This window comes from Wolbachia endosymbiont of Zygogramma bicolorata, assembly GCF_051130665.1.
Taxonomy (GTDB): Bacteria; Pseudomonadota; Alphaproteobacteria; order Rickettsiales; family Anaplasmataceae; genus Wolbachia.
Window position 1 is genome coordinate 403,701 of sequence record NZ_CP149530.1, and the last position, 230,686, is coordinate 634,386.

General features: G+C 36.2%; 204 protein-coding genes, 7 tRNA genes, 2 rRNA genes and 10 pseudogenes (2 of these 223 only partly in view). 105 read left to right on the top strand and 118 right to left on the bottom strand.

All coding sequences use genetic code 11. From position 1 onward, the window contains the following. The 4 genes from pstC to fsa form a co-directional block, all read left to right on the top strand. A protein-coding gene (gene pstC, locus WKH12_RS01860; protein WP_434732495.1) for a phosphate ABC transporter permease subunit PstC crosses the window boundary here: on the top strand, positions 1-891 show its 3' portion. 198 nt of this gene lie to the left of the window's left edge; only the last 891 of its 1,089 coding nucleotides appear in the window; the start codon falls outside the window, past its left edge; the stop codon is at positions 889-891. 101 nt (positions 892-992) lie between these two features. Beyond that, a complete protein-coding gene (atpD, locus tag WKH12_RS01865; RefSeq protein WP_434732496.1) occupies positions 993-2,420 on the top strand; it encodes a F0F1 ATP synthase subunit beta in 1,428 nt (475 codons plus the stop codon). A gap of 12 nt (positions 2,421-2,432) precedes the next feature. Further along, positions 2,433-2,777, top strand: a complete 345-nt coding sequence (locus tag WKH12_RS01870; protein WP_353275675.1) for a F0F1 ATP synthase subunit epsilon — start codon at positions 2,433-2,435, stop codon at positions 2,775-2,777. Positions 2,778-3,092: 315 nt separating this feature from the next. Next, positions 3,093-3,734: a fructose-6-phosphate aldolase gene (fsa, locus tag WKH12_RS01875; RefSeq protein WP_434732497.1), complete on the top strand. Its 642-nt coding sequence runs from the start codon at positions 3,093-3,095 to the stop codon at positions 3,732-3,734. Between the two features lie 10 nt (positions 3,735-3,744). Here the strand turns inward: fsa and guaB are convergent, their stop codons facing one another. Together guaB and rsmA are read right to left on the bottom strand one after the other, a co-directional pair. Beyond that, positions 3,745-5,238, bottom strand: coding sequence for an IMP dehydrogenase (gene guaB / locus WKH12_RS01880; protein ID WP_253309150.1), 1,494 nt, complete (start codon positions 5,236-5,238; stop codon positions 3,745-3,747). A gap of 31 nt (positions 5,239-5,269) precedes the next feature. Next, entirely contained in the window at positions 5,270-6,088 is an 819-nt protein-coding gene (rsmA, locus tag WKH12_RS01885; RefSeq protein WP_434732681.1) for a 16S rRNA (adenine(1518)-N(6)/adenine(1519)-N(6))-dimethyltransferase RsmA, read from the bottom strand. 78 nt (positions 6,089-6,166) lie between these two features. Between rsmA and WKH12_RS01890 the strand changes: the two genes are divergently transcribed. Together WKH12_RS01890 and WKH12_RS01895 are read left to right on the top strand one after the other, a co-directional pair. After that, positions 6,167-6,239, top strand: a tRNA-Thr gene (locus WKH12_RS01890). Positions 6,240-6,263: 24 nt separating this feature from the next. Further along, a complete protein-coding gene (locus tag WKH12_RS01895) occupies positions 6,264-6,989 on the top strand; it encodes a triosephosphate isomerase (RefSeq protein ID WP_434732498.1) in 726 nt (241 codons plus the stop codon). A gap of 352 nt (positions 6,990-7,341) precedes the next feature. Here the strand turns inward: WKH12_RS01895 and dprA are convergent, their stop codons facing one another. Next, positions 7,342-8,430 (bottom strand): DNA-processing protein DprA, encoded by a 1,089-nt coding sequence (gene dprA, locus WKH12_RS01900; RefSeq protein WP_434732499.1) that lies wholly within the window; start codon positions 8,428-8,430, stop codon positions 7,342-7,344. Positions 8,431-8,491: 61 nt separating this feature from the next. Between dprA and WKH12_RS01905 the strand changes: the two genes are divergently transcribed. The 6 genes from WKH12_RS01905 to tnpC (WKH12_RS01930) all read left to right on the top strand — a co-directional run bounded on the left by WKH12_RS01905 (position 8,492) and on the right by tnpC (WKH12_RS01930) (position 14,745). Then, positions 8,492-8,866, top strand: coding sequence for a ferredoxin family protein (locus WKH12_RS01905; RefSeq protein WP_010082601.1), 375 nt, complete (start codon positions 8,492-8,494; stop codon positions 8,864-8,866). Positions 8,867-9,080: 214 nt separating this feature from the next. Beyond that, entirely contained in the window at positions 9,081-9,401 is a 321-nt protein-coding gene (locus WKH12_RS01910; protein WP_434732500.1) for a hypothetical protein, read from the top strand. 8 nt (positions 9,402-9,409) lie between these two features. Further along, positions 9,410-10,906: a hypothetical protein gene (locus tag WKH12_RS01915; RefSeq protein WP_434732501.1), complete on the top strand. Its 1,497-nt coding sequence runs from the start codon at positions 9,410-9,412 to the stop codon at positions 10,904-10,906. A 315-nt stretch (positions 10,907-11,221) separates the two neighbouring features. After that, a complete protein-coding gene (locus tag WKH12_RS01920; RefSeq protein ID WP_434732502.1) occupies positions 11,222-12,241 on the top strand; it encodes a D-alanine--D-alanine ligase in 1,020 nt (339 codons plus the stop codon). Continuing rightward, a complete protein-coding gene (locus WKH12_RS01925; protein WP_434732503.1) occupies positions 12,222-12,980 on the top strand; it encodes a cell division protein FtsQ/DivIB in 759 nt (252 codons plus the stop codon). The genes WKH12_RS01920 and WKH12_RS01925 overlap by 20 nt, the downstream gene beginning before the upstream one ends. Positions 12,981-13,389: 409 nt before the next feature. Continuing rightward, positions 13,390-14,745 carry an IS66 family transposase gene (tnpC, locus tag WKH12_RS01930; protein WP_434732295.1) on the top strand — a complete coding sequence of 452 codons (1,356 nt, stop codon included), beginning with the start codon at positions 13,390-13,392 and terminating at the stop codon, positions 14,743-14,745. Between the two features lie 32 nt (positions 14,746-14,777). Here tnpC (WKH12_RS01930) and WKH12_RS01935 read toward each other — a convergent pair whose 3' ends face one another. Then, on the bottom strand, positions 14,778-15,560 hold the full coding sequence (locus WKH12_RS01935; RefSeq protein ID WP_434732504.1) for a leucine-rich repeat domain-containing protein: 783 nt from the start codon (positions 15,558-15,560) through the stop codon (positions 14,778-14,780). A 260-nt stretch (positions 15,561-15,820) separates the two neighbouring features. Here WKH12_RS01935 and WKH12_RS01940 point away from each other — a divergent pair, with 260 nt between their 5' ends. Further along, positions 15,821-17,734, top strand: a complete 1,914-nt coding sequence (locus WKH12_RS01940; protein WP_434732505.1) for an ATP-dependent helicase — start codon at positions 15,821-15,823, stop codon at positions 17,732-17,734. Positions 17,735-17,976: 242 nt separating this feature from the next. Next, complete coding sequence (locus WKH12_RS01945) at positions 17,977-18,321, top strand: DUF6444 domain-containing protein (RefSeq protein ID WP_434732506.1); 345 nt, start codon at positions 17,977-17,979, stop codon at positions 18,319-18,321. Positions 18,322-18,325: 4 nt separating this feature from the next. On the opposite strand, the gene tnpC (WKH12_RS01950) is transcribed toward WKH12_RS01945, so the two are convergent. After that, complete coding sequence (gene tnpC, locus WKH12_RS01950) at positions 18,326-19,681, bottom strand: IS66 family transposase (protein WP_434732010.1); 1,356 nt, start codon at positions 19,679-19,681, stop codon at positions 18,326-18,328. Here tnpC (WKH12_RS01950) and WKH12_RS01955 point away from each other — a divergent pair. The 3 genes from WKH12_RS01955 (at position 19,664) to WKH12_RS01965 (ending at position 22,982) form a co-directional block, all read left to right on the top strand. Further along, on the top strand, positions 19,664-20,749 hold the full coding sequence (locus tag WKH12_RS01955) for a lipase family protein (RefSeq protein ID WP_434732507.1): 1,086 nt from the start codon (positions 19,664-19,666) through the stop codon (positions 20,747-20,749). The genes tnpC (WKH12_RS01950) and WKH12_RS01955 overlap by 18 nt on opposite strands. 26 nt (positions 20,750-20,775) lie before the next feature. Beyond that, entirely contained in the window at positions 20,776-21,936 is a 1,161-nt protein-coding gene (locus WKH12_RS01960; RefSeq protein ID WP_434732508.1) for a TomO hydrophobic C-terminal domain-containing protein, read from the top strand. A gap of 31 nt (positions 21,937-21,967) precedes the next feature. After that, positions 21,968-22,982, top strand: a protein-coding gene (locus WKH12_RS01965; RefSeq protein WP_434732061.1) for an IS630 family transposase whose coding sequence is annotated in 2 segments (ribosomal slippage) — positions 21,968-22,432 and positions 22,434-22,982 — 1,014 coding nt in all. Because the reading frame shifts where the segments join, the coding sequence is not laid out codon by codon here. On the opposite strand, the gene WKH12_RS01970 is transcribed toward WKH12_RS01965, so the two are convergent. Then, complete coding sequence (locus WKH12_RS01970) at positions 22,973-23,158, bottom strand: hypothetical protein (protein ID WP_434732509.1); 186 nt, start codon at positions 23,156-23,158, stop codon at positions 22,973-22,975. The two genes, WKH12_RS01965 and WKH12_RS01970, sit on opposite strands and share 10 nt — an antisense overlap. A gap of 44 nt (positions 23,159-23,202) precedes the next feature. Between WKH12_RS01970 and hemA the strand changes: the two genes are divergently transcribed. Then, positions 23,203-24,405 carry a 5-aminolevulinate synthase gene (gene hemA, locus WKH12_RS01975; RefSeq protein ID WP_434732510.1) on the top strand — a complete coding sequence of 401 codons (1,203 nt, stop codon included), beginning with the start codon at positions 23,203-23,205 and terminating at the stop codon, positions 24,403-24,405. Here hemA and WKH12_RS01980 read toward each other — a convergent pair. The 4 genes from WKH12_RS01980 to WKH12_RS01995 form a co-directional block, all read right to left on the bottom strand. Then, a complete protein-coding gene (locus WKH12_RS01980; RefSeq protein ID WP_182321100.1) occupies positions 24,397-25,095 on the bottom strand; it encodes an inositol monophosphatase family protein in 699 nt (232 codons plus the stop codon). The two genes, hemA and WKH12_RS01980, sit on opposite strands and share 9 nt — an antisense overlap. Before the next feature lie 8 nt (positions 25,096-25,103). Continuing rightward, positions 25,104-25,670 carry an elongation factor P gene (gene efp, locus WKH12_RS01985; RefSeq protein ID WP_187297399.1) on the bottom strand — a complete coding sequence of 189 codons (567 nt, stop codon included), beginning with the start codon at positions 25,668-25,670 and terminating at the stop codon, positions 25,104-25,106. Between the two features lie 62 nt (positions 25,671-25,732). After that, a complete protein-coding gene (gene rimM / locus WKH12_RS01990; RefSeq protein WP_253307237.1) occupies positions 25,733-26,239 on the bottom strand; it encodes a ribosome maturation factor RimM in 507 nt (168 codons plus the stop codon). Between the two features lie 386 nt (positions 26,240-26,625). Then, positions 26,626-26,820, bottom strand: coding sequence for a hypothetical protein (locus WKH12_RS01995; RefSeq protein ID WP_434732511.1), 195 nt, complete (start codon positions 26,818-26,820; stop codon positions 26,626-26,628). A 336-nt stretch (positions 26,821-27,156) separates the two neighbouring features. On the opposite strand from WKH12_RS01995, the gene ltrA (WKH12_RS02000) reads away from it, so the two are divergent. Further along, entirely contained in the window at positions 27,157-28,500 is a 1,344-nt protein-coding gene (ltrA, locus tag WKH12_RS02000; protein WP_434732173.1) for a group II intron reverse transcriptase/maturase, read from the top strand. A 192-nt stretch (positions 28,501-28,692) separates the two neighbouring features. On the opposite strand, the gene WKH12_RS02005 is transcribed toward ltrA (WKH12_RS02000), so the two are convergent. Continuing rightward, positions 28,693-28,878 carry a hypothetical protein gene (locus WKH12_RS02005; protein WP_434732512.1) on the bottom strand — a complete coding sequence of 62 codons (186 nt, stop codon included), beginning with the start codon at positions 28,876-28,878 and terminating at the stop codon, positions 28,693-28,695. A 70-nt stretch (positions 28,879-28,948) separates the two neighbouring features. On the opposite strand from WKH12_RS02005, the gene tnpC (WKH12_RS02010) reads away from it, so the two are divergent. Then, complete coding sequence (gene tnpC / locus WKH12_RS02010) at positions 28,949-30,304, top strand: IS66 family transposase (protein ID WP_434732010.1); 1,356 nt, start codon at positions 28,949-28,951, stop codon at positions 30,302-30,304. A 191-nt stretch (positions 30,305-30,495) separates the two neighbouring features. On the opposite strand, the gene WKH12_RS02015 is transcribed toward tnpC (WKH12_RS02010), so the two are convergent. Beyond that, positions 30,496-31,275, bottom strand: coding sequence for a helix-turn-helix domain-containing protein (locus tag WKH12_RS02015; protein WP_434732513.1), 780 nt, complete (start codon positions 31,273-31,275; stop codon positions 30,496-30,498). Between the two features lie 274 nt (positions 31,276-31,549). On the opposite strand from WKH12_RS02015, the pseudogene ligA reads away from it, so the two are divergent. Next, positions 31,550-32,824: pseudogene (gene ligA / locus WKH12_RS02020) on the top strand (NAD-dependent DNA ligase LigA); the annotation flags it as partial. Between the two features lie 139 nt (positions 32,825-32,963). Here ligA and WKH12_RS02025 read toward each other — a convergent pair. After that, positions 32,964-33,134: a hypothetical protein gene (locus WKH12_RS02025; RefSeq protein ID WP_434732514.1), complete on the bottom strand. Its 171-nt coding sequence runs from the start codon at positions 33,132-33,134 to the stop codon at positions 32,964-32,966. A gap of 90 nt (positions 33,135-33,224) precedes the next feature. Between WKH12_RS02025 and WKH12_RS02030 the strand changes: the two genes are divergently transcribed. Next, positions 33,225-34,239, top strand: a protein-coding gene (locus tag WKH12_RS02030) for an IS630 family transposase (protein ID WP_434732009.1) whose coding sequence is annotated in 2 segments (ribosomal slippage) — positions 33,225-33,689 and positions 33,691-34,239 — 1,014 coding nt in all. Because the reading frame shifts where the segments join, the coding sequence is not laid out codon by codon here. Here WKH12_RS02030 and ltrA (WKH12_RS02035) read toward each other — a convergent pair. Next, a complete protein-coding gene (ltrA, locus tag WKH12_RS02035) occupies positions 34,226-35,410 on the bottom strand; it encodes a group II intron reverse transcriptase/maturase (RefSeq protein ID WP_434732515.1) in 1,185 nt (394 codons plus the stop codon). The two genes, WKH12_RS02030 and ltrA (WKH12_RS02035), sit on opposite strands and share 14 nt — an antisense overlap. Positions 35,411-35,866: 456 nt before the next feature. Between ltrA (WKH12_RS02035) and WKH12_RS02040 the strand changes: the two are divergent. From WKH12_RS02040 to WKH12_RS02055, 4 genes and pseudogenes are all read left to right on the top strand, one after another. Next, a pseudogene (locus tag WKH12_RS02040) lies at positions 35,867-36,311 on the top strand (Rpn family recombination-promoting nuclease/putative transposase); the annotation flags it as partial. A gap of 302 nt (positions 36,312-36,613) precedes the next feature. Then, a complete protein-coding gene (gene bcp, locus WKH12_RS02045) occupies positions 36,614-37,081 on the top strand; it encodes a thioredoxin-dependent thiol peroxidase (RefSeq protein ID WP_434732682.1) in 468 nt (155 codons plus the stop codon). 16 nt (positions 37,082-37,097) lie between these two features. After that, positions 37,098-38,177 carry a DNA replication/repair protein RecF gene (gene recF / locus WKH12_RS02050; protein WP_264328634.1) on the top strand — a complete coding sequence of 360 codons (1,080 nt, stop codon included), beginning with the start codon at positions 37,098-37,100 and terminating at the stop codon, positions 38,175-38,177. 301 nt (positions 38,178-38,478) lie between these two features. After that, positions 38,479-38,826 (top strand): annotated as a pseudogene (locus WKH12_RS02055) (IS110 family transposase); the annotation flags it as partial. A gap of 86 nt (positions 38,827-38,912) precedes the next feature. Here WKH12_RS02055 and WKH12_RS02060 read toward each other — a convergent pair. The 8 genes and pseudogenes from WKH12_RS02060 to WKH12_RS02095 all read right to left on the bottom strand — a co-directional run. Then, positions 38,913-39,086 carry a transposase gene (locus WKH12_RS02060; RefSeq protein WP_434732516.1) on the bottom strand — a complete coding sequence of 58 codons (174 nt, stop codon included), beginning with the start codon at positions 39,084-39,086 and terminating at the stop codon, positions 38,913-38,915. Beyond that, a pseudogene (locus tag WKH12_RS02065) lies at positions 39,076-39,246 on the bottom strand (IS630 family transposase); the annotation flags it as partial. The gene WKH12_RS02060 and the pseudogene WKH12_RS02065, both read right to left, overlap by 11 nt. 199 nt (positions 39,247-39,445) lie before the next feature. Then, a complete protein-coding gene (leuS, locus tag WKH12_RS02070) occupies positions 39,446-41,887 on the bottom strand; it encodes a leucine--tRNA ligase (RefSeq protein WP_434732517.1) in 2,442 nt (813 codons plus the stop codon). A 12-nt stretch (positions 41,888-41,899) separates the two neighbouring features. Further along, on the bottom strand, positions 41,900-42,505 hold the full coding sequence (locus WKH12_RS02075) for a murein hydrolase activator EnvC family protein (RefSeq protein WP_434732683.1): 606 nt from the start codon (positions 42,503-42,505) through the stop codon (positions 41,900-41,902). Between the two features lie 53 nt (positions 42,506-42,558). Next, positions 42,559-42,894 (bottom strand): MerR family transcriptional regulator, encoded by a 336-nt coding sequence (locus WKH12_RS02080; protein WP_264732147.1) that lies wholly within the window; start codon positions 42,892-42,894, stop codon positions 42,559-42,561. Then, a complete protein-coding gene (locus tag WKH12_RS02085) occupies positions 42,894-43,199 on the bottom strand; it encodes an integration host factor subunit alpha (protein ID WP_434732518.1) in 306 nt (101 codons plus the stop codon). Before WKH12_RS02085 ends, WKH12_RS02080 begins: the two co-directional genes overlap by 1 nt. Positions 43,200-43,259: 60 nt before the next feature. Beyond that, positions 43,260-44,333: an MFS transporter gene (locus WKH12_RS02090; RefSeq protein WP_434732684.1), complete on the bottom strand. Its 1,074-nt coding sequence runs from the start codon at positions 44,331-44,333 to the stop codon at positions 43,260-43,262. Continuing rightward, a pseudogene (locus WKH12_RS02095) lies at positions 44,314-44,917 on the bottom strand (IS630 family transposase); the annotation flags it as partial. The pseudogene WKH12_RS02095 and the gene WKH12_RS02090, both read right to left, overlap by 20 nt. 75 nt (positions 44,918-44,992) lie before the next feature. Between WKH12_RS02095 and WKH12_RS02100 the strand changes: the two are divergent. The 5 genes from WKH12_RS02100 (at position 44,993) to WKH12_RS02120 (ending at position 48,950) form a co-directional block, all read left to right on the top strand. Further along, positions 44,993-46,007 (top strand): IS630 family transposase gene (locus WKH12_RS02100; RefSeq protein WP_434732009.1). Its coding sequence is split into 2 segments (ribosomal slippage): positions 44,993-45,457 and positions 45,459-46,007, totalling 1,014 coding nucleotides; the frame shifts between segments, so codons are not numbered across the junction. Next, positions 46,004-46,777, top strand: a complete 774-nt coding sequence (locus WKH12_RS02105; protein WP_434732519.1) for an ankyrin repeat domain-containing protein — start codon at positions 46,004-46,006, stop codon at positions 46,775-46,777. Before WKH12_RS02100 ends, WKH12_RS02105 begins: the two co-directional genes overlap by 4 nt. A 12-nt stretch (positions 46,778-46,789) precedes the next feature. Continuing rightward, complete coding sequence (locus WKH12_RS02110) at positions 46,790-47,059, top strand: hypothetical protein (RefSeq protein ID WP_434732520.1); 270 nt, start codon at positions 46,790-46,792, stop codon at positions 47,057-47,059. Between the two features lie 62 nt (positions 47,060-47,121). Continuing rightward, positions 47,122-48,477 (top strand): IS66 family transposase, encoded by a 1,356-nt coding sequence (gene tnpC, locus WKH12_RS02115; protein WP_434732010.1) that lies wholly within the window; start codon positions 47,122-47,124, stop codon positions 48,475-48,477. A gap of 248 nt (positions 48,478-48,725) precedes the next feature. Then, positions 48,726-48,950 carry a hypothetical protein gene (locus WKH12_RS02120; protein ID WP_434732521.1) on the top strand — a complete coding sequence of 75 codons (225 nt, stop codon included), beginning with the start codon at positions 48,726-48,728 and terminating at the stop codon, positions 48,948-48,950. 16 nt (positions 48,951-48,966) lie between these two features. Here WKH12_RS02120 and rrf read toward each other — a convergent pair. Both rrf and WKH12_RS02130 read right to left on the bottom strand, forming a co-directional pair. After that, a 5S ribosomal RNA gene (gene rrf, locus WKH12_RS02125) occupies positions 48,967-49,073 on the bottom strand. 66 nt (positions 49,074-49,139) lie between these two features. Beyond that, positions 49,140-51,905: ribosomal RNA gene (locus tag WKH12_RS02130) — 23S ribosomal RNA — on the bottom strand. A gap of 332 nt (positions 51,906-52,237) precedes the next feature. On the opposite strand from WKH12_RS02130, the gene WKH12_RS02135 reads away from it, so the two are divergent. Both WKH12_RS02135 and WKH12_RS02140 read left to right on the top strand, forming a co-directional pair. Further along, complete coding sequence (locus WKH12_RS02135; RefSeq protein WP_264329070.1) at positions 52,238-53,314, top strand: methyltransferase domain-containing protein; 1,077 nt, start codon at positions 52,238-52,240, stop codon at positions 53,312-53,314. Between the two features lie 58 nt (positions 53,315-53,372). After that, positions 53,373-55,157 carry a ribonucleoside-diphosphate reductase subunit alpha gene (locus tag WKH12_RS02140; protein WP_434732522.1) on the top strand — a complete coding sequence of 595 codons (1,785 nt, stop codon included), beginning with the start codon at positions 53,373-53,375 and terminating at the stop codon, positions 55,155-55,157. A 747-nt stretch (positions 55,158-55,904) separates the two neighbouring features. Here WKH12_RS02140 and WKH12_RS02145 read toward each other — a convergent pair. Next, a complete protein-coding gene (locus WKH12_RS02145; protein WP_434732523.1) occupies positions 55,905-58,787 on the bottom strand; it encodes a WPE palindromic element domain-containing protein in 2,883 nt (960 codons plus the stop codon). A gap of 107 nt (positions 58,788-58,894) precedes the next feature. Between WKH12_RS02145 and WKH12_RS02150 the strand changes: the two genes are divergently transcribed. The 5 genes from WKH12_RS02150 to WKH12_RS02170 all read left to right on the top strand — a co-directional run bounded on the left by WKH12_RS02150 (position 58,895) and on the right by WKH12_RS02170 (position 67,390). Continuing rightward, the gene (locus WKH12_RS02150; RefSeq protein ID WP_434732524.1) at positions 58,895-62,017 is read left to right on the top strand and encodes an AIR synthase-related protein; all 3,123 of its coding nucleotides are present in this window, start codon (positions 58,895-58,897) and stop codon (positions 62,015-62,017) included. 206 nt (positions 62,018-62,223) lie between these two features. Beyond that, positions 62,224-62,736: a hypothetical protein gene (locus WKH12_RS02155; RefSeq protein WP_434732525.1), complete on the top strand. Its 513-nt coding sequence runs from the start codon at positions 62,224-62,226 to the stop codon at positions 62,734-62,736. 307 nt (positions 62,737-63,043) lie between these two features. Continuing rightward, complete coding sequence (gene uvrA / locus WKH12_RS02160) at positions 63,044-65,839, top strand: excinuclease ABC subunit UvrA (protein WP_434732526.1); 2,796 nt, start codon at positions 63,044-63,046, stop codon at positions 65,837-65,839. Positions 65,840-65,893: 54 nt separating this feature from the next. Next, a complete protein-coding gene (locus WKH12_RS02165; RefSeq protein ID WP_434732527.1) occupies positions 65,894-66,568 on the top strand; it encodes a hypothetical protein in 675 nt (224 codons plus the stop codon). A 90-nt stretch (positions 66,569-66,658) separates the two neighbouring features. Continuing rightward, complete coding sequence (locus WKH12_RS02170) at positions 66,659-67,390, top strand: double zinc ribbon domain-containing protein (RefSeq protein WP_434732528.1); 732 nt, start codon at positions 66,659-66,661, stop codon at positions 67,388-67,390. Between the two features lie 440 nt (positions 67,391-67,830). Here the strand turns inward: WKH12_RS02170 and WKH12_RS02175 are convergent, their stop codons facing one another. The 5 genes from WKH12_RS02175 to WKH12_RS02195 all read right to left on the bottom strand — a co-directional run bounded on the left by WKH12_RS02175 (position 67,831) and on the right by WKH12_RS02195 (position 74,625). Then, positions 67,831-69,255: a Mur ligase family protein gene (locus WKH12_RS02175; RefSeq protein WP_434732529.1), complete on the bottom strand. Its 1,425-nt coding sequence runs from the start codon at positions 69,253-69,255 to the stop codon at positions 67,831-67,833. Next, positions 69,230-70,471: a cystathionine beta-lyase gene (gene metC, locus WKH12_RS02180; protein ID WP_434732530.1), complete on the bottom strand. Its 1,242-nt coding sequence runs from the start codon at positions 70,469-70,471 to the stop codon at positions 69,230-69,232. Before metC ends, WKH12_RS02175 begins: the two co-directional genes overlap by 26 nt. A gap of 7 nt (positions 70,472-70,478) precedes the next feature. After that, positions 70,479-70,763: a BolA family protein gene (locus WKH12_RS02185; protein WP_253309613.1), complete on the bottom strand. Its 285-nt coding sequence runs from the start codon at positions 70,761-70,763 to the stop codon at positions 70,479-70,481. Positions 70,764-70,851: 88 nt separating this feature from the next. Beyond that, a complete protein-coding gene (gene dnaK, locus WKH12_RS02190; protein WP_264731144.1) occupies positions 70,852-72,774 on the bottom strand; it encodes a molecular chaperone DnaK in 1,923 nt (640 codons plus the stop codon). Between the two features lie 87 nt (positions 72,775-72,861). Further along, positions 72,862-74,625, bottom strand: a complete 1,764-nt coding sequence (locus WKH12_RS02195; RefSeq protein WP_434732531.1) for an Rne/Rng family ribonuclease — start codon at positions 74,623-74,625, stop codon at positions 72,862-72,864. Positions 74,626-74,774: 149 nt separating this feature from the next. Between WKH12_RS02195 and rpmG the strand changes: the two genes are divergently transcribed. Beyond that, the gene (gene rpmG, locus WKH12_RS02200) at positions 74,775-74,975 is read left to right on the top strand and encodes a 50S ribosomal protein L33 (RefSeq protein ID WP_064124823.1); all 201 of its coding nucleotides are present in this window, start codon (positions 74,775-74,777) and stop codon (positions 74,973-74,975) included. Positions 74,976-75,000: 25 nt separating this feature from the next. Further along, positions 75,001-75,276, top strand: coding sequence for a helix-turn-helix domain-containing protein (locus WKH12_RS02205; protein WP_434732532.1), 276 nt, complete (start codon positions 75,001-75,003; stop codon positions 75,274-75,276). A 74-nt stretch (positions 75,277-75,350) separates the two neighbouring features. Here WKH12_RS02205 and WKH12_RS02210 read toward each other — a convergent pair whose 3' ends face one another. After that, on the bottom strand, positions 75,351-76,232 hold the full coding sequence (locus WKH12_RS02210; RefSeq protein WP_434732533.1) for a zinc ABC transporter substrate-binding protein: 882 nt from the start codon (positions 76,230-76,232) through the stop codon (positions 75,351-75,353). Here WKH12_RS02210 and WKH12_RS02215 point away from each other — a divergent pair. Together WKH12_RS02215 and ubiB are read left to right on the top strand one after the other, a co-directional pair. Next, the gene (locus WKH12_RS02215) at positions 76,224-76,964 is read left to right on the top strand and encodes a metal ABC transporter ATP-binding protein (protein ID WP_064124826.1); all 741 of its coding nucleotides are present in this window, start codon (positions 76,224-76,226) and stop codon (positions 76,962-76,964) included. The two genes, WKH12_RS02210 and WKH12_RS02215, sit on opposite strands and share 9 nt — an antisense overlap. After that, positions 76,961-78,391 carry a 2-polyprenylphenol 6-hydroxylase gene (gene ubiB / locus WKH12_RS02220; RefSeq protein ID WP_434732534.1) on the top strand — a complete coding sequence of 477 codons (1,431 nt, stop codon included), beginning with the start codon at positions 76,961-76,963 and terminating at the stop codon, positions 78,389-78,391. The genes WKH12_RS02215 and ubiB overlap by 4 nt, the downstream gene beginning before the upstream one ends. A 173-nt stretch (positions 78,392-78,564) precedes the next feature. On the opposite strand, the gene WKH12_RS02225 is transcribed toward ubiB, so the two are convergent. Then, positions 78,565-78,957, bottom strand: coding sequence for a TraR/DksA family transcriptional regulator (locus WKH12_RS02225; RefSeq protein WP_253302608.1), 393 nt, complete (start codon positions 78,955-78,957; stop codon positions 78,565-78,567). A 107-nt stretch (positions 78,958-79,064) separates the two neighbouring features. On the opposite strand from WKH12_RS02225, the gene WKH12_RS02230 reads away from it, so the two are divergent. From WKH12_RS02230 to WKH12_RS02240, 3 genes are all read left to right on the top strand, one after another. Beyond that, on the top strand, positions 79,065-79,712 hold the full coding sequence (locus tag WKH12_RS02230; protein WP_253309720.1) for a heme exporter protein CcmB: 648 nt from the start codon (positions 79,065-79,067) through the stop codon (positions 79,710-79,712). A 516-nt stretch (positions 79,713-80,228) separates the two neighbouring features. Beyond that, positions 80,229-81,584 carry an IS66 family transposase gene (tnpC, locus tag WKH12_RS02235; RefSeq protein ID WP_434732115.1) on the top strand — a complete coding sequence of 452 codons (1,356 nt, stop codon included), beginning with the start codon at positions 80,229-80,231 and terminating at the stop codon, positions 81,582-81,584. Between the two features lie 324 nt (positions 81,585-81,908). After that, a complete protein-coding gene (locus tag WKH12_RS02240; protein WP_264687830.1) occupies positions 81,909-82,196 on the top strand; it encodes a hypothetical protein in 288 nt (95 codons plus the stop codon). 7 nt (positions 82,197-82,203) lie between these two features. Here the strand turns inward: WKH12_RS02240 and WKH12_RS02245 are convergent, their stop codons facing one another. From WKH12_RS02245 to WKH12_RS02260, 4 genes are all read right to left on the bottom strand, one after another. Continuing rightward, the gene (locus WKH12_RS02245; RefSeq protein WP_434732535.1) at positions 82,204-82,770 is read right to left on the bottom strand and encodes a hypothetical protein; all 567 of its coding nucleotides are present in this window, start codon (positions 82,768-82,770) and stop codon (positions 82,204-82,206) included. Positions 82,771-82,788: 18 nt separating this feature from the next. Then, positions 82,789-82,863, bottom strand: a tRNA-Gln gene (locus WKH12_RS02250). After that, the gene (cutA, locus tag WKH12_RS02255) at positions 82,854-83,189 is read right to left on the bottom strand and encodes a divalent-cation tolerance protein CutA (protein ID WP_264736203.1); all 336 of its coding nucleotides are present in this window, start codon (positions 83,187-83,189) and stop codon (positions 82,854-82,856) included. Before cutA ends, WKH12_RS02250 begins: the two co-directional genes overlap by 10 nt. A gap of 42 nt (positions 83,190-83,231) precedes the next feature. Continuing rightward, positions 83,232-83,375 (bottom strand): hypothetical protein, encoded by a 144-nt coding sequence (locus tag WKH12_RS02260; protein WP_264687828.1) that lies wholly within the window; start codon positions 83,373-83,375, stop codon positions 83,232-83,234. Between the two features lie 89 nt (positions 83,376-83,464). On the opposite strand from WKH12_RS02260, the gene WKH12_RS02265 reads away from it, so the two are divergent. Beyond that, positions 83,465-83,707: a hypothetical protein gene (locus WKH12_RS02265; RefSeq protein ID WP_434732536.1), complete on the top strand. Its 243-nt coding sequence runs from the start codon at positions 83,465-83,467 to the stop codon at positions 83,705-83,707. Positions 83,708-83,918: 211 nt separating this feature from the next. Here the strand turns inward: WKH12_RS02265 and WKH12_RS02270 are convergent, their stop codons facing one another. Beyond that, the gene (locus tag WKH12_RS02270; protein ID WP_434732537.1) at positions 83,919-85,439 is read right to left on the bottom strand and encodes an actin-bundling T4SS effector WalE1 family protein; all 1,521 of its coding nucleotides are present in this window, start codon (positions 85,437-85,439) and stop codon (positions 83,919-83,921) included. Positions 85,440-85,893: 454 nt separating this feature from the next. Here WKH12_RS02270 and hflK point away from each other — a divergent pair, with 454 nt between their 5' ends. From hflK to tnpC (WKH12_RS02295), 5 genes are all read left to right on the top strand, one after another. Continuing rightward, entirely contained in the window at positions 85,894-86,928 is a 1,035-nt protein-coding gene (gene hflK / locus WKH12_RS02275; protein ID WP_264687825.1) for an FtsH protease activity modulator HflK, read from the top strand. A gap of 2 nt (positions 86,929-86,930) precedes the next feature. After that, the gene (gene hflC, locus WKH12_RS02280; RefSeq protein WP_434732538.1) at positions 86,931-87,803 is read left to right on the top strand and encodes a protease modulator HflC; all 873 of its coding nucleotides are present in this window, start codon (positions 86,931-86,933) and stop codon (positions 87,801-87,803) included. A 3-nt stretch (positions 87,804-87,806) separates the two neighbouring features. Beyond that, the gene (locus WKH12_RS02285) at positions 87,807-89,291 is read left to right on the top strand and encodes a DegQ family serine endoprotease (protein ID WP_434732539.1); all 1,485 of its coding nucleotides are present in this window, start codon (positions 87,807-87,809) and stop codon (positions 89,289-89,291) included. Between the two features lie 176 nt (positions 89,292-89,467). Continuing rightward, entirely contained in the window at positions 89,468-90,895 is a 1,428-nt protein-coding gene (gene terL / locus WKH12_RS02290; protein WP_434732540.1) for a phage terminase large subunit, read from the top strand. A gap of 96 nt (positions 90,896-90,991) precedes the next feature. Next, complete coding sequence (gene tnpC, locus WKH12_RS02295) at positions 90,992-92,290, top strand: IS66 family transposase (protein ID WP_434732541.1); 1,299 nt, start codon at positions 90,992-90,994, stop codon at positions 92,288-92,290. A 7-nt stretch (positions 92,291-92,297) separates the two neighbouring features. Here tnpC (WKH12_RS02295) and tnpC (WKH12_RS02300) read toward each other — a convergent pair whose 3' ends face one another. From tnpC (WKH12_RS02300) to WKH12_RS02370, 15 genes and pseudogenes are all read right to left on the bottom strand, one after another. Next, on the bottom strand, positions 92,298-93,596 hold the full coding sequence (gene tnpC / locus WKH12_RS02300; protein WP_434732542.1) for an IS66 family transposase: 1,299 nt from the start codon (positions 93,594-93,596) through the stop codon (positions 92,298-92,300). A gap of 209 nt (positions 93,597-93,805) precedes the next feature. Then, complete coding sequence (locus WKH12_RS02305) at positions 93,806-96,340, bottom strand: hypothetical protein (RefSeq protein ID WP_434732543.1); 2,535 nt, start codon at positions 96,338-96,340, stop codon at positions 93,806-93,808. Between the two features lie 24 nt (positions 96,341-96,364). After that, positions 96,365-96,562, bottom strand: coding sequence for a hypothetical protein (locus WKH12_RS02310; RefSeq protein ID WP_434732544.1), 198 nt, complete (start codon positions 96,560-96,562; stop codon positions 96,365-96,367). A gap of 717 nt (positions 96,563-97,279) precedes the next feature. Continuing rightward, entirely contained in the window at positions 97,280-98,629 is a 1,350-nt protein-coding gene (locus WKH12_RS02315) for a hypothetical protein (protein WP_434732545.1), read from the bottom strand. Positions 98,630-99,221: 592 nt separating this feature from the next. Further along, positions 99,222-101,669, bottom strand: coding sequence for an ankyrin repeat domain-containing protein (locus WKH12_RS02320; protein ID WP_434732546.1), 2,448 nt, complete (start codon positions 101,667-101,669; stop codon positions 99,222-99,224). A 195-nt stretch (positions 101,670-101,864) separates the two neighbouring features. After that, on the bottom strand, positions 101,865-103,778 hold the full coding sequence (uvrB, locus tag WKH12_RS02325; RefSeq protein WP_353289016.1) for an excinuclease ABC subunit UvrB: 1,914 nt from the start codon (positions 103,776-103,778) through the stop codon (positions 101,865-101,867). Between the two features lie 212 nt (positions 103,779-103,990). Next, on the bottom strand, positions 103,991-104,239 hold the full coding sequence (locus WKH12_RS02330) for a hypothetical protein (protein ID WP_434732547.1): 249 nt from the start codon (positions 104,237-104,239) through the stop codon (positions 103,991-103,993). A 139-nt stretch (positions 104,240-104,378) separates the two neighbouring features. After that, positions 104,379-104,507, bottom strand: coding sequence for a hypothetical protein (locus WKH12_RS02335; protein ID WP_353275786.1), 129 nt, complete (start codon positions 104,505-104,507; stop codon positions 104,379-104,381). Beyond that, on the bottom strand, positions 104,500-105,063 hold the full coding sequence (locus tag WKH12_RS02340; protein ID WP_434732548.1) for an ankyrin repeat domain-containing protein: 564 nt from the start codon (positions 105,061-105,063) through the stop codon (positions 104,500-104,502). Before WKH12_RS02340 ends, WKH12_RS02335 begins: the two co-directional genes overlap by 8 nt. Positions 105,064-105,257: 194 nt before the next feature. Next, a pseudogene (locus tag WKH12_RS02345) lies at positions 105,258-106,417 on the bottom strand (phage tail protein). Continuing rightward, on the bottom strand, positions 106,417-107,199 hold the full coding sequence (locus WKH12_RS02350) for a baseplate assembly protein (protein ID WP_434732549.1): 783 nt from the start codon (positions 107,197-107,199) through the stop codon (positions 106,417-106,419). Before WKH12_RS02350 ends, WKH12_RS02345 begins: the two are co-directional and overlap by 1 nt. A 2-nt stretch (positions 107,200-107,201) precedes the next feature. After that, positions 107,202-107,537: a GPW/gp25 family protein gene (locus WKH12_RS02355; protein WP_434732550.1), complete on the bottom strand. Its 336-nt coding sequence runs from the start codon at positions 107,535-107,537 to the stop codon at positions 107,202-107,204. 19 nt (positions 107,538-107,556) lie between these two features. Next, positions 107,557-108,600 (bottom strand): PDDEXK nuclease domain-containing protein, encoded by a 1,044-nt coding sequence (locus WKH12_RS02360; RefSeq protein WP_434732551.1) that lies wholly within the window; start codon positions 108,598-108,600, stop codon positions 107,557-107,559. Positions 108,601-108,643: 43 nt separating this feature from the next. Further along, positions 108,644-108,898 (bottom strand): PAAR domain-containing protein, encoded by a 255-nt coding sequence (locus WKH12_RS02365; RefSeq protein WP_253308963.1) that lies wholly within the window; start codon positions 108,896-108,898, stop codon positions 108,644-108,646. A gap of 8 nt (positions 108,899-108,906) precedes the next feature. After that, positions 108,907-109,374, bottom strand: coding sequence for a phage baseplate assembly protein V (locus WKH12_RS02370; protein ID WP_434732552.1), 468 nt, complete (start codon positions 109,372-109,374; stop codon positions 108,907-108,909). A gap of 70 nt (positions 109,375-109,444) precedes the next feature. Between WKH12_RS02370 and WKH12_RS02375 the strand changes: the two genes are divergently transcribed. Further along, positions 109,445-110,459 (top strand): IS630 family transposase gene (locus WKH12_RS02375; RefSeq protein ID WP_434732061.1). Its coding sequence is split into 2 segments (ribosomal slippage): positions 109,445-109,909 and positions 109,911-110,459, totalling 1,014 coding nucleotides; the frame shifts between segments, so codons are not numbered across the junction. 76 nt (positions 110,460-110,535) lie between these two features. On the opposite strand, the gene WKH12_RS02380 is transcribed toward WKH12_RS02375, so the two are convergent. Together WKH12_RS02380 and WKH12_RS02385 are read right to left on the bottom strand one after the other, a co-directional pair. After that, positions 110,536-111,531 carry a major capsid protein gene (locus tag WKH12_RS02380; protein WP_434732553.1) on the bottom strand — a complete coding sequence of 332 codons (996 nt, stop codon included), beginning with the start codon at positions 111,529-111,531 and terminating at the stop codon, positions 110,536-110,538. A gap of 70 nt (positions 111,532-111,601) precedes the next feature. Beyond that, positions 111,602-111,679: pseudogene (locus tag WKH12_RS02385) on the bottom strand (head decoration protein); the annotation flags it as partial. Positions 111,680-112,031: 352 nt separating this feature from the next. Here WKH12_RS02385 and WKH12_RS02390 point away from each other — a divergent pair. Beyond that, positions 112,032-113,186 (top strand): ankyrin repeat domain-containing protein, encoded by a 1,155-nt coding sequence (locus tag WKH12_RS02390; protein ID WP_434732554.1) that lies wholly within the window; start codon positions 112,032-112,034, stop codon positions 113,184-113,186. 788 nt (positions 113,187-113,974) lie between these two features. Here WKH12_RS02390 and WKH12_RS02395 read toward each other — a convergent pair. From WKH12_RS02395 to WKH12_RS02405, 3 genes are all read right to left on the bottom strand, one after another. Next, complete coding sequence (locus WKH12_RS02395) at positions 113,975-114,736, bottom strand: cytochrome c1 (protein ID WP_406833358.1); 762 nt, start codon at positions 114,734-114,736, stop codon at positions 113,975-113,977. Continuing rightward, positions 114,736-115,959: a cytochrome b gene (locus WKH12_RS02400; RefSeq protein WP_353287047.1), complete on the bottom strand. Its 1,224-nt coding sequence runs from the start codon at positions 115,957-115,959 to the stop codon at positions 114,736-114,738. Before WKH12_RS02400 ends, WKH12_RS02395 begins: the two co-directional genes overlap by 1 nt. Before the next feature lie 88 nt (positions 115,960-116,047). After that, on the bottom strand, positions 116,048-116,272 hold the full coding sequence (locus WKH12_RS02405) for a DnaJ domain-containing protein (protein ID WP_265015797.1): 225 nt from the start codon (positions 116,270-116,272) through the stop codon (positions 116,048-116,050). A gap of 195 nt (positions 116,273-116,467) precedes the next feature. On the opposite strand from WKH12_RS02405, the gene WKH12_RS02410 reads away from it, so the two are divergent. Next, on the top strand, positions 116,468-117,040 hold the full coding sequence (locus tag WKH12_RS02410; RefSeq protein ID WP_434732555.1) for a NifU family protein: 573 nt from the start codon (positions 116,468-116,470) through the stop codon (positions 117,038-117,040). Further along, the gene (gene hisS, locus WKH12_RS02415; protein WP_434732556.1) at positions 117,037-118,263 is read left to right on the top strand and encodes a histidine--tRNA ligase; all 1,227 of its coding nucleotides are present in this window, start codon (positions 117,037-117,039) and stop codon (positions 118,261-118,263) included. The genes WKH12_RS02410 and hisS overlap by 4 nt, the downstream gene beginning before the upstream one ends. A 20-nt stretch (positions 118,264-118,283) precedes the next feature. Here the strand turns inward: hisS and surE are convergent, their stop codons facing one another. From surE to WKH12_RS02435, 4 genes are all read right to left on the bottom strand, one after another. Continuing rightward, the gene (gene surE / locus WKH12_RS02420) at positions 118,284-119,036 is read right to left on the bottom strand and encodes a 5'/3'-nucleotidase SurE (RefSeq protein WP_434732557.1); all 753 of its coding nucleotides are present in this window, start codon (positions 119,034-119,036) and stop codon (positions 118,284-118,286) included. A gap of 281 nt (positions 119,037-119,317) precedes the next feature. Next, a complete protein-coding gene (gene tnpC / locus WKH12_RS02425; protein ID WP_434732010.1) occupies positions 119,318-120,673 on the bottom strand; it encodes an IS66 family transposase in 1,356 nt (451 codons plus the stop codon). Between the two features lie 159 nt (positions 120,674-120,832). Next, a complete protein-coding gene (locus WKH12_RS02430) occupies positions 120,833-121,243 on the bottom strand; it encodes a hypothetical protein (RefSeq protein ID WP_434732558.1) in 411 nt (136 codons plus the stop codon). A gap of 73 nt (positions 121,244-121,316) precedes the next feature. After that, positions 121,317-121,392: transfer RNA gene (locus tag WKH12_RS02435), tRNA-His, on the bottom strand. A gap of 150 nt (positions 121,393-121,542) precedes the next feature. Here WKH12_RS02435 and murJ point away from each other — a divergent pair. From murJ to WKH12_RS02455, 4 genes are all read left to right on the top strand, one after another. Then, positions 121,543-123,039 (top strand): murein biosynthesis integral membrane protein MurJ, encoded by a 1,497-nt coding sequence (gene murJ / locus WKH12_RS02440; protein WP_434732559.1) that lies wholly within the window; start codon positions 121,543-121,545, stop codon positions 123,037-123,039. A gap of 130 nt (positions 123,040-123,169) precedes the next feature. Then, entirely contained in the window at positions 123,170-123,304 is a 135-nt protein-coding gene (locus WKH12_RS02445; protein ID WP_434732560.1) for a hypothetical protein, read from the top strand. After that, positions 123,301-125,853, top strand: coding sequence for an AsmA family protein (locus tag WKH12_RS02450; protein WP_434732561.1), 2,553 nt, complete (start codon positions 123,301-123,303; stop codon positions 125,851-125,853). The genes WKH12_RS02445 and WKH12_RS02450 overlap by 4 nt, the downstream gene beginning before the upstream one ends. Before the next feature lie 97 nt (positions 125,854-125,950). Continuing rightward, positions 125,951-126,436, top strand: a complete 486-nt coding sequence (locus WKH12_RS02455; RefSeq protein WP_434732562.1) for a hypothetical protein — start codon at positions 125,951-125,953, stop codon at positions 126,434-126,436. A gap of 415 nt (positions 126,437-126,851) precedes the next feature. Here WKH12_RS02455 and tnpC (WKH12_RS02460) read toward each other — a convergent pair whose 3' ends face one another. The 4 genes from tnpC (WKH12_RS02460) to rpmE all read right to left on the bottom strand — a co-directional run bounded on the left by tnpC (WKH12_RS02460) (position 126,852) and on the right by rpmE (position 131,235). After that, complete coding sequence (gene tnpC / locus WKH12_RS02460; RefSeq protein ID WP_253309750.1) at positions 126,852-128,207, bottom strand: IS66 family transposase; 1,356 nt, start codon at positions 128,205-128,207, stop codon at positions 126,852-126,854. Positions 128,208-128,348: 141 nt separating this feature from the next. Continuing rightward, the gene (locus WKH12_RS02465; RefSeq protein WP_434732563.1) at positions 128,349-130,109 is read right to left on the bottom strand and encodes a hypothetical protein; all 1,761 of its coding nucleotides are present in this window, start codon (positions 130,107-130,109) and stop codon (positions 128,349-128,351) included. Between the two features lie 91 nt (positions 130,110-130,200). Then, the gene (locus tag WKH12_RS02470) at positions 130,201-130,995 is read right to left on the bottom strand and encodes an NAD kinase (protein ID WP_434732564.1); all 795 of its coding nucleotides are present in this window, start codon (positions 130,993-130,995) and stop codon (positions 130,201-130,203) included. 27 nt (positions 130,996-131,022) lie between these two features. Continuing rightward, positions 131,023-131,235 carry a 50S ribosomal protein L31 gene (gene rpmE / locus WKH12_RS02475; RefSeq protein WP_434732565.1) on the bottom strand — a complete coding sequence of 71 codons (213 nt, stop codon included), beginning with the start codon at positions 131,233-131,235 and terminating at the stop codon, positions 131,023-131,025. A 128-nt stretch (positions 131,236-131,363) separates the two neighbouring features. Here rpmE and fabD point away from each other — a divergent pair, with 128 nt between their 5' ends. From fabD to tnpC (WKH12_RS02490), 3 genes are all read left to right on the top strand, one after another. Next, positions 131,364-132,281 carry an ACP S-malonyltransferase gene (gene fabD, locus WKH12_RS02480; protein WP_434732566.1) on the top strand — a complete coding sequence of 306 codons (918 nt, stop codon included), beginning with the start codon at positions 131,364-131,366 and terminating at the stop codon, positions 132,279-132,281. A gap of 63 nt (positions 132,282-132,344) precedes the next feature. After that, a protein-coding gene (locus WKH12_RS02485; protein WP_434732567.1) for an IS630 family transposase occupies positions 132,345-133,362 on the top strand; the annotation gives its coding sequence in 2 pieces (ribosomal slippage) (positions 132,345-132,809 and positions 132,811-133,362; 1,017 coding nt in all). Between the two features lie 62 nt (positions 133,363-133,424). Next, positions 133,425-134,780: an IS66 family transposase gene (gene tnpC / locus WKH12_RS02490; protein WP_434732010.1), complete on the top strand. Its 1,356-nt coding sequence runs from the start codon at positions 133,425-133,427 to the stop codon at positions 134,778-134,780. 180 nt (positions 134,781-134,960) lie between these two features. Here tnpC (WKH12_RS02490) and gpmI read toward each other — a convergent pair whose 3' ends face one another. The 3 genes and pseudogenes from gpmI to WKH12_RS02505 all read right to left on the bottom strand — a co-directional run. Next, entirely contained in the window at positions 134,961-136,535 is a 1,575-nt protein-coding gene (gene gpmI, locus WKH12_RS02495) for a 2,3-bisphosphoglycerate-independent phosphoglycerate mutase (RefSeq protein ID WP_434732568.1), read from the bottom strand. A gap of 33 nt (positions 136,536-136,568) precedes the next feature. After that, positions 136,569-136,640: transfer RNA gene (locus WKH12_RS02500), tRNA-Asn, on the bottom strand. A gap of 67 nt (positions 136,641-136,707) precedes the next feature. Next, positions 136,708-137,023 (bottom strand): annotated as a pseudogene (locus tag WKH12_RS02505) (transposase); the annotation flags it as partial. Between the two features lie 89 nt (positions 137,024-137,112). Here WKH12_RS02505 and gatA point away from each other — a divergent pair. Next, a complete protein-coding gene (gene gatA / locus WKH12_RS02510) occupies positions 137,113-138,582 on the top strand; it encodes an Asp-tRNA(Asn)/Glu-tRNA(Gln) amidotransferase subunit GatA (RefSeq protein ID WP_341811984.1) in 1,470 nt (489 codons plus the stop codon). An 813-nt stretch (positions 138,583-139,395) separates the two neighbouring features. On the opposite strand, the gene alaS is transcribed toward gatA, so the two are convergent. Continuing rightward, positions 139,396-142,095 (bottom strand): alanine--tRNA ligase, encoded by a 2,700-nt coding sequence (alaS, locus tag WKH12_RS02515; RefSeq protein WP_434732569.1) that lies wholly within the window; start codon positions 142,093-142,095, stop codon positions 139,396-139,398. A 157-nt stretch (positions 142,096-142,252) separates the two neighbouring features. Here alaS and WKH12_RS02520 point away from each other — a divergent pair. Both WKH12_RS02520 and ltrA (WKH12_RS02525) read left to right on the top strand, forming a co-directional pair. After that, a protein-coding gene (locus WKH12_RS02520; RefSeq protein WP_434732009.1) for an IS630 family transposase occupies positions 142,253-143,267 on the top strand; the annotation gives its coding sequence in 2 pieces (ribosomal slippage) (positions 142,253-142,717 and positions 142,719-143,267; 1,014 coding nt in all). Between the two features lie 76 nt (positions 143,268-143,343). Further along, positions 143,344-144,687: a group II intron reverse transcriptase/maturase gene (gene ltrA, locus WKH12_RS02525; RefSeq protein ID WP_434732173.1), complete on the top strand. Its 1,344-nt coding sequence runs from the start codon at positions 143,344-143,346 to the stop codon at positions 144,685-144,687. Positions 144,688-144,778: 91 nt separating this feature from the next. On the opposite strand, the gene WKH12_RS02530 is transcribed toward ltrA (WKH12_RS02525), so the two are convergent. From WKH12_RS02530 to WKH12_RS02540, 3 genes are all read right to left on the bottom strand, one after another. After that, the gene (locus tag WKH12_RS02530; protein WP_434732570.1) at positions 144,779-144,904 is read right to left on the bottom strand and encodes a hypothetical protein; all 126 of its coding nucleotides are present in this window, start codon (positions 144,902-144,904) and stop codon (positions 144,779-144,781) included. Positions 144,905-144,922: 18 nt separating this feature from the next. Further along, positions 144,923-145,921 (bottom strand): pyruvate dehydrogenase complex E1 component subunit beta, encoded by a 999-nt coding sequence (locus tag WKH12_RS02535; protein ID WP_434732571.1) that lies wholly within the window; start codon positions 145,919-145,921, stop codon positions 144,923-144,925. Between the two features lie 310 nt (positions 145,922-146,231). Beyond that, positions 146,232-146,354, bottom strand: coding sequence for a hypothetical protein (locus tag WKH12_RS02540; RefSeq protein WP_264687946.1), 123 nt, complete (start codon positions 146,352-146,354; stop codon positions 146,232-146,234). 73 nt (positions 146,355-146,427) lie between these two features. On the opposite strand from WKH12_RS02540, the gene WKH12_RS02545 reads away from it, so the two are divergent. Continuing rightward, positions 146,428-146,559, top strand: coding sequence for a TomO hydrophobic C-terminal domain-containing protein (locus WKH12_RS02545; protein WP_434732572.1), 132 nt, complete (start codon positions 146,428-146,430; stop codon positions 146,557-146,559). An 87-nt stretch (positions 146,560-146,646) separates the two neighbouring features. Continuing rightward, positions 146,647-149,097, top strand: coding sequence for a type I DNA topoisomerase (gene topA, locus WKH12_RS02550; protein WP_434732573.1), 2,451 nt, complete (start codon positions 146,647-146,649; stop codon positions 149,095-149,097). A gap of 192 nt (positions 149,098-149,289) precedes the next feature. Here topA (WKH12_RS02550) and WKH12_RS02555 read toward each other — a convergent pair whose 3' ends face one another. After that, positions 149,290-150,096 carry an oxygen-dependent tRNA uridine(34) hydroxylase TrhO gene (locus WKH12_RS02555; protein WP_434732574.1) on the bottom strand — a complete coding sequence of 269 codons (807 nt, stop codon included), beginning with the start codon at positions 150,094-150,096 and terminating at the stop codon, positions 149,290-149,292. A 129-nt stretch (positions 150,097-150,225) separates the two neighbouring features. Between WKH12_RS02555 and WKH12_RS02560 the strand changes: the two genes are divergently transcribed. Further along, complete coding sequence (locus WKH12_RS02560) at positions 150,226-151,824, top strand: ABC transporter permease (RefSeq protein WP_434732575.1); 1,599 nt, start codon at positions 150,226-150,228, stop codon at positions 151,822-151,824. Positions 151,825-151,834: 10 nt separating this feature from the next. Here WKH12_RS02560 and WKH12_RS02565 read toward each other — a convergent pair whose 3' ends face one another. Then, positions 151,835-152,761, bottom strand: coding sequence for an Rpn family recombination-promoting nuclease/putative transposase (locus WKH12_RS02565; protein WP_434732638.1), 927 nt, complete (start codon positions 152,759-152,761; stop codon positions 151,835-151,837). A 456-nt stretch (positions 152,762-153,217) separates the two neighbouring features. Between WKH12_RS02565 and ltrA (WKH12_RS02570) the strand changes: the two genes are divergently transcribed. The 5 genes from ltrA (WKH12_RS02570) (at position 153,218) to WKH12_RS02590 (ending at position 159,998) form a co-directional block, all read left to right on the top strand. Beyond that, positions 153,218-154,561, top strand: a complete 1,344-nt coding sequence (gene ltrA / locus WKH12_RS02570) for a group II intron reverse transcriptase/maturase (protein WP_434732173.1) — start codon at positions 153,218-153,220, stop codon at positions 154,559-154,561. 369 nt (positions 154,562-154,930) lie between these two features. Then, positions 154,931-156,952, top strand: a complete 2,022-nt coding sequence (locus WKH12_RS02575; protein ID WP_434732576.1) for a hypothetical protein — start codon at positions 154,931-154,933, stop codon at positions 156,950-156,952. Between the two features lie 4 nt (positions 156,953-156,956). Beyond that, positions 156,957-158,300, top strand: coding sequence for a hypothetical protein (locus WKH12_RS02580; protein WP_434732577.1), 1,344 nt, complete (start codon positions 156,957-156,959; stop codon positions 158,298-158,300). 114 nt (positions 158,301-158,414) lie between these two features. Then, complete coding sequence (gene mraY / locus WKH12_RS02585; protein ID WP_434732578.1) at positions 158,415-159,395, top strand: phospho-N-acetylmuramoyl-pentapeptide-transferase; 981 nt, start codon at positions 158,415-158,417, stop codon at positions 159,393-159,395. A gap of 6 nt (positions 159,396-159,401) precedes the next feature. Then, on the top strand, positions 159,402-159,998 hold the full coding sequence (locus tag WKH12_RS02590) for a ribonuclease HII (RefSeq protein ID WP_010082329.1): 597 nt from the start codon (positions 159,402-159,404) through the stop codon (positions 159,996-159,998). A gap of 14 nt (positions 159,999-160,012) precedes the next feature. On the opposite strand, the gene virB9 is transcribed toward WKH12_RS02590, so the two are convergent. From virB9 to WKH12_RS02605, 3 genes are all read right to left on the bottom strand, one after another. Beyond that, the gene (gene virB9 / locus WKH12_RS02595) at positions 160,013-160,798 is read right to left on the bottom strand and encodes a P-type conjugative transfer protein VirB9 (protein WP_253309562.1); all 786 of its coding nucleotides are present in this window, start codon (positions 160,796-160,798) and stop codon (positions 160,013-160,015) included. A 187-nt stretch (positions 160,799-160,985) separates the two neighbouring features. Beyond that, positions 160,986-161,441, bottom strand: a complete 456-nt coding sequence (mlaD, locus tag WKH12_RS02600; RefSeq protein ID WP_264731726.1) for an outer membrane lipid asymmetry maintenance protein MlaD — start codon at positions 161,439-161,441, stop codon at positions 160,986-160,988. A 2-nt stretch (positions 161,442-161,443) separates the two neighbouring features. Continuing rightward, positions 161,444-161,758 (bottom strand): NADH-ubiquinone oxidoreductase subunit NDUFA12 family protein, encoded by a 315-nt coding sequence (locus tag WKH12_RS02605; RefSeq protein ID WP_353275563.1) that lies wholly within the window; start codon positions 161,756-161,758, stop codon positions 161,444-161,446. A gap of 64 nt (positions 161,759-161,822) precedes the next feature. On the opposite strand from WKH12_RS02605, the gene WKH12_RS02610 reads away from it, so the two are divergent. Genes WKH12_RS02610 through purF form a run of 3 tightly spaced genes read left to right on the top strand, consistent with a single transcriptional unit; the run spans position 161,823 to position 165,849 of the window. Continuing rightward, a complete protein-coding gene (locus tag WKH12_RS02610) occupies positions 161,823-163,289 on the top strand; it encodes a proton-conducting transporter transmembrane domain-containing protein (protein ID WP_341822693.1) in 1,467 nt (488 codons plus the stop codon). Positions 163,290-163,334: 45 nt separating this feature from the next. After that, positions 163,335-164,438 (top strand): rod shape-determining protein RodA, encoded by a 1,104-nt coding sequence (gene rodA, locus WKH12_RS02615; protein WP_434732579.1) that lies wholly within the window; start codon positions 163,335-163,337, stop codon positions 164,436-164,438. Between the two features lie 25 nt (positions 164,439-164,463). After that, entirely contained in the window at positions 164,464-165,849 is a 1,386-nt protein-coding gene (purF, locus tag WKH12_RS02620; RefSeq protein WP_265016499.1) for an amidophosphoribosyltransferase, read from the top strand. A gap of 19 nt (positions 165,850-165,868) precedes the next feature. Here the strand turns inward: purF and WKH12_RS02625 are convergent, their stop codons facing one another. From WKH12_RS02625 to smpB, 5 genes are all read right to left on the bottom strand, one after another. Next, positions 165,869-166,378 carry a DNA-3-methyladenine glycosylase gene (locus WKH12_RS02625; RefSeq protein ID WP_434732580.1) on the bottom strand — a complete coding sequence of 170 codons (510 nt, stop codon included), beginning with the start codon at positions 166,376-166,378 and terminating at the stop codon, positions 165,869-165,871. Positions 166,379-166,784: 406 nt separating this feature from the next. Further along, a complete protein-coding gene (gene ruvB / locus WKH12_RS02630; protein WP_250296119.1) occupies positions 166,785-167,759 on the bottom strand; it encodes a Holliday junction branch migration DNA helicase RuvB in 975 nt (324 codons plus the stop codon). Then, positions 167,756-168,328, bottom strand: a complete 573-nt coding sequence (gene ruvA, locus WKH12_RS02635) for a Holliday junction branch migration protein RuvA (RefSeq protein ID WP_253309569.1) — start codon at positions 168,326-168,328, stop codon at positions 167,756-167,758. The genes ruvB and ruvA overlap by 4 nt, the downstream gene beginning before the upstream one ends. 1,070 nt (positions 168,329-169,398) lie before the next feature. Next, positions 169,399-170,190, bottom strand: a complete 792-nt coding sequence (gene lgt, locus WKH12_RS02640) for a prolipoprotein diacylglyceryl transferase (RefSeq protein ID WP_341822686.1) — start codon at positions 170,188-170,190, stop codon at positions 169,399-169,401. Positions 170,191-170,196: 6 nt separating this feature from the next. Beyond that, positions 170,197-170,646 carry an SsrA-binding protein SmpB gene (smpB, locus tag WKH12_RS02645; RefSeq protein WP_253309571.1) on the bottom strand — a complete coding sequence of 150 codons (450 nt, stop codon included), beginning with the start codon at positions 170,644-170,646 and terminating at the stop codon, positions 170,197-170,199. A gap of 98 nt (positions 170,647-170,744) precedes the next feature. Between smpB and WKH12_RS02650 the strand changes: the two genes are divergently transcribed. Continuing rightward, the gene (locus WKH12_RS02650; protein WP_253302098.1) at positions 170,745-171,266 is read left to right on the top strand and encodes a Na+/H+ antiporter subunit E; all 522 of its coding nucleotides are present in this window, start codon (positions 170,745-170,747) and stop codon (positions 171,264-171,266) included. On the opposite strand, the gene WKH12_RS02655 is transcribed toward WKH12_RS02650, so the two are convergent. After that, positions 171,259-171,675: a hypothetical protein gene (locus tag WKH12_RS02655; protein ID WP_253309572.1), complete on the bottom strand. Its 417-nt coding sequence runs from the start codon at positions 171,673-171,675 to the stop codon at positions 171,259-171,261. The genes WKH12_RS02650 and WKH12_RS02655 overlap by 8 nt on opposite strands. A gap of 430 nt (positions 171,676-172,105) precedes the next feature. Here WKH12_RS02655 and purN point away from each other — a divergent pair, with 430 nt between their 5' ends. Beyond that, entirely contained in the window at positions 172,106-172,672 is a 567-nt protein-coding gene (purN, locus tag WKH12_RS02660) for a phosphoribosylglycinamide formyltransferase (RefSeq protein WP_434732581.1), read from the top strand. 2 nt (positions 172,673-172,674) lie between these two features. Here purN and WKH12_RS02665 read toward each other — a convergent pair whose 3' ends face one another. Genes WKH12_RS02665 through ribF form a run of 4 tightly spaced genes read right to left on the bottom strand, consistent with a single transcriptional unit; the run spans position 172,675 to position 176,747 of the window. Next, on the bottom strand, positions 172,675-173,985 hold the full coding sequence (locus WKH12_RS02665) for a M16 family metallopeptidase (RefSeq protein ID WP_434732582.1): 1,311 nt from the start codon (positions 173,983-173,985) through the stop codon (positions 172,675-172,677). Beyond that, on the bottom strand, positions 173,972-175,312 hold the full coding sequence (locus WKH12_RS02670; RefSeq protein ID WP_434732583.1) for a M16 family metallopeptidase: 1,341 nt from the start codon (positions 175,310-175,312) through the stop codon (positions 173,972-173,974). Before WKH12_RS02670 ends, WKH12_RS02665 begins: the two co-directional genes overlap by 14 nt. 29 nt (positions 175,313-175,341) lie before the next feature. Beyond that, positions 175,342-175,818 (bottom strand): signal peptidase II, encoded by a 477-nt coding sequence (lspA, locus tag WKH12_RS02675; protein WP_434732584.1) that lies wholly within the window; start codon positions 175,816-175,818, stop codon positions 175,342-175,344. After that, positions 175,815-176,747 (bottom strand): riboflavin biosynthesis protein RibF, encoded by a 933-nt coding sequence (ribF, locus tag WKH12_RS02680; RefSeq protein WP_434732585.1) that lies wholly within the window; start codon positions 176,745-176,747, stop codon positions 175,815-175,817. The genes lspA and ribF overlap by 4 nt, the downstream gene beginning before the upstream one ends. 68 nt (positions 176,748-176,815) lie before the next feature. Between ribF and grxC the strand changes: the two genes are divergently transcribed. Continuing rightward, entirely contained in the window at positions 176,816-177,166 is a 351-nt protein-coding gene (gene grxC / locus WKH12_RS02685) for a glutaredoxin 3 (RefSeq protein WP_164224674.1), read from the top strand. A gap of 115 nt (positions 177,167-177,281) precedes the next feature. Then, positions 177,282-178,154: a hypothetical protein gene (locus WKH12_RS02690; protein WP_434732586.1), complete on the top strand. Its 873-nt coding sequence runs from the start codon at positions 177,282-177,284 to the stop codon at positions 178,152-178,154. A 451-nt stretch (positions 178,155-178,605) separates the two neighbouring features. Here the strand turns inward: WKH12_RS02690 and tnpC (WKH12_RS02695) are convergent, their stop codons facing one another. After that, complete coding sequence (tnpC, locus tag WKH12_RS02695; RefSeq protein ID WP_434732587.1) at positions 178,606-179,973, bottom strand: IS66 family transposase; 1,368 nt, start codon at positions 179,971-179,973, stop codon at positions 178,606-178,608. A gap of 49 nt (positions 179,974-180,022) precedes the next feature. Beyond that, entirely contained in the window at positions 180,023-181,357 is a 1,335-nt protein-coding gene (ltrA, locus tag WKH12_RS02700; protein ID WP_434732368.1) for a group II intron reverse transcriptase/maturase, read from the bottom strand. 336 nt (positions 181,358-181,693) lie between these two features. Between ltrA (WKH12_RS02700) and WKH12_RS02705 the strand changes: the two genes are divergently transcribed. From WKH12_RS02705 to ccmE, 10 genes are all read left to right on the top strand, one after another. Next, positions 181,694-182,158, top strand: a complete 465-nt coding sequence (locus tag WKH12_RS02705; protein WP_434732588.1) for a hypothetical protein — start codon at positions 181,694-181,696, stop codon at positions 182,156-182,158. 73 nt (positions 182,159-182,231) lie between these two features. Further along, positions 182,232-182,819 (top strand): NADH-quinone oxidoreductase subunit J, encoded by a 588-nt coding sequence (locus WKH12_RS02710; protein WP_434732589.1) that lies wholly within the window; start codon positions 182,232-182,234, stop codon positions 182,817-182,819. Next, on the top strand, positions 182,810-183,118 hold the full coding sequence (gene nuoK, locus WKH12_RS02715) for an NADH-quinone oxidoreductase subunit NuoK (protein WP_019236815.1): 309 nt from the start codon (positions 182,810-182,812) through the stop codon (positions 183,116-183,118). Before WKH12_RS02710 ends, nuoK begins: the two co-directional genes overlap by 10 nt. A gap of 4 nt (positions 183,119-183,122) precedes the next feature. Next, positions 183,123-184,970: an NADH-quinone oxidoreductase subunit L gene (gene nuoL / locus WKH12_RS02720; protein ID WP_434732590.1), complete on the top strand. Its 1,848-nt coding sequence runs from the start codon at positions 183,123-183,125 to the stop codon at positions 184,968-184,970. 3 nt (positions 184,971-184,973) lie between these two features. Beyond that, positions 184,974-186,416 (top strand): complex I subunit 4 family protein, encoded by a 1,443-nt coding sequence (locus WKH12_RS02725; RefSeq protein WP_434732591.1) that lies wholly within the window; start codon positions 184,974-184,976, stop codon positions 186,414-186,416. Further along, complete coding sequence (locus WKH12_RS02730) at positions 186,413-187,801, top strand: NADH-quinone oxidoreductase subunit N (RefSeq protein WP_434732592.1); 1,389 nt, start codon at positions 186,413-186,415, stop codon at positions 187,799-187,801. The genes WKH12_RS02725 and WKH12_RS02730 overlap by 4 nt, the downstream gene beginning before the upstream one ends. Before the next feature lie 48 nt (positions 187,802-187,849). Then, positions 187,850-189,289, top strand: a complete 1,440-nt coding sequence (locus WKH12_RS02735) for a hypothetical protein (RefSeq protein WP_434732593.1) — start codon at positions 187,850-187,852, stop codon at positions 189,287-189,289. Positions 189,290-189,315: 26 nt separating this feature from the next. After that, positions 189,316-190,047 carry a biotin--[acetyl-CoA-carboxylase] ligase gene (locus WKH12_RS02740; protein WP_434732594.1) on the top strand — a complete coding sequence of 244 codons (732 nt, stop codon included), beginning with the start codon at positions 189,316-189,318 and terminating at the stop codon, positions 190,045-190,047. Next, the gene (locus WKH12_RS02745; protein ID WP_182158513.1) at positions 190,044-190,181 is read left to right on the top strand and encodes a CcmD-like small membrane protein; all 138 of its coding nucleotides are present in this window, start codon (positions 190,044-190,046) and stop codon (positions 190,179-190,181) included. Before WKH12_RS02740 ends, WKH12_RS02745 begins: the two co-directional genes overlap by 4 nt. After that, on the top strand, positions 190,165-190,557 hold the full coding sequence (ccmE, locus tag WKH12_RS02750) for a cytochrome c maturation protein CcmE (RefSeq protein ID WP_434732595.1): 393 nt from the start codon (positions 190,165-190,167) through the stop codon (positions 190,555-190,557). The genes WKH12_RS02745 and ccmE overlap by 17 nt, the downstream gene beginning before the upstream one ends. 74 nt (positions 190,558-190,631) lie before the next feature. Here the strand turns inward: ccmE and WKH12_RS02755 are convergent, their stop codons facing one another. The 3 genes from WKH12_RS02755 to WKH12_RS02765 all read right to left on the bottom strand — a co-directional run bounded on the left by WKH12_RS02755 (position 190,632) and on the right by WKH12_RS02765 (position 192,890). Beyond that, positions 190,632-191,024 (bottom strand): hypothetical protein, encoded by a 393-nt coding sequence (locus tag WKH12_RS02755; RefSeq protein ID WP_353276169.1) that lies wholly within the window; start codon positions 191,022-191,024, stop codon positions 190,632-190,634. A gap of 86 nt (positions 191,025-191,110) precedes the next feature. Continuing rightward, positions 191,111-192,616 carry a magnesium transporter gene (locus tag WKH12_RS02760; RefSeq protein ID WP_434732596.1) on the bottom strand — a complete coding sequence of 502 codons (1,506 nt, stop codon included), beginning with the start codon at positions 192,614-192,616 and terminating at the stop codon, positions 191,111-191,113. A gap of 198 nt (positions 192,617-192,814) precedes the next feature. Continuing rightward, a tRNA-Ala gene (locus WKH12_RS02765) sits at positions 192,815-192,890 on the bottom strand. A 434-nt stretch (positions 192,891-193,324) separates the two neighbouring features. On the opposite strand from WKH12_RS02765, the gene WKH12_RS02770 reads away from it, so the two are divergent. After that, positions 193,325-193,397 (top strand) — tRNA-Lys (locus tag WKH12_RS02770). A gap of 19 nt (positions 193,398-193,416) precedes the next feature. Next, a complete protein-coding gene (gene nuoF, locus WKH12_RS02775; protein ID WP_253309962.1) occupies positions 193,417-194,670 on the top strand; it encodes an NADH-quinone oxidoreductase subunit NuoF in 1,254 nt (417 codons plus the stop codon). Positions 194,671-194,698: 28 nt separating this feature from the next. Here the strand turns inward: nuoF and infC are convergent, their stop codons facing one another. From infC to nuoI, 3 genes are all read right to left on the bottom strand, one after another. Continuing rightward, the gene (infC, locus tag WKH12_RS02780; RefSeq protein ID WP_264730993.1) at positions 194,699-195,217 is read right to left on the bottom strand and encodes a translation initiation factor IF-3; all 519 of its coding nucleotides are present in this window, start codon (positions 195,215-195,217) and stop codon (positions 194,699-194,701) included. Between the two features lie 12 nt (positions 195,218-195,229). After that, entirely contained in the window at positions 195,230-197,131 is a 1,902-nt protein-coding gene (gene thrS, locus WKH12_RS02785) for a threonine--tRNA ligase (RefSeq protein WP_434732597.1), read from the bottom strand. Positions 197,132-197,381: 250 nt separating this feature from the next. After that, the gene (gene nuoI, locus WKH12_RS02790; RefSeq protein WP_174515692.1) at positions 197,382-197,864 is read right to left on the bottom strand and encodes an NADH-quinone oxidoreductase subunit NuoI; all 483 of its coding nucleotides are present in this window, start codon (positions 197,862-197,864) and stop codon (positions 197,382-197,384) included. 213 nt (positions 197,865-198,077) lie between these two features. Here nuoI and mnmE point away from each other — a divergent pair, with 213 nt between their 5' ends. The 3 genes from mnmE (at position 198,078) to WKH12_RS02805 (ending at position 200,723) form a co-directional block, all read left to right on the top strand. Next, complete coding sequence (mnmE, locus tag WKH12_RS02795; RefSeq protein WP_434732598.1) at positions 198,078-199,406, top strand: tRNA uridine-5-carboxymethylaminomethyl(34) synthesis GTPase MnmE; 1,329 nt, start codon at positions 198,078-198,080, stop codon at positions 199,404-199,406. Positions 199,407-199,453: 47 nt separating this feature from the next. Further along, positions 199,454-199,541 (top strand) — tRNA-Ser (locus WKH12_RS02800). Positions 199,542-199,709: 168 nt separating this feature from the next. Continuing rightward, positions 199,710-200,723: an NAD(P)/FAD-dependent oxidoreductase gene (locus WKH12_RS02805; RefSeq protein WP_434732599.1), complete on the top strand. Its 1,014-nt coding sequence runs from the start codon at positions 199,710-199,712 to the stop codon at positions 200,721-200,723. An 812-nt stretch (positions 200,724-201,535) separates the two neighbouring features. Here the strand turns inward: WKH12_RS02805 and tnpC (WKH12_RS02810) are convergent. After that, positions 201,536-202,891, bottom strand: a complete 1,356-nt coding sequence (gene tnpC / locus WKH12_RS02810; RefSeq protein ID WP_253309750.1) for an IS66 family transposase — start codon at positions 202,889-202,891, stop codon at positions 201,536-201,538. A gap of 46 nt (positions 202,892-202,937) precedes the next feature. Between tnpC (WKH12_RS02810) and WKH12_RS02815 the strand changes: the two are divergent. Beyond that, positions 202,938-203,330, top strand: a pseudogene (locus WKH12_RS02815) (hypothetical protein); the annotation flags it as partial. 137 nt (positions 203,331-203,467) lie between these two features. Here WKH12_RS02815 and ltrA (WKH12_RS02820) read toward each other — a convergent pair. Further along, positions 203,468-204,811, bottom strand: coding sequence for a group II intron reverse transcriptase/maturase (gene ltrA / locus WKH12_RS02820; RefSeq protein ID WP_434732173.1), 1,344 nt, complete (start codon positions 204,809-204,811; stop codon positions 203,468-203,470). A 456-nt stretch (positions 204,812-205,267) separates the two neighbouring features. Here ltrA (WKH12_RS02820) and WKH12_RS02825 point away from each other — a divergent pair, with 456 nt between their 5' ends. Further along, complete coding sequence (locus WKH12_RS02825; protein ID WP_434732638.1) at positions 205,268-206,194, top strand: Rpn family recombination-promoting nuclease/putative transposase; 927 nt, start codon at positions 205,268-205,270, stop codon at positions 206,192-206,194. A gap of 10 nt (positions 206,195-206,204) precedes the next feature. Here WKH12_RS02825 and WKH12_RS02830 read toward each other — a convergent pair whose 3' ends face one another. Beyond that, positions 206,205-207,803, bottom strand: a complete 1,599-nt coding sequence (locus tag WKH12_RS02830; protein ID WP_434732575.1) for an ABC transporter permease — start codon at positions 207,801-207,803, stop codon at positions 206,205-206,207. Between the two features lie 129 nt (positions 207,804-207,932). On the opposite strand from WKH12_RS02830, the gene WKH12_RS02835 reads away from it, so the two are divergent. After that, positions 207,933-208,739, top strand: a complete 807-nt coding sequence (locus WKH12_RS02835; protein WP_434732574.1) for an oxygen-dependent tRNA uridine(34) hydroxylase TrhO — start codon at positions 207,933-207,935, stop codon at positions 208,737-208,739. A 192-nt stretch (positions 208,740-208,931) separates the two neighbouring features. On the opposite strand, the gene topA (WKH12_RS02840) is transcribed toward WKH12_RS02835, so the two are convergent. Both topA (WKH12_RS02840) and WKH12_RS02845 read right to left on the bottom strand, forming a co-directional pair. Then, the gene (topA, locus tag WKH12_RS02840; RefSeq protein WP_434732573.1) at positions 208,932-211,382 is read right to left on the bottom strand and encodes a type I DNA topoisomerase; all 2,451 of its coding nucleotides are present in this window, start codon (positions 211,380-211,382) and stop codon (positions 208,932-208,934) included. An 87-nt stretch (positions 211,383-211,469) separates the two neighbouring features. Further along, positions 211,470-211,601: a TomO hydrophobic C-terminal domain-containing protein gene (locus tag WKH12_RS02845; RefSeq protein WP_434732572.1), complete on the bottom strand. Its 132-nt coding sequence runs from the start codon at positions 211,599-211,601 to the stop codon at positions 211,470-211,472. A gap of 73 nt (positions 211,602-211,674) precedes the next feature. Between WKH12_RS02845 and WKH12_RS02850 the strand changes: the two genes are divergently transcribed. The 3 genes from WKH12_RS02850 (at position 211,675) to WKH12_RS02860 (ending at position 213,250) form a co-directional block, all read left to right on the top strand. Next, positions 211,675-211,797 (top strand): hypothetical protein, encoded by a 123-nt coding sequence (locus tag WKH12_RS02850; protein ID WP_264687946.1) that lies wholly within the window; start codon positions 211,675-211,677, stop codon positions 211,795-211,797. 310 nt (positions 211,798-212,107) lie between these two features. Beyond that, a complete protein-coding gene (locus WKH12_RS02855; protein WP_434732571.1) occupies positions 212,108-213,106 on the top strand; it encodes a pyruvate dehydrogenase complex E1 component subunit beta in 999 nt (332 codons plus the stop codon). A gap of 18 nt (positions 213,107-213,124) precedes the next feature. Beyond that, positions 213,125-213,250, top strand: a complete 126-nt coding sequence (locus WKH12_RS02860; RefSeq protein ID WP_434732570.1) for a hypothetical protein — start codon at positions 213,125-213,127, stop codon at positions 213,248-213,250. A 91-nt stretch (positions 213,251-213,341) separates the two neighbouring features. Here the strand turns inward: WKH12_RS02860 and ltrA (WKH12_RS02865) are convergent, their stop codons facing one another. After that, positions 213,342-214,685 (bottom strand): group II intron reverse transcriptase/maturase, encoded by a 1,344-nt coding sequence (gene ltrA / locus WKH12_RS02865; RefSeq protein WP_434732173.1) that lies wholly within the window; start codon positions 214,683-214,685, stop codon positions 213,342-213,344. Between the two features lie 336 nt (positions 214,686-215,021). Between ltrA (WKH12_RS02865) and WKH12_RS02870 the strand changes: the two genes are divergently transcribed. The 3 genes from WKH12_RS02870 to WKH12_RS02880 are packed head-to-tail and all read left to right on the top strand — an operon-like array spanning position 215,022 to position 216,905. Next, complete coding sequence (locus tag WKH12_RS02870) at positions 215,022-215,258, top strand: hypothetical protein (RefSeq protein ID WP_434732600.1); 237 nt, start codon at positions 215,022-215,024, stop codon at positions 215,256-215,258. A 31-nt stretch (positions 215,259-215,289) separates the two neighbouring features. Further along, a complete protein-coding gene (gene tnpC, locus WKH12_RS02875) occupies positions 215,290-216,645 on the top strand; it encodes an IS66 family transposase (RefSeq protein WP_253309750.1) in 1,356 nt (451 codons plus the stop codon). Positions 216,646-216,689: 44 nt separating this feature from the next. Next, positions 216,690-216,905, top strand: coding sequence for an HU family DNA-binding protein (locus WKH12_RS02880; protein ID WP_434732601.1), 216 nt, complete (start codon positions 216,690-216,692; stop codon positions 216,903-216,905). Here WKH12_RS02880 and WKH12_RS02885 read toward each other — a convergent pair. The 4 genes from WKH12_RS02885 to WKH12_RS02900 are packed head-to-tail and all read right to left on the bottom strand — an operon-like array spanning position 216,886 to position 218,746. Further along, positions 216,886-217,686 carry a baseplate assembly protein gene (locus WKH12_RS02885; RefSeq protein WP_341823841.1) on the bottom strand — a complete coding sequence of 267 codons (801 nt, stop codon included), beginning with the start codon at positions 217,684-217,686 and terminating at the stop codon, positions 216,886-216,888. The two genes, WKH12_RS02880 and WKH12_RS02885, sit on opposite strands and share 20 nt — an antisense overlap. A 2-nt stretch (positions 217,687-217,688) precedes the next feature. After that, entirely contained in the window at positions 217,689-218,024 is a 336-nt protein-coding gene (locus WKH12_RS02890) for a GPW/gp25 family protein (protein ID WP_341823842.1), read from the bottom strand. Positions 218,025-218,026: 2 nt separating this feature from the next. Then, positions 218,027-218,281: a PAAR domain-containing protein gene (locus WKH12_RS02895; protein WP_264735711.1), complete on the bottom strand. Its 255-nt coding sequence runs from the start codon at positions 218,279-218,281 to the stop codon at positions 218,027-218,029. Further along, positions 218,282-218,746 (bottom strand): phage baseplate assembly protein V, encoded by a 465-nt coding sequence (locus WKH12_RS02900; protein ID WP_264735712.1) that lies wholly within the window; start codon positions 218,744-218,746, stop codon positions 218,282-218,284. A gap of 282 nt (positions 218,747-219,028) precedes the next feature. Between WKH12_RS02900 and WKH12_RS02905 the strand changes: the two genes are divergently transcribed. Further along, positions 219,029-220,048, top strand: coding sequence for an IS110 family RNA-guided transposase (locus WKH12_RS02905; protein ID WP_309165827.1), 1,020 nt, complete (start codon positions 219,029-219,031; stop codon positions 220,046-220,048). A 504-nt stretch (positions 220,049-220,552) separates the two neighbouring features. Here the strand turns inward: WKH12_RS02905 and WKH12_RS02910 are convergent. The 13 genes and pseudogenes from WKH12_RS02910 to WKH12_RS02970 form a co-directional block, all read right to left on the bottom strand. Next, positions 220,553-220,861 (bottom strand): annotated as a pseudogene (locus WKH12_RS02910) (hypothetical protein); the annotation flags it as partial. After that, positions 220,858-221,364, bottom strand: a complete 507-nt coding sequence (locus tag WKH12_RS02915; RefSeq protein WP_341823843.1) for a phage tail protein — start codon at positions 221,362-221,364, stop codon at positions 220,858-220,860. The gene WKH12_RS02915 and the pseudogene WKH12_RS02910, both read right to left, overlap by 4 nt. 1 nt (position 221,365) lies before the next feature. Further along, on the bottom strand, positions 221,366-221,671 hold the full coding sequence (locus WKH12_RS02920) for a head-tail joining protein (protein ID WP_434732602.1): 306 nt from the start codon (positions 221,669-221,671) through the stop codon (positions 221,366-221,368). A gap of 81 nt (positions 221,672-221,752) precedes the next feature. After that, a complete protein-coding gene (locus WKH12_RS02925) occupies positions 221,753-222,757 on the bottom strand; it encodes a major capsid protein (protein WP_434732603.1) in 1,005 nt (334 codons plus the stop codon). A gap of 34 nt (positions 222,758-222,791) precedes the next feature. Next, positions 222,792-223,160 carry a head decoration protein gene (locus WKH12_RS02930; protein ID WP_264735719.1) on the bottom strand — a complete coding sequence of 123 codons (369 nt, stop codon included), beginning with the start codon at positions 223,158-223,160 and terminating at the stop codon, positions 222,792-222,794. A gap of 63 nt (positions 223,161-223,223) precedes the next feature. Continuing rightward, on the bottom strand, positions 223,224-224,243 hold the full coding sequence (locus WKH12_RS02935; RefSeq protein WP_434732639.1) for a S49 family peptidase: 1,020 nt from the start codon (positions 224,241-224,243) through the stop codon (positions 223,224-223,226). A gap of 33 nt (positions 224,244-224,276) precedes the next feature. Next, complete coding sequence (locus tag WKH12_RS02940) at positions 224,277-225,689, bottom strand: phage portal protein (protein ID WP_434732604.1); 1,413 nt, start codon at positions 225,687-225,689, stop codon at positions 224,277-224,279. Next, positions 225,686-226,390 (bottom strand): glycoside hydrolase family 25 protein, encoded by a 705-nt coding sequence (locus WKH12_RS02945; protein ID WP_434732605.1) that lies wholly within the window; start codon positions 226,388-226,390, stop codon positions 225,686-225,688. Before WKH12_RS02945 ends, WKH12_RS02940 begins: the two co-directional genes overlap by 4 nt. After that, positions 226,387-226,611: a gpW family head-tail joining protein gene (locus WKH12_RS02950; RefSeq protein ID WP_114517459.1), complete on the bottom strand. Its 225-nt coding sequence runs from the start codon at positions 226,609-226,611 to the stop codon at positions 226,387-226,389. Before WKH12_RS02950 ends, WKH12_RS02945 begins: the two co-directional genes overlap by 4 nt. Beyond that, positions 226,612-228,444 (bottom strand): phage terminase large subunit family protein, encoded by a 1,833-nt coding sequence (locus WKH12_RS02955; protein ID WP_434732606.1) that lies wholly within the window; start codon positions 228,442-228,444, stop codon positions 226,612-226,614. After that, positions 228,441-229,916, bottom strand: a complete 1,476-nt coding sequence (locus tag WKH12_RS02960; protein ID WP_434732607.1) for an ankyrin repeat domain-containing protein — start codon at positions 229,914-229,916, stop codon at positions 228,441-228,443. Before WKH12_RS02960 ends, WKH12_RS02955 begins: the two co-directional genes overlap by 4 nt. Next, positions 229,916-230,398, bottom strand: a complete 483-nt coding sequence (locus WKH12_RS02965; protein WP_264735725.1) for a hypothetical protein — start codon at positions 230,396-230,398, stop codon at positions 229,916-229,918. The genes WKH12_RS02960 and WKH12_RS02965 overlap by 1 nt, the downstream gene beginning before the upstream one ends. Before the next feature lie 16 nt (positions 230,399-230,414). After that, positions 230,415-230,686, bottom strand: partial view of a DNA modification methylase gene (locus WKH12_RS02970; protein WP_264735726.1) — the final stretch only. It continues 934 nt past the right edge of the window; the window shows 272 of its 1,206 coding nt (coding positions 935-1,206); its start codon lies off the right edge, out of view — the gene reads right to left on this strand; the stop codon is at positions 230,415-230,417.

Genomic DNA, 230,686 nt, shown 5'->3' on the forward strand with positions numbered 1-230,686 from the left:
AAAAATAAAAGAAATAAGATAATAAAACTTTCGTTATTTGTGGCTTTGGCCATATCATTTTTTATCACTTTATTTATAATGCTATCTATTTTTATTCAATCCATTAATTTTTTTAATAAAGTAGCTATTTCAGAATTCTTGTTTTGCTTGAAATGGGGCCACAATGTAGTCACTGTCAATGAAGAGAAGATAGGATGTTTTGGTATAGCGCCGCTTTTAGTAGGTACATTACTTATAACTATTATAGCAATGTTAGTTGTCGTTCCGCTTGGTTTATTTTCTGCAATATATATTAGTGAATATGCGAGTGAGAAAGTGCGTTATATTGTTAATACAACTTTGCAAGTTTTATCTGCTATTCCTACGGTTGTATATGGATATTTTGCGGTTGTGTTCTTGTCTTTCTTTATAAAGCAGGTAGCAAATTTTTTTGGTTTAAGTATACACTCAGAAAGTGCCTTAGTTGCCGGTTTATCGATTGGGATAATGATTCTTCCTTTTATTATTTCTTTACTCGAAGATGCCATAAGATCTGTTCCAAAAAGCTTGCGTTATGGCTTCATGGCACTTGGCGCAACTCCAGCGGAAACTATATGGCATATAACAATACCTTATGCAATGCCTACAATTTTAAGTGCAATTTTATTGTCAATTTCAAGAGTGATAGGTGAAACAATGATTGTGCTAATGGCTGTGGGAATCAACGCAAATTTGACTTTTAACCCTCTTAATTCAGTTACTACCATTACCGTGCAGATCGCTACATTACTTACCGGAGATCAGGATTTCAATAGTGTACAAACTCTTGCTGCTTATGCGCTTAGTTTAGTATTGTTTATTATTACTTGGCTATTAAATGCATTTGCATTGTTTGTAATGAAGCGTAACTAGTAAGCGTTTTAATGTTGCAAAATTTCTATTAATAATATAAGATTTATTTTCTTTAGAAGTTCTTTTATGGAATTATAGTGTTGGGTGATAAAAATAAAGAGATGAATATAGGTAGAGCGATTAAGGTAACTCAAGCAGTTGTTGATATAAAATTTGAAGGTGAATTGCCTAAAATATTTAATGCTTTAAAAAGCAAACTAAAATATAAGGATAAGGAGCTGGTTTTAGAAGTTTCGCAGCATATAGGTGACAATATAGTTCGTTGTATTGCTATGGATAGCACAGATGGCATGTCAAGGGGGGATGAATTTGTTGATACAGGCGCACCAATATCAGTTCCGGTTGGGCGTTCAACTTTAGGAAGGATTTTTAATGTTGTTGGAGAGCTTATAGATGAGTGTGGTCCACTGAAGGGAAAATATAACTTAGAGCCTATACATAGAGCACCTCCAAGTTTTACTGAACAGAGAATACAGGAAGAAGTTTTAGTTACGGGAATAAAAGTTATAGATCTTCTTGCACCTTATCTTAAAGGAGGAAAAATTGGCTTATTTGGTGGAGCCGGTGTTGGTAAAACAGTCCTGATAATGGAATTAATTAATAATATAGCAAAAGCTCATAAAGGATTTTCTGTGTTTGCCGGGGTAGGGGAGAGAACGCGTGAAGGTAACGATCTTTATCACGAGATGATCACTTCAAATGTAATAAATATAAATGAGCATGAAAAATCTCAAGCTGTTTTGGTTTATGGTCAGATGAATGAGCCTCCTGGAGCAAGGGCTAGAGTTGCTTTAACAGCACTTACTATGGCAGAGTATTTTCGTGACCGTGAAAACCAAGATGTTCTATTTTTTGTGGATAATATCTTCCGTTTTACACAAGCTGGTTCTGAAATTTCTGCTTTACTTGGAAGAATACCGTCAGCTGTTGGTTATCAGCCAACCCTTGCAACTGATATGGGTGCAATGCAAGAAAGAATAGCTTCAACAACTTCTGGCTCTATTACTTCTGTGCAAGCTATATATGTTCCTGCGGACGATTTAACTGATCCAGCCCCAGCAACTACATTCTCTCATCTTGATGCCACCACAGTGTTGTCAAGGCAAATAGCTGAAATGGGAATATACCCTGCTGTTGATCCACTTGATTCAACTTCTCAGTCTTTATCTGCTGAAATCATTGGTGAAGAACATTATAAGGTAGCTTCTGAGGTGAAACGTATATTGCAAACTTATAAATCACTGCAGGATATTATCGCAATACTTGGTATGGATGAGCTATCTGATGAAGATAAAATTATTGTTGATAGGGCTCGTAAGATTCAGAAATTTCTTTCTCAACCTTTTCACGTTGCAGAAATATTTACTGGTATGCCTGGTAAATTTGTTTCACTTTCTGATACTGTTTCCAGTTTTAAAGAGATTGTTGAAGGTAAATATGATTACTTACCAGAGGCTGCTTTTTATATGGTAGGGAATATAGATGAAGCAATAAAAAAGGCTGAATTAATACAAGCTGAAGCTAAATAAAAGTTAAAGATTATGAATACTTTTAAAGTGCAATTTTTCTCTCCTGATGATCAAATTTCATTCAGTGGAGTGGTTTCTCTTTCAGTAACTGGGCTCGAAGGGGAGCTTATGATTTTAGCTCACCATGCTCCTTACTTAATTTATTTATTGCCTGGTATGATTACTATTAAAATGAGTAACCAAACAGAAAAGAAGGTTGTAATTGATAGTGGCGTATTAGAAGTTGCAAATAATAATTGTAGCATTATAACAAGTCAAATTCAGGTTTTTGATCGTGCAATTCATGATGAGAAATCGTTTAAAAATAAGAGAATTAGTATATATTTAAGTTATCTTGATGAGAAATTTCTTTCTTAGTTATTTTAGGCAAAAAGTCGGTTATCACTTTCTTGTCATCCAAGTAGCCCAACTTTTGTCATCCAAGTGCTTTTTTTTCTGTCATTCAGTATTCTCTTCCCTATCATCCCAGTATTCATCTTTGTCATCCCAGTGCGTGACACTGGGATCTAGGTGTAAAAATATTTGTAAATTATACAATGGGTAATAGATTCTAGGAGCATATAATGTTCATAATAAAAAAAAGATGGATCCCAGTGTCAGCTACTTGGATGACAAAGAAGGGCGTTTGGATGACAAGATTTTGCAAGGGTATTTTTTTTATGGGAGATTAATATGGAAATTTTTCTTGATAGCGTTGATTTAAATGAAATTAAAGAACTAAAGGAGTTCATTGACGGCATAACAACTAATCCTTCTTTAATAGCAAAGTCCGGGCGTAAAGATAAATACGAGGATTTAGTGCGTGAAATATGCTCTATTATCAAGGGGCCTGTTAGTGTTGAAGTTGTTGCAAATAACCATGCAGATATGGTTAAAGAAGGCCTTAAGTTAGCGAAAATCGCTGATAATGTTGTGGTAAAATTGCCCCTTACATATGAAGGATTAATTTCTTGTAAAAAGTTGTGGACAGAGCATAAAATACCTGTTAACGTCACATTATGTTTTTCTCCTGGACAAGCACTGCTTGCCGCTAAGGCCGGTGCTTGTTTTATTTCTCCCTTTGTTGGTCGCCTTGATGATATAAGCTATGATGGCTTATCGCTAATAGAAGATATATGTACTATATATTCTAATTACGGTTTTGATACTAAAGTTCTTGTTGCATCAGTGAGAAGCCCAGCACATGTAATAGAAGCTGCAAGGCTTGGTGCTGATTCAATTACTGTGCCAGCAAAAGTACTTAGACAATTAATTAATCACCCACTTACTAACCAAGGGCTAGCAATATTTGAAAAAGACTGGGGTGCAAAATAATAAACGGTCACTACTCTGAATCGGTTGACAAATTGGACGCTTGATAAGCGTAATTTGGAGCTTCTTGTGTAATGACTACATCATGAGCATGACTCTCTCTTAATCCTGATGCAGTAATAGTAACAAATTTACAATTTTTTTTCATCTCTTCTATATTCCTATTACCAGTATACCCCATTGCAGCTTGCAATCCGCCAATCAACTGATGGATTACTCCTGAAGCTGGACCTTTGAATGGAACTCTTCCTTCCACTCCTTGTGGAACTAATTTTAGTTTTGAATCTTTATCTTGAAAATAACGGCTAGCTGAACCTCGTTTCATTGCACTAATAGATCCCATTCCTCGATAGCCTTTATATGCTCTGCCCTTATACATGATAATCTCACCTGGGCTTTCGTCAGTGCCAGCAAAAATCGAACCAATCATCACAGAGTCAGCACCAGCTGCAATAGCTTTTGCAACATCTCCTGAGTATTTTACCCCACCATCAGCAATTAGTCTGACGTTTCTTGCTCTACACGTCTCTGCAACATTCTTGATTGCAGAGAATTGTGGCACACCAACACCTGTAACTATTCTGGTTGTACAGATTGATCCTGGTCCTATTCCGACCTTCACTGCATCAACACCCGCATCAATCAACGCTTCAGCAGCCTCCTTTGTTGCAATGTTTCCGCCAATTAATTGCGTATTAGGATACATCTTTTTTATTTCCCTAATGGTATTGATAACGTTTTCGGAATGACCGTGAGCAGTATCCACAACAACTACATCAACTTCTTCTCCGATCAAAGCTTCACATCTTTCTATACCATCTTTTTTACCAGTGCCAATTGCAGCGGCAACTCTGAGCCGCCCTTTACTGTCTTTACATGAATTTGGGTATCTATTGTATTTTTCAATGTCTTTAACCGTAATTAAACCTATACAACAAGAATTTTCATCTACGACCAAAAGCTTTTCTATTCTATTTTCATGCAACAATTTCATTGCTGAGGCACTATTCACTCCCTGCTCCCGCACTGTCACTAACTTATCTTTTGTCATCACTTCGGAAACTTTTACATTCATGTTCTGGTCTTCAATAAACCTCACATCTCGGTTAGTTAAAATTCCAACTAACTTGAGTTGATCGACTACAGGAATGCCAGAATAATTGTGCTCTCTCATTAATGAAATTGCTTCCGCAACTGTTTTATCCGGTGAAATCGTAATTGGGTTATACACGATCCAACTTTCATATTTTTTCACCCTTCTTACTTCTAAAACTTGTTCATCTATTGATAAATTCTTATGTATGCAACCTATCCCTCCATGTTGGGCAATAGCTATTGCAAAGCCCGATTCAGTAACAGTATCCATTGCAGAGGATATGAGAGGGATATTTAGTTCTATATTATTTGTTAAATAAGTTTTTGTATCTGCATCGCAAGGCAATATATTAGAATAGGCTGGCAAAAGAAGTATATCGTCAAACGAATAACAAGCTTCCATTTTTTTCATAGGCTTTATTTAAAGCTTATACGCCAATTAATTAAATTGCAATAGGGCTTTTGCAAAATAAGCATTCTACATTATTTGCCAGCAAACAAAACTGCTCAATGGTTAAGTTTTCTGGACGTTCGTTTCCACTCAATTTAGCGTTTTCAAGGACAGTTTCAGCGTGGTTCGTTATATTTTGCAAGCTATTTCTCAGCATCTTTCTTCTTTGAGCAAAAACGGCACGTGTTAATCTTGTTAAGGTTTCCAAATTTACTGCAAACTTTGGGGTAGGCAAAGGATTTACTGTAATTACTGAAGAATGTATTTTTGGTCTTGGAAAAAACTCTTTAGGTTCAATATCAAATTCCTTTTTTATATCACATAGTAACTGGCTTAGCACTGATAAGGAACCATAATCTTTAGAATTGGGTCTTGCCGTAATGCGATCTGCTACCTCTTTTTGAAACATTAATGTCAAACTCGTAAAAAATTTTATATTATTTAACCACTTTAAAAATAACACTACCGAGATATTGTAAGGCAAGTTAGCAATAACTTTGACTGGGCGCTCTATCAGCTCTTCTTCTATAACATGCAGTGCATCCGCTTCTATAATTCTATACTTTCCTTGATGCTCATTTAGCAGTTGGTCATGGTGTTTTACTAAATCTCTATCTTTTTCTATAGAAAGTAGAGACTTTGGATTATGCACCAATATTTCTCTTGTTAATGCACCATATCCAGGACCAATTTCAATGACATTAAAATTCTCTAGACTACCGGCTAAAGCGACGATTTTTTTTGTTATCTCACTCGATAAAATAAAATTTTGCCCTAGACTCTTTTTTGGCTTCAGTAAAAATTTTCTCATATTATTTTCATTATACAGTATTTTAAAAATCAGTTGACTAAAATCCATTGATAATTGTATATTATTAATGTGTTTAACGCCGGCTTAGCTCAATTGGTAGAGCAACTGACTTGTAATCAGTAGGTTGTCAGTTCAAGTCCGACAGCCGGCACTCTCGCCCATATAAGTAAAGTTGATGTCCTTTTTAATAGTAGCAAATTGGAAGATGAATGGAACACGGTCTTCATTTGTTGACTTTATAGGCAAACTTAATAACAAGAACAATGAGATTACTTCTAGACTAGTGATTTGTCCACCATTTACCGCATTTTCAGACAGTATAGAGTTGAGCGATAATATTAATATAGGAGCACAGAATTGCCATTATAAAAAATCTGGTTCTTACACAGGTGAAATTAGCGCAGAAATGTTAAAGGAATTAGGGTGTACTTACGTAATACTTGGGCATTCTGAAAGGGCTAACGAAACAGATAGTGAAATAAAACTTAAGTCGGAAATAGCAATAGAATCAGGCTTACACCCAATTATCTGTGTAGGTGAAAATTCAGAAGATTATAAGAATGAAAAAACAAAAGAAGTAATAGAATATCAATGCAAAAACCGTTTGCCAACACACGGTGAATATACCGTAGCATATGAGCCAATATGGGCAATAGGCACAGGTCATGTGCCAAATAATGATGCAATTGCTGAGGTGATAGAGGTAATAAAATTGTGTACTGGTAAAAAACACATTACATATGGTGGTTCAGTCAGTTCAGAAAATATAGAAAATTTGTTAAATATTTCAAATTTACCAGGAGTTTTAATTGGCAGTGCAAGCTTAGATTTCGATCACTTTTATAAAATCATACAACAAGTTGAAAACAAGTTTTCTCTTATCAATTCTAAAAGTAGATAAAAGGGAATTACTCACTATAGGAATAGGGCTATCACGGGCGTCTCAGCAGATTCCGCTAACGCGTACTCCCTCGTCATAACGTCACGGTATCCGCTAACACGTAGCGAGATGACGGTTGTCAGAGTGACACTGGTTTCCATACAAAGGTGGTGTCATCTAAGTAGCTGACACTGATTTCCATCCAAGACGGTGTCATCCCAGTGCCCAGACTACTTGGATCCAGAAGACTTAATTTCAACCAAGTGGCTGCATAATAAAGGCTGGATTCCAGCGTCACGCGCTGGAATGACATCTTTCTTGGTGGACTCAAATCACAATGTTCGTACGGTTGTGGGCTTATAGCTAAAGTAATCTAGAAAATTAACGATATTTTATTCCCCGGTGAACGCTCTATTTTGTTTTCCAACTCTAGTTCTAAAAGAGCCATTAGAGCTATGTTGGCAGAAAGTCCGCTTGCTAATATAAGTTCATCTATATCAACAGGTACAGAGTTAATATGATCAACTATAACAGATTTTGCCTGTTGTAATTTTTCTTGTTTTTGGTTAACAGCATAGTGCTCAACATTAAATAGGTTTTTTTGCTGCGGAGGTAAACTAAACCTAACACTTTCTATTATGTCATCAGCGGACTCGATAAGCTTAGCACCGTTTTTAATTAAATAATTACTACCACTACAGCATGAATCTAAAGGGAAACCAGAAACTGCAAATACCTCTCTCCCTTGATTTAAAGCAAAATCTGCTGTTATTAGAGAGCCAGAACGTTTCGATGCTTCAATCACTACAACACCCAGCGATAGACCAGATATAATTCGATTCCTTTGAGGAAAATACTGAGGCTTTGGTTTAGTAGCAAATGGAAGCTCAGTAATTACTAAACCACCGTTCCCAGTGATTTTTTTGTATAGATCAAAATTCTCTTTTGGATACACCACATCAATTCCGCTTGCTGTAACAGCAATAGTGGGATGATTTTTGTATATTACACTGTTTGCTGCAGTATCGATTCCTTTTGCAAGTCCAGAAACGATAACAAAACCAGCTTCGCTTAAATCAAGTGCTAGTTTACTGGCAAAATTTCTTCCATTCATCGAAGAGTTGCGCCCACCGATTATTGCAATTATCTCACGGCTTAATAATGATATATTACCAAACGCAGTTATTATAGGAGGACAACTAGAGATATTTCTTAAAAGATCAGGGTAATCTGGGTCACATGCGGGTATAATTTTAGCTCCAATTCTTTCTGCATTATTGATTTCTTCTCGTGCATCTTGAATGCCATACACCTTATTATTAGCCACCCTATTGAGATATTTTAGCACCTCATCTAGCGATCCATGTGTTCTTAGTATACTAAAAAACTTTATTGGTCCTATAGTTCTAGCCAAGCTTAACCATACTTCTAATTCTTTGTTGTTCAATTTATTTATCTTCATAAAAGGCTTGAATTTCTTATCAATTTAGTGTACCCAAGATAATGCAAATATACAGTGTTTTATGACGCATTTTGTTACAGATAAATGCATAAAATGTAAATATACGGACTGTGTGGAAGTATGTCCCGTTGACTGCTTCTATGAAGGTAAAAACATGCTCGTGATTAACCCAGATGAATGTATTGATTGCGGAGTGTGCATACCTGAGTGTCCAGTAGATGCAATTGTAACTGATGATTCCATAAAAGATATTTTAGAATTAGATGAAGAATTACTGAGCAGCGAACAAAAAACTTTCAAGTTATTTTACGATATAAATGTAGAATACTCACAAAAATGGCCAAACATTACAGCTAAAAAGCAACCTCTCTATACTGCAGAAGAGTATAAGGAAAAAAAGGATAAAACAGCTTATTTTGATGAAAATTTAGAGTAATACTGTTGAAGAGGAAGAAACTTCTTTTATATCTTATCCTGTTTGTCTTTGGTTATTGAAAATGGTCGCATTATTTAGGTTTTTAGTAATATTTAATATTAGATTAATAATAATCTACTTGGAAACAACGAAAGATTATGTTAAATATAGAATTAACGAATTATTATATAACTTTTAGTAGGATGACAGTATTATAAAATTTAGAGGCATCAAAATGGAAAATCACGCTAAAGAGAGTATAAAGCATAAAGTAGTATTACCAAACTCAAAAACAATCAATATTGAAGGAACAAATTTCAAGTATGAAATACATTACGATCAATTAGATGAGAAAGATCTTCTTATGATTGAAAAATACGCTAATCATATTTTCCATGCCTACCAAGAGAAATATGGTTTAGATATCAACACAGATCATACTTTTAAAGGCTTTATATATAACAGCTTAACAGATTTGCGTAATGCACGTCCAGGGCATAACAATTCTTATGAACTGCGAATGTTCACCACTACCCTCATAAAAGTGGGTCTGTAGCTCATGATTTGACAAAAATGATTTATATTACTCTAAATTTCTATAATAAACAAAGTCGTAATATTCCTATCCCAAAAGGCAATTTTACAATAGATGTAGAAAAAGAATTAAAAGCTATTAGATTAGACGACAATCAAGAAGAGTCAAAAAAAATAGAACTTTCAGGCTCAGAAGAAGAAAAAATCAAGGTAGATGAGGAAAAAAGTCGCCAAGAAGAAATCAGTCCAGAAAAGCATCAAACAATTAATCAAGAAGAGTCAAATACAGGGGAGAAACCTGAAACAACAATTAATCAAGAAGAGCCAAAAAGAATAGAACCTTCAGGTTCAGGAGGAGAAGAAAAAATCAAGCTAGATGAGGAAAAAAGTCGCCAAGAAGAAATCAGTCCAGAAACAGTATTACCAAACTCAAAAACAATCAATATTGAAGGAACAAAATTTAAGTATGAAATACATTACGACCAACTAGACGAGAAAGATCTCCTTACGATTGAAAAATACGCTAATTATATTTTTCATGCCTACCAAGAGAGATATGGTTTAGATATCAACACAGATCATACTTTTAAAGGCTTTACATATAACAACTTAACAGATTTGCGTCACGGTGCTTATGCAAACGCATATGGTCACCACTACCATTATAAAAGTGAGTCTATAGCTCATAAGTTGACAGACGTGATTTATCTTACTCTAAATTTGTATAATAGGGAAAATCACGGTACTCCTTACCTAGAAGACAAATACACGTTTATAAGAGATGTAGAAAAAGAATTAAAAGCCATTAGATTAGACGATAATCAAGAAGAGTCAAATACAGCGGAGAAACCTGAAACAACAATTAATCAAGAAGAGCCAAAAAAAATAGAACCTTCAGGCTCAGGAGAAGAAGAAAAAATCAAGCTAGATGAGGAAAAAAGTCGCCAAGAAGAAATCAGTCCAGAAACAGTATTACCAAACTCAAAAGCAATCAATATTGAAGGAACAAAATTTAAGTATGAAATACATTACGATCAATTAGATGAGAAAGATCTCCTTACGATCGAAAAATACGCTAATTATATTTTTCATGCCTATCAAGAGAGATATGGTTTAGATATGAACACAGATCATACTGTTAAAGGCTTTACATATAACAACTTAGCAAATTTGTCTGACGATGATTATGATTCTATTACCGCGGATTATCACGAATACCATTATCACAGTGAGTCTATAGCTAATGATTTGACAACAATGATTTATGTTACTCTAAATTTGTATAATGAGAAAAATTACGGCACTTCTTTCCCAAGAGGCGAATTTATAAGAGATGTAGCAGAAGAATTAAAAAACATTGGATTAGACGATAATCAAGGAGAGTTAAATACAGAAGAGAGACCTAAAACAACAATTAATCAGGAGAAACAGGAAAAAGAATTAAAGGAATCTGATCAACAAGATGTTATAACAACTACTGATCACCCGCTAGATGATTATAATCATGATTATCACTTAATAGGCTAGCAAGTAGCGCTAGCAAAAATTAATCAGGAAAAAGGGTTAGAGGGAGCAAGATGTTATCTGATCAACCCGCCAGATGAATTATAGTCGTGAGAACCTGTTTATAATCTTTTGAGGAGTAAAGGCTAGGTATACAGATTCCAAAATGAACGGTTCTCACAACCTTTAGTTTTTATTGCTGAAAGTAATCATATTATCAAGTTTTTAACATTATTTAATACTAAGTTAATATTAATTCATTGATAAATTTTTAGCTATAGAAGCAGGTTTTTATTGAAGATAAAAGTATCTTCTATATGCTATATAGCAAAACATAGAATGCCTATGATTCCAACTATAGCAATTTTAAGTGGTGGGTTTTCTTGTGAGAGAGAAGTGTCGCTTATGAGCGGAAAAGCAGTAAAGAAGGCACTTGATAGCCTTTCATATAATGCAATAGAAATAGATGTTGACAGCAACATTGTTGAAAAGCTTAAAAAGATTAATCCGGGCCTTACTTTTATCGCTCTGCATGGACCTTATGGTGAAGATGGTTGCATTCAAGGTTTATTGGAAATCTTAGGTATAAAATATACACACTCAGGAGTTATGGCTTCTGCTGTTGCTATGAATAAAGTGATGTCAAAGCATATATTTCGATCCCTTAGTATCGACACTCCAAAAGGTTATGTAATTAGCCAAGAAGATCTACTAAAAAATAATATTAAAATCGATTATCCGTACGTCTTAAAACCAATTAACGAAGGTTCTAGCATCGGAGTGCATATTGTTTCCTCATATGAAGACCATTTAAAATTTAAAAATGACGCTATCATACTTGATGTCATTCAAGTAGCTGACACTGGAATCCAGAAAAAAGAACCAGTGTCAGCTACCTCTATGACAAGAGACTTGATGATCATAGAAGAATATGTCCCAGGAATAGAGTTACATACTGCTGTATTGCTAGATGAAGCAATTGGCACTATGGAAATACGACCAAAAAATAAATTCTATGATTATGAAGCAAAGTATACAGATGGATTTGCAGAACATATATTTCCTGCTGAAATTCCTGACAATATATATAAAATGACCTTGGAACACGCACTGAAAATTCATCAATTTTTAGGCTGTAAAACTATTTCCCGCTCAGATTTCCGTTATAATCCCAAAAATAACACTTTAAAAATGCTTGAGATTAATACACATCCTGGCTTTACTGAGTTATCGTTAGTGCCAGAAATTGCAAAATTGGCAAAAGGAATCAATTTTAATGAATTAGTTAAAATTATTATTGAAGATAGTTTGCGGCACAAAAATATTAGGGATTTAAGTCATGTTGAGCAGTATTACTAGAAGCCAAAGGAGTTTTTTGCGCAAGTGCGCTTTCGTTATTATAACTGCGCTTTTTTTTACATTAGTACTTTATAGTTCACTTGATAAAATAATAAATCGATTTAATTACTACTTTACTTGGTGTAATGAGTGCCTATCCAGTTTATTACTCAGCAATGGATTTTCAATCGATGAAGTAGTCGTGAGCGGCAACAAATTTACAAACAAAAAGGACATTCTAAGTTTGACAGATAGAACGCAACCTATCCTGTATATATCACTTTCAAAACTTGCCGGTAGCATACAATCCGTAAGCAGATGGATAAAATACGTAAGAGTTCACAGAATTTTGCCCAATACCCTACATATTAATATAGATGAGCATAAACCGTTTGCTCTCTGGAAAGATAATAACAAAACCTCGGTAATTGATTTCGAAGGCAAAGTGATCGTAGATGACTATCCAGTAGATGATCTTGTTGTAATTACAGGACAAAACTCGTTATCAAACCTAAAATTTGTTAGAGATGTGCTAGAGAGTAAAACTCAATTAAGTGACCACATTTCTTCTTTTGCTTATATAGGGAATAGAAGATGGAATATCATACTTGATAACGATTCCACAGTGAAACTGCCTGAAGATAACCCTTCTAGTGCATGGGACTATTTAAACCACTTACACAATACAACTGATTTTACTTTCAGCGATTGGAGTATTATTGATATGCGTATTACTGATAAAATTTTTGTGAAGAGGTGATCTGCTGTCATCCAAGTAGCGGGATGACGAGCTTATCGTCATGCTGCCGCGAACCGTCATACCGCCGCGGTATCTCTTAGCCGCTAACAAGTAGCGAGATGACAGCAGTCCTACGTCATACCGTCACGGTATCTCAGCCGCTAACAAGTAGCGGGATGACGGTTGTCGTTTAGCCATAAATATTTAAGAAATTCACCAAACGAAAAAAAAGGCAAAAGAAGCCCTGGTCATTGTCTATTTTCAGTATTTGGCATTTTTTAAGTCTTAAACGCTGCAATTTAGCGACTTTTAAACTGCAACAGACCCTTAGCTAAATGCTAAGAAATTGTAACCGTTCACGGAGATAAGGTGGTTTACAAAGTAAGTATAAAAGTGTAAAGAGATAGGAAGCTAAATATGGAATGGGTAAATGACAACAGTGCTGCAAGAAAAGGTTGTAGCAGAAAACGCTAATCTCAAGGAAGAAATAAAAGCACTGATCAGAGAAAATGATAGCTTGAAAGCAAAAATAGTTGAATTAGAAGACAAATTGGGCTTAAATTCGCAAAATTCATCGCTGCCACCATCACGAGATATATATCGTAAGAAAGCAAAAAAGAAAAGTGATAAAAAACCAGGAGGTCAGCCAGGACATAAGATGCATAAGCGTGAATTAATGGCTGCAGACGAGGTAGTGAGATGCACAATTGATACAATTTGTATGTGTGGAGGTAAGATTACTTTAGAAGATGAAATTATTCATCAGAAGGCAGAGTTGCCAGAAATTAAGCCAATTGTAACTGAGTACAGGTTGCAAAGAGGACATTGTAGAGTATGTAATAAAAGAATTACAGCAAATTTACCCGAAGGTGTTGCAAGAGATTTTCTAGGACCCAATGCTAAAACAGTTATAAGCAGCCTTAGCGGCTTTTTTATTAACTCAAAAAGAGAGGTACAGCAAATTTTGGGCAGTATTTTTAATCTAAATATAAGCCTTGGTTTAGTCTCAAATACTGAACGCAGGGTATCGAAGAAGTGTGCATCTGAATATGAGAAAATGAAGGAAGAGTTGCAAGGAAGCGAGTATTTGCATATAGACGAAACAGGGCACAGAAATCAAGGAAAGAGAGGCTGGAGTTGGGTAATAACAAACAAAGCGTTGACACTTCTGAAGGTAAGCGAGTCTCGTGGTAAGAAGGTGTTGAAGAGTTTACTGCCAGAATATGATGGTATATTTGTGAGCGATAGATACGCTGTATACAATTACTTCAATCGTGAAAATAGACAGATATGTTGGGCACATCTGGCAAGAGATTTTGAGAGATTTGCCCATAGTAAAAATGTTGAAGTGAGCAAAATTGGCCAAGCACTAAAATCGCTCAGCAATAAGGTGTTTGTAGTAGATAAGGCAAAAAAACAAAATTTGATAGATAATTTGAGATTTTATCGACTGGTGCGAAAAATTCGGAAAAGGGTAAAACATTTTTTACGTAAAATGACGAGGGTTGCAAATAGCACTCAAGCTTCAAGAATGGCCGCTAAGATGTTACGATCTGAGGATATGATGTGGAAGTTTTTAAGAAAACCTGAAGTGATAGAAACAACTAATAACCTTGCAGAACGGCAAATTAGACGGTACGTAATTTATCGTAAAAACAGCTTTTTCACCTGGTCAGAACGTGGAGAAAGATTCGTGGAAAGAATGTTGTCGATATTTTTGACATCACGTCTCAATGGCCAGAACCCCTTTCAAAAGCTACAGAATCTAGTAGCTGTCACTGCTTAGTTCTTTAATTCATTCTCACAATCCGTGAACGGTTACAAAGCTTTTGCACCTTCATCACCAATATTGTTGTTTTCTAAGTTAAACTGCTCGAGATTTTCAAACTTACCATTGGCTAAAACTTTTGCGCCCTTTTTACCAATCTTATTCCGGGTTAAATTAAGTTGAACAAGATTGATAAGATTACCTTCAGCCAACCCTTTTGCACCTTCAGAAGCACCAATATTATTTTGCGTTAAATCAAGATATTTAAGATTTTCAAGCTTACCATTAGCTAAAGCTTTTGCACCTTTACCACCAATTTTGTTACATGATAATTTAAGCCATTCAAGACTTGTAAGATTACCGTTAGCTAGAGCTTTTGCACCTTCATCACCAATATTGTTGTTTTTTAAATTAAGCTGCTTGAGATTTTCAAGCTTACCATTGGCTAAAGCTTTTGCACCTTCATCACCAATATTGTTGTTTTCTAAGTTAAGCTGCTTGAGATTTTCAAGCTTGCCATTGGCTAAAGCTTTTGCACCTTCAACACTAATATTGTTACTCAATAAGTTAAGTCTAGTCAGACTGGTAAGACTAGCTAAAGCTTTTGCACCTTTATCACTAATGTTGTTCATGGATAAATCAAGTGAAGTAAGATGTGTAAGCTTAGCTAACTCTTTTGCATCTTCATCATCAATTTTACACCATTCTAGACCAAGTTCTGTAATGTGTGTTTCATTTTGTAAAAACCTTACTAGCTCTTTAACCACTATATCTACAGCAACACATCCATGTATAAAAAGTGCATTGCCTTTAATATATTTGTCAAAATCCATTTTTCCTCCTCACAAGAATTATCATATAAACATTTTAGCCTGTATCTCAGTGATTGTCAATTATTGACTTGTATCCTTATAATGTAAGGTATTGGAACTGAAATAGATTGTCCCGGCAGGTTATACTAGAATTAGTACAATAAATTGGTATGGTGGGACCATACACCTAGGACATTCTTTAACTGTTCTATTCAATAAAACCTTTACAATATTTCGATCATAGGTTTAACTTTACGAAGTTATAATCTATAGGGCTGCAAATGAACGATTATCTCTCACTGCTAAATCCAGAACAACAATTAGCTGTAACTAACATAGATGGACCGGTTTTAATATTGGCAGGAGCCGGAACCGGAAAAACAAGAACGATCACTTCAAGAATAGCGCACATAATTAGAAACGGTCACGCTTATTCTGATGAAATATTAGCTGTTACATTCACAAACAAAGCAGCAAATGAGATGGTATCAAGGGTACTTGAGCTAACAGGCACAAACATACCATGGCTTGGCACTTTCCATGCAATTGCAGCAAAAATTCTACGTCATCATGCTGAAGTCGTGGGGCTAAATTCCAATTTTACAATTATTGGTGTGGATGACCAATTACAGGTAATAAAAAACATCATGAATGAAATCAGCCCTGATTACCTATCAGAAAAATGTAAGACCATTATGAATATTATTCAGCAATGGAAAGAGAAGTGTTTACTGCCATCTGAAGTGGAAGACGTTCAATCATTTAGGCCAGTGTACGTAACTGCACTCAAAGTCTATCACCAGTATCAGGAAAGGTTAAAATTCCTTAACTCTGTCGATTTTGGTGACTTATTGCTATATAACATACAACTCTTTAATCAAAAGACCGAAGTTCTGTCCTACTACCAAAACAAGTTTAAGTATGTCATGGTAGATGAGTATCAAGATACAAATGCAATACAATATCTTTGGCTAAAATACCTTGCAAAAAAGCACTCAAATATTTGCTGTGTGGGAGATGACGATCAGTCAATATATAGTTGGCGTGGTGCAGAAGTTGAAAACATTTTAAAATTTTCTGATGATTTTAAAAATGCAAAAACTGTCAAACTAGAGTGTAACTATAGATCAACATCTCACATACTTGCAACTGCGTCATATGTTATCAATCACAATAAAACTCGGCTAGAAAAAAAATTGTGGACAACAAACATTGAAGGGGAAAAGGTAAATCTAATAAAATTATGGGACGGAAAAGCTGAAGCAAGGTTCATAAGCGAACAGATATTAAAGCTCAATAAATACAGATTTAGTGACATTGCAGTGCTGGTAAGGGCCACTTTTCAAACTAGAGTTCTCGAAGAGTATTTTATAAAATATTCAATTCCCTACAAGATTATAAGTGGCGTAAAATTCTACGAACGTCAGGAAGTCAGGGATATAATTGCATATTTAAGACTTGTTACAAACAATAACGATGACTTAGCTTTTGAAAGGATCGTAAACCGGCCAAAAAGAAGCATAGGAGCTACAACTCTAAAGAAAATATACACGACTGCTCAGGATAACAAAATTTCTTTTTTTGAGGCAGCAAAAATATTAGTTAATAGTAATCAAGTAACCGAAAGAATTAAACTCTCACTAAATGATTTTTTAAATAAAATTAAAGCTTGGGAAGAAATAGTAAGCGTAAAACCACTGCATGAATTCGTTAAAATCGTAGCAAACCAATCAGGGTATATTGAAATGCTTGAAAATGAGGAGGTAACAGGCTTAGCACGAATAGAAAATGTCAAGGAGCTCATCTCATCTTTAAAAAATTTCGATAATGCCACAACTTTCTTGGAGCATATAAGTCTAGTGATGGAAGTGGATAATATGAATAACGATGACACCGTATATGTTATGACTCTTCATGCAGCCAAAGGACTTGAATTCCCGTGCGTGTTTCTACCTGGTTGGGAAGCGGGATTATTTCCTCATCAAAGATCTTTTGAAGATAAAAGTGGTAAAGCTTTAGAAGAAGAAAGGAGACTTGCATATGTTGGCATAACCAGGGCAAAGGAAAGGTTAATCATTTCATGTGCAGATAGGAGGGAAATTAACAACCAGTGGCAACCGATGCGCACTTCTCGGTTCATTAAAGAATTGCCAAGAGAAAATGTTGAGGTAATCAAGAGTAACGCCTACTGTTGAAGCTATAACTGCAGATAAACATATCTTACAAATCTGAATTACTTCAACTATATGTGTAACCAGACTGCATTCTGTGATTTTTAGCAAAACATGATCTTTCATTTGAGCTTTCTTCAATTTAAAATAAATACAGAAAATTGCTGCCTATAGCTAAACTGACGTAACCGTTCACGGAGATAAGGTGGTTTACAAAGTAAGTATAAAAGTGTAGAGAGATAGGAAGCTAAATATGGAATGGGTAAATGACAACAGTGCTGCAAGAAAAGGTTGTAGCAGAAAACGCTAATCTCAAGGAAGAAATAAAAGCACTGATCAGAGAAAATGATAGCTTGAAAGCAAAAATAGTTGAATTAGAAGACAAATTGGGCTTAAATTCGCAAAATTCATCGCTGCCACCATCACGAGATATATATCGTAAGAAAGCAAAAAAGAAAAGTGATAAAAAACCAGGAGGTCAGCCAGGACATAAGGTGCATAAGCGTGAATTAATGGCTGCAGACGAGGTAGTGAGATGCACAATTGATACAATTTGTATGTGTGGAGGTAAGATTACTTGTAACCGTTCACGGATTGTGAGAATGAATTAAAGAACTAAGCAGTGACAGCTACTAGATTCTGTAGCTTTTGAAAGGGGTTCTGGCCATTGAGACGTGATGTCAAAAATATCGACAACATTCTTTCCACGAATCTTTCTCCACGTTCTGACCAGGTGAAAAAGCTGTTTTTACGATAAATTACGTACCGTCTAATTTGCCGTTCTGCAAGGTTATTAGTTGTTTCTATCACTTCAGGTTTTCTTAAAAACTTCCACATCATATCCTCAGATCGTAACATCTTAGCGGCCATTCTTGAAGCTTGAGTGCTATTTGCAACCCTCGTCATTTTACGTAAAAAATGTTTTACCCTTTTCCGAATTTTTCGCACCAGTCGATAAAATCTCAAATTATCTATCAAATTTTGTTTTTTTGCCTTATCTACTACAAACACCTTATTGCTGAGCGATTTTAGTGCTTGGCCAATTTTGCTCACTTCAACATTTTTACTATGGGCAAATCTCTCAAAATCTCTTGCCAGATGTGCCCAACATATCTGTCTATTTTCACGATTGAAGTAATTGTATACAGCGTATCTATCGCTCACAAATATACCATCATATTCTGGCAGTAAACTCTTCAACACCTTCTTACCACGAGACTCGCTTACCTTCAGAAGTGTCAACGCTTTGTTTGTTATTACCCAACTCCAGCCTCTCTTTCCTTGATTTCTGTGCCCTGTTTCGTCTATATGCAAATACTCGCTTCCTTGCAACTCTTCCTTCATTTTCTCATATTCAGATGCACACTTCTTCGATACCCTGCGTTCAGTATTTGAGACTAAACCAAGGCTTATATTTAGATTAAAAATACTGCCCAAAATTTGCTGTACCTCTCTTTTTGAGTTAATAAAAAAGCCGCTAAGGCTGCTTATAACTGTTTTAGCATTGGGTCCTAGAAAATCTCTTGCAACACCTTCGGGTAAATTTGCTGTAATTCTTTTATTACATACTCTACAATGTCCTCTTTGCAACCTGTACTCAGTTACAATTGGCTTAATTTCTGGCAACTCTGCCTTCTGATGAATAATTTCATCTTCTAAAGTAATCTTACCTCCACACATACAAATTGTATCAATTGTGCATCTCACTACCTCGTCTGCAGCCATTAATTCACGCTTATGCACCTTATGTCCTGGCTGACCTCCTGGTTTTTTATCACTTTTCTTTTTTGCTTTCTTACGATATATATCTCGTGATGGTGGCAGCGATGAATTTTGCGAATTTAAGCCCAATTTGTCTTCTAATTCAACTATTTTTGCTTTCAAGCTATCATTTTCTCTGATCAGTGCTTTTATTTCTTCCTTGAGATTAGCGTTTTCTGCTACAACCTTTTCTTGCAGCACTGTTGTCATTTACCCATTCCATATTTAGCTTCCTATCTCTTTACACTTTTATACTTACTTTGTAAACCACCTTATCTCCGTGAACGGTTACTAGAAATCAGAGATTTAAAAATTAATCTTACAGGTCACAGCATGGGAGGTGCTGTCACTAACATAGCTGCTCTATGTTTAAGTGTAACAGAGGATGCAAAAGATTTGCATATTGCAACTTTTGGTGCACCAAGGGTTTTTAACCGTAATGCTGCTAAAGTCTGTAATGAGCTCTTCGGAAGAAAGACTATTAGAGTAGTTGATCGATCAGATTCCATACCTTCATTACCACCTAATTTTATGGGCTATAAACATGTAGGCAAACAATTAAAAATAGGAAGACATTCCGTGCCGGCGCTACATGACCACAAATTGGAAGTTTATCATGATCTTATTTTAAAAATAAAGCCAAAAAATTTTAAGTCGGATAATAATACATCTGCAACATGCTACATCCTTTCCCGGACTGCTAGGGAAGTGTATGATGTACTAACTGTACCCAGTTGTCTTATTCCAAGCACCCATTCAAGTAGCGATAAACAATATTTTGAACGAGTGAAAGATCAACATAAGAATGCTTCATTCTCTGAAATAATTAATAGATATTCTGAGCTCAGCAATAGAAATGATAAATTTCTTGACAAAGATAGAAGAAATGGTATTATGGGTGACATAAGGGCTTCAATAAAGAAGCCCAGAGGCAATTATAATAAGGAGGGTGTAATGACCAAATTTAAAGAACAAAGTGAAAAGTCAGTCAGTTTGGGAGGAGGACTTCCTAATATTGACAATTTGACTAATTCTAAAGGAGGATCGACGATCAATTTGAGGGAACAAAACAAAAGGGATAAGACTAGTTTGGTAGAATCGTTTGAAAACTGGGTCAATTCGGGGGAAATTTTTGATATTGGCAGTCCGAATAATCTTGAAGAAGGTGAAAAGACTGTGGTTGAACGTGTAGAATATTTTAACAAGTATTTGAACAATCCTAAACCTAGTAACACCCGTCTAGGAGTACCTACTATGGGTTCAATCAGGTCCATTTAAAACAAAGTAAAAAGAAGTCAGTCAGTTTGGGAGGAGGACTTTCCGATGTTAATATTTTGACCAATTCGGGAATAGAAACTCCTGATGCTGACAAGTCGACCAACTCTAAAGAGGAGAGACAAAGTAAAAAGGGGTCGGTTCAGAAAAGACTTTCTAATTTTTTCCGTCCTAAAAAAAAGACACAAAGTAATGAAAGGTCGACCAGTTTGAGAGAACTTTTTACTCTTCGAGAAACGATAAATGAGGCCGAGGCAGAAATTAATGGTTTGCAGGGCGAGGAAAAGAATCAACAAGAAAGCAAACTTAAAGAAATTAAGGAATTGTTTCCGTTTTCTAGGATTCAAACTAACCAAGGAAAGGCCATAGAAGAAATTCTTTGTAATGTTCTTGAGAGTGTTGATCTTGAGACAGTAAAACTTATAGTGGGACAGAAAAAAATTTATATAACTGCATCTGCTGAATTTGCTTTACGGGAAGCATTAAGCAAAGCCAAGACAAAAGTTGCTAGTTTAGAGGGCGAGGAGAAAAGTAAACAAGGAGGCAAACTCAGAGAGATTGTGAAACTTCTTAGTGAATGGCTTGTAATTCAAAATGATCATGCACCATCAGTAAGTGATGAGCTAGATTCTTCAAGTAAAGATGTTAGTGATACTACAGGTACTCTTGCTAATCAGTCTACTGAATACATAACACTACAAACAAGTGATACGCCAGATTCCTCAAGTGATGAGGAGGATAATCACCAGCGTGAAAGTGAAGATAATCCACAACCAGAAACTTTATTTAACGATACAAACACCTTGGATGATAATGCTAGTCTCTCAAGCAGTGATGAGCATAGCAGCACCTCTTCAAATGCTGGCGATGTGTCTACAACTGAAGATATTACTGACAATGAAGAGCCTGTGGTAACTACAACAGATAGTAAAGAGGGTAATGATCAACCTACAGGTAAAGGTGATTCACAAGGTCCGCAGATTATTGTCATCGGTAATTCTAATAACGTAGTTGTTGAAGATAACGATGTTGAAACGCACCCACAAAGTACAAAAATTAGTAAGCTGCCTGTTATAGCTGCTTCTGCACTAGCACTAGCTGGAGTTGCTTCGGGAGCGGCTATTGTAGTTTGCCTAGAGATGTTATACCAATTCCTAAAAATAAATAGAGGAATAAAGAAAAATTTCTAAAATAGAATAATTTAAGAATTAGTGGGGAGTTATGGCAGGAAAAAGTAAAGCAATAGGAGAAGAATTATATAATAAGTGTAACCTGGAATTAAAGAAGCACGGCATAAGAGGAGAGATAGGAAGAAGATTACAGGCAATAATATCTGCAAAAGAATATGGAATAACAAAAGTTGCTCAAATATACCGAATTACTAGAACTACATTGATGAAGTGGATTACAAGATTTAAGGAAGGAGGAGTCAATGCGTTTAAAATACAACCAGGACGTGGAGTAAAGCCGAAGTTGAGCTACAAGCAGCAAGAAGAAATTAAAAATGTCATAGCAGAAGAAGGAGCCAACCTAACGGCTAAGAAATTAAAAATCATAATTGAGAAAATGTTTTCTATTGAGGTAAGTAAGTCTACAGCACATAGACTGATGCAAAAGTTAGGTTTTTCGTATATTACTCCAAGGCCTGTGCACAATAAACAGGATAAAAATAAACAAGAAGAGTTTAAAAAAAAATCTTAATGAAACTATTGTCACGTATCCCGAAAAAGAGCTATTTTTCTTCGATGAGTCGCGGTTTGGCACACATTCAAAGATTGGACACGGGTGGTTTAAAAAAGGCATTAGGACACAGGTTAAGGTAAAATTAGGTAGGCAAAACTTTTATCTCTATAGTGCAGTTAATCCTAGAAATCGAGAGAGTTCTAGCTTATTCGTACCAAACGTCAATACTGATTGTATGAATATATTCCTTGAGCAGATGTCACAATATTTAGGAACAAGGGAGGCATTTCTTGTTGTGGATTGTGCAGGATGGCATAGATCCAAAGGTTTAAAAATACCACAAAATATTACCTTAATCTATTTACCTCCATATTCACCAGAGTTAAATCCAGTAGAGCGTTTATGGCAATATTTGAAAGACAATCTCATTAAAAATAGAATATATGACTCTGTTAGTTTATTGGAGGATACTGTATGTGCATTCATTCGTAATATTACGGAAAGTTCGATCAAAACCATTTGTTCTGTGAGTTATTTGCCTGCTTATTTATGAGATTTGGTATTAGCAGTGGGAATAGCAGTTGGAGCTTGTTGTTTAGTTGCTGCTGTAATCATATATTGCTGTAACAGACCTTCAAGTTCATTTAAGGGTAGTAATGTTGAACCTGTAGCTAACGGAAAGCTTGTTGAATAACAGTAAGTTGAAGAATAAATATTGTAGTTTACCATTTAATAATTTATTATAATTATATTAATTATTAGCGAATGAAAACTTGGTAAACTACGAAGAAATATTCTTAAACAAAATCAAAGATATAAAAGATGAGGGGCGCTACCGTGAATTTACGCACTTTGCGTCATTGCCAGGTAGGCTCCCCCACATTATGGACTATGAAAGAAATAGGGAAGTAATAGTCTGGTGCAGTAATAACTATTTAGGAATGTCACAAAATGAGAAAGTTATTGCCGCTATTCAAAATTCATCAATTGGTGCGGGGGGAACAAGAAATATATCTGGTACAACAAAAGAGGTTATCGAACTGGAAAAATCCTTAGCTTGTTTGCATAAAAAAGAGGCTGCTTTAACTTTTGCTTGTGGCTACCTTGCTAACCAGACAACACTTAGCACTTTATCGTCTATTATTCCAAATGTAGTAATTTTTTCAGACGAGAAGAACCATTCTTCAATGATAGAAGGCATAAAATCAGGAAAAAGACCAAAACATATATTTAAACACAATGATGTTGATCACTTAGAGCAGTTGTTAAAGTCCGTAGACACAAAAACACCAAAGATAATAGCACTTGAATCCGTATATTCAATGGATGGCGATATAGCGCCGCTTGAAGCGATATGTGATCTTGCAGATCAACATAATGCAATCACCTATTTGGATGAGGTGCACGCAGTTGGCATGTATGGTTCACATGGTGGCGGAATTGCAGAAAGAGAAGGCCTGGTGGATAGAATAACCGTCATTCAAGGTACACTATCGAAGGCTTTTGGAGTGATGGGTGGGTATATAGCGTCTTCAAAGAGCTTGGTAGATGTAATAAGAAGTTCCGCTCCAGGATTTATTTTCACCACTGCTATGTCGCCTGTTTTAGCAGCGGCAGCAAAGGCAAGCGTTGAACACCTAAAATCGAGCAACATTGAAAGGGAAAAGCAAAAGCAAGTCGTTGAAAAAGTAAAAAACTCACTGAGAAATACAGGAATTAACTTCATTCCAACAGAAACTCATATAATTCCAATAATAATTGGCGACCCAGAGTTATCCAAAGGAGCATCAAAATTATTATTTGATGAGCATGGAATATACGTTCAACATATAAATTATCCAACAGTGCCAAGAGGAACTGAGCGTTTCCGTATTACCCCTACACCTTATCATACTGATGAAATGATAGAACATTTAACAGAATCTCTTATAAAAGTTTTCGAAAAGTTGTCTATCTCTGTAGTCTGTTTATCCTAATTTAATATCGCCAGCAATAATCAATCCGTTGTCTTCCGTTAGCCTTCCACCGCTTTCTTGCAGAAAAAGTCTACCGAGCAAGGCTTTATATTTGTTAACTCCAGAGTAAACTGCTCCTCTGTGCCTTCCTGCTGCAAGGTACGCAAAGCCTAAAATTGTTGAACCGATGGAGCGTACATTACTATTGCCAGGCAGCAATTTATTTAATAAATTACCACTTACATCTATTAGACCCCCTTCACGGCTTTTCACCCGCATTTTTATATGACGAGATCTAAAATCCTCAAGAAAAGCACCTTTCTTTTCTTCTGCCCAAAAAGTTTCTCTAAGAGCCGGAGCATCAATTACAGCTGCCACAACTTTATTTTTATGAATGAGACAGACTGATACTGCAAAATAAACCATGCAACTAGAAAAGTTCTCCCTGCCCTCTATAGGCATAATAAACCAAGTGTAACCGTTATCTTTTATTTCTTGGTCAGTATCATCTTCGGAAATAAACCCATAGTCTCGTTTGTAGTCGTGCAAGCAATCGTATATGGTTTGCTTGGATTTTGAATAAGTTTTATTAATGAAGTCTGCTGATTTAACATTAGAAATTTGCAATTCATTAAAATCGCGCATAAGCTGCCTGGAAGCACTACGCACAGAATCAAGCATCACATTAATTCGTGGTGATGAGATGGACATTCTTCCTTTTACTCTTTCACTCTTTCATAATAGCTGTCATCTGGAGTATATACTACAATTTTATCCTCTTCTTTTATAAACTGAGGCACGTTAACGCGCATTCCGTTTTCTAAAATTGCAGGCTTATAAGAAGCAGTAGCAGTTTGTCCTTTAATAACAGACTCTGTTTCTTTCACAGCAAGTGTAACATAATCAGGTACATGCGCAGAAATTATTTTGTCTTGATAAGTTACTATTTTAACTTTCATATTATCCTGTAGATAAATCTTTTTTTCTCCCAATAAGTCCAAATTTATAGTGATTTGCTCGTAATTACTTGGATGCATAAGATTTACAATGTTTCCTTCAGTGAAAAGGTAAACATACTCCTCTTCATCTAAAATTGCCCTTCTGATTGTTGCATCAGAGCGAAATCTTTCATAGTGTTTTGCTCCGGTTTTAATGTTTTTCATTTCGGCTTGTATGTATGCACCACCTTTACCAGGTTGAGTATGCATAATACCTACAACCAAAAATAATCCGCCGTTATGTTCCAACACCTGACCTGGTCTGATATCGTTAGCTCTTTCTGCCATAATTACATTTTCAGTTCGATCTTACAGTTATAAATAGCTTTATATAAATATCAAAGTCTTTATTAGTCAATAAATTCTGGCATATTGAGCACCATATACCTCTCCTTCATGTTTATGTGTGGAAACATTTCTTTGGTAAAAGACAGCATAATGCGTTTTTTTGTGCTGATAACTAAAATTTCTAATATATCCCCTGAGCCGAAATTATATATAGATTTTACATTGCCATATAATTCATTACTTTCCAGCCTTACTTCCATATCTACAAGGTCACTTTGATAAAATTCATTCTCATCATTTAGCTTCGGTAGCTTGCTTCTTTCTATATACAGCTTCTTATTCCTTAAAAGCTCTGCTTCATTACGGGAATTTACTCCGCTGATTGTAGCTATTACTAGATTATCACCTATGACGGATACTAAGTCTATTTTATAATTCTCATCACCACTTATTAGCTCACCATATAAGGAGATATTTTCAGGTTTTTCGGTAAAAGTTTTTAATTTAACAGCTCCTTTAATTCCGTGAGGAGAAGTAATCATTCCGAGGCATACCAGATTGTCGTTCATATTAAGATGATAACTAATGTTGGATTTTTTGTCTATAAGGCATAAAATACCTAAAAATGTTTGTTGTAATTCTATCAATACAATGTATTATGGAATACATTGTATTGATAGTGGGAAGATATGAGTCAATGTATTACTAATCAAATAAAAGAGCTTATTCCTCATTTAAAGGAAGTTAATAGTAAGCTACAAGGTGAATCTATAAAGCTCTTCAGTGACAAAGAATCTATAATAGTAGAACGTCGTAAACCTGTTGTTGAAGAGATGCTAAAGCATCTAGAAAGTTCTTCCATCACTAACTGTAATACTATGATTGATGCAGAAACTGGGTTTGGCAAGACTTATGATATTGGATTGTGGAGTCATGCGCTAGCTCAAGCAGGATATCACCATTTAGTTGCAGTGCCAAGTGCGTCCAGAGAAGGCAAGTATTGTTCAGTAGGAGATAGACCTACCAGGATAAAAGTCGGAATCCTGTAGCTTGGGTAGCAGCATGGAGGGAAACCAAAATGTTGAAGCCTACCGACAACATTATCGTAGGATAATGGCGAATTACCAGGCCGTAGCGAAAGCGAATACACAGATTGCCTCGAAAGGAATATTCTGAAGGTCGAGCCATCTTGGTACTGGCGAAGACAGAATAGACCAGACGAAAAACGAATGAAACGATAGGTCTACTTCAGCGGGGTGTTAGTAACGGCATGGCAATGAGGACATACAAAGCAACTGGAGAAGCCCTCCTCATCCCAAGGAGAAATACCTTGGAGAGGTAGGTTCTATAACTGGAAAACAGGAAGTGAACTGAAGATGAGAGGGTGGCAGATGGGTGCGTAGTAGTGAAGAAGTGAGGTAACGCTCATGGAGCAAAGGCACCCTGCTAGTAGAAATCTTTTAACAAAAGGAAGGTAAAGGTAAAAATGATAAAAATGCCAATAAAATTACAAGACCTGAGAAGAAAGATATATATCAAAGCGAAAGCAGAACCGGAATGGCGATTCTGGGGAATCTATGTTCACGTCTGTAAGATGGAGACACTGGAAGAAGCATATAAGCTAACAAAGAAGAGTAATGGGGCACCAGGAATAGATGGGATGACATTCGAATCGATAGAGGCAGAAGGCTTAGAAAAGTATCTTCAACAAATAAGACACGAACTAATAACCAAGACCTATAGCCCAAATAGGAACCGGAGGAAGGAAATACCAAAATCTGGAGGAAAATTCAGAAAGTTGAACATACCCTGCATCCGGGATAGAATAGTGCAAACAGCACTGAAGCTAATACTTGAACCGATATTCGAATCAGACTTCCAAAAAGGATCATACGGGTATAGACCTAAGCGTAATGCGCATGAAGCAGTACAAAAAGTAACGGAAGCAGCAATCAAAGGCAATACAAAAGTAATTGACGTAGATCTGAAATCCTACTTCGACAATGTGCGACATCATATTCTGATGGAAAAGATTGCCAAAAGAATAAATGACAAAGAAATCATGCGCATGATTAAGCTAATCCTCAAAACAGGAGGAAAACGAGGAATAGCACAAGGATCACCACTTTCGCCACTACTAAGCAATATATACCTAAATGAGGTAGATAAAATGTTGGAGAAAGCAAAAGAGGTGACCAAAGAAGGAAAGTACCAACGTATGGAATATGCCAGATGGGCAGACGATTTAGTGATACTGATTAGTGAACACCCGAAACGGGAATGGCTAGAAAGAGCAGTATACAGAAGGTTGGAAGAAGAATTAGCAAAACTAGAAGTGAGCGTAAATGAAGAAAAGACAAAAGTCATCAACCTAAAGAAAGGAGAAACATTTAGCTTCCTAGGGTTTGATTTTCAAGAGAATATCACAAGACAAGGAAAATGGAATGTCAGGAAAACACCGCAGATGAAAGCACGAACAAACCTGCTACGCAAGTTGAAGGAAATATTTCGGCGCTATAAATCGCAACCGATAAAAAGAGTGATACATGACATCAATCCGATATTGAGAGGGTGGGTAAACTACTTTAGGATAGGGAACTCTGGTCGAAAGTTCAATTACGTAAAACATTGGGTGGAAAAGAAGGTAAGACGCAACTTAATGCGAGCCAGGAAAGCAAAGAAAGGGTTTGGGTGGAAGAAGTGGAGTAGCGAATGGATATACAAAACGCTGGGTCTATATTCAGACTACAGAATAAGGTATTACAAACCGAAAGCATCACCAGTACAATATGTGATAAACTTTGGTAAAGAATCTGCTAGGAAAGCGTAGTGCGGGAAAACCGCATGCTGCGTTTGACGAGGCGGGAGCTGGAAACGTTAACATGGGAATTTGGATTGAGGCCTATTGTGAAAACAATGGATCAGCCACCAAACCCTAAAGTAGGCGCGCCAGTTCTCGACCCTACATGGTAGATTTCGATTACGGTAATGTACAACAACAATACAATTGTAAGCTTAGCTTCTAGCTCTTTTCTAACTTCTTTCTAACTTCATCACCAACACCTTCGGTTAAGATAAGATGTTGAAGCTTTGTAAAGTTACCATTAGCTAAAGCTTTTGCACCTTCATTACGAATGTAGTTGTCTTTTAAACTAAGGTATTCAAGCTTTGTAAGATTGTTATTAGCTAAAGCTTTGTAACCGTTCACGGAGATAAGGTGGTTTACAAAGTAAGTATAAAAGTGTAAAGAGATAGGAAGCTAAATATGGAATGGGTAAATGACAACAGTGCTGCAAGAAAAGGTTGTAGCAGAAAACGCTAATCTCAAGGAAGAAATAAAAGCACTGATCAGAGAAAATGATAGCTTGAAAGCAAAAATAGTTGAATTAGAAGACAAATTGGGCTTAAATTCGCAAAATTCATCGCTGCCACCATCACGAGATATATATCGTAAGAAAGCAAAAAAGAAAAGTGATAAAAAACCAGGAGGTCAGCCAGGACATAAGGTGCATAAGCGTGAATTAATGGCTGCAGACGAGGTAGTGAGATGCACAATTGATACAATTTGTATGTGTGGAGGTAAGATTACTTTAGAAGATGAAATTATTCATCAGAAGGCAGAGTTGCCAGAAATTAAGCCAATTGTAACTGAGTACAGGTTGCAAAGAGGACATTGTAGAGTATGTAATAAAAGAATTACAGCAAATTTACCCGAAGGTGTTGCAAGAGATTTTCTAGGACCCAATGCTAAAACAGTTATAAGCAGCCTTAGCGGCTTTTTTATTAACTCAAAAAGAGAGGTACAGCAAATTTTGGGCAGTATTTTTAATCTAAATATAAGCCTTGGTTTAGTCTCAAATACTGAACGCAGGGTATCGAAGAAGTGTGCATCTGAATATGAGAAAATGAAGGAAGAGTTGCAAGGAAGCGAGTATTTGCATATAGACGAAACAGGGCACAGAAATCAAGGAAAGAGAGGCTGGAGTTGGGTAATAACAAACAAAGCGTTGACACTTCTGAAGGTAAGCGAGTCTCGTGGTAAGAAGGTGTTGAAGAGTTTACTGCCAGAATATGATGGTATATTTGTGAGCGATAGATACGCTGTATACAATTACTTCAATCGTGAAAATAGACAGATATGTTGGGCACATCTGGCAAGAGATTTTGAGAGATTTGCCCATAGTAAAAATGTTGAAGTGAGCAAAATTGGCCAAGCACTAAAATCGCTCAGCAATAAGGTGTTTGTAGTAGATAAGGCAAAAAAACAAAATTTGATAGATAATTTGAGATTTTATCGACTGGTGCGAAAAATTCGGAAAAGGGTAAAACATTTTTTACGTAAAATGACGAGGGTTGCAAATAGCACTCAAGCTTCAAGAATGGCCGCTAAGATGTTACGATCTGAGGATATGATGTGGAAGTTTTTAAGAAAACCTGAAGTGATAGAAACAACTAATAACCTTGCAGAACGGCAAATTAGACGGTACGTAATTTATCGTAAAAACAGCTTTTTCACCTGGTCAGAACGTGGAGAAAGATTCGTGGAAAGAATGTTGTCGATATTTTTGACATCACGTCTCAATGGCCAGAACCCCTTTCAAAAGCTACAGAATCTAGTAGCTGTCACTGCTTAGTTCTTTAATTCATTCTCACAATCCGTGAACGGTTACTGACACAATTGATACAGGAAGAAGGCGATGAGAAGGGATATTGGGAGCTATTTGTAAAAGCTCAGTCTTCAACCCAGGGTAAGTATAAGGGAAGGGGAAGATAGCTCCGTTTGACGCATATGCCAACAGTCTAGCGGTTTCATATCTGCTGTCGTCTAACTGTAGTCTCTCAAAGTGCATTCTGTCCGTTCTTTATTCTCCTCTTCGCTAATTTTTACCACCTTAGTCAAAAACTCACACAATAAATCCTTTAATCTTTGATCTTCAATTTTTTTACATTCTCTCATTAGATTTAATACCTTCATTTCCCCTTTACTATCTTCATCTTCATAATAAGTCTCTTCTTTTGATTTTGGCAGTAGCACTCCATAGTTTACTGATAATGCTTTTGCCATTTCAGGTACCCTTTCAAACGACATATAATCTATACCTCGTTCATACCTGTTTATTTGTTGAATTGATAGCTCGGCTTTGTTTGCTAACTCCAACTGAGTATATGCTCTTACTAACCGCCAATCTTTTGCCTTTTGTCCCATTTTGTATTTTATAGACTTTGTATCAGTTTTGCCCATTTCAATTCCTTCTGACAAAAGTTTTACTAATGAACAAAACACACTGCGAAATTCTTGGTCCCTAATTTTTTTGAAGTTTTGCACTATACTTAACATCTTCTCATCTTCGCTACTTACATAATCTGTTGACTTAGGAAGTAGATCCTCAAATTCAACCGATAATGCTTTTGCCATCTCTTCTGCCTTTTCAGGTGAAATGTTGTATACCCCTTGCTCATACTTTGCCATTTGTGACTTTGATATACCAACTTTCTTTGCTAGCTCTGCCTGAGAGTATCCTCTTAATACCCTCAATTTTTTTATCTCTTGAATTATTTGGTAACCTAGAGAGCCAGCAGCAACTTTCTTTTCGGTATTGGTCATTTTTCACACAATTGCAGGACAAATATATAATACAGTATTATTGAGTTTTATTAAAACTTTACTACTAACCAATTCGCATTCTTGGGTAGCTGATCGAGCAGAGATCTCTACTAATTAAATATTTTTCTTTTTCTATTTAAATATTATATATTAAATACAAAGTAGCGGTAAATTAAAAGTTTTATTTGTAAAGCTCTAGTAAAACGAGCGTGCAAATTAATAATTGATTCACGATTGACGCTGTATACTGAAACAGTGGTTGAGGTAAATTATTATGAGTGAAAATGCATTACAAGAAGAAATAAAGCGTCACAACGAGTTGTACTATCGGGAAAATGTATCAGAAATAACCGATGCAGAGTACGATGAACTGGTAAAAAAAGTAGATATTCAAACCGTTGGTACTGCGCCTGATAGAAGATTTTTAGAGGTGGAACATATTGTACCAATGCTCTCGTTGGACAAGGCTCACGGACGAGATGAAGTTGAAGAGTTTCTTAAAAAACTTCTGAATGTGCATGAGTTGGAAATCATATGTGAGCCAAAAATTGATGGATTGTCGTTTTCTGCAATTTATGAAGATGGAAGGTTTGTTAGAGCCGCAACTCGGGGAGATGGCTTTGTGGGGGAAGACATCACTCACAATGTTGCAACAATAAAAGGCTTTCCTAAATTTTTGCAAGGTGTGCAAGGAAGGCTGGAAGTAAGAGGTGAGGTATACATAAGTAATGACGACTTTTTAAAATTAAATAAGAATTTCTCAAATCCGCGCAACACAGCGTCAGGTTCACTAAGACAATTGGACCCAGAAGTTACCGCCAGTAGGCCATTGAAATATTTTGCTTATTCTTTGATTGGCTGTACAGAAAAGACTCAATTTGAAGTATTAAATAGACTGAAAGAACTTGGCTTTTGTGTTAATGAATATAAATTTTTAGCAAACAATGTAGGCGAAATGTTGGAGTTCTATGATCGAATCTATAGCAATCGTCATAATTTAGGCTATGATATCGATGGCATAGTCTACAAGGTTAATGATTTGAAATTACATGATAGATTAGGAAATACTAATAAAGCACCACGCGGGGCTATAGCACACAAATTCCCTGCAGAACGTGGAAAAACTAAAATAGAGAAAATATTAGTACAAGTGGGCAAAACGGGCAAATTGACTCCAGTTGCTGAATTAGTGCCAATAAACATAGGTGGGGTGGTCGTTACTAGAGCAAATCTGTATAATAAAGATGAAATTGTGCGCAAGGACATAAGAGAAGGAGATGTCGTAGTAGTGGAACGAGCAGGCAATGTGATTCCTAAGATCATAGATGTAGACAAAAGTTTTCGTTTTCCAAATGCACCAAAGTTTGTGTTTCCTGATACTTGCCCGGAGTGTGAAAGTGCAGTAGATAAATTTGAAGATGAAGCTACAGCTAGATGTTCAGGTGGAAATGTTTGTCCAGCACAACAAATAGGAAAGTTAAAACATTTTGTGGAAGTTCTTGACATTAAAGGTTTTGGTGGTAAACAAGTGGAGTTCTTTTATGACCTTGGTGTAGGGTCGAGAACTGGCGCGCCTACTTTAGGGTTTGGTGGCTGATCCATTGTTTTCACAATAGGCCTCAATCCAAATTCCCATGTTAACGTTTCCAGCTCCCGCCTCGTCAAACGCAGCATGCGGTTTTCCCGCACTACGCTTTCCTAGCAGATTCTTTACCAAAGTTTATCACATATTGTACTGGTGATGCTTTCGGTTTGTAATACCTTATTCTGTAGTCTGAATATAGACCCAGCGTTTTGTATATCCATTCGCTACTCCACTTCTTCCACCCAAACCCTTTCTTTGCTTTCCTGGCTCGCATTAAGTTGCGTCTTATACCAATTCCTAAAAATAAATAGAGGAATAAAGAAAAATTTCTAAAATAGAATAATTTAAGAATTAGTGGGGAGTTATGGCAGGAAAAAGTAAAGCAATAGGAGAAGAATTATATAATAAGTGTAACCTGGAATTAAAGAAGCACGGCATAAGAGGAGAGATAGGAAGAAGATTACAGGCAATAATATCTGCAAAAGAATATGGAATAACAAAAGTTGCTCAAATATACCGAATTACTAGAACTACATTGATGAAGTGGATTACAAGATTTAAGGAAGGAGGAGTCAATGCGTTTAAAATACAACCAGGACGTGGAGTAAAGCCGAAGTTGAGCTACAAGCAGCAAGAAGAAATTAAAAATGTCATAGCAGAAGAAGGAGCCAACCTAACGGCTAAGAAATTAAAAATCATAATTGAGAAAATGTTTTCTATTGAGGTAAGTAAGTCTACAGCACATAGACTGATGCAAAAGTTAGGTTTTTCGTATATTACTCCAAGGCCTGTGCACAATAAACAGGATAAAAATAAACAAGAAGAGTTTAAAAAAAAATCTTAATGAAACTATTGTCACGTATCCCGAAAAAGAGCTATTTTTCTTCGATGAGTCGCGGTTTGGCACACATTCAAAGATTGGACACGGGTGGTTTAAAAAAGGCATTAGGACACAGGTTAAGGTAAAATTAGGTAGGCAAAACTTTTATCTCTATAGTGCAGTTAATCCTAGAAATCGAGAGAGTTCTAGCTTATTCGTACCAAACGTCAATACTGATTGTATGAATATATTCCTTGAGCAGATGTCACAATATTTAGGAACAAGGGAGGCATTTCTTGTTGTGGATTGTGCAGGATGGCATAGATCCAAAGGTTTAAAAATACCACAAAATATTACCTTAATCTATTTACCTCCATATTCACCAGAGTTAAATCCAGTAGAGCGTTTATGGCAATATTTGAAAGACAATCTCATTAAAAATAGAATATATGACTCTGTTAGTTTATTGGAGGATACTGTATGTGCATTCATTCGTAATATTACGGAAAGTTCGATCAAAACCATTTGTTCTGTGAGTTATTTGCCTACTTATTTATGAGATTTGGTATTACCTTCTTTTCCACCCAATGTTTTACGTAATTGAACTTTCGACCAGAGTTCCCTATCCTAAAGTAGTTTACCCACCCTCTCAATATCGGATTGATGTCATGTATCACTCTTTTTATCGGTTGCGATTTATAGCGCCGAAATATTTCCTTCAACTTGCGTAGCAGGTTTGTTCGTGCTTTCATCTGCGGTGTTTTCCTGACATTCCATTTTCCTTGTCTTGTGATATTCTCTTGAAAATCAAACCCTAGGAAGCTAAATGTTTCTCCTTTCTTTAGGTTGATGACTTTTGTCTTTTCTTCATTTACGCTCACTTCTAGTTTTGCTAATTCTTCTTCCAACCTTCTGTATACTGCTCTTTCTAGCCATTCCCGTTTCGGGTGTTCACTAATCAGTATCACTAAATCGTCTGCCCATCTGGCATATTCCATACGTTGGTACTTTCCTTCTTTGGTCACCTCTTTTGCTTTCTCCAACATTTTATCTACCTCATTTAGGTATATATTGCTTAGTAGTGGCGAAAGTGGTGATCCTTGTGCTATTCCTCGTTTTCCTCCTGTTTTGAGGATTAGCTTAATCATGCGCATGATTTCTTTGTCATTTATTCTTTTGGCAATCTTTTCCATCAGAATATGATGTCGCACATTGTCGAAGTAGGATTTCAGATCTACGTCAATTACTTTTGTATTGCCTTTGATTGCTGCTTCCGTTACTTTTTGTACTGCTTCATGCGCATTACGCTTAGGTCTATACCCGTATGATCCTTTTTGGAAGTCTGATTCGAATATCGGTTCAAGTATTAGCTTCAGTGCTGTTTGCACTATTCTATCCCGGATGCAGGGTATGTTCAACTTTCTGAATTTTCCTCCAGATTTTGGTATTTCCTTCCTCCGGTTCCTATTTGGGCTATAGGTCTTGGTTATTAGTTCGTGTCTTATTTGTTGAAGATACTTTTCTAAGCCTTCTGCCTCTATCGATTCGAATGTCATCCCATCTATTCCTGGTGCCCCATTACTCTTCTTTGTTAGCTTATATGCTTCTTCCAGTGTCTCCATCTTACAGACGTGAACATAGATTCCCCAGAATCGCCATTCCGGTTCTGCTTTCGCTTTGATATATATCTTTCTTCTCAGGTCTTGTAATTTTATTGGCATTTTTATCATTTTTACCTTTACCTTCCTTTTGTTAAAAGATTTCTACTAGCAGGGTGCCTTTGCTCCATGAGCGTTACCTCACTTCTTCACTACTACGCACCCATCTGCCACCCTCTCATCTTCAGTTCACTTCCTGTTTTCCAGTTATAGAACCTACCTCTCCAAGGTATTTCTCCTTGGGATGAGGAGGGCTTCTCCAGTTGCTTTGTATGTCCTCATTGCCATGCCGTTACTAACACCCCGCTGAAGTAGACCTATCGTTTCATTCGTTTTTCGTCTGGTCTATTCTGTCTTCGCCAGTACCAAGATGGCTCGACCTTCAGAATATTCCTTTCGAGGCAATCTGTGTATTCGCTTTCGCTACGGCCTGGTAATTCGCCATTATCCTACGATAATGTTGTCGGTAGGCTTCAACATTTTGGTTTCCCTCCATGCTGCTACCCAAGCTACAGGATTCCGACTTTTATCCTGGTAGGTCTATCTCCTACTGAACAATACTTGCCTTCTCTGGACGCACTTGGTACGGAAAAAAACAAGAAGATTCTCATCCATTTTTTGAACGATATTTTAGGGTGTACTGAAGTTAATGTTATACAAGAAATAGAATTCATCAACACTGCTCTGAATCCTGAATTTGCCTCTGAGAGACAAAGTATAGTTGATGTTCTCTGTCAAGATTCTGTTGGGGAACAGATTTGTGGTCGAAATGCAGCTCGCTCGCGACAAGGGCTTTGAAAAACGCGCACAAGCATATGCTGGTAAAGTTTACTCAAGACAGTCTGGCAGATACACTAATTTAAAGAAGGTCTTCTTTATTGCGATTTCAAATTGTATTTTGTTTCCTAAGAAATCCAATTATATATCTAGCAATACTATAAGAGATGAGGAAACTAATGAGCATGACTTACAATGCTTAAGCTTAAAGCATTAGATGCTTTTTACAAGATACAAGGCAGAAACTTATCAATAAGCCCCCATCAAGAATCTTATCTGTTAGCTATATATAAAATTTGATACTCTGACTACAATATACTACTATAGATAAAAGTGTTATCAATGGAGCAAAGTATGGAATTAACAGTAGGAAATAATGTACCATACTACTATAATACCACAGAAGTGGTATTAATGGAGCGAGGTATGGAATTAGCAGTAGGAAATAATGTACCATATTACTATAATACCATAAAAGTGTTATTAATGGAGCAAGGTATGGAATTAGCAGTAGGAAATAATGCACCTGATTTTAGCTTACCAACAGATTCTGGTGAAAATTTATCATTGAGTGAATTTTTTGATAAAAAAAATGTAGTTCTTTATTTTTATCCTAAAGACGATACTCCGGGTTGTAGGATGGAGGCAAAAGGCTTTAGAGATAAAATAGATGATTTTTCTTCCCTTGACACAGTGATAATTGGTGTATCAAAAGATAGTGTTAAGCGCCACGCTAACTTCAAAGCAAAATATTCTCTGCCATTTTCCTTAGTTTCTGATGAGAATGCTGAAATGTTGGAAAAATATGGTGTTTGGGTAGAGAAAAGTATGTTTGGCAAAAAGTATATGGGAATAGAGCGCACTACTTTTTTAATAGATAAAAAAGGTAAAGTAGTAAAGATCTGGAAAAATGTAAAAGTTAGTGGGCATGTTGATGAGGTTCTGGAAGAAGTAAGGAAAATGTAAACTAAAGAATAGGTTAATGGCTACCCATTGCTACATAAAAAAGCTGAAATTACATAATTTTCGTAGCCACTCAAACTTTGAACTGGATTCAGATGATAGCTCAGTTGTAATAACTGGCGAAAATGGTATTGGTAAAACTAATATACTTGAAGCAATCTCGTTGCTTGCTAAAAGCAATGGAATGAAAAAAGCAAAAGCCAGTGAGATACAAAATAGATTCAGTAATGAAGATTGGGTAGTGCACTATGATTTTTTTAATGGAACGGATTTTAATTCAATTGGTATCGCAAAGAGTTTTGATAAGAAACTAATACAAATTGATGGAAAAACGCAATCAAGTTATTCATCTCTGTATAAGATATCCAATGTAATATGGCTGATTCCACAAATGGACTATGTTCTTCTTAATTCTCCAAGTGACAGATTAAAATTTTTAGACCGTATAGTTTCACTGTTTGAAGAAAATTACACTTGCTGCTACATGAAATATAGAAAAGCTAAACATGAGCGAAGTAAACTATTGAGGGAGAACATTTTGAACAAAAACTGGTTCTCTAGTCTTGAAAACATAATGGCCGTTAATGCAGTTAGTATTTTACATATGCGATCGTCTGTTTTAAAAATATTACAAGATACAATTGATAACCATTCCAGTAAGCTTTTTCCGAAGGCAAGTTTGAAATTCAGCAGCCAGCTAACTTTGGACGATACTGCAGAATATTTTCAGAATCGTCTAAAGGAAAACAGAGAAAAAGATTCATTGACTGGTAGAGTAACCCTTGGTGTGCATAACGATAATTTTCGGGTTTTTTGTCAAAAAAGAAACGTACCAATAAATCTATGCTCCACTGGAGAACAAAAGTTATTACTGCTTTCTATTATTTTATCCAGTGTAAAAGCAAGGTGTATTCATTACAATAAGGCACCACTTCTTCTACTTGATGATATAATGTCTCATCTGGATAAACATTACAGAAAGGCGTTAATAGAGGAAGTGTTAAGTATTCAATGTCAAACTTGGATAACTGATGTAAATCAAGATAATTTCAATAGCTATCTTTATTCTTTCAAGTTTTTTGAATTGTTAAGTAAATAAGTGACAATATTCTTCTGCAAAAGGAAAGAAATACTTACGTCCTTGGTCTTTTATTATATGACTGTGACCTTACCCAGATGATATGAATAAGTATTGCTTGGTTGAAAGCAAGAGAAGATAATAACTTTTCAGAGTGGATAGGTGGCAGGTTGGTACTTCTTTTGAGGCACTTTCTGCTCTTACATGGAGTGTAGGAAGAAGACCTCGTGACCCAGATTCTGCCACCGGCGAGGCTCACAAAATGTGATGACCTCGTATAGGAGTTTGGAACAACCGGTACTCTGATATATTGAAATATGCAATTGGAGGAAAAAATGCGTCACATTGGAGTTATACTAATAGCTTTACTGCTTGTTATCTGCAAGAAGGGAAGCCAGAGTATATTCAAACGTTTTGCTTAAAAGACTTGGATAATTTTATCGAAAATCTTCAAGAAACAGATAAAGTGGCTATAGAAGCAACAGGCAATAGCTGTTTCTTTTATGATGCAGTTTCACCTTACGTTAAGCGTGTGGTAATAGTCGCTCCCGGACAGTTTGAAGTTGTGCGCCGCTCTATACACAAAACAGACAAGCATGATGCAAGAGCTATTGCTTTCTTTCTAAGCAAAGATATGTTGCCTGAGGCAAGGCATAAAAGCAAACAATGTTAGCAGTTATAGTATTTTCTAAAACGAATGATAAACGTCTAAAATGGTATTACCAACTAAAAGGTGTAAGTCTGTACATTGATGCATTAGAGGTCTGAGGCGACTTTTGATGGTGTGCCAACAATGTCTATCGGATTTAGATCAGGTGAATATGTTGGAAGATAAAGCAAATGACAGCCAAAAGACTCTATTAATGACTTTGTTTTGGGAGTTTTATGGAATGTAGCATTATCCATAACTATGGTTGTATTACGCTGCAATTGTGGTTCGCTCTAACCATACATTAAATACATCTTTATTACACCCTCCTGTGAAGGTCATTGGTGCAATAAACTTCTTTTCAATCCATCCACCTATTATACTCACTCTTTCCCGCTTTTTTCCTGGAACATCAGCATATATTTTTTCTCCTCTTGGAGCTCGTGCATATTCTCAGTATAGAATATATTATACCTTTATCATTCGCTTTTGAAAATACTATAAAACAGAAACAAAAGTGCTGTTTATTGCAGCTTTTGGGTAATTTAATAGTAAAAATTTTAGAGAGAAATTTTATACACTATCACTGATATTTTCCCTTAAGTTGACGCCATTGCCTGAACAGATACACTCGGATTTTTTATATAACTATATTTACTATCTTATTTGGTACAGCATATACAGTGCGAACTTTGCTTTGACCGATCTTACTGGACACAGAGTCTATCGCTATTTTCTTCAATTCTTCTTGAGGTAAGTTAATTGCTACCTTTATTGTTGTGCGTAATTTTCCATTGATTTGCACTGCTATAGTTACCGTATCGTCAACTAATAATGATTCATCAGCTTTTGGCCAAGGTTGACCTCCTATTTCTTGCCATAGGCTTTCAGCTAGATGTGGTATGAATGGTTCGATTACTCTGATTAATATACATATACCTTCATCAATAAGAGATTTTCCAGTTTTTACATCTATTTCAGCTATTAAGTTCGTCATCTCACGAAATTTTGCCACTACACAGTTTAATCTGCAGTTTTCCAAGTCATCTGTAAGTCCGTGTAAGAGTTTATGAATTTTTTTTCTGTACTCTAGAAGTCCACCCGTAATACTTTCATTATCATAGTGTATATTTACAGGTCTCAGCTGCATGACCATACGCCACAATTTATTTACATAACGAGAACAACCTTCCACGCCATCATCGGACCATTCCATATCTTTTTCTGGAGGAGTGTCGGACAACACAAACAAGCGAGCAGTATCAGCACCATACTTTTCTATGATAAAATTTGGATCAACTGTGTTCTTTTTCGACTTGCTCATTTTTTCAACTTTGCCCACTTGAACCTTAGCTCCTTGTGCAATCAACTCTTTTGCTTCTGGGGGAAATAGCCACTTACCATTTTCGTCTTTATAAGTTGCATGGCAGACCATTCCTTGAGTGATTAAAGTAGAGAAAGGCTCTTTAATAGCAAAATAGCCACATTTGGTTAAAGCACGGCAGAAAAATCGTGAGTAAAGCAAATGCAGAATTGCATGTTCTATCCCACCTATATAATAATCAACAGGCATAAAACGATTACATGCATCTTTGTCTATTGATTTATCTTCACTACAGAATGCAGCAAAATACCAGGAAGACTCAAAAAAGGTGTCGAATGTATCAGTTTCACGCTCTGCTTGCTTTCCACATTTTGGGCAATCAACGAACTTCCAAGTTGGGTGCTTATCCAGCGGATTGCCACCACTTGTAAATTCTACATCTGCAGGTAGAACTACAGGAAGGTCTTTTTCTGGCACTTGCACAGTTCCACAATCTTTACAATATATTATAGGTATAGGGCATCCCCAATAACGTTGTCTCGAAATTCCCCAATCATGTAAACGATAGTTTGTTGTTTTCTCACCTACCCCTTTTTCTTTGAGCTTTTTAATGATTACTTCCTTTGCTCTACTTACCGTTAATCCGTTTAAGAACTCAGAGTTAAACATTATCCCATCAACGACCTTCAAGGTCTCTATAGTTTGTGCACCCTCTTCACGAACTACGGGAATAATCGGCAAATTATATTTCTGTGCAAATTCAAAATCACGCTGATCATGTGCAGGGCAACCAAAAATCGCGCCTTCCCCATATTCCATCAACACAAAATTCGCTATGTAAAGCGGCAATTCCTTATCAAGAAATGGATGCTTGACGTTTAATCCGGTATAAACTCCTATTTTTTCATCATTCTCCCCATTTGTTTTTATGTTATCGATAAAGTCCTGTATTTCTTTATTTTTTAAATCCTGCACAATAGGGTGCTCTGCTGCCACTGCACAAAAAGAAGCCCCAAATAAAGTATGAGGATAAGTTGTAAAAACCTTCAATTTCTTATTTAGACCAACTACTTCAAACTCTATGGTGACCCCTTCGGATTTTCCTATCCAGCGCTCTTGCATTGTTTTGACTTTTTCTGGCCAATTTTTCAAACTTTGCAGGCACTTGAGTAAGTCTTCAGCGAAATCAGTAATCTTTAAAAACCATTGGGACAACTTACGTTTTTTAACAACTGCACCTGATCGCCACCCTTTTCCATCAACCACCTGTTCATTTGCAAGCACTGTTTGGTCCACTGGATCCCAGTTAACCCATGACTCTTTTCGATAGGCAAGCCCATGCTTTAAAAAATCCAGGAAAAATTTTTGTTCGTGTTTGTAGTAATCAGGCTCACATGTGGAGAGTTCACGCTCCCAATTATAAGAAAGACCTATAGATTTCAACTGTGTACGCATATTATCTATATTCTCTTTTGTCCATGTTTCAGGGCTAATATTATTGTCCCTTGCTGCATTTTCAGCTGGTAATCCAAACGCATCCCAGCCAATTGGATGCAAAACCTCAAATCCACGAGCTCTCTTGTAACGCGCTATCACATCCCCTATTGCATAGTTACGTAAGTGCCCCATATGAATTTTACCGGATGGATATGGAAACATCTCCAATACGTAACATTTCTCTTGTTCACTATTCTTGCTTACAGAAAAATCCCATTTATCTTGATAAAATTTTTCAACACTTTTAAAATCATATTTCATATAAATCCAAATTCAATTACAGTTCACATGCATCAAAGGATCAACCGCTTGGCCATTATGCCGTATTGTGAAACACATCTGTGGATCTTTATCTTGTGTGCTTGATTTACCTGCAGATCCAATCACTTGACCTTGCTTTACTTTATCACCAATTTCAACATGTATGTTTTTTAAATAGGAGTACACAGTCATGTAATTATCTTTGTGTTCTACTATAATTAAATTTCCATACCATCTCAGCCCTTTGCCTACATATACCACTTTGCCGGGTGCAGAGGCAACTACATTCGTTCCATTTTGAGCAGCAATTTTTATGCCATCCTTACACATTTCATCAGAAGAGGTAGCTGAAATAACTGTACCTTTAACTGGCATTACAAATTTGCAATTTACCCCCACGTTTTGTGCATTATTGTTATCTTTGTATATCCTGTTTATGATGCCTTTTCTATTTTCTTTTTTTATTAAAGGCTCCCTAATTAAATGGTACTCTCTTGTATATTCCAGCTCTCTTTTTCCGTAAAATTCTTCGCCTTTAAGCAGCACAGGTGCAGGTTTTTGCAGGCCACAGCCTATTAATATTGCTAATAATATAAGAAATGAAGCTATATGCCACATTTTAGATATATCAACTCTCACAAAACTCCAAAATTTTAGCGAGACGTAGTGTTTCACGCCTGTTCGTTACTTTCCTCGTTATTTATTTTACTAGTTAAATAATCCCTCAAATCGGTAAGTTCTTGCAACAAATTCTTTGGATCACGATTGACTTTTATATCATTACCAAATTCTTTTTGCACTCCTTTTATTGTATATCCTTTATCATATAGCATGTATTTTACTTTCTTTATGGCCTCTATACACTTAAGATCATATAGCCTTCTTCCTTTACGCTTTGTAGGCTTAATTTGATGAAATTGACCTTCCCAAAATCTTAAAACATGCTGTTCCAAATGTAGCTCTTCAGCTACTTCCCCAATCGTATAAAATAATTTTTCCTTATTCATTAATTATTGATTAATTTTTTTATAATTTTTGAAGGCCTAAAAGAAATTGAATTTCTTGCCTGAATCATCACTTTCTCTGATGTATTTGGTATATTTCCTGGTCTTTCCTTCTTTTTCTTAACCAAGAATGTTCCAAGTGACGATATTTTTACTATTCCATCCTTTACCAAGCTTGTCTTTATTTCGTTCAATATATCATCTATTATCGAAGCAGAGTCTTCCTTTGATAATCCTATTTCTTGGTTTATATTTTCAGCTATCGTTGCCTTAGTTACTGTTGTGTCTTTTGTTGTAACGTGATCCATTATTGATAAATATTACAATACGTAAATATAATATAGCAATCGACTCGAGATTCAGCTACTTTATTTTTTAGGGTATGTCTCTTCTGTAGCATAATTTAAAATACTAGCAACTGCCAACATTACAAATATTGCAAAAAGCGCCATTTGATGATCTGTAAAAAGTGCTAGCATTGACACTATAATTCCGCTGACAATAAACATAAACCCATTGATAATGGATGATGATGTGCTAATGTATTTTCGTTTCACAATCTCGCTGCCGACAGTAAAATTAAGCATATGTCCTCCCGCAAAAAACCCGAACATTAACATACAAAAGTACACAACGTGGACTGTTAAGTGGCTGCACAACAAAATAATCATTGAAATACCTTGTAACAGAGCAAAAGCAGAGATTACATGCCTTCTATTTTTAAATAGATTTGAGATTCGATCTGCAATTGGAGCACCAACTGCAAGACCAAGCCATAATATTGCGGTTGCTACACCTGACTCCACTGCATCAAGTTCTGAGTTGCTCAGTAACCTTGGAGCCCACAAGGTATTCAGTGCTAAAAATGTTCCAAAAGTAATAGCACCCACCACTGAAGTTATCCAGATATCTCTTAATTTTAGCACTGTGAGTACAGAGCACATTACTGTTCTTATAGAGCTTTTTATTGTGCATTCTTCTGAACTGCTTTCTGGAAGTGTGTTTGGACAAAAAAGCGTAAGTACAAATATCAACACACCAAATAGTATTATGCATACAATCAGATTCTTCCAATCTGCACCTTCGGCAAGCAAGCTAGAGAACAACATTTGAATCACCAAAGCGGAAAGACTTGAAATTGTCTGCACTAGTGAAAACATTAATCCAAATTGGGCAACGGAAAAACATATGCTACTTGTATGAGCAGCACCAATAAAACCAAATGATGCTCCAGTTGCAATCAATACTTGAGATAAAATCAAATGGGAAAAATTGTCACTATTAATAAGGACAAAAAACCCCAAGATCATAGTTGATAACGAGAAAAAATAAATTTTTTTACTGGAAAAAACATTAAACGTTGCCCCACTAAAAAATTGTAAGATAGCAAAAGTCCAAGTATATACTGAGTTATACCAAATCTCATAAATAAGTAGGCAAATAACTCACAGAACAAATGGTTTTGATCGAACTTTCCGTAATATTACGAATGAATGCACATACAGTATCCTCCAATAAACTAACAGAGTCATATATTCTATTTTTAATGAGATTGTCTTTCAAATATTGCCATAAACGCTCTACTGGATTTAACTCTGGTGAATATGGAGGTAAATAGATTAAGGTAATATTTTGTGGTATTTTTAAACCTTTGGATCTATGCCATCCTGCACAATCCACAACAAGAAATGCCTCCCTTGTTCCTAAATATTGTGACATCTGCTCAAGGAATATATTCATACAATCAGTATTGACGTTTGGTACGAATAAGCTAGAACTCTCTCGATTTCTAGGATTAACTGCACTATAGAGATAAAAGTTTTGCCTACCTAATTTTACCTTAACCTGTGTCCTAATGCCTTTTTTAAACCACCCGTGTCCAATCTTTGAATGTGTGCCAAACCGCGACTCATCGAAGAAAAATAGCTCTTTTTCGGGATACGTGACAATAGTTTCATTAAGATTTTTTTTTAAACTCTTCTTGTTTATTTTTATCCTGTTTATTGTGCACAGGCCTTGGAGTAATACCAATTCCTAAAAATAAATAGAGGAATAAAGAAAAATTTCTAAAATAGAATAATTTAAGAATTAGTGGGGAGTTATGGCAGGAAAAAGTAAAGCAATAGGAGAAGAATTATATAATAAGTGTAACCTGGAATTAAAGAAGCACGGCATAAGAGGAGAGATAGGAAGAAGATTACAGGCAATAATATCTGCAAAAGAATATGGAATAACAAAAGTTGCTCAAATATACCGAATTACTAGAACTACATTGATGAAGTGGATTACAAGATTTAAGGAAGGAGGAGTCAATGCGTTTAAAATACAACCAGGACGTGGAGTAAAGCCGAAGTTGAGCTACAAGCAGCAAGAAGAAATTAAAAATGTCATAGCAGAAGAAGGAGCCAACCTAACGGCTAAGAAATTAAAAATCATAATTGAGAAAATGTTTTCTATTGAGGTAAGTAAGTCTACAGCACATAGACTGATGCAAAAGTTAGGTTTTTCGTATATTACTCCAAGGCCTGTGCACAATAAACAGGATAAAAATAAACAAGAAGAGTTTAAAAAAAAATCTTAATGAAACTATTGTCACGTATCCCGAAAAAGAGCTATTTTTCTTCGATGAGTCGCGGTTTGGCACACATTCAAAGATTGGACACGGGTGGTTTAAAAAAGGCATTAGGACACAGGTTAAGGTAAAATTAGGTAGGCAAAACTTTTATCTCTATAGTGCAGTTAATCCTAGAAATCGAGAGAGTTCTAGCTTATTCGTACCAAACGTCAATACTGATTGTATGAATATATTCCTTGAGCAGATGTCACAATATTTAGGAACAAGGGAGGCATTTCTTGTTGTGGATTGTGCAGGATGGCATAGATCCAAAGGTTTAAAAATACCACAAAATATTACCTTAATCTATTTACCTCCATATTCACCAGAGTTAAATCCAGTAGAGCGTTTATGGCAATATTTGAAAGACAATCTCATTAAAAATAGAATATATGACTCTGTTAGTTTATTGGAGGATACTGTATGTGCATTCATTCGTAATATTACGGAAAGTTCGATCAAAACCATTTGTTCTGTGAGTTATTTGCCTACTTATTTATGAGATTTGGTATCAGACATCCTAGTATTTTTTCTTTATTAGTTAGTGCAGTCTTCAAATGGATCATAAATAGTAGATTGGGTGTTCGTTTTTTACATTTTGCTGCAGAAAAGAACTTTTATAATATCATTCGATTCCTTGTCCAACATGGTGCTAACGTTGATGCTGCTGATAGAGAAGGCAATACAGTACTACACGTTGCTTCCATATTTGGCTTTATCGAAATAGTACAAACTGTTGCAGCAAGAACTGAAAATATTAACGTCTATAATATTTACGGTAATACTCCTTTACATTTTTCAATAAAGTATAAGCAATTGTATGCTATGCAAAGGCTATTACGATATGGTGCCGATATTAATCGCCTAAATGGTCTAGGTGAGTCACCTCTTCATATAGCTGTAAAATGTGCTGATGGGGTAATGTTGGGGTTACTGATAAAGGGAGGCGCCTTTCTCGAAACTAAAAATGCAGAAGAAAGTACTCCTTTGCACCTTGCAGTTTCATTAAATAAGAAAGAGTATGTAGAGCTTTTATTGCAAAGCTGGGCAGATGTTAACGCAATTGGGAAAAGTGGTTGTACACCATTGCATCTGGCTGTTATGAATAGCAATAAAGAAATTGTGGAATTATTGCTGAGTAGAAAAGCAAATGTTTATCTGAAATGTTTTTATAACTCTGAAGAAGGTTACACAGCACTAGAGAACGCTGTAGCAGATGAAAATGAAGAAATTATAGAATTATTTCTGCTTTACGGAATAACCTTAAAATAGCGGAGTGCAACAATGTCCTACGAGCAGATTTCTATATGTGGCATAATACTAATCATTGCTATTAAAATACTTTCCTTTTTTAGGAAACGAGCGTATAAAAGTCTTATCAGAAAAGTGTCACTAAAAGAGAGTGAAGAGAAAATTGAACATAACCTTCAAGTTTATAAAGAAAATCTAAAAATAATTGGTGTTGCAAAACCAGTGGGCAAATGGACAAAAATGGCTATACTCAATAATGAATTGATGCAGCGCTTGACACAATGTAACCGTTCACGGAGATAAGGTGGTTTACAAAGTAAGTATAAAAGTGTAAAGAGATAGGAAGCTAAATATGGAATGGGTAAATGACAACAGTGCTGCAAGAAAAGGTTGTAGCAGAAAACGCTAATCTCAAGGAAGAAATAAAAGCACTGATCAGAGAAAATGATAGCTTGAAAGCAAAAATAGTTGAATTAGAAGACAAATTGGGCTTAAATTCGCAAAATTCATCGCTGCCACCATCACGAGATATATATCGTAAGAAAGCAAAAAAGAAAAGTGATAAAAAACCAGGAGGTCAGCCAGGACATAAGGTGCATAAGCGTGAATTAATGGCTGCAGACGAGGTAGTGAGATGCACAATTGATACAATTTGTATGTGTGGAGGTAAGATTACTTTAGAAGATGAAATTATTCATCAGAAGGCAGAGTTGCCAGAAATTAAGCCAATTGTAACTGAGTACAGGTTGCAAAGAGGACATTGTAGAGTATGTAATAAAAGAATTACAGCAAATTTACCCGAAGGTGTTGCAAGAGATTTTCTAGGACCCAATGCTAAAACAGTTATAAGCAGCCTTAGCGGCTTTTTTATTAACTCAAAAAGAGAGGTACAGCAAATTTTGGGCAGTATTTTTAATCTAAATATAAGCCTTGGTTTAGTCTCAAATACTGAACGCAGGGTATCGAAGAAGTGTGCATCTGAATATGAGAAAATGAAGGAAGAGTTGCAAGGAAGCGAGTATTTGCATATAGACGAAACAGGGCACAGAAATCAAGGAAAGAGAGGCTGGAGTTGGGTAATAACAAACAAAGCGTTGACACTTCTGAAGGTAAGCGAGTCTCGTGGTAAGAAGGTGTTGAAGAGTTTACTGCCAGAATATGATGGTATATTTGTGAGCGATAGATACGCTGTATACAATTACTTCAATCGTGAAAATAGACAGATATGTTGGGCACATCTGGCAAGAGATTTTGAGAGATTTGCCCATAGTAAAAATGTTGAAGTGAGCAAAATTGGCCAAGCACTAAAATCGCTCAGCAATAAGGTGTTTGTAGTAGATAAGGCAAAAAAACAAAATTTGATAGATAATTTGAGATTTTATCGACTGGTGCGAAAAATTCGGAAAAGGGTAAAACATTTTTTACGTAAAATGACGAGGGTTGCAAATAGTACTCAAGCTTCAAGAATGGCCGCTAAGATGTTACGATCTGAGGATATGATGTGGAAGTTTTTAAGAAAACCTGAAGTGATAGAAACAACTAATAACCTTGCAGAACGGCAAATTAGACGGTACGTAATTTATCGTAAAAACAGCTTTTTCACCTGGTCAGAACGTGGAGAAAGATTCGTGGAAAGAATGTTGTCGATATTTTTGACATCACGTCTAAATGGCCAGAACCCCTTTCAAAAGCTACAGAATCTAGTAGCTGTCACTGCTTAGTTCTTTAATTCATTCTCACAATCCGTGAACGGTTACACTGTATGTGCATTCATTCGTAATATTACGGAAAGTTCGATCAAAACCATTTGTTCTGTGAGTTATTTGCCTACTTATTTATGAGATTTGGTATAACTATTTGCTTAAAAAAGATAAAATAAAAAAAAATCTCAATTAAGGTATTTACAACTATATTTTTTATGATAACATAAGTAAAATTTTTAAAATAAATTAACGGGTGTGGGTGTTTAATGGTAGAGAGTAGAAAAGAACAAGATAAAAATCTCAATATAAATACAAATAATGTTAAAGAAGATTATTATGAATATAAAAAATCTAGTTATCGTACACAATGGGAATTAGCATTTGAGCAAAGTCAATACTTAGAGCAGAATAAGAATAAACCTAGACCACAATTATTAGATTTGAATATAGAAGCGACTTCTCGTAATAAAAGAATTATTAAAAGGCGATAAAAAGAAATTTTTATAAACTTGGCGGCGACCTACTCTCCCTTTTCAAGTACCATCAGCGCTAAAAAGTTTCACTTCCGAGTTCGAGATGAGATCGGGTGGTTCATTTTTGCTATAGCCACCAAGTCAATAAAAATTTCTAACTTAACAATTTTAACTTAATATTTAACACTGCATACACACATATAGAAAGCAAATAAATCAATCAAGCTATTAGTACTAGTTAGCTTCACATGTTACCATGCTTCCACACCTAGCCTATCAACGTGGTAGTCTTCCACGGCCTTAATTGGGAAATCTTTTTGAAGAGGGTTTCTTGCTTATATGCTTTCAGCAATTATCCCATCTATACATAGCCACCCAGCGATGCTATTGGCATAACAGCTGGTACACCAGAGGTATATCCATCTCGGTCCTCTCGTACTAGAGTCAGACCTTCTCAAATTTCCTTCACCCACGGCAGATAGAAACCGAACTGTCTCACGACGTTCTAAACCCAACTCACGTATCACTTTAATCGGCGAACAGCCGAACCCTTGGGACCTTCTTCAGCCCCAGGATGTGATGAGTCGACATCGAGGTGCCAAACGGTGTCGTCGCTATGAACGCTCGAACACCATCAGCCTGTTATCCCCGGCGTACCTTTTATCCGTTGAGCGATGACCCTTCCATACAGAATCACCGGATCACTATGACCGACTTTCGTCTCTGCTTGGCTTGTCAGCCTCGCAGTCAGGCAAGCTTATGCCATTATACTATCAAGCTGATTTCCGACCAGCTCTAGCTTACCTTCGCACGCCTCCGTTACTTTTTAGGAGGCGACCGCCCCAGTCAAACTACCCACCATACAATGTCCTAGTTCCAGATAATGAAACATAGTTAGATATCAAAAGTGTAAAGGGTGGTATCTCAAGGTTGACTCCATTATAGCTAGCGCCATAACTTCAAAGTCTCCCACCTATCCTGCACATCACACTTTTAATAGCAATGTAAAGCTATAGTAAAGGTGCACGGGGTCTCTTCGTCTAACCGCGGGTACCCCGCATCTGCACGGGGAATTCAATTTCGCTGAAGTGATGTTGGAGACAGTGGAGAAATCGTTACGCCATTCGTGCGGGTCGGAACTTACCCGACAAGGAATTTCGCTACCTTAGGACCGTCAGTGTTACGGCCGCCGTTTACTGGGGCTTCAATTTAGAGCTTGCACCCCTCCTATTAACCTTCCAGCACCGGGCAGGCGTCAGACCCTATACTTCCACTTACGTGTTTGCAGAGTCCTGTGTTTTTAGTAAACAGTCGCTACTCCCTATTTTGTGCCACCTACTCATAGTTGCCTAAAAGCAGGTTACCCTTCTTCCGAAGTTACAGGTATAATTTGCCGAGTTCCTTCAACATCATTCTTTCAACACCTTAGTATACTCTACTCATCCACCAGTGTCGGTTTGCGGTACGGCCTCATAAATATAAGTGCTATTTCCTGGAGCTTCTTTTAAGCATAGATCAATCCAATAAGATCTATACAAATACGAAACCCGTCACACTTAAGAGGTTTAGGAATATTAACCTAATTGCCATCGACTACTCCTTTACGGACTCGCCTTAGGAACCGACTAACCCTACGCAGATTAACTTAACGTAGGAACCCTTAGATTTTTGGTGAGAGTGTTTTTCACACTCTTTTACGCTACTTATGTCAGCATTCTCACTTCCGATATCTCCAGCAGTTTTCACAAACCACCTTCACAGACTTACGGAACGCTCCGCTACCGCGCCTATTGATCGAAATCAATAAGCACTCACATCTTCGGTATACAGCTTTAGCCCCGGTACATTTTCGGCGCAGAAAAACTTATTTAGACAAGTGAGCTGTTACGCTTTCTTTAAAGGATGGCTGCTTCCAAGCCAACCTCCTAGCTGTAATGGTTTTTCTACTTCCTTCCCCACTTAGCTGTAATTTTGGGACCTTAGATAGTGATCTGGGTTGTTTCCCTTTCCACCACGGACTTAGCACCCGTAGTGTGCCTGCTGTATAATTAATTGTTGGTATTCGGAGTTTAGTTAGATTTGGTAAGACGGTGAATCCCCCTAGTCTATCCAGTGCTCTACCCCCAACAACATACATACAACGCTCTACCTAAATAGATTTCGCGGAGAACCAGCTATTTCCAAGTTTGATTGGCCTTTCACCCCTAATCACAACTCATCCAATAATGTTGCAACATTAACTGGTTCGATCCTCCAGTGTGTTTTACCACACCTTCAATCTGGTCATGACTAGATCACTTGGTTTCGGGTCTAATCCATAAAACTAAAACGCCCTATTCAGACTTGCTTTCGCTACGCCTACACCTAACGGCTTAAGCTTGCTTCATAGATTAACTCGCTGACCCATTATGCAAAAGGTACGCTGTCACTCTAAATATCAATAAATTGATATAGAGCTCCAACTGTTTGTAAGCACTTGATTTCAGATTCTATTTCACTCCCCTCCCGGGGTTCTTTTCAACTTTCCCTCACGGTACTTGTTCGCTATCGGTCGTTAAGGAGTATTTAGGCTTGGAGGATGGTCCCCCCATATTCAAACAGGATTTCACGTGCCCCGCTCTACTCAAGGATTTAAAAACTTTCTACTTATACAGGACTATCACCTTCTATGGTTACTATTTCCAGAGTATTCTAATTCTTATTCTTAAATCACTAGCCTTTTCCGCTTTCGCTCGTCACTACTAACAGAATCTCGGTTGATTTCTTTTCCTTTGGCTACTTAGATATTTCAGTTCACCAAGTTTGCTTTACATACTTAGTATGTAATAACTAGCCAAGCTAGTTGGGTTTCCCCATTCGGAAATCTGCGGATCAAAATTTGTTGACAATTCCCCACAGCTTATCGCAGCCTGCCACGTCCTTCATCGCCTCTTAACGCCAAGGCATCCATCAAGTGCTCTTAATAATTTATTTATCCGACTATATGCAGAATATGCAGAGTTAAATATTATTAAAATTGAATTGAGATTAAATTAATCTCTACCATAAAACTTGTCAAACATCTAAAAACTAAATTAATCTTTATATTATAACCTAATAAATAATATGTCAACGCCTTTTTGCACAAAACATTTACTTATATTATCAACAACAATATACTAGCAATCCTAAACAGTACAATCTGAGAAATATGCGGTAAACTTATATATACAGTAAAAATTAATAAAAAAGATATTTTGTAAGATAAAATGTGTTAAAATCAATTGCCTAAAAATGATAATGAACATTCGGAGTATTTCTCATGTATGAAAAGTAATCTCTCTTTTATAAAAAACGTGGCTTTAAATTGTATGTCTAAGCTTATTGGTGTATTAAATATTAAGAAAGTAAAACACTTCATTGTGAATAAATATAATACTCTTCATAAAGAAATGACAGTGCTTCTTAAAAAATCTAAGAACCTGTTAAATACCAACATTGAAATCGGTTTATATCACTTTTATAAAGGTAGCATATCAGATGCAAAGTTACGATTTTGGTTAATTAGCATATTTTACCCCCATTTACCCATAGTCTGGTATAACATCGGAAGGTGTCATTTTGCGGTAGGGAATACTAATAAAGCTTATAATTATTTAACACAGACACTAAAATTAGATAGTGATCACGAGGAGGCATCTTACTATATAAAAAAAATGACAAACTCAGCGCCTATTACAGAATTGCCAAAAAACCTCATAAGACAATATTTTGATTACACAGGTGAATATTTTGTTGAGCATTGGTTGATTGCTAAACAGTATAGAGGGCATGAACTTGTACACATGATAATTACAAAAATCTTCAACAACTCCACTTCTGAGCTCAATATACTTGACCTTGGTTGTGGGACTGGAATATGTGGTCATTTCTTGAAAATAAATAGTACTGGAAGCCACATAACAGGAATTGACATTTCAAGTAGAATGCTAAATATCGCAAGAGGATGCTTTATAAAAGGTAAGCCTGTTTACAATGAATTAATACATATGGAAATGAAAGAGTTTCTTAAACAAAAGAAAAACCAGCAGTATGATGTAATTATCTTTGCTGAAGTGCTACATTATCTACATGACTTTCAAGAAGAATTGGAATTAGCAAAAAGATCTACGAGCAAAAAAGGGGTTATTATATGTTTAATAAGAAGAAAGGAAGGTGAAGGTATTGACTTTGTAAACAAAGGAGACTATTTTCGTCACTCAGAAAGTTATGTTCAACATGTTGCAAAAAAAATAAACATGCAGATAAGTTATATGAGTTACTGTAAAATATATGGCAGTCAGGTTGACGGTATCTTGTTTGCATTACAGCATCAACAAGAAAATCCGAAAAACCTAACTTAAAAATCGCTCAAAGTGGCTTTTAAGTATCTATATATAATAAAAGAATAAAAGGAATTTTATGAATAACATTACTATTAATTACGCAAAGGATAGCAAATTAACCGATTTTGGAAAAGCAGTTCTATCAGACAGGTATTTAATAGAAAATGAAAGTTACCAAGACCTCTTTGCACGTATTGCTAATTACTATTCTGATAACAAAGAACATGCGCAGCGTCTTTATGACTACATGAGCAACTTGTGGTTCATGCCTTCAACACCAATACTCAGCAATGGTGGCACCAAGAGAGGGTTGCCTATCTCTTGCTTTCTTAATGAAACCGAAGACAGCTTGCAGGGAATAGTTGACTTATGGAATGAAAATGTTTGGCTTGCTGCACGTGGAGGAGGCATAGGTAGTTATTGGGGAAATTTACGTTCAATTGGTGAAAGTGTAAAAGGTAGTGGTAAAACATCAGGAATTGTACCATTTATTGTGGTGCAAAATGCTCTAACGCTCGCAATTAGTCAGGGATCCTTAAGGCGAGGAAGTTCAGCAGTCTATCTTCCTGTATCTCATCCGGAGATAGAAGAGTTTCTGGATTTGCGCAAGCCAACAGGCGGTGACCCAAATCGCAAAGCGTTAAATATACATCATGCTGTAATAGTAACAGATAAATTTATGCAGGCTGTTGAGAATGATCAAGAATGGAATTTAATAAGCCCTCACAACAATAAGGTTATTTCAACTGTAAAAGCGCGGGATATATGGATCAAAATATTAACAGCAAGAGTTGAAACTGGAGAACCTTACATTATTTTCCTTGATGCAACAAATAACAATAAGCCAGAATCTTACAAAAAGCTCAACTTAGACATCAAGATGTCAAATCTATGCAGTGAAATAACTTTAACTACAGGTTATGATCACCTGAATAAGTCACGCACTGCTGTGTGTTGTCTATCATCCGTAAACCTTGATTACTACGAAGAATGGAAAGACAATAAACTCTTCATAGAAGATATAATGCGCTTTCTTGATAATGTATTGGAAGATTTCATAAATAAAGCACCGAATGAAATGCAGCGAGCAAAATATTCTGCAGCCAGAGAACGCAGTATTGGTCTTGGTGTGATGGGTTTTCATTCATTTTTACAAAGCAAAATGGTTCCTTTTGAATCAGTAATAGCACAACAATGGAATAAAAAAATATTTAAGTATTTACGTGAGCAAGCAGATATAGTTTCTAAAAAATTAGCAGAGGAAAAGGGGGCATGTCCTGATGCCAAAGAAGTTGATCTAATGGAAAGGTTTACACACAAGCTCGCTATTGCTCCAACTGCCTCAATCTCCATTATTGCAGGCAATACCTCTCCTGGAATAGAGCCATATGCAGCAAACGTATTCATACAAAAGACACTGACAGGCTCATTTGTAGTGCGAAATAAATTCTTGCAAAAACTATTAGCAGAAAAAAATCAAGACAATGATAAAATATGGTCTTCAATTTCGACAAACGAGGGTTCCGTTCAGCATTTAGATTTTCTTAGTGAGCATGAAAAATTGACATTTAAAACAGCGTACGAGCTTGATCAAAGATGGATTATAGAACATGCAAGTGATAGAACTCCGTATGTTTGTCAGTCTCAATCAGTCAATCTGTTCTTGCCTGCCAACATACACAAACGTTACTTGCATAAAATACACATGCTTGCCTGGAAAAAAGGATTGAAGAGCTTATATTACTGCAGATCACAATCAATGCAGAGAGCTGACAAGGTTTCGCATGACATATTCAAAAAAAGTGAAATATTGCAACACAAAACAGATATTGACTACGATGAATGTTTGTCATGCCAATAGTGACCTTATTCAAAAAAAGTAGAGAGAAAGTTAAGCAAATGGGTAAGGAAATATAATAGACTTCTTGCATAACCATATAACGAACTTTTCTTGGGAATAGAAACGAAAAAACTTCCTTGACAAACTCCGCCAGCCCCCTTATCATGATAGTGAAGGTATTCAGTTATCTTCATCTGTGCAGGTTAAACAGCAAGAAAACAACGTAGTTGGCGTCTTATTTTTAATTTTTTGCACTATGTGCACCTTATGTCTTCACAACATTTCTGGGTTTTTACCTATATAAGCTGAAACGCGCTTATAAGTCGTTTAAGACAGTATAGTACGCCAATTTGCAGGATTAGAGAGTGACAACTAGCTAACACGGGGTTTCTTTTGCCTTTTTTTCTGCTTAGTAAATTTCTTAAACATTTAAACTAATGTGAGTTGCATTTAAAAGCAGCTAAATTGCAGTGTTTAAGACTTAAAAAACGCCAATACTGAAAATAGACAATGACTAGGGCTTCTTTTGCCTTTTTTTTCGTTTGGTAAATTTCTTAACGTTTGTAGCTAAAAGAGCCCAAGAGAGGTGTCATCCCGCTGCTTGTTAGCGGGATCTATGTTAAGAGATACCGCGAATGAATCGCGGTATGACGTAGGACTGCTGTCATCCCAGTGTCTGGGCACTGGGATGACAGGAGAAGGAGGCTACTTGCATGACACCATTCTTTTTCCTGAATCCAAGTAGTCAAGCTACTCGGATGACACCATTTACAACCACTCCCCTACCCTTTCTAGCTGTTTATAGCTATTAAATCTCAGGAATTTATCAAAATATGGAGAGGCAATAAAGGGTGTGGAATTACTTAAATAATTAGATAAAAAACCAGGCAGATCATTTTTTAATTCTTGCATTTTGTATCTATAATTTTGTATAGAAATAACTTTTATTTTATCATAATCAAGTTTCCAATAAGCAAGTTCTGAAACTTCTCTTTTTGTTATATGTTCTACCGCTAAGGCTTGCAAAATTAACTGTGGAAAAAACCCCGACATCACTTCTTCATTGGAAGGTGGTGAACCAAGCTTATAGTCTATAATTGCTACTTGCCCACTTGGTAGATACTCAACTCTATCACATCTTGCTGTCAGTAAAATTTCTTGTGGGATCAGATCTCTATTTGTCATCCAAGCAGTTTCATACTGGGATACATCATCACAAGAAATATAGATTCCAGCGTCACGCGCTGGAATATGAAATATCGGACAGGTAAAACTCTTTTCCAACTCAACATAATTGCTTCGAGTCTCATCAAATTCGACAAAAGATTGAATTATCCTTTGCAGTCTTACCCACCACATATTTGAAAAATTAAACTGACTAGTCGAGAATGCTTTTCGTGCAATGCTCATTGGCGACTTTTTGTTGCGTAAATATCTTGCAAGAATGTTGTGCACCATAGTGCCAAATTCCAATATCGATGGCTTAAAATTCAAGTCTCTTAATTGTTTAAGGCCCAGTATATATTCAACGTAAAATGAATAAGGATTACGAATTAGCTTTTCTATTGCACTGCAAGACATCACCTGCATTCTTTCTTTTCTAACTTCGGTTTGAGGTTTTGGCATAGGCTGAGTACATGGAACAGTACATTCAGGCGTATTTAATATCCTCAGCCAATCGCGATACGGCTGTTTCCCCTCCTTGAGCAGAATTTCCAAACGCTGCAATAGAATTGGTTTTCTATGGCTTAGCGATCTTGTAATATAAACCTTACTTGCGCAAAACAAATTGTGTAAAGTATAAAAAAAATACCCCTGCTCTTCTTGCGCAGAAGGAAGGTTAAATTTTTCTCTCGTAAGTGCATTCAAAAGCGGACTTTGAAAGCTTGGCGCTTCATTAAATCCAGCGAGTATTACAACTTTGTTGTGATATAAGCTGAATTTATTCAAGTCATTTGCTACAGAGAAAAACTCTTTCTCTAAAAATAAGGTCAGAATTTGGCTATATAACTCTAAGGAGCACTTAATTTCTATACCCTCACATGCATTCAAGAAATTACAGGTGAAATTACCTATTTCACTATTTAGCTCTGAAAAATTTATACCAGATAGCACATTAATACACTGCAAATGAGTTGCCACCACATCAGAAATAGGGCAATTTATAGAGTTAAGTAAAAGATTAAGTATAGCCTCTAACCTATTGATAATAAGCAATATATCCTCTTTATGTTTTAGCTTTTTATAGGTATTAATAGCATCTATAATATCTTTAAGGCCATTTGTACTAAAGTTGCGTAATATCTCTATTTCAAATTCAGATAAAATCTGAGAGTACTCTTCTTGAGTGTAATCAAAAGTCACTAGCCTATGTTTAAGGAGCGAAAGTAATGACACACTGCTCCAATTTGAGGTCAAAACTTCGATACTATAAAGTAGGAGTGTTATATAAGGATAATTTTCCGGTATGGCACTGTGTTGCCTTGATAAACATGCTATACGAGCTGCAAGTAATTTATCAAAGACAACCAAAGAAACGTTTTCATAACCTTCATTTTCTATAATTAATGATGTCACTTGTGCTTCTTCCTCTCTGGAATCACAAGTGATGACTTCAATATTGCCAATATGTCCATTACTAACTTTGCTTAGATCGGCAGTTGTATCAAAAATGTAATCTAGATATTCCTCAGGACTTCCTGTCATTCCAGCCCTTTGATTTTTGGTGTATGAACATTGCAATTTGCAGGTAATTTGAGTAGTAGATGGTGTCATTCCAGTGCTTGACACTGGAATCCAGTTTCTATTGCACAGCCACCTGGTGCGCTCATTTAAAGTTAAGTTTTCTGGATCCCAGTGTCTGGGCACTGGGATGACATCAGAACACGCTTCTGGCAGAAAACTCACATCTCTTCTATCTACATTTAAATAATCGAGCAGGTCTTTCAGGCAATATTGATAATGTTTTTTATCAAGTGATTGCCAATCTTTCTCTTTAATTTTCAAATTCAGATTAGGAAAAATTATTTTTCCAAACGGCAGGTCATATATAGCCTTAATTAACGACTTATCCTTTCCAATTCCAACAAAGATTATATGTTGGTCTTTTTGTAAAGAGATTATCATATTGTTTATGTAATCACTCTTATGTTCTAATATATCTACTACTCCTAAATCTTTTAAAATTTTATTCCAACTCTCAATGAGTAAGCTTATGAAATTCTCTATTTTTTTTGAATGTTCATCGAATTGATAACAATCCGTTGTTTGGGTAGATTGAATTTTATCAAGCAATGATGGCAGGCCATAAGCTAAATCAATGGGGAAATTATCATTATTTTTTCTATTCCACTCCAATATGAATTGAATGAGTAGCAGCGTCCTCTTTGTTGGATTGATAACTTTAACTCTATCAAGATTTAATATTAAATCCTCCTCATCGATGTTCTCTAGCGAAACTATCTCTGGCAAAATTATGCATTTTTTAGCGTTATAATTCTTGAACGCACTCAGCAGCGCTATTACATCCCTTTTGCAGGGAAGTATGATCTTTATCTCGGGAATTTTTTCTCTTTCATATTCAGAAAATATGTGCTGAACCAATACATTGAAAAAGGACTCATCCACATTAACGGTAAAAACTCTTCCCACTAACAGTAACAATTAATACAATATTTTATTATATAGAAATCACTCAAAATATAAATGTGCTCGCAGTTTCTTATGCTATGATATATTAAAGTCTTTCACAATATTACATGGCAAACATCAGAATAGAAGTTTTAAATAAATGTGAACAAGTTGGCCGCAGAAGGGTAGTTAATGTTTACTTGATTTACATAAGCAAAGAATTACCATCAAAATTACATGAAGAAATTTGTGGGCTATTTTATAATAAAGTCATACAAGACTGCCGTTATTATTCCTACAATGAAAACCTTGAAGAAGTTCAATATAACTTCATAGAACCACAAGCAAAGTGGGGCTTGGAGATAAGCTTTTTACCTGGCATGACCGACAATGTAGGCAACACAGCAAAACAAATTATTACAGAATATTTAATAAGCAAAGGCTATATCGACCAGCCTGTCATCCCAGCCCTCCCTTCTGTCATCCAAGTAGCTGACACTGGGATCCAGAAAGAGAAAACGCAGATTCCAGCGTCACGCGCTGGAATGACACCAATTGAGATCAAAGCAAGAAGTTCAAAATTGATTCTAAGTCAAGGGAATTTGCCAACTGAAGATGATATAAAACAAGAATTCAACCCTATCACTGAATATTGCACACTTATCTGTAAGAACTATAGCTGGAAATATTATGGTAAATCGAATACAACACCTGGTGTCATCCCAGTGCCCCGACACTGGGATCCAGAAAATTTCAAGCAATTGTATAATGCAAACTGGATTCCAGTGTCAAGCACTGGAATGACAGAAGGTAGGGTTGGGATGACAGAGGATAGTACTAAGTCTGTTGACCTCAATGTGAGTGACCAAGAGCTTGAAAAAATCAGCAGAGATGGAATCGATGGTAATGGCACTTTAGGGCTCTCGCTGGCAGCAATGAAAGCTATAAAGGATTACTTTAAAAAACTCGGTAGAAATCCATATGATATTGAACTTGAGTCTCTGGCACAGACTTGGTCTGAACATTGTAAACACAATATTTTTTGCTCCCCTATTGATGAAATAAAAGACGGTCTATATGCTCATTATATTAAGCGTGCAACGCGTGAGATAAATTCTGACATATGCGTGTCAGTTTTCTCCGACAACGCAGGAGGAATAATTTTTGATGACGATTACTTGATTGTAGATAAAGTTGAAACTCACAATAGCCCTTCAGCTCTTGATCCATTTGGTGGAGCAATGACCGGAGTGCTTGGAGTTAATCGTGATATAGTGGGTTTCGGGAAAGGCGCGGAGCCTATAATGAATACCTATTACTTTTGCTTTGCCAAAGAAGCAAAAGGCAAATTTTATAGGGACAAGGAGCGTACTGATGAGATTTTACCGCCAAAATATATAATGAAAGAAGTGATTCATGGCGTTAATGTTGCTGGCAACTGCTGCGGTATTCCAACACAACTTGGATCAGTATATTTTGACGATAGATTTTGTGGAAAGCCGCTGGTCTTTGTTGGAAGTGTTGGAACTATTCCGCGCAGTATAAATAATGTACCTTCACACATCAAAGGGCCTAAAAACGGCGATAAAATCGTAATTATTGGTGGAAGAGTTGGAAGAGATGGAATTCACGGTGCAACGTTTTCTTCAGAGGCTTTGTCGGGAAACAGCCCTTCAACGATTGTGCAAATTGGCGACCCCATAACACAAAAAAAACTATCCAATGCCGTCATAAAAGCAAGAGAGCTTGGTCTTTATAATGCAATAACGGATAATGGAGCAGGCGGTCTATCATCGTCCATTGGTGAAATGGGAAAAGACGGATTTGAAGTTGATTTGAGCAAGGTTCTCCTTAAAAACGATGGTATGGCTCCGTGGGAAATATGGATATCAGAATCACAAGAGAGAATGACCTTAGCAGTGCCAGAAGAAAATCTTCCTATGTTTAAGCAAATCATGAAAAAACATGATGTGGAGGTTTGTGTGATTGGAGAGTTTAACGAAAGTGGTAAAGCTGTTGTTAAATGTCCTGAAGGGAAAGTAATAATGGACATCGAAACTGAATTTCTGCATGACGGTAATCCCAAAGTGCATTTACAGACAAAGCCATGGTCTAAAGCCCCCTCCCCTTTCATCCAAGTAGCTGACCAGCCAGCGTCACGCGCTGGAAATCCGTCTTTTTTAGAAGTCGAGCTAAAAGAAATGCTAAGCAGACCAAACATACGCAGCAAAGAGTTTATAGTGGTGCAATATGACCATGAGGTTCAAGGATCGTCAATACTGAAACCACTGCAAGGCAAGGGAAGAGTGTGCAGTGAAGCTGTTGTCTCGAGGCCAGTCCTTTCTTCAAACAAAGGTGTTGTAAAATCGCAGGGATTTGGCTCAAGTTATGGAGAAATTGACACTTATCACATGGCAGCATGTGCGATTGACACTGCAATACGCAACTACGTAGCTGCAGGAGGAAATATAAATCATCTAGCGTTGCTCGACAATTTTTGCTGGTGCGATGCTTATAATCCAGAAAGGCTATGGCAGCTAAAGAGAGCTGCAGAGGCTTGTTACGACTTTGCAACTGCATTTAAAACGCCATTCATATCCGGAAAAGACAGTATGTTCAATGACTTCAAGGGATATGACGAAAATGGCGAGAAAGTGATGATATCTGCACCACCTTCATTACTCATTTCAGCAATTGGAGTTATAGAAAATATTGAAAATGCGGTATCGCTTGATGTGAAAATGCCAGGGGACTTGATATATGTGCTTGGTACAACCCACGATGAGCTTGGTAGATCTGAATATCAGTTATATAGTGGAATAGATAATAACAACGTGCCAAAAGTTGATGCAAAGAGCGCTAGGAAGTTGTATGAGCGTTACAACCAGGCAATAAAAGATGGCATAATTGCCTCTGCAATTGCACCAAACTTGGGCGGATTAATTATTGCTCTGGCAAAATCGCTAATTGCAGGAGACCTTGGTGCTGAAATCGATCTTTCACTAGTACCAATAGGAAAAACACAAAATACAGACATAATAAACAAGATAATAATGTTTTCTGAATCGCAAAGTAGAATTTTGGTTACTATTGCACCACAAAATCAGCAGAGGTTTGAAGAATTGTTTAAAGGCGTAGTTTATTCATATATTGGTGAAGTAACAGAGAAAAAGGTGCTAAACATAAAGGATGTTTTAAAAGTAAATCTGAAAGATTTGGGAAATAGTTATTATATAGCTAAAGTAACTTAGGTTTACAGACGATTTGATAAACGACAAACTCGTCATCCCGCTGCTTGTTAGCGGCCGCGGCGGTATGACGTAGGAAAACCTTTCTTGGGTAGCTATAGCATGTCAGTTTAAAATGTTTTTTGTTTTCCATTAGGTTAAATAACTCTTTCACTATGTGCAATATTTACTTAAAATAAATGTATGTTATTAAATTTGGGTAGGTAATTATGTCTATTTTACCGACACTCTTATTTATCAGTCTTTCTTTACTCAACGCTTCAAATAAATTGATGATATGTGCTGCTTTATTTATAGGAGCTGCTTTAGTTGTAAATTCAATGGTTGAATTTTATGGCAAAGAAAAAGCTACGTATAGCTTAATAGTGTGTACAGCGCTATGCTGTATTTTAAAATGGCAAAGTTTTAGTTTGATGATATTGACTTCATATGCTGCAATTTTAGTATCTCTTCTCTCAAGCATAATTGTTTTTGAAAAATTGAAGTCCAAGTTGAATTTTCATATGGCAAATTTCATTACTTTAATTATGGCATCAGTAATTGATAGTGCCGTTGTATGTGTTGGATTACTATACAAATTTTCTGCAGGTAAATGCTTAGCAATATATATTAGAGATTTAATTTTTAAGTTTTCTTATGCGTCAGTATTAAGCATCTGCTTGTTTGTAGGAATGTATTTATTTTGCTTGGCGAACAAGAAGTATTTTAAGATTTCCACATAACCTGTTTTCTGATATAGCTAAACTGACTTTGGGTCCTGGGGATGTATTTGGTGGTCCTAATACGTAACAACAGTTTAGAATTTATAGGTAGTAGATTTGCCCTAAGACTCTAACACAAGTTGTACAGCCCTACGTCATACCGCCCGGTATCTCAGCATAGATTCCGCTAACAAGTAGCGGAATGACGATTTACCAAACGCTGCCTAATTTTCCGTAACAGTTGAAAAAATCAATAGAAAATCAACATATCACTGTAAATTCATGTATTTTAAGGCTATAATGGTTAAAATACGTTATATAGTATAATATGGACGATTTTATAAGAGTTAAGGGTGCAAGGGAACATAATCTGCAAGGTATAGATGTCAATATACCGAAAAATAAGCTAGTTGTTATAACTGGGCTAAGTGGTTCTGGTAAATCTAGTCTCGCATTTGATACGATTTATGCAGAAGGCCAACGCCGATACGTTGAAAGCCTATCAGCTTACGCGCGTCAATTTCTCAACATTCAGGATAAACCAGATGTTGAGTCGATTACAGGTCTTTCCCCTGCAATATCTATCAACCAGAAATCGATCTCAAAAAATCCAAGGTCAACAGTTGGAACTGTTACCGAAATTTACGATTACTTGCGCTTAGTATATGCACGAATAGGGGTTCCTTATTCACCTGCAACTGGATTACCGATAACAAAGCAAACTGTATCTCAAATTGTAGATACTATAATTGCGTTACCTTTAGAAACTAAAATATATATACTTGCCCCTGTTGTGCGTGGTAGAAAGGGAGAACATCTCAAAGAGATATTGGAAATTAAAAGACAAGGTTACGTAAGGTTCAAAATAGATGGTGAAGTGTACAATGTAGATGACTTGCCTAAACTCGATAAGAACAAGAAACACGACATTTTTGTGGTTGCAGATAGAATATCAATATTGGGCGATATAGGAAATCGACTGCCAAGTAGTATAGAATCCGCACTAAAACTTGGTAATGGTCTAATGTGTGTAGAAGTAGTAAACCTACCTGACAACCATAATTCCGAGTATAAAAATGGTCAAATTCTGACTTTTTCAGAGAATTTTGCATGCCCCGAGTCTGGTTTCACTCTTGAGGAAATAGAACCAAGATTATTTTCTTTTAACAGCCCTTACGGTGCATGTGGTTCGTGTAATGGGCTTGGTAAAAAGCTGGCTGTTGATGTAAAGCTGATAGTGCCAGATGAAACTCTTTCAATATCTGAGGGTGCTTTAAAGCCAGTAGGACCAATGTTCCGTCAAGTGCACACAAGTTATGGATTTCTAAAAAGTGCAATTCTATCACTGGCTGAAAATTGTAAATTTAGCCTTGATGTTCCGTGGAAGAACATAGATCAAGAAGTAAAAGATATGATACTCTTTGGCTCTAATAAATTTCAAGGTTTGATCAGTATCTTGGAGAACCAGATGGATTATGATGAAACGCTTGTTGAGCGATACTGCTCTGTTATTCATTGTAAGGAATGTACTGGCCATAGATTGAGAAAAGAAGCACTCACAGTAAAAATTGATAGCAGACATATAGGTGAAATATCAGGGCTCAGCATCGATAAATCCCTTAAGTGGTTTGAAAATTTGCCAGACAAGCTCACAGAACAACAGAAGCAAATCTCAAGTAAAATATTAAATGAAATAATCAAGAGGCTAGCATTTCTAAAGAATGTAGGGTTGAATTACCTAACGCTCGATCGAGAATCTAGCACTCTCTCTGGCGGTGAGAGTCAGAGGATCAGACTTGCTTCGCAAATTGGCTCTGGTTTAACAGGAGTGCTGTATGTGCTTGATGAACCCTCGATAGGCCTTCATCAATGCGATAATGATCGGTTAATTGCTACACTGAAAGACTTGAGAGACATGGGTAACACTGTAATCGTTGTTGAGCATGATGAAGATACAATAATGGCTGCTGATTATGCGATTGATATTGGTCCTGGAGCTGGCGTAAATGGTGGAAAAGTTATTGCAGAAGGAACACCAGACCAGGTGCAAAGAAATTCAGGGAGCATAACAGGGCAATATTTGAGTGGAGAGAAAAAAATTTTAATTCCAAGGAGAAGAAAGCAAGCAACTCAGTTCATAAAAGTAATAAATGCATGTGAAAATAACTTAAAAAATGTGAACGTTAAATTTCCTATAGGGAATCTTATTTGTGTTACTGGAATATCAGGAGGGGGAAAATCAAGTTTAGTCATAGAAACGTTATATAAATATTCAGCACATAAGATATATCATTCGTCTGCACGGTATGGTCGGTGTGATAGAATAGAAGGCCTTGAATATATAGATAAAGTTATAGAAGTTGATCAGTCGCCAATTGGTAGAACTCCTGCGTCAAATCCAGCAACATATGTCGGTATGTTTACTCATATAAGAAATTGGTTTGCAGTTCTTTCGGAGTCAAAAGCAAGGGGATATAATATAGGCCGGTTTTCATTTAATACCAGAGGGGGAAGGTGTGAGGCTTGTAAAGGTGATGGGCACTTAAAGATAGAGATGCATTTTCTACCGGACGTTTATGTGAAGTGTGAGCAGTGTAAAGGGCGAAGGTATAATCGTGAAACATTGGAAGTTACTTATAAAGGAAAATCAATCTCTGATGTGCTTGATATGACGATAGATCAGGCTTGTGATTTTTTTGAAAACCTTCCAATGGTAAAAGAAAAGTTGGTTTCTTTGCAGGAAGTGGGGCTTGGCTATATAAAACTCGGACAGTCGTCAACAACGTTGTCTGGGGGTGAAGCACAACGAATAAAGCTGTCCAAAGAGCTATCAAAACGATTTACCGGAAGAACATTGTATATTCTTGATGAGCCAACAACTGGATTACACTTTGAAGATATAAATAACTTACTAAAAATACTCCATAGATTAGTCGATCTGGGAAACACTGTTATAGTTATCGAGCACAATTTGCACGTTATAAAAACTGCAGATTATATAATAGACATCGGACCAGAGGGCGGAATAAAAGGCGGAGAAGTGATTGCTACAGGAACTCCAGAAGAAGTGGCAAAAATTCCAGAAAGTGTTACAGGCAGGTATCTTAAAACGTATTTATTATAAACTATTTCTTAATTATATTAGGCTAGGTTGCATATTTATGATTTGGAGATAAGAATGTCAGTATATCGACACTTTAGAAGGTACGTTGAATATGGAGTTGTACCTGCTAAGAGAGCAGAAGATTGCACACTAGTTCCAGAAAATAGTTTCTATAAGTCTGTACATTATGTTGATAATATATTAGGACCTGTAAAAGATGTAATTTGTGGAGTTGAGAGTAAAGACGATTATAACAAGTATAATAAAAACAATGATAAATGTGAATACGTGGGCCACAGAGCAGAGGAAGTGTTTCCACTTTGTGAACGGGGTGCTTTTCTAGCAGCTAGCATAATATTGCAACCTTTATTTTTGATGGTGGCATATTCGTCATACTTTCCAGCCAAGTTATTGTCAAAAATAACAGGGGACTATTGTTTAAAAGCAAGTACAAAATCATTAGTTGATCATTCAAATGCATTTTTAAGTGCTGGGCAAGATTGTGCTAGTGCAGTAGCTGAAGTATTTAACAAGATTGTAAGTTATTCTTGCGCTGCTATCATTTGGGCTGCCGCGTCAATGATAACGCCACTTGTGTGGGCTTGCAACAAAGTGCAAAGTAAGTTAAGTGAAATACAGGAGCCAGAAAAACATCAGCTTTTATCTAATCGGAGTGATTCGGAGACTACTTTAGTCAATGGTATACCGCAAACTTATAAGTTCTGCTTTTTCAGCAGTGGCTCAGTTTGAATTACATTGAGATGAAATAAAAAGTGAAAGAGTGTAAGCACAAGTTACTTTAGCTATACTATATAAATTTTATAATATATTTAATGAATTGTGAACCTTCTCTTACTAAAAAAAGCTACAAATCTTATATTTCCGAACGTATGCGTAAGTTGCGAATATATCATTGATGAAAATCTTAATCTATGTAGTGAATGCAACAAAAAAATCAATTTTCTAACTAAGCATTACTGCAATGTTTGTGGCGTAGTAATCTCAGACGATATTCATACGTGTGGTAAGTGCATCATCAATCCTCCACCGTTTAAAGTATTAAGATCAGTTTTTGCTTATGATCAACATAGTAAAAACATGATTATAAATTTCAAATTTTTTGATAATTTGAATTACGTAAAAATCTATGCAAAGTGGATACACCAAGCTAATCAGGATACGTTTCAGAACGCAGAGGTCATAATTCCTATACCGTTACATAAAATGCGCTTGTTTAAACGTAAATATAATCAAGCAGCATTGCTTGCAAAAGAGTTGAGTAAGTTGTCCAATTTATCCTATACGCCATTTGCAATAAAACGTCTTCGCCATACTGCGCCTCAAGCTGGTCTTTCACTTAAACAGCGTGAAAAAAATTTGAAAAAGGCTTTTAGCATAACCAACAAGAAAATTATCGAAAATAAAATCGTGATATTAGTTGATGATGTGGTAACAACCGGAGCAACTGTAAGATCTTGCTCTCAGGAAATTTTAAACTCCGGTGCAAAAGAAGTGAGAGTGCTATCGCTTGCAAGAACGGTGAATGATTGGACCTCTTGCATAAAAAATTAGCAGTCAGTGTCATCCAAGTAGCTTGACTACTTGGATCTATTTTTTTCTAGATTCCAGTGCCAGCGTTACGCACATAGCTGTACGAACATTGTCTGCCAAGAAGGGTGTCATCCCAGTGCCCCGACACACAGCTGTACGAACATTGTCTACCAGGATGATGTCATCCCAGTGCTTGACACTGGGATCCAGGAAAGTTTGCTTGTAAACTGATTTGTTGAGTATGAAAAGTAGCTGATCTTATACTAAATTGATAAGGTTGCATAAAAAGCTAAATTCCAGCATCAGCTACTTTCATGACACCAATCCCTGCCATCCACTGGATCTATGCTCTTTTTTTCCTGGATCCCAGTGTCAAGCACTGGGATGACATCACTTTTGCTTCAATATTCGCACATTAGCCACGTCCCTGAACAGATACGGAGGTAAGCCCATTGTGAAAATCAGTATGTTAAGGCATGATTTTTAATAACCTCAACATCACTAAACTCAAAGGTTTGATTCCCTATGATTTGAAATCTTTCGTGCCCCTTTCCTGCAACTAGCAGAATCATACCCTCGTTATAGGCAATATCTACTCCTTTCTCTATAGCTTCTCTTCTATCTTCTATCTCTAGCGCATTAGGGCAATGTAGTAAAATACCACGACGAATTTCTGCAGGATTCTCATCACGCGGATTGTCATCCGTGATTATCACTTTGTCTGCATATATTTGTGCTACTTTACCCATTTCTGCGCGTTTTGTTTGATCACGATTGCCACCACAACCAAAAACTAGAATTATTTTTTTATTGAAGTGCCATTTTAAAGACAATAGGGCTTGTTTAAGCGCACTTGGAGTATGAGCATAATCCACAAATGCAAAAGGTTTCACTTTTTCCATTCTTCCTGGTGGAGAAACGAGTTTTTCTACGCATATTTCTCTGTAATTCAGTCCAGACGAGGTAACTATACCCATTGCACACAACAGATTATATGCTTGAAATTGCCCCAGAACCGGAAAAAACGTATCATAAATTTCACCACCAATTTTTATTGTAAGGTGTTGACCATTAGGGGTTGGTGTTTGCTCCAATAAAGTAATATCAGAGCCTGTTTTTCCATAGGTGATAATTTTGTTGCTGCGTTTTTCAGCTATCTTAAGCAACGCGTAGTATTCATCTATATCCGCATTTAAAATCGCTGTTTTTCCTTCTGGTAATACCTCGTAAAATAACCTTTTTTTAGTTTCTAAATATTCACCAAGATTTTTATGGTAATCTAAATGATCTTGCGAGAAATTAGTAAAAGCTGCAGCACTCAACTTTAATCGATGGATTCTATATTGATCAATCCCATGACTTGATGCTTCTAACACTAAGTGTTCTACATTTATACCATGCAATGTTGCGCAAAGGTCATCTGTATCTGGAGTGGTAAGACTGTTGCTATTACCTTTTCTACCATTATTGATGCATGTTCCAAGTGTTCCAATAGACGCAGCATTATAGCCAGAGTTTTGCCAGATCTGGCGGCAAAATTCTACTACTGAAGTTTTACCATTCGTACCCGTTACAGCAGCAACATATTTGGGCTGTTTGAATTGATAAAACCTGCTGACTATTTCGCTGTATATTTCTTGAGGATTTGGGTGGAAAATATGAATTCCAGCGTCACGCACTGGAATGACACCATTTGTTATGCAATCACTTGCAATTATCGCTTTAGCTCCACAAGATAATATCTGATCTATGTAAATCCTATCCCTTTCTGACACACAAACGAAAAGATAACCTTCCTTGACTCTCTTGGGATTACATGTAACGCCCTTGATTTCAACGTCAAAGTTAACATCAACAATATCATGCAGTAATTCTCTCAGTTTCATGTCCTACTTCATCGTTTTGAAAGTCTAAACATGGTAACCTTTTTAGTGCGTCATTAAGGTCAAAGATTAAATCTTCAGGATCTTCCAGTCCACAAAATATTCGCACGAAACTTCCACCACAATCTGAATTCATTACAGATCTTGACATAGATCTACGATCTACTGGTAATATCAAACTGTCGCACCCTCCCCAAGAAGCACCAATACTAAAAATTTTCATATGATCAACCATGCAGCTTAGTTCTTCACATGAATATTCTCTATCCAGTGCTATACTGAATGTGCCGCTTGCTCCTTTGAAGTAACTTTTCCATAATTCGTGTTGAGGATGGGAGGGAAGTGCTGGATATAAAACCTTTCTAACTTTTTGCTGTGCTTCTAGCCACTTTGCCACTTCCATTGCTGTATTTTGGTGCCTTTTCATACGTGTGTGCAGTGTTCTTAGTCCCCTGTGTGCAAGGTAGCAGTCGTGCGATTGAATGGTTACTCCATAATTTTTATAGCTCTCATAAAGCAATTTAAAAATTTCACCTTCAGCAATAATAGCTCCCATAACTAAATCTGAGTGACCGGCTAGATACTTTGTCACTGAATATAGTGCAACATCAATTCCATAATCAAGCGGCTTAAATAACAAAGGAGTGGCCCATGAATTGTCGCAAACGGTTACGATTACATGTTCTTTAGCAACTTTTACTATATGCTCTATATTCGAAATCTCAAACATTATAGAACCAGGAGTCTCGATCATTATCAATGAAGTATTACTCTGAATTAAATCAGTTATATCCTGCGTTGGATCATAAAAAGTTACTTCTGTTCCTCTTTTTGGTAGCTCATTTTCTGCAAACCTCCTAAGCCTATAATAACTATTATCTTGAATTAAAACGTGCGAGCCTGCTTTAGTGAAAGTCAAAATAGCAAAAGTAAGTGCAAATAGTCCGGAAGGATAAATAAGCGCTTGTCCACTCCCTTCAATTTCAGCCAGTGCATTTGAAAGATAATGGACAGTAGGAGTACCAACATTACTGTAGCTATAATCCCTTGCAACACCATCGTTGATTACATCGTATATACTTTCTCCATTTGCTGCATTTAAGTAGTCCTTGTAAGTAGGAAATAATATGGTAGAAGAATGATAAACTGGCGGGTTCATAGAACCTTTATAGTCATTAAATTTTCTTCCTGCTTTAACTAATATAGACTCTTCCTTCACATTTTTATTATTTATTTTTTAAATTGTACTCGTTTTGCGTATACAAGTGAAGAGAAATTGCATGTATTAGCTCTATCTCACCCTTCAATAACTCATAAATCAACTTATGTCTTTTTAGAATGCTCATTCCAATAAAGCCGTCAGATATTAATATTAATTTAATGTGCGAAGGTAATGTTGAAGATGAAGCAAAATAATGATCAGCATGCTTTGCTGATTCATCGACAATGTTGATATCAATTACATCTATCGAATCGCGTATCTTTTCTTCTATTGTTTTAATAATATCCATAATGGTTTCTTTAAGCAACAACATGCTCCTCTTGTCATCCAAGTAGCTGACACTGGGATGACAGGAAAAGTGATATAACAATACACCCTTATTTATTCTCTTCCTTATTATCTATGTCTTGATAATCAGAATCTACTACTTTTTCTTCTTTATCATTTGGATTCCCTTCTGATGAAAAGCCATTTCCAGCACTATTTTGTTGTGAGGCATTATACATAGCTTCTCCAAGTTTCATAGATAATTGAGAAAGATTAGTAACTTTCTGCTGGATTGAATCAGCGTCATCAATGTTATCAGATTTACTAACTTCTTTTAATTCGTTAACTGCATTTTCAATAGCAGATTTATCTTCTGGTGAAACTTTATCACCATACTCTGTCAGAGACTTTTCTGTAGAATGAACTAAACTATCCGCTTGATTCTTCACTTCAATAAACTTTTTGCGCTTTTCATCTTCTTGCGCTTTTTCTTCAGCTTCTTTTACCATGCGATTTATTTCATCATCAGATAGACCACCTGAAGATTGAATGCGTATTTTTTGCTCTTTTCCAGTAGCTTTATCTTTTGCAGAAACGTGTGCTATTCCATTTGCATCTATGTCAAATGTTACTTCGATCTGAGGAACTCCACGAGGAGCAGGAGGTATCCCTTCCAAACTAAACTGACCAAGTAGCTTGTTATCAACCGCCAATTTTCTTTCACCTTGATGTACCTTAATTGTAACGGCTGTTTGGTTATCTTCTGCAGTTGAAAACACCTGAGATTTTTTAGTAGGAATAGTAGTATTACGTTCAATAAGTGGAGTGAATACTCCTCCTAGAGTCTCAATACCAAGAGAAAGTGGAGTCACGTCAAGTAGTAACACATCTCTTACATCACCTTGAATGATTCCCGCCTGTATTGCAGCTCCAATTGCTACAACTTCATCAGGATTTACTCCTCTATGTGGATCTTTGCCAAAGAATTCTTTAACTTTCTCTATGACTTTTGGCATACGAGTCATGCCACCAACGAGAACCACTTCGCCAATTTGACTAGCAGACAAACCAGCATCCTCAAGAGCTTTTTTACAAGGAGCCATAGTTCTTTCGATTAAACCATTCACTAAGCTTTCAAGTTTTGCTCTCGTTAATTTCATATTTAAGTGTTTTGGACCACTTGCATCAGCTGTAATAAACGGTAGATTTATTTCCGTTTCCATTGCACTTGATAATTCAATTTTCGCTTTTTCAGCAGCTTCTTTGATTCTTTGCATAGCCATTGGATCATTTTTCAAATCAATGCCATTACTTTTCTTGAATTCATCTAGTAAATAACTCACTATTGCGTTATCAAAGTCTTCACCTCCAAGATGAGTGTCACCATTTGTAGCCTTTACTTCAAAAACCCCTTCACCTATTTCAAGTATTGAGACATCAAATGTACCACCACCAAGGTCATATACCACTATTGTGTGCCCATGTTTCTTATCAAGACCATAAGCAAGCGCTGCAGCAGTCGGTTCATTTACTATTCTGAGCACATTTAATCCGGCGATTTTTCCTGCATCTTTTGTTGCTTGACGTTGAGAGTCGTTGAAGTATGCTGGCACTGTTATCACAGCATCTTTTACTTCCTCTCCAAGATAAGCTTCTGCTGCTTCTTTCATGTTTTGTAGTATGAATGCACCAATTTGACTAGGAGAGTATTCTTTATTATCAGTGGTTTTAACCCATGCGTCACCATTTTTTGCTGCAAACACTTTATACGGCACGTTTAGATTTTTCATTTCAGAATCACCGTATTGACGGCCTATTAATCTCTTAGTAGCAAAAAAAGTATTACTTGCATTGGTGGTTGCTTGTCTTTTTGCAGGAGCGCCAATCAACCTTTCTCCTGACGAAGTAAATGCAACTATAGATGGAGTAGTTCTTGCCCCTTCTTTATTTTCTATTACCTTTGTATCCTTGCCCTGCATTATTGCAACACAAGAATTTGTTGTTCCGAGATCTATGCCTATTGCTCTTCCCATAATGAGTACCCCATTGTAAATATTATCTGATATAAGAATATATAAGTATAGGACTTATTAATTACAAGCCCAATTTAGGGTTTCTAATTAGTTATTAGAACTTAAAAAGCGCGAAAGCCATTTAGTCAGCCAAAAATTGCCTCGTAGTTTATTTGAATTATCAACTTCTTCATTGCTGCTATCCTCAATTTGGTATCCAGAGTTCTGTAATGGCTTATAACCGTTTGAATTAACATCATCTCCTTGTTTTAAAACAAATGTATTTACATCTAAACTGTTATCAATACTAATGTTAAATGTAATATTAAACTCTTTTTCGATTGTAGAAACTGTATTCCTTTTACTATTAAAAATATGCGCTATAACCGCACTATGCGCTACTAAATCAAAAGACTTATTTTGGTTCCTATGAGCAATGTGTTGTAAATCCCTTAGTATCGATGCAACAATTACTTCGTTCGATTTTACTCTTCCAATACCCTTGCAGTGTAAACACTCTGTAGTATTAATTTCTTGTATGTTTGGTTTAATTCTTTGTCTTGAAAATACCATTAAACCAAAGTCATTTATGTAGCTAAATTGAACTTTAGCTTTATCGTCTTTAAACGCTTGCTTTATAGCAGACTCAACAGCTCTGCAATACTGATATTTCAACATGTCAATAAAATCGACTACTATTAATCCTGATAGGCCCCTAAGATTCACCTGTCTTGATATTTCAGGTACTGCTTCCATATTGGTTCTATAAGCTGTTTCTTCTATGCTATCTTCTCCTGTCATCTTTCCTGAATTTACGTCTATTGAAACAAACGCTTCAGTTAAAGTTATTACCAAAGACCCACCAGATGGCAACTCTACCCTATTGCTATATAACTCAGAAATTTGATCTTCGATTCCATAGTAAGTAAAGATTGGGATAGAACCTCTATACAATCTGTAACGCAACTTACTACCTTTTAATGCATTTTTAGTATATTGTCTCACTGCTTCAAAAGCTTCCTTCCCAGATACTATGACTTCTATACCATCGCTACAAAAATCACGAACAGATCTCATAATTACATCTGCTTCGTTGTAAATTAATGATGGAGCATTTACAGAGAAGGCATTTTTTTGAATGCTCTGCCATAATGAGGATAAGTAATTGTAATCCTGCTCAATTTCTTTCTTATCTTTTCCTGAACCAACAGTTCTTACTATTAAACCTGATCTTTTTGGCAAGTTTATTGAACTCAGTATATCCTTTAACTGCTTTCTGACATTAGCATCTTCAATTCTGCGAGACACTCCACCTTTACTCATGGAATTTGGCATGAAAACACAGTATCTACCCACTAAAGTTATGTATGTTGTAAATGAAGCTCCTTTATTGCCTCGTTCCTCTTTAGTTAGCTGGACCAATACTTTTTGATTTACTGAAATAACATCTTGTAATTTGTATTTTTTATATAAAGGTACCTCTCTTACAAAACCACTACCTAACTCGTTGACATTCCTACTAGCTGCAGAATCTGAAGAAACATTTGCTGAAGCTTCTTCTGTACAATCGTCATTTGAGTAGCCCTCAAAGATAGTTTCCTTTTCTTTTTCTGGAATATTGAAGTAATCTAGAGATATCTCGGAAAAAGATAAAAAACCTTGCTTGTTTTTTCCATATTCAATAAATACGGCTTGCAAAGAAGGCTCTATACGCTTTACATAAGCAACGTATATATTACCTCTTAATTGTTTTTTTTCCTTGAATTCTTGTTCAAATTCTACAACCTTATTATTAACTGATAAGGCAACTCTTACCTCATTAGAACAGGCAGAATTTTCTATCAATAATAACCTTTTGCCACTATTTGCCACTTATTTACCGTTTGCTTTTCATTCTGAAGTTAACTTCATGCTACTTAATGCACTGTTGATTGTCAAGAATTTTACGATCTGCATTATTCGGTTGACTTTTAGTGTTTTGCGTAATAAACTCGCATAGAATTTATTATATCATTATAAGTATGGCGAAAAAAAATGCTTCTTTGCTCGTTAAGTTAGTCAGCACTGCAATCAAGATAACAAAAACTGGTGAAGAAAAATCAACTGGCTATTTTTATGTAAAAAAGCGTAATCCAAAAAAGCTCACCAGAAAACTGGAGTTTAGGAAGTATGACCCAGTAGTCAGAAGGCACGTATTATTTAAAGAAGAAAAATTAAAGTAGTTTTTTTATAAGGAATTTTATTATTATGCAAAATTTACAATTAAGTTATCCTATAATAGTAGAGTTGGGGGATGTAAAAGATACAAAACTGAAATTAATAAAGGTCATTGCACAATTAATAAGTAAGAGGTACAAAACACAGAAAAAAGCAGCAAGCGCTCTAAAGACTGATCAACCTAAAGTATCTCAAATCAATAGGTCAAAAATCGAAGGGTTTTCCTTAGAATACTTGCTTAACTTATTGATTGCATTGGACCAAGACATAAACGTAAGAATAAAGCATAATTCTAAACCTGTATAATATGTAAAGGACAAATGGTGATTTAAATGCAGAACAATAAAACAGTAAGTCAGAGGCATTTTAAAAAGAACTTGTTACTCAACAAAACAAGATTTGAAATTTTGTGCAATGCTATTGATTATAGCTAGATATGCATCTTTTCCAGGCTCTATGTCTGATCCAATAGGATCAAGAACTACCATTTTTGCGTCATTAGAAAGAGCATTAGGCTTTATGCTATCTTCTTGTGAATGAGCAAATATACATTTAACGTTTTCTTCCTTTATTATCTTTTTTAGCTTCATTAAACTCTTCATACCTATGTACGAATCCTCTTCTATAGAAAGAATGGCGCTTGGGTGATTTAAACCAAAATATTTTTCAAAATATTGATAAGCATCGTGAGTGACGATGTATTTTTGATTTTTAAAATCATTCAGTTCTTTCACGATTTCTTTTACTTCTTGGTCTATTTTTTTTATGGCTTTTGTTGCATTAGAGTTGTATCGATGGAAATTTTCTTTATCTATTTTAGACAATGTTGCACTTATAAAAAGTACCATGCTCTTTGCATTTTCGGGACTCAGCCAAATGTGTAGGTCTTTTTCATCTTGAGTATTGGTAATTTTTCTAGAAAATGAATGTGGCCGAGCAGGAAGTAGGTTGATTACCTTTGACAATTGCACTAGTTCTTTATTATTTTTGGCGAAAGTTTGAACAAACGTCTCTAAGTTATCGTCAGTGTAAAATATAACATCACTTGATTCCAAATTACTCGCATCAGACGGCTTTAATATATAATTATGCGCAGATGTTGCATAGCCAAGCAATTCCGGTTCTAAAATCCCTTCTGTCACAGAAGCTACAAGTGAGTGGATAGGTTTGATTGTAGCTACAACTTTTAAATTGGATGAAAAGGCAATATTATAGTATAGTGTAAATGAAAGTAATAGAAAAAAAGGCAGTAAATGTCTCATATAAACGTTGAGAAGAAGTTAAATTTTGCCAAAAAGTTAAATAATGTCAATAATCGTGTTCTAAAAATAGAAAATCTTGCTCTCACATATGATGGTAAAAGAATCCTTGACAATATCAATATGTTCATGGAAAGAGGAGACGTAATTACAATACTTGGTCCAAATGGTGGAGGTAAAACCTCTTTAGTGAAAGCAATTGCTGGCATAAATAAAAGCTGTACCGGTAGTATCGTATTTGCTGACAACATAAAAATTGGCTATATGCCGCAAAATTTTAGTATTAGTAATTTGATGCCAATAACAGTTGAATATTTCCTTTTAAATAGCTCCCTGAAAAGACTAAAGAAAAATCAATCCATTATTACAGAAGCGATAGAGTTGGTTGGTATCGGTAACATTTTGAAGAATCAAGTGTTAGAAATTTCTGCAGGGCAAACACAACTACTACTGCTTGCACGTTGTTTAATTGCAGAACCTGACTTGATCATTCTAGATGAACCAGTTAGTGCAATGGATATTAACGCGCGGGCTAAATTTTATGATATTATAAATAAAATAGCAAAAAAACGATTGGTATCGATTCTTATGACTTCTCATGATCTTAACTCTGCTCTACCATCCTCAGATTACGTAATTTGTATAAATAATACTATCTATTGCCAAGGCAAGCCTGATGAGATTATGAAAAATAGAACCCTAAATGAAATATTTAGCAGTTACGCAGCAAAATGATTCAAAATATTTTGCGTCTTCTGCACATAACTACAGTGCTGACACGTTACAATATATTACCTTATTTACTTCCACCATCAAAGAAATCAATAAATAAAATACAAGGCCATAAGCTAAAGTGTGCTCTTGAAAAATTAGGTCCGGTGTTCATTAAGTTTGGGCAGTCTATCTCATCACGTACTGATGTTTTAAATGAGGATATAACAAATAACTTGTTATTGATATGTGATAGATTGCCATCATTTTCACATAAAATAGCAGTTAAAACTATAGAAAGTGAGTTTAATTGTAAATTGAGCGACATTTTTTCAAGCTTTTCTGAAAAGCCAATTGCAGCAGCATCGATTTCTCAGGTGCATAGAGCGGTTACAACTGAGGGTAAGGAAGTTGCTGTGAAGGTTTTAAGGCCAAATATTGAGAAAACATTCTCAAGGGATATAAAAATGCTTTCTTGGCTCGCAGAAATTGCAGAAAGATTTAGCGAACAATCAAAAAGGCTGAGGCCAATTGAATTAGTCAAAACTTTTGCTGAAATTTGCCGATTAGAGTTAGATCTACGTTTTGAAGCTGCTCACTCTTCAGAACTAAAGGAAAACACAAAAAATGACAGAGGTTTTTATGTACCTGAAATAGATTGGAATAGAACTGCAAAAAAGGTTTTAACATTAGAATGGATAGAAGCAACACCAATATACGAAGTTGAAAAACTGAATAATCGTAAGCAAATAGCTATCAATCTTATAGAATCGTTTTGTAGTCAGGTATACAGGGATTGTTTTTTTCATGCTGATATGCATCCTGGAAATCTAATGGTTGATAGTAATAACAATATTATTGCCCTGGATTGTGGAATCATGGGTAGAATAGATCGTGAGACATGCTATTACGTTATAGAGATACTCAAAGGCTTTTTAAATCGGGATTATGACCACGTTGCAAAAATGCACTTTAAAGCTGGTTACGTTTCATCACAGCATAGAAATTTTGTCACAGCTTGCAGGGCAATAGGTGAACCCATTATTGGGCAGCCTATACAGAAGATTTCATTTGCTAGTTTACTTGCTCAGCTATTAAAAATAACTGGTGATTTTGATATGAAAGTTCAAACACAATTGTTATTGCTGCAGAAAACTATGATTTTACTGGAAGGGACATGTAGAAAGATCTACCCAGAAATCAATATGTGGAAAGTAGTTGAAGCGTGGATAAGCAGTCAACATGAAAGTAAAATAGGGTATAGGGAAAAAATTAGAAATTCTTATCCTGTAAAAACAATCCAAGGGATATTTAGCCTTATAGAAAAATTAAACCTAATAGCTGATAAAAAATTAGAAAACATCCAAGTTAAAAATAAATCAAATGGAAAAGTCTATTTTTTACTGTGGTTTGTAATTATAATTCTAATCGTTAAATTTTTAATTTTTTAAACTATGGGAAAAAACTGCGTCAAACTCAATTTTTAATTCAACTTAATTTTTAATCTAGCAGGAGTCGAGTTGAGAATGTCCAATTTTCCACTTTCTTTATAGCATAACATACTTCAGTCCTGATCCGCCTCTTGCTCCTCTTGAAGCCCAATAGCTCACCACTTATGTGTAAATTAATCGTTAATGTTGTACACGTTCTTTTCTTTTTCTACTCTCTCTTGCTCTTCAATACAATATATAGCAAGCGGATTAGCTTTAAGTCTTTCGACTCCTATTTCTTCTCCTGTTCCATCGCAGTAACCATAAGTGCCTAATTTTATTTTTTCTAACGCCTCCTTAATCTTTTCTTTTCTATCTTTTCGGCGCTTGATTAATTCCTCATTTCCACTATCTCCATCAGAATAGTATGTATCAATACTATTATCTTCTAGTTCTTGTTTCTCCAACTCAGCGAGTATTGATTGTAACTTTAAGCTGAAGTATTCCAGTTGTTTTACGCTCATATATTCTTCATCTTCTGAAGGAGTATAATCCTCTGGTGACTTTATTTTCGGTAACTTTTCCATAATTGCATTATCAAAAAAATAATAAAACCTATATAACTTATGAACAAAAAATTATACTACCCTCAAAGTAAACACTATAATTTATAATAAACATTTAAAAGCCTAGTATGATCGACTTAGTAAAAAAATTAGTAATAGATGGTAAGAACCTTACCTATATAGTATGTATTTTTATTATAATGTTAAGTTTATCTTCATTTACACTTGAAAACAACAATAAACAAGAAGTTATGTTAACATTAACATGGATATGTGCTACATTTGTTTTGCAGATCTCTACAAATAATTTGTTTACATCTGATTATCATGATGGAATATTAGAGCAAATCTTTGTACAGCCACTCTCTTCTAGGCTTATAGTTGCTTATAAAATTTTCGCTCACTGGTTATTATTTGGGCTACCGATTTCAGTGGTTTCTTCCATATTCAGCTTTGCAGTTCTAGGCAATAGTATTGAACACTCAATAGCAGTTGGAGTGTCTTTATTATTTAATACGCTGATAATCATTAATATTTCAGCTACTGGAAATGCATTGATGATTGGTCGAAATAACTTAGCATCAGGAGTATCGCAAATCCTTGTTTTGCCAATGATAATGCCAACCTTTGTGTATTTTAAAATGCTAACTCAATTTGAAAATTTGTCCTTGAATATTTATACACTACTAATCACCATGTTAATTTTTGTCGTTTTGATTGTTAACAGCACTATAACTACTCACATGGCATTAAAATTTGCTGTGGAACAGGATTGAAAAATCTTACTGTTATTCAGTAGGTATCCGTTTAGCAGAGTGGCAAAATAGGTAGACAAGATAAACCAAAAAATCAAGAAAAAGTGAGTTTACAACAAATGGTGTCATGCAAGTAGCTGACAACATAGAAACGAAAAAACTTGCTTGACAAACTCCGTCAGCCCCCTTATTATGACAGTAAGGGTATTTCTGACTCAAAACTTGTTTTTGACCTGCAGGCTCAATGACAAAATTCAGTAAAAAACTTAGGGTATTTTTTGGCGGATTACATAAAATTATAGCGGCTGCATGTCTTTTTTATTTTTTCTACATTCAGCCAAATCGCGCTTATTTTAAGCGTTAGCACATTATTACAGCGCCACTTACAGTAATATAGAGTTCAAAACTCGCACCACGGGGCTTCTTTTGCCTTTTTTTTCATTTGGTAAATTTATGTAACCGTTCACGGAGATAAGGTGGTTTACAAAGTAAGTATAAAAGTGTAAAGAGATAGGAAGCTAAATATGGAATGGGTAAATGACAACAGTGCTGCAAGAAAAGGTTGTAGCAGAAAACGCTAATCTCAAGGAAGAAATAAAAGCACTGATCAGAGAAAATGATAGCTTGAAAGCAAAAATAGTTGAATTAGAAGACAAATTGGGCTTAAATTCGCAAAATTCATCGCTGCCACCATCACGAGATATATATCGTAAGAAAGCAAAAAAGAAAAGTGATAAAAAACCAGGAGGTCAGCCAGGACATAAGGTGCATAAGCGTGAATTAATGGCTGCAGACGAGGTAGTGAGATGCACAATTGATACAATTTGTATGTGTGGAGGTAAGATTACTTTAGAAGATGAAATTATTCATCAGAAGGCAGAGTTGCCAGAAATTAAGCCAATTGTAACTGAGTACAGGTTGCAAAGAGGACATTGTAGAGTATGTAATAAAAGAATTACAGCAAATTTACCCGAAGGTGTTGCAAGAGATTTTCTAGGACCCAATGCTAAAACAGTTATAAGCAGCCTTAGCGGCTTTTTTATTAACTCAAAAAGAGAGGTACAGCAAATTTTGGGCAGTATTTTTAATCTAAATATAAGCCTTGGTTTAGTCTCAAATACTGAACGCAGGGTATCGAAGAAGTGTGCATCTGAATATGAGAAAATGAAGGAAGAGTTGCAAGGAAGCGAGTATTTGCATATAGACGAAACAGGGCACAGAAATCAAGGAAAGAGAGGCTGGAGTTGGGTAATAACAAACAAAGCGTTGACACTTCTGAAGGTAAGCGAGTCTCGTGGTAAGAAGGTGTTGAAGAGTTTACTGCCAGAATATGATGGTATATTTGTGAGCGATAGATACGCTGTATACAATTACTTCAATCATGAAAATAGACAGATATGTTGGGCACATCTGGCAAGAGATTTTGAGAGATTTGCCCATAGTAAAAATGTTGAAGTGAGCAAAATTGGCCAAGCACTAAAATCGCTCAGCAATAAGGTGTTTGTAGTAGATAAGGCAAAAAAACAAAATTTGATAGATAATTTGAGATTTTATCGACTGGTGCGAAAAATTCGGAAAAGGGTAAAACATTTTTTACGTAAAATGACGAGGGTTGCAAATAGCACTCAAGCTTCAAGAATGGCCGCTAAGATGTTACGATCTGAGGATATGATGTGGAAGTTTTTAAGAAAACCTGAAGTGATAGAAACAACTAATAACCTTGCAGAACGGCAAATTAGACGGTACGTAATTTATCGTAAAAACAGCTTTTTCACCTGGTCAGAACGTGGAGAAAGATTCGTGGAAAGAATGTTGTCGATATTTTTGACATCACGTCTCAATGGCCAGAACCCCTTTCAAAAGCTACAGAATCTAGTAGCTGTCACTGCTTAGTTCTTTAATTCATTCTCACAATCCGTGAACGGTTACAAATTTCTTAAATTTTATAGCTAATCAGTACTGGGATGACAAGAAAGGAGCACTGCTATTATAGAGTGAAATGAGATCCCAGTGTCAGCTACTCGGATGACATTATAGGGGCTACTGGGATGACATTATAGAGAGGCACTGGGATGACATTAGGGGCTACTGGGATGACATTATAGAGAGGCACTGGGATGACACCCTGACAATCGTCATCCCGCTGCTTGTTAGCGGGATCTGCTGTGGCGACATAAACTCAAATCATTTCAAATTTCAATCCAAAGAGGTATCATTATGTCAAACAATTTCAATTTTAAAGAATTTTTTAACCACTATGAAACAAATAGTACGTCAGATGATATACAAAGGTATTATTTGCTGTGGAAATCAGTAATAGCGCAGGCAATGACTGATGCAGCAAGTCACTGTAAAAAAACAGAAAGCTTGGTAGAGAAACGTAAGGCGATTTCTTGGTTATCGGACTTTAGTCAAGATTTTGCACACACATGTATATTGGCTGATTGTGATCCGGTATACGTAAAAAACAAAATACAGCCAATCTTAAAAAGCCTTACTAGATAAAGCCTTTTTAATGAGGTTTACTCCTTTTACCGAAAAAAATATCATTCAATCTCCTATCTATAGTTGCCTCTATATCTTTGATTAATAGCTGCTTTATTATGTTTACTTTCCGCTTTGCATCTTGAGCGTGATGCTCACTGTTATTGCTGTAATTATTCTTATCACTATAACTACTGCCACTTGGTTTACTACTGTTACTGAACTCACTACCCTTTTTTCTTCTTGTGCTGAGTATCTGCACTATCTTTTCCTTTAAAAAAGACTTCCAGCCTGTGCTAAGGAACAACTTATAGAGAAAATGCGGAGTAAGGAATGCTACTAATATTCGAATAGAAATTCCGTAACCGAGGTCTTCCCTATTTTCATAATACCACTTGTAATATTGAAATAAATGGTAAAACGCATTTTTGAAAGAGCCAAATTCTACAGCATACCAAAAACCATTGCTGAGAAACATGAGCACAATGCTGGATGTGTAAAGATACATTGTGAAGAGAAACAGTTTCACAATTATATCTTTTAGACTACCTAATATATAATTCAATAATCTTAATTTATAGAAAAGTGATATCATTTCACACCCACTTCAATATGGCTGGGGTGGAAGGATTCGAACCTTCGCGTGACGGTATCAAAAACCGCTGCCTTACCACTTGGCTACACCCCAATACTACTTACATCAATAACACTATTAGCCCAATTAGTAAAAGATTTATTTGCTTTTTCTATGGACATCACAGCAATAGCTGGCTGATCATAAGAATGCATTGCTTCGATTTTTTCTACAATTTTATCAACTTGATCATTTTTGCTCTTCATAATTGCTACTACTTCACAACTATTACTAATTTTACCTTCCCATAAATACAGAGAATTCACTTCAGGAAATATATTTACACATACAATTAATTTCTCGTTTAACAATTCCTCAGAAACAGTTTTAGCCTCTTCAAAACTTGAAAAAGTTGTATAAATCAAAACTAAATTATTCATTAGAATCTACGTAAATGCATTTCTACTATACTCCACTTAGGTTTATTCATCAAGAGAAAATAGATTAGATTTTTCTGTCATTCCAGCACTCTCTTCTGTCATTCCAGTGCCTCCTTCCCCTGTCATCCGAGTGCTCTCTTCTGTCATTCCAGTGCTTCCTTCCCCTGTCATCCCAGTGCGTGACACTGGGATCTAGGAATTTTGATTGAGCACTAAGTTGGTAAACATGAAAGTGGCTAACATTTTTTAAAACACAGCGTTTTCGATGGGATTGCGTGAAATGGCTAGATCCCAGTGTCACGCACTGGGATGACAAAAAAGGGCACTGGGATGACAAGAGGGGGTATTGGGATGACAAAAAAGGGCACTGGGATGACAAGAGGGGGTATTGGGATGACAAAAAAAGGAGGCTACTGGGATGGCAAGAAAGGAGCAGCAGGATGACGCCTCACCATGTCATTCCAGCGCGTGACGCTGGAATCCAGCCTTTTCATAATCATCAAAATGTTGTATTTTAACATAAAACGGCTACTTTTATGCTTCCCAACTTAATAAAATTCCTGGATCCAAGTAGTCAAGGCACTGGGATGACACCTTCCCTAGTGGAGAAATCACAATGTTCATACGTTTGTGCGCATAACGCTGGGATTTTTCTATAGTTTAAAAACAAAAAAAGGATGTTACTCATTGAGTAACATCCTTTGGAGAAAGTGAGTGGTTTTGTTTATGCTACTTACCAGATGTAACTCCTGGCTGCTGTGGTTCAATGTAAACTTCAGACTTACACGTAGAAGGCTGTTCCACCATTTTGCCCAGATAACCTGTTTTTTTCAGTTCTGCACGAGCTTTACTTAAGTCTTCTAGAGAAGGACTTTTTGGCGTAGAAGAACCAGAACCCATTCTACTATCAGTAGAAGAGCTTCTTGATACCTTTGGTGGAGTAACTGGAATAGGCTGCTTACCAGAAAGTCTTCCTCCTGCTGTTGCAGTTTTACCAGTATTTTCAATGGGAATAGGAGTATCAACGTAAAAAGTTCTCTTTCCTACTTGTCTAGACAACGTGTCTGATTCAGAAAGAACTTGATATTTAACATTAGTAGTTTCTTCTGGTGCTTTTTTACCCCCCAACCATAATGGCACTTTAAATGGAGCAGTTGTTTTCACTTCTTTATGCTTCGCAGGATTGAACAATTCCGCTTCGCTGCTAACAGTACTGTCAGTCCTTACAGAATCTAGTGAACTGCTTTTTGACAAGCTGCTAGTTGATTGTGTAGAGTCTTTTCTTCTCAGTGAAAAGACTGATGAAAGTGAAAAAGACTTACTAGCTTTTCTTTCTTCTGCGTCTCTTGCGTTGTTACGCCTCATAGATTGATCAAATTCGTATTCTCTTTTACATTCTCCAATAATCCTCTTAATTTCATCGTGATGCTCAGAGAAAATTTCATAAAGATTGTTATTATTTTTAGACAACAAATTTTGCAACTTCTTAGCGTCTAATTTATTGACAAAATCTGCTTGCTGTTTCAACTGATTGATCAACTGGTCCTTTTTGGCACCTTGTGGACCACCAACAGAATAAGCTTTCTCTAATATTTTTCCTCCCAGCTTAGAAAATATTTCCTTAGTTAAAGCAGAGCTATTCACGGCTTTGTCTTCAAGAACTTCCTTAATAAACATCTCCTTTACACTATTGAAATTCCTTGTTTTTTCTTCTGTTTTCAAAACAACAGTTTGACCTTCGTTACCTATTGAATATGGAATGGCGTCTAAACTAGACATACTTTCACTTAAATTACTTAAACTGCGCCCCATTTTTCCTAACGTAGCACCAGTTCCCTCTCTTGTTGCTCGTCTCACAGAACTTATAGCTCCTTTTACTGAATGATAACCTTCTCTTGCTTTTTCTGCAGTATATACTGACGCGTCCTTAACTTTCTCGGCAGTATATTTCGCCCCATCAACTGTCTTTTCTGCTGACCATTTGAGCCCTTTGAATGTGTATTCAACTGCTTTATAAGCAAAAAATAGAGTTAGGGCAACTATTGCACCTGTTGCAGCAACCGGTAAAGCAACTGCCACAAATGGAAGTAATGCACCAACCATCACACCTACTGCACCTACTGCAATCATTTGCTCTTTTGCAGACCAATTAGAGAAATTTTTTATATCTTTTAGTTTATCCTGCACAGTTTCCATGAAAGGAGAATTTTTTTTAACAGGACTTGAATTTGTTTGTTCACTGGCTAACATTTTAAACCTCACTATTAATTAAATATATTCATATTGTACACCCTCGATTCTTAAGTTAGTGTTAATTTGACTGTTAATGTTCATTTGTCTTTGAATAATTCTGCTTGACGTGTTTTTTGGAAGCGTAGAAAATTAGGTCAAGAAGCCGGAGTATTTATGAGGTGCATAAAAAAGGCACTCATCTTTTTGGCTGTTATAACTTTAATAATAATAGCTTTACTATTTAGGTATAATTCCCATTTTCACGAAGACGTAGTGCACTTAAAGAGTGACAACAAAGAATTCAAAAAAAAGCCAGAAAATTCTATAGAGTCGACCATACTACATAGAGAAAAGGAAGTGTACGATCATGTTTTCCATCCTGATGATTAATTTGTAAATAAAATAGCAATTTATGTTTGCATTTTCTTATTAAAGAAGTAATATTAGCGTATTAATTATAGAATCAATCGTTATGTTTGATGAGAATAATCCTTGGAATTTGGGAAAGAAACCGGTAGGGAACAAAACTCCTAATAATGAAGATATTTTAAGTAAAGCTGTATCTGATGTAAGATTCTTTCTTAATGGATTAACCAGAAACAGGGGCAAAAAACCTTATTTCATCATTTTCATTATTTTACTGTTCTATGCTTGCACTGGCTTTTATATTGTCCATCCTAGTGAGGAAAGTATAGAACTTACCTTTGGTAAATATTCTAATACAGAAACACCTGGTTTGCGTTATCACTTCCCCTACCCTATTGGCAAGGTTTTTAAAGTGAATGTTAAGGAAGTAAATCGTGAAGAAATTGGGGTAAGTAATTCTTATGGGCGAGACACAGATCGCGGTGAAGGTGTGATGCTAACTGGAGATGAAAATATAGTCAACGTTAACTTCGAGGTTCAGTGGCGCGTTAGAGATGCTAAGGACTATTTATTCAAAGTGCGGGATTACAAACCCGGTTTCAGTGTTAAAAATGCTGCTGAAAGTGCCATGAGAGAAATAATAGGTAAAAACACGATCTCTTTTGCACTTGGTCAAGGCAGACCAGAAATTTCTAGAGATACTAGAATTCTATTGCAGCAGATTCTTGATGGATACCAAATGGGCATAGAGATTTTATCTGTTCAAATGAAAAAAATTGATCCACCAGAAAAAGTAATCAGTTCGTTTAGAGATGTACAAAGTGCTCGTGCAGACAAAGAGCGTACTATAAACGAAGCATATGCTTATAATAACGATATTATACCTCGAGCAAAGGGTGAAGCGATAAAGATAAAATTAGATGCAGAGGCATATGAGAATGAAGTAATAAATGAAGCAAAAGGTAATGCAAATCGCTTTTTATCTCTTTATGAGGAATATAGACAGAATCCTTCTCTCGTTAAGAATCGTATTTATCTTGAAACTATGGAAAATATTTTCAGTAAGGTAGACAAAGTTGTTGTAACTGATGATCTGAAAGGTATGTTTTCTTATTTACCTCTTACAAATTTAGGGAAATAACCATGAGTAGTAATATTAAAATTGTTTTTGTTTCTGTATTTGTTGTTTTATTGATTGTTTTATTTAATTCAATATTTGTTGTGCAAGAAACAAAGCAAGCGATAGTTATACAACTCGGTAAAGTTGTAAGAGATGTTAGGGAAAGTGGCTTATATTTCAAGTTACCATTCATAAACAGTGTAGAGTTTCTTGATAAAAGAGTTTTAGATTTAAGTCCTGATAAGATCCCAAGGGAAGTGATAACAGCGGATCAAAAACGTATTATAGTAGATGCGTATGCAAAATATAAAATAACAAATCCTGTTACTTTTTACCAGGCTGTGAGGAATGAATCAGGGCTGGTTAGAAGATTGTATCCGGTTATAGAAGCACACATAAGAGAAAATATAGGCAAATTTTCGTTGATCAGTTTGTTGAATGAAAAAAGATCAGAGGTTATGCAATTGATTCAGCGTGGAGTTTATTCTGAAGCTGAAAAATTTGGCATAGAAATAATAGACGTAAGAATTAAGAGAGCAGATTTACCAGAAGAAAATAGTTCTGCAATATTTCGCCGTATGCAAACTGAAAGGGAAAAAGAAGCAAAAGAAATTAGAGCAGAAGGAGAGCAAGCTGGGCAGGAAGTTAGATCAAAAGCTGATAAATTAAAAAGGGAAATTATCTCCAGTGCAGTAAAAGAATCATATGAAATAAGGGGCCGTGGTTATGCTGAAGCAACTAGAATTTATAATGAGGCATTTAAGGTTGATGAAGAGTTTTTTAACTTTTATCGCTCTATGAGCGCTTACAGTAAATCATTTGCCGAAAATAATACTAAATTTGTACTTTCACCAAACAATAACTTTTTAGATATTTTAAACAAAGGATGGAAATAATTTATGAAAAGTAAGGCATTTATTTTATCTATATTTGCATATTTTCTAATTGCGTTTTCTTCATACGCTAATATGTTTGATTGGAATGCAAAAAAGGTCGTTGATGCTAGCACTACTGCATGTAACTGTAATCAAGGACTTGCCGATTTAGTGGAAGAACTCATTCCTGCGGTTGTAAATATTTCAAGCGAACAAATAATCAAACAAGAAAGTAACAATAGAACTAAAATCCCTTTTATGCCAAGAAATAATTTCTTTGATGATTTTAGAGAATTTTTTGAGCATTTTGATCAGTTTTTTATGGATAGGGGCCCTAGTGTTAACAGAGAGGTGGTGCTGCTTGGTTCTGGGTTTATTATAGATAAAGGTGGAACTATAGTAACCAATTATCACGTTATTAAAAACGCCCAAGATATCACAGTTACTATGAACGATAATACTTATTTCAAAGCAGAAGTTTTAGGCTATGATGCAAGAACTGATCTTGCTGTGCTTAAGGTTCATTCTAATAAAGATCTTCCTTTTGTTGCATTTGGTAATTCTGATACAGCAAGGGTTGGCGATACAGTTATTGCAATAGGTAACCCATTTGGTTTGGGTAGCTCTGTAAGCACAGGAATTATATCTGCAAGGTCCAGAGACATTAGTATCGGCACTATGAATGAATTTATTCAAACTGATGCTGCAATTAATAGAGGCAACTCTGGAGGGCCATTATTTGATTTAAATGGAAAAGTTATAGGCATTAACACCGCTATCTATTCCCCATCTGAGTCTGGCGGTAACGTGGGTATAGGCTTTGCTATACCATCTAATTTAGCTATGTCAATTATTGACACATTAAAAAGTGGCAAAAAAATAAAACATGGTTGGCTTGGTGTGCAAGTTCAGCCTATAACGAAAGAATTTGCTGAGTCTTTGGGTTTAAAAGATACAAAAGGTGCACTGGTTGCAAGTATAGTAAAGGATAGCCCTGCAGAAAAAGGTGGAATTAAGGTGGGTGACATATTATTAGAATTTGATGATAAAAAAATTGATAGAATGACACAACTGCCTCAAATGGTTTCAAGAACTGAACCTGGAAAAAAAGTACAAATTAAGTTACTTAGAAAGGGCAAAGAGGTCAATATTAAGGTTGTGATTGAAGAATCTGCAAATGATGGTCAAGGTAATAATCAAGAAGAAAATAAATCAACATCCGATTACATAACTGGTTTAACTGTTTCAAACCTGCCAAAAGAATCAAAAGAAAGTAATCCTACAAAAGGTGTGATAGTTATTAATGTAGATAGTAACAGTAATGCCACGCTGCGTGGTATTAAAAAAGGAGACATTATTATCCAATTAGATGGAACCGATATAGAAAATACTAATGATTTTCAAAAACAAGTTGATTCAGCAGTAAAGAAAAACGGTAAAGATTCAATAATGTTGCTCATTTACCGCAATGGAAATCAGTTTTTTACTTCAATAAAGTTAAAGAAATAGCACTTTTCGTAGGTTATTTACTAAATTCACAAAGCAGTAGCGTTTGCCATTATAGCTACTTCAATCTTATCAAATAAATCAAATCTACATTAGATTTATTGCATAACCATATATAAAAACCAAAGGATGTCATTCCAGTGTCAGCTACTTGTAAGAACATTTACTAAAATATACACATGAACAAAATCAACTTTTTAAAATTCATTGAACTGTGCTTTCAAACGGTGGTGCCGGGATGTGAGTATAATGATTATCAGTACATAAAAGTCATAGAAGACAGGCTGAAAGCAGCGAATGCTGGCGAAGTAAGGCGCATAATATTCAATATGCCTCCGCGTTCAATGAAGTCCATGTGCATAAGCGTTGCGTGGCCCGCATGGATACTGGGAAATCAACCAACCGCAAGAATAATAGTTGCAAGTTATTCTCGGCTGCTCAGCGAAAAGCACTCGCTTGATACCAGGTGCGTAATGCAATCGGATTGGTATAAAGAGCTATTCCCAGAGGTAAAATTATCCAAAGACCAGAACACTAAATATAAATTCCAAACAGTGCAGAGAGGATTTAGAATCGCAACATCAGTTGGAGGGACGTTAACCGGTGAAGGTGGTGATTTTATTATTGTGGATGATCCGCTTAACCCTGCTCAAGCTTTGAGTGAAACGTTTAGAAAGCGTGTTACAAATTGGTTCGATCAGACTTTGGTAACGAGGCTCAACGATAGAAAAAAAGGAGTAATTGTGCTTGTTATGCACAGGCTGCACCTGGAAGACTTAACTGGGCACCTCTTATCCAAGCCAAAAAACATATGGCATCACATTTGTTTGCCAATGATTTCTGAAAAAGTGGAGATAATCAACTCAATTACGACACTAGAAAAAGGTTTATATTCAAGAGAAGAGAATGAGTTATTATATCCCCTGGAGGGAGGAAGAGAAGAAGTTGAGATGATAAAAGTTGAACTCGGGAGTTACGCTTTTGCTGCTCAATATCAACAAAACCCCCTGCCGCTTTCAAGCAGTATAATTAAACAAGAGTGGCTAAAGCGCTATAAAAATTTCCCTGATAATCTCTCACATGTAACACAAAGCTGGGACACTGCAGTTTCAACAAACGATTCCAGCGACTTTAGCGTCTGCACCACCTGGGCAAAAATAGATAATAAATTCTATTTACTTGATGTATATCGAGCAAAGCTTGAGTATCCAAAGCTTAAAGAGCAAGTTCTGTCACTAGCTGCAAGATGGGCACCACATGCAATTTTGATCGAAGCAAAAACAAGTGGTCAGCAATTAACACAAGAGCTAAAGGCAAATAGCGATCTACCGATTATTGAAATCGTGCCACACAATGACAAACTCACTCGATTTTATCAAATTGTTCCAATTATAGAGTCTGGCAGGGTTTTTCTGCCACAGCAAACGGTATGGCTCAGCGATTTCGAGTACGAAATTTTAATGTTCCCAGAAGCCCGTTATGATGATCAGGTGGACAGTACGGTACAATATTTACAATGGATGAGAAAAACTAACACCAGTGCTTTCAGGGTCAGGGACTTTGGCCCCAACCCTAATAAACCATTTAGATGGTTAAGGTATATCTAAAAACCTAAATTTATGTAACCGTTCACGGAGATAAGGTGGTTTACAAAGTAAGTATAAAAGTGTAAAGAGATAGGAAGCTAAATATGGAATGGGTAAATGACAACAGTGCTGCAAGAAAAGGTTGTAGCAGAAAACGCTAATCTCAAGGAAGAAATAAAAGCACTGATCAGAGAAAATGATAGCTTGAAAGCAAAAATAGTTGAATTAGAAGACAAATTGGGCTTAAATTCGCAAAATTCATCGCTGCCACCATCACGAGATATATATCGTAAGAAAGCAAAAAAGAAAAGTGATAAAAAACCAGGAGGTCAGCCAGGACATAAGGTGCATAAGCGTGAATTAATGGCTGCAGACGAGGTAGTGAGATGCACAATTGATACAATTTGTATGTGTGGAGGTAAGATTACTTTAGAAGATGAAATTATTCATCAGAAGGCAGAGTTGCCAGAAATTAAGCCAATTGTAACTGAGTACAGGTTGCAAAGAGGACATTGTAGAGTATGTAATAAAAGAATTACAGCAAATTTACCCGAAGGTGTTGCAAGAGATTTTCTAGGACCCAATGCTAAAACAGTTATAAGCAGCCTTAGCGGCTTTTTTATTAACTCAAAAAGAGAGGTACAGCAAATTTTGGGCAGTATTTTTAATCTAAATATAAGCCTTGGTTTAGTCTCAAATACTGAACGCAGGGTATCGAAGAAGTGTGCATCTGAATATGAGAAAATGAAGGAAGAGTTGCAAGGAAGCGAGTATTTGCATATAGACGAAACAGGGCACAGAAATCAAGGAAAGAGAGGCTGGAGTTGGGTAATAACAAACAAAGCGTTGACACTTCTGAAGGTAAGCGAGTCTCGTGGTAAGAAGGTGTTGAAGAGTTTACTGCCAGAATATGATGGTATAGTTGTGAGCGATAGATACGCTGTATACAATTACTTCAATCGTGAAAATAGACAGATATGTTGGGCACATCTGGCAAGAGATTTTGAGAGATTTGCCCATAGTAAAAATGTTGAAGTGAGCAAAATTGGCCAAGCACTAAAATCGCTCAGCAATAAGGTGTTTGTAGTAGATAAGGCAAAAAAACAAAATTTGATAGATAATTTGAGATTTTATCGACTGGTGCGAAAAATTCGGAAAAGGGTAAAACATTTTTTACGTAAAATGACGAGGGTTGCAAATAGCACTCAAGCTTCAAGAATGGCCGCTAAGATGTTACGATCTGAGGATATGATGTGGAAGTTTTTAAGAAAACCTGAAGTGATAGAAACAACTAATAACCTTGCAGAACGGCAAATTAGACGGTACGTAATTTATCGTAAAAACAGCTTTTTCACCTGGTCAGAACGTGGAGAAAGATTCGTGGAAAGAATGTTGGTAACCGTTCACGGATTGTGAGAATGAATTAAAGAACTAAGCAGTGACAGCTACTAGATTTTGTAGCTTTTGAAAGGGGTTCTGGCCAGGTGAAAAAGCTGTTTTTACGATAAATTACGTACCGTCTAATTTGCCGTTCTGCAAGGTTATTAGTTGTTTCTATCACTTCAGGTTTTCTTAAAAACTTCCACATCATATCCTCAGATCGTAACATCTTAGCGGCCATTCTTGAAGCTTGAGTGCTATTTGCAACCCTCGTCATTTTACGTAAAAAATGTTTTACCCTTTTCCGAATTTTTCGCACCAGTCGATAAAATCTCAAATTATCTATCAAATTTTGTTTTTTTGCCTTATCTACTACAAACACCTTATTGCTGAGCGATTTTAGTGCTTGGCCAATTTTGCTCACTTCAACATTTTTACTATGGGCAAATCTCTCAAAATCTCTTGCCAGATGTGCCCAACATATCTGTCTATTTTCACGATTGAAGTAATTGTATACAGCGTATCTATCGCTCACAAATATACCATCATATTCTGGCAGTAAACTCTTCAACACCTTCTTACCACGAGACTCGCTTACCTTCAGAAGTGTCAACGCTTTGTTTGTTATTACCCAACTCCAGCCTCTCTTTCCTTGATTTCTGTGCCCTGTTTCGTCTATATGCAAATACTCGCTTCCTTGCAACTCTTCCTTCATTTTCTCATATTCAGATGCACACTTCTTCGATACCCTGCGTTCAGTATTTGAGACTAAACCAAGGCTTATATTTAGATTAAAAATACTGCCCAAAATTTGCTGTACCTCTCTTTTTGAGTTAATAAAAAAGCCGCTAAGGCTGCTTATAACTGTTTTAGCATTGGGTCCTAGAAAATCTCTTGCAACACCTTCGGGTAAATTTGCTGTAATTCTTTTATTACATACTCTACAATGTCCTCTTTGCAACCTGTACTCAGTTACAATTGGCTTAATTTCTGGCAACTCTGCCTTCTGATGAATAATTTCATCTTCTAAAGTAATCTTACCTCCACACATACAAATTGTATCAATTGTGCATCTCACTACCTCGTCTGCAGCCATTAATTCACGCTTATGCACCTTATGTCCTGGCTGACCTCCTGGTTTTTTATCACTTTTCTTTTTTGCTTTCTTACGATATATATCTCGTGATGGTGGCAGCGATGAATTTTGCGAATTTAAGCCCAATTTGTCTTCTAATTCAACTATTTTTGCTTTCAAGCTATCATTTTCTCTGATCAGTGCTTTTATTTCTTCCTTGAGATTAGCGTTTTCTGCTACAACCTTTTCTTGCAGCACTGTTGTCATTTACCCATTCCATATTTAGCTTCCTATCTCTTTACACTTTTATACTTACTTTGTAAACCACCTTATCTCCGTGAACGGTTACAGAATGTTGTCGATATTTTTGACATCACGTCTAAATGGCCAGAACCCCTTTCAAAAGCTACAGAATCTAGTAGCTGTCACTGCTTAGTTCTTTAATTCATTCTCACAATCCGTGAACGGTTACAAATTTATTTCCCCAAAGCTTCTGACATATGCTTTACCTGTTGCGGATGTTTAAGCTCTGAAGAGACACTTCCCTTATGTGGCACAGCAGGAGAAGCCGATCCAATAGAACAAAAGCCACTATCTCTATTAACTTTTTGAGAACTAAGGTTATCAGATGACGGTAATTGTGCTTCTGCAAGTCGCAATAACTGTGATTCTTTACCCTCACATAGAGATCTGCTTAGCTCCCATTTCCCCGAAGGAGTATGCGTCAAATATAAATGCTGCTCCTCCCCAGGGGAGAAAGAGTTGGAGTCTAGCTTCTCCTTCATCTCAGAAGAAAGAAATGGGCGTAGTTCCTCCCTCTGATCACGATCAAGACGTTTTTGCGACTTTAGTCCACTATTAGATTCTACCACGGTAGTACCTTGTGACGGGAGTCCTGGAATACTACCACTAATTGTAGAATGTACAGGAGAAGTCTCTTTTGAGGGTGAATTACTTTTTGCTCTTCTTTCTGAGGCAGATCGTTCAGAAAGAGGTGGTTTTTCAGTTACAAAATCCCCAGGAGCACTTACACTTGAATGCATCGTATCACGCCCTACATCACATCGCTTCAAGCTTGCGTCATGTTGCTTAGGCTTAGAAAGTGAAGAGAGGAAACTTTTTATTGTACTTTGGAGACCACCCCCATGTTTCTTCGGAGATTCACTCTCTTGTGACTGTGCTTCAGAACACTCATCACTAACTTGCTGTTTTTCAGGTTCCACACCACAAATGCTCTCCGTACCTTTTGGATAATCTCCAAGAATCCCCAAATCTGGAGAACCCGATAATGACACATACCAAGTACTATTCCCTATTGACGTGCTTTCATTAGCACCTTTCCATGATAAACCACTAAATCCTGGTTCAGTAAATTGCAGTGGCTGCCATTTATTTCCGGACGTGCATTGTGATAAACAAGGGTTCGTTTGCTGAGCCCGAGCACTAGTACTTGCTTGCACATTTTTAGCAGCACCTTTCCATGATGAAGGTCCACTAGAACTCAACTGTGTCGGTGGCTGGAATCGTGGAACACTAATATCACTACTTTGTGCATAAAAAACCGGTAATGACGAACGGTCCATTGGCTGAAACGAAGCACTAGTCCATGCTGGCATATTCGCAGCAGCACCTACAGATTGCAATGATGAAGATGGCCCTGCAACACCACGACTAACTGTAGAATAACCCAGATGTGTCAATGGCCCACCACTCGTTCCAGGAACATCTAACGGGTTCAACGGCAGCACGGAAACCAACCCTTGCCTGGGAGACCCCTCTAATGCTCCATCCTGACTCCGCGTGGGAGACCCCCATTCCATATCTGACAGTTCAGTCGATGGCCCTGGACCACCACTTGAAGAACCAGAATCCTTAGTCAGAGGTGACACACCAATACCACTATCTCTGTTTCTTTGGTTGGGCGGTGTTCCTGGAGGCGACAATGCTCGCACAAGCTCAGGGTCAATGGACAGTTCATGGTCTTTGTTGATTACAGAGCTTTCCATGATTTTATTCAGCACACAATAAGAAATGTCCACATCAGCAAAATCTATAGCATATACGTAATCACTACTCCAGTATGGATTTTTTAAACGATGACTTTCAATTCTGGTAACCACAGCATCACCAAATGTACGGTTGAGGTCATATGCATCATCCTTGCTGAGAAACCCAAGAAACTTACCATTTTGCACAAGAGGAATAAGAACTGAATCTTCTTTTTTATCAACATAAGAAGTACGAGTAATAGTACGAACTGGAATATCTGCTGCCCTATCTATAAAATCGATCATTATATATTTTAGTTTATCAACAGTGTTGTTCTTAGCACTAGGAGTCTGAAGATAACGACATTCTAAAGATGCATTATATGCTATTATGTCTTTAATGAACTCAATATCATCAAAAATGCCTTTTTTAATGTACACAAGATTACCCTTTTCTTCCAAGTAATCACTTGGAGGATTTGGATAACCTTCAATTTCTGCTGAAAATAAATCAACAAAGTCTTTTTGTAGCCCTTTATCATGAAAAAGCATGCAATATAAATAGGAGTTCCTATCGAAACTTGCATCATATATACTTTTTTTTGCATACCTCACACCAAACTTATTTCCTATGCCTACCTTTATACTTCCGGCAAGCGCTTGAGCTAGATAACATTTTAAATTAAAAACCACTCCTTCATCTATTTCTACTGAAAATTTCTTTCTTCCTTTATCATCTCTAGGTAAATGTTTCGTGTTAAAAGCGAACGGAAAAAACTTCAAGTTATAAGATACACCAGCAGCTTTTTCATCTCTATAAGATCTTTTAATTATTTTCTCCTTCATGTTATTCAAATACTTCATACATTGTTTGGAATCCATATTTTTATCAAATGAGATAACAATATGATCCTTACCATGCAAATTTTGCACGGTAAGGTTAGTAACTGCAATACTATTAAAACGAAGATTAATATTAAATGCCTTTACTAATTCTCGATTTACTTCACTTATATTAGGCATAACACCCCCTTATTTTAAATATACTTATGACCTTGAACTACCTTTACTACTACTCTGACTATTACAACTACTCATAGAACTGCTAGGATCATTCCTTCTTGCTCTCTCTTCATCTCTTTCTTTAAACCTATCACGATAGTCATCGATATACTTTGGATCTACTTTGCTTAGATCAGCTCTTTCTCTTTTTCTTGTAACACTATCAGATTCTTTTTTATCCATATTGTCCCCAGTAAAAATATTATGTAATTAATATACTAAAAATAAAATTAAGTGCAAGCACTTTTTTATATTTTTTAGTATAAATTTTATTCGTCATTTTTATACTCCTAGATTCCAGTGTCACGCACTGGAATGACAAAAAAAGACACTGAATGACGCCTGTGTTTCTTTTTGCCATCAACTCCTACTCTTTTAATGTCATACCAGTACCTCTTTTTCTTGTCATCCCAACTAGGAAGGGTGTCATCCCAGTGCCCAGACACTGGGATCTAGTCTTTTTTCCATCAAAAACACTCCCTTTTAACATAAAACCCTACACTTATCAAACCCAATGCACATCCTGGATTCCAGTACTGGAATGACAAAAGGAAGCACTGGCTCCTGGATTTCAGCGTCCACTACTCGAATGACACCCTCCTTTGTCATCACAAATAACCCATAGGTGTCATCCCAGTGCCCATACACTGGGATCTAGTCTTTTTTCCATCAAAAACACTCCCTTTTAACATAAAACCCTACACTTATCAAACCTAATGTACATCCTGGATCCCAGTGCCCAGACACTGGGATCCAGTTTTTTCCATCAAAAACACTCCTTCTTAACATAAAACTCTACACTTACCAAACCCAATGCACATCTGGATTCCAGCGTCACGCGCTGGAATGACAAGAAAGGGACACTGGAATAACAAGAAAAGGACACTGGAATGACAAAAACTAGCGCAACGGTGTCTTTCCTGCTTCTGCTGACTGACCTTCCACACATTTCTCAACTTTTATATCATCAGTTAATCCTTTTGGTGGTTGAACATCACTTGCAGCATTATACTGAGCAGCACTAGCATTGGACTTATCATTAGTTCCTGATGGAACTTGAAAATGTTTAACTTTAGGAAAGTTCCCAGCATTAAAAGAAGATCCTTTACTAGCTCCTCTTCGAGGCTTTTTAGCATTACCACTATCTAAATTCATCTTTTCTGATATATCATTATTAACTTTAAACCACGTACTCTGTTCTGTCTGAACTTCTGGCTTTTTTGGAGCAGGTGGACACACCTCTTTCTTCGGTTCCTCAGGCTTCGCTTTTTTCTCTTCTTCCACTTTTGGTTTTGTTTCTTTTACCTCGCGGATCTCCTCCTTTATAACCTCTTTAGGCATTAGTTCTTTCATAGGTTTTGGTAAAAGATCAAGTTCTGGTTTGCTCAGAGGAATTGGCCTTACAAATCCGGGTGAAACTTCAAAAAGGAAAACTGGCACTTTAGGCTTTTCTCTTTCATCCACTTTTATTTCTACATTTTCACGAACTTCTTTATTTTCTTCCTTTAATGATGTTTTTTCTGCTTTAGTTGTTTCTTCTGTAGATGCCTCTACTATAGCTGCTAGCTCAACTCCAAACATCTCTGCGAACATTGTAATAATCCATCCGGTAACGGCGAGCTGTAACTTGAGTTTCAGATCCTGCAAAAATTGTAGACGTTCGAGCACCCTTGCAAGCTCCTCTTCTGATAACTCACCACTGCCCAATTTCTCCTGCAATTCTTTTATCTCTTTGTCCAACCTCTTGTCCCAACTCAAATCTAAATTACTTTTGAAGATCTTCTTGATTAACTCCTTAAGCTTGTCACGCAAAAACTTCACTATCGCAGCAATCAGGTTTTTTTCCTTCTTCTCCTTGAGCATTTGGTAGATTTTCGGATCATCTACATCTACTTCAAAGAGGTTGAAGAAAGGTTCAAAGAAACTCCAGAAATCTCCCAGTGGTTTTTCACAATCGAAGTAACCCTCATCACCATCTTCGATATGTAGCTCTGCTTGAGATGATATTTCATCGACACAACTAGAGGCCTGACGCTCACACTCGAGCCTTCTGAGCAAATCTTGTCTGTCAAGCTTCTCTATGGCTGCTTTCAGTTCATTTAACTTCTGCTCCGCAGAGAAATCTTGCTCCCTGATTTTTCCTTGGAAGATTGAGCTACCGTTTTCGTTATTATCTGAAAAATTTTCCATTATTTTTGTCCCCTCAATAAAATTACTGTCTTTATTGTTACCTGAAAAGCTTTCCATCATTTTTACTCCCTTCATAAAAGTTAATAATTTAATTCTACAGTACTAAACATTTAAGAAGCGTTAACGTAAAGATGTCAATAAAATTATTTATATTTTTACACTATGTATATTATATCATACGCCATTTAACCTTTCAATAATATTTTCTATTCTTGCTGCTTTTTCAAGCTCTAGCATGCGCTTTCCTTCTTATTAATGTTCACTTTTGCCTCTACCACCACTTTTTCTTGTAAAGTATTTTATATAAGTTTTATTATACTCTCTAGCATAACTTGTGCAATATATTGTATTCAGAGTGTATTGAACGAGCCTGAAAGGCTGATAAACGAGTATCAACAAAGACTGTCAGAAAGCAAAGATAAAGCTACGTTAGATATATCTTAGCCACTTAAGTAGGGTTGGGCCTGACCCTGAAAGCACTGGTGTTCACCCATTGTAAATACTGTACTATCCACTGTGGCGAGCTTCCGGAAACATTAAAATCTCATACTCAAAGCCATACCGCTTGGTGCGGCAAAATAACCCTGCCAAATCGGAACAATTTTGAGTGAGCTTATTATTGTGTGGCACTATTTCAATAATCGGTAGATCGCTATTTGCCTTTAGCTCTTGTGTTAATTTGCTGCGAACAAGCTTGCGTAACATCAGTACGTGGAACATCCTTAATAGTCTCGATTGACTCTGTAGGTACATTACCATTTTTCTTAAAACCTTTCTCTTCTATAGCTTCCAGAACACTTTTTCCTCCCAAAAGACAGTTTTCTCCTAAACTTTTCTTCTCAGCTTTTAACTTGTTAAGCCTTTCTTCACTCTCATCATCAATTTCTACTTCTATTTTATTACTATCTTTCTCACTAGGACTTAGATAAATATTAATCTCTCCTGCTTCAGTGGTAAAAGACATTTTAATGCTACTTTCTAAGACATCTGTGTAATTTCTTTTTCCATCTTTTGTACCTTCAACTCTTACTATACTCTCCCCAACTTGAAGTATGCCGACTTTTAAATTTAAATCTTCAGCTTTGTTAAAGATTTTCACAGGTTCAATAATACTATCTTGTGAATATTTCACATAAAAACATACATTATCTATGTCTACCTCTTCTGGCTCCCCCTTTTGAGCTTGTCTATCTCTGCCTACAATACTTTCATATGCTATACTCTTTAGCTTGTCTTTAGTTTCTTTATATTTCTTAGAGAGATCATTTATATAATTAGATCCATAATTTTGTGCTAGCTCAGTATTACCGGAGAAAAATTTTTGTCTTGCTTTCCCACCTTTTAACAATAACTTGTTAGTGATGCTTTCTATGATGCCTGAAACTTTATCTTCGTTGCCATCGTCTTGGTCGGCGATACCATCAGACTGCCTTTCACGCGCTCTGGTTTCATCGCGTGGTTTCACACGATTATTAAGAACACCTTCTATTTCTTCAAGTATTAAACTTGTTACAGTTTCTTTATCACCATTGTCATTTTCATTACCATTACTACAACTTGAATTCAACCTTATTTCTTTCTTCAAGTACTCATTTACTATTTTCTCAATACTTTCTTCAGATTCTTGTTTATTTTGTGCTGTTATACCTCTTATCTTCTCACAAAAATCTTTAATTAGCCCCTCTTCGCTTGTAGTTAATGGTATTTCTAGCTTCATCGAAAGTGAGTCTTCTAGAAAAAGATGATCACTTGAACTACAGCTCGAATCCTCGTCTTTCCGGTCACAATCACTCGGTTCAGTAGAAATTGTTTTATTATCGTCACCGGAGCTATACCCTGGATCATCACGAAGTGTCTGATCATCATTGTGCTTGTTAGGGTAATTACTAGAGTTATTTGTCGAATTCTCTTCATTTTCACAAGAACCATCTGAATGATAGTCCGAATCTTCTTCTGTGTTACAATCACTCAATTTAACAGACTCTATCTGACTATCATCACCAGAGCTATTTGAACAATCATCTACCGAATCATCAGGTGTTGTCGGATTCCCTTCATTTTCATGAGAATCATCTAAATCATAACCCAAATCCTTAATAGCTTGACGGCACTCACGTTCAGTAACATATTCAAATGGAGTCTTTCCTCTTTGATCTTGCACATTTGGATTAGCACCCGCTCCTAAAAGAAGTTCTATAGCTTGAAGGTAGTTATTTTCAGCAGCATAATGTAACGGAGTCTTTTCACTTTGATCTTGCACATTTGGATTAGCACCCGCTCCTAAAAGAAAACGTATACCGCCAGTATCGTTATGTTCAGCAACGTAATGTAACAGAGTTTTTCCATCTTCTCGGTTTTGTACATTTGGATTAGCTCCTGCTTCTAGAAGAAGAATTATATGTTGAATATTATTTAATGGAGCTCTATTGCTTTCTAAAATGTCAGATAATCTTTTATCTAAGTAATATGACAGAGTTTTTTCATATCGGTTTTGTGTATCTCGATTAGCTCCTGCTTGTAGAAGAGACATTATATATGGAAGATAATTATCTAATATATCTCCATTGCTTTCTAACGCATTTAAAATGTTAAGTAATGGTTCATTTGAGTAATGTGACAGAGTTTTTCCATATTGGTTTTGTGTATTTCGATCAGCTCCTGCTTCTAGAAGAAACATTATATGTTGAATATAACCGGGATTATCTAATAGATCGCTATTGCTTGCTAACTGATTTAAAATGTCACGTAATTTTTCACTTGAGTAATCTGACAGAGTTTTTTCACCTTGGGTTCCTGTTGTATTTGGATCAGCTCCTGCTTGTAGAAGAAACATTATATATCGAGTATAATTGGAATTATCTAATAGATCGCTATTGCTTGCTAACTGATTTAAAATGTCACGTAATTTTTCACTTGAGTAATCTGACAGAGTTTTTTCACCTTGGGTTCCTGTTGTATTTGGATCAGCTCCTGCTCCTGGAAGAAACATTATATGTTGAATATAACCGGGATTATCTAATAGATTGATATCCTGTTCTAACTTATCTAAAATGTCACGTAATTGTTCATTTAATCCCTTGCTTGGTACCCCACCATTCATATTCTATAACCATTACTCACTAATTCTTTAGTGATTACCGTAATACATAGGTAAGTCAATAAAAAAATACACCTTTCCTTCTTCAGTTCTAAGAAATTGTCAAAAGTCTCAAAAAGATGAGTTAAAATAAAAAGAAGAATAGTGGAAGTTTAGTTGTTTACACTTTCATGCTATGCCCATAGCATCATATATTACTTAACCTTGCAATAATTTTTTTATTCTTGCTGCTTCTTCAAACTCTAAATTTTCAGCATGCTCTATCATTTGCTTTCTCAAGTCATCCTTATTAGTATTTACTTTTGGTTCTGCTATTGCCCTCTCCTGTAAGGTGTTTGATATAGGTTTTATTATAGTCTTCGGGACAATATTGTGCAATATATTATGTTCTTCTTGTTTTTTTCTTCTTCTTTCAGTCTCTCTTAATGCACGATCTAAAGAACCAGTGATTTTATCTGCATACAAAATTACTCTACCTTCAGCATTACGTGCAGCACGACCGATCGTTTGAATGAGCGATGTTTCTGATCGCAAAAATCCTTCTTTATCAGCATCTAAAATTGCAACCAAACCACACTCTGGAATATCAAGACCTTCCCTAAGCAAGTTAACACCTACTAAAACGTCAATTTCTTTAGATCTTAATTTACATATAATTTCTATTCTCTCCAGCGCACCAATATCAGAATGCAAATAACTCACTCTCATATTTAATTCACTCATATATTCAGCTAAATTTTCAGCCATTTTTTTTGTCAGTGTAGTGATTAAAACACAAAATCCCTTTCCTATTGTCACTTGTGCCTCATGAATTACATCATCAATTTGACTCTCTATTGGTTTCACAATGCAGATTGGGTCTGTAAGCCCTGTTGGACGAATAACTTGCTCTATAAATACGTTATTGGTCTTTGCCAACTCATACTTTCCAGGAGTAGCTGAAATGTAAATAGTCTGCGGCCTAACTTTCTCCCATTCTTCAAATTTTAATGGACGATTATCAAAAGCGGAAGGGAGCCTGAAGCCATAGTCAATCAATTTCTTTTTACGCGCCTCATTACCACTGTACATTGCACCAATCTGAGGAACGGTGACATGACTCTCATCAACAAATAAAATTACGTCTTTGGGTAAATATTCAAACAAAGTAGGCGGTGGATCCCCAGCTTCCATTCCATAGAGATAACGCGAATAATTTTCAATACCTTTACATATTCCTGTTGTCCTCATCATTTCAATATCAAAATTAGTGCGTTGCTCGAGGCGCTTTGCTTCAACAATCTTGTTTTGCAAGTAGTAATAATCCAAGCATTCATGCAGCTCTTTTTTGATTAGCTCAACTGTCTGCAACAGAGTCTCACGTGATGTAATGTGATAGCTGTTTGGAAAAATGGTGATTGTATTTAGGCTTTTGGTAATATTACTCGTTATAGCATCAATTTCAGAAATTTCTTCTATTTCATCACCAAGCAGCGATAAACGCCAAGCTTTATTTTCATAATAGGCAGGAAATATATCGATAATATCGCCACGCACTCTGAAATATCCTCTCTCAAACCTGGTATCAGAGCGCTTGTATTGGAGATCAGCTAAGTTACTCAAGAAATCATTAACATGAATTTTATCTCCAACACTTAAAGATATAGTCATGCTGCGGTAGCTTTCAGGCGAACCAAGACCGTATATGCAAGAAACACTGGCAACTACGATCGTGTCCCTGCGCTCCAAGAGGGAGCAGACGGCAGAATAACGCAGCATGTCAATTCTGTCGTTGATTGCAGAGTCTTTTTCGATATAAGTATCAGTTTGCGGCAAATAAGCTTCGGGCTGATAGTAATCATAATAAGAAATGAAATATCCAACAGCATTATTGGGAAATAATCCTTTCATTTCCTCATAAAGTTGTGCTGCTAAGGTTTTATTGTGTGCCATGATCAGCGCAGGTCTGTTTGTCCTTGCTATAACATTTGCCATAGTGAAAGTTTTCCCAGAACCAGTAACCCCAAGTAAAACTTGGTCTCTTTTATTGCTATTTAGCCCCGCAATTAAACTATCGATTGCCTGCGGTTGATCTCCAGCGGGTTGAAAATGTGTAGTGATTTGAAATTTCATAGACTTTACTTACTATCTTTGACTCATTGCATAGTGAACACTATATTGCTTTTAAGATAAGTTGTATAGCTATAAACTTTCCGTAAAGCCATAAAACATTAACCAACAATAGACTTCTTGCATAACCATATAACAAACTTTTATTGGGAATAGAAACGAAAAACTTCCTTGACAAACTCCGCCAGCCCCCTTATCATGAAACTGAAGCTATTTCATTTAACTTCACAATCTGTGCAGATTAAAACGACAAGAAAACTTGTATTTGTCGTACTATGCTTAATTTTTTGCACGATGACACTCTCGCATATAAACTCATTACTTTCATTTGTTTCTTTCTCTCTATTTTCTTTTTTTCTCTTTATCAATCTCTCTATCAGTTGCCCGTATACATCCGATAAGCGTTTATCTGCTAACTCATCAGGCTCATATCGACAAGTTACAGTTAATACCTTTTTTCTCATTGTTTCTCCTGTAAATATTTTTATAGTTCGGGCACTCCTTTTTTCCATAAATCCATTACTCTTGCGAAAAAGACGCAACTGTTAACCTTCGTTTTGTTTTACTTTTATGCACAATTTTGGAAACACATAGCTGCATCCGCTATCTTTCATCAATTGAGCACTCTCCCAAATCATCAAATAATTGTGCCTTTTCCCTCAGCTCTGCCAACGGTTTTCTCTCTAATGACAACACCTCCTTTTCCACCATTTCCTTCCTTTTCTCAATCAACTTCCATAACCTTCTGCTTCGCCACTAACTCTCTCATTATCTCCTCACTATTTGCCATATATGCCAGATCTATTGGCGTGTATCCTTTTTGGTCTTTCGCATTTACATCTCCTCCCGCTTCTAATATCGCTCTCACGTTCCCTATTTCCCTCATAAATACTGCTTCATGTAGGGGGGTCCTTCCTATGTAGTTCCCAGTATTAATATTTGACCCTCCTTTTATTAGCTCCCTTACTGTCTTTTCACAACTCATTAAGCTCGCACTATGTAATGCCGTATATCCTCCATCATCTATAGCATTTACATTTGCTCCTCCTTCTATCAGTGCTTTTACATTCTCTACCTTTCCATAGAATGCCGCTAGGTGCAATGGTGTCTCGCCTCTATTGTTTCTATCGTTTGTACCTGCACCTTTTTCTATCAATAACTTTATTACTTCTGGATTTGACACTTGTGCTGCTCGGTGCAATATTGTGCAACCTGCTGCGTCTTTTTCATTTATTCCACGAAATGAATTCTCCTTTAATTTTTCCAGTCTTTTATTTAAATTGAACATTTTAGTTACCCCACTATAAAAACATACATAAAGTCGCCAATTTGGCTCACTTCAGTGCAAGATCAATTTCTTATGTTTACCTACACCTACCTAATTTATAGCTGTTTTGGCATGGAAAAGCAACTTCTTTTTTTCAAAAAACACACATTTTTACCGAATGTTAATGTAGTGTATGGAGATATAAATATATGTATTTAATTCATTAAGCATATAGGTTGTTTTTCTTCCCAGGACCTGTTCAAATGTCGATGTTCATGCCAAGTTAGTACACCTGGGTAAAATACTAAAATGTAATTTTCTAACTCCTGTATTGCATCCTTTTGCTCTGAATTTAATTCGCTTTCAAAATGAACATAGTGCTTTGCTAAACCAAATCTTATAACTTTTTGATCGGTAGAGTTTTCTACTTTGTAATGATAGGTAACGCTAAACCTTTCTAAAATTGGCTTGTATTTTAAATTCCACACTTGTTCAGATAGCTTATCACTTCCTAGTAAAAACCTTTTTCCCCTCTCTTCTATACTACTTACTGGAAAACATGCGTTTATTTCTCCTAAACTCCAACTGTCCGATAATACTATCTGCGCTTTAGCAAACTTAATTGCCGGTAATAAACTCTGTGGTAGCGGATATAGCGCTTTGAAGTTATACCACACATGATTTCTTTCATAAATACCGTTATAATTCTTTGTGTGAGGCTCGGTTTCTCCAAGTATTGCTACATCTAGCCTATACAGATCATTACTTAATGCCTGCTCATAATGATCGCGTAGATAGTTTTCTATAATCCTAATAACTGGACCACTAGACCTGAAAAAATTTACTCTCCCAAATGATAACACTGGTCCATCTTTTTCAACTTTTACCCCCGAATAGTCAGAAAGAAGATCTCCAAATAAACTCTCATCCAATATAAATCTCTGCGCATTATAATAATCGTTAAAAATCCTCATTAGCCGTGATCTTGCAGGTAATGATAGTTTTGCTAGTTCTACTACTGCATCAACAAAGAAGTCTTTCGGAACATCTTTTATCCCTATCTGTAATTCAAAAAAGTGTTCTCCGGGTGGCTCTTCAATAATTGTAATATCTTCTATATTTCCCATTTTAATGCTATTTTTAGTGACGCTGGTGTTCCTCTTAAACGCTGAAATTCTACCCCTTCTTTTATCGCTCTTCTTTTCTCTTTTGCCCAACGCAGAATCTCTTCTAACCCATATTCCTCTATTATCCACGGCAATACTTTTTCCCCTGGGCTAAATTTAAATCCTTTTACACAGCTTGGGTCTACTTTGTAATCGATTGCATCAATCAGCGCTTTTTCTTGCTTTGTTGCGTTTGGTGGTAATAGCATTAATTCAACTCAACATTTAAACTTTTTAAGAAAGCACACTCATTCCCTCGTACCACAACGTCCTCTTTTGGCTCTATTAATTCCACGTTTTCTACCCCATCCACAAACAGGTTGGCTATAATCCATGATTTCGTTACTTTCCATCCTAATCTTTTCGTTGTTTCAAATTTTTCGATAAATTTCTTCTTCACCGTTTCAATAATATCTGGTCTTTTAATGCTAATTTTACTGTGGATATCTATTTCTATAATATTGCAACTTACCACTTCTATTGTATCTGTTAAAATCCTCACATCCTCCCTGTTTAGCTGATTTCTGACAATTTCTAGTAATTCTTCTGGCAGTGTGGATAATTCTGTTGATAAGATTGAAACTTGTACTTTTCCTGGTACAGGTGATTCTACTAATGCATCTTTTACTCTCGTATCTGCTGATAATGCATAATACCGATAATTTCCTCCTGTGCTTGAGCCAACTATTCTTGCCTTGATTCTTTTTCTAAATCGTTCATCCTTTTCCCCGTTCTCCCTTTCCACTCCGTAAAATTCAGCTAAATCATCAAGTTCTTCTCCCCTTGCAAACTTAAGTAAGTTGCCCCTTGCTGCTTCGTTTATTCTTTCTCTGAGCAAAAGTTCTCGCCATGCTGCTACCTCTAAAATCTTTATTGCTGGATCACTTTCTACCAATACTGTAAAACTTGAGTCTCGACGTATCAACTCCTCCTTCATACGTGAAAAGATTTCTTCGAAGTTCAGTGGCTCAATAATGTTAGGCTGCTCCATCTTTATACCACAACTCCATCAAAGCGAATCTTTTCCCCATTTGGTAGATAAATCCCATCCAAAGAAATTGTGACTTTCCCTTCTTTCACTTCTGTTATTTTTACTTTTTCTAACTTAAATCTCTTTTCCCATTTTTCCAGTGCTTCAGCGGTTGCTGCGTAAATTTCTAACGTAAAATCACGATTGATTGGCCGGTCAACTAACTCAAGTAATCTTGACCCATAGCTCCTGCGCATTATTCTGCTGTTAATAGGAATGGTTAAAATATTAACTATTGATTGCTTTAAATGTTCTATTCCTTCTAACTCTTTTCCAGTATTAACGTCCATTCCTCGCATAAACACGTTGCCTTTTGTGTTATATCTGTTTAATCATTTTCTTCTTAGTACTTGCGTATTTTTCACGAGCTATAGAGATAGCTTTTCTCAACTTCTCCTCAAGGATTTCCTTAGGAGGCAACTGTCTTAAATACTGTGCAACATGAATATTAGATCCTTCAAGCTCCAGGTATTCTATATCTTCTTGATCCTTATCAGCACACAAAATAATCCCTAGGGGTTTTTCTTCATCTGGTTTTCGTTCATTTTTATCTAACCAATTTAAGTACCATTCCATCTGTCCTTTATAAGCTGGTTCAAATCGACCAATTTTTAGTTCTATTGCAATAAGGCGCCTTAATCCCCTATGAAAAAATAGCAAGTCTAAATACCTATCAATTCTTTCGGTACTCATCCTTTTTTGACGTGTCACAAAACAAAAATCATTACCAAACTCTTGTAAAAATTTTACCAATTCATCCAAAATCGTATTTTCTAGATCAGTCTCACTATGACTTGATGGCAATTCCACAAAGTTAAGGAAGTATGGATCGTGAAAAATGAATTCGGGGGCTAACGTATTTTCTTCACGTAACTGTTTGATGCTTTGTCTTATGAAGTCCTCAGGCTTTTTTGCTAGTGCTGTACGTTCATACAACATGGTATCGATTCTACTACGTAGTGCTCTAACACTCCATCTTTCAATACGACACATTTCTATATAATAATTACGCTTCAGCTCATCAGAAATTGCAATAATTTCTACAAAATGTGACCAACTCAATTGTTGTGACAGTGTCGCGACAATTTCTTGATCGGGAAAGAATTTGGAAAATTGCACCATCCGAAACAATGAAGCTCTATCAAATCCACGTCCATATTTCATCTGAAGTTCTTTTGCAAGTTGGGAGATGATTTGCTTCCCATAATCTGCACGTTTGTGCTTTAGGATATCTTGATCAATTCTGGAGCCAATTTCCCAGTTTAACAATACTAGAGTAGAATTGAATTGAACAGAAAGATGATTCTTTGCTCTATCTATTAAATTACTAACGTCTCCTAATAGGCTAGTAGTTATATCCATGTTCATAATTTTACTTTTGGTAAGTATAGCACATGGTTTATTTTTATTCTGAAAAAACATTACTACTTCCACTTATTACTTTAAACCCACAAGATACTGAATCCCCAACTCTTCCTATACCATGACCATTTGCAAACACTGTTTTTGACCCTTGTGCCATTACCTTACCTTCTGTAAAACTATCTCCTTGCCGACAAACTGGTCTTCCGTTTACAAATATATCTCTGCTTCCACTTATACAAAAATGCGGCAACGCTTCCCCGCAGTGATCTCCTAGGCATATAACTGATTTATTCATTCCTTTTCCTAATTTAGATTTATTCTTTGTGCCTTAAGTTTTATTCCATCCTTTGTCATCTCTACGCTTGATCCTTCTACTTTCAACGTTATTTTATCTACTACATCAATCTCAAGATGATGATTCTCCTTGTCGTACGATAATTTTGTTCCATCTTGAAATTTTACACTACTTACTTCTTTTTTACTTTCCGGAGGAGGATACTTTTCCTGATATATTGCCGGTAACACCACCCCTAATGACAACTCTCCATATGGCGATAATACCATCACCTGCTCATCAATATCTGGGGAAAACCAACTTCTATCTTCTCCCGCTCTTGTTGTTATCCACGGTAACCAATCGGTCAAAAATTCTCCTACTTTTACCCGCACTCTTGCCTTTTCATAGTCTATCTCTTTAACTAGACCTATACGAATAATGTTCGCTAGCCTTCTATTTAGCTCTGCAATGGCAAAATTATGGTCTAATACCAATTCCTAAAAATAAATAGAGGAATAAAGAAAAATTTCTAAAATAGAATAATTTAAGAATTAGTGGGGAGTTATGGCAGGAAAAAGTAAAGCAATAGGAGAAGAATTATATAATAAGTGTAACCTGGAATTAAAGAAGCACGGCATAAGAGGAGAGATAGGAAGAAGATTACAGGCAATAATATCTGCAAAAGAATATGGAATAACAAAAGTTGCTCAAATATACCGAATTACTAGAACTACATTGATGAAGTGGATTACAAGATTTAAGGAAGGAGGAGTCAATGCGTTTAAAATACAACCAGGACGTGGAGTAAAGCCGAAGTTGAGCTACAAGCAGCAAGAAGAAATTAAAAATGTCATAGCAGAAGAAGGAGCCAACCTAACGGCTAAGAAATTAAAAATCATAATTGAGAAAATGTTTTCTATTGAGGTAAGTAAGTCTACAGCACATAGACTGATGCAAAAGTTAGGTTTTTCGTATATTACTCCAAGGCCTGTGCACAATAAACAGGATAAAAATAAACAAGAAGAGTTTAAAAAAAAATCTTAATGAAACTATTGTCACGTATCCCGAAAAAGAGCTATTTTTCTTCGATGAGTCGCGGTTTGGCACACATTCAAAGATTGGACACGGGTGGTTTAAAAAAGGCATTAGGACACAGGTTAAGGTAAAATTAGGTAGGCAAAACTTTTATCTCTATAGTGCAGTTAATCCTAGAAATCGAGAGAGTTCTAGCTTATTCGTACCAAACGTCAATACTGATTGTATGAATATATTCCTTGAGCAGATGTCACAATATTTAGGAACAAGGGAGGCATTTCTTGTTGTGGATTGTGCAGGATGGCATAGATCCAAAGGTTTAAAAATACCACAAAATATTACCTTAATCTATTTACCTCCATATTCACCAGAGTTAAATCCAGTAGAGCGTTTATGGCAATATTTGAAAGACAATCTCATTAAAAATAGAATATATGACTCTGTTAGTTTATTGGAGGATACTGTATGTGCATTCATTCGTAATATTACGGAAAGTTCGATCAAAACCATTTGTTCTGTGAGTTATTTGCCTGCTTATTTATGAGATTTGGTATAAGAAGGGGCATACTGGTAGAGCACTTTCATGCCTCACCACTTTTGTAGTTGCTCTACCAGTATTGTTATGCTGCAACGACTTTGATTAATATTCCTGGGCGATGGCACATTGGTAAAGGATTTGACTGAGTATGTAAATCGGTCCCTCTATCAAACCTTCTTGGCTCTTGTTTTGCATATAACGGTTTTCCTAGTGTATTTACCGTCTCATTAAAGTCTGCTGGCGCAAAGTAAGTAGTAAATGTGCTTGCTGTACCAAGTGGAAAACAATGTCCGGTATTTCCTTCAATAAATCTTCTTACGTTTCCTTCAGGATCAGTTGCTTGCCCTCTATATTCCTCAAATGTTATTCCACAGAACGTAAATCCTGATCTCATGTCGTTCCGGAGTGCTGCTCCTTCTTGCCATCTCTCGTATGCTTCTTTTACTTTGGCATGAGAAGTTAAAGCATCAAAAAACTCTGGACTATGAATCCCCGTCATATATTCACCACTTAAGTTATCTTCAACATGGCGCAATACTTCCAGACACTTACGCTTGACATCGGTTGTTGCTGTTCCCAGCGCAAAATTTACTACTTTTGGTGTAATTTCAAATTCGTTATACAGATTTAATAACTCACTGCCATCTGCGTCCAGAATAATCCCCTTCAATGCCCCCATTCGCAGATGCTCTAACGTTATCGCATGTTTGTTTCTCATCAACTCCAGGTGATCTGTTACTACACTCGCCAGTGCTGTAAGTTCACTTTCTGACCCAAATGCCCTTATTCCTTGTACTTCCTCTGGTAACACTACATCATCATGGGGAATATGTGGTATCGTAAATGTTCTTATTTTTCGTTTTCCACGTTTTCCCACTGTTGCAGGCGCTCCTGGGACTTGCGTTGGTAGTAAACTCAATACTCCGTTTTGCTCTTCTATGGTAATATGACGAACTTTTACTGATTTACTTGGAAATAATTTTAAATTTTCGACGCGACCATAATTTATCGGCAATATGTTTATTGCTTTAGTTAATTCCGTCATACTAAATGCTGGATTTGTAAATGGATTTTGCATGTTTTTTCCCCTTAATGCTGTGTGTTTTAAGATGTTTGGTAGCCCTGCTCTTCAGTTAGGCAGTTGGCGTTTAAACTCCCTTGCGGATGATGATTCCTCGTGCTTCAAGTTGCTTTATTGCTGCAGCTTTTTGCTCTTCAGTTATATTTGTTAACTGTAGCCTTTTATCCTCTCTTAGTTCTTTTGATAATATTTGCTGTTCTGTTTTTTGCTCTGCAGCTTGCATAAAACACCTTATCTTGACAATTAATGCCATTTATATTGAACAATTACATAATGTGCAAACATTTTTTTACATAATTTAATTTGTAGAAAGTTTTGCCTCAAATGCCTTTTAATTGACTCTCTTCTACAGGGTAGTCATAATGTATTATTTAATTAAAGAGAGAGGGTGACTATGGAGCCGCTACATGAAATACTGGAAGTATTAAATAATGATCAAGATTTAAACTCAAATAACATAGTTAAAAAAATACAACGAGAGTTTGAGAAGAGGATGAATGAACTGTACTCACAATGGGGATACTTGCAAACACAAATATAAGCTATGCGAAAAAGAATATAAATCATGGCAAGAAAGTGGGTTTTCATTAGATTACCCACTTCGTATAGCTGATCGAAATGGTTATATGAATATTCTCAAAGCTATGATAGAAGCTGGTGCAAATATTAGTGGTGATATCAAGTATACTCCTCTGCACGAAGCTGTTGAAGATGGCCGCATAGAGATGGTGCAGTTCTTATTGGAAAATGGGGCGAATATCAATGCAAAAACTGAAACAAGAGGTGAAGAAACTCCTTTGTCTCTTACTGTAAACAAAGCTTGCCCCATGTATCAGCAAAATGCCGCTGAAGATCATCAAAAATATGTAGAAATAATAAAGCTCCTTATAGCCAGAAGAGCAGACATTAATGAATCAGATCCTTTGGGTTGGACAGTTGGCCAAGGTGGGAGCATAAATCTAGTAAAGTTATTAGTAGAAAATGGAGCAGTTATTTTAAACGGTCATCTACATTCTGCTGCCAATGATGGAAAGACAGATATAGCAGAATTTCTGATAGATAATGGTGCAGATCTCAATTTCAAAAATGCACAAGGAGATACCCCTCTACATAAAGCTGCTTCGCTATTTCAAGTGGACACAATTAAGTTTCTGGCAGCAAAAGGAGCAAAAATCGATATAATAGATAATCTTGGACAGACTCCCCTACATATAGCTGCCCATTTAGGTTCAGAAAAAACAATATTAGCCTTAGTAGAACTTGGGGCAGACCCTTGGATAAAGGATAACAATGGTGCAACTCCAATAGACCATTATGTGTATGAAAGGCAAGCTTGGCAAAGCCGTGTTGATTGGGGTTTCACACAAGACCGTCCTCGTGAAACTGGGTACTTAATGAAGTTAAAACAAGCATACAATAAAGATCTCTTTGTTCGTTATTCAACACTGTTACTAGGGGCTGTAGCAGCAATAACACTTTTTACAACTGGCAATATTACACCAGATGCACCACGTATGATAGGCGCAGCGGCTATAGTTACAGTAGCAGCACTTGCAGCTGGTCGTATCACATATGAGATATTTAAACCCAGTACTAAAATGGCAAGAGTAGAACATGAGCGTTTTGTAGCAGCACAGCAATCACCACAGTAGTCTATTTCTAAATAAAAAAACTGTTGCATTATATCTCATATTATGGTAAGCCTAGCATTAGGTGGTTCATATGAGGTAAAAATGAAAAACATTATCATCGCAGGCTCTGGTCCTGTTGGTTCATTCATGGCAGTGCTCTGTGCACTGGGATGACATCCTCCTAGTAGAGATCGCTTTTGTAATTGCAACATTCGTGCAATCTTTAGCTATAAATATTTAAGAAATTTACCAAACGAAAAAAAGGCAAAAGAAGCCCCGTGGTGGTTGGCTATTCACTAAGTACTAAAATATCGGCGTTTTTTTTATTCTAAAACGCTTGATTAAGATCGATTTAGCTGCTTTTAACTTGCAACTAACCTACATCGCAAGTGTTTAAGAAATTTACCAAGCAGGAAAAAAGGCAAAGAAACCCCAGGGTAGCTAGTATTCAAATTCTCCCTTGTCAATTTGACGTTTTTTGCTGTCTTAAACGCTTTATAAGCGCGTTTCGGCTTGTATAGGTAGAAACCTAAAAGTTTTATAAAGACATGAGGTGCACATAGTGCAAAAAATTAAGCATGATTTACGCCAAATACATTAAGTTTTTTTGTCATTAATCCACTGCAGAGATTGTGAAGATAAATAAATAGCTTCAGTTTTATGATAAGGGGGCTGGCGGAGTTTGTCAAGTAAGTTTTTCGTTTCTATGTTGTCAGCTACTTGCATGACACCTCTGGGCACTGCCGTCATAAAGGAACCAGTGTTAGCTACTTGGATGACAACCATTGTATTTGAGGCAAAATTGACTATCACTTCTTTTTATAGAGCTTGCTCCAAATTCTATTGTTAGTTAATACAAAAAACACTGTTAAAATTATAAAATACGCCACTACTTTTAATCCAAGTTTATGCCGGCGCTCTAATTCTGGCTCTGCTGCCCATTGTAAAAAATTTATCACATCATACGCCATATTTTCAACTGTGGCTTGTCTTGCACCATCATATTCCACCATTCCTTCAGAAAGTGGTGGCGCCATAGCTAACCTGCCTGTTGAAAAGTAAGGGTTGAAGTATAAATCATTTTCATCGTGCTCGCCGTTTTGATAGCCTGTTAACAGTGAATAGACATAATTTGCACCATCATGCCTTGCTTTAATAATTAACGATAAGTCTGGTGGAACTGCACCATTATTGCTTGCTGCAGCTGCTTCTTTTGTATCAAAAGGTGCAATAAAATAATCCGAAGGTACTCCAGGTCTATCGAACATTTCACCCAAATCATTCGGACCATCTTTAACTTGATAAGAAGCTGCAATCTGTTTTATATCTTCTTCAGAAAAACCAACATCTTGCAAATTACGAAATGCTATCCTATTCATTGAATGACAAGCAGCACAGACTTCTTTATACACTTTATAGCCTCGTTGAATTGACTCTCTATCGAAAGATCCGGTAATTCCATCAAATTTCCAGTCCATTTTTTTATTTGGTGATGGCTTGAATTCTTCTGCATACACAAAATTAGCAAAAAACAATATGCAAAGTATAGCTAACATACTTCTCATCAGCATTACTTCATCTCCGGCACAGAATCACTTAAGGTTTTTGGTGGTTCTTTTGGCTTTTCATACTTACTAAGAAGCGGTAAAATTATTACAAAATATGCAAAATAATAAAGAGTGGATAGCCTACTCATAGTGATGTAAGGCTCTTTCACCTCTTGTCCTCCAAGCCAGGCAAGAAGTGCAAAATTTATTGCAAAAACCCAAAAAAATTTTTTGAACACTGGGCGATAAGCACCACTTTTAACTTTTGATTTATCAAGCCAAGGTAACAAAAACCAAACTAAAATAGACGCAAACATGGTAAGCACACCAGTAAGTTTATCTGGAATTGAACGTAGCATTGCATAAAAAGGTAAAAAGTACCACTCTGGCACTATATGTACCGGAGTGACCATAGAATCAGCTTCTATATAATTGTCTGGATGTCCAAGATAATTAGGAGCATAGAAAACAAATGCAAACAAAACTACAAAAAACAGGCCAAAAGTTATGCAATCCTTGACTATATAATAAGGATAGAGAGGAATGGTATCCTTATCTGATTTTACCTCCACTCCACTTGGGTTACCAGAGCCAAACCTATGCAGAGCTATCACATGAAGCATAGCTAAAGCAATAATAACAAAAGGCAGAAGATAATGCAGAGCGAAAAAACGGTTAAGTGTTGGATTATCAACGGAAAAACCACCCCATAACCATATAACTATTTTATTGCCAATTAAAGGTATAGCTGAAAATAAGTTGGTTATGACTGTTGCACCCCAGAAACTCATTTGTCCCCAAGGCAATACATATCCCATAAAGGCAGTTGCCATCATTGCAAAAAATATAAATATACCAACAAACCACACCATCTCTCGTGGCCTCTTGTAAGATCCGTAATATAATCCACGCATTATATGAACATAGACTACCATAAAGAAGAGCGATGCTCCAACAGCGTGAGTGTAGCGTATTAACCACCCGTAATTCACATCTCGCATTATGCGCTCTACACTATTAAACGCATAATCAACATGCGGAGTGTAGTGCATAGCAAGAAATATACCTGTTATTATTTGTAAAATTAGCGCTATACCAGCCAAAGAGCCAAAGTTCCAAGCATAATTTAAGTTTTTTGGCACTTGGTAAGAAGCAGTGTGTTTCAAAAAAGAAAATATAGGCAATCTATATTCTATCCACCCTAATATGCCTTTTTCTTCTTCTATCGTTGTTTTTTTTTTCTGCATAACTTAAAGCTTTCTCTACCTTTAACTCGTTTTATTGTAGCAACTTATCCTTTACACACAAATAAAAAGTTTAAAGCGATATTAATTACTACCTCTTCAGCAACCTATCACGTGCCGCATTTAATTTTTGTGCAAAATACTCTGAGCCTCCTTTATCTGGATGAACTAATTTCATTAAATTTTGATATGCTTTATTAATTTCATTTTGACTTGCCTCAGGATTCAGCCCCAGTATCTTTAATGCCTCATCTTTGGACATGTTATCACCAGTGTAATTTTCAGTATAACTTCTACTGCTATTAAATTCGTTCAAAAACTTACTCAATATAGAGTTCATCATGAAACTTATGTTATTTTTTTTGTCAGGAAAAGAAAAAATACAACAACGCTAGGCAAAACAAATGTAACTACTATGAATACTAAAAAAAGAAAAAAGATGAATGACATGTATATTTTTTTATCATTTTATGATTAAATAGTAACAATTATAATTGTCATGGTAAATAACATGTTCATCCAGATTGAAGAAACACCAAATCCAAACACACTGAAATTTCTCCCTGGATTTGGAATTCTAAACGAAGGAGAAACGGCTGATTTTTCAAATGCAGATGAAATAAAAAACTCCAAGCTAGCAGCAAATCTTTTTCAAATAGAACATGTGGTAAGAGTGTTTTTTGGTCATGATTTTATTTCAGTAACAAAATTGGGTGGAATTAATTGGGATACATTAAAAGTAGAAATTTTAACTACAATCATGGATCACTTTACTTCAGGTGGAAAAGCACTAGATAAAGAAGGAGTAAATGATAATAATATACCGGATGAAGAATTTTTTGATAAAAATGATATAGAAATTGTAAATAGAATAAAAGAATTGATGGAAAGTTATATCAAACCTGCAGTTGCTCAAGATGGTGGCGATATCAAATTTCGTGGCTATAAAGACGGGATAGTTTATGTTGAGTTACAAGGAGCTTGCTCTGGATGCCCAAGTGCTGCAATTACTTTAAAGCAAGGAGTGCAGAATATGCTGAGCTACCACATACCAGAGGTTGCAGGTATAGAGACCACACTATGACTAATCAAACGGTTAGAGGAACAAAAGATCTCCTGTTTGATGAATGGTACAAGTCTAAACACATAGAGCAAACAGCAAGCAGAATCTCAAGTCTATATGGCTTTTTGCCTGCTCAAACTCCGATATTTGAATATACGGAAGTTTTCACAAAGACTTTAGGTGATAGCTCAGACATCATCACTAAAGAGATGTACACCTTTAATGATAAAGGGGGAAAGAGCATAACTTTACGTCCTGAGTTCACTGCAGCGGTTGTTAGGCTATTAATTGAAAAAAAACTGCAAACGCCGATAAAATTATTTTCAACAGGGCCTGCATTTCGTTACGAAAGACCGCAAAAGGGAAGACAGAGGCAATTTCATCAGATAAATTTTGAGGTTTTTGGTGTAGAAGATTCAAAAGCCGATGTTGAATTGATATCACTCGCTCAGCACTTACTAACTGAATTTAGCATCAATAAAAATGTAAAGCTGGAAATCAACTCTTTAGGTGATAGTGAAACAATAACTAAGTATAGAGAAGCTTTGATCTTATACTTTACAAAGTATCAAAACGATCTATCAGAAGATAGCAAAAACAGGTTGATCAAAAATCCACTCAGAATACTGGATTCTAAGGATGAGAAAGATAGATTAATAATTTCTGATGCGCCTAAAATCAGTGATCACTATACAAAAGAATCTTCATATTTCTTTGACCAGGTGTTAAATGGACTGCAAGCTCTTGGCATACCTTACACTGTAAATAGCAAATTAGTTCGAGGTCTAGACTATTATTGTCACATAGTATTTGAATTTGTCACAGAAGATTTAGGTGCACAAGGGGCAGTTTTTGCCGGTGGAAGATACGATAATCTAGTATCTTCAGTAGGTGGAAAACACACTCCAGCGATAGGATTTGCAGGAGGTATTGAACGCATAATGGAGTTAATCAATTATTCTCCGAAAGAAGAGCGACCTATTTACCTAATTCCGATCGGCAGAGAGGCTGATGAACATGCTCTAACACTTGCGAATGAATTGCGCAGAAATGGTTTATATGTAGTCTACGAATATAGCGGAGCACTTAAAAACCGAATGAAAAAAGCAAATCAAGCAAATGCTAAAGCTGCTTTAATCTTTGGCGATGAAGAATTGAGTAGTAAAACTTTAAAGATTAAAAACATGGATACAGGTGAAGAAAAAATAATTGCTCGCGATAACACAATAGAAAACATCAATTAGGAGCAATGCAAATGTTTTTCTTAGTCAGCTATAGAAGAAAATTCGTCTGCACAAGAATTTTTCATAGCATTCAATGTATCATAATCTGTAAAATCTAATTTTACTGGTGTGATAGTAATAAATCCTTCTTTTATTTTATTTACACTACCACTGCCTGAGTGCTCTCGAGACCAATTTAAGCTAAAAAAGCCATTCGAATTTTCAGTAAAAGTTAAATCCCCATCAATGTTATATTCACCTTGTTCAGCAAATTCTACTCCTTTTACTTTTTCCGTAGCAGGAAAATTTACACTCATCACTATGTTTTTAGGCCAACCAACCTTAACTAGCTTGGCAATAACCTTTGGTGCAAAAACCTTTGTATTGTGCCAGTCTATTTTATCATGATAAACTTGGCTCAGCGCAATAGAAGGTATAGACCTTGCAGCACCTTCCATTACAGCACCAATTGTTCCTGAATAACAAATATCGTCCCCGACATTTGATCCAATATTTACTCCGGACAATATTAAGTCTGGTTTTTTATTCATAACTTTATTTAGCGCAATAATGACACAATCTGCAGGAGTACCAGACACACTAAATTCCCTTTCACTATGTTGGTTTATTCCAATAGATTGTTTCACTGGATAATCAAGAGATCTTGCAGCCCCGCTTCTATCAGTATCTGGTGCCACTATCCATATTTCTGACGCAAAATTCCGTGCAATCTCTTTGAGTAATTTTATTCCTTCACTTCCAAAGCCATCATCGTTTGTTATCAATATTACCATATACAATACTCAGCTATACAGTTCCAAATTATGTAAATCACTGGCTGTAAATAAACTCATGAGGCTTTAAGTTTCTTTGCATAACTATGAACTGTAACAAAGAACCTGCTGTAAATCAATAGATTTCTTGCACAGGCCATAACTGTCATTACAATAGAAACGAAAAAACCTACTTGACAAACTCCGCCAGCCCCCTTATCATGGTACTGAAGGTATTCAGTTATCTTCATCTGTGCAGATTAAACGTAACCGTTCACGGATTATGAGAATGAATTAAAGAACTAAGCAGTGACAGCTACTAGATTCTGTAGCTTTTGAAAGGGGTTCTGGCCATTTAGACGTGATGTCAAAAATATCGACAACATTCTTTCCACGAATCTTTCTCCACGTTCTGACCAGGTGAAAAAGCTGTTTTTACGATAAATTACGTACCGTCTAATTTGCCGTTCTGCAAGGTTATTAGTTGTTTCTATCACTTCAGGTTTTCTTAAAAACTTCCACATCATATCCTCAGATCGTAACATCTTAGCGGCCATTCTTGAAGCTTGAGTGCTATTTGCAACCCTCGTCATTTTACGTAAAAAATGTTTTACCCTTTTCCGAATTTTTCGCACCAGTCGATAAAATCTCAAATTATCTATCAAATTTTGTTTTTTTGCCTTATCTACTACAAACACCTTATTGCTGAGCGATTTTAGTGCTTGGCCAATTTTGCTCACTTCAACATTTTTACTATGGGCAAATCTCTCAAAATCTCTTGCCAGATGTGCCCAACATATCTGTCTATTTTCACGATTGAAGTAATTGTATACAGCGTATCTATCGCTCACAAATATACCATCATATTCTGGCAGTAAACTCTTCAACACCTTCTTACCACGAGACTCGCTTACCTTCAGAAGTGTCAACGCTTTGTTTGTTATTACCCAACTCCAGCCTCTCTTTCCTTGATTTCTGTGCCCTGTTTCGTCTATATGCAAATACTCGCTTCCTTGCAACTCTTCCTTCATTTTCTCATATTCAGATGCACACTTCTTCGATACCCTGCGTTCAGTATTTGAGACTAAACCAAGGCTTATATTTAGATTAAAAATACTGCCCAAAATTTGCTGTACCTCTCTTTTTGAGTTAATAAAAAAGCCGCTAAGGCTGCTTATAACTGTTTTAGCATTGGGTCCTAGAAAATCTCTTGCAACACCTTCGGGTAAATTTGCTGTAATTCTTTTATTACATACTCTACAATGTCCTCTTTGCAACCTGTACTCAGTTACAATTGGCTTAATTTCTGGCAACTCTGCCTTCTGATGAATAATTTCATCTTCTAAAGTAATCTTACCTCCACACATACAAATTGTATCAATTGTGCATCTCACTACCTCGTCTGCAGCCATTAATTCACGCTTATGCACCTTATGTCCTGGCTGACCTCCTGGTTTTTTATCACTTTTCTTTTTTGCTTTCTTACGATATATATCTCGTGATGGTGGCAGCGATGAATTTTGCGAATTTAAGCCCAATTTGTCTTCTAATTCAACTATTTTTGCTTTCAAGCTATCATTTTCTCTGATCAGTGCTTTTATTTCTTCCTTGAGATTAGCGTTTTCTGCTACAACCTTTTCTTGCAGCACTGTTGTCATTTACCCATTCCATATTTAGCTTCCTATCTCTTTACACTTTTATACTTACTTTGTAAACCACCTTATCTCCGTGAACGGTTACAACAAATGTTCGTACAGCTATATGCTGCACACTAGAATAACAGAAAGCAGAAACCTTACTTAATTGGTTTAAAGTGATTAGTACCCCTTCCCTTTTGAAGAAAAGTGCTCAATTATAGGTGATATAATATAATCTTCCACTTTACCAGCTACAAACAACACTGCAACCGGCGCTATGAATCCTATTGTTGCACCTGCTAAAGCTGCAGAGCCCATTCCAAGCATTGCACCAGGAAAAATAGCAGTTGCGGCTGCAGCAAGGCCAACTCCAATTGCAGCGCTTGCAACGCATAAAACGGCCATCACGAAAAGATCTTTCTTGGAGCATCCTCCTTTGCATGTACCATATGCAGTGAATAATATTATAGGAACGGCAGCAACAATTCCACCTATAACCAAAGGTGACAAAGCTGTGAAACTCAATCCCAAACCTGTAAGTGCACCTGTTACTGATCCTACACCTAAAAGTATTAAATTTTCTTTCTTCATACAAACTCCCTAATTAATCAATAAATAATAATATTACCATTTGTTTATATCTCCGTCAAGCAGAAAATTTTAGTGGGGCGAGCGACCAGGATCGAACTGGCGACATTCAGTACCACAAACTGACGCTCTACCAACTGAGCTACGCCCGCCAAGATATAAAATATCTAACATACGAGCGCAAATAGTCAATTGATTATTTAACTCTCCTTTTGCAGAGGGTTTTAAGTTTAGCCAATAAATATTTTCATTGATACTTTTACTATTATAGTTAATTGTATTGATACTAATGAAGTAGTGGTATGTTTAAAAGTATTTTCACATTTAGTTTTTTTACGGCTATTTCAAGGATCTCAGGGTTAATAAGAGATGTATTGATTGCTACGGTTATTGGTGCAAACTCTCTTGCAGACATATTTTTTTCTTCGTTTCGTTTTGCCAATCTATTTCGCGCATTTTTTGCAGAGGGAGCATTTACCACGTCCTTTATACCGTTATATTCAACAGAATCACACGATGATAAAAAGGCATTTAATTTTGCAAGTAGTGTAATATCCATTACGTTTATTATCTTAGTAATTTTTTGCCTTATCATGCAAACTTTCTCCCCTTATATGATTCAAATTTTTGCTCCTGGATTTGACCAAAGTAAGTTTACCCTTACTGTTACTTTATCAAGAATTATGATGCCCTACATAATCTTTGTTTCAATTGCATCACTTATTGGTGGAATGCTGCAAGTAAAGCAGCATTTTGCTTCAACAGCTATTGCACCAATCGTTTTGAATCTCTGTTTAATCATCAGTTTGTTTGTGCCTTACATAAAAACTCCAGCGCACAACCTTTCTATAGCTGTCCTTATAGGAGGAATTTTCCAGCTACTTTTGATACTATTTAGTGCATACAAGTTAAAGGCAGCTTTTTCTTTTAGCCTTGAATTAAGCAATGAAGTAAGGTTGTTTTTTAAGCGTGTGATACCTGCAATTATCAACAATTGTGTAACTCAAATAAGTGTATGGATTGACACAATCATGGCGAGTTTTATACCAAATGCGGTGTCCTATATATATTATGCCGATAGACTAAATCAACTACCGCAGGGAATAATCGGTACTGCAATCGGTACAGTGCTTCTTCCTTTAATTTCAAAACAGGTAAATAATACTGAAAATATAGTCAAAATACAGAACAAGGCTCTCAACATAGGATTAATGTTAATTATGCCAACAACTGCTGCCTTTATTATTATTCCCGACATAATTTTACTTACGCTTTTTTCTTACGGCCGGTTTGATCATTATGCAGTGCAGCAAACTGCTCCCACGTTAATAGCATTTTCTCTTTCTTTACCTGCATTTATTATAAATAAAGTATTGCTACCCACGTTTTTTGCTAAAGGCAATCTAAAAATACCAACTATGTTCTCACTAATGTGCCTTGGAATTAATGTAGTGCTAAACCTTTTGTTAATGAACGAGTATCAGCACACGGGGATTGCTATCGCTACTTCCGTTTCCACTTGGATAAACTCCATTCCATTAATTAGTTATTTAACAATAAATAAAATGTATAAGGTTAGCCAAGCGTTATTGTTAAATATCATGAAAATTTTTGTAGCAACGGTAGTCATGTCAATAGCCCTTTATATTTTTAATTCTTTGTTGGCAGGATTATTTTTTGATAAAATATTGGCTCGTATTGTTTATTTAACGACTTTAATAGCTTTGAGTGTTATTGTTTATTTTGGTATTCTCTATTTAATGTTTAGAGGAAATTTGAATAATTTGAAATATGTATAAACTAGATCTTTTGCTAAAGGAACAGCAAACGGTGTCATCCCAGTGCTTGACACTGGGATCCAGATATAAAAGTATTTACAAATTGTGCAATAGACAACAGATTCTAGGAGCATACGCTGAAATAATGCCCATGATGAAAATAAGATGGATCCCAGTGTCAAGCACTGGGATGACAGGAGTGGGTGCTGGGATGACAAAGATAGACATTGAGATGACAAAGGTAGGAAATAGAGTAACTCCATTGCAATTAAGAGGCATATTATGAAGCTCTCAATATACGCCATATTATCAATCTCGCTGCTATTAATTCTCATGCACGTTGCTGCAACTTTTAAGGATTGGAGTGGCTACAGGAAATATATCATAAAAGAGTTGGAGAGAACGTATGATGCTAAAGTGCATATTGGAGGGAAAGTTGAAGTTTCACTCATTACTCCAAAGCTCACTATTCATAATGTATATATACAATACAACGAAAATAAAGAGCAAAAGCTATCAGATTTAATTAGTGTAAGAAAAATTGAAATAAGGCCATCGTTCCTATCGTTGCTTTTATTCTCGTTGCAACCAAAGTCAATCACATTGTTTGGCATGAAAAGCAATAAAGAAAATTTAATTAATATTATAAATACAAAAGCCAGTGGTAACACAGTCGATGTAGTAATAAAAGACAGCCAAGTAAGTTTTAAGAATGATTTCGCTAATTATAGCAGCATTGTTAATATAAAGGAAGTTGCTGTAAAAAAAAATAGGCAATTCTCTGGTAAAGTAAAGGTAGGTGATAATAATTACGATTTTTCAGGAAAGGTTAATATCACAAAAAAGAATGCATACATTAGTGTTGAATCAAATTTTGTAAATTTGCTATTTACAGGTAATAGAAATCAAGAAGAACTCCAGGGTAATTTAACACTAACGATTAATAATAGTTCCGGTTCTGTGAGTGATTTAGCAAAAATCATTAATCTTAGCTTTCTCTCTTGTGTTATTCCTAGTGAAAATATTGAGATATCATCTAATATCAACCTCGATGAAAATGAGTTTACGGTAACTGACTTGAAAATTGATTCCAAAAGCATGCAAGCCAGTGGTACAATACAAAATGATAGAAAAGGCGATCACACTAATCTCAATATTAGCTTCAGCAAAGTTGACTTAGATTCCATACAAAATGATTCACAAAGAACAACGAATATGAAAGACCTTCTGGAATGTTTTAGAGCAGTTGTGCCAAAGAACTTGAGCTTAAATTTTAATATGGAAGCTTCTAACATTCAATATCAAAACAAAATATTGGACAATTTCCGTGCTGTACTAAAATCCACTGATGGCAAAGTAAAAGTTAATACGCTTCTTAAATTTCCTGGAATCAATAATATATCTTACTTATCAGGAGAGATCTCAAACAATAATGTCCTATCTGAATTCAACGGTGATTTGTTAGTAGAAGGAAATGATTTTGAGTCATTCATTTCATGTTTTTTTCCTTCTATAAAGATGAAAGAAAACCAGAAAAATCAATTTACACTAAGTTCTAAACTGCACCTTGCACCAAGAATATTATCTATCTCAGACATTAGACTGCTAAATAATAAGGAATCCTTGCAAGGGTCAATTAGAGTAAGCCACACAAAAAAACACAATGTGATCGATGGTGAATTTAGCATGCATAATCTTGATGCAGATAAATATGATCATTCATTATTTAGCAGTTTATCTAAAATGCAACGGCTGAAAAATTTTCAGTATGATGCAAATATAAAGGCCAGTGTTAATAACCTTACATTGAATGATACGAAAATTAAAAATTTGGATTTTTTGCTGAAAATGGAAAAAGGTAAGCTAGTTGCAGATAAAATAAAACTATCTGGAGAAGATTTCGATATTACCGGTAATGCAAAAATATTAGTAGATCAAAAATACGCCAAACCTTTATTAGATGTGAACCTTACGGGCAATAAATTTAATGGAAATATCTTTAAATTACCAAATTTAGTAGAGGTAAAAAGAAATTCAAGAAATGAGATAGATCAAATTCAATGGTCAACAAAGCAGCTTGATTTTTTGGATGACAAAGAAGGCTTTGATGCAAATGTGCAAATCAATACTGCAGAATTTAAAACCGAGCAGAATGTTTTGAAAGATTTTAATTTGGATGCGGTAATGAGAAACAACGTTATCACTATCAGGCAGGCAAGTTACGTATTAGAACACGGGCAAGTGTTTTTTCAGGGTTATTTAAGATCAGACTCAATGAATACAAGATTTTCTATTGTAAATTTGGACACTAAAAAGATTGGTAAGGTTATAGGAATTGACAATGTAAATGGTCAGATAAGCTTAAGTGGTGCAATCAAAACTCAAGGAAAAAGTTTTCATGATTGGGCTAATAGCTTATCAGGAGATGTAAACTTACAAGCGCAGGGAATAGAAGTTACTAATGTAGATTTCAATTCATTTATCGCTAATTTGTTAAGCAGTAAGAATAAGTCTGAAATTTCCACATTTGCTTATGTTGATATATATAATGGCAGTACATTTTTTGAAAATATTAGCGGAAAAGCAAGTATTAAGAGTGGTATATGTTCAACTAGTTTACAATTCGGGATTGATCAAGCATCAGGGTCGATCTCTTCTAATTTAACCTTATCTAACTTCGCTTTAGCTTCTATATTCAGGTTCTTTTTCATACCACCAAACTATAGTAATCCAATCTATATCGATATACATTTGGATGGCCCTATTTGGCGTCCTAAGATGAGTTTTTATGTAGATCAAATCTTCATCGCTCTGGTTGGCAAGAGGAATAGTTAATTTACTAACATCTGTTTATAAGAGTCATATGTGCTTGACACCTGGTTAATATTAGGTTAATATATTGATATGAGCGTTAAGTTGTAGGTAAAAAAAAATGTTTAGTATGTTTTTGAATCTTTTTGGCAAAAATTCTAATAATTCAAGTGTTATTGGAAGTGATGTAGAAGTTAGCCCTATAAAAGAAACAGTGACTCCTGTAGATATTGATGAGGGTTTTGAAGAGATTGATCTTGCAGAAATTGATGAGAAAGAATTTTTTGAATGTGCAGCAACACAAGAAGAACTAAATTCGTTGCTTGAATCTGAATCACAAGGTAAAACTATTTCTTATGCCCTTAAGCCATTGCTTTATACTGCAAAATATGGAGCTAAAGCGCTATCAGCAACAACGGTAGTTGTATCGTACGCCTTAAATGGGGCTTCATATGGTATAGCTGGTATATCTTATATTCCTCATGGTGCATCAAAAGTGCTTAAAAAATGCAAAGGAGAAGATAAAAACACAGTAGGGTATAAAATTACCACTTCTTCTCAGAACTTACTAGATTTTACGTCAGGTGCTATATATACTGTGTCATAGTACCATATGGTGCTGGAGTAGTTTTAAATGGAGTGTCTGGTATAGCGAATCAATTAGATTCCTCTTTATCTCCTAAAAAAATAGAGCAGATCTGCACTAAATCAGATTTGTTTGTAGACAACTTATCCAGTAAATTAAAGGGAATAAAAATAGAGAATTTTTCACAAGCTCTAGCGGTAGCTTGTTAGGCGTGTACGGTTTAGGAGACAATAAACTCATCTGAACGGATATCTTCAAGCATATCTGTTCAATGGTGCGGTAGAAAATGGTTGCGCAGACAAAGTTGCTATAGCTAGTGCAACCCTACGTCACACCGCCGCGGCGCTAACATGTAGCAGAATGACGAACCCTCGGTAAACCCAAAACTATAGGATAAAATGTAACCGTTCACGGATTGTGAGAATGAATTAAAGAACTAAGCAGTGACAGCTACTAGATTCTGTAGCTTTTGAAAGGGGTTCTGGCCATTTAGACGTGATGTCAAAAATATCGACAACATTCTTTCCACGAATCTTTCTCCACGTTCTGACCAGGTGAAAAAGCTGTTTTTACGATAAATTACGTACCGTCTAATTTGCCGTTCTGCAAGGTTATTAGTTGTTTCTATCACTTCAGGTTTTCTTAAAAACTTCCACATCATATCCTCAGATCGTAACATCTTAGCGGCCATTCTTGAAGCTTGAGTACTATTTGCAACCCTCGTCATTTTACGTAAAAAATGTTTTACCCTTTTCCGAATTTTTCGCACCAGTCGATAAAATCTCAAATTATCTATCAAATTTTGTTTTTTTGCCTTATCTACTACAAACACCTTATTGCTGAGCGATTTTAGTGCTTGGCCAATTTTGCTCACTTCAACATTTTTACTATGGGCAAATCTCTCAAAATCTCTTGCCAGATGTGCCCAACATATCTGTCTATTTTCACGATTGAAGTAATTGTATACAGCGTATCTATCGCTCACAACTATACCATCATATTCTGGCAGTAAACTCTTCAACACCTTCTTACCACGAGACTCGCTTACCTTCAGAAGTGTCAACGCTTTGTTTGTTATTACCCAACTCCAGCCTCTCTTTCCTTGATTTCTGTGCCCTGTTTCGTCTATATGCAAATACTCGCTTCCTTGCAACTCTTCCTTCATTTTCTCATATTCAGATGCACACTTCTTCGATACCCTGCGTTCAGTATTTGAGACTAAACCAAGGCTTATATTTAGATTAAAAATACTGCCCAAAATTTGCTGTACCTCTCTTTTTGAGTTAATAAAAAAGCCGCTAAGGCTGCTTATAACTGTTTTAGCATTGGGTCCTAGAAAATCTCTTGCAACACCTTCGGGTAAATTTGCTGTAATTCTTTTATTACATACTCTACAATGTCCTCTTTGCAACCTGTACTCAGTTACAATTGGCTTAATTTCTGGCAACTCTGCCTTCTGATGAATAATTTCATCTTCTAAAGTAATCTTACCTCCACACATACAAATTGTATCAATTGTGCATCTCACTACCTCGTCTGCAGCCATTAATTCACGCTTATGCACCTTATGTCCTGGCTGACCTCCTGGTTTTTTATCACTTTTCTTTTTTGCTTTCTTACGATATATATCTCGTGATGGTGGCAGCGATGAATTTTGCGAATTTAAGCCCAATTTGTCTTCTAATTCAACTATTTTTGCTTTCAAGCTATCATTTTCTCTGATCAGTGCTTTTATTTCTTCCTTGAGATTAGCGTTTTCTGCTACAACCTTTTCTTGCAGCACTGTTGTCATTTACCCATTCCATATTTAGCTTCCTATCTCTTTACACTTTTATACTTACTTTGTAAACCACCTTATCTCCGTGAACGGTTACCACGCGCTGGGATGACGAAGAAAGAGCATAAGGCATTGTGTTTTACGTTGTGCATTTTATTAACCGACACTATAAACAACATCCTTACAATTATGAGATTGGACTACAACTTGCTCAAGCGTTAAGCTGCTGCGTTTAGCATCTTTACTGTGGTTTTCTCCAAGAACCTCTGTTCTTTCTTGTTTTATTTCTTCAATGAATTTCTTGTTAACGCTTTCAGTGTCAATCTTTTCCTGAGAATATATAAGGTTAGTGCAATTTTTTTTTCTATAATAATGCACGCCAAGACATATAATTGATAATGCAAGTATACCAGAACCTATAAGTAATGATAATCCTATGTTATTAGTCAAAGGGTTTTGGTAAAATTTTTGTATATTATTAACACCACCTTCCGCATACAGCAATAAAGGAAGTGCTATATTTGCAGCAACTACACCGGTCAGTAATGCAGTAAATAGTGGCCTATTGTTAATTACTGATTCTATTTTATTAGTTCTACCAACTACTTTTTCGTCAATGTTAATGAAGTTGTTTTTAGCTTCCCAAGCATTAAGTACAAAATTTGAATGAGTGCCATTGCTATATTCCAGTCTTACAGATTTTATAGCTTTATTTTTTGGCTGATGCTCCAACACATCAGCTAAAATTTCATTCGCATCTTCTTTTTGAATGTGATGTTCTTCAGTATTTCTAAACTGTTTTATTGCAAAAAATATTGGACTGATTGCAAGCAATGCAGCAAGTGCGATAACTGGTATAGTGATATATTTTGGGCTGTTTGTAAAAAATGCAATAAATTTTGCTTCATCTTGTAAATATAATAAAGCTGCAGATGTGCTGAGTATAATAGCAGTTGCACTAAAAATCACAAAACCCTTCTGCTGCATGGCATATTTTGCTCTTGGCCAGGATCTGTTTGTTTTTTTATTTGTTGTGCTACCTATATCAGAATTTAGTGACAAAGACTCTTCAGAGTCATCTTTGCTTTTATACGATGGTGGAGGAGTTGGAAACGTACCTGGACTTTTAATATCCTGAGGATTCGGTATAGGTTCTCCAATCCATTTTTCTACTTTGCCTAAATAACCATCATCCGCTGCTCCGTCTGTTCCTGTTGTTGGCTCACTAGATACATTAATCCCTTTAAATGCAATATTGTTTATTTCCTCTTCCCTGACATCAACTTCCGCTATTTCTTGATCTATATTTTCTAAGAGACCCTTCATATCTTTTTCTAATAATCCTTCCTTGATGCTTTTATAAAAGTCATCAGCAGGATTAATGCCCCGCTGATTACCATCAACTAACATGACTTTTTGCGGTAACATACCTTTGTCTTTCTTATATGCTTTTAAAAGAGATAAAACACATAGATGTTTTCCAATTTGTGGATCTTGAGGCTCATTCATTCTTTTAGCTACTTCTGCTGAATTTAGTGGATCTTGACGCTTAGTCGTTCCTCCAACTACTTTAATACCTTGTGCCTGCTCTTCTGTTAAGCCTAAATGATTTTTCACTACATACTCTACTGCTTTTATGTATTTTGCAGACGATACAATAGCAACTTCTACTCCGCTTGAAAGTGCAGAATCTAATACAGACCTTAGCTTTTCTTTATTTTTGATTCCCGAGCCTTCCTTTTGTAAAAATTCTTCTATTTTTTCTTTAATTACTGCTTTTTCTTTGCCAGAATCATAATCATCATATCCCTTGGATGTAAAGAAATTGCACATAGACTTATTTGTAATTGTTTGATCAAAGTCAAATATTAATAGTGCATTCTCTTCAGAAGATGGTAGATTCGTTACTGGTCCCATATTTACTCCAAAATTAATTACTATGTTGTGTTGATTACGCTATAGTTATTAAGATGTAGTAAATACCAGTTTACGGATAATTATGAAAAATTTAGTATAGAAATTGCCTATCAAAGATTCTTTCATTGAGTGAGTCGTCTTTGTCAAAGAGCAAAGTTATTGTGTTTTCATGGTCTTTTTGTATTTTTATCTGTGATATATTATGAAACTCTTTGTAATCTGATACTACAAGCGCTGGACGATTTTTTGTGTCGTTAATGTCAATTTGTACGATCGTATCATTTGAGATTAGTGCTCCATTCCAATGCCTTGGGTAATAGCTATTGATGGAGGTCAGTGCAAGTAAGTTTGAATTGAGTGGTAAAATTGGACCGCCGGCAGAGAAGTTATATGCAGTGCTGCCTGTGGGAGTAGATAATATTACTCCATCCCCTCTAAATTTTTCTACTTTTAGTTTATCATTAATAGTAATATTCATCTCTACTATTTGGTTTGCTTTCCTAAAAACATATACTTCGTTTACCGCTATATAGTGGTATTTCTTGCCACTTGTGTCTGTTGCTTCCATTTTTAGCAAAGTTAACTGAGTTGAAGTTGCGTGCTCTATATGATCAATTAAATCTTCACTGCGGCTAAAGCATTTATTCATCAAAAACCCAACATTGCCAGTGTTTACTCCGTATACGTGTGTGTTTTTGTTTTCTATAACGTAATTATGCAAGGTGCGTAGCATAAAGCCATCACCGCCAACAACTATCAATAGATCGATTTCGGACTTATTTTCTTCTGTTATATTGATAAAATTAAGTTTCTTTAATAGTTTAGATACTTCCTGCGATTTTAGTGACTCAGAAGCGATATAGCCTATATTTTTGTATTTATGCATGCTTCACTCTGAAAAAGAAGCGAAAAACTAGAAAATATCCCCATATTTATCGTTAAACTTAGCTAATTTGCTAGTTTTACTTGCTGACCCGCTTGTCAAACTTCCAGTCCATGCAGGGTGAGTGAGAGGATCCCTATCAAGTTTTATCTTATAACCTTCCTTTCCATAAGTGGAACGAGTTTCAAACTCTTGACCATCTGTCATGACTATAGTAACCTTATGATAATCAATTTCTGCCATTGTTGCTTATAAACTTTTAGTCAGTTAATATTCTAGTGAACTTAATTCACTAAGTCAATCATTATTCTAAAATATTGACAAAAAATAAATAAAATGTTATACTTAATAAGGAATAAATAATAGTTATCATGATTTTTGCTTTCCCTGGTCAGGGCTCTCAGTTTGTAGGAATGGGAAAGAGCTTATATAGTGAGTTTTCCGTTGCAAGACAAGTATTTAATGAAGTGGATAGCATATTGGGTAGAAAGCTGTCTCATTTAATCTTCAACGGTCCTATTGAAGAATTAACCATTACAGAAAACGCTCAGCCAGCTATAATGGCAGTGTCAATCGCGACGCTACGTGTTATCGAGCATGTGTTTGGTGAATCTCTTTTTTCTGGTCATAATGTTAAATATGTTTGTGGGCATTCAGTCGGTGAATATACAGCGCTATGTGCTGCAGGGGCATTGACTCTTGAGTCTGCAATCAAGCTGCTGAAAGTTCGCAGCGAAGCAATGCATGAAGCTTCTTTGAAATGTGAAGGGGGAATGGTTGCGTTGCTTGGAGCAGAGATAAATGAAGTGGAAGATATATTGAAATCAGTTCAAATTGACGGAATTTGTGAAATTGCAAACGATAACGGTGGCGGACAAGTGGTTATAAGTGGTACTAGAGAGGGTCTTGAAATATTACCCGATTTGCTCAAGAACTTGAACATCAAGAGATTAGTTAAGTTACAGGTTAGTGGACCTTTTCACTCATCTCTTATGAAACCTGCTGATGAAAAAGTTTTGGAATTTTTGGAGGGTATTAAAATAACCCGTCCTATAGTTCCTTTGATATCAAATGTTACAGCTAAAGAGGAGAGTGATCCCAAAGTTATAAAAGCTTTACTTGCTAAACAAGTCATAAGCAGAGTGAAATGGAGAGAAATGGTTTTGTATATGGCAAGCCGTGGCATTAACAAATTTGTTGAAATTGGCCCTAATAAAGTTTTATCTAATTTAGTCAAAAGGATTGACCAATCTATCAGTACAAAAAGTATAGGTAATACCAATTCCTAAAAATAAATAGAGGAATAAAGAAAAATTTCTAAAATAGAATAATTTAAGAATTAGTGGGGAGTTATGGCAGGAAAAAGTAAAGCAATAGGAGAAGAATTATATAATAAGTGTAACCTGGAATTAAAGAAGCACGGCATAAGAGGAGAGATAGGAAGAAGATTACAGGCAATAATATCTGCAAAAGAATATGGAATAACAAAAGTTGCTCAAATATACCGAATTACTAGAACTACATTGATGAAGTGGATTACAAGATTTAAGGAAGGAGGAGTCAATGCGTTTAAAATACAACCAGGACGTGGAGTAAAGCCGAAGTTGAGCTACAAGCAGCAAGAAGAAATTAAAAATGTCATAGCAGAAGAAGGAGCCAACCTAACGGCTAAGAAATTAAAAATCATAATTGAGAAAATGTTTTCTATTGAGGTAAGTAAGTCTACAGCACATAGACTGATGCAAAAGTTAGGTTTTTCGTATATTACTCCAAGGCCTGTGCACAATAAACAGGATAAAAATAAACAAGAAGAGTTTAAAAAAAAATCTTAATGAAACTATTGTCACGTATCCCGAAAAAGAGCTATTTTTCTTCGATGAGTCGCGGTTTGGCACACATTCAAAGATTGGACACGGGTGGTTTAAAAAAGGCATTAGGACACAGGTTAAGGTAAAATTAGGTAGGCAAAACTTTTATCTCTATAGTGCAGTTAATCCTAGAAATCGAGAGAGTTCTAGCTTATTCGTACCAAACGTCAATACTGATTGTATGAATATATTCCTTGAGCAGATGTCACAATATTTAGGAACAAGGGAGGCATTTCTTGTTGTGGATTGTGCAGGATGGCATAGATCCAAAGGTTTAAAAATACCACAAAATATTACCTTAATCTATTTACCTCCATATTCACCAGAGTTAAATCCAGTAGAGCGTTTATGGCAATATTTGAAAGACAATCTCATTAAAAATAGAATATATGACTCTGTTAGTTTATTGGAGGATACTGTATGTGCATTCATTCGTAATATTACGGAAAGTTCGATCAAAACCATTTGTTCTGTGAGTTATTGTAACCGTTCACGGAGATAAGGTGGTTTACAAAGTAAGTATAAAAGTGTAAAGAGATAGGAAGCTAAATATGGAATGGGTAAATGACAACAGTGCTGCAAGAAAAGGTTGTAGCAGAAAACGCTAATCTCAAGGAAGAAATAAAAGCACTGATCAGAGAAAATGATAGCTTGAAAGCAAAAATAGTTGAATTAGAAGACAAATTGGGCTTAAATTCGCAAAATTCATCGCTGCCACCATCACGAGATATATATCGTAAGAAAGCAAAAAAGAAAAGTGATAAAAAACCAGGAGGTCAGCCAGGACATAAGGTGCATAAGCGTGAATTAATGGCTGCAGACGAGGTAGTGAGATGCACAATTGATACAATTTGTATGTGTGGAGGTAAGATTACTTTAGAAGATGAAATTATTCATCAGAAGGCAGAGTTGCCAGAAATTAAGCCAATTGTAACTGAGTACAGGTTGCAAAGAGGACATTGTAGAGTATGTAATAAAAGAATTACAGCAAATTTACCCGAAGGTGTTGCAAGAGATTTTCTAGGACCCAATGCTAAAACAGTTATAAGCAGCCTTAGCGGCTTTTTTATTAACTCAAAAAGAGAGGTACAGCAAATTTTGGGCAGTATTTTTAATCTAAATATAAGCCTTGGTTTAGTCTCAAATACTGAACGCAGGGTATCGAAGAAGTGTGCATCTGAATATGAGAAAATGAAGGAAGAGTTGCAAGGAAGCGAGTATTTGCATATAGACGAAACAGGGCACAGAAATCAAGGAAAGAGAGGCTGGAGTTGGGTAATAACAAACAAAGCGTTGACACTTCTGAAGGTAAGCGAGTCTCGTGGTAAGAAGGTGTTGAAGAGTTTACTGCCAGAATATGATGGTATATTTGTGAGCGATAGATACGCTGTATACAATTACTTCAATCGTGAAAATAGACAGATATGTTGGGCACATCTGGCAAGAGATTTTGAGAGATTTGCCCATAGTAAAAATGTTGAAGTGAGCAAAATTGGCCAAGCACTAAAATCGCTCAGCAATAAGGTGTTTGTAGTAGATAAGGCAAAAAAACAAAATTTGATAGATAATTTGAGATTTTATCGACTGGTGCGAAAAATTCGGAAAAGGGTAAAACATTTTTTACGTAAAATGACGAGGGTTGCAAATAGCACTCAAGCTTCAAGAATGGCCGCTAAGATGTTACGATCTGAGGATATGATGTGGAAGTTTTTAAGAAAACCTGAAGTGATAGAAACAACTAATAACCTTGCAGAACGGCAAATTAGACGGTACGTAATTTATCGTAAAAACAGCTTTTTCACCTGGTCAGAACGTGGAGAAAGATTCGTGGAAAGAATGTTGTCGATATTTTTGACATCACGTCTCAATGGCCAGAACCCCTTTCAAAAGCTACAGAATCTAGTAGCTGTCACTGCTTAGTTCTTTAATTCATTCTCACAATCCGTGAACGGTTACGAGTTATTTGCCTACTTATTTATGAGATTTGGTATAATATTGGTGATATAGACAGCTTCTTTAATGAATCATTAGTACTAACAGCGAAAAATTTAAAAGTTGGGTTAAGTTAAAACACATCTATTTGCCAGCGCATGACGCTGCCTAGCTGGAATGACAGAGGGTAATGCAAGAAATCAACGAACTGCCTGTCATTTCATCCGGTTTCTTAATTCCAAGTAGCTGTAAAATAGTAGGGGCAATATCAGATAACCTTCCGTCTCTTAGTTTTAGATTATCGCAAGACACAATAAATGGCACTTTATTTAGAGTGTGTGCTGTATGAGGTGTATTATTTTCTTCATCGAACATACATTCCACATTACCATGGTCTGCAGTAACAATTAATGCAGTGTTGCTTGACTTTTTAACAGCACTCAGCACTTTCGCAAGACAATCATCTACAGCTAGCACAGCTTTCTCGGCTGCTTTTATATTACCTGTATGCCCTACCATATCAGGATTAGCGTAATTTACAACTATCAGTGCAAATTCTTGGGAGTGAATTTTTTCTACAAGCTTTTCTGTGAGCTTGAAGGCTGACATTTCGGGCTGCAAATCATAAGTTTGAACTTTTGGTGAGGGAATGAGTATTCTTTCTTCACCAGAGAAAGGTTCTTCTTTTCCACAATTGAAAAAGAAAGTCACATGAGCGTATTTTTCGGTTTCGGCGATGCGTAATTGTTGCAATTTATTGTCTTCTATTGTTTGTCCTAAAGTGTTAGCAAAAGATATAGGAGGAAAAATATAAGGAATTTTAAGATCTTCTTTATACTTCATCATACTTAGAATTGAAGAAAATGGTTTTCGTTTACGACCTTCTGTCGTACGAGTAGTTTGACCATAGATTCCAGCGTCACGCGCTGGAATGACACCTGATTGGTTTAGTAAAATACTTGCTAATTGTATCATTCGATCAGCACGAAAGTTAGCCAACAGCACTCCATCTTCTGGTTTTATACCTTGATAGTCACCTATTACTGCGGGCCTGACAAACTCATCAGTTATGTTATTTTGATAATTTTCATCAATCAACGATACTGCATTATCATGACAAGGTGCCTTTGCAAATGCGATAGCCTCATAAGCTTCAATTGTTCTCTCCCACCTGTTATCACGGTCCATAGCATAGTAACGCCCAGAAACAGTAGCAATTCTTATGTCATTTCCCTTTATACTCTTTATAAATTCTTGAATGCATTTTTTTCCTGAATTTGGTAATGTGTCTCTGCCATCTAAAAATGCATGTATCACCACTTTGATTCCGCGCTGTGATATTTTATTTGCTAAAATCGAAATATGCTTTTGATGCGAATGAACACCGCCATCTGACACTAATCCCACCAGATGGCATACTCCGTTCTTATTTTTTAGATTACTAATAAAGCTTTGTAGATTTGCATTGTTTTCTATTGTTCCAATTTCTTGATTAATGCGCTGAAGGCTTTGCATTACTACTCTACCACTGCCAATATTCATATGGCCAACTTCTGAATTACCTATTTGACCACCAGGTAACCCAACATCAGTTCCACAGGCGGACAAACTGCATTTTGGATAATTAGAGCTAATATATTGCCAACAGGGTGGACTTGCATTGCTAATAGCATTGTATTTACTGCTTTCTATTCCATTTCCCCAGCCATCTAGTATACATAAAACAACTGATTTAATGCCCATATAAGATTAACACTAGAATTTCACAAAGAAGAGCTCCCCGGGCCGGATTCGAACCAGCGACCAATTGGTTAACAGCCAACTGCTCTACCACTGAGCTACCGAGGAATAAACCGTCTTTAATTTATCACGTTGAACGTTGATTGTAAACGTTTTTTGTATACTTTGTAAGAGCCTGTTCAAATTCACTTCGCTTTATTACTTCAACAGTTGCACCAATAATATCTTTTATTTGAGTTGCAAAATTCTCTCCTGTATAGCCCGCATCAACCAGTATATTTTTAACTCCAGAAAGGTTTTCTTTTGCATTGTTGACCATTCTCACAGCACTGCTGCAGTCAGTTGTTCCTGCAGTTGTTACATAAATTGCATGTGGTAAACCTTGAGTATCAACTGCGATATGGCCCTGAGATTTTTTTACCAGCGTCATAGCCTTTTTCTTCAGCAGTATCTGCGTTCTTTACACTCTGAGCATCAATTATGTACAGGTTCTTAGCTATATTTCTAGCTGTAACTATAAATGTATGGATTTTTTATCGTGCCATGTTATAATTAACGTCTTGCTAAAAATTAAATATTGATGAATGAACTAAAAAAGTTAAGTATTACACAAATGCATGACGGGCTCAAAAAAAGGAGTTTTTCCGCTGTTGAACTCGTGGAGGCGCACATCAGTGCGGTTGAAAATGAGAAATTAAATGCATTTATAACAAAAACCCCAGAGATAGCAATGAAAGCTGCTAAAGCTGCAGATGAACATTTCTCTAGGCAAAAGGATGATTTAATCTCGCCGCTCATGGGTATACCAGTTGGCATCAAAGATCTATTCTGTACAAAAGGAATAAAAACAACAGCATGCTCAAAAATGCTGGAAAATTTCGTTCCGACTTACGAATCTACGGTGTCTGACTTGCTTTTAAAAAGTGGAGCAGCCATGCTCGGTAAGCTTAATATGGATGAATTTGCTATGGGTTCTGCGAACACAAACAGCTATTTTGGCCCTGTTGAAAATGTGTGGATTAGAAAAAGTGATGGGGAAAAAGTTGTTCCTGGTGGATCATCTGGTGGATCTGCAGCATCGGTTGCTGGATTTTTATGCGCTGGAGCGTTAGGAAGCGACACCGGTGGATCTGTACGCCAACCAGCAGCTTATTGTGGAGTAGTTGGAATAAAGCCAACTTATGGAAGATGCTCGCGTTTTGGTATGATTGCATTTGCGAGTTCTCTGGATCAAGCAGGAGTCATTACTCGTTCTGTCTCTGATTCAGCATTAATGCTGGAAGCAATTTGTGGCTATGATAAAAAAGATTCAATATCGAGCGAAAAGCCAGTGCCTAAATTTTCTAGCTTTATAAATGGTGATGTCAAGGGTAAGTGTATTGGTATACCAAAAGAATATAGGATGGATGGAATTTCAGAGGAAATAGTTCATAATTGGGAAAGAGTTGCTTCCTATTTAAAAGAAAATGGCGCTGAAGTTGTTGACATTACTCTGCCACATACTAAATATGCAATACCGGTCTATTATTTAATCTGTTCTGCTGAAACTTCATCCAATCTTGCTCGTTACGATGGTGTGCGTTATGGATTAAGGGTTGATGCTGATACCCTTGAAGAAATGTATTCACTAACAAGAGCAGAAGGTTTTGGTAAAGAGGTGAAAAGAAGAATTTTAATTGGCGCTTATGCGCTTTCTTCAGGTCATTATAATGAATATTACGAAAAAGCGCAGTGCATTAGAGCATTAATCAGAAATGATTTTATAAAAGCGTTTGAAAAAATAGATTACATACTTGTGCCATCTGCTCCAACAGAAGCTTTTGGCTTAAATGAAAAGCCAGATCCGCTAATTATGTGCATCAATGATGTGTTTACCGTGCCAGCAAGTCTTGCAGGGTTGCCTGCTATTTCTGTTCCTGTTGGGCTTTCCAATGAGGGTTTACCACTTGCCTTGCAAGTGATTGGAAATTATTATGACGAAGCTGGAATATTAAATGTGGCAAGTGTGATAGAGCAAAATTGCGGCAGAATAATTAGACCTCTTGCATAATCTATTTTCTGATAGTAATTTTTGCATTAAAATTTGCTTATGCTCATCAACGTACTCTATGGCTCCATTTTTAGATGAATAGCAAAAACAGGGCATATTAATCTGTTTACAAAATTTTCGTGTAACAGTTCACACTTAATTAAACAGACTAAATTCTGTAATTTTGGGATGTTGAAAAATTTACCTTACGTTGTCATTCCAGCGCATAACGCATAACTATACGAACATTGTGATTTGGGCCTACCAGAAGGGCAATGCCTCTTATCCAAGTACCCTCTTCTTGTCATTCCAGTGCTTGACACTGGAATCCAGTTTTCCATATAATCTCATCAAAAATGTTTATTTTCTAGCTACTTTTATACTTATCAACTCAGTATGCTTACTTACAATTAAAATTCCTGGATCCCAGACTGGGATGACACCCTCCTGATGGGCCAAAATCACAACGTTCGTACAGTTGTGCACGTGACGCTGGAATCTAGTCTTTATTATGCAGCCACTTATTTAAAGTTAAGTTTTCTGGATCCAAGTAGTCAAGCTACTCGGATGACACCCTCTTGGATGGAAACCAGTGTCAGCTACTTTCATGACACTATGACAACCGTCATCCCGCTGCTTGTTAGCGGGATCTATGCTAAGAGATACCGCGAATGAATCGCGGTATGACGGTTCGCGGCGGCATGACGTAGGACTGCTGTCATCCCGCTACGTGTTAGCGGATGAGATACCGCGAATGAATCGCGGTATGACGGTCTGTGGCGGTATGACGGTTCGCGGTGGCATGTGACGATAACCTCGTCATCCCGCTGCTTGTTAGCGGGATCTAGAGATACCGCGGCGGTATGATGTAGAGTGCTTAGAAGCGGTTATTTTGCTATAAATTGCTGTAATGGCATCATCTATTTTATTGCTATCACAGCCTGTTTGTGCAAGTTCAGCATTCCCACCGCAGTTCTTTTCAACTGCTATTGATATTAGTTCTTTTGCGCTAATCTTATTGATTAAGTCTTTACTTACTTTAATAATCAAGACTGTTTTATCTTTTTCTGTTGCCGTGAAAGCTATTACCGTTTTTGGTTTTTGTTGCTGCAAAACAAACTCTCTTATTACATTTGCTGGAATATCAGTGAAAGTGTGGCTTATAAAATTTATTCCATTTATTTCAGTGCTTTTTATATTCTCTGCACTCACAAGCTTTTTATATAGGTTTCTTATTTTGGTTTCGGATTTTTTGTGTTCTTGACTTAAAACACTTAATTTGCTTGTTATTTCACTTACTGGCACTTTTACGAATTCTGCAACTTTTTTTAAGTTAATTTCATTATCACGTACATAATTGATTGCTTCCTGACCAGTTAAAGCTTCAATTCTCCTCACTCCAAAAGCAACAGAACTTTCTGTTACTATCTTAAATAAACCGATTTCTCCAGTATGTTCAACGTGCGTGCCACCACATAGCTCTTTCGAATCTCCAATATTTACAACTCTAACCTGATCACCATATTTTTCACCAAACAACGCCATGGCTCCTTCGTCTATTGCCTGATTCATGCTTTGAATTTTTGTAGATGCAGAAAGATTTTCTCTGATTAGAGAGTTTACCATATCCTCTACCCAGAATAACTGATCTTGAGTCACTTGAGTGTTATGGCTGAAGTCGAATCTCAGTCTATCTGGTGCAACTAGGGAACCTTTTTGAGTGACATGATCACCCAAGATTTTCCTCAATGCAAAGTGCAGAAGATGCGTAGCCGAATGATTTCTTCTTAAGGTTTGCCTTCTTTCCTTGTCGATGCTTGCTGTAACTACATCACCTTTACAAATTGAGCCGAATTTAACTATGCATCTGTGCAAACATAGGTCATTAATCTTATTGGTATTTTCCACTATAACCATACTTCCAGCAATGCGATCTGTCGTCATTCCAGCGCGTGACCACGTGTTTTCTTCTTTCTGGATCCCAGTGTCCGCTACTTGGATGACAGAAGGGACAATGAAACTTCCAGTATCCCCCACCTGTCCACCTGACTCGCCATAAAAAGGTGTTTTATCAAGTATAATGGTTATCTTTTCTCCCTCCTTTGCAGAATCAATTACTTCATTTTTAGAGGAAACTATAGCTAGTATTTTCGCATCACTTACTTCATTGAACTCATAACCAACAAATTTTGTTTTGCCAAATTTATTGATCAAATCAAACCATACTTGCTCAACAGATTTTTCACCAGATCCAGCCCATTTAGCACGTGCTCTCTCTTTTTGTTCTCCCATTGCATCATCAAAACCCTTCTGGTCAAAATTTATTTTTTTCTCTTTTAAAATATCAAGTGTAATATCCAAAGGAAACCCATAGGTGTCATATAGCTTAAATGCTGATTCTCCAGGTAAAGTATCGCCCGATTTTAAATCTGTAGTGAATTTCTCCAGAAGATTGATACCTTTCATCAAAGTGTCTTTAAAGTTTTCTTCCTCTGATTTTAACGTCGTTTCTATTAAGCTTTTGGCTCTGACTAATTCAGGATAAACATCTCCCATATAAGCCGAACTCGTGCTATCTATCAGCGCCGGAAAAATGCGATGGAGTAGAGAATCATTATATCCAAGCAGGTGGATATAACGCGCGGCTCTCCTAATTAATCTGCGTAATACGTAATTCCTGCCCTCATTTCCAGGAAGCACTCCTTCTGCGATGAGAAATGCAGCCGCGCGAAGATGATCTGCTACGATCTTATGCGCTATTTTATTTTCCGTTCTTCCACAGTACTCTTGAGATTTATTGATCAGAGCAGAAAATAGATCAATATCATAGTTATCATGGACATTTTGCATTACAGTAGCTATTCTCTCAAGACCCATTCCAGTATCGATGCATTTTTTTGGCAATTTGTGTAAATTACCTTCTTCATCTTTGTTAAACTCCATGAATACCAGATTCCAGATTTCAACAATTCTATCGTCGTCTTGTAAATTAGGACTCCCATGGTCATAAAAAATTTCAGAACATGGACCGCATGGACCAGTGCTTCCCATACTCCAAAAGTTATCATCCGTTGTAATTCTTATGATTTTATCACTTGAAAAGCCACTTATCTTACGCCAAATCTCGTACGCCTCATCATCAGTATGGTAGACGGTTATGGATAGTCTGTTTTTATCAAGAGATAACTCCTTAGTGATAAATTGCCACGCAAATTCTATTGCAGTTTCCTTAAAGTAATCACCGAAGCTAAAATTTCCGAGCATTTCAAAAAATGTGTGATGCCGAGTTGTATAGCCAACATTTTCAAGATCGTTGTGTTTACCGCCTGCTCTTAGGCACTTTTGACTTGAGACAGCACGTTTCATTTCAGTTTTTTGAGCACCAGTAAAAATATTTTTAAACTGCACCATACCAGCATTTGTGAACATGAGCGTTGGGTCATGTTCTGGAATCAAAGGAGAAGAAGAAACCTGCTCGTGGTCATTACTTAAAAAAAATTTTATAAATCTTTCTCTGATTTCACTTAACTTCATTATTTTTATTGAGATTATTCATGAATAATAAGCTGCAATGGAAATAAAATCAATTACAATACCACCACTCTCTAGATCTTATACCAATTCCTAAAAATAAATAGAGGAATAAAGAAAAATTTCTAAAATAGAATAATTTAAGAATTAGTGGGGAGTTATGGCAGGAAAAAGTAAAGCAATAGGAGAAGAATTATATAATAAGTGTAACCTGGAATTAAAGAAGCACGGCATAAGAGGAGAGATAGGAAGAAGATTACAGGCAATAATATCTGCAAAAGAATATGGAATAACAAAAGTTGCTCAAATATACCGAATTACTAGAACTACATTGATGAAGTGGATTACAAGATTTAAGGAAGGAGGAGTCAATGCGTTTAAAATACAACCAGGACGTGGAGTAAAGCCGAAGTTGAGCTACAAGCAGCAAGAAGAAATTAAAAATGTCATAGCAGAAGAAGGAGCCAACCTAACGGCTAAGAAATTAAAAATCATAATTGAGAAAATGTTTTCTATTGAGGTAAGTAAGTCTACAGCACATAGACTGATGCAAAAGTTAGGTTTTTCGTATATTACTCCAAGGCCTGTGCACAATAAACAGGATAAAAATAAACAAGAAGAGTTTAAAAAAAAATCTTAATGAAACTATTGTCACGTATCCCGAAAAAGAGCTATTTTTCTTCGATGAGTCGCGGTTTGGCACACATTCAAAGATTGGACACGGGTGGTTTAAAAAAGGCATTAGGACACAGGTTAAGGTAAAATTAGGTAGGCAAAACTTTTATCTCTATAGTGCAGTTAATCCTAGAAATCGAGAGAGTTCTAGCTTATTCGTACCAAACGTCAATACTGATTGTATGAATATATTCCTTGAGCAGATGTCACAATATTTAGGAACAAGGGAGGCATTTCTTGTTGTGGATTGTGCAGGATGGCATAGATCCAAAGGTTTAAAAATACCACAAAATATTACCTTAATCTATTTACCTCCATATTCACCAGAGTTAAATCCAGTAGAGCGTTTATGGCAATATTTGAAAGACAATCTCATTAAAAATAGAATATATGACTCTGTTAGTTTATTGGAGGATACTGTATGTGCATTCATTCGTAATATTACGGAAAGTTCGATCAAAACCATTTGTTCTGTGAGTTATTTGCCTACTTATTTATGAGATTTGGTATAACGCTCATGGAGCAAAGGCACCCTGCTAGTAGAAATCTTTTAACAAAAGGAAGGTAAAGGTAAAAATGATAAAAATGCCAATAAAATTACAAGACCTGAGAAGAAAGATATATATCAAAGCGAAAGCAGAACCGGAATGGCGATTCTGGGGAATCTATGTTCACGTCTGTAAGATGGAGACACTGGAAGAAGCATATAAGCTAACAAAGAAGAGTAATGGGGCACCAGGAATAGATGGGATGACATTCGAATCGATAGAGGCAGAAGGCTTAGAAAAGTATCTTCAACAAATAAGACACGAACTAATAACCAAGACCTATAGCCCAAATAGGAACCGGAGGAAGGAAATACCAAAATCTGGAGGAAAATTCAGAAAGTTGAACATACCCTGCATCCGGGATAGAATAGTGCAAACAGCACTGAAGCTAATACTTGAACCGATATTCGAATCAGACTTCCAAAAAGGATCATACGGGTATAGACCTAAGCGTAATGCGCATGAAGCAGTACAAAAAGTAACGGAAGCAGCAATCAAAGGCAATACAAAAGTAATTGACGTAGATCTGAAATCCTACTTCGACAATGTGCGACATCATATTCTGATGGAAAAGATTGCCAAAAGAATAAATGACAAAGAAATCATGCGCATGATTAAGCTAATCCTCAAAACAGGAGGAAAACGAGGAATAGCACAAGGATCACCACTTTCGCCACTACTAAGCAATATATACCTAAATGAGGTAGATAAAATGTTGGAGAAAGCAAAAGAGGTGACCAAAGAAGGAAAGTACCAACGTATGGAATATGCCAGATGGGCAGACGATTTAGTGATACTGATTAGTGAACACCCGAAACGGGAATGGCTAGAAAGAGCAGTATACAGAAGGTTGGAAGAAGAATTAGCAAAACTAGAAGTGAGCGTAAATGAAGAAAAGACAAAAGTCATCAACCTAAAGAAAGGAGAAACATTTAGCTTCCTAGGGTTTGATTTTCAAGAGAATATCACAAGACAAGGAAAATGGAATGTCAGGAAAACACCGCAGATGAAAGCACGAACAAACCTGCTACGCAAGTTGAAGGAAATATTTCGGCGCTATAAATCGCAACCGATAAAAAGAGTGATACATGACATCAATCCGATATTGAGAGGGTGGGTAAACTACTTTAGGATAGGGAACTCTGGTCGAAAGTTCAATTACGTAAAACATTGGGTGGAAAAGAAGGTAAGACGCAACTTAATGCGAGCCAGGAAAGCAAAGAAAGGGTTTGGGTGGAAGAAGTGGAGTAGCGAATGGATATACAAAACGCTGGGTCTATATTCAGACTACAGAATAAGGTATTACAAACCGAAAGCATCACCAGTACAATATGTGATAAACTTTGGTAAAGAATCTGCTAGGAAAGCGTAGTGCGGGAAAACCGCATGCTGCGTTTGACGAGGCGGGAGCTGGAAACGTTAACATGGGAATTTGGATTGAGGCCTATTGTGAAAACAATGGATCAGCCACCAAACCCTAAAGTAGGCGCGCCAGTTCTCGACCCTACAACTATTGTAACAAAAGTAATGGGTGGTATAGGCAGCACTGGAAATACTTCCTTGATGGACCAATGTGGAACAGGAGACACAAAAAAGAACCAATAGGGTTATTTTTTTCTAAAGCAGACCTGATGCACGGCTTCAACTATATCTTCCACTTGCGGTAATGCTTTTTTTTCTAGGTTTGCAGCGTAAGGTAAGGGGATGTCCTTGCCAGTTACGCGCATAACTGGAGCATCAAGGTAGTCAAATCCTTGTTCCATAACAACGGCTGACAGCTCTGCTCCTATTCCTGCAAATGGCCATCCTTCTTCTACACTAACTAACCTATTAGTCTTCTGAATAGAGTTAATAACAGTTTGAGTGTCAAGTGGTCTTAAGGTTCTGAGGTCAATAACTTCAGCTTCTATACCTTCACTCGAAAGTAAATCTGCTGCGTTTAAAGCATCCATTAATTTCAGTGAGAAAGCAGTGATAGTTACATCCTTTCCTTCCCGTATAACAGCAGCCTTGCCTATCTCAAGTAGATAATCTTTATTTGACAGCTCAGAGTCAGAAAGTTCATGTTCATGTCCGTAAGCTATTTCGTTTTCTAGAAATATTACCGGACTCAGGTCACGAATTGCAGCTTTAAGCAGACCTCTGCAATCGGAGGCAAAGTAAGGTGCTATCACTTTTAATCCCGGTATATGCGAATACCAAGATGCAAAGCATTGAGAGTGTTGTGCAGCAACTCTTGCTGCAGCACCATTTGGCCCACGAAATACTATGGGGCATCCAAGTTGTCCACCTGACATATAATTTGTTTTTGCTGCAGAATTCACGATTTGGTCGATAGCCTGCATAGAAAAATTAAAAGTCATAAATTCGACAATTGGCTTTAATCCAGCGAATGCTGCTCCAACAGCAAGGCCAGCAAATCCATGTTCGGTAATAGGCGTATCAACCACTCTATTTTCTCCAAACTCTTTCAGTAATCCTTTTGTTACTTTATAGGCACCATCATACTCTGCAACTTCTTCACCGATGATCAACACGTCAGGGTCGTTTTGCATTTCTTCTCTGATCGCTGTGCATAAAGCTTCTCTTACACTTAAGGTTGCCATTTATAAACTTTTATAGACTTTAACTAAAGTAACTATATCAGAATTACTAGGAAGCGTACAAATTAAGTTTTACAAACTGACCTTACCCGGATGATATGAATAAGTATTACTTGGTTGAAAGCAAGAGAAGATAATAACTTCTCAGAGTGGATAGGTGGCAGGTTGGTACTTCTTTTGAGGCACTTTCTGCTCTTACATGGAGTGTAGGAAGAAGACCTCGTGACCCAGATTCTGCCACCGGTGAGGCTCAGTCACCTTTTTGATAGCCTGAAGATGGCTTTATGTTTCCTGTTTCTTTTTTCCTTTTCCTCTATAAATATATTGTTTTTATATTCAGTTTAAATATTTCACTAATTCTTTTTATCGTCATTGTTTTTTCATCAACTGCTTTGAGAACTCGTTCTCTGAGGTCTTCACTATATGGGCTTGGCATTTTTCATCTCTTTAATATGCCATTATAACCTATTCTATCCTTCAGGTAAACCTTTCTTGGGTTAGCTATAGCAGTGGGAATAGCAGTTGGAGCTTGTTGTCTGGTTGCTGCTGCAATCATATACTATTGTAATAGACCTTCAAATTCACTTGAAAATAGCAAGGTCCAAGGGTTTTCTGGAAACCATGAACAACCTACTCTGTAAAATTCACAAGACCTATTAAAATATTTTTTTACTTTTCATCGTATATTTCTCAACATATTATCTTTAAATACTAAAATAATTAACAATATGGGATTATTAATAGTTGAATCACCTGCGAAAGCAAAGACAATAGGCAAATATTTAAGTAAAGAGTTCAAAGTAGCTGCATCCTTTGGACATGTGAGGGATCTTCCAGCAAAAAACGGTTCTGTCGATCCGGATAATGATTTTGCTATAAAGTATGAAACCATTGAAAAAGCAGAAAAGTATATAAAAGAGTTAGTAAAAGCAGCGAGTAAAGCATCAGATATATATCTTGCAACAGACCCAGACAGAGAAGGGGAAGCAATGGCTTGGCATGTGATAGAGACATTAAAAGAAAAGAAAGCAATCAGTAATGAAAACAACATTTATAGAGTAGTCTTTAATGAGATAACAAAGAGAGCAGTTCAAGAAGCAATAAAGAATCCACGTGAAATTAATATGGACTTAGTGCGCGCACAGCAAACACGCAGAGCTTTGGATTATCTAGTTGGATTTAGCTTGTCACCGCTGCTGTGGACAAAATTGTCGGGAAGCAAATCTGCGGGGCGAGTTCAATCTGTTGCATTAAAGCTTATATGCGAACGAGAAGATGAAATCAGTAAGTTTATAACACAGGAGTATTGGAGCATAAAGGCAGAAATGCAAAATAGCAAAGATGAGGCTTTTTTTGCTATGCTGAGTCACTATGACAATAAGAAGCTAGAAAAATTTGATATTAAAAATGAAGAAGAAGCAAAGAACTTAGTCAGGGAGATTGAATCAAGGCAATATGCTGTAAGCACAGTAGAACGCAAGCAAGTTAAGAGAAATCCGCTTCCTCCATTTATTACCTCTACTCTACAGCAAGATGCAGTGAATAAGCTGTATTTTAATGTGAAAAATGTTATGCGCATAGCGCAAAATTTATATGAAGGTATCGATATTGGTGGTGAAACTGTAGGGTTGATAACTTACATGCGTACAGATGGGTTTCATATTGCAGATGAGGCTATAAACTCAATTAGAGGGTCAATTAAGTCGTTATATGGTGATAAATATTTACCACAGTCTCCTCGTAAATATGTAAAAAAGGTCAAAAATGCTCAAGAAGCACATGAAGCAATTCGTCCAACTGATATCAATAGAACGCCGGGTAGTATTAAGGATTACTTAACGCCAGAGCAATTTAAATTGTACGATTTAATCTGGAAAAGAACCATTGCAAGTCAAATGGAATCGGCGATTCTTGATCAAGTGGTAGTTGAAATTAGTTCTACTGATCAGAAAGTGATTCTGCGAGCAAGTGGATCAAGTATATTCTTTGATGGTTTTTATAAAGTCTATCAAGATAACATGGAAGCCGAAAATGAAGGCCTGCTACCTGCCATGAAGGAAGGGGAAGCGTGTAAGCTGATTTCAGTTGAGCCAAAACAGCATTTCACTCAACCGCCACCTCGTTATAGTGAAGCAAGTATCGTTAAAAAAATGGAGGAAATCGGTATAGGCCGTCCATCAACTTATGCGACAATTATTTCGGTATTGCAGGATCGTGAGTATGTTACACTGGATAATAAAAGATTTATTCCAAGCAGTCGTGGTAAGATCGTTACCATATTTTTAGAAACTTTTTTTCAGCGTTGTGTAGAGTATGATTTCACAGCACAAATGGAAGAAAAGCTTGATTTAATCTCAAATGGACATGCAGATTGGAAAAAAGAATTGAGCCACTTTTGGGTGCCATTTTTTGGTCATGTAAATTCTGTCAAGCAAATGACGCATGATGAAGTTTTCAGCGGCATTCACGATTTGGTAGTTAATTGGTTTTGTTCAGAGGAAGGAAAAGAAGAAATAGGTAAGAAATGCCCTGCTTGCTCTGATGGTATATTAAAATTGAACTTTGGGCGAGCAGGAGTGTTCCTTGGATGCTCTAACTATCCTGAATGCAACCATACAAAAGAAATTACAGGTAGTAATGACAATTTAGAATATCCAAAAAGTTTAGGTGTAGATGATATAACAGGCCAAGAGGTAGTAATTAAAAAAGGTCCTTTTGGGCTTTACCTTGAGTTTAATAGTGAGTCCAAAAAGAAAAAAACAGTTTCCATACCAAAGGATCTAAATGTTAATGATATTGATCTGAATACCGCTACTCAGTTACTTTCCTTGCCAAAAGTAATCGGAGAACACCCTGAGACCGGAAAGGAAATAAAAATAGGCCTTGGACGATTTGGGTACTATATTTTTTATGATGGTAGATATTTTTCTCTTAAAAAAAGCTCTAAAGAGGTGCTGAATACAGAATTGAGCGAAGCTGTACAAATTATTGCAAACAGTCCACGCAAAGAGTTAAAGTCTCTCGGGGTTAATGAAAAAGGAAAAGAAATCTTTATCTGCAAAGGCAGGTACGGGTTCTATATAAAATGCGATAGAACAAACGTTGCTTTGGGTAAGAATGCAGATATTGAAAGCATAGATTTGAAGAAGGCTTTAGAGTTGATTAAGAATAAAAAGTAGACTTCTTGCGTAACCATTATTTACATGCTCTTTATTGTCATTCCAGCACGCGACGCTGGAATCTAGAAAAAAAGAACCTAGATGCCAGTGTCTGGGCACTGGCATGACACCCTTTCTGGTAGAGGTTGCTCTCAAATCACAACGTGCATACAACTGCAGCGGCATGATGTTTTATTTATTATAGCTATAACACTAAAGTTTACAGTTGAAACAAACCACTTGGCCACGTGGAACTGACTTCAGTTCATCAGTTGAAACTTGATTTGAGCAGAGTATGCATTTTATTGTGTTGCTTGGAGTAAGTGAGTTATCAACAGCAATTCTATCATCAAAAACAAAACACTCACCTTCCCAATTACCATTTTTATTATAAGTTTTTTCAAGGTAAGAAAGAATGCCGCCTTTCAGGTGGTATACATTGTTAAATCCAAGATTTTTCATGTACGCTGTTGATTTTTCGCATCTAATCCCACCAGTGCAGTACATAGCTACTTTCAGGTCTTTACTCTCAGAGAAAGACTTTGCCCACTCAGGAAAATCGCGAAAACGCTGAGTATGTGGATTGATTGCATTTTTAAACTTGCCTAATTTCACTTCATACTCATTTCGTGTATCTATTACTAAAACGTCAGGTTGAGAAGTAAAATCATCCCAATGCTCTGGATCAACATATTTACCCTTAAGGGAAATATCAAGATTGCCTACACCAAGATTCACAATCTCTCTTTTTAATTTTACCTTCATCTTGCTAAATGGTTGATATTCTGCTGCACTCTCTTTCCATGTAAGGTCCCTTAGCCTATAATCAGAACGTAGAAAATCGAATATTTTATCAATCGCGTTTCTTTCACCAGATACGGTTGCATTAATACCCTCTTCTGCAAGGAGTATAGTACCCTTTAATTCAATGTTGTCGCATGCAGTTTTTATTTCGTCTTTCATGTCATAATAATTAGAGAGTTCTACAAAGTGATAGAAAGTTGCAATGACGAAGCTCATGATTATTCACTTATCAACTAAAAACATGATATACAAAATTATAAAGATATTCAATAGTACGGCTGTTAATTACTGGATATCTTCAGTTTTTACATATAACATTTTAATATCAAATATAGATCCAAATTAATGTTTTTGAGAGTATTTAAAAATATATTCTTATTTTTAGTAAGTATATTATTCGTCTGTCCTATACTATCGTTAATATCGATTCTATTTACAGAATCAGCAAATTCTGGATGGGTAATCAGCACACTTTTCCCTGAATATATACTGAGTACGCTAATTTTGATGATAGGAGTGGGGGGGATATCCTTCATATTTGGAGTGATTCCAGCATGGCTCACCACATTTTTTTCATTTCCTGGAAGTAAAATTTTTGAGATTGCTTTGTTCTTTCCGATATCGATTCCTGGATATATAGTAGCGTTCGTCTATGTAAATACACTAGAATTTTCAGGTCCGGTGCAGAGCTCATTAAGAGACATTTTAGAGTGGAGCAAAGGTGACTATTGGTTTCCTGAAATAAAATCCCTAGGTGGTGGAATATTAGTAATGGGATTTAGTTTATATCCATACGTTTATATGCTAGTCCGCTCAAGTCTAAAGAATGTTAGTAACTCAGTCACTATTGCGTCAACACTTGGGTTCTCCTCATTACAGAGCCTGTTTTCTGTCATCATACCTTCCATACGTCCATCAATTATAGCTGGGTTGTCCTTGGTACTAATGGAGGTAATTACGGATTTCGGCACACCACAGTTTCTTGCTATCGATACTTTTACGACAGGAATATATCGCACCTGGTTTTTACTGCATGATAAATATTCAACTACTGTTTTAGCAGTTGCAGAATTGATTTTCGTTGCAACACTAATAGCTATCGAAAAGAAACTACAAAAAAAAGGAATATCTTACTCTTCAATCAACGCTAATGCAGATTATCACAACAAACAGAGTGTAAGTGGCACTATACCATTGATCTTTGCTTATCTTATGTGTGTATTGCCGATATTAATAGGTTTTATTTTGCCAATGATTCCGCTCATATATTGGAGCATAGAGAAGGGGTTTTTCATATACGAAGCAAGGTTCTATAATATAATAGCAAATAGCGTTAGTTTATCATTTATCACCGCATTAATCTCAATTAGCATTGCAATAATGATTGGATATACGGCGCGTAAAAGTAAGGTAATCAATAATGTAGCACGTCTCATTTCTTTAGGCTACGCAATTCCAAATGCAATTATCGCAATTAGCATAATAATATTTTTAAGCAGAATATCTTCTTTCATTACTCAATATATTGTGGAAATTAGCTTGGTAGGAACTATTGGCGCATTAGTTTACTCATATTTATTTCGTTTTTTTGCTATATCTTTCAAGGCGGTAGAATCAGGGCTCAAAAAAACACCAAATGAAATTGAGTGGACTGCATATACCATGGGTCATGGGCCTATTTCCACATGTTTGAATGTTCATATCCCTCTCATCAAGAAGAGTATATTATCGGGATTTTTGCTCGTATTTATGGATACTATCAAGGAGCTCACAGCAACACTCATTATAAGACCATTTAGTTTTGAAACTATATCAACTAGAATATATGAACTTGTAAGCGATGAGCGCTATAGAGAAGCTGCCCCATTTTCGTTGATAATAGTTATAATAGGCTTAATCTCTACAATAACCTTATTTACACTTGATGATAAGGATAAAAAATAAACGTAACCGTTCACAGATTTCCACTTAATTCTTCAATCTCACTAATAGAAAGGCCTGTAAACTTGACAATAGTGTTGACATCAACATTATTAGCCAGCATTGCTTTTGCGACTTCAATTTTCCCTTCAATTTTCCCTTCAATTTTCCCTTCAATTTTCCCTTCAATTTTTCCTTTCTCTATACCTTTTTGTATACCTTTCTCTTCAGCAAGATCAAGTCTGTATTCAAGAATGGCTTCTTCTTTCCGTAGATCCATTATTCTTTCTTCGTAAGCTACTAAATCTTTTTCGTTCCAACGAAACTTGTCTAATTCATCATATGCTAGCTTTATTATTGGCGCTTTTTCTGCTATCTCTTTTAAGTCCTCTTCTGTTGTTTCTTCTGCGTATTTAAAAAAGAAACACCACCTTTCTACTATACTTTCTAACTGCTCTACTTTACTTTTTGAAAATTTGGGCAATTCTATAAAGATAAATTGAAAATCTTTTAAGTAATGGCCGTTAGTTTTTATATCACGTATATTGTGAGTAGAAATATAATCAACTTCTTCGGGAAGTAAGTTACAATTTGATATAGCAATAAAGAAGACTTTCTTTAAATCAATGTAGTTGCCAGATTTATCTAATTGTCTTGAGTAGGCTTTAGCGGCATATAATTGAGCGCGTTTTTCGAAGCCCTTGTCTCTAGCGAGCTGCATTTCTGCTATATATCTATTTCCATGAGAATCCTTGCAGAGAACATCAACAATACTTTGTTTATCAGAGGCAACTTCGGGATCCATAATAGTGCTAAGAAACTCAACTTCTTGTATTGCATTTATCTCAGTAAACCCTAAAATATCGTTCAAAAAGTGGATCAGGATATTCTTATTTTTTTCCGTTCCAAGTGCGTCCAGAGAAGGCAAGTATTGTTCAGTAGGAGATAGACCTACCAGGATAAAAGTCGGAATCCTGTAGCTTGGGTAGCAGCATGGAGGGAAACCAAAATGTTGAAGCCTACCGACAACATTATCGTAGGATAATGGCGAATTACCAGGCCGTAGCGAAAGCGAATACACAGATTGCCTCGAAAGGAATATTCTGAAGGTCGAGCCATCTTGGTACTGGTGAAGACAGAATAGACCAGACGAAAAACGAATGAAACGATAGGTCTACTTCAGCGGGGTGTTAGTAACGGCATGGCAATGAGGACATACAAAGCAACTGGAGAAGCCCTCCTCATCCCAAGGAGAAATACCTTGGAGAGGTAGGTTCTATAACTGGAAAACAGGAAGTGAACTGAAGATGAGAGGGTGGCAGATGGGTGCGTAGTAGTGAAGAAGTGAGGTAACGCTCATGGAGCAAAGGCACCCTGCTAGTAGAAATCTTTTAACAAAAGGAAGGTAAAGGTAAAAATGATAAAAATGCCAATAAAATTACAAGACCTGAGAAGAAAGATATATATCAAAGCGAAAGCAGAACCGGAATGGCGATTCTGGGGAATCTATGTTCACGTCTGTAAGATGGAGACACTGGAAGAAGCATATAAGCTAACAAAGAAGAGTAATGGGGCACCAGGAATAGATGGGATGACATTCGAATCGATAGAGGCAGAAGGCTTAGAAAAGTATCTTCAACAAATAAGACACGAACTAATAACCAAGACCTATAGCCCAAATAGGAACCGGAGGAAGGAAATACCAAAATCTGGAGGAAAATTCAGAAAGTTGAACATACCCTGCATCCGGGATAGAATAGTGCAAACAGCACTGAAGCTAATACTTGAACCGATATTCGAATCAGACTTCCAAAAAGGATCATACGGGTATAGACCTAAGCGTAATGCGCATGAAGCAGTACAAAAAGTAACGGAAGCAGCAATCAAAGGCAATACAAAAGTAATTGACGTAGATCTGAAATCCTACTTCGACAATGTGCGACATCATATTCTGATGGAAAAGATTGCCAAAAGAATAAATGACAAAGAAATCATGCGCATGATTAAGCTAATCCTCAAAACAGGAGGAAAACGAGGAATAGCACAAGGATCACCACTTTCGCCACTACTAAGCAATATATACCTAAATGAGGTAGATAAAATGTTGGAGAAAGCAAAAGAGGTGACCAAAGAAGGAAAGTACCAACGTATGGAATATGCCAGATGGGCAGACGATTTAGTGATACTGATTAGTGAACACCCGAAACGGGAATGGCTAGAAAGAGCAGTATACAGAAGGTTGGAAGAAGAATTAGCAAAACTAGAAGTGAGCGTAAATGAAGAAAAGACAAAAGTCATCAACCTAAAGAAAGGAGAAACATTTAGCTTCCTAGGGTTTGATTTTCAAGAGAATATCACAAGACAAGGAAAATGGAATGTCAGGAAAACACCGCAGATGAAAGCACGAACAAACCTGCTACGCAAGTTGAAGGAAATATTTCGGCGCTATAAATCGCAACCGATAAAAAGAGTGATACATGACATCAATCCGATATTGAGAGGGTGGGTAAACTACTTTAGGATAGGGAACTCTGGTCGAAAGTTCAATTACGTAAAACATTGGGTGGAAAAGAAGGTAAGACGCAACTTAATGCGAGCCAGGAAAGCAAAGAAAGGGTTTGGGTGGAAGAAGTGGAGTAGCGAATGGATATACAAAACGCTGGGTCTATATTCAGACTACAGAATAAGGTATTACAAACCGAAAGCATCACCAGTACAATATGTGATAAACTTTGGTAAAGAATCTGCTAGGAAAGCGTAGTGCGGGAAAACCGCATGCTGCGTTTGACGAGGCGGGAGCTGGAAACGTTAACATGGGAATTTGGATTGAGGCCTATTGTGAAAACAATGGATCAGCCACCAAACCCTAAAGTAGGCGCGCCAGTTCTCGACCCTACAAGGTGGTAAGGGAGATAAAGGAGCAGATGGAGCGCCAGGAATACCTGGAGAAAAAGGTGACGAAGGTATACAAGGTTCTCAAGGCTTTAATGGTACGCAAGGGGAGAAAGGTTCTCAGGGTCTAAAAGGGGATAAAGGTGAAATTGGAGCACCAGGAACAGATGGATTGCCGGGAGCAAAGGGAGATACAGGTCCTCAAGGTCTAGTAGGTCCTAGAGGTGATCAAGGGGATATGGGTGCAAAAGGAGTAGATGGATTGCCAGGTCTACAAGGCTTTAATGGCACGCAAGGGGAGAAAGGTGATGTTGGATTACCAGGGATGCCTGGAATAAAAGGTGATCAGGGAGACATAGGTCCTAAAGGCGATATGGGTGATAAAGGAGATACCGGAGTGCCAGGTACAGATGGATTAAAAGGTGACAAAGGAGTAGATGGATTACCAGGGATGCCTGGAATAAAAGGTGATCTTGGTCTCAAGGGAGATAGAGGTGAAATTGGAGCACCAGGAATGGATGGATTGCCAGGTCTACAAGGCTTTAATGGCACGCAAGGAGAAAAAGGTGCTCAAGGTCTAGTAGGTCCAAAAGGTGACAAAGGAGTAGATGGATTACCAGGGATGCCTGGAATAAAAGGTGATCTTGGTCTCAAGGGAGATAGAGGTGAAATTGGAGCACCAGGAATGGATGGATTGCCAGGTCTACAAGGCTTTAATGGCACGCAAGGAGAAAAAGGTGCTCAAGGTCTAGTAGGTCCAAAAGGTGATAAAGGAGATTCAGGTCCAGTAGGTCCTCAAGGAGTAGATGGTGCTCCAGGTGTGTCTGGTAATAAAGGGGATGCTGGTCCAAAAGGCGATATGGGTGATAAAGGAGATACCGGAGCGCCGGGTACGGCTGGATTAAAAGGTGACAAAGGAGTAGATGGATTACCAGGGATGCCTGGAATAAAAGGTGATCAGGGAGACATAGGTCCAAAAGGCGATATGGGTGATAAAGGAGATACCGGAGCGCCGGGTACGGCTGGATTAAAAGGTGACAAAGGAGTAGATGGAGCGCCAGGTGTGTCTGGTAATAAAGGGGATGCTGGTCCAAAAGGCGATATGGGTGATAAAGGAGATACCGGAGCGCCGGGTACGGCTGGATTAAAAGGTGACAAAGGAGTAGATGGATTACCAGGGATGCCTGGAATAAAAGGTGATCTTGGTCTCAAGGGAGATAGAGGTGAAATTGGAGCACCAGGAATGGATGGATTGCCAGGTCTACAAGGCTTTAATGGCACGCAAGGAGAAAAAGGTGCTCAAGGTCGAGTAGGTCCTAAAGGCAACACAGGAGCGCCTGGTCCTAAAGGCTCAAAGGGAGAAGATGGAATAGGTGCTGCAGTTGCTGATCAGTTTCTGCGCAAGATGAATCAAACAAAAATTGAAATTCAGAATGCTCAAAAAGCAGCAGAGGTAGCTAAAACTGCTTCTGAAAAATCTGCCAAAGAAGCTCAAGACGCTGAAGGTAATGTTACAAAACTACACGATAAAACAGTGAATTTAACAAAAAAAGCTGAAACTGTGAGCAAAGCTGCTGAAAGATTTGCAGGTAAAGCATTGCAATCACAAAAAAGTACGAAAAGATTTTATAGTGACACAAAAGATATCTTTTGTAAAACAAAACCTACAGATCAGGTTTGTACTGTACGTAGAAAGAAGAGGGAAATTAAAAATTCAGACAATCTGCCAGTGACAAGTGGAGCAGGTAGACCAACTTCATTTATATCTCAAGTAATAAATTTCTTTTATCCTTTTGTAAAACAAGATGAATATAAAATAGAGAATAAAATACAAGAGCTTAATCAAGTGGTAAAAGTAATGGATGCAGCAGATATTGCTACAAAATTTGAAAAAGTATTAGAAGAAACAGCTTCAAAATGCGGCATTCCAAAGAAAAGCCTAAATTTTGATCCAGTAAAACTACAGTCAACCATTCTAGATAGGTCATTATTTAATGATGAAAGTCGTAACGAGCTGTTAAAACTCTTATATTTATCTGCAAAAAAATCATGTCCAAATTACAAACAAACTGATAGATTTTTGACTACTTTCAAAGATCGTATGGAAAGAACATTAGAAAACAATGAGCAACAAAGGGGGTTTGTTAATATTGAGAAAACAGCAACAGATAACGAGCAGCCAAGGAGTTTTATGAGCGATGTCACTCCTCCAAGTAGTTTCAAGGCGATTGATCTGAAGGCTGTTAATTGTTTAAGGTAATAGTATGGGAAAAACATTTAGAATAGATAATAAAGATCCGCTTTATAAAAAGTTGATTAAACTTCCTACCACATATTACATATTACAGAGAAATGGCAATGGGTATACTATCTATTCACACAATAATGGTACGGTGGAAATAGAGAATACTAATAATTTAAAATTAAAGTGGGAAAACAATAATATAGTTTTATATGAAGGGAACTCACCTCTGAAAGTAAAAAAAGGTAACAAAGAACAGAACCTTATTATAGAACAAGAGGACATTATAGGTGAAAATAAGGATGATATTATAAAAGAGCTTAGATTAGGAGAGGAAGTATTAATTTCAGATAAATACATAAAAGACAGTACAAGTTCTGGTGTAGGTTTATCACTTTATAGCTATGAGAAAGGTGCGTTAACCGGAGTACTAAACTTTATTAATTTTTACGATGAAAAGGACCCAGTACTACAAAAGATCAAACAAAAAACAGGTGGTCTTTATTTTACAATAAAAGACGATAATATCTATATATCAGACAAAGATGGAGCTTGTGTTTCAATATATGATAAAGATAATGAAGATAACTGCTATCAGTATCAATACACAAAAGATAAATGTGGTGTATTAACAATAAGTGATGTATCAACAATAATAGGCAATTTAACCGAGACTAACAACGAAAAGCAGAAATTCACTTTGCAAAAAGGGGAAGAGTTATCGGATAACATCTATGAAGCAAATGTTGCCTTGAATGATAAGCCCATAGCTACTCTTCCAAAAATAGGTTACTACATGTTCAATGATCAATTGATTATGCGTAATCATGTTACACAAGAGAAGGTAGTTATCCCAAGAGATTTTCACTATTTAAAAGTTATTAAATCTAATAATGATGATTATAAATTAACGTTTTGTAATTTTTTAGGTAATGAATTCTTTGAATATAAAAAATACGATCCACAGTATTCGAACGTTTCAGATGAATATAAATTCATAAGTTTGAGTTGTATGAAAGAAAAACGTAACCTAAATCTTGGTGAGTTACTTAGCCATCGGCCATCGTTTTTTATTACAGAAGGAATTGCTGAACCAGATTCTCTAGGTAACCATCAAGCTGTAGTGTTCGAAGTAATAAATAGTGGAAAGGGTGAAAAAAAGGCTACATTGACTGATGAATTTGGTTATTTTGATAAAAATAATAAGTTTCACTATTATGATTATCATAAAAAAACGGAATATGATACTTATGATTCTTCTGAGATTAATCTAAAAGAAATGTATAAATGGACAGATAAAAATAGCGAATTTTGTTTTGCAGAAGATAACAATATAATTCTTCACACCATTCCAGAGTTATTGTAATTATACGCACCAAGTTAGGAAAAAATGAAGTAAAAGAGGAATAGGCTATAGGATGAAAGAAGTTGGCTTTATTAGCTATAGGTGGTATGATACTTAGTCAATTTAAGTAAGCAGATGATCTTAGCTACAAAAGTATTTTTTACCTCATTTGTTTTTGGGTTTATTCTTTTTCCCTATTTTATAAAGCTTCTAAAAAAAATAAGTAAAGATGGGCAACCAATTAGATCATGTGGACCAGAAAGTCATTTAATAACAAAAAAGAATGTACCACCTATGGGCGGAATAATAATACTGATTTCTTCTTTATTACCAATTTTACTCTGGGCTCAGTTAACACTAGAAATTTTGCTGCTGATATTGATAACTCTATTTTTTGCTCTACTTGGATTTATTGATGATTATTTAAAATTGAAGACAAATCACTATCGAGGTTTAAGTGCAAAAACCAAAATACTTATTCAGTTTATTGTAACTCTGGTTAGTATGTCTATACTTAAGCTATACTCTGCTGAAGGTTTTACAAAAACGTCTCTATTTAAAGGAGTAATAATCGACTTTGGCTATCTATATGTTCCGTTTGCTGCGTTTGTAATTGTCGGCTCTGCTAATGCTGTGAATCTCACAGATGGTTTGGATGGCCTTGCTGCAACTCAAGTCATCACTTCCTTTGCTTTTTTGGGGCTAATTGCATATATAACTCAAGCAGATATGAATATTACTTTATTCTGCATTGCATTTATAGGAGCTATTTTAAGTTTCTTGTGGTTTAACACACATCCAGCAAAAATATTTATGGGTGATGTTGGAAGCCTGTCAATTGGTGCAGCTTTAGGGTTAACTAGCGTTTTAATGAAGAGAGAAGTGCTTTTTGCCGTTATTGGAATAATCTTTGTAATAGAGACTCTATCTGTGATTATTCAGATATCATATTTTAAATATACAAAGTTTAAATATGGAGAAGGAAAAAGAGTTTTTCTTATGGCACCAATACATCATCACTTTGAGAAGAAGGGATGGTCAGAAAATGTAATCGTTATGAAATTTTGGATAATTTCTATTATCTGTTCAGTTTTTACTATAACTTTCTTATTATAAAAACCTATGAAATACCCAGACTTTACATTAGAAAATAAATTATCAGGAGTGATAGCAGGAGTGGATGAAGTTGGAAGAGGTCCGCTAGCTGGTCCAGTAATATCCGCAGCCGTAGTGTTTATTGATAGAAATACAATTATTGATGGAATCAACGACTCGAAAAAGTTGACTCCTCAATGTAGGCAAGTCCTATATGAAAAAATAACATCCGTTGCAAAATTTGGTATAGGAATGGCAAGCGTAGAAGAAATAAATTCATACAATATCTTGCAAGCAACAAAACTTTCAATGAAACGTGCGTTGATAGACCTGGACCTAGAATTAGATTATGTGCTAGTTGATGGTAATCAACCACCTGAAGTGAAATGGCAAGTGAAATCCATAGTAAATGGTGATAATTTGAGTACATCAATTGCAGCAGCTTCAATCGTTGCAAAAGTTACGAGAGATCGGCTTATGCAAGAATTGCACAATAAGCATCCTGAATATAATTGGTATAAAAATAAAGGATATGGGACAAAAGAGCACCTTAACGCTATTGGCCTTTATGGAATTACAGAACATCATAGAAAAAACTTTGCACCCATATCTCGGGCATTATAGCCTTTAGATAGTAATCACTTACCTTTTTTGAAAGGCATGTTTTCATTAAATAGGCAAACTGTACTTGATCCATTCCTTAAGGTAAACACTGAACTCACCCTTTCGATTATCAGGTAGTTGTCAGCTGTACGGAAGTTTACTAAAGACTCATACCCTGCAGAATCAACCATAAAAACTGCCGGGAAATCAGAGTTTATTTTATTGAATTGTAGATATGTAAATTTTCCGTCATCAAAAACCTTAATTGGTATTATTGACTGACTGCCTTTAACGTGCGAGATGGAATAATTAAAATTTAAGCCCTTCTTTACAACTTCAATGTCGTTTATATCAGGAATAATGGTATGACTAGCTTGTTCGAAGATATCGCCGTTATTTGTTGTGTAAATCTCATCACTGCTAAATAATGGATAAAGAAACCTTACTTCATATGCTAATTTTGGATCATCTAGTCCAGTTGCTTCTTCAGCATGAAGTTCAAAGTAATAAACTCTTTTATTGGTAATTATAGTTGCGTTAGTATCGGCAATATCATCTATAGGCTTAATAAACAATCTGTTACCTTGAGGAAGGAGTTGCCAACCAGTTGAATCACCCATTGAAAGGTTTTGTATTACCTCCCCTGGTTCAAACAATATGCTGGATTGATAACCATAAAAACCCGTATACTTATGTATAGCTTGTGGGTTATAATTTATTACCTTTATGTGATTATCTCCAGCTATTGAACGTGGCTCCTGTTTTGCAAGTGCATCACTACCACAAAAAAACAACAGTACGGCAAACAGTAAACCAATCATAATATCAAAATAAATTAATCTTCATTTTATCATTGATAGACATGCACTGCAACTGTTAAGCTGTACTATAAACCCCAATTATAGGTTAGCAAGGGGTAGAAAAGGCAAGAAATAAGGCAAACTCCTTAAATACTTTAGAACTACAGGAGGCTTCACCTGAACGGATATACTTGGAATCCTGCCATTTTTACTTCGTAAACATACCAAGAATTCTGTCCATTATTCCACCCATATTTGCTTCAGCTTGAGTATACTCTATTTTACCACCGTGCAAGATTAGTTTAATATCTGATCCAGGTGATATATTAACAAATTTACTGCCAACAACTCCACTGCTAGTGATCAGAGCTGAGCTATCAACTGGCAACTTTATATCTCGGCTTACGCACATATCGATTCGTGCTATGTAGGTAGCTTTGTCAAGTGACACACCAGTTATGCTTCCAACGTCCACACCAGAGATCTTGACACTATCACCAACTCCTATACCGTTAGCGTTAGCAAAAAGACCATATATTTTATAGCAATCCTTATAGTTTTTCTTTATGTAAGATAGCTTATCAATAGCAAAGAAAACCAGAAAAATAGTGAAAATTAATACAAATAATCCAGCGGTTATTTCAAGTATATTTGACCTTCGCATCTTTAGTTATCAGGACTCCAGCTTTTATAGTAATTTTTCACTTTTTGGTTTGGATAGTATGCATCTTTTGTACCCGTTAAATTAGGAGTATGTTTTACTTTTCTTTTTTTATTATTAACTGGTACTACATTATCAGTATAGTGAAGCCATATATGCCATTCCGGAGGCACTGTTGTAGGCTCAGAAACACTGCTATACATAATCCACCTTTTCCCTTTACTTGATTCATAGTAAGAATTTCCATTTTCATCTCTTCCTACAAATTTACCTTCTCTTCGTAATAGGCGTTTTATTGCGTTACAAATTTTAGATAACATAAGAGTATTAAAACAAAAAGTATTATATATACTAATACTTTAACGATATATTAACAACAATTTAATGCAATTACCAATTTTACAAGTTATTATACCAATAATTGCATCAATGTTTTGCTTTCTTACCAAGAAACACAAGGTATCTTGGTTTATTTCTTTTATTGCAACAACAATCACTCTTATCATTTCATCAATACTACTCATAAAAACATATAGAGGCGAGATTATAACTTATCACCTTGGAAATTGGGCTCCTCCGCATGGAATAGAGTTAAGAATCGACGTGTTAAACTCCTTGATTCTAACTTTGGTGAATTTTATAGCGCTGATTAGCGTGCTTTATAGCTTTTATATTAACGAAAAAGAAATTAGCAAAAACAAAATCACTGGTTTTTACTCTCTATTTCTACTGTGCTTAAGCGGACTGCTCGGGATTCTAGTAACAAACGACATATTCAATCTTTATGTTTTTTTGGAAATTTCATCTCTTTCTTCTTATGTATTAGTTTCAATGGGAAGGGATAAAAAAGCCTTGGTTGCAGCATTTGAATATCTAATTAGTGGCACTATAGGGGCAACGTTTTACTTGTTTGGTGTTGGGCTTTTGTACTCCATGACAGGAACGCTCAATATGTCTGACATGGCTGAAAGAATAGTTCCATTATACGATAACAACATCATAAAACTTGGCACATTGTTCATTTTTGTTGGTCTCTCAATTAAAATGGCACTGTTTCCATTAAGCAGGTGGCTGATTAATGCATATAGTGAGGCGCCAAGTTTCATTAGCATATTCTTTTCAGGCACAGTGACAAAAGTGATGATATATGTTTTCATTAGGATCTTCTATACTGTTTTCCATCAGAATTTCTTCTTATTTAAACCATCACTAAGCAACGTGATAATTATCCTCGCACTTTGCGCTGTTATATTTGGGTCAATATCTGCAATAACTGCAAAAGATATAAGAAGACTGCTTGCTAATTCTAGTGTCAGCCAAATTGGTTATATAATTTTAGCACTGAGTTTTAACTCAAAAACAGGTGTATTTGCAGCAATTCTTCACATAGTAAACCACAGCATAATAAAAACATCTTTATTCATGGCTGCAGGATGTATTTCTTACAAATTTGATACAACAAAAATAGAGAATTTATCGGGACTCAAGAAATCAATGCCTTATACAGCACTTGCGTTTACTCTACTTAGTTTAGCATTAGTCGGTGTGCCGCTAACAAATGGCTTTGTAAGCAAATGGTATATAATGAAAGCAGTTATAGAATCTCGCGCGTGGATTTCCCTGATAGCTTTTGCTGCCGGTTCTTTTCTTGCACTAATATACATGTGGAAGATGGTAGAGAAAATGTATTTTGAAAATAGTGCAGCATCAAGCGCTGGAATGACACCGGACAAAATTAATGATGTGCCATTTCCTATGCTTTTCTGTCTATTGTTTATGGCAGCTTTAACAATAGTAACTGGAATATATAGCACTCCAATTCGGTTAGTAGTTGAGAAGTTGGTTTTTTGATTTTTATCTTTGTTTCATATTTTACTATACTTTAAGGTTATAAGTGTGGATAGGCTGAAGAAGATTCATTGGTTATTAGTCATTAACGTGATAGTGCTGTTTTGCGTTGGCATTGCTGTTCAATACTCTTCTGCTGGAGGAAAGTGGGTACCATTTGCAATTCACCAAATAGTCATATTTTCCTTCTTTTTCCTACTCGCTATAGCTATGTCATTCATAGAGCTAGATTTTTATTTGAAGCACGCCTACTTTTTTTATATAGCAGCAGCGATTTCGCTATTAGCAGTAAATTTTTTTGGCTCGCACATAATGGGTGCGACGAGGTGGATAAGAATTGGGTCAATTAGTTTGCAACCATCAGAATTTGCAAAAGTAGGCTTAATACTTGCGTTTGCTCGTTATTTTGATAAGCAAAGTGTGTATAAAATGATGGAATTTAAAAGATTGCTTAAGGCGGTAATAATTATTTTCTTGCCTGTATTCTTGGTGTTAAAGCAACCTAATTTAGGCACAGCTGTGATAATGTTGTTTATAGGAGCATCAATTATATTCACAGCAGTAATAAAAAGAGCTCATTTAGTAATTTATGGGACGCTTGGCATTTTTGCAGTACCAGCTATTTGGCCTTTTTTACGTCCTTATCACAAGCAAAGGATATTGTCGTTTTTGGATTCATCAGTGGATCCACTCGGAATAGGTTATAATGCGCAGCAATCTCAGATAGCTATTGGTTCAGGAGGTTTGCTTGGTAAGGGCTTTGTTAACGGAAGTCAAACTCAACTTGGATTTTTGCCGGAGAAACGTACGGATTTTGCTTTTGCAGTGCTGAGTGAGGAGTGGGGCTTTTTAGGTAGCATGGCTTTAATTTTGCTTTATACCTCATTACTTGGCATAATTTTCTCTATCGCTTATAGGTCGAAAAATTATTTTTCTAAGTTAGTATCTATCGGGATTTTTGCTTTTTTTGGCGCTCATTTTTTTATAAACATTGGAATGTCAATAGGCCTCTTGCCTGTGATAGGCGATCCACTGCCATTTCTTTCCTATGGAGGAAGTACAACTGCTGCAAGCTTGATATGCATAGGATTATTGCTGGCAATAAAAGCAGATGAACAACAAAATGCTTGTATTTCACCTATGCTAAAGTAAAATTAAACTTTACTTAATAGTTTTTATGCTAGATGAAATGCGTGAGGAATGTGGAGTATTTGGTATAAGCTGCAATAACGATGCCGCATTTAACTCTATACTTGCTCTCCACGCTTTGCAGCATAGAGGTCAAGAGTCTTTTGGCGTAGTAACCAGTAACAACGATAAGCTGCACTCTTATCACTTTCAAGGTCAAGTGAGCAGCGTATTTGATGATATAGATGAAATAAAGAAATCCTTACCTGGAGATTGTGCAATAGGTCACGTTCGATACTCAACAAGTGGTAGTAAATTTGGAGTGCAGCCCATGCTTGGCAAAAGTGGCAAATTTGGGGATTTTGCCATAGCACATAATGGTAATTTAATTAATATTTCTCCGATACGCGAACAATTAATTAAACAAGAGTGCGTTTTTCAGTCAGATATTGATACAGAAGTAGTAGTGCATCTGACAGCAAGCGGTGAAAAAGATAGCTTTTTAGAGAGTTTTATATATGCATTAAAGCAAATACAAGGTGCTTATTCTTTTGTGGCAATCAATCAAGAAGTAGTTATTGGAGTACGTGATCCATCTGGAATCAGGCCTCTTGTTTTAGGAAAGTTAAACGGTTCTTACGTTCTTGCATCTGAAACTTGTGCTCTTGATATAATAAATGCAGAGTTTGTTAGAGAAATAGAACCAGGCGAATTAGTTACCATCAGTTCGGATAGTAAGCTAGCCTCAATGTTTCCTTTCCCACAGCAAAAATCAAGTTTTTGTATTTTTGAATACGTTTACTTTTCGAGACCAGACAGCATAATGGAGAATAGGTCCATATATGATATAAGAAAAGAAATAGGAAGAATACTTGCAGAAGAGAGCCCACCAAAAAACAATGTAAATATGGTTGTACCAATACCTGATTCTGGAATACCTGCAGCTATTGGATATGCAAAGCATTCAGGATTACCTATGGAACTGGGGATAATTCGTAATCATTACATAGGAAGAACTTTTATACAACCAACCGCTGAAGTACGTAAAGTTAGAATAAAATTAAAATTCAATGCTAATAAGCACACTTTGAAAGGTAAAAACATAATTTTAATAGATGATAGTATAGTGCGTGGTAGTACGCTCAGAAATATAATAGTTATGCTAAAGGATGCAGGAGTAAAAGAGATTCACCTCAAAATTTCAAGCCCACCAATTAAGCATTCTTGTTTTTATGGAATAGATACGCCAGAGTGCAAAGATTTAATTGCTGCAAATAAATCTGTAGAGGAAATTAAGGAAGTTATAGGAGTAGATAGCCTAGCCTTCTTGAGTATTGATGGACTATATCAGGCTGTTAAAGGAGAGGTGCGTAACAATGCTACACCACAATATTGCGATGCTTGTTTCACTGGTGATTATCCGATTGGCAAATAGTCTACGCAAGATCTTAAGTTTAGAAAATCTTAAACCGCCAAAATTTCTCTTGGCCTTTACTAATTCCGATTCTTGGAGTGCACACATAATCCGGGTTGAGATGAGATTCATAAACACAAAATTTGTGGCTTATAGTAAGGTCCAGTTTATTGTGTTCTTTTGTAATGTTTAATCTTTTGCACAATATTCCTGGTCCGCCTAAGTTTGCTTCAAGCGGTTCAATGAGCTTTAATCCCCGTATTAACACTGCTGCTGGGAACCCTTCTGCTTCTGTTACAATATTTAAACAGTAATACATTCCATATATAAAATACACGTATGAAAACCCCGGCATACCAAACATTACTGAGGTTCGGTTAGTATAGCCTCTTGCCGCGTGACAAGCTGGGTCATTCATTCCTATATAGGCTTCAACTTCGGTTATTATTCCACTAAAGTTAGAAAATTTGAGGACTTTTCCCAATAACTCTCCAGCTACAGTTAAGGTCGGCCGCTCGTAGAAATTTCTTGATAGTATTGTGCTACCCATTTTTTATTTTTGTTCTGAGGTTCTATATAGAATTCAGTTTAAGAATTTCTGGATCCCAGTGTCAAGCACTGGGATGACAAGAAGGGGAGCTACTTGAATGACAAGAAAATGGTACTGGCATAATAAGAAAGAAACACTGAGATGGTGAAAGAGAGAATATACGCAAGCAGCACTCATAGGGTGTCACTCCAGCGCGTGACGCTGGAATCCAGTTTTTTCCTATTACCACAAACCATAGCTTAATTAGTTAGAATAGCATAACTAGCGAATACGAAATGGAGAAGTTTTAATTTGAACTACAGTTTCAGTGCTATTTAACATATATGCCTTTATACACAAAAATGCCAGTATATGATATCATGCCAATCAATATATAATTGAATTATGGTAAAAAAGCTCTCTAATATTAAAGGCTCAAATATTCCTTTGCTTGATCAGTTAGAACGCGCCCCCTTGGTGTGCGCTTTACAAAACTAATTTTGATTAAATAAGGTTCTACTGTTTCTTCAATATTGCCAACATCCTCGGATAGCGCAATAGATATAGTGTCAATTCCAACAGGTCCTGAGGTGTTGAATAAAAATCTTAGATAATGCATATCAAGTTTATTGAGTCCCATTTTGTCTACACCCAATTTTAGCAATACAGAATCAGCGACTTCATAAGTGATTTTTTTATCATCTTTCACTTCAACAAAATCCCTTATTCTTCTGAGTAACCTCAAAGCAATTCTTGGAGTGCCACGTGCACGGCAGGCAATTTCCCGTGCTGCATTTTCTTCAATTTCAGTAGAAAGAACTCTTGCGCCTCTTTTTATAATATTAACCAGTTCTTCAAAAGAATAAAACTCAAGATGCAAGGGAATGCCAAAACGATCTCTGAGTGGCGCAGAAAGTAATCCAAGCCGTGTAGTTGCTCCGATTAACGTAAATGGTGGTAGATCTATCCTTAAAGTGCGAGTAGATGGACCTTCACCTACTAATATGTCCAAGCAAAAATCTTCCATAGCAGTATATAAAACTTCTTCGATGCTGCGATTTAATCTATGGATTTCGTCGATAAATAGAACATCTTTTGCATTTAAAGTGGTAAGCACTGCAGCCAAGTCCCCAGCTTTACTAAGTAAAGGACCAGAAGTTGCGCGGAAGCTGACCCTTAATTCTTTAGAAACAATTTGTGCTAAAGTTGTTTTGCCAAGTCCTGGGGGACCATACAATAAAACGTGATCTAAGGCTTCAGTTCTTGTCTGTGCAGCATTTATAAACACTTTTAAATTTTGTATTAAGTCTTTTTGCCCGACAAAATCATCAAGTTGTTCAGGTCTGATGTTGATATTGCGCACATCTTCAGTATATTCTTTATCGCACGATATTGATTTCATAATGTTTTAAGCGCCATGCGAATAATATCCTTGGTGTCCAGATTTGACGATTCGTCTTGTATTTTTTTTATCGTATCATAAGCTTTCATTTTTTCATACCCAAGATTGATCAATGCTGAAAGGGCATCTTCATTGATTGGATGAAAATTATTGTTATTTATTTCTAATTTACTCACTTTGCCACTTAATTCAGTGATGATTCGATTTATGAGTTTCATGCCAAGTCCACTCATCTTGAGTGCTACTTTATCTTCATTCATAATTGCCAAAAACAGCTGTTCTGGAGTTAATTTACTCAAAATTGACATTGCAGTTTTATAGCTAACACCGCTTACTTTAACAAGCAACCTCAAGCACTGCTGTTCTTCTTTGCTTATAAAACCATATAGCTGAGCGACATTTTCTCTGTTATTTGCATAGGTTTCGATAAGTAATTTAACTCTACTTCCGATGGAACATGCATTTAAAGTTTTGGCTGAGAGATACACCATATAGCCAACATCATTCACATTCAGGATTATGTGATCACTGCGCACTTCATCAACTATTCCGCTTAGATTTCCTATCATTTTTAGCACTGTATAGGGTTCAGTTTAAATACTCCTGGATCTTAGGTCAAGCAAACGAACATTATAACAGAGAGCCAAGTAGCTCATAGAAACGAAAAACTTCCTTGACACATTTTGCCAACATTTGCCGCTTCAAGTCTGTCTGCTATGACTTTTATATACTGATAATCATTATACTCACACCCCGGTACCACCGTTTGAAAGCACAGTTCAATGAATTTTAGAAAGTTTATTTTGTCCATGATATAATGTTGAAACCAGCGCGTGACGCTGGGATGACAAAAAAAGGAGCACTGGAATGACAAGGCTATAGGTTGCAAGCGAGACGTCATACCGTGATTTATTCACGGTATCTCTTGGCATAGATCCCGCTAATAAGTAGCGGGATGACGAATTGCTTAATTGTCATACCGCCGCAGACCGTCATACCGCCGCGGTATCTCATCCGCTAACAAGAGATCCCGCTAACAAGTAGCGGGATGACGATTGTCAGGGTGTCATTCCAGCGCCCCTATAATGTCATCCCAGTGCTCCTATAATGTCATCCCAGTGCGTGACACTGGGATCTCATTTCACTCTATAATAGCAGTGATCCTTTCTTGTCATCCCAGTACTGATTAGCTATAAAATTTAAGAAGATATTTAAGAAATTTACCAAATAAAAAAAAGGCAAAAGAAGCCCCGTGGTGCGAGTTTTGACTCTATATTACTGTAAGTGGCGCTGTAATAATGTGCTAACGCTTAAAATAAGCGCGATTTGGCTGAATGTAGAAAAAATAAAAAAGACATGCAGCCGCTATAATTTTATGTAATCCGCCAAAAAATACCCTGAGTTTTTTACTGAATTTTGTCATTGAGCCTGCAGGTCAAAAACAAGTTTTGAGTCATAAATACCCTTATTATCATAACAAGGGGGCTGGCGGAGTTTGTCAAGCAAGTTTTATGGCCTAGCGTCACACGCTGGAATGACATCGGATCTCACATTCATTCTACTGCAACGCAGAAAATTCGTACAATTGTGCATGATGTAGGGTTTCTGGCTACATTTTTCTATTAAACTCACCTTTCCTCTATGTAACAGATTTCGTATTAAATTTTAAATTTAATGCGCCTAGATATACAAGCATTCCTAGCAAAACCATAGGTATAGAAAGCAACTGCCCCATAGTTAAATCAAGCCACAAATAGCCAATTTGATAGTCTGGTTCGCGAAAAAACTCAACGAAAAAACGTGCTATTCCATACCACATAACTGCAATACCAGTTAACGCACCGTGATACAGTCTTATTCTAGTCAAGAAAAACAGTGAATTTGCAACTGCAAAAAGTAGCAGTCCTTCAAAAAGTGCCTCATAAAGCTGGCTTGGATGACGCAGCAAATTATCACCACTTTCTGGAAATACCATACCCCATGGCATAGTTGTAACTCTGCCAAATAACTCTCCGTTTATAAAATTGCCTATGCGACCTAAAAATAAACCTATGGAAACTCCGCAAGAAACTAGGTCCAGTGCATAAAATATAGGAATGTTATGTCTTTTACACGAAATTATTACTGCAAGCAAAACTCCTATAGCACCACCATGAAATGACATTCCTCCTTCCCAGGTCTTCAATATCTCGATAGGGTTGCTTATATAAAGAACTGGATCATATATCAATACGTAGCCAAGTCTACCTCCAAGGATAATGCCTATAATAGTGGCTGTTAATAACGAATCGTAAAAATTCTTAGTAAATATTTTTTGGTCGTCTAGCTTGTGTAAATACCAATATGCAGACACTATACCCAAAACGTAAGCTAAGGAATACCAATATATAGAAACAGGACCGATGCTGAAAATTACTGGATTTAAAGACATATTTTGCTATAAATTATTCTTAGACAATCTACTTTTTTCACGATCCCACTCTCTCTGTTTTATGGTTGCTCTCTTATCGTAGAGTTTTTTTCCTTTTACAATGGCAATTTTAGTTTTTGCAAATCCTTTATCATTAAAATAGATCGAAAGCGGCACAACAGTTATCCCAGCGGTTTTGATTTGACCAATTAGTTTGTTTATCTCTTTTTTATGTAAAAGCAGTTTACGTTCCCTTTTTGGTTTATGATTTTTTCGGTTTGCAGCTTTATATTCTGCAATATGCATATTGTGCAGCCATATTTCGCTATTCTTTTCGATAACGTAGGCGTCGGAAATATTTACTTTTCTTTCTCTTAGCGATTTAACTTCACTGCTTAATAAGACCATACCCGCTTCAAATTCTTCTAAGATGAAATATTCAAACCTTGCTTTCCTATTTTCTGCAATAACTTCCATATCTAAAGATATCTTTAAGCTTCAATATATTACAGAGTTTTTGACTTAATTCATAATATATCTTTCCTTAAAAAATCATTTAAGTTATACTGCAAACCATGAACCTTAGGCAAAAAATCAAGTTTTTTTCTCTATCATTTGTAATTTTATTTTCTCTATGGACTGTATTGTCTGGTTATTTTGAGCCATTTTTTATTTTTTGTGGAGTGTTTTCCTCTATATTCACATTATTTATCTTTAGAAGGTTGATAAACGCTGAAAGAGCTCTTAGCCAGATTTTAAATGGTACGAGTAGACTGTCGTTTTATAAGTTAGTAAGTTATATACCATGGTTAATGTACCAAATCATTTTATCAAGTGTTTATGTAACAAAAAAGGTGCTACGACTCAAATCTAAGCTTGAGCCAATCATTATCCTAAGAAAATGCAAAGGGCATAATGATGAAAGCATTGCGTTATTTGCCAATTCGGTTACAATCACTCCTGGAACTTTAACTATCAATGTTGAAAGTAAGCAGAAAACATACTTCTCTACCATGTATCTGATAGATAAAGATCTTGAAAGCGGCATTTCTGAAATAGAAAATAAAATCTTAAAAATACTACGTTCAGTTAAGTAATTGCTTTAAATAAGTTAACAGCATCCTTATATTCCCTTACAAGACTTTCAAGCATCTCTTTTGGAAGGCTATTGTTAACAATAGAACATAAATAATTATGTAAATCTTCTAACCTTAGTATGTTATTTCTCTTCTTGCTGTTGAATTTATACGGAAAAATACCTTCCATAACTTCAATAGTAGTAGCCTTGTTTAAAAATACATTTTCACTTGTCACGCTTATTCTTGCTAAAACAGTGTTAATTTCAGGTTCGTCATTTGTATAAAAATCTGATAGCTGAGTTATTCTAATAACGTATAAAGTTACTATTTTTGATAAGCAATTATCAGCATATTCACAATTTTTTATTACCTCCCACTGAGTAACCTGGGATTTACCTATTTTTGCATTGTTCGGTAATTTACTCATTCAACTTTCTCCATTTAATCCAGTAGATAGATTATACTAATACTTTGTTAAATAAATGATAACGCAATCATAAAAATATATATTCATAATGGCATGTTATGTAAAATAGTACGATATCCAGACATTAAAGTTGATTTAGGCTGGTTTATATTGGGCACCTCTTATTTCTGCATTACCTAAGCAAGCTAAGCTGTAAAATGACAGTTGGACATCAGCTCATAACAGGAGCACTCTGAAATATAGCTAACCCAAGAAAGGTTTTCCCACGTCATACCGCCGCGGTATCTCAACATAGATTCCGCTAACGAGTAGCGGAATGACGAATTTGTTGTTTTTCAAATCGTTGGTAAACCTAAGTCACTTTAGCTATAGATTTACTTTTTGAGTTATTTTGTTAACATTAATTATTACACCAAATCAATTGCACAAAATGAAAAAGGTGAAACTTGGGATACTAATTTCAGGCAGGGGATCAAATATGCAGGCCTTGATAGAGGCATGTCAAAATCGTAATTTTCCTGCAGAAGTTGTGTGCGCTATCACAAATAATAGCGAAGCTGCTGGCCTAAAAATAGCAGAACAAGCAGGAGTGCCAGCGTTTATTGTTAGAGATAAACCACTTGATGCTGATAAAATTCACGAAATATTTGTTCAACATAAGGTTGATTTAATTTGCCTTGCAGGGTTTATGAGAATCCTGCAAGCTAATTTTCTCAGTAAATGGAATAACAAGGTGATAAATATTCATCCCTCTCTACTTCCGTCCTTTAAGGGCATAAATGCTCAAGAGCAAGCTCTAAAAGCAGGAGTAAAAATCGCAGGCTGTACTGTACATTACGTCACTCCTGAAATTGATGCTGGAGCCATAATTGCTCAAGTTGCTGTGCCAGTGTTACCAGCTGATGATATTCAAAGCCTCTCAGAACGCATTCTAGCTGAGGAGCATAAGTGTTATGTAGAAGCAGTAAGATCAATAGCAGAAAGTATTAATTATTGACCTTAAGTGTTTCTCCCAACTTCAACAAAAAATAAATTTTCGGGTTCCAGTAAAGAGCTTGCCAGTTCGTTTACTTTCTCTAATTTAACGTCATTAATATAGCTCACAAAATCATTTATATGGTTAATATCGCGGTTGTTTGTCTGAATATTATTTAGTTTTGCAACTATGTTGTTATTATTAAACATAGAGAAAACATAGGAATTTACCATACCAATTTTTGCATCCCGAAACAACTGCTCATCAATTCCTTCCTTTTTTATCCTGCTAAATGTATCTTTTACTGCTGATATAGCTTTGCCAGCAGTAGAACTATCAGTATTAATACTTCCAGCTATAACGTTCCCATGTTTATTGGAAATAATATTTGCATAAACACCATAAGTAATACCCAAATTTTGTCTCAATTCTTTCATTAATATTGAATTTAGCCCCATGCCGCCAAGTGCATTAATCAAGACTTGAGCATTATAGTAGTCTGGATCTTCATAAGCTATGCCTTTTTGAGCAAAAAGTATCACACTTTGTGGTATATCCATAAAAATGTTTTTATTCTCTGCAGGACCAAAATCATTTTTCACAGGTATTTTTCTAACTTTTGATCTTTTTGACGGCAATTTAGATAAATATTTATCTAATAATGTAATAATTTCTTCTTTTTTTGCACAACCAGCAACACTGATAACTATGTTATCTTTAGCAAAATTACGCTTTATGTATGTTAAAACATCATCTCTAGTAATGCTCATCACAGTGTCAAGAGTTCCATATTCACTTTTTGAGTAAGGATGTTTTTTAAACAATAACGTATTCAATTCTTTTCCAGCAACAAAAAAAGGATTTTTTTCAAGATTATTAAAATCAACTTTGGCTTTCTCGAAAACTCTATTCAACCCTTCAGGGTCAACTTTAGGACGCATTATAGCGTCGCTCAATAATGAAATACCTTCTTCAAGATTTTCTGATAAAGCATCTAATGAAACTCTAAATGCTTCTAAACCAGCAATAAAATTTAAACTAATCCCTTTATCTTCTAGCCTTTTTGCAAAATCTTTGGCATCATTTTTTTCTGCCCCTTCTTGAATTATAAGAGAAGTAAACCAGGTAAGTCCTTGTTTTTCTACATTTTCATATGCATAACCTGCATCTTTGAATGATATATTAAGTGAAATTTTTGGTAAATCGTGGTTTTCAACAAATAGAAACTTAAATCCTTTACGGGTAGTGACCTCCTCTATATTTAGGTTACCACTTGCTTGTAAATTAAAGCCTAGACAGAAAAAAAATAGGAGTACAAATTTACTTATTCTCATTATCATCTCCTTTTGGCAACAAACGACCAATTAACTTATTAGCAGAAAAAATAGCACGGATTTTATTATTTACATCCTCTAAATTGACATCATTAATCTTGCTATATGAAATATCTATTTCATCAAGTGGAATACCAAGCGCTAACTGTGAGCCGTAAAAGAATGCTATATTCTCTAAGCTAGATAAGTTATCAAACTGTGCTGCTTTATATCTATATTTTGAGCTTTGCAACTCCTCATCCGTTATTCCTTTAGACATGAAGTTATTAATAGCATTTTCTAATTCTCTTTCAACAGCGCCTAAACTAACCCCGCTTTTTGGAATGACCTGAATATCAATGTAGCCATCACTAAAAGTTAAACTATTGTAATAAGCAGATACTGATACTGCCACATCTTTATCTAAAACCAAATCTTTATACAGTTTGCTGGATTTGCCGCTACCTAAAATGTCAACCGCTAAATGAGCAGCAGAGGTTTCACTTGTGTGCTTAAATAAAGAAACACGATAACGAAAATATAAAACTGGTTCTTTTACTTCAGTGCTCTCTAAAATCACCGATAAACCTGCATTATGCACTGGATCCTGATTTGGGTAATGTCTCATTACAGGCTTAGCTTTAATTTCGCCATATTTTTCTTCTGCTAGCTTCACTACTTCATCAAATTCCACATCACCCACAATCAGTAATATTGCATTGCCGGGGTGATAATAGTTATCATGAAACCTCGTTATGTCATCCTGATTGTAAGTTGTGATATCGCTCTCCCAGCCAATAACAGACCTGCCATAGCCAGTACGGTAAAATGCACTATCCATTTCTTCCCACAACAAGCTGTTAGGATGATTATCAAATCTCATCTTCCTCTCTTCCAGTACAATGTTTTTTTCTCTTTCTATTTTATCTTGGGTAACATTAAAATTGCCCATTCTGTCTGCTTCAACTTCCATTGCCAGTGGTAAGTCATTTTTAAGGACTAATTCGTAGTAACAGGTATATTCCTTAGTAGTAAACGCATTAAACTGGGCCCCAATGCTACTCATAGTGGCTTCTATATCTGTGAACTTCCCTGTAGTTTCAAACATTAAATGTTCAAAGTAGTGAGCCAATCCTGCTTTGCCAATTGGATCATCCATTCCCCCAACTTTGTATATTACTGCATGTAAAACGGCTGGAATCCGATGATTAGAAACAACATAAACATCTAGTCCGTTACTGAGTTTAGTATATTTTATGTTGTGCTCTATGTTTAAAGCATTCGAAGAAATTGGGTAAGTAAAAAAAAGTACAGGTAGTATAAGAAAACTAAAAAACTTATGAAGCATTATTTCGACCTAATATAAAAACAATTATTTTATTCCTCATTTTGTTTAGAAATAAGCATATCGTATATATACCACTTATATAACAATGTAAACATTCCACAAACTATAGATAAATCTGCTAAATTAAAGGCTGGCCAATACCAATCATCAATATGAAAATATATGAAATCATATACAGCTCCCCAATAGATCCTATCAACTACGTTTCCGATTGCTCCACCAATCATCAGAGAAAAACCAAGGTAAGTTGACTGATCGTCAGACTTGTATATCAAATATGCAAGTATACCAATTATTAGTATTGAAAATGCTGAAAAAAAGAAACCGCCATGTGGTAAAGCGCTACACATTCCAAAACTAATACCTGAATTCCAAACTTCAACTAGTTTTATAAAACTAGCGATCTGAATTGATTCTCCTTCATCAATCAATGAGTTTATGTACAATTTGCTCGTTTGGTCAATCAATACTATAATTAATATAATAACTAAGCATAACTTTTTCATAAATTTGCCTTTAACCTATAAACTTTAAGTATATCATAATTTATCTGTTTTGTTAACTCCTCAATACTATGGAATTTTTTTTCTGACCTTATGAATTTTAAAAGTTGTATATTGACTTTATGACTATATACGTCTTCATCAAAATCGAATATGTGCATTTCTATTATAGGCTTTTTCAGATCCTTAAATGTAGGTCTCATACCAATATTGACTACTCCATATAACCAGTTTGGGTTATTATAAGAAAACATCACTTTAGCGTAATATGTACCAAATTTTGGTTTTATCATGCAATCTTCTATAGGAATATTTATAGTTGGGAATCCTATTTCTCTACCTCTACACGCACCCTTTGTCACAACACCAGAAACTTGATAAGGTCTACCAAGTAATTTATTAGCAATGTCTATTTCACCTTTCTGTACATACTCTCTGATTGAAGAAGAAGAGCAAATTTTGCCGTCAATTATTAATGGCTCTAATTTAGTCAAAGAGTATCCATATGTTTCAGAATATTTCTCTAGAGTTAATATATCACCCAATCGTTTATGACCAAAAGTGCAATTTTCTCCGACAATTATGTGTTTAGCGCCATATTTATCTATTAAAATCTCACTGATAAAGTCATCGCAGCTAACCTCAGAAAAACCTCTACTAAAATTAATAATATACAAGTAATCTATACCATAGCTGCTGATTAGTTCCTTTTTTTGTTCTTGGTCTATTAACCTAAAATTGTTTCTACCAAATAAAACAGTTGATGGGTGAGGCTCAAAAGTTAAAACTGCAGAGGGTAATCCTCTTTCTTGTGCTACCTTCTTTAGAGTGGAAATTGCAAATTCATGTCCTAAATGAATGCCATCGAAATTTCCGAAGGTTAGTGCTATATTATTTTCTATCCCTTGCTCACAATTATAAATAATTTTCATACAATTTGATGTTTTTACATGTTTCTTATATATAATAACTATATTTTAGCAAGCTACGGAGATAAATTGTGAAAAATACTAAAGGAAAAGTTATAATATATGTAAAGCATCACTGCCCATTCTGCAAAAAAGCAAAAGAGTTACTGGATAAAAAAGGTGTGAAATATGAAGAAATCGATGTGCTCAAAAACTCAGATCTATTTAACGACATAAAATCAAAGTATAACGTTAGAACAGTTCCACAGATCTTTATTAACGATAAGCACATTGGGGGGTGTGACAAATTGATGGATCTTGAAAAAGAAGGAAAGTTGGATGATATGCTAAATAATAATGACAATCACACTGATGTCACAACCTACACAAACAGCAATGATGAATGTGGAGAGTGTGTTATACCACATGATGATTTTATGTAACTTTTTATCTTGTTTTGTCGTGTAATACGTAAATGAAAACTAGTATGCTCACTTTAAACAATTCTTAATGAATTAAAAATACAATTCATTTAGTGAGTTTTTTTAGTGGGAAAAAATGACAAAAAATATTTCAATTATTAGCAGAAACTTAATTAGTATCGAATTAGTTAACAAACAAGATTTAGAGAATTTCATCAAGATTTTCACAGTGCTTGATAAACATATAGCAGCTAAAACACTTTTTACAGAAGAAGTGAGAATAGAGTATAAACAGCACAACGGCGGAGAAGTTGTTGAATTGCTAAAAGATACAGACTTTACATATCATGAGGTTGAAAATGTATTGAACCACCTGAGTAAACATGGAATGAAGGTGCCCAGCAGTGTTATAGCACACACCCTTTTTGCTGCATACAATCACGCACTTGAATCTAAGAATGTAGCATTTTCTTTTTCTGAAGGCTCTCCACAATTTAACATCAGAGTGAGTAAGAACACCTTCATAATAACTCCTATGAGTGAAGAGAATTTGGAATTGAATTCACAAATTAGCAAGACATTAATAGAGTCGTTACAGAGCGAAAAAAATATTTATGATTGTATAGTAGAAGAAAATACCATTAAAGTTATAGTGCATTCTGAAATACATCAAGCTATAAATTTGATTATAAAATCACTGATAAAGTCTCGCCTTTTAGCAAAAGAGGAAGAAGGAAAATTCAAAGAGAAATTGAGACAACTTGCTTTTAAGGATCAAGCTTTTGTTGAATATTCCAGTATCAAAACCATCAGTAGGTATCCACATAATCATCCTCTGAGAAAGCATGAAAGTATTACTAAGGATATAGAAAATATTTTATGTGATTTCATAGCAAATGAGAACAGCGAGTTTGCTATAGAGCGGTTAAATAAGCTGAGCTCAGCAGTTTCTCCGGATACTCCAAGAATCATCACTAAAACTATAGATAAACTTGTTAAATTTCATTAAGGTATACGAGAGCCAATAGACTTCTTGTACTACCTTCTGTCATCCAAGTAGCCAAGCTACTTGGTTCTTTTTTTGGGTTCAGCACTATGTACATAGCTGTACAAACATTGTAGCCGTTATTCAAGTAGTCCGCAGAAGCAAAAAACTTCCTTGACAAACTCCGCCAGCCCCCTTATTATGACAGTAAGGGTATTTATGACTCAAAACTTGTTTTTGACCTGCAGGCTCAATGACAAAATTCAGTAAAAAACTCAGGGTATTTTTTGGCGGATTACATAAAATTATAGCGGCTGCATGTCTTTTTTATTTTTTCTACATTCAGCCAAATCGCGCTTATTTTAAGCGTTAGCACATTATTACAGCGCCACTTACAGTAATATAGAGTCAAAACTCGCACCACGGGGCTTCTTTTGCCGTAACCGTTCACGGATTGTGAGAATGAATTAAAGAACTAAGCAGTGACAGCTACTAGATTCTGTAGCTTTTGAAAGGGGTTCTGGCCATTTAGACGTGATGTCAAAAATATCGACAACATTCTTTCCACGAATCTTTCTCCACGTTCTGACCAGGTGAAAAAGCTGTTTTTACGATAAATTACGTACCGTCTAATTTGCCGTTCTGCAAGGTTATTAGTTGTTTCTATCACTTCAGGTTTTCTTAAAAACTTCCACATCATATCCTCAGATCGTAACATCTTAGCGGCCATTCTTGAAGCTTGAGTACTATTTGCAACCCTCGTCATTTTACGTAAAAAATGTTTTACCCTTTTCCGAATTTTTCGCACCAGTCGATAAAATCTCAAATTATCTATCAAATTTTGTTTTTTTGCCTTATCTACTACAAACACCTTATTGCTGAGCGATTTTAGTGCTTGGCCAATTTTGCTCACTTCAACATTTTTACTATGGGCAAATCTCTCAAAATCTCTTGCCAGATGTGCCCAACATATCTGTCTATTTTCACGATTGAAGTAATTGTATACAGCGTATCTATCGCTCACAAATATACCATCATATTCTGGCAGTAAACTCTTCAACACCTTCTTACCACGAGACTCGCTTACCTTCAGAAGTGTCAACGCTTTGTTTGTTATTACCCAACTCCAGCCTCTCTTTCCTTGATTTCTGTGCCCTGTTTCGTCTATATGCAAATACTCGCTTCCTTGCAACTCTTCCTTCATTTTCTCATATTCAGATGCACACTTCTTCGATACCCTGCGTTCAGTATTTGAGACTAAACCAAGGCTTATATTTAGATTAAAAATACTGCCCAAAATTTGCTGTACCTCTCTTTTTGAGTTAATAAAAAAGCCGCTAAGGCTGCTTATAACTGTTTTAGCATTGGGTCCTAGAAAATCTCTTGCAACACCTTCGGGTAAATTTGCTGTAATTCTTTTATTACATACTCTACAATCTCCTCTTTGCAACCTGTACTCAGTTACAATTGGCTTAATTTCTGGCAACTCTGCCTTCTGATGAATAATTTCATCTTCTAAAGTAATCTTACCTCCACACATACAAATTGTATCAATTGTGCATCTCACTACCTCGTCTGCAGCCATTAATTCACGCTTATGCACCTTATGTCCTGGCTGACCTCCTGGTTTTTTATCACTTTTCTTTTTTGCTTTCTTACGATATATATCTCGTGATGGTGGCAGCGATGAATTTTGCGAATTTAAGCCCAATTTGTCTTCTAATTCAACTATTTTTGCTTTCAAGCTATCATTTTCTCTGATCAGTGCTTTTATTTCTTCCTTGAGATTAGGTTTTCTGCTACAACCTTTTCTTGCAGCACTGTTGTCATTTACCCATTCCATATTTAGCTTCCTATCTCTTTACACTTTTATACTTACTTTGTAAACCACCTTATCTCCGTGAACGGTTACAGTTTATCACATATTGTACTGGTGATGCTTTCGGTTTGTAATACCTTATTCTGTAGTCTGAATATAGACCCAGCGTTTTGTATATCCATTCGCTACTCCACTTCTTCCACCCAAACCCTTTCTTTGCTTTCCTGGCTCGCATTAAGTTGCGTCTTACCTTCTTTTCCACCCAATGTTTTACGTAATTGAACTTTCGACCAGAGTTCCCTATCCTAAAGTAGTTTACCCACCCTCTCAATATCGGATTGATGTCATGTATCACTCTTTTTATCGGTTGCGATTTATAGCGCCGAAATATTTCCTTCAACTTGCGTAGCAGGTTTGTTCGTGCTTTCATCTGCGGTGTTTTCCTGACATTCCATTTTCCTTGTCTTGTGATATTCTCTTGAAAATCAAACCCTAGGAAGCTAAATGTTTCTCCTTTCTTTAGGTTGATGACTTTTGTCTTTTCTTCATTTACGCTCACTTCTAGTTTTGCTAATTCTTCTTCCAACCTTCTGTATACTGCTCTTTCTAGCCATTCCCGTTTCGGGTGTTCACTAATCAGTATCACTAAATCGTCTGCCCATCTGGCATATTCCATACGTTGGTACTTTCCTTCTTTGGTCACCTCTTTTGCTTTCTCCAACATTTTATCTACCTCATTTAGGTATATATTGCTTAGTAGTGGCGAAAGTGGTGATCCTTGTGCTATTCCTCGTTTTCCTCCTGTTTTGAGGATTAGCTTAATCATGCGCATGATTTCTTTGTCATTTATTCTTTTGGCAATCTTTTCCATCAGAATATGATGTCGCACATTGTCGAAGTAGGATTTCAGATCTACGTCAATTACTTTTGTATTGCCTTTGATTGCTGCTTCCGTTACTTTTTGTACTGCTTCATGCGCATTACGCTTAGGTCTATACCCGTATGATCCTTTTTGGAAGTCTGATTCGAATATCGGTTCAAGTATTAGCTTCAGTGCTGTTTGCACTATTCTATCCCGGATGCAGGGTATGTTCAACTTTCTGAATTTTCCTCCAGATTTTGGTATTTCCTTCCTCCGGTTCCTATTTGGGCTATAGGTCTTGGTTATTAGTTCGTGTCTTATTTGTTGAAGATACTTTTCTAAGCCTTCTGCCTCTATCGATTCGAATGTCATCCCATCTATTCCTGGTGCCCCATTACTCTTCTTTGTTAGCTTATATGCTTCTTCCAGTGTCTCCATCTTACAGACGTGAACATAGATTCCCCAGAATCGCCATTCCGGTTCTGCTTTCGCTTTGATATATATCTTTCTTCTCAGGTCTTGTAATTTTATTGGCATTTTTATCATTTTTACCTTTACCTTCCTTTTGTTAAAAGATTTCTACTAGCAGGGTGCCTTTGCTCCATGAGCGTTACCTCACTTCTTCACTACTACGCACCCATCTGCCACCCTCTCATCTTCAGTTCACTTCCTGTTTTCCAGTTATAGAACCTACCTCTCCAAGGTATTTCTCCTTGGGATGAGGAGGGCTTCTCCAGTTGCTTTGTATGTCCTCATTGCCATGCCGTTACTAACACCCCGCTGAAGTAGACCTATCGTTTCATTCGTTTTTCGTCTGGTCTATTCTGTCTTCGCCAGTACCAAGATGGCTCGACCTTCAGAATATTCCTTTCGAGGCAATCTGTGTATTCGCTTTCGCTACGGCCTGGTAATTCGCCATTATCCTACGATAATGTTGTCGGTAGGCTTCAACATTTTGGTTTCCCTCCATGCTGCTACCCAAGCTACAGGATTCCGACTTTTATCCTGGTAGGTCTATCTCCTACTGAACAATACTTGCCTTCTCTGGACGCACTCAGTCCTGAAAACAATAGCAAATACTATGTTTGTGGTGGGAAAGCAGTAGGTTTATTTCTAGGTTTGAGCATAGCATACCTCGCAGGAGCTGCTGCTTTAACTCCTGTTGTTGCTGTTGCAGTATTTATTGCAGCCACTGTTGTTGGTGCACTGGTGGGTTATGGTATTGGAAAGTTTTGCGAGAAAGTAAGTGAAGAGAAGCAAAATGATCCTGATATGAGTATGTGTACTGCAATTAAGAATGTACTTACTCCCGAATGTTTAAAATCACAATCGCAAGTTCATCCATAAGGTAGGCATTTAATATTGACTTTACTACGATAGTCACTTTAAATTAGTAATTGTTGTTGCAGTTAAAGTATCGATGCCTTTTTTCTTTTATTTTTTCGCAATTCTTAGCATTTTATCTGCTGTTTGTGTGATTAGTGTAAGAAATCCTGTGCATGCAGTATTATTTTTAATTTTCACCTTCGTTAATTCTGCAGTTCTTTTTATTCTCCTTGGAGCTGAATTCATCGCTATGATGGTGCTGATAGTATACATCGGTGCGGTTGCAGTGTTATTCCTTTTTGTAGTTATGATGCTCGATATTGACTACATAAGGTTGCGCCAGGGTTTTGCGAAGCATTTCACTTCTGGTGCTATATTATGTGTTGTGTTTTTTCTGATTATCAGTTTTGTAATCCGCAGCTCAACGCTGAATATAAGTAATGTTATAAACTATAATGCCAATAACGTGAAAGCTATCGGTAATTTGCTCTACACTGACTACATGTACGCTTTTCATCTTTCTGGTATTCTGCTGCTTGTTGCAATTGTTGGTGCAATTGCTCTTACTTTGCAGGACAAGAAAAAAGGAGTTAAAAAACAGAATGTATTAAAGCAATTGACACAATCTTCATCTGTAAAATTGGTTAAGGCTAAATTTGGAAAAGGAGTAGAATGGAAATAGGATTAAATCATTTTTTGATAGTTGCTGCTATTTTGTTCACTATTGGGGTGTGCGGTATTTTCATTAACCGTAAGAGCATAATCAATATATTATTATCAATAGAAATATTATTGCTGGCGATTAATATCAATTTAGTTGCTTTTTCTGCCTTTATGAATGATATAGTTGGGCAAATTTTTGTGATGTTTGTGTTGACTGTTGCGGCAGCAGAGTCAGGAGTTGGGCTTGCAATATTGGTTGTATATTATAGAAGTCGTGGCAATATAGATGTTGAACAAGCGAACTTAATGAAAGAATGAAAGTATGATGGATATACTGAAATTAATAGTATTTTTGCCACTCTTTGGTTCGCTATTTGCAGCACTTTTTAGAAAAAGTCAGTTAGTTACAACGGCAGGGATTGGAATATCTGCAGTTTTATCTTGGTATGTTTTTCTCACCTTCTCTGAAAATTATCACTTGAGTTTATTTCCTCTATTTTCATTAAGTGTATTAAAAGTAAATTGGGCAATTAGTGTGGATGCTCTCTCATCCTTAATGCTTATTGTTATTACCACCGTTTCACTAGTAGTCCACCTCTATTCTATCGGTTATATGGAGCATGACAAAGGGAAGTCGAGGTTTTTTTCTTACCTATCGCTATTTACGTTTTGCATGATTGTGCTGGTTGTAAGCGATAATTTCGTGCAGCTTTTTTTTGGCTGGGAAGGGGTTGGCCTATGTTCTTATTTACTCATAGGATTTTGGTTCCAAAAATATTCTGCAAATAATGCAGCAATTAAAGCATTTGTTGTGAATAGGGTAGGAGACTTTGCACTATTGATTGGGATCTTTCTCATTTATTATACATTTCACTCTTTGAAATTTACTGAAGTTTTTGACACAGCTGATCTTCTTGGCGCACAGAACATTAGGGCATTCTGCTGTGAATTTAAAATAATTCATATAATATGCATATTACTTTTTATTGGCTGTATGGGTAAATCTGCACAGCTTGGTTTACATGTTTGGTTGCCAGATGCAATGGAAGGGCCAACCCCTGTTTCTGCACTCATTCACGCAGCAACGATGGTAACAGCAGGTATATTTTTAGTAGCAAAATGTTCTCCATTGTTTGAGCTATCAAATGTGGCACGAGAATTAATAGTTATTGTTGGGGCACTTACTGCTTTTTTTGCAGCTACGGTTGCGATTACTCAGAACGATATAAAAAAAATAATTGCTTATTCAACCTGCAGCCAACTTGGTTATATGTTCATGGCATGTGGGCTTTCTGCTTACAATGTTGCTATTTTTCATTTAATGACACACGCTTTTTTTAAAGCTCTACTATTTCTTGGTGCTGGCAATGTAATTCATGCAATGCATCATGAGCAAAACATTCAGAAAATGGGAAATTGCTGGAAGAAAATCCCTTGCACTTACACTCTCATGTGGATTGGGTCTCTTGCGCTTTCTGGAATATTTCCATTTGCAGGTTTTTACTCAAAGGATTTGATAATTGAACATGCTTATAGCACGGATAGCTTTGCTTTTGTAATAAGCTTAGTTGTTGCATTCTTCACAGCGTTTTACTCTTGGAGGTTATTGCTTCTTGTGTTCCATAGCCAAAAACAAAGTAAAATTAATATACATGAAGCACCGAAGATTATGCTTATACCATTACTGATACTTGCTTTTGGATCGGTATTTTCTGGAATATGGGGAGCAAATATTTTGAACATAACTAGTAATGCGTTTTGGAAATCAAGTTTAATGGTGATTGATGAGCATGGAGTTCATAATTTCTTTATAAAATTACTACCAACCTTGGCAAGCCTAAGTGGAATAGCACTTGCGTACCTGATTTACCAATATCAAGTAATTAGGCAAATTAAGAGTAAATTTTTACTTAAGTTTTTGCAGAATAAATGGTACTTTGATGAGGTGTATGAGTTTGTTATAATTGCACCGATAAGGTTTATATCTAGGCTTCTATGGAAGTTTGATGTTAAGGCTATTGATTCATTTGGACCAAATGGTGTTGTAAGGTTGGTTAATGAATGTTCAAAAAGTTCTATAAAGTTACAAACTGGTTATATATTTGATTATGCATTTATTATGTTTGTTACTTTAATAATCGGTGCTTTATATATTATTGGAATTAAATAGAAGGTGTTGTTACTTAGTATATTCTTGCTTCCACTGATAGGAGCGTTGATTTTATCCTCGATCAGGATTAATCATCAATCTATACACCTAAGATTCCTTGCCCTATTTTTTGCTGTACTTCCATTTTTGCTTAGCATTGTAGCTTGTATAGAATTTGATTATAACAATACGGACTTTCAGTTTGTCAGCTATCCAGTAAGAGATATTGGAATAGGGGTGGATGGAATATCGTTGCTTTTCCTTCTACTTACGACCTTCTTGTTTGTTATTTGTATGCTCTATAATTGCAAAATGAGTTATACGACCCTAAAAGCCTATATGGCATTATTTCTACTGCTTGAGAGTTTTGTAGTCGGTTTTTTCGTTTCACTGAATGCTATAAGCTTTTATGTGTTTTTTGAAGCTGTCTTAATACCAATGTTCTTTATTATTGGCATTTGGGGAGGGAAGCAAAGGATATATGCGACGTTTAAGTTATTTCTTTATACATTAACTGGCTCATTATTATTTCTACTTGGGTTGGTATACATCTATAGTGTTTTTGGAACGTTTAGTATACAAAAATTAGCTACATTAGTGCCAAGCCTTGATCTTGAAGTGCAGTCATTGCTGTGGATTGCATTTTTTATTTCTTTTGCAATAAAAGTACCGATGTTTCCATTTCACACTTGGCTTCCTGATGCGCATGTGCAATCACCAACTTCTGGATCTGTGATTTTAGCTGGCTTGCTTATTAAAATGGGGGGATATGGATTTTTAAGGTTTCCTATTCCAATGCTTCCTCAGGCAAGTTTGTATTTTTCAAATTTCGTTGTTGTGCTGAGCATTATTGCGGTGATATATGCTTCTCTAGTTGCGTTTGCTCAAGATGATATAAAGAAGTTAATAGCTTATTCTTCAATAGCACATATGGGGATCGTTACTGCTGGCCTCTTTTCATTTTGTGAGGAAGGAGTACTGGGTAGCATATTTCAAATGATTAGTCATGGCCTTATTTCTGCTGCTTTATTTTTGTGTGTTGGAATGCTATATACTCGAACTGGAACTTTGGAGATTGCAAAGTATTTTGGCATAGTAAATACAATGCCAAAATTTGGTTTTATGTTCATTTTGTTTTCAATGGCTTCAATAGGGCTACCTGGAACATCTGGGTTCGCAGGTGAGTTTTTGGCTATGGTTGGAATGTTTAAGAGCATAGGGTTTTTTACAGGATTTATCGCACTTGGCACTATTTTAAGCGCAGTTTATATGCTGAATTTATGTAAGCAAATAATATGGGGGGTTAGCTATTCTAAATTATTAAATAATCGCTTGGATAGCATAGAATTTTCTGTCTTAATTCTGCTTGCAGTGCTTGTTATTTTGCTTGGATTCTACCCAACCCTTGCACTGAATTATTTGAAGCCATGTATGGCAAATTTGTTAGTCAAATATAATGCGCTATGAATTATATACAGATATTGCCGGAAACGTTCTCTATTATCTCCTCGTTAGTGTTGCTACTGCTTGGAATTATATTTAACCGCCGAACTATCAACTTATTAGCACTTGGCTGCACAGTGGTAACTTTGATTATTTTAATTATTTCGGCAGAAAACAATGAAATTTTTCTCTTTAATTCGTTGTTAAAACTCAATTTATACATCAGGTCAGCCCAAGGGTTAATTCTCAGCACAGGAATTTTAATACTTTTGATGCTGAATTTATCAAAATATGACTATAAATATGAATTTTCAATACTGATTCTTTTTGCGCTATTTGGCATGATAACTTTGGTTTCAGCAAATAGTCTGATTTCTTTTTATTTAGCTTTTGAGTTGATGAGTATATCTTTGTATGTTCTTGCGAGCTTTAATAAAGATTCAGCTTATTCATGTGAAGCAGGAGTGAAATATTTTACACTTAGTGCACTATCTTCCTGCATTATGCTATATGGAATGTCGCTGCTTTATGGATATACAGGACAAGTCAATTTCTCTGAGCTCGGTTCATTCTTGCAAAACCATCAGATAACTTATGGAACAGTTTTTGGGTTAGTTTTTATCCTTATTGGTTTGTGTTTCAAGCTTGCTATTGCTCCTTTTCATATGTGGGCTCCAGATGTCTATCAAGGTGCACCTACCATAGTAACTGCGTTTTTTTCTACGGCCCCAAAAGCTGCACTTGTAACATTTTTAATTCGATTGATGAATGAAGAGTTAGTAAATGTAAAAAGTTATGTTCAGCCTATTTTCTTATACGTTTCAGCATTGTCTGTGCTTATCTCAGCTTTTGGGGCCTTGCGTCAGCAAAACTTAAAAAGGCTGCTTGCTTACAGTTCAATTGGTCACATTGGTTTTATATTTGCTTCACTTTCTATTTTTACACAAGCAGGAACAGATAGTGCCTTAATGTATCTGGTGATATATATCATCACAAGCATAGGGCTATTCTCATATCTCGTACAAATTGACGATGACGATTGTGATATTGCAAATTTATCTGGTATAGGAAAAAAGCAACCAATTTTAGCATTCCATCTTTCTATACTATTACTCTCGATGTCGGGAATACCTCCACTTGCAGGTTTTATCGCTAAATTTTTTATATTCAAAAGTTTAATAAATTCTGGCTTTATCAGCCTGTCTTTGGTCCTTGTAATAGCGAGTGTGATATCATGCTACTATTATTTAAATATCATGAAAGTTATGTATTTTGATAAAGCTAGTGGTAATAAGGTTGCTTATTCTAAGGGTCTATTCATTATCACTTCAGTGGCTTCACTTATCAACCTCGTTCTTTTCTTATACGCAGAAGATCTTTACTCATTGATTAGTTCATTGACAAATTAACAATTTAGTGTTTATAATTAGTGATTAATTAATATTTTGTGGTGAAAAATGAGTAAAAGAAAAACTGTTTTGAAATTTTCAATTGCCGCTCTCTTGCTAGGAGGATCGAGCACTGTAGCTGTTTTATATTTTCCTTATGTTGCTTTAGCAATTAAATTTGGTATTGTAATTTCTACAGCTCCTCTGGCAATTTTTGCCATTTCTGTAGTTGCTGCATTAGCTTCAGTAATTACATTAGCAGCATTTACTATTTCCGCCATACGCAGTAAGGGTAAATCTAATAAGGTTAGTAGCGAATCAAGAAGTAAAAATGAAGAAAAAGGACAAAGTCCAGTACAAGAAAAAGATGCACCTACTCCTACGCCACCGTTGCTTTCGCAAGAGCCTGAAAAGTCGGTTATTCCTATTCCACAACAACCACCAGTTGATGATCCAGTGGAAGAAACAGAAACACCGCAACCTGAAAACGTTATGGTTAATGGTGCTGATCAGCAAGCTAACCAAACAGAGGAATCGTTGCCACCATATCCAGAAACTACCTCGCCTCTGAATAGCATAAACCAGAATCAACCATTTTCTATCTTACCATCAATTTTCATGGATAGACATAATAGTTCTGAAGGTAGTGGTAATTATGTTCAAAATCTAGATGATAATTTTTCTGAACTAAATAATGTTCATGATATATTCGAGCATCTAAGACGGGTATCTCTTATGCGTAATTGCTCTAGCAGTTGTCATACTTCTATGTTTTCATCAATACAAGAATCAGAGAGTCTACAAGCAAGCTTAGGAAGTGATAATCCATCAGTGCAGTCTTTTCAACCAAAGAAGGAGCTTTTATATGATGTAAATAAAAAAATTTTTGATAGCGTTGATTATGAAGTAAATTATACTAGACTTTCTGAGAATGCAGGGGAAGCTCCTAATTACGAACGGGAATTTCCACTTACTGAAACAAATGTTAACAGCGGTCCTGAAGCAATGTCCTATGATGTAAATGATAATAGGGTTCCATGCGAACAAACTATAGAGAACACATTATTAGATTCATTGCCTTCTTATCCAAGCACGTCTTCTCCTCTAAACAGTCTAGATCAAGCATCGACTAGCTTACCAATGTTTGATAAACTACGGGTAGCACTTGATCAACGTAAACAGCAACAGCCTAATAGTATTGATTTTCACAAAGCTGATGATGTATGTAGTGTAACCTCAACTGACGTTTCAATAACTACATCTGCGTCTTGTTCTAATCATGCTAGTATGACAAATAGTTATACTTCTTGGGGTACTAATTGGGATGATTCAATTACATCATCACTAGCTTACCAATATGAATCATCTTTAACCTCAATAATTGAAGGTGTGGAAAGTGGTCCTGAAGCAATGCCCTATGACGTAAATGAAAATAGGGCTCCATATAGCAGTATGCAATCACCTGTATTATCAAGTTCTGCTAGCCGTGGCAACAGTTTTTCTGGATAAGAGAGTTTTTTGATACAATTAAGAAAATGATCCCTGAAACATTTGAGGGCTTTCATATTCATCATTACAAAGAAGTTTCAAGCACTAACGAAGAAGCGTTAGATTTAATTGATAAAGGAATATCAAATGAAACTGTCATTATTGCTGATAAACAAACAGAAGGTAGGGGACGCACTGGAAAAAGCTGGATTTCTCCAGAGGGTAATCTCTATGCGAGTTTGATAATTAACCAAGAAACGGATGTCAGCAAATTGACAGAATTGACTTTTGTTACTGCTCTTGCTGTTGGCAACACGTTACTATCATTTATAAGTGACAGTAACGTTCAACACAAATGGCCAAATGACATTCTAATCGATGGCAAGAAAATAAGTGGAATATTGCTTGAAAAAAGATCCAATTCGAATTGGCTCATTATAGGAATTGGAATTAATGTCAATCATGCACCACTTCCAGGAACAACGTGCATTAGCAATTACGGTGAATCTGTGTCTAACATTGATCTGTTAAAGGAATTAATAATAAATTTTAATAAGCTAAGAAAGCAATGGCTATTTGATGGGTTTTATGCTATAAGAGAAATGTGGTTAAAAAAAGCATTCAAAATGAATAAGCAAATCAGTGTAAAGTTAGCTGACAAATTGTATGAAGGAATTTTTGCTGATATAGATAAAAGTGGTAAATTGGTGTTGCAGCAAAAGGATGGAAGCTTAATTTATTTTGATGCAGGTGAGTTATTTATTGATAATGCATTATGAATACATATGTAATTTTTGCTTACCTTATTAGTTTTACGTTGATTACCGGAGAACTGATTTTTACCATTTCTTGCTATACTAAAAGTAAAAAAATTCTAGAAAGCCTGAAAGATAATAATGAAGAAGAAACATAAGCGATTACTTATAACTTCAGGAATTTTCTGCTTTTTAAGCTGCATAGTCTTTTTTATTTTAACGACGCTCAAAGAAAATATCTCATTTTTCTATACAGTAAGTGAGGCAATAGTTTTACCAAATAATCAAAAGCCAATCCGTGTTGGTGGAATGGTCGTTGAAAATAGCGTGATACGCAACGAAAGTGAAGTGATTTTTCAAATGACAGATTTTAATAAGAGCGTTATGGTGAAATATCAGGGAATACTTCCACCAATGTTTTCAGAAAAAAGTGTTGTTGTTGTGCAAGGTAAAATGTTTGATAATAGTACTTTTCTTGCAGATACAGTGTTTGCAAAACATGATGAGAACTATATGCCGAAAGTTTTAAAATAGATTCCCTAATTCAGCTGTATTGAAACGATATGTAGAGAGAGTAACAGCCTGCTAGCAAGCTGTTACCTTTTTTATTAAAGCAATCCGTTTTCTTCCCCAGTAATATGGAGTAATGGAGGAGCTGCTGGTGGAGGAGCAATATCGTCTAAAGCTTGTTTTAAATCACTGAGATCTTTTACTAAACCACTCTCTTGATCACCAACATCTTTAATTAGTTTTGTAACTTTTTTCTCTTCATCTGTTAATATCGTATTTAACTTATTAATGAGGTTTTGATTTATACTATCGACCATCTCATCAATAGCATTTTGAGCATGAGCACCTACTATAGTTTTTGCTAGTTGTTGCTCCGTGAAGTCTTTCCCCTGGCTTTTTAGCTTGAAAGGCCCAATGGTATTAACTTTTTGCTCATTATTTTCTGTTGCAAAACCTTGTACATTGTTTTGTAGACTTTTATCTGTTCTCATATGAGTTACCTCCATAACATTATTAATAATTTAAACTAGCTGCTACGCGCATCAGACAACCTTTTTCCAAACTCGTAAGCACTGGCTTACAAGTACTCAGATTCATGGTAAGCGTATTCTTCAACTGCTATAAATTCAGTGTTAGTATCTTGGAAAATACGGGGTGATGAACGCAAACTTTCCAACGCTTCGCTGTACACAGGTGGCGGTAGAAGTTCTTCTAGCTTCTCATAAACCCCTTTTAGCTTCTCATTTTGCTCTTCAAGTTTCCCTTTTAATGCATCAATGATAGCTTTAGACTGATCTTGATTGCCAAGATCACCAATCACAGCTGTCACTTTCTCATAAGGCAGTTTGTGAATGATGTCTTTAAGCTCTTCTGCACCTATGTTATCCAAAAGTTCTTTAAACTGCTCATTAGACATATTGCGAGCAAAAGCTTGAAGTTTGTCTGGGTTGTTAGCTAAAGACTTAATAACCATCTGAATTTTATTAGGATCAGTTAAATCTCGAGCTACTATTGCAAGTTTCTTGTGGTCTAGCTTATTAATTAAATCATGTAATCTATCTTCTTCTAAAGTGTGTACTAGGGCTGGAAGTCGATTTTTCAACGTTTCGTCCAAAATAGTGTTTATACTTTTCTCATCTGCATCTTTTATTAATTCTACAAACTGATCATTGCTTATTGTACTGATAATCACCCTGAACTGATCCATTTTTATGTGAGGTAAAATTTCTTTTACTTGGTCTAGATTTAAGTCTTTCACTAGGTTTGTAAGCTGATCTTTATCTAAAAGAGGAACTATTATTTGTAATTTTTCTGGATTTAGTTCCTGAACGAGGGTTTGTAATTGGTGGTTGGTTAGATGATCCACTAAAGCTCGGAATTGTGCATCTGTTAAGTTCTCTGCTAAAACCTGTAGTTGTTTATTTGTTAAGCTCTTTGCTAAAATCTGTAATTTCTCATTATTAAGAATATCGGTAAGAGTCTTTAACTGATTTCCTGTTAAGTTCCTCAAAAAAGTTTCGGCGAACTCATTTGATATTAGTACACTCTTTGGTATCTTAAGTGATGTTATATCTTCTATCACCTTTGCCGTATCATGGTGTGGCATACTGTATTGTAATAACTTGTTGTCAGGTGAATCGATTACATTTCCCTCTTTATCTGAAAAATAATATTTATCGTCATCAATACCTGATTCCTCCCATGTTAAATATTTGCACTTCAATTCTTCTGCTATAAAATTATTATAAGAAGTCTTACCCTCAATGGTCCACCCTAATGATAGTTTAAGCAATCTATCATTGTCATATGCAAATGAATTACTGTTCTCGGAATAACCAGGTGTACCACGGTGAACATATCGATTTTGTTTTTCTTCTACGCAATACATTACTCCGTTCTGAAGAAAACTGTTACATAATCTTATAGATAACTCTAGGTTATTGTCTTCTTCACTGAGTGGTATAAGCTTGACTTTTCTCAGAGATTCAGGATTCTCAATTTGAGAATACTTAGTATACCTACCCATTCCACATGAAAACTTTTGTCCAGGCACCATCTTAAAAACATGCTTTTTTCCACTCATAGGCATTACCAATAAATTAATTGTTAGTATTCTAACATTTATTGATTAATTTATTGTTAAGTTAGTATATATCAGGATTATAATAACACACATTACTTGCATAAAGAAAAGTTACAGAAAGAGGGATTTTTTAGGAAACTAGTATAAAACACTCCTAGATTAAAATAAGCTGACTTTATGATATGCTAGAACCTATATTGGTGGAGGCAAGCGGGATCGAACCGCTGACCTTCTGCGTGCAAAACAGATGCTCTACCAGCTGAGCTATGCCCCCAATTCTTGCTTAAAGCATAAATCACTCAGGCTGAAATGCAAGAAATATTTATCTGTTATAGCTAAACTAACTTAGATTTACTGACAATTTGAAAAACCGTCATTCCGCTACCTGTTAGCGCCGCGGCGGTATGACGTGTTAGCTATAGGCTATTGCTAAGCATTATAATAGTGCACAAATTCTGCAGGGTATATACAGTTTTCTATTTTTCTTATCTCCTTAGCGTTATACTTCACACCATCCAAATAAATCTGTGAACTGAAAATTAACAAGAAGTTTTCCTTTAAAAATTTTTTAAATTATCCATAGATTTTTTAACTAAATTATCACTAACGCAGTATATTATATAATTTATTTAACCACACATGAAAATTTTAGTTTGATTAAAACGGATAAAAACTGTATTGATGTTTAGTATAGCTGAAAAATGAAATGATCCCGTAGCTCAGCCGGTAGAGCAACTGACTTTTAATCAGTGGGTCACGCGTTCGAATCGCGTCGGGATCACTCACAAATTTTGAAAAACATGCTAAAAGAACAAGACAAAATATTCACCAACCTAAATGGTAAAGAAACTCCACTACTTAAGGGTGCAAAAAAACGTGGTAGCTGGCAAAAAACAAAGGAGTTACTAGATTTAGGATCAGAAAAGATCATTGATGAAGTAAAGAAATCTGGTTTGAGAGGTCGAGGGGGTGCAGGATTTTCCACCGGCCTTAAGTGGAGCTTTATGCCCAAAAATCTCCCAAAAGCATATTTAGTAGTCAATGCAGATGAGTCAGAACCTGGTACATGTAAAGATAGAGATATATTGCGATATGAGCCACATAAGTTACTTGAGGGAATTCTCCTAGCCGGCAAAGCGATCAGCGCATCAGTTGCGTATATTTATATCAGGGGTGAATTTTATAATGAATATTTAGTTCTAAAAAAAGCACTTGAGGAAGCCTATAAAGAAAACTTAATTGGAAAAAATGCCTGCAAATCAGGTTATGATCTTGATGTGTTTATCCATAGGGGTGCAGGAGCTTACATATGTGGGGAAGAAACAGCTCAACTCGAATCAATTGAAGGAAAAAAGGGCTTTCCTCGCATGAAACCTCCATTTCCCGCAGGTGTTGGACTTTTTGGCTGTCCAACCACAATAAACAACGTTGAAACTATAGCCATGGTTCCAGATATTCTAAATCGCGGAGGAGAATGGTTTGCATCTCTTGGTAAACCAAATAATACTGGTACTAAGATTTTTTGTATTTCAGGACATGTAAACAACCCGTGTAATGTTGAAGAAGAGCTCGGAATTCCACTACGTGAATTGATTGAAAAATACGCAGGTGGAGTGCGAGGGGGTTGGGATAATTTACTTGCTGTAATACCTGGTGGGTCTTCAGTGCCATTAATTCCAAAATCTATATGCGATACTATTGAAATGGATTTTGATTCATTAAGAACCGCACAATCAGGGCTTGGTACTGCTGCTGTAATAGTGATGGATAAATCAACTGATATAATAGCTGCAATAGAGAGGTTATCACACTTTTACATGCATGAGTCCTGTGGACAATGCACACCATGCCGTGAAGGTACTGGATGGATGTGGAGGATTATGAAGAGGATGGTGGCAGGAGATATTAAGCCTGATGAAATAGATAAGCTGCTTGACCTTACAACTCAAATAGAAGGACATACAATTTGCGCGCTTGGTGATGCTGCAGCTTGGCCGATTCAAGGATTAATAAGACATTTTCGCCATGTTATCAAAGAGAGAGCGATAATTTAACTCTACTTATACTTCTTAAGCCGTCTTGCTACTTAGCAACCAGAGCTAAAAAATATTGATTCCCTTCTCTTTTAGGTGCCAATTCTACCTTTGCAATATCTTCAGTGTCTCTAATTAGCCGTTCTAATTTTTCCAGTCCGACTTCAGTGTTTATAAGCTCTCTGCCCTTAAATCTCATTGTAACTTTGATTTTATGTCCGTGGGCAAGTAAGTCTCTTGCTTGACGCAATTTTGTTTCGTAGTCGTGATCACCAATATTAGGACCCAGTTTAATTTCTTTTATAGTTAATGTTTTTTGTTTCTTTTTTGCTTCACTTGCTTTCTTTTTTATATCATACTTTTGTTTGCTATAATCCAGAATTTTACATACTGGAGGGGTTGAATCAGGTGCAATTTCCACCAAGTCTAAACCAACACCCTGTGCACATTCCAAAGCTCGTTCTATTGGCACGATTCCGACCATTTCACCACTATGATCAACTAAGCGTACCTCCTTAGCTGTGATGAATCCATTAATTCTGTTTTTATTGTTCTTTTTAACTTGCAAACTTTAACTCCCTTAATTCAAATTAATACTTTTTAACAGCGATTCAGTAGCCTTTTCCAAAGAAAAAGACTCCTGTCTTTCTGATCCTAAATTTCTCACTGACACAGTTTTACTTGTAACTTCATTTTTGCCTATAATCCATAATATAGGAACCTTGTTTGAACTATGCAAACGTATCTTATAACTAATTTTTTCATTGGTCAAATCAGTCTTGACTCTCACACCTTGTTCTTTTAAAATATTGCTAATTTCTGTGGCGTAACCGTCAGCTTCATTTGTAATGGTCAGAATAGCAAGTTGCGTTGGAGCAAGCCAAACTGGAAATTTTCCTGCATAATTTTCTATCAAAATTCCGATAAAACGCTCAAAAGTCCCAAGAATTGCCCTATGTAACATGACAGGGTGATGCTTGTGCCCATCTGCCCCTATATAAAAAGCTCCCAGACGTTCTGGTAAAATGAAATCAATTTGTAATGTTCCACATTGCCAATTTCTGCCTATTGCGTCTTTCAAAACGAACTCTAACTTTGGACCATAAAATGCACCTTCACCAGGGCTCAGTTCATAACTCAAGCCCGCTTCTTTAACGGCTTCAAGCAGCGCTTTTTCAGCTCTATCCCACACTTCATCATTACCGGCTCTAATATCTGGACGGTCTGAAAATTTCACAGAAATTTCATTGAATCCAAGCTCTGAATATACTTCTTTTAAAAGGTCACAAAACTTTACAGTTTCAGAATTTACTTGTTCTTCCATACAAAAAATGTGTGCATCGTCTTGCGTAAAACCACGCACTCGCATCAGTCCGTGCAATGAGCCTGAGCTTTCATTTCTATGGCATGTGCCAAACTCTGCCATACGTATTGGTAGATCGCGATAGCTCCTGGTGTGAGAATTAAAAATCTGCACATGACAAGGGCAATTCATAGGTTTTATTGCTAGCTTTTTGCTTTCAGATTCATCAACAATAAACATATTTTCACGAAATTTATCCCAATGTCCCGACTTTTCCCACAGTTCCTTGCTTACTAAAATAGGGGTTTTTACCTCAAAATAGCCATTATTTATTAGCTTCTTTCTGATGTAAGACTCAAGAACATTATATAAAATATATCCTTGTTCATGCCAAAAAACCTGCCCGACAGCTTCCTCTTGGATGTGAAATAAATCCATATCCTTAGCAATTTTGCGGTGATCACGTTTTTCTGCTTCTTTGAGACACTCAAGGTAAGCGTTTAATTCATCCTTATTTCTCCATGCGGTGCCATATATTCGCTGTAACATTGGACCCTTAGAATCACCACGCCAGTATGCTCCTGCAACTTTCATAAGCTTAAACGCTTTGACTCTGCCAGTTGAAGGAGAATGTGGACCGCGGCATAAGTCAACAAAATCGCCTTGTCTATAAACAGTTAGGTTTTCACTCTCTGGTATAGAGGATATAATTTCAACCTTATATTTTTCGCCTATACCACTAAAGAAATCAACTGCCTGCTTGCGAGTCCAAACCTCTCGAACAAATCTGTGATTACTTTTTACAATCTCTTTCATTTTCTTTTCTATTGCAGCAAGATCATCCGTAGTGAAGGTACGATCTGTAGCAAAATCATAGTAAAAACCGTCCTGAATTGTTGGGCCAATAGTAATCTGAGTATTAGGAAATAGCTCTTTCACTGCCTGCGCCATTATATAAGCAGCATCATGCCTTATTATATCTAAACCCACTTCGTCACTCAGTTGTATCACCTCTATCTCTGCATCAGATTCAATTTCACGTGAGAGATCATACAACTCACCGTTTACTTTCAATGCAACTGCTTCTTTCAAAGCATCCGGTTGTAATATATCAAAGCCAGTGACTTTATCGTCATATTCTTCTATTCTTTTTTCAGCTGGAAAAGTAATTTTAATCATTTATCGACCCTTTTGTCTAACCCTCTCTTTGTCATCCCAGTGCGTGACACTGGGATCCATCTTATTTTTATAATGGAAATTAGTTTAACGTATGCTCCTAAAATCTGTTGTCCATTGCACAATTTGCAAATATTTTTATACCTGGATCCCAGTGTCACGCACTGGGATGACAAAAAAAGGAACACTGAAATGACAGAAAAACAGCACCTGGGTAACAGAGGAATGATTTGAAAGCTATAAATTTTTAACATCAGTAGTACGGTCTATTCTTTTTTAACCTGAGTGCAATTGCGTCTTCCCAAATTTCACCATTACGCAATAACTTTTCTTTATTGTACATTAGCTCCTCTCTTGTTTCAGTAGCAAATTCAAAGTTAGGACCCTCCACAATTGCATCAACTGGACATGCCTCTTGGCAAAGTCCGCAGTATATGCATTTTGTCATATCAATATCATAGCGCGTGGTGCGACGACTACCGTCTTCTCTTTCCTCTGCTTCAATAACTATTGCTTGAGCAGGGCAGATAACTTCGCATAATTTACAAGCTATGCATCGTTCTTCACCGTTTGGATACCTACGCAACGCATGCTCACCACGAAACCTTGGACTTAAAGGGCCCTTCTCCATAGGATACCTCAAAGTAACCTTTGGCTTAAACATATATTTTAATGTAATAACAAACCCTTTAATTAACTCTACAAAAGACCAATACCAAGCTAATTTCTTGAGCATAAAATATTTAAAACCTATGTTGATAATTATAAATCATATTATCAGTTTTCAAAATAAATATTTTCACCTGAGTGACCTTTGCAGTTTTTTATATAATGTATTTATTAATATGATATTACTATAAACTAGCAAGATAGATAAAAATTTTGAATATTTTCAAATTAGGTATTTTGGTTTCTTAAGTGTAATATTGCTAAGTAGTTTATATAAATAATGACAAACACAAATGAAACTATTTTCGCTTTATCGACCGTATTGGGTAAGTCAGGAGTTGCAGTAATCAGAATTTCAGGCAACTACGCGCTTAAAGCTTTAAATCATTTTCATATTAAGAAAGAAATTAAACCAAGATTTGCTACTTTAGTTGATCTATATGATGATTCCAATCAATTGATAGATAATGGAATAATCATCTATTTCCCTGCTCCAAACAGTTTCACTGGCGAGAACGTTATAGAGTTACAAGTGCATGGAAGCAAGGCAGTCATAAAAATCATCTTGGAGGAATTATCAAAAATTTTTGTTATGGCCAGGCCTGGAGAATTCTCACTTAGGGCTTTTCTAAATAGTAAATTTGACTTAACGCAAATAGAAGGGATTGCAGACTTAATTGATGCTGAGACGAAAATGCAAGCTAAACAAGCGATTAAGCAGATATCGGGAGAATTGGAGAGACTATACAGCAATTGGAGGCAAAGATTAATAACGATACAATCCAAAATCGAAGCATATATAGACTTTCCAGAGGACATTTGGGCAGAAAAAAGTGAATTGAAAAAAATTAATAATGAAGTGCAATCTCTCGTGCAGTTGATACAAGAGCATTTAAATGATAATAGACGGGGCGAAAGGTTGCGTGAGGGTTTACATATTGTAATAACTGGTGAACCAAATGTCGGTAAATCAACTCTGTTTAATTTCTTAGCCAAGCGTGATATTGCTATTGTTTCTGAATATGCAGGCACAACAAGAGACGTGCTTGAAGCTCATATTGACATTGGCGGATACCCAATCATTCTCTCTGATACTGCTGGAATTCGTGAGAGTTCAGACCCGATAGAATCAGAAGGCATAAGTCGAGCAAAAAAGAGGTCTTTTGAAGCTGATCTAAGAATAGAACTATTTCCTTTTGAACAACGTTATAATATCAATTGCAACGTTGTAAATAGCGATACTATTTATGTATTGAGCAAAGCTGACGATGCAATTAATGATAGAAATATACTGATTGGCGGTGTAGATTTTCTACCTATTTCTATTTTAAAGGGAATAGGTACAAACAAGTTGATCTCTCTCATAAAAAAGAAGGCAGAGGAAAAATTTGGGCATGATAGAGACACTCCTGTGATTACTCGGCAAAGACATAGGAGTCACATGCAGAAAGCACTGGAACATTTACAACGTTTTAATATCGATAATCCAATTGAGTTGATATCTGAAGATTTGAGGCTTGCTGCATTTGAACTTGGTGCGGTGATTGGAATTATTAATGTTGAGGAAATATTGAGTAGTGTGTTTAGCAACTTTTGCGTGGGCAAGTAAAGCTTTTATAGATTGCTTAAAATCAAATGTTGTGATAGAAAAGAAATGGACGGATGGCCGAGCGGTTTAAGGCACCAGTCTTGAAAACTGACGTACGTGATGAGCGTACCATGGGTTCGAATCCCATTCCGTCCGCACAGCATCCCGCTATGTTAGCTGATTTTTAGAGCTTATTTGGACTATGTGGTTCATAACGCTGGAAATCTTATCTAATCTAGCCACATCTTTTAAAAATACATTTCTTTGTAAATTGACCTTATTAGCGAAGAAAGCTAATATCTATAAATAGATTACCATCTGAATATGAAACCCGATATAGTAATAATAGGTGCAGGGCCTATTGGAATATTCACTGCTTTTCAAGCGGGAATGCTTGATATGAGATGTCATATAATAGATGTTTTGGATCAAGCAGGAGGACAATGCACAGCTCTTTACCCAGAAAAGCCAATATATGATATACCTGGTTATCCTGTAATTACTGCCCAAAAATTAATTGAGCAATTAATGGAGCAAGCTTCACCATTTGAGCCTGTTTACCATTTAAGTCAAAAAGTGGAAAAGATTTCGAATAACTGTGATCAAAGCTTTACTATCATAACTAACACAGGTACAGAGGTAAAATGTAAGGCTGTTATTGTTGCTGCAGGTAACGGAATGTTTGAACCTAACCGTCCACCCTTAAGTGGTATATTAGAATATGAAAATCAATCTGTATTTTACAGTGTAAATAAAATTTCTGATTTTCAGGACAAAACTATAGTCATTGCAGGGGGGGGTGATTCTGCAGCTGATTGGACTGTAGAACTTTCTAAAGTTGCAAAGAAAATTTATGTGATACATAGAAGAAAGGAATTTCGCTGCACTCCTGAAACTAAAAATAAATTAGAATCACTTGAAAATGATGGAAAGATAGAACTGGTAGTGCCATATCAATTACACGAACTAGCAGGAGGTAATGGGCAGTTGAGCGCAGTGATAGTAAAAAACATTGCCTCTAAGGAAGAAAAAGAAATATCCGCTGATTCTTTGCTGCCATTTTTTGGATTGTCAATGAATCTTGGTCCAATAAACAGTTGGTGTATAGAGTTAGAACATGGCCGCATAATTGTCGACCCAGCTACACTTAGAACCAGTAGAGATAGAATATATGCAATCGGAGATATAGCTACTTATTCAGGCAAACTAAAGTTAATATTAAGTGGTTTTGCCGAGAGTGCCATGGCTTGTTATGACATATACAAAGTAATCCACAACTCTCCAGTCAATTTTCAATACTCGACTTCAAAGGGAATTCACGGGAAAGAAAGTGAGTAAATCTGGAATAACCCGGGGCATCTGTTTTCGAAGGCAGTTGCCTAAAACACAAAGATGTTACCCAAGTAGAAACGAAAAAACTTGCTTGACAAACTCCGCCAGCGCCCTTATCATGAAACTGAAGGTATTCAGTTATCTTCATCTGTGCAGATTAAACAGCAAAAAAACAACGTAGTTGGCGTCTTATTTTTAATTTTTTGCACTATGTGCACCTTATGTCTTCACAACATTTCTGGGTTTTTACCTACATAAGCTGAAACGCGCTTATAAGTCGTTTAAGACAGTATAGTACGCCAATTTGCAGGATTAGAGAGTGACAACTAGCTAATACGGGATTTCTTTTGCCTTTTTTTCTGCTTAGTAAATTTCTTAACGTTTATAATTTAGATTAGTTGCGGCTTAAAAGCAACTGAATCGCGGTTATTAAACGTTTAGAATAAAAAAACGCCATACTTGAAAGTATAATGTAAGTAACTAGCCAACCACGGGGCTTCTTTTGCCTTTTTTTTCGTTTAGTAAATTTCTTAACGTTTGTAGCTAAAAGAGCCCAAGAGAGGTGTCATTCCAGTGCTTGACACTGGAATCTAGAAAAAAAGAAGCTGGATCCCAGTGTCTGGGCACTGGGATGACAAAGAAATAGGCACTGGGATGACGAGAAAGGAGTACTGGGATGACACCTACGCACGCTCACTTTGTCATTCCAGCGTGTGACCAGAAAAAACATAGACCCCAAGTGTCAGCTACTTTCATGACATCATTATAAAGTGTCACGCGCTGTAACCGTTCACGGATTGTGAGAATGAATTAAAGAACTAAGCAGTGACAGCTACTAGATTCTGTAGCTTTTGAAAGGGGTTCTGGCCATTTAGACGTGATGTCAAAAATATCGACAACATTCTTTCCACGAATCTTTCTCCACGTTCTGACCAGGTGAAAAAGCTGTTTTTACGATAAATTACGTACCGTCTAATTTGCCGTTCTGCAAGGTTATTAGTTGTTTCTATCACTTCAGGTTTTCTTAAAAACTTCCACATCATATCCTCAGATCGTAACATCTTAGCGGCCATTCTTGAAGCTTGAGTACTATTTGCAACCCTCGTCATTTTACGTAAAAAATGTTTTACCCTTTTCCGAATTTTTCGCACCAGTCGATAAAATCTCAAATTATCTATCAAATTTTGTTTTTTTGCCTTATCTACTACAAACACCTTATTGCTGAGCGATTTTAGTGCTTGGCCAATTTTGCTCACTTCAACATTTTTACTATGGGCAAATCTCTCAAAATCTCTTGCCAGATGTGCCCAACATATCTGTCTATTTTCACGATTGAAGTAATTGTATACAGCGTATCTATCGCTCACAACTATACCATCATATTCTGGCAGTAAACTCTTCAACACCTTCTTACCACGAGACTCGCTTACCTTCAGAAGTGTCAACGCTTTGTTTGTTATTACCCAACTCCAGCCTCTCTTTCCTTGATTTCTGTGCCCTGTTTCGTCTATATGCAAATACTCGCTTCCTTGCAACTCTTCCTTCATTTTCTCATATTCAGATGCACACTTCTTCGATACCCTGCGTTCAGTATTTGAGACTAAACCAAGGCTTATATTTAGATTAAAAATACTGCCCAAAATTTGCTGTACCTCTCTTTTTGAGTTAATAAAAAAGCCGCTAAGGCTGCTTATAACTGTTTTAGCATTGGGTCCTAGAAAATCTCTTGCAACACCTTCGGGTAAATTTGCTGTAATTCTTTTATTACATACTCTACAATGTCCTCTTTGCAACCTGTACTCAGTTACAATTGGCTTAATTTCTGGCAACTCTGCCTTCTGATGAATAATTTCATCTTCTAAAGTAATCTTACCTCCACACATACAAATTGTATCAATTGTGCATCTCACTACCTCGTCTGCAGCCATTAATTCACGCTTATGCACCTTATGTCCTGGCTGACCTCCTGGTTTTTTATCACTTTTCTTTTTTGCTTTCTTACGATATATATCTCGTGATGGTGGCAGCGATGAATTTTGCGAATTTAAGCCCAATTTGTCTTCTAATTCAACTATTTTTGCTTTCAAGCTATCATTTTCTCTGATCAGTGCTTTTATTTCTTCCTTGAGATTAGCGTTTTCTGCTACAACCTTTTCTTGCAGCACTGTTGTCATTTACCCATTCCATATTTAGCTTCCTATCTCTTTACACTTTTATACTTACTTTGTAAACCACCTTATCTCCGTGAACGGTTACTTCATAACATATCTCACTTTCACCTCCACTTTCTTACTAATTTCGTTATTGGGAACTATACCACTTACAATGCTATTGGTTTTATTGCAGAGTGAACTGAGACCAAAAGATTTTAACCCATTTACACTGCTTAAAGCTTCCATGAATTTCTTTCGGGAAGGCATAAAAGAGAACTTACGTGGTATGGTTAATGATCTTGATGTTGATCTTGAACATTTACTGCCCCATCAATTAAATGATGATATCATTAAAAATATCGATAAATTAAAAGATAAGTATAGTGAACAAGTACCTCAAGACGTAATCAAAAATGATGAATATATTCAATTCATTGGATATATAGATAGTTCATATGAGTGTAGGGTCGAGAACTGGCGCGCCTACTTTAGGGTTTGGTGGCTGATCCATTGTTTTCACAATAGGCCTCAATCCAAATTCCCATGTTAACGTTTCCAGCTCCCGCCTCGTCAAACGCAGCATGCGGTTTTCCCGCACTACGCTTTCCTAGCAGATTCTTTACCAAAGTTTATCACATATTGTACTGGTGATGCTTTCGGTTTGTAATACCTTATTCTGTAGTCTGAATATAGACCCAGCGTTTTGTATATCCATTCGCTACTCCACTTCTTCCACCCAAACCCTTTCTTTGCTTTCCTGGCTCGCATTAAGTTGCGTCTTACCTTCTTTTCCACCCAATGTTTTACGTAATTGAACTTTCGACCAGAGTTCCCTATCCTAAAGTAGTTTACCCACCCTCTCAATATCGGATTGATGTCATGTATCACTCTTTTTATCGGTTGCGATTTATAGCGCCGAAATATTTCCTTCAACTTGCGTAGCAGGTTTGTTCGTGCTTTCATCTGCGGTGTTTTCCTGACATTCCATTTTCCTTGTCTTGTGATATTCTCTTGAAAATCAAACCCTAGGAAGCTAAATGTTTCTCCTTTCTTTAGGTTGATGACTTTTGTCTTTTCTTCATTTACGCTCACTTCTAGTTTTGCTAATTCTTCTTCCAACCTTCTGTATACTGCTCTTTCTAGCCATTCCCGTTTCGGGTGTTCACTAATCAGTATCACTAAATCGTCTGCCCATCTGGCATATTCCATACGTTGGTACTTTCCTTCTTTGGTCACCTCTTTTGCTTTCTCCAACATTTTATCTACCTCATTTAGGTATATATTGCTTAGTAGTGGCGAAAGTGGTGATCCTTGTGCTATTCCTCGTTTTCCTCCTGTTTTGAGGATTAGCTTAATCATGCGCATGATTTCTTTGTCATTTATTCTTTTGGCAATCTTTTCCATCAGAATATGATGTCGCACATTGTCGAAGTAGGATTTCAGATCTACGTCAATTACTTTTGTATTGCCTTTGATTGCTGCTTCCGTTACTTTTTGTACTGCTTCATGCGCATTACGCTTAGGTCTATACCCGTATGATCCTTTTTGGAAGTCTGATTCGAATATCGGTTCAAGTATTAGCTTCAGTGCTGTTTGCACTATTCTATCCCGGATGCAGGGTATGTTCAACTTTCTGAATTTTCCTCCAGATTTTGGTATTTCCTTCCTCCGGTTCCTATTTGGGCTATAGGTCTTGGTTATTAGTTCGTGTCTTATTTGTTGAAGATACTTTTCTAAGCCTTCTGCCTCTATCGATTCGAATGTCATCCCATCTATTCCTGGTGCCCCATTACTCTTCTTTGTTAGCTTATATGCTTCTTCCAGTGTCTCCATCTTACAGACGTGAACATAGATTCCCCAGAATCGCCATTCCGGTTCTGCTTTCGCTTTGATATATATCTTTCTTCTCAGGTCTTGTAATTTTATTGGCATTTTTATCATTTTTACCTTTACCTTCCTTTTGTTAAAAGATTTCTACTAGCAGGGTGCCTTTGCTCCATGAGCGTTACCTCACTTCTTCACTACTACGCACCCATCTGCCACCCTCTCATCTTCAGTTCACTTCCTGTTTTCCAGTTATAGAACCTACCTCTCCAAGGTATTTCTCCTTGGGATGAGGAGGGCTTCTCCAGTTGCTTTGTATGTCCTCATTGCCATGCCGTTACTAACACCCCGCTGAAGTAGACCTATCGTTTCATTCGTTTTTCGTCTGGTCTATTCTGTCTTCACCAGTACCAAGATGGCTCGACCTTCAGAATATTCCTTTCGAGGCAATCTGTGTATTCGCTTTCGCTACGGCCTGGTAATTCGCCATTATCCTACGATAATGTTGTCGGTAGGCTTCAACATTTTGGTTTCCCTCCATGCTGCTACCCAAGCTACAGGATTCCGACTTTTATCCTGGTAGGTCTATCTCCTACTGAACAATACTTGCCTTCTCTGGACGCACTTGGAACGGAAAAAAATAAGAATATCCTGATCCACTTTTTGAACGATATTTTAGGGTTTACTGAGATAAATGCAATACAAGAAGTTGAGTTTCTTAGCACTATTATGGATCCCGAAGTTGCCTCTGATAAACAAAGTATTGTTGATGTTCTCTGCAAGGATTCTCATGGAAATAGATATATAGCAGAAATGCAGCTCGCTAGAGACAAGGGCTTCGAAAAACGCGCTCAATTATATGCCGCTAAAGCCTACTCAAGACAATTAGATAAATCTGGCAACTACATTGATTTAAAGAAAGTCTTCTTTATTGCTATATCAAATTGTAACTTACTTCCCGAAGAAGTTGATTATATTTCTACTCACAATATACGTGATATAAAAACTAACGGCCATTACTTAAAAGATTTTCAATTTATCTTTATAGAATTGCCCAAATTTTCAAAAAGTAAAGTAGAGCAGTTAGAAAGTATAGTAGAAAGGTGGTGTTTCTTTTTTAAATACGCAGAAGAAACAACAGAAGAGGACTTAAAAGAGATAGCAGAAAAAGCGCCAATAATAAAGCTAGCATATGATGAATTAGACAAGTTTCGTTGGAACGAAAAAGATTTAGTAGCTTACGAAGAAAGAATAATGGATCTACGGAAAGAAGAAGCCATTCTTGAATACAGACTTGATCTTGCTGAAGAGAAAGGTATACAAAAAGGTATAGAGAAAGGAAAAATTGAAGGGAAAATTGAAGGGAAAATTGAAGGGAAAATTGAAGGGAAAATTGAAGTCGCAAAAGCAATGCTGGCTAATAATGTTGATGTCAACACTATTGTCAAGTTTACAGGCCTTTCTATTAGTGAGATTGAAGAATTAAGTGGAAATCTGTGAACGGTTACGTTTATTTTTTATCCTTATCATCAAGTGTAAATAAGGTTATTGTAGAGATTAAGCCTATTATAACTATTATCAACGAAAATGGGGCAGCTTCTCTATAGCGCTCATCGCTTACAAGTTCATATATTCTAGTTGATATAGTTTCAAAACTAAATGGTCTTATAATGAGTGTTGCTGTGAGCTCCTTGATAGTATCCATAAATACGAGCAAAAATCCCGATAATATACTCTTCTTGATGAGAGGGATATGAACATTCAAACATGTGGAAATAGGCCCATGACCCATGGTATATGCAGTCCACTCAATTTCATTTGGTGTTTTTTTGAGCCCTGATTCTACCGCCTTGAAAGATATAGCAAAAAAACGAAATAAATATGAGTAAACTAATGCGCCAATAGTTCCTACCAAGCTAATTTCCACAATATATTGAGTAATGAAAGAAGATATTCTGCTTAAAAATATTATTATGCTAATTGCGATAATTGCATTTGGAATTGCGTAGCCTAAAGAAATGAGACGTGCTACATTATTGATTACCTTACTTTTACGCGCCGTATATCCAATCATTATTGCAATGCTAATTGAGATTAATGCGGTGATAAATGATAAACTAACGCTATTTGCTATTATATTATAGAACCTTGCTTCGTATATGAAAAACCCCTTCTCTATGCTCCAATATATGAGCGGAATCATTGGCAAAATAAAACCTATTAATATCGGCAATACACACATAAGATAAGCAAAGATCAATGGTATAGTGCCACTTACACTCTGTTTGTTGTGATAATCTGCATTAGCGTTGATTGAAGAGTAAGATATTCCTTTTTTTTGTAGTTTCTTTTCGATAGCTATTAGTGTTGCAACGAAAATCAATTCTGCAACTGCTAAAACAGTAGTTGAATATTTATCATGCAGTAAAAACCAGGTGCGATATATTCCTGTCGTAAAAGTATCGATAGCAAGAAACTGTGGTGTGCCGAAATCCGTAATTACCTCCATTAGTACCAAGGACAACCCAGCTATAATTGATGGACGTATGGAAGGTATGATGACAGAAAACAGGCTCTGTAATGAGGAGAACCCAAGTGTTGACGCAATAGTGACTGAGTTACTAACATTCTTTAGACTTGAGCGGACTAGCATATAAACGTATGGATATAAACTAAATCCCATTACTAATATTCCACCACCTAGGGATTTTATTTCAGGAAACCAATAGTCACCTTTGCTCCACTCTAAAATGTCTCTTAATGAGCTCTGCACCGGACCTGAAAATTCTAGTGTATTTACATAGACGAACGCTACTATATATCCAGGAATCGATATCGGAAAGAACAAAGCAATCTCAAAAATTTTACTTCCAGGAAATGAAAAAAATGTGGTGAGCCATGCTGGAATCACTCCAAATATGAAGGATATCCCCCCCACTCCTATCATCAAAATTAGCGTACTCAGTATATATTCAGGGAAAAGTGTGCTGATTACCCATCCAGAATTTGCTGATTCTGTAAATAGAATCGATATTAACGATAGTATAGGACAGACGAATAATATACTTACTAAAAATAAGAATATATTTTTAAATACTCTCAAAAACATTAATTTGGATCTATATTTGATATTAAAATGTTATATGTAAAAACTGAAGATATCCAGTAATTAACAGCCGTACTATTGAATATCTTTATAATTTTGTATATCATGTTTTTAGTTGATAAGTGAATAATCATGAGCTTCGTCATTGCAACTTTCTATCACTTTGTAGAACTCTCTAATTATTATGACATGAAAGACGAAATAAAAACTGCATGCGACAACATTGAATTAAAGGGTACTATACTCCTTGCAGAAGAGGGTATTAATGCAACCGTATCTGGTGAAAGAAACGCGATTGATAAAATATTCGATTTTCTACGTTCTGATTATAGGCTAAGGGACCTTACATGGAAAGAGAGTGCAGCAGAATATCAACCATTTAGCAAGATGAAGGTAAAATTAAAAAGAGAGATTGTGAATCTTGGTGTAGGCAATCTTGATATTTCCCTTAAGGGTAAATATGTTGATCCAGAGCATTGGGATGATTTTACTTCTCAACCTGACGTTTTAGTAATAGATACACGAAATGAGTATGAAGTGAAATTAGGCAAGTTTAAAAATGCAATCAATCCACATACTCAGCGTTTTCGCGATTTTCCTGAGTGGGCAAAGTCTTTCTCTGAGAGTAAAGACCTGAAAGTAGCTATGTACTGCACTGGTGGGATTAGATGCGAAAAATCAACAGCGTACATGAAAAATCTTGGATTTAACAATGTATACCACCTGAAAGGCGGCATTCTTTCTTACCTTGAAAAAACTTATAATAAAAATGGTAATTGGGAAGGTGAGTGTTTTGTTTTTGATGATAGAATTGCTGTTGATAACTCACTTACTCCAAGCAACACAATAAAATGCATACTCTGCTCAAATCAAGTTTCAACTGATGAACTGAAGTCAGTTCCACGTGGCCAAGTGGTTTGTTTCAACTGTAAACTTTAGTGTTATAGCTATAATAAATAAAACATCATGCCGCTGCAGTTGTATGCACGTTGTGATTTGAGAGCAACCTCTACCAGAAAGGGTGTCATGCCAGTGCCCAGACACTGGCATCTAGGTTCTTTTTTTCTAGATTCCAGCGTCGCGTGCTGGAATGACAATAAAGAGCATGTAAATAATGGTTACGCAAGAAGTCTACTTTTTATTCTTAATCAACTCTAAAGCCTTCTTCAAATCTATGCTTTCAATATCTGCATTCTTACCCAAAGCAACGTTTGTTCTATCGCATTTTATATAGAACCCGTACCTGCCTTTGCAGATAAAGATTTCTTTTCCTTTTTCATTAACCCCGAGAGACTTTAACTCTTTGCGTGGACTGTTTGCAATAATTTGTACAGCTTCGCTCAATTCTGTATTCAGCACCTCTTTAGAGCTTTTTTTAAGAGAAAAATATCTACCATCATAAAAAATATAGTACCCAAATCGTCCAAGGCCTATTTTTATTTCCTTTCCGGTCTCAGGGTGTTCTCCGATTACTTTTGGCAAGGAAAGTAACTGAGTAGCGGTATTCAGATCAATATCATTAACATTTAGATCCTTTGGTATGGAAACTGTTTTTTTCTTTTTGGACTCACTATTAAACTCAAGGTAAAGCCCAAAAGGACCTTTTTTAATTACTACCTCTTGGCCTGTTATATCATCTACACCTAAACTTTTTGGATATTCTAAATTGTCATTACTACCTGTAATTTCTTTTGTATGGTTGCATTCAGGATAGTTAGAGCATCCAAGGAACACTCCTGCTCGCCCAAAGTTCAATTTTAATATACCATCAGAGCAAGCAGGGCATTTCTTACCTATTTCTTCTTTTCCTTCCTCTGAACAAAACCAATTAACTACCAAATCGTGAATGCCGCTGAAAACTTCATCATGCGTCATTTGCTTGACAGAATTTACATGACCAAAAAATGGCACCCAAAAGTGGCTCAATTCTTTTTTCCAATCTGCATGTCCATTTGAGATTAAATCAAGCTTTTCTTCCATTTGTGCTGTGAAATCATACTCTACACAACGCTGAAAAAAAGTTTCTAAAAATATGGTAACGATCTTACCACGACTGCTTGGAATAAATCTTTTATTATCCAGTGTAACATACTCACGATCCTGCAATACCGAAATAATTGTCGCATAAGTTGATGGACGGCCTATACCGATTTCCTCCATTTTTTTAACGATACTTGCTTCACTATAACGAGGTGGCGGTTGAGTGAAATGCTGTTTTGGCTCAACTGAAATCAGCTTACACGCTTCCCCTTCCTTCATGGCAGGTAGCAGGCCTTCATTTTCGGCTTCCATGTTATCTTGATAGACTTTATAAAAACCATCAAAGAATATACTTGATCCACTTGCTCGCAGAATCACTTTCTGATCAGTAGAACTAATTTCAACTACCACTTGATCAAGAATCGCCGATTCCATTTGACTTGCAATGGTTCTTTTCCAGATTAAATCGTACAATTTAAATTGCTCTGGCGTTAAGTAATCCTTAATACTACCCGGCGTTCTATTGATATCAGTTGGACGAATTGCTTCATGTGCTTCTTGAGCATTTTTGACCTTTTTTACATATTTACGAGGAGACTGTGGTAAATATTTATCACCATATAACGACTTAATTGACCCTCTAATTGAGTTTATAGCCTCATCTGCAATATGAAACCCATCTGTACGCATGTAAGTTATCAACCCTACAGTTTCACCACCAATATCGATACCTTCATATAAATTTTGCGCTATGCGCATAACATTTTTCACATTAAAATACAGCTTATTCACTGCATCTTGCTGTAGAGTAGAGGTAATAAATGGAGGAAGCGGATTTCTCTTAACTTGCTTGCGTTCTACTGTGCTTACAGCATATTGCCTTGATTCAATCTCCCTGACTAAGTTCTTTGCTTCTTCTTCATTTTTAATATCAAATTTTTCTAGCTTCTTATTGTCATAGTGACTCAGCATAGCAAAAAAAGCCTCATCTTTGCTATTTTGCATTTCTGCCTTTATGCTCCAATACTCCTGTGTTATAAACTTACTGATTTCATCTTCTCGTTCGCATATAAGCTTTAATGCAACAGATTGAACTCGCCCCGCAGATTTGCTTCCCGACAATTTTGTCCACAGCAGCGGTGACAAGCTAAATCCAACTAGATAATCCAAAGCTCTGCGTGTTTGCTGTGCGCGCACTAAGTCCATATTAATTTCACGTGGATTCTTTATTGCTTCTTGAACTGCTCTCTTTGTTATCTCATTAAAGACTACTCTATAAATGTTGTTTTCATTACTGATTGCTTTCTTTTCTTTTAATGTCTCTATCACATGCCAAGCCATTGCTTCCCCTTCTCTGTCTGGGTCTGTTGCAAGATATATATCTGATGCTTTACTCGCTGCTTTTACTAACTCTTTTATATACTTTTCTGCTTTTTCAATGGTTTCATACTTTATAGCAAAATCATTATCCGGATCGACAGAACCGTTTTTTGCTGGAAGATCCCTCACATGTCCAAAGGATGCAGCTACTTTGAACTCTTTACTTAAATATTTGCCTATTGTCTTTGCTTTCGCAGGTGATTCAACTATTAATAATCCCATATTGTTAATTATTTTAGTATTTAAAGATAATATGTTGAGAAATATACGATGAAAAGTAAAAAAATATTTTAATAGGTCTTGTGAATTTTACAGAGTAGGTTGTTCATGGTTTCCAGAAAACCCTTGGACCTTGCTATTTTCAAGTGAATTTGAAGGTCTATTACAATAGTATATGATTGCAGCAGCAACCAGACAACAAGCTCCAACTGCTATTCCCACTGCTATAGCTAACCCAAGAAAGGTTTACCTGAAGGATAGAATAGGTTATAATGGCATATTAAAGAGATGAAAAATGCCAAGCCCATATAGTGAAGACCTCAGAGAACGAGTTCTCAAAGCAGTTGATGAAAAAACAATGACGATAAAAAGAATTAGTGAAATATTTAAACTGAATATAAAAACAATATATTTATAGAGGAAAAGGAAAAAAGAAACAGGAAACATAAAGCCATCTTCAGGCTATCAAAAAGGTGACTGAGCCTCACCGGTGGCAGAATCTGGGTCACGAGGTCTTCTTCCTACACTCCATGTAAGAGCAGAAAGTGCCTCAAAAGAAGTACCAACCTGCCACCTATCCACTCTGAGAAGTTATTATCTTCTCTTGCTTTCAACCAAGTAATACTTATTCATATCATCCGGGTAAGGTCAGTTTGTAAAACTTAATTTGTACGCTTCCTAGTAATTCTGATATAGTTACTTTAGTTAAAGTCTATAAAAGTTTATAAATGGCAACCTTAAGTGTAAGAGAAGCTTTATGCACAGCGATCAGAGAAGAAATGCAAAACGACCCTGACGTGTTGATCATCGGTGAAGAAGTTGCAGAGTATGATGGTGCCTATAAAGTAACAAAAGGATTACTGAAAGAGTTTGGAGAAAATAGAGTGGTTGATACGCCTATTACCGAACATGGATTTGCTGGCCTTGCTGTTGGAGCAGCATTCGCTGGATTAAAGCCAATTGTCGAATTTATGACTTTTAATTTTTCTATGCAGGCTATCGACCAAATCGTGAATTCTGCAGCAAAAACAAATTATATGTCAGGTGGACAACTTGGATGCCCCATAGTATTTCGTGGGCCAAATGGTGCTGCAGCAAGAGTTGCTGCACAACACTCTCAATGCTTTGCATCTTGGTATTCGCATATACCGGGATTAAAAGTGATAGCACCTTACTTTGCCTCCGATTGCAGAGGTCTGCTTAAAGCTGCAATTCGTGACCTGAGTCCGGTAATATTTCTAGAAAACGAAATAGCTTACGGACATGAACATGAACTTTCTGACTCTGAGCTGTCAAATAAAGATTATCTACTTGAGATAGGCAAGGCTGCTGTTATACGGGAAGGAAAGGATGTAACTATCACTGCTTTCTCACTGAAATTAATGGATGCTTTAAACGCAGCAGATTTACTTTCGAGTGAAGGTATAGAAGCTGAAGTTATTGACCTCAGAACCTTAAGACCACTTGACACTCAAACTGTTATTAACTCTATTCAGAAGACTAATAGGTTAGTTAGTGTAGAAGAAGGATGGCCATTTGCAGGAATAGGAGCAGAGCTGTCAGCCGTTGTTATGGAACAAGGATTTGACTACCTTGATGCTCCAGTTATGCGCGTAACTGGCAAGGACATCCCCTTACCTTACGCTGCAAACCTAGAAAAAAAAGCATTACCGCAAGTGGAAGATATAGTTGAAGCCGTGCATCAGGTCTGCTTTAGAAAAAAATAACCCTATTGGTTCTTTTTTGTGTCTCCTGTTCCACATTGGTCCATCAAGGAAGTATTTCCAGTGCTGCCTATACCACCCATTACTTTTGTTACAATAGTTGTAGGGTCGAGAACTGGCGCGCCTACTTTAGGGTTTGGTGGCTGATCCATTGTTTTCACAATAGGCCTCAATCCAAATTCCCATGTTAACGTTTCCAGCTCCCGCCTCGTCAAACGCAGCATGCGGTTTTCCCGCACTACGCTTTCCTAGCAGATTCTTTACCAAAGTTTATCACATATTGTACTGGTGATGCTTTCGGTTTGTAATACCTTATTCTGTAGTCTGAATATAGACCCAGCGTTTTGTATATCCATTCGCTACTCCACTTCTTCCACCCAAACCCTTTCTTTGCTTTCCTGGCTCGCATTAAGTTGCGTCTTACCTTCTTTTCCACCCAATGTTTTACGTAATTGAACTTTCGACCAGAGTTCCCTATCCTAAAGTAGTTTACCCACCCTCTCAATATCGGATTGATGTCATGTATCACTCTTTTTATCGGTTGCGATTTATAGCGCCGAAATATTTCCTTCAACTTGCGTAGCAGGTTTGTTCGTGCTTTCATCTGCGGTGTTTTCCTGACATTCCATTTTCCTTGTCTTGTGATATTCTCTTGAAAATCAAACCCTAGGAAGCTAAATGTTTCTCCTTTCTTTAGGTTGATGACTTTTGTCTTTTCTTCATTTACGCTCACTTCTAGTTTTGCTAATTCTTCTTCCAACCTTCTGTATACTGCTCTTTCTAGCCATTCCCGTTTCGGGTGTTCACTAATCAGTATCACTAAATCGTCTGCCCATCTGGCATATTCCATACGTTGGTACTTTCCTTCTTTGGTCACCTCTTTTGCTTTCTCCAACATTTTATCTACCTCATTTAGGTATATATTGCTTAGTAGTGGCGAAAGTGGTGATCCTTGTGCTATTCCTCGTTTTCCTCCTGTTTTGAGGATTAGCTTAATCATGCGCATGATTTCTTTGTCATTTATTCTTTTGGCAATCTTTTCCATCAGAATATGATGTCGCACATTGTCGAAGTAGGATTTCAGATCTACGTCAATTACTTTTGTATTGCCTTTGATTGCTGCTTCCGTTACTTTTTGTACTGCTTCATGCGCATTACGCTTAGGTCTATACCCGTATGATCCTTTTTGGAAGTCTGATTCGAATATCGGTTCAAGTATTAGCTTCAGTGCTGTTTGCACTATTCTATCCCGGATGCAGGGTATGTTCAACTTTCTGAATTTTCCTCCAGATTTTGGTATTTCCTTCCTCCGGTTCCTATTTGGGCTATAGGTCTTGGTTATTAGTTCGTGTCTTATTTGTTGAAGATACTTTTCTAAGCCTTCTGCCTCTATCGATTCGAATGTCATCCCATCTATTCCTGGTGCCCCATTACTCTTCTTTGTTAGCTTATATGCTTCTTCCAGTGTCTCCATCTTACAGACGTGAACATAGATTCCCCAGAATCGCCATTCCGGTTCTGCTTTCGCTTTGATATATATCTTTCTTCTCAGGTCTTGTAATTTTATTGGCATTTTTATCATTTTTACCTTTACCTTCCTTTTGTTAAAAGATTTCTACTAGCAGGGTGCCTTTGCTCCATGAGCGTTACCTCACTTCTTCACTACTACGCACCCATCTGCCACCCTCTCATCTTCAGTTCACTTCCTGTTTTCCAGTTATAGAACCTACCTCTCCAAGGTATTTCTCCTTGGGATGAGGAGGGCTTCTCCAGTTGCTTTGTATGTCCTCATTGCCATGCCGTTACTAACACCCCGCTGAAGTAGACCTATCGTTTCATTCGTTTTTCGTCTGGTCTATTCTGTCTTCACCAGTACCAAGATGGCTCGACCTTCAGAATATTCCTTTCGAGGCAATCTGTGTATTCGCTTTCGCTACGGCCTGGTAATTCGCCATTATCCTACGATAATGTTGTCGGTAGGCTTCAACATTTTGGTTTCCCTCCATGCTGCTACCCAAGCTACAGGATTCCGACTTTTATCCTGGTAGGTCTATCTCCTACTGAACAATACTTGCCTTCTCTGGACGCACTTGGCTCTGAAAAGGTAACCGTTCACGGAGATAAGGTGGTTTACAAAGTAAGTATAAAAGTGTAAAGAGATAGGAAGCTAAATATGGAATGGGTAAATGACAACAGTGCTGCAAGAAAAGGTTGTAGCAGAAAACGCTAATCTCAAGGAAGAAATAAAAGCACTGATCAGAGAAAATGATAGCTTGAAAGCAAAAATAGTTGAATTAGAAGACAAATTGGGCTTAAATTCGCAAAATTCATCGCTGCCACCATCACGAGATATATATCGTAAGAAAGCAAAAAAGAAAAGTGATAAAAAACCAGGAGGTCAGCCAGGACATAAGGTGCATAAGCGTGAATTAATGGCTGCAGACGAGGTAGTGAGATGCACAATTGATACAATTTGTATGTGTGGAGGTAAGATTACTTTAGAAGATGAAATTATTCATCAGAAGGCAGAGTTGCCAGAAATTAAGCCAATTGTAACTGAGTACAGGTTGCAAAGAGGACATTGTAGAGTATGTAATAAAAGAATTACAGCAAATTTACCCGAAGGTGTTGCAAGAGATTTTCTAGGACCCAATGCTAAAACAGTTATAAGCAGCCTTAGCGGCTTTTTTATTAACTCAAAAAGAGAGGTACAGCAAATTTTGGGCAGTATTTTTAATCTAAATATAAGCCTTGGTTTAGTCTCAAATACTGAACGCAGGGTATCGAAGAAGTGTGCATCTGAATATGAGAAAATGAAGGAAGAGTTGCAAGGAAGCGAGTATTTGCATATAGACGAAACAGGGCACAGAAATCAAGGAAAGAGAGGCTGGAGTTGGGTAATAACAAACAAAGCGTTGACACTTCTGAAGGTAAGCGAGTCTCGTGGTAAGAAGGTGTTGAAGAGTTTACTGCCAGAATATGATGGTATAGTTGTGAGCGATAGATACGCTGTATACAATTACTTCAATCGTGAAAATAGACAGATATGTTGGGCACATCTGGCAAGAGATTTTGAGAGATTTGCCCATAGTAAAAATGTTGAAGTGAGCAAAATTGGCCAAGCACTAAAATCGCTCAGCAATAAGGTGTTTGTAGTAGATAAGGCAAAAAAACAAAATTTGATAGATAATTTGAGATTTTATCGACTGGTGCGAAAAATTCGGAAAAGGGTAAAACATTTTTTACGTAAAATGACGAGGGTTGCAAATAGTACTCAAGCTTCAAGAATGGCCGCTAAGATGTTACGATCTGAGGATATGATGTGGAAGTTTTTAAGAAAACCTGAAGTGATAGAAACAACTAATAACCTTGCAGAACGGCAAATTAGACGGTACGTAATTTATCGTAAAAACAGCTTTTTCACCTGGTCAGAACGTGGAGAAAGATTCGTGGAAAGAATGTTGTCGATATTTTTGACATCACGTCTAAATGGCCAGAACCCCTTTCAAAAGCTACAGAATCTAGTAGCTGTCACTGCTTAGTTCTTTAATTCATTCTCACAATCCGTGAACGGTTACAAATAAAGATGTTCTTAATATCGCAAACACTTTCCATAATATTTGACCATATTATCCATACTTTAAAAAACAAATTACAACTTCTGGAAGAAAATCAATACTTTCGTCTCCCTAACATTGGTCATTTTTATCCAGTAAACCTTAAACCACTTATTGCACGCAATCCCCTCACTGGTACGATTCCACAAAACAAAAAAATACGTTTTAAATCCTATCTAACTTGACGTGGCCAAGCACTGCACACTCATTCCCCAATACTACAACATCCTCTTTTGGCTCGATTAATTCTACGTTTTCTACACCCTCTACAAATAGGTTTGCTATTATCCAAGATCTTGTAACATTCCATCCCAGCCTTCTACTTGCTTCAAACTTCTTGATGAACTGCTCCTTAATTTCCTCCTTTGATATTAAAGGACTTATGATCATTCTGCTGTGAATATCTATTTCCGTAATATTGCAACCTATCACTTTTACTGTATCGGTTAAAACCCTTATATCATTTCTAGTAACCTGCTTTTTTACAACTTCAAGTAGCTCTTCTAACGCTATGCCAGTTGTGGATAATTCTGTTGATAAGATTGAAATTTGTACTTTCCCTGGTATAGGTGATTCTACTAATGCATCTTTTACTCTACTATCTGCTGACAGTGCATGATAACGATAATACTCTTTACTTCCTCCTGTACTCCAGCCTTTTATTTTTGCTTTTACCCTCTTTCTAAATCGTTCGTCCTCTTCTTCTTTTTCTCTCTCTACTCCATAAAATTCAGCCAAATTATCAAGATCTTCTCCCATTGCAAATTTAAGTAAATTACCCTTTACAGCTTCGTTTATCCTTTGTCTTAGCAAAAGTTCTCTCCATGCTGCTACTTCTAATACCTTCATCGCTGGGTCACTTTCTACTAATGCTGTAAAACTTGCATCACACTTCACTAACTCTTCCTTCATCCGAGAAAAAATCTCTTCAAAGTTCAGTGGTTCGATAATATTTGGCTGCTGCATTTCTAAACAACTATTCCGCTAATATCTATGAATTTGCCTTCTGAAAGATAAATACCTTCTAGTACAAGAGTCATTTTTCCTTCTTTAACTTCAGCAATCTTTACTTTTTCTAACTTAAATCTCCTCTCAAATTTCCCCAGTGCTTCTGCTGTTGCTGAATAGATTTCCAAAGTTAAATCTCTACTGATTGGTTTATCCACTAATTCAAATAGCCTAGACCCATAATTCCTCATCATAATTCGCGATCCTATCGGTGTAGTCAGTATATCAATTATCGATTGCTTTAAGTGCTCTATTCCTTCTAACGCTTTTCCTGTTTTAGCATCCATTCCTTTCATTTTTAGCCTGCAAACACGTTTTTACTGCCTTTTATTACTTTAAACCCACATGAAACTATATCTCCTACTCTTCCTACACCATAGCCATTTGCAAATACTGTTTTTGATCCTTGAATCATTACTTTTCCTTCACTAAAACTGTTTCCTTGTCTGCACGTTGGCTTACCATTTACAAAAACATTGTTACTCCCACTAATGCAAAAATGCGGTGTTGCTTCTCCACAATAATCCCCTAATCGCACAACCGATTTATTCATTTAATTAAGGTTTATTCTATCTGCTTTCAGTTTTATTTCGCTCTTCGTCATCTCTATGCTCGATCCCCCAGCTTTCAATGTTATTTTGTCTACTACTTTAATCTCTAAATGATGATTCTCTTTATCATATAACAATCTTGTTCCATCTTGAAACTTCACACTATTTATTTCTTTTTTATTCTCTGGGGCAGCATACTTCTGTTGATATATTCCAGCCAGCACTGCCCCTAATGATAATTCCCCAAATGGCGACAATACTATCACCTGCTCATCAATATTAGGTGGAAGCCAACTTCTATCTTCTCCAGCTTTCATCGTTATCCACGGTAAATAATCTGTTAAAAATTCTCCTATTTTCACTCTTACTTTTGCTTTTTCATAATCTACTTCTTTTACAACTCCTATACGAACAATGTTGGCCATTTTCCTCTGTAACTCCGAAATTGCAAAATTATTTTCTAACATTTATTTCACCTATTTCTATTTTGTGTGGCCTAAATTTTCCTTCTTCCCAAATAGATCGACCTACGTGTATTGTATGCACCCACTCAATCAACCACACTAAATACGCATCTAACTCTGGCCTAAAATCATCTCCTCCTCCTGATATAAATTCTCCTGGCGAAACATACTGTAATTGCTGTTGAATAATGGAGAGACATACTCCATTATTTTGGCGCGAAGTAACAAATTCAGTAGAATAAGTTCTTCAAAAATAATTTAAACTTTTATAGTAGGAGTAGTCTCATGAAATATTATAGCGGATTAGATGTCTCACTCAAAGAAACTTTTATCAGTATCGTTGATGAGAAAGGAAAAATTATTAAAGAAGAAGTTGTTGCAAGTGAGAGTGATGCAATAGCTAAGTGCTTGCTTGGCCAAGACAAAGAATATGAAGTGATAGGGATAGAAAGTGGACAGCTATCAATATCAATGTGCAAAGAATTAAGGAATTTTGGATTACCAGTAATTTGTGTAGATGCAAGACATATGGCAGCAGCATTATCTGCAAGGATCAATAAGAATGATAAAAATGATGCAAGAGGTATAGCACAAATGATGAGAGCTGGGTTATACAAAGAAGTATTGGTAAAATCAGACGAATCTTGCAAAATTAAGGTAGCGCTTGGAAGCAGAAGGCAGTTAATATGCAACAAGCAGCAAATCATTGGAACAATAAGAGGATTATTGAAGATATATGGAATAAAGCTCGGTAAAGGAGCAAAATTTGAAATTTTTGCCTTAAGAATACAAGATGCAATGAATAATTTGGATGAAATCAGTAGGAGTTCAATAGAAGCATTAGTTTGTAGTTTGGAAACAATAGAAGAATCAATAAGAAAACTTGACAAAATACTTTCAGGACAAGGCGAAAAAGACGAAGATTGCAAATTGTTAACTACTACCCCAGGAGTTGGTATGATAGTAGCAATGACATTTAAAGCTGCAATAGATAATCCATATAGATTTGAAACATCTTATACAGTTGGAGCCTATATAGGATTGACACCAAGGCAGTACGCTTCTGGGGAGGTTAATCATCATGGCAGTATATCAAAAATGGGACCAGTGGAGTGCAGAAGTATGTTGTATGAGGCTGCACAAGTCTTACTTGTAGTCAATAAGAAGAAATTTAAGTTAAAAAGCTGGGGATTAAAGCTAGCAAAGAAAAAAGGGATGAAAAAAGCAATTGTAGCAGTAGCGAGAAAATTAGCTGTAATTATGCACAGGATGTTGGTTGATAAAACAGAATTTTGTTATCAATAAACAAGAGGAGTATAGAACAATAGTTTTATTGAAAGTGAAGATAGTAATGCCGATGGAAGGGACAAGCAAGAGCAGAAAGTGAAGCTTAGACTTCGTGCGAAACATGTTGCCGTCCACTTCCGCCTAACAAGTATAGTGCGGCTTGGCGAACTAAAGTTTTAGCCATATTGGACCGCGGAGAGAACTTTGGAAGCATGCTACTTTAACTTATGTAAAATCACTAGGATTATGAGGAAAGTATGACACCTTAATTTTTATGAGTTTAATGAATATGTGAATAAGTACTTTTAATGTGTGTGGACGTACTTATCCACATATTCATTAACTATATTGATTTAGAAAGGTCATTAAAAATTTAGTACAGGTGTTTTTTTGCCAATAAAGCGATTTGTAGTTGAGTAAGATAATATAATAGCAGATAAAATTTGTACTATAGCCAGGCTTGATGTCAGAAAATATTTTTAATGATATAAAAAATTATTATTGACTTTTATGCAATTAGAGAACATTCTTCACGTTCCAAGTATTTTTATTTACTACTCTCGCAACCTCAGCAGCTAGTGTTCTGACAATAATAGCTGCATTTTCTATTGTGCTATCAATCACAATTCGTGCTTCAAATCTTGCTTTCAACGCTAATTCTTCTGTTCCTGGATCATGTCCTTTTTCAAGACTGCTAAGTTCCACAAAAACCGCTGGTGCTAACAATTCTTTTCTTATCGTCGGGTATACTTCGCATGTTTGTATATTTAGGATTTCTTCCTTCAGTCTAGTACAAATTGCTTGATGTAAATCTGTCCAGAACTTTGTCATATCTTTAAAATATAGTTTAGCTCATGCTTAAAGTATTTCTCAAACTCTCTCTCACTCTCATAATTAACAAGGTCTTTTATTATTCTTGAGCCTTCTGGTTCCACTGGTAGCTTTACTTCTTGTATTGGTAATGCTGTTCTTCCTTCACGCTTAAAAATACCGCTATTTCCTTTTGGCATAACTGCTGCAAATCCTCCTATAAACTCATGCTTTCCTACTTTCGATCCTCTTCTTGTTTTTTGTATTTTGCCAATTGTCGATGCTCTAATGTCATAGAGATTTGCTCTAATTAACACTTCTAATCTGCTAGTTTTCGCCTTAAAAATTCTTAATCTCTTTCTTATCAAACTTAATTTTATCTTCTTTTCCTCACTGATTTCCTTAGCTGCTTGCGCTTTTAACCATAGTGCCGTTCTGTTTAATGCTCTCACTATTGCTAATTCTATTTTTTTTCTTTTAGCGTTTACACTTTCTATACTATTAACTTCTATATGAATAGACATTTTACACTCCAGATGCTTTGATTTTCCACGTTATTCCAGACTTGTCTCTAAGTGGCGGTGAGTGTACTTTATATCTTCGATCACCTATAACAAAAACATCTCCTACTATTGGCTTTAACACATCAAACGCACTTACTTCCAACACTAAAGTTTCTCCTACAAATTGTCCTTCACCAATCTCGTATAATTTATCTGGCTGTTGCTTTAATACTTGTACCATGTACGCCTTATTTTTCGACTCATACAAAGCTACTTCTCCTAAATGGGCAAAACAATCTTTTAATAATCTCTTAATATTCTCTTGCATTCTTTCATAAGTATGCTAATAAGATATATACTAGTAGAGTTCTCTTGTGTCTCACCAACTTGTGGTTACTCTACCAGTATGTTATGCTATAGTGACTTTTACTAATGTTCCTGGTCTGTGGCACATTGGCAATGGATTTGACTGCGTATGTAAATCTGTTCCTCTATCAAATCTTCTTGGCTCTTGTTTTGCATAGAGTGGCTGTCCTAGTGTATTTACCGTCTCATTAAAATCTGCTGGTGCAAAATATGTTGTAAATGTGCTTGCTGTTCCTAGTGGAAAACAGTGCCCTGTATCTTTCTCAATAAATCTTCTCACCGTTCCTTCAGGGTCAGTTGCTTGCCCTCTATATTCCTCAAATGTGATTCCGCAGAACGTAAATCCTGACCTCATATCGTTCCTTAGCGCTGCTCCTTCTTGCCATCTTTCATATGCTTCTTTTACTTTTGCATGTGAAGTGAGTGCATCAAAAAATTCAGAGCTTACCAGTGCATGAATTCCGGTCATATATTCACCACTTAGATTATCTTCTATGTGTCTCAATACTTCCAGACACTTACGTTTTACATCAGTTGTTGCTGTTCCAAGGGCAAAATTTACTACCTTTGGTGTTATTTCAAATTCGTTGTACAGATTTAATAATTCTGACCCATCAGCATTTAAAATTATTCCTTTGAGCGCTCCCATCCGAAAATGTTCTAATGTTATCGCATGTTTGTTTCTCATTAGCTGCAAATGATCAGTTATTACATCTGCCAGCGCTTTAAGTTCACTTTCTGATCCAAATGCCCTTATTCCCTGTACTTCTTCTGGTAACACTACATCATCATGAGGAATATGTGGAATCGTAAATGTTCTTACTTTTCTTTTTCCTCTTTTTCCTACTGTTGCTGGTGCTCCTGGAACTTGCGTTGGTAGTAAACTTAATACTCCGTTTTGCTCTTCTATGGTAATATGTCTAAATCTTACTGACCTACTTGGAAACAAATTTAAATTTTCAACACGTCCATAATTTATCGGCAATATATTCATCGCATTTGTTAGTGCCGTCATGCTAAATGCTGTATTTGTAAATGGATTTTGCATCTTTCCCCCTTTAATGCTGTTTTTAAATAGCTAGTTAAACTCCCTTGCGGATGATGATCCCTCGTGCTTCAAGTTGCTTTATTGCTTCAGCTTTCTGTTCTTCAGTGATATTTGCTGGCCACACCACTGCATGATCTGCTAGTATTGCACCACGAGTAATAATTACTGCTTTGGCATTTTCCTTTGCGTTTACATCGCTTATTATCACACCTATCGCTGTTTGTGTACCATCTGTGGCAGTTGGATTTATTATCTTAATCATGTTATCTTTATCGAGAGCCACTACTGTACCAAGTTTAAGATTTTGTCCCTTTGCTACCGTTATTTGGTCTCTTGAATATAGACTTGATGTCTCATACTTTAATAGGTCACCCAGATTATTTTGTTCGGTTATACAACTCATAAAATTTTCTCCTTAATTGCTTACCGCCGCTTTTGTCAATGCTATATACGGCGGTTATAAAATTTAAATACACCGACTTTTCGCTACTTGCATCATCAAATCTTCCGGCGAATTCTGTGATATTGCACTCAGTCTCTCTGTCTTCTTCGTTCGCTCTGCTAGCAGTTCCATTAAAACTTCCCTTGCTTGCTCAACACTTACGCCCTGCTCAATAAATTCTCCTATCTTTTCTGGCATTCGTGATAAGTTACATAAACGTATTAATTCAAGAACTTCAGTACGATACTTAGTTAAATTGTCAGTTTCTAGGTCATTTGTAGTTTTTTCATTCATAGTAATATCCCCTTTTTTATTAATAGATTTAAACTCAGAAAGAATTGTCATTCCATCTGCAAGACCTATTTCTATTGCTTTCTCGCCAAAATATAGCCCTGCCTCTGTTGATTTAATCTTTTCAATTGAAAGACCTCTGTTTCTTGCTATTAGCTGCACAAACATTTCATATAGTCGGTCTACTTCTTTTTGTAAGCTTTCCAGACTTTCAGACGTCATTGGCTCATGTGGGTTTAAATCATTCTTTCGACTACCAGCAAAGATTGTAGTGTACTTAATACCTTGCTTTTCATCAAACCTACTTTGATCTATATGACTTGCTATTACTCCTATACTCCCAACTCCTGAAGTGCGGGTGAGAAAAATCTTTTCAGCGCTAGAAGCTATGGCATATGCAGCAGAATATGCATCATCATTGGCCATTGCAATAATCCTCTTTTTTCCTCTTGCACTATAGATAAAATCAGCTAAGTCAAATACTCCATTTACTTCTCCTCCTGGACTGTCTATGTCAAGTAGAATCGTCTCTATGCTTTTATCTTCTAAAGCACTCTCTATCTCTTCATGAATATTTTCATACGAAGTCATGTCTAAAATATGATCAAAAACTTCTGTTTTTTTAGTCAAAACTCCATAAATACGTATTATTGCTATTCCTTTTGGGTTTATATGAAAATGCTTTAAGTTCTTAAAGATAGGTTGTTTGCTGTTATATAATGATAGTAGTTCAAAGCTTCTTCTCTCTACCATTACTGGTTTATTTATCCACACCACTTCCTCCCCTTATTCTACTTTATGATTAACATCAGAATCGAAACAAAGTCCAAAAGAATTAGCTCGCTTTTGATCTTCTGCTATTTCTTGGTCAATTTCTTCTACATCGCAACCCATTTCTGATACTACTTCTGCTCGACTTTTGAAGCCATTTCTTACTGCCATCTGCTGTGCTTGCTGGTCTTTCAGTGGATCTACCCAATCAAATCCCTGTGGTATCCATTTTACTTCTTCTTTCGCTGCTTTTGCCACTTTTTCATCTATATTCAGTTCTCCACAAAGTACTGCTAATTCTAGCCATCTATTCCATACTGGTCTGCAAAACTGGAACACTATAACGTTATGCTGTAACATTGCGCACCTTCTGCGAAACTCTATTAATCCAGCTCTGATTGATGAATAATTAACACCGGTTAAATCTCCTGTTAGTTGCTCATATGTTATCCCTGTACCAATCGCTATTGCCCTGAGTTGCTGTCTTATAAACGCTTCATAACTTCCTCCAACATCTGACGGTTCTGAAAATTTTATATCTTCTCCTGGGTCTAAAAGCTGCATTGTTCCTGGCTCTAAACCTGATAGTGCTACTCCTTGGTCATTACTTTCACCTTCTCCTAAAATATTTGCCTCAGGATCAAGTCTCGTAATAAACCCTGCAAACATCGCTGCTGTCTTTTTTCTCACTAATTCTGCATCATCATATTGATCAAGTTCATAAAGCTTTAGCAGTATATTAGAAAGCCATGGCTCTCCTCTAATTTGCCCAGGTCTTAGTGGTCTATAGATATGTAAAACATCGTTTGCTGGTACTCTCACTGACTCTCCAAACGTACTTTCACCAGGGTGTTCTTTAAATAGGTAGTATGCTTCTCTTTTCCCAAGCCTGTTAAACTCAATCCCGTTTCTTATTACATTACCATTTCCTAAAGTTTGATTTGTTTTATTATCTAAATGTTCAGACTCAAGTACTTGCAGTTGTAATGGTACAGAAAATCTATCTTCCAGCTTTCTCGTTCTTAAACGTACAAAACATTCTCCTCCCTCTATCATACTTCTGCATACTAGAGCTTGTAATCCATAAAAATCACTTACTCCGTTACTGTCTGCTTCATCTGTCCATCTTAGCCATAATTCTTGCACCTTCTTTCGAAATTCTCCATCTCTTGCTTTTGATTGCGGTTTTATTCCTGTTCCAATAGAGTTACTCACTATGGTATCAATGATATTTGCTGCATATGGATTTTTTCTCACCATATCACGTGATCTACTACGTAAAGTTTCAAGGCTTTGAGACAGCAAATTGTTTATACTTCCTAACTCTGGTTGAAAGTGAAAAAATCTTCTTCCTGAGCCTGACGCATCCCAAGCAGAACTTTTGATTTTTGGCTTACTAAATAGTTGTTTGAAATTTTTCAGCATCATACTAACCAAAATTCTCTTAATTCTTTCAAAGTTCCGTTAAATTTATTTCTGTCACATTTTCCGATTCCTTCTACTTCATGTGGCTCTGGACTTGTTTTACCGTCAGTATATTGCCATAAAATCCAATCATTCCAGCCTTTTGGTAATGTGGGCTCTTTTCTCCAGCTTGCTATCCATAATGGACATTTTGTCAAAGTTGGCGTGGCAAAATCCTTAAGAAAATAGCTACTGCCATAAATTAGGGGTAATCTTCCTGTTACTTCTTCAACTCTCTTTACAAATTCCTCAGCTTGCTTAACTGTAATATTTTTGCCACTTTTGTTTTCTTCAATATCCAGCGCAAGTATGGTATTTTTGCTTTCGCCTACCGTTTTTAGAAAATGATCAGCTTGATTCTTGCCGTTTCCTTCTGTGCCAAAATGATATGCTCCCCAGAGTAATCCTTCTTCTTCAGCTTTCTTTCTTCTCTTCGCATACTTTGAATCCACATATTTTAGCCCTTGTGTTGCCTTGTGAATTACTCCAACTATACCATTCTCTTTAGCTAACTCAAAATCCACATTTTCTTGCCAATGTGACAAATCTATTATTCCATTTACTGAACTCTCTCTATTCTCCCATAGTTTTATAAAAGTTTTTAATTGCTCTAAAAATTCAGAATATTCCTCTTTTACAACTTTTCTCAGAAAATTTTCCCTCATATAACTCCTTTATTTGTTGCAAAAATAATCTTTCGTTTAGGCTTCATTCCAGCAATCTTTAGTTCACCTTTGATGCGTTGTCTGAGGCTGAGCAAATCATTTATCTGAACTTCAGCATATCTCACAACATGGTCACCATATGCAATTGATACCACTCTTTCGCCACTCTGAAGCTTCTTTATTGCTTGTTCAACTTGAATTAAATAATCTTCGTTATACATTTATTGCTTGCTGATCCATTTGCTTTTGACTATTTTCTTTGATTTTTTACTTTCTGGTTTTTCACTTAAACTATTCCATTTACTCTCTGGCCATCTGTCTATTCCCAGTGCTATCGATGCAGCTCTTGCATAAATTCGGCAATCTAGTACTTCATTTCTTTCTCTTACCTTTTGCCACTCTTGTTTAGTGTATCCTTTTACTACTTTGCTGACTAATTGCTCTGCCGTTAGTTGCTTAAAATATTCAGGTGCATACTCAGGAAAATGACAATATCCTGCTGGCACTTTTTCTTTTTCCCCGTTTTTTAAAACATTAAGTAGCTGAAAAAGCTCTGACTTTAATATCGATACTCCTACTGGCCAGAGCTTTATTCCTCTCTTTAGCTTTTGACCACCAACTGTTATATCAACTCTACTTGGGCTACTCAGCGGCACTAGTGCTTTATTTACACCTTTCACTGCCATTACTCTTCCAGACCCTTGATGACTTCTCACCCAGTTGTAAACTTCCTGCGTTGCATACCCTGCATCAACTGCCATCATGCTTATCATATATTCAAGATCATTTTCACCGATAAAATGATGATTGAGTAACTCTGAAAGCTTTCCCCATACTTCTCCTCCTCCAGTATCACCTTCAAATACTCGGTAGTCTATTGACCAACTTTCGCGGCTTTTTCCCCATGCTACAACTTCTACTTCTAAACGATCTTTTTGGACATCAACACCTGCTGTGAGAACTACTTCGCCTTTTGGTACTGTGCCAATCTGAAAAAATTCTCTCCTGTTAAATAATTGCTTCCAGTCTGGTACTTCTCCTTTATCTACCCAAGTTTCTCCTAAAGTGGTATTTATCCAAACTTTCAGTGATTGTTCGCTTTCCTTTGCATGAAGAAAATCTTCTACTGCTTGTTGCCAACTATACCAGCCAACTGGACTATAAAGACTGGAAAGATGAAATCCTTTTTTCTCACCTTTTACTCTATTAGTAGGCCTCCATTCTCCACGCTCAAGCATCTCTGTCTTTTGATGATTTTCTATTTTGCCGCTACATTCAGTGCAGACATAATGTGCTGTTCTTGAGTCGTTGTTTTCCCATTTAATTTGTGACCATTTCAGAACTTGATAGTAATTACAATATGGACATGGTACAAAAAAATATCTCTTATCTGTTGCTTCAAATTCTTTCTCAATTCTGCTTATTCCATGAATCGTTGGTGTCGATACTAAAAAAATCTTTCGCCGTGCAAATGTATTAGTACGGGCTATGCTGAGTAAAACTGGATCTCCTTCACCTCCCGAATCTCCTGGATAGGCATCTATCTCATCAAGAAAGAGGTATTTTACTGGCATAGATCGGAGGCCTACACTGCTGTTTGCTCCAGTTATTACTACTATTCCACCTGGAAATTCCTTACTTTGCACAGTATTGCCCGAATCTCTTGACCTTGGGTCTTTTACTTTACTTTTTAAACATGGTGTACTCTCTATTAACGGCGCAAATCTTCCTTTTGACCAGCGTTTTCCCATTTCAACTGTTGGCTGTACTACTAGCATTGGACCTGGTGTTTGATCGATGATATAGCTAATCCAATTGTTACCAGCTTCTGTTCCTCCAATCTGCGCTCCTTTCATGAATACTACTTTTTCTGCTGGTGAGGACGGAGATAGTGAATCCATGATTTCTTTTAAATAAGGAGTTCTCTCTGTTCTCCATTTACCTGGCTCTGATGCTGCAGTTGCTGCTAAAACTCGATACTCATTCGCCCACTCTGATACTTTAAGTTGCGGGTCTGGTCTTAAACCTTCAGAAAATGATGTGGCGTATATCATATCACTAGCTCTTCACCATCATTAGATGATATTTCCACATCACTTAAATTAGGACTTATGCTCTCACTTGTTTTCTCACTTTCAAGTTCAGTAAACATTTTCTTTTCAAGTGCTTCTTCTATATACTTCTGAATTAAATTACTCATTATTATTGCAGCTATGAGCGCAACTATTCCTACCATTACCGCAGCTATAATGTTAGGGTAAATTCCCACTATCGCTATTGCACATACTGTTATAGAGACACAGACGATATTGATGTATTTCTTTATTTTTTTGTCTGCTATTTTCCTTTCTTCAAAATATTTATTGCTCAATAAATGAAATGTCGGAAAGTTGTCATTTTTTCCAAATAAAACTATATCTTTTTCTTTGCTTAATAACTTTATCAGTTTTATGTTATTTGTTGTTATTGCGTACTCAAAAACATCTGTAGCATCTGCTCTTTTCTTTAGCAGTAATTTTACTATATTAAAATGCCTATTTATTGCCGCAAGATATATAGCTGATTCTCCTTTATTGTTTAAAATATCTACTTCAACTCCCTCTTCCAAAATCGCTTCTAGGAACTCCTCGTATCCTTTTTTTGCAGCTAAATGAAGTAAACTGTTTTTATCTTCTCCATATTTATTACTCACTAAAACTTCCACTATATCTTGTTTATTCCCTTCTCTTGCATAACAAAATGGTGTTTTGCCATTATCATCTCTAATCAAAGGATCTATGTCTTTTCTTGTTAATAAGATTTCTATGGTTTTGAACTTATCTGCATAATGTAGTGGCGTTTTATTTTCATAATCTTGTAAATTGACCTTGGAGTTCGACGCATTTATTAAACACCTTACAATATCTAAACATAAATCCCGTTCATCATAGTTGCTAATGCTTACAGCATTGTGAAGAGGTGATAACTTTGTTGAATTTCCTCCACTGCCAGTCCTATTCACATTTGCATCAAGGTCTACTAGTTTTTTTACTACTCCTATTCTCTTGTTGTTTACTGCATAATGAATTGCTGCATGATTTCTCACGTCAAGAACATCTTTGTCCGCATTTCCTTCTCTAATTAAAATTTCTACTATTTCTTCATGTCCAGCTCCTGCTGCTAAGTGTAATGGGGTATGTAGTAGAGCATTCTGTTCATTAACATTAACCCCTTTGTCGAGTAAAAACCTTACAGCATTTGCTTCATTCAACATCGCAGCTAAATGAAGTAAGCTATCTTTCTCTGATCCGTATTTGTGATTGATTAGTGCTTGTAATATTTCTTCTCTTGCACAAGAGAGCGCACTTTTACCATCATCATCAGTAATTAGTGGATTAATATTTTTCCTGTTCAGTAAGAGCGCAACCATGCTAAGCTCGTTAATTTCTACTGCATAATGTAATGGTGTTTTTCCGTTTAACCCTCTGACATTAACATCCACTCCAGGTTGATTAATGAGACACTTTATTAATTCTAAAACAGACATTATAAAAATTTAGCGTTAGATAATTCTTGGAGTGAGTTTGTAATCTCTTCAGTTAGCGTCTTATGAATCTTTTCAGTCTCACTCAGTGATGCAAGTAGTGCTGAAACTCTATTTGGAATATTAAGCAAATTATTACGGACAACTCTTGCTACATTAAATGCTTCGTTTTTCACTTCCTCTACTGCTACAAGTTCTCCTATCTCAGCCCTAGCTTTTGCCTCAAGAAGTTTACCTCGTTCCATTTCATTTTTTATTCGAGTTTTTAGCAACATCGTGGAAAGGTTACTTGTATTTTCGTTTTCTGGATTTTTTCTCCTCAGTGGCTGACTTGGATCTCTTATTGCTGCTACCGCTTCATTTGCTTGCTCTCGGTCGATCAAACCATCCTCCAACTCAACTATTCCTTTTTTTACTAAATAACAGACATATTGCTTTGATACTCCTATCTCTCTTGCCCATTCTGTTTGTGTGATCTTTTCCACTTTTTTTGCTTCTTTTTTACAAATTTTCTTCTTGAATCTCTGAAAAAGTTTTACCAGTACCGGCTAAAATGGCATCTCTTCCCGTGTATACTTGCCAACGTTTTATGGTTACATCTACAAATTTTGAATCTAGCTCTATTGTCCTACAAATTCTTCCTGTTCTCTCACATGCAATCAGTGTGCTGCCAGAACCGCTAAATGGATCAAGTACTATGTCTCCTGGTCTACTGCTATTAACTATTGCTCTCTCCATTAGCTCTACTGGCTTCATTGTTGGGTGCAGTGAGT

What these genes read in the sequence shown, in the direction of transcription:
- atpD (WP_434732496.1), top strand. Translation starts at nt 993, where the DNA reads ATGAATATAGGTAGAGCGATTAAGGTAACTCAAGCAGTTGTTGATATA.
- WKH12_RS01870 (WP_353275675.1), top strand. Translation starts at nt 2,433, where the DNA reads ATGAATACTTTTAAAGTGCAATTTTTCTCTCCTGATGATCAAATTTCA.
- fsa (WP_434732497.1), top strand. Translation starts at nt 3,093, where the DNA reads ATGGAAATTTTTCTTGATAGCGTTGATTTAAATGAAATTAAAGAACTA.
- guaB (WP_253309150.1), bottom strand. Translation starts at nt 5,238, where the DNA reads ATGAAAAAAATGGAAGCTTGTTATTCGTTTGACGATATACTTCTTTTG.
- rsmA (WP_434732681.1), bottom strand. Translation starts at nt 6,088, where the DNA reads ATGAGAAAATTTTTACTGAAGCCAAAAAAGAGTCTAGGGCAAAATTTT.
- WKH12_RS01895 (WP_434732498.1), top strand. Translation starts at nt 6,264, where the DNA reads ATGTCCTTTTTAATAGTAGCAAATTGGAAGATGAATGGAACACGGTCT.
- dprA (WP_434732499.1), bottom strand. Translation starts at nt 8,430, where the DNA reads ATGAAGATAAATAAATTGAACAACAAAGAATTAGAAGTATGGTTAAGC.
- WKH12_RS01905 (WP_010082601.1), top strand. Translation starts at nt 8,492, where the DNA reads ATGACGCATTTTGTTACAGATAAATGCATAAAATGTAAATATACGGAC.
- WKH12_RS01910 (WP_434732500.1), top strand. Translation starts at nt 9,081, where the DNA reads ATGGAAAATCACGCTAAAGAGAGTATAAAGCATAAAGTAGTATTACCA.
- WKH12_RS01920 (WP_434732502.1), top strand. Translation starts at nt 11,222, where the DNA reads ATGCCTATGATTCCAACTATAGCAATTTTAAGTGGTGGGTTTTCTTGT.
- WKH12_RS01925 (WP_434732503.1), top strand. Translation starts at nt 12,222, where the DNA reads ATGTTGAGCAGTATTACTAGAAGCCAAAGGAGTTTTTTGCGCAAGTGC.
- tnpC (WP_434732295.1), top strand. Translation starts at nt 13,390, where the DNA reads ATGACAACAGTGCTGCAAGAAAAGGTTGTAGCAGAAAACGCTAATCTC.
- WKH12_RS01935 (WP_434732504.1), bottom strand. Translation starts at nt 15,560, where the DNA reads ATGGATTTTGACAAATATATTAAAGGCAATGCACTTTTTATACATGGA.
- WKH12_RS01940 (WP_434732505.1), top strand. Translation starts at nt 15,821, where the DNA reads ATGAACGATTATCTCTCACTGCTAAATCCAGAACAACAATTAGCTGTA.
- WKH12_RS01945 (WP_434732506.1), top strand. Translation starts at nt 17,977, where the DNA reads ATGACAACAGTGCTGCAAGAAAAGGTTGTAGCAGAAAACGCTAATCTC.
- tnpC (WP_434732010.1), bottom strand. Translation starts at nt 19,681, where the DNA reads ATGACAACAGTGCTGCAAGAAAAGGTTGTAGCAGAAAACGCTAATCTC.
- WKH12_RS01970 (WP_434732509.1), bottom strand. Translation starts at nt 23,158, where the DNA reads ATGGTAAACTACAATATTTATTCTTCAACTTACTGTTATTCAACAAGC.
- WKH12_RS01980 (WP_182321100.1), bottom strand. Translation starts at nt 25,095, where the DNA reads ATGTCCATCTCATCACCACGAATTAATGTGATGCTTGATTCTGTGCGT.
- efp (WP_187297399.1), bottom strand. Translation starts at nt 25,670, where the DNA reads ATGGCAGAAAGAGCTAACGATATCAGACCAGGTCAGGTGTTGGAACAT.
- rimM (WP_253307237.1), bottom strand. Translation starts at nt 26,239, where the DNA reads ATGAACGACAATCTGGTATGCCTCGGAATGATTACTTCTCCTCACGGA.
- ltrA (WP_434732173.1), top strand. Translation starts at nt 27,157, where the DNA reads ATGATAAAAATGCCAATAAAATTACAAGACCTGAGAAGAAAGATATAT.
- tnpC (WP_434732010.1), top strand. Translation starts at nt 28,949, where the DNA reads ATGACAACAGTGCTGCAAGAAAAGGTTGTAGCAGAAAACGCTAATCTC.
- WKH12_RS02015 (WP_434732513.1), bottom strand. Translation starts at nt 31,275, where the DNA reads ATGACCAATACCGAAAAGAAAGTTGCTGCTGGCTCTCTAGGTTACCAA.
- WKH12_RS02025 (WP_434732514.1), bottom strand. Translation starts at nt 33,134, where the DNA reads ATGCGAGCCAGGAAAGCAAAGAAAGGGTTTGGGTGGAAGAAGTGGAGT.
- ltrA (WP_434732515.1), bottom strand. Translation starts at nt 35,410, where the DNA reads ATGATAAAAATGCCAATAAAATTACAAGACCTGAGAAGAAAGATATAT.
- bcp (WP_434732682.1), top strand. Translation starts at nt 36,614, where the DNA reads ATGGAATTAGCAGTAGGAAATAATGCACCTGATTTTAGCTTACCAACA.
- recF (WP_264328634.1), top strand. Translation starts at nt 37,098, where the DNA reads ATGGCTACCCATTGCTACATAAAAAAGCTGAAATTACATAATTTTCGT.
- leuS (WP_434732517.1), bottom strand. Translation starts at nt 41,887, where the DNA reads ATGAAATATGATTTTAAAAGTGTTGAAAAATTTTATCAAGATAAATGG.
- WKH12_RS02075 (WP_434732683.1), bottom strand. Translation starts at nt 42,505, where the DNA reads ATGTGGCATATAGCTTCATTTCTTATATTATTAGCAATATTAATAGGC.
- WKH12_RS02080 (WP_264732147.1), bottom strand. Translation starts at nt 42,894, where the DNA reads ATGAATAAGGAAAAATTATTTTATACGATTGGGGAAGTAGCTGAAGAG.
- WKH12_RS02085 (WP_434732518.1), bottom strand. Translation starts at nt 43,199, where the DNA reads ATGGATCACGTTACAACAAAAGACACAACAGTAACTAAGGCAACGATA.
- WKH12_RS02105 (WP_434732519.1), top strand. Translation starts at nt 46,004, where the DNA reads ATGAGATTTGGTATCAGACATCCTAGTATTTTTTCTTTATTAGTTAGT.
- WKH12_RS02110 (WP_434732520.1), top strand. Translation starts at nt 46,790, where the DNA reads ATGTCCTACGAGCAGATTTCTATATGTGGCATAATACTAATCATTGCT.
- tnpC (WP_434732010.1), top strand. Translation starts at nt 47,122, where the DNA reads ATGACAACAGTGCTGCAAGAAAAGGTTGTAGCAGAAAACGCTAATCTC.
- WKH12_RS02120 (WP_434732521.1), top strand. Translation starts at nt 48,726, where the DNA reads ATGGTAGAGAGTAGAAAAGAACAAGATAAAAATCTCAATATAAATACA.
- WKH12_RS02135 (WP_264329070.1), top strand. Translation starts at nt 52,238, where the DNA reads ATGAAAAGTAATCTCTCTTTTATAAAAAACGTGGCTTTAAATTGTATG.
- WKH12_RS02140 (WP_434732522.1), top strand. Translation starts at nt 53,373, where the DNA reads ATGAATAACATTACTATTAATTACGCAAAGGATAGCAAATTAACCGAT.
- WKH12_RS02150 (WP_434732524.1), top strand. Translation starts at nt 58,895, where the DNA reads ATGGCAAACATCAGAATAGAAGTTTTAAATAAATGTGAACAAGTTGGC.
- WKH12_RS02155 (WP_434732525.1), top strand. Translation starts at nt 62,224, where the DNA reads ATGTCTATTTTACCGACACTCTTATTTATCAGTCTTTCTTTACTCAAC.
- uvrA (WP_434732526.1), top strand. Translation starts at nt 63,044, where the DNA reads ATGGACGATTTTATAAGAGTTAAGGGTGCAAGGGAACATAATCTGCAA.
- WKH12_RS02165 (WP_434732527.1), top strand. Translation starts at nt 65,894, where the DNA reads ATGTCAGTATATCGACACTTTAGAAGGTACGTTGAATATGGAGTTGTA.
- WKH12_RS02175 (WP_434732529.1), bottom strand. Translation starts at nt 69,255, where the DNA reads ATGAAACTGAGAGAATTACTGCATGATATTGTTGATGTTAACTTTGAC.
- WKH12_RS02185 (WP_253309613.1), bottom strand. Translation starts at nt 70,763, where the DNA reads ATGGATATTATTAAAACAATAGAAGAAAAGATACGCGATTCGATAGAT.
- dnaK (WP_264731144.1), bottom strand. Translation starts at nt 72,774, where the DNA reads ATGGGAAGAGCAATAGGCATAGATCTCGGAACAACAAATTCTTGTGTT.
- rpmG (WP_064124823.1), top strand. Translation starts at nt 74,775, where the DNA reads ATGGCGAAAAAAAATGCTTCTTTGCTCGTTAAGTTAGTCAGCACTGCA.
- WKH12_RS02205 (WP_434732532.1), top strand. Translation starts at nt 75,001, where the DNA reads ATGCAAAATTTACAATTAAGTTATCCTATAATAGTAGAGTTGGGGGAT.
- WKH12_RS02215 (WP_064124826.1), top strand. Translation starts at nt 76,224, where the DNA reads ATGTCTCATATAAACGTTGAGAAGAAGTTAAATTTTGCCAAAAAGTTA.
- WKH12_RS02210 (WP_434732533.1), bottom strand. Translation starts at nt 76,232, where the DNA reads ATGAGACATTTACTGCCTTTTTTTCTATTACTTTCATTTACACTATAC.
- ubiB (WP_434732534.1), top strand. Translation starts at nt 76,961, where the DNA reads ATGATTCAAAATATTTTGCGTCTTCTGCACATAACTACAGTGCTGACA.
- WKH12_RS02225 (WP_253302608.1), bottom strand. Translation starts at nt 78,957, where the DNA reads ATGGAAAAGTTACCGAAAATAAAGTCACCAGAGGATTATACTCCTTCA.
- WKH12_RS02230 (WP_253309720.1), top strand. Translation starts at nt 79,065, where the DNA reads ATGATCGACTTAGTAAAAAAATTAGTAATAGATGGTAAGAACCTTACC.
- tnpC (WP_434732115.1), top strand. Translation starts at nt 80,229, where the DNA reads ATGACAACAGTGCTGCAAGAAAAGGTTGTAGCAGAAAACGCTAATCTC.
- WKH12_RS02240 (WP_264687830.1), top strand. Translation starts at nt 81,909, where the DNA reads ATGTCAAACAATTTCAATTTTAAAGAATTTTTTAACCACTATGAAACA.
- WKH12_RS02245 (WP_434732535.1), bottom strand. Translation starts at nt 82,770, where the DNA reads ATGATATCACTTTTCTATAAATTAAGATTATTGAATTATATATTAGGT.
- cutA (WP_264736203.1), bottom strand. Translation starts at nt 83,189, where the DNA reads ATGAATAATTTAGTTTTGATTTATACAACTTTTTCAAGTTTTGAAGAG.
- WKH12_RS02270 (WP_434732537.1), bottom strand. Translation starts at nt 85,439, where the DNA reads ATGTTAGCCAGTGAACAAACAAATTCAAGTCCTGTTAAAAAAAATTCT.
- hflK (WP_264687825.1), top strand. Translation starts at nt 85,894, where the DNA reads ATGTTTGATGAGAATAATCCTTGGAATTTGGGAAAGAAACCGGTAGGG.
- hflC (WP_434732538.1), top strand. Translation starts at nt 86,931, where the DNA reads ATGAGTAGTAATATTAAAATTGTTTTTGTTTCTGTATTTGTTGTTTTA.
- WKH12_RS02285 (WP_434732539.1), top strand. Translation starts at nt 87,807, where the DNA reads ATGAAAAGTAAGGCATTTATTTTATCTATATTTGCATATTTTCTAATT.
- terL (WP_434732540.1), top strand. Translation starts at nt 89,468, where the DNA reads ATGAACAAAATCAACTTTTTAAAATTCATTGAACTGTGCTTTCAAACG.
- tnpC (WP_434732541.1), top strand. Translation starts at nt 90,992, where the DNA reads ATGACAACAGTGCTGCAAGAAAAGGTTGTAGCAGAAAACGCTAATCTC.
- tnpC (WP_434732542.1), bottom strand. Translation starts at nt 93,596, where the DNA reads ATGACAACAGTGCTGCAAGAAAAGGTTGTAGCAGAAAACGCTAATCTC.
- WKH12_RS02305 (WP_434732543.1), bottom strand. Translation starts at nt 96,340, where the DNA reads ATGCCTAATATAAGTGAAGTAAATCGAGAATTAGTAAAGGCATTTAAT.
- WKH12_RS02310 (WP_434732544.1), bottom strand. Translation starts at nt 96,562, where the DNA reads ATGGATAAAAAAGAATCTGATAGTGTTACAAGAAAAAGAGAAAGAGCT.
- WKH12_RS02315 (WP_434732545.1), bottom strand. Translation starts at nt 98,629, where the DNA reads ATGATGGAAAGCTTTTCAGGTAACAATAAAGACAGTAATTTTATTGAG.
- WKH12_RS02320 (WP_434732546.1), bottom strand. Translation starts at nt 101,669, where the DNA reads ATGAATGGTGGGGTACCAAGCAAGGGATTAAATGAACAATTACGTGAC.
- uvrB (WP_353289016.1), bottom strand. Translation starts at nt 103,778, where the DNA reads ATGAAATTTCAAATCACTACACATTTTCAACCCGCTGGAGATCAACCG.
- WKH12_RS02330 (WP_434732547.1), bottom strand. Translation starts at nt 104,239, where the DNA reads ATGAGAAAAAAGGTATTAACTGTAACTTGTCGATATGAGCCTGATGAG.
- WKH12_RS02340 (WP_434732548.1), bottom strand. Translation starts at nt 105,063, where the DNA reads ATGTTCAATTTAAATAAAAGACTGGAAAAATTAAAGGAGAATTCATTT.
- WKH12_RS02350 (WP_434732549.1), bottom strand. Translation starts at nt 107,199, where the DNA reads ATGGAGCAGCCTAACATTATTGAGCCACTGAACTTCGAAGAAATCTTT.
- WKH12_RS02355 (WP_434732550.1), bottom strand. Translation starts at nt 107,537, where the DNA reads ATGCGAGGAATGGACGTTAATACTGGAAAAGAGTTAGAAGGAATAGAA.
- WKH12_RS02360 (WP_434732551.1), bottom strand. Translation starts at nt 108,600, where the DNA reads ATGGATATAACTACTAGCCTATTAGGAGACGTTAGTAATTTAATAGAT.
- WKH12_RS02365 (WP_253308963.1), bottom strand. Translation starts at nt 108,898, where the DNA reads ATGAATAAATCAGTTATATGCCTAGGAGATCACTGCGGGGAAGCGTTG.
- WKH12_RS02380 (WP_434732553.1), bottom strand. Translation starts at nt 111,531, where the DNA reads ATGCAAAATCCATTTACAAATCCAGCATTTAGTATGACGGAATTAACT.
- WKH12_RS02390 (WP_434732554.1), top strand. Translation starts at nt 112,032, where the DNA reads ATGAACTGTACTCACAATGGGGATACTTGCAAACACAAATATAAGCTA.
- WKH12_RS02395 (WP_406833358.1), bottom strand. Translation starts at nt 114,736, where the DNA reads ATGCTGATGAGAAGTATGTTAGCTATACTTTGCATATTGTTTTTTGCT.
- WKH12_RS02400 (WP_353287047.1), bottom strand. Translation starts at nt 115,959, where the DNA reads ATGCAGAAAAAAAAAACAACGATAGAAGAAGAAAAAGGCATATTAGGG.
- WKH12_RS02410 (WP_434732555.1), top strand. Translation starts at nt 116,468, where the DNA reads ATGTTCATCCAGATTGAAGAAACACCAAATCCAAACACACTGAAATTT.
- hisS (WP_434732556.1), top strand. Translation starts at nt 117,037, where the DNA reads ATGACTAATCAAACGGTTAGAGGAACAAAAGATCTCCTGTTTGATGAA.
- surE (WP_434732557.1), bottom strand. Translation starts at nt 119,036, where the DNA reads ATGGTAATATTGATAACAAACGATGATGGCTTTGGAAGTGAAGGAATA.
- tnpC (WP_434732010.1), bottom strand. Translation starts at nt 120,673, where the DNA reads ATGACAACAGTGCTGCAAGAAAAGGTTGTAGCAGAAAACGCTAATCTC.
- WKH12_RS02430 (WP_434732558.1), bottom strand. Translation starts at nt 121,243, where the DNA reads ATGAAGAAAGAAAATTTAATACTTTTAGGTGTAGGATCAGTAACAGGT.
- murJ (WP_434732559.1), top strand. Translation starts at nt 121,543, where the DNA reads ATGTTTAAAAGTATTTTCACATTTAGTTTTTTTACGGCTATTTCAAGG.
- WKH12_RS02445 (WP_434732560.1), top strand. Translation starts at nt 123,170, where the DNA reads ATGATGAAAATAAGATGGATCCCAGTGTCAAGCACTGGGATGACAGGA.
- WKH12_RS02450 (WP_434732561.1), top strand. Translation starts at nt 123,301, where the DNA reads ATGAAGCTCTCAATATACGCCATATTATCAATCTCGCTGCTATTAATT.
- WKH12_RS02455 (WP_434732562.1), top strand. Translation starts at nt 125,951, where the DNA reads ATGTTTAGTATGTTTTTGAATCTTTTTGGCAAAAATTCTAATAATTCA.
- tnpC (WP_253309750.1), bottom strand. Translation starts at nt 128,207, where the DNA reads ATGACAACAGTGCTGCAAGAAAAGGTTGTAGCAGAAAACGCTAATCTC.
- WKH12_RS02465 (WP_434732563.1), bottom strand. Translation starts at nt 130,109, where the DNA reads ATGGGACCAGTAACGAATCTACCATCTTCTGAAGAGAATGCACTATTA.
- WKH12_RS02470 (WP_434732564.1), bottom strand. Translation starts at nt 130,995, where the DNA reads ATGCATAAATACAAAAATATAGGCTATATCGCTTCTGAGTCACTAAAA.
- rpmE (WP_434732565.1), bottom strand. Translation starts at nt 131,235, where the DNA reads ATGGCAGAAATTGATTATCATAAGGTTACTATAGTCATGACAGATGGT.
- fabD (WP_434732566.1), top strand. Translation starts at nt 131,364, where the DNA reads ATGATTTTTGCTTTCCCTGGTCAGGGCTCTCAGTTTGTAGGAATGGGA.
- tnpC (WP_434732010.1), top strand. Translation starts at nt 133,425, where the DNA reads ATGACAACAGTGCTGCAAGAAAAGGTTGTAGCAGAAAACGCTAATCTC.
- gpmI (WP_434732568.1), bottom strand. Translation starts at nt 136,535, where the DNA reads ATGGGCATTAAATCAGTTGTTTTATGTATACTAGATGGCTGGGGAAAT.
- gatA (WP_341811984.1), top strand. Translation starts at nt 137,113, where the DNA reads ATGAATGAACTAAAAAAGTTAAGTATTACACAAATGCATGACGGGCTC.
- alaS (WP_434732569.1), bottom strand. Translation starts at nt 142,095, where the DNA reads ATGAAGTTAAGTGAAATCAGAGAAAGATTTATAAAATTTTTTTTAAGT.
- ltrA (WP_434732173.1), top strand. Translation starts at nt 143,344, where the DNA reads ATGATAAAAATGCCAATAAAATTACAAGACCTGAGAAGAAAGATATAT.
- WKH12_RS02535 (WP_434732571.1), bottom strand. Translation starts at nt 145,921, where the DNA reads ATGGCAACCTTAAGTGTAAGAGAAGCTTTATGCACAGCGATCAGAGAA.
- WKH12_RS02540 (WP_264687946.1), bottom strand. Translation starts at nt 146,354, where the DNA reads ATGCCAAGCCCATATAGTGAAGACCTCAGAGAACGAGTTCTCAAAGCA.
- topA (WP_434732573.1), top strand. Translation starts at nt 146,647, where the DNA reads ATGGGATTATTAATAGTTGAATCACCTGCGAAAGCAAAGACAATAGGC.
- WKH12_RS02555 (WP_434732574.1), bottom strand. Translation starts at nt 150,096, where the DNA reads ATGAGCTTCGTCATTGCAACTTTCTATCACTTTGTAGAACTCTCTAAT.
- WKH12_RS02560 (WP_434732575.1), top strand. Translation starts at nt 150,226, where the DNA reads ATGTTTTTGAGAGTATTTAAAAATATATTCTTATTTTTAGTAAGTATA.
- ltrA (WP_434732173.1), top strand. Translation starts at nt 153,218, where the DNA reads ATGATAAAAATGCCAATAAAATTACAAGACCTGAGAAGAAAGATATAT.
- WKH12_RS02575 (WP_434732576.1), top strand. Translation starts at nt 154,931, where the DNA reads ATGGGTGCAAAAGGAGTAGATGGATTGCCAGGTCTACAAGGCTTTAAT.
- WKH12_RS02580 (WP_434732577.1), top strand. Translation starts at nt 156,957, where the DNA reads ATGGGAAAAACATTTAGAATAGATAATAAAGATCCGCTTTATAAAAAG.
- mraY (WP_434732578.1), top strand. Translation starts at nt 158,415, where the DNA reads ATGATCTTAGCTACAAAAGTATTTTTTACCTCATTTGTTTTTGGGTTT.
- WKH12_RS02590 (WP_010082329.1), top strand. Translation starts at nt 159,402, where the DNA reads ATGAAATACCCAGACTTTACATTAGAAAATAAATTATCAGGAGTGATA.
- virB9 (WP_253309562.1), bottom strand. Translation starts at nt 160,798, where the DNA reads ATGATTGGTTTACTGTTTGCCGTACTGTTGTTTTTTTGTGGTAGTGAT.
- mlaD (WP_264731726.1), bottom strand. Translation starts at nt 161,441, where the DNA reads ATGCGAAGGTCAAATATACTTGAAATAACCGCTGGATTATTTGTATTA.
- WKH12_RS02605 (WP_353275563.1), bottom strand. Translation starts at nt 161,758, where the DNA reads ATGTTATCTAAAATTTGTAACGCAATAAAACGCCTATTACGAAGAGAA.
- WKH12_RS02610 (WP_341822693.1), top strand. Translation starts at nt 161,823, where the DNA reads ATGCAATTACCAATTTTACAAGTTATTATACCAATAATTGCATCAATG.
- purF (WP_265016499.1), top strand. Translation starts at nt 164,464, where the DNA reads ATGCTAGATGAAATGCGTGAGGAATGTGGAGTATTTGGTATAAGCTGC.
- WKH12_RS02625 (WP_434732580.1), bottom strand. Translation starts at nt 166,378, where the DNA reads ATGGGTAGCACAATACTATCAAGAAATTTCTACGAGCGGCCGACCTTA.
- ruvB (WP_250296119.1), bottom strand. Translation starts at nt 167,759, where the DNA reads ATGAAATCAATATCGTGCGATAAAGAATATACTGAAGATGTGCGCAAT.
- ruvA (WP_253309569.1), bottom strand. Translation starts at nt 168,328, where the DNA reads ATGATAGGAAATCTAAGCGGAATAGTTGATGAAGTGCGCAGTGATCAC.
- lgt (WP_341822686.1), bottom strand. Translation starts at nt 170,190, where the DNA reads ATGTCTTTAAATCCAGTAATTTTCAGCATCGGTCCTGTTTCTATATAT.
- smpB (WP_253309571.1), bottom strand. Translation starts at nt 170,646, where the DNA reads ATGGAAGTTATTGCAGAAAATAGGAAAGCAAGGTTTGAATATTTCATC.
- WKH12_RS02650 (WP_253302098.1), top strand. Translation starts at nt 170,745, where the DNA reads ATGAACCTTAGGCAAAAAATCAAGTTTTTTTCTCTATCATTTGTAATT.
- WKH12_RS02655 (WP_253309572.1), bottom strand. Translation starts at nt 171,675, where the DNA reads ATGAGTAAATTACCGAACAATGCAAAAATAGGTAAATCCCAGGTTACT.
- purN (WP_434732581.1), top strand. Translation starts at nt 172,106, where the DNA reads ATGAAAAAGGTGAAACTTGGGATACTAATTTCAGGCAGGGGATCAAAT.
- WKH12_RS02665 (WP_434732582.1), bottom strand. Translation starts at nt 173,985, where the DNA reads ATGAGAATAAGTAAATTTGTACTCCTATTTTTTTTCTGTCTAGGCTTT.
- WKH12_RS02670 (WP_434732583.1), bottom strand. Translation starts at nt 175,312, where the DNA reads ATGCTTCATAAGTTTTTTAGTTTTCTTATACTACCTGTACTTTTTTTT.
- lspA (WP_434732584.1), bottom strand. Translation starts at nt 175,818, where the DNA reads ATGAAAAAGTTATGCTTAGTTATTATATTAATTATAGTATTGATTGAC.
- ribF (WP_434732585.1), bottom strand. Translation starts at nt 176,747, where the DNA reads ATGAAAATTATTTATAATTGTGAGCAAGGGATAGAAAATAATATAGCA.
- WKH12_RS02690 (WP_434732586.1), top strand. Translation starts at nt 177,282, where the DNA reads ATGACAAAAAATATTTCAATTATTAGCAGAAACTTAATTAGTATCGAA.
- tnpC (WP_434732587.1), bottom strand. Translation starts at nt 179,973, where the DNA reads ATGGAATGGGTAAATGACAACAGTGCTGCAAGAAAAGGTTGTAGCAGA.
- ltrA (WP_434732368.1), bottom strand. Translation starts at nt 181,357, where the DNA reads ATGATAAAAATGCCAATAAAATTACAAGACCTGAGAAGAAAGATATAT.
- WKH12_RS02710 (WP_434732589.1), top strand. Translation starts at nt 182,232, where the DNA reads ATGCCTTTTTTCTTTTATTTTTTCGCAATTCTTAGCATTTTATCTGCT.
- nuoK (WP_019236815.1), top strand. Translation starts at nt 182,810, where the DNA reads ATGGAAATAGGATTAAATCATTTTTTGATAGTTGCTGCTATTTTGTTC.
- nuoL (WP_434732590.1), top strand. Translation starts at nt 183,123, where the DNA reads ATGATGGATATACTGAAATTAATAGTATTTTTGCCACTCTTTGGTTCG.
- WKH12_RS02730 (WP_434732592.1), top strand. Translation starts at nt 186,413, where the DNA reads ATGAATTATATACAGATATTGCCGGAAACGTTCTCTATTATCTCCTCG.
- WKH12_RS02735 (WP_434732593.1), top strand. Translation starts at nt 187,850, where the DNA reads ATGAGTAAAAGAAAAACTGTTTTGAAATTTTCAATTGCCGCTCTCTTG.
- WKH12_RS02740 (WP_434732594.1), top strand. Translation starts at nt 189,316, where the DNA reads ATGATCCCTGAAACATTTGAGGGCTTTCATATTCATCATTACAAAGAA.
- WKH12_RS02745 (WP_182158513.1), top strand. Translation starts at nt 190,044, where the DNA reads ATGAATACATATGTAATTTTTGCTTACCTTATTAGTTTTACGTTGATT.
- ccmE (WP_434732595.1), top strand. Translation starts at nt 190,165, where the DNA reads ATGAAGAAGAAACATAAGCGATTACTTATAACTTCAGGAATTTTCTGC.
- WKH12_RS02755 (WP_353276169.1), bottom strand. Translation starts at nt 191,024, where the DNA reads ATGAGAACAGATAAAAGTCTACAAAACAATGTACAAGGTTTTGCAACA.
- WKH12_RS02760 (WP_434732596.1), bottom strand. Translation starts at nt 192,616, where the DNA reads ATGAGTGGAAAAAAGCATGTTTTTAAGATGGTGCCTGGACAAAAGTTT.
- nuoF (WP_253309962.1), top strand. Translation starts at nt 193,417, where the DNA reads ATGCTAAAAGAACAAGACAAAATATTCACCAACCTAAATGGTAAAGAA.
- thrS (WP_434732597.1), bottom strand. Translation starts at nt 197,131, where the DNA reads ATGATTAAAATTACTTTTCCAGCTGAAAAAAGAATAGAAGAATATGAC.
- nuoI (WP_174515692.1), bottom strand. Translation starts at nt 197,864, where the DNA reads ATGCTCAAGAAATTAGCTTGGTATTGGTCTTTTGTAGAGTTAATTAAA.
- mnmE (WP_434732598.1), top strand. Translation starts at nt 198,078, where the DNA reads ATGACAAACACAAATGAAACTATTTTCGCTTTATCGACCGTATTGGGT.
- WKH12_RS02805 (WP_434732599.1), top strand. Translation starts at nt 199,710, where the DNA reads ATGAAACCCGATATAGTAATAATAGGTGCAGGGCCTATTGGAATATTC.
- tnpC (WP_253309750.1), bottom strand. Translation starts at nt 202,891, where the DNA reads ATGACAACAGTGCTGCAAGAAAAGGTTGTAGCAGAAAACGCTAATCTC.
- ltrA (WP_434732173.1), bottom strand. Translation starts at nt 204,811, where the DNA reads ATGATAAAAATGCCAATAAAATTACAAGACCTGAGAAGAAAGATATAT.
- WKH12_RS02830 (WP_434732575.1), bottom strand. Translation starts at nt 207,803, where the DNA reads ATGTTTTTGAGAGTATTTAAAAATATATTCTTATTTTTAGTAAGTATA.
- WKH12_RS02835 (WP_434732574.1), top strand. Translation starts at nt 207,933, where the DNA reads ATGAGCTTCGTCATTGCAACTTTCTATCACTTTGTAGAACTCTCTAAT.
- topA (WP_434732573.1), bottom strand. Translation starts at nt 211,382, where the DNA reads ATGGGATTATTAATAGTTGAATCACCTGCGAAAGCAAAGACAATAGGC.
- WKH12_RS02850 (WP_264687946.1), top strand. Translation starts at nt 211,675, where the DNA reads ATGCCAAGCCCATATAGTGAAGACCTCAGAGAACGAGTTCTCAAAGCA.
- WKH12_RS02855 (WP_434732571.1), top strand. Translation starts at nt 212,108, where the DNA reads ATGGCAACCTTAAGTGTAAGAGAAGCTTTATGCACAGCGATCAGAGAA.
- ltrA (WP_434732173.1), bottom strand. Translation starts at nt 214,685, where the DNA reads ATGATAAAAATGCCAATAAAATTACAAGACCTGAGAAGAAAGATATAT.
- tnpC (WP_253309750.1), top strand. Translation starts at nt 215,290, where the DNA reads ATGACAACAGTGCTGCAAGAAAAGGTTGTAGCAGAAAACGCTAATCTC.
- WKH12_RS02880 (WP_434732601.1), top strand. Translation starts at nt 216,690, where the DNA reads ATGTTCTTAATATCGCAAACACTTTCCATAATATTTGACCATATTATC.
- WKH12_RS02885 (WP_341823841.1), bottom strand. Translation starts at nt 217,686, where the DNA reads ATGCAGCAGCCAAATATTATCGAACCACTGAACTTTGAAGAGATTTTT.
- WKH12_RS02890 (WP_341823842.1), bottom strand. Translation starts at nt 218,024, where the DNA reads ATGAAAGGAATGGATGCTAAAACAGGAAAAGCGTTAGAAGGAATAGAG.
- WKH12_RS02895 (WP_264735711.1), bottom strand. Translation starts at nt 218,281, where the DNA reads ATGAATAAATCGGTTGTGCGATTAGGGGATTATTGTGGAGAAGCAACA.
- WKH12_RS02900 (WP_264735712.1), bottom strand. Translation starts at nt 218,746, where the DNA reads ATGTTAGAAAATAATTTTGCAATTTCGGAGTTACAGAGGAAAATGGCC.
- WKH12_RS02905 (WP_309165827.1), top strand. Translation starts at nt 219,029, where the DNA reads ATGAAATATTATAGCGGATTAGATGTCTCACTCAAAGAAACTTTTATC.
- WKH12_RS02915 (WP_341823843.1), bottom strand. Translation starts at nt 221,364, where the DNA reads ATGTCTATTCATATAGAAGTTAATAGTATAGAAAGTGTAAACGCTAAA.
- WKH12_RS02920 (WP_434732602.1), bottom strand. Translation starts at nt 221,671, where the DNA reads ATGCAAGAGAATATTAAGAGATTATTAAAAGATTGTTTTGCCCATTTA.
- WKH12_RS02925 (WP_434732603.1), bottom strand. Translation starts at nt 222,757, where the DNA reads ATGCAAAATCCATTTACAAATACAGCATTTAGCATGACGGCACTAACA.
- WKH12_RS02930 (WP_264735719.1), bottom strand. Translation starts at nt 223,160, where the DNA reads ATGAGTTGTATAACCGAACAAAATAATCTGGGTGACCTATTAAAGTAT.
- WKH12_RS02935 (WP_434732639.1), bottom strand. Translation starts at nt 224,243, where the DNA reads ATGGTAGAGAGAAGAAGCTTTGAACTACTATCATTATATAACAGCAAA.
- WKH12_RS02940 (WP_434732604.1), bottom strand. Translation starts at nt 225,689, where the DNA reads ATGATGCTGAAAAATTTCAAACAACTATTTAGTAAGCCAAAAATCAAA.
- WKH12_RS02945 (WP_434732605.1), bottom strand. Translation starts at nt 226,390, where the DNA reads ATGAGGGAAAATTTTCTGAGAAAAGTTGTAAAAGAGGAATATTCTGAA.
- WKH12_RS02950 (WP_114517459.1), bottom strand. Translation starts at nt 226,611, where the DNA reads ATGTATAACGAAGATTATTTAATTCAAGTTGAACAAGCAATAAAGAAG.
- WKH12_RS02955 (WP_434732606.1), bottom strand. Translation starts at nt 228,444, where the DNA reads ATGATATACGCCACATCATTTTCTGAAGGTTTAAGACCAGACCCGCAA.
- WKH12_RS02960 (WP_434732607.1), bottom strand. Translation starts at nt 229,916, where the DNA reads ATGTCTGTTTTAGAATTAATAAAGTGTCTCATTAATCAACCTGGAGTG.